Source organism: Pseudomonas sp. Ost2, from assembly GCF_018326065.1.
In the GTDB taxonomy this organism is placed as follows: Bacteria; Pseudomonadota; Gammaproteobacteria; order Pseudomonadales; family Pseudomonadaceae; genus Aquipseudomonas; species Aquipseudomonas gingeri.
In genome coordinates, this window is sequence record NZ_AP021904.1 from 5845346 (window position 1) to 6075017 (window position 229672).

Consider the following 229672-nt stretch of genomic DNA (forward strand, 5'->3'; position numbering starts at 1 on the left):
CCTGGCGAGCCTCAACCAGCGCATCGGCGAAGAGCAACCGGGCAAGCCGATCATCCTGCTCGGTCACAGCATGGGCAGCTACATTGCCCAGGCCTACCTGCTGCACCACAGCGCCAGCCTGCAGGGCGCGATCCTCAGCGGCTCGAACTTCCAGCCAGTGGCGCTGTACCGCGCCGCCTCCGCGATCGCCCGCGGCGAACGCTGGCGCCAGGGCGCCAAGAGCCGCAGCGCACTGATCGACTGGCTGTCGTTCGGTTCGTTCAACAAGGCCTTCAAGCCCACCCGCACGGCCTTCGACTGGCTGAGCCGCGACCCGGAGGAAGTCGACAAGTACGTCAGCGACCCGCTCTGCGGTTTCCGCTGCACCAACCAGTTGTGGATCGATCTGCTGGGCGGCCTGCAACAGATCAGCAAGGCGCGCAACCTGAAGCAGATCGACCCCGGCCTGCCGTTGCTGGTGATGGGTGGCGAGCGCGATCCGGTCAGCGAAGGCAAGCGCCTCAAGGATCTCGCCGATGCCTTGCGCGAAGCCGGTAGCCAAAACCTGCAATTGAGCGTCTACCCACAGGCGCGGCACGAACTTTTCAATGAAACCAATCGCGATGAAGTGACCGCCGACGTGCTGCACTGGCTGGAGCAGACCCTGGCGCACCGTCGACCAGCCCGCTCAGAATGATTATTTTCCTTTAAAATCAATTAGTTGATTTTAACAAACTTTCACAGGACAGGTATCAGATGACCCAGGTGACCAATACGCCGTACGAAGCCCTCGAAGTCGGCCAGACCGCCAGCTACAGCAAGACCGTGGAAGAACGCGATATCCAGTTGTTCGCCGCGATGTCCGGTGACCACAACCCGGTGCACCTGGATGCCGAATTCGCTGCCGCGAGCATGTTCAAAGAACGCATCGCCCACGGCATGTTCAGCGGCGCGCTGATCAGTGCCGCGGTGGCGTGCGAACTGCCCGGACCGGGCACCATCTACCTGGGCCAGCAGATGAGCTTCCAGAAGCCGGTGAAGATTGGCGACACCCTGACCGTGCGCCTGGAAATCCTCGAGAAACTGCCGAAGTTTCGTGTGCGTATCGCCACCCGCGTATTCAACCAGCGCGATGAACTGGTGGTCGACGGCGAAGCGGAAATCCTCGCCCCTCGCAAGCAGCAGACCGTGACCCTGACCAGCCCGCCACCGATCACCATTGGCTGATGATGACAAAAACTGTGGGAGCCGGCTTGCTGGCGATGAGAACCTTGAGGCTTGCAGCGCTCATGAGGCCCTCTTCGCTGGCAAGCCAGCTCCCACAGGGGATTGGAGGCAGCCGCGACAGTTGTGTCGAAACGCCGATCCCTGTGTGGGAGCGGGCTTGCCCGCGAAGAGGGCCTTGAGGCTCGCCTTCCCTGGCAAGCCAGCCCCACAGGGGCAATAGCGGCGACTTAGCTGGCGCGAGCGATATTACGCAGTGCCTTGACCTGGTCATGGTTGCGCAGCACGCCCTGGTACTGACGATCCACCAGGTCACGCAAGCTCAGCAGGGTGTCATGCTTGTCCAGTTTCTCCAGCGCTTCGCGATAAGCCTTCTTGGCATGGTCCTCGCCACGCTCGGCTTCGTTGAGCACCGCTTCTTCGCCCTTGCCGGTGAACAGCGCCTTCACGTCCACCCAACGACGGTGCAGATCACCGGAGACGCTGGTGGAGGTTTCCGGATCGCCGCCGAGCTTGCGCACTTCGGCCTGCAATTCCACGGCCGCCGACGCGCACTCGCTCGAGCGTTTCTGGAACAGCGCCTTGAGCTCGGGGTTCTTGATATCTTCGGCGCACGTCTTGAAGCCTTCCTGGCCATCCTTGCTGACTTCAATCAGGTGGTTGAGAACCGAAATGGTTTCTTTGTTCAAGTTGGTCATGACTCAATTCCTTCTGTTGGTGGAAGTTGGGTATACCGTTGCAGTCGCCATGCCAGCCTTCAGCTTATAATTTTTATGTTTAATTTCAGTAACTTATAAATAATCGAAAAATCTGTATCCCTGTTATTTGCATGATCTGTCAATTGGCCTGCATGCAGAATGCCTGTATTTTTCCAGTCGCTTGAACACCGGAGGCAAGTCCCCGAATGAACCCCGAAAAACTCGAACTGCTGGTCACCCGCGAAATGCCCTTCGGCAAGTACAAGGGGCGGATCATCGCCGACCTCCCCGGTCCGTACCTGAACTGGTTCGCCCGCGAAGGCTTTCCCCAGGGTGAACTCGGCGGCCTGCTGGCGTTGATGCAGGAGATCGACCACAACGGCCTCGCCGACCTGCTCGACCCGCTGCGTGCCAAGCACGGCAAACCCAAACCCCGCCACTGACCCGACGAGCCCCGCCATGCCAAGGAATGAAGACAACGCCCGCGACGAACACTTCTGGCAAACCGTGGCCCAGCGCTACGATGTCGAACCCGGCCCGCTCAATCTGGAAAACGGTTACTTCGGTCGCATGAGCCGCCGGGTGATCGAGGATTACCGACACAACATCGAGTTCATCAACCGCAGCAACTCGCTGCATGTCCGCCAGCACTTCGACAAGATCGGCAGCGTCGCGATTCGCGCCGAACTGGCCGAACTGATGGGCGTCAGCGACGAGGCGATTGCCCTCACCCGCTGCGCCACCGATGCCCTGCAATCGCTGATCCGCAATTACAATCGCCTGCAACCGGGCGACCAGGTGCTGTACAGCGACCTGGAATACGACACGGTCAAGGGCGCGCTGAACTGGCTCGAACGCCATCGCGGGGTCCAGGTGATTCGCATCGAGCATACCCACCCGGCGAGCTTCGAGTCGTTGCTGGCGACCTACCGCGAGGCGTTCGTGCGCCATCCGCGCCTTAAGCTGATGGCGCTGACCCATGTCACCCACCGTACCGGACTGGTGATGCCGGTCCAGGCGATTGCCGAGGCGGCCCGGGAACACGGGGTCGATGTAATTCTCGACGGCGCCCATGCCCTGGGGCAGATCGAATTCGACCTGCGGGCGATGGGCGTGGCCTTCGCCGGCTTCAACCTGCAGAAGTGGATCGGCGCGCCGTTGAGCCTGGGGGTGATCCATATCGATCCCGAGCGCCTGGCCGATATCGATCCGGACATGGGCGAAATGCATTACCCGGTCACGGATGTCCGCTCGCGCACGCCCCACAGCACACCGAACATTCCGGCGCTGATGACCCTGCCCATGGTGTTCGACGAGCATCGGCAGATCGGCGGCGCGGCGGCCAAGGGCGCACGCCTGAATTACCTGCGCGACCTGTGGGTCGGCGAAGCACGCAAGATGCCCGGTATCGAGGTGCTGACACCGGACGACCCGCGCCTGTACTGCGCGATCACCTCGATGCGTTTTACCCGGCAGGCGAACCAGCAGGCGATGGTCGATCGGCTACTGCAGGACTACAACCTGTTCACCGTGTCCCGCAGCGGCTCGGCCTGCGGGCCGTGCATCCGCATTACCCCGGGGTTCACCACCTCGGCCGAAGATATCGGCTTATTGACAAGGGCCCTCGCCGATTTGAGCGCATGAGCTGAAGGCCGTAATTGCCAGGCCTGTCGCTATCGCCAGCAGGCCAGCACGCAGGGTTTGTATTGACTGCGTATACAAGGTTGACCAGGCCATTGTGGGAGCGGGCTTGCCCGCGAAGACGGCCGCAAGGGCGCTGTAAGCCTCAAGGGCCTCTTCGCGGGCAAGCCCGCTCCCACAGGGTGGCTCGCCCCCAGGCAAGCAAGGGGCTTTCTGCTGGCAAAAAAAAAACGGTGCGCCGACCAAGCGCACCGTAAAGCCGTAGAACACACAACGAATTCAGTAGCGGTGAATCAATCCAGCAAGGCCAGGGCCTCGGCGGTGCACTCCTGGATGCGGGCCCAGTCGCCGTTCTTGACCCATTCCGGATCCAGCATCCAGCTACCGCCCACGCACATGACGTTTTTCAGCGCCATGTAGCTCTTGATATTGGCCGGGCCGACGCCGCCGGTCGGGCAGAACTTCACTTCGCCGAACGGACCGCCGAGCGCCTTGATCGCCGCCACGCCACCGCTGACTTCCGCCGGGAACAACTTGAAGCGGCGATAGCCCAGGCCATAACCCTCCATGATGCCCGAGGCATTGCTGATGCCCGGCAACAGGGGGATCGGACTGTCGACGCTGGCTTCCAGCAGGTCGCGGGTAATCCCCGGGGTGACGATGAACTGCGAGCCCGCCGCCTCCGCCGCCGCCAGCATCTGGCGATCGAGCACGGTACCGGCACCGGTCACCAGCTCCGGACGCTGCTCACGCAGGATCTGGATGGCCTTGAGGCCGAACTGCGAACGCAAGGTCACTTCCAGGGCGGTCAGGCCGCCGGCGGCCAGGGCATCGGCCAGCGGCAGGACATCCTGTTCGCGGGCGATGGTGATGACCGGGAGGATCCGCGCACGGCCGCACAGTTCATCGATCAGGGCGACCTTGTCTGCCATGGAGACGGTCGGGGCATTGTTTTTCATAGCAGCTGATCCTTGGCTCATGGGCACCAGTAAATCTCTAAAGTAGGTTTCAGAAACGCGCGAATCGGCATGACGGCGAGCTCGTCGCCCGCCAACGCGGCGTCCAGGGTGGTCAATTTCGACTGGCCGGAAATCGCCAGCACGGTAAAGGTCGCCGAGGACAACAGGGCCCGGCTCATGGTCAGGCGCTGGTGCGGCACGGTCGGGGCCAGCATCGGCCAGACCCGCCGGCTGCCATCCACCTGCAAGGCGGCCTCCAGGTTCGGGCTGTTGGGGAACAGCGACGCGGTGTGACCGTCATCCCCCATGCCCAGGACCAGTACGTCGATATCCGGCAACTCGGCGAGGAACTGATCGGCTTGCTGCGCGGCCTCTTCCAGATTGGCCGCGGCGTTGTACAGACCGATAAACCGCGCCTTGGCCACCGGGCCTTGCAACAGGTAGCGCTTGAGCAGGCCGGCATTGCTGTCGGCGTGCTCGACCGGCACCCAGCGCTCGTCGGCAAGGCTGATCACCACCTTGCTCCAGTCCAGGTCCTGCTTGGCCAGGCCCTGGAAAAACGCCACCGGACTGCGCCCGCCGGAAACCACCAGGGTCGCCACGCCACGGGCGGCAATGGCTGCGCGCAACTGTTGCGCCACATCCCTGGCCTGCCCCTCGGCCAACAGCGCCGGGGTACGGAATTCGTGCCCGGTCACGCCCTGCGGCAGTTTCAATTCAGATATCGCCATACCACGACCTCCCATCCCGCGTGATCAGTGCAATGGAGCTCATCGGCCCCCAGGACCCGGCCGCATACGGCTTGGGCGCATCACCGGACTTTTTCCAGCCGGCGATCAACTGGTCACACCACTTCCACGCGGCTTCGATTTCATCTTTGCGGACAAACAGGTTCTGGTTGCCGCGCATTACTTCCAGCAATAGACGCTCGTAAGCATCCGGGATCCGCGCACTGCGATAAGTGTCGGAGAAATTCAGTTGCAGCGGCCCGCTGCGCAGTTGCATGCCCTTGTCCAGGCCCTGCTCCTTGGTCATCACGCGCAAGGAAATACCTTCGTCCGGTTGCAAGCGGATGATCAGCTTGTTGCTGATCTGCAGGCGCTGCTCGGGGGCGAAGATGTAGTGCGACGGTTCCTTGAAGTGGATGACGATCTGCGACAGCTTCTGCGGCATGCGCTTGCCGGTACGCAGGTAGAACGGCACACCGGCCCAGCGCCAGTTGCGAATGTCGGCACGCAGGGCGACGAAGGTCTCGGTGTCGCTCTGGGTATTGGAATTCTCTTCTTCGAGGTAGCCCGGCACGGACTTGCCTTCGCTGTGCCCGGCAATGTACTGGCCACGCACCACCTGGGTGGTCAGGCCTTCCGGGCTGATCGGCGCCAGGGCCTTGAGCACCTTGACCTTCTCGTCACGGATGCTGTCGGCCGAAAGGTCGGCCGGCGGGTCCATGGCGATCAGGCAGAGCAACTGCAGCAGGTGATTCTGGATCATGTCCCGCAGCTGGCCGGCCTTGTCGAAATAGCCCCAGCGACCTTCGATCCCGACCTTCTCGGCCACGGTGATTTCCACGTGGGAGATGTAGTTCTGGTTCCACTGGGTTTCGAACAGGCTGTTGGCGAAACGCAGGGCGATCAGGTTCTGCACCGTCTCCTTGCCCAGGTAGTGGTCGATACGGTAGGTACGGTTTTCCGGAAAAAACTGCGCCACCGCGTCATTGACCTTGCGTGACGACTCCAGGTCCGAGCCGATCGGCTTTTCCAGCACCACCCGGGTGTTCTCGGCCAGGCCGACTTTCGCCAGGTTCTCGCAGATCGCGCCATACACCGAGGCCGGCGTGGCGAAATAGGCGATCAGCCGCTCGGCCGTGCCGGCGGTTTCCGCCAGGGCCACGTAGTCGTCGGCCTTGAGGAAATCCACGTGCAGGTAGCTCAGGCGGCCGAGGAAACGCTCGACGACCACTTCGTCGATTTCCCTGGCCTCGACGAACTCGCGCAACTCGGTGGCGATGGTCGCCAGGTGCTCGTCGACGCTGCCCGGCTCACGGGCCAGCGCGAGGATACGCGTGTCCTTGTGCAGCAGACCGGCGCTATCGAGGTGATACAAGGCAGGAAAAAGCTTGCGAAGCGCGAGGTCACCCAGGGCGCCGAACAAGGCAAAGGTGCACGGTTCAACCGTTATCGAAGGCATGATGTTTGTTCTTTTATCAAGTTAAACGATAAATACCTTTTTTCGAGGCATCACTCAAGGAAAAATGTAGTAATAACCATAACATTTTATCAAAATGACGATTGCGAGTGGTGGTCCACAGACGCCATCAGTAGGATAGGCCACCGCCGAAAGCCGCCAAAGCACGTTCTTATAGGCATCGCAGAACCAAGGAACACCCACATGGACCGCATCCGCAACCTGCTGGAACAGATCCAGAGCCGTCTCGAAGACCTGAACAAGGCCGAGCGCAAAGTCGCCGAAGTCATCCTGCTCAACCCGCAGCAGGCGACCCGCTACAGTATCGCCGCCCTCGCCCAGGCGGCTTCGGTCAGCGAACCGACGGTCAACCGTTTCTGTCGCTCGTTCGACGTCAGCGGCTATCCCGAACTCAAGCTGCAACTGGCCCAGAGCCTGGCCAGCGGTGCGGCCTATGTGAGCCGCGCGGTAGAGGCCGACGACAACGCCGAAGCCTATACCCAGAAGATTTTCGGCAGTGCCATCGCTTCGCTGGACAGTGTCTGCCAGGTCCTCGACCCGGCGCTGATCAACCGCGCCGTCGACCTGCTGACCCAGGCCAGGCAGATCCACTTCTTCGGCCTGGGCGCCTCGGCGCCGGTGGCCATGGACGCCCTGCACAAGTTCTTCCGGTTCAACATGGCGGTCACCGCCCACGTCGACGTGCTGATGCAGCGCATGATCGCCTCGGTCGCTCATACCGGCGAGCTGTTCGTGATCATTTCCTACACCGGACGCACGCGGGAACTGGTGGAGGTGGCACGCATCGCCCGCGCCAATGGCGCCTCGGTACTCGGCCTGACCGCCGCCGGCTCGCCACTGGCCAAGGCCAGCACCCTGAGCCTGAATATCCCGCTGCCCGAGGACACCGACATCTACATGCCGATGACCTCGCGAATCGTCCAGTTGACGGTGCTCGATGTGCTGGCCACCGGCATGACCCTGCGCCGTGGCGTGGACTTCCAGCCGCACCTGCGCAAGATCAAGGAAAGCCTCAACGCCAGTCGTTACCCGGTGGGTGACGAGTTCGACTGACGCCGCTTCAGGCAGCCCGCGCCTGCAAGCTCAGGTGCGCGCGCTCTCCCGGCGCCAGGCACAGGCTGTCGGTGCCGCCACTGGCGGCCTCGACACAGACAAAACCCATCACTTCGTTCCAGCTCACCCCCAGCAACGGCCGGTGCCCCGGATGCCAGACCACGGTGTCGGCACTGTCACCGGTATCGATGCACAACTCGCGCTGCCAGGCGTGATCCTTGAGGTGCAATTCACCCTCGTGCTGGAACACCCGCTGGCAACCGCCATCGACCCGCAGTTCGCCTTCCTGCTGGCAAACCTGGCGATTCAACTGGTCATAGCCCTGGGCGCCTTCCAGCCCAGACAGCGCTACCTCGCCAACGTCACCAATACGCCAATAGGCGTGCAGCGCATGGCTCAGCTGACAGGGTTCGCTGTCCTGGTGCTCGGTGCTCAGGCGCAGTTCCATGGTTTCACCGAGGCGAGCATGCAGGTCGACCTGCCAGTCGCACAACTGCAGGCGCCAATGCAGGCTGACTCCTTCGTCATCGGAACTGCTTTGCAGCAGCTTCCAGTCGATCAGCCGGGCCCAGCCATGGGAGGGCCAGGCATTTTCACTCGGGTGCCGGCCATACCAGGGCCAGCATACGGGGACGCCACCGCGAATCGCGCCGACCTGCGGCCACTTCGCCGCGCACCACAGCCAGGGTTTCTGTCCCCGTGGCTGGAAATGCAGCAACTGCGCACCCTGGCGACTGAACACCGCCTGGCACAGTGGATGGTCGATCACCAGCACTTCGCGCTGTTGAAAGCGCTCCCACTGGAAGACCGGCTGTTCGCGCCGCGATTTGAAAAAGCGTTGTAGCGGTTGCTCGTGCATGTGCCGCGAATCCTGAAAATCGTTTTGCCGTATCCATGTGACTGTGGGAGCGGAGCTTACCCACGAAGCTTTTGGCGACCTCGAGGGCCCTTTCGCCGGCAAGCCGGCTCCCACAGGTTATGCGGCGTCTGCCAAGCGTATTGCCCTGGCAAACCGTCCTCACCGCACCCACCAAAAAAAAGCGGACGGTCTGGTGGACCATCCGCAAGATGCGCACATAGAGAGAGAGCTTATCAGCCGGAGCCTTAGAAGACCGACTGAATTTTCAGGCCGGCGACCACGGCGTTATCCACCTTGTCCACGCCACCCGGATGGGTGATGTACTGCAGGTTGGGACGTACGGTCAGCCAGTTGGTGACGTGGATGCCGTAGTTCAGCTCATAGTTGTACTCGGTGTCGCGCAGTGGCGAGTACAGCGGGTTGTCGTAGTCGCTCACACCAATGGCGGCGTTGGCGAGTTCGGCGTTCTTCTTCACGTCATCGTTGACATGGATACGGGCGAAGCCGATGCCGATGTCATCCTTCGGACGGGCATCGAACGGGCCCTTGTACACGAACATCAGCGACTGGTAGTTGTCGACGACGTTGGTGTCCTTGTCGTGGAAGGTGGCGTTGGCCGCAACGTTCAGACCGCGGGAAGCGTCGCCGTTGTGGCTGGTGAGTTGCTGTTGGGCAACGAACCAGTAGCCGTGCTTGCTGTTGTGAACGCGGAAGCCTTTGCCGCTGGTGGCGGCATCCTGGCCGTCGCTGTCCTCACGGACATCATTGGCGTCGGCGGTGCTCTTGTAGTAGCCCACACGGTATTCGCCCGGCAGGTTGTTGACCTTCGGCGACCAGACCAGTTCGACCGGCAGCACGGTGCCCTTGGTGCCGCTGCCGCTGAGCTTGAAGCCGTTGCCGTGTTCCAGTTGCGATGGGTTCTGGTTGTACGCACCGATCTGCGCGTAGAACTCAGGCGTGATGTTGTACTTCACGCGCAGTGCCGCCTGGCTGACCGGCCAGTTGTACCAGATACCGGTCGCCCAGTTACCCACCTGGGAACCGCAGAACGCCAGGTTCTGGAAGTCGCATGGGAAGGTGTTGAAGTCTTCGCCTTCACCGAAGTAGCCGGCCTTGACGTCGAGTTTGCCGTCGAGGAACTGGTGCTGCACCCACAACTGGGTCAGGCGGACCATGTGGCCACGCCCGTAGACTTCCTGCGAGGAGCTCAGGGTGCCGGCACGCGGGTCGCCCACACGGTCGTTGGAGATGTTCTGGCCGTTACGATTGGTCAGCTGAATCTTGGCCTGGGTGTTATCCCAGCCCAGCAGCTTTTGCAGGTCGAACTTGACGCCCAGACCGAACTGGTCGCTGTAGCGTGCCGTCTTGTCGTTGTTGTAGCCGCCGCCGAGGTTGCCGCCGACTTCACCCACGTAGTCGGCCTGGATATCGATACCCTGCTCGATCAGCTTGGTCCGCTCACCACCCCAGTCACCGGTCATCCATTTCGAATCAGAGCTGAAAGCGTCGGCTGCATGCGCGCTCCCGGCCAGCATTAACGCCGCCACCGCTGACAACTGGCAGATAAGTTGGGCGTTGGTGTTCTTCTTTTTCATCCCTACATCCTCGTCTTATTTTTATTAACAGTTTTTATTGAACGTGGTTTACATCGATCGCGACGGGTGGCGAACCACCCGCTGCTAACTCAGCGGCCCTTGAATTGCGCCACGTTGTCGGTATGCGCCTGCGCTTCGGGCTTGCCCACTCGGCCCAGGCGTTCACCGGTCTTGGCGTCGAACAGCAACACCTTGGCCGGGTCGAATTGCAGTGTCAGGGTTTCACCCACCTGGGGCGCCACATCCGGCGCCAGGCGGCAGCAGACCTTGCTGTCGTTGAGGGTGACGAAGACCAGCGTGTCCGGGCCGGTCGGCTCGGTGACCTGCACCTCGGCACGGATGCTCGGCACACCCGCAGTCTCGCCGGACGCTAGCACGATCTGTTCGGGGCGAAGGCCCAGAATCACCTCACGGTCTTCGAGGCCGGTGTCGCTCATGTTCATCGGCAACTCGCAACGGGCCTGCCCGCTGTCCAGCAGGGCGACCAGGCGACCATCCTTGCGTTGCAGGCGCAGCGGAATGAAGTTCATCGGCGGCGAGCCGATGAAGCTGGCGACGAACAGGTTGGCCGGATCGTTGTAGATCTGTTTCGGCGTGCCGAACTGCTGGATGATGCCGTCCTTCATCACCGCCACTTTGTCGCCCAGGGTCATCGCCTCGATCTGGTCGTGGGTGACGTAGACGGTGGTGGTCTTCAGGCGCTGGTGCATCAGTTTCATTTCGGTGCGCATCTCGACCCGCAGCTTGGCGTCGAGGTTGGACAGCGGTTCGTCGAACAGGTAGATCTTCGGCCGCCGCGCCAGTGCCCGGCCCATGGCCACGCGCTGTTGCTGGCCGCCGGACAGCTGGCCCGGCTTGCGATTGAGCAGGTGTTCGATCTGCAGCAGCTTGGCGACCCGCGCGACTTCCTCGTCGATGGCCGACTGGCTCATCTTGCGAATCTTCAGGCCGAACTCGATGTTCTCGCGCACGCTCATGGTCGGGTACAGCGCGTAGGACTGGAACACCATGGCGATGTCACGGTCCTTCGGGCTCATGCCGCTGACGTCCTGGTCGCCGATCATGATGGCGCCGCCGGTGATGTTTTCCAGGCCCGCGATGCAGTTCATCAGGGTCGACTTGCCGCAGCCCGAAGGTCCCACGAGAATCAGGAACTCGCCGTCCTTGATCGACAGTTCGATGTTCTTCAGGGTGTCCGGCAGGCCGGTGCCGTAGGTCTTGTTTACATTGCGAAGTTCGAGCGTTGCCATGATTACCCCTTGACTGCGCCGGCCGTCAGCCCGCGCACGAAATACTTGCCTGCGACCACATAGACCAGCAGGGTCGGCAGCCCGGCGATCATCGCCGCTGCCATATCAACGTTGTATTCCTTGACCCCGGTACTGGTGTTGACCAGGTTGTTCAGCGCCACCGTGATGGGCTGCGAATCACCGCTGGAGAACACCACGCCGAACAGGAAGTCGTTCCAGATCTGGGTGAACTGCCAGATCAGGCAGACCATGATGATCGGGGTCGACATCGGCAGGATGATCCGCCGGAAGATGGTGAAGAAACCCGCGCCATCGAGGCGTGCCGCTTTCACCAGCGCATCGGGAATGCTCACGTAGTAGTTGCGGAAGAACAGCGTGGTGAACGCCAGGCCGTAGACCACATGGACGAACACCAGGCCGGTGGTGGTGCTGGCCAGGCCCATCTTGCCAAGGGTGAACGAGGCCGGCAGCAGTACGGTCTGGAACGGCAGGAAGCAACCGAACAGCAGCAGCCCGAAGAACAGCTGCGAACCACGAAAGCGCCACATCGACAGCACATAGCCGTTCAACGCACCGATGGCGGTGGAGATCAATACCGCCGGGACGGTGATCTTGATCGAGTTCCAGAAGTAACCGTTGACCGTGGCCCAGGCCTTGACCCAGCCGATGTCGGTGATCACCGTCGGCCAGCTCAGCAGGTTGCCGGTACTGATGTCTTCCGGCGACTTGAAGCTGGTCAGCAGCATCACTACCAGCGGCACCAGATAGAGCAGCACGGCGAGAATCAGCACCGCGTAGATCGCGATGCGACTCAGGCTGATGGAAGGTTTGGCGGCGAAACTAGTCATTACGCTTGGTCCTCAGCTCGGAGTACAGGTAAGGCACGATGATCGCGAGAATCGCACCGAGCATCAGGATCGCACTGGCCGAGCCCATGCCCATCTGGCCGCGACTGAAGGTGAAGGAGTACATGAACATGGCCGGCAGATCGGACGAGTAGCCAGGACCGCCAGCGGTCATCGCCGCCACCAGGTCGAAGCTCTTGATCGCGATGTGCGCCAGGATCATCACCGCGCTGAAGAACACCGGACGCAGGCTGGGCAGCACCACTTTCCAGTAGATCCGCGGCAGGCTCGCGCCATCGATCTGGGCGGCACGGATGATCGACTGGTCGACACCACGCAGGCCGGCGAGGAACATCGCCATGATAAAGCCCGAGGCTTGCCATACCGCGGCGATCACCAGGCAATACACCACGCGGTCGGGGTCGATCAGCCAGTCCAGGCGGAAGCCTTCCCAGCCCCAGTCACGCAGCAGTTTGTCCAGGCCCATGCCAGGGTTGAGCAGCCATTTCCAGGCGGTGCCGGTGACGATCATCGAGAGCGCCATCGGGTACAGGTAGATGGTGCGGATGAAGCCTTCGCGACGGATGCGCTGGTCGAGGAACACCGCCAGCAGCACGCCGATCACCAGGGTGACGCCGATGAACAACCCGCCGAAGACCGCCAGGTTCTTGCTCGCCACCCACCAGCGGTCGTTGTCGAACAACCGCGCGTATTGCGCCAGGCCTACCCATTTGTAGGTCGGCAGGAAAGTCGAGTTGGTGAACGACAGAACGAACGTCCACAGGATGTAGCCGTAGAAGCCCACCAGGACGATGAACATGCTGGGCGCCAGCACCAGTTTGGGTAGCCAGCGCTGCAATGCATCGAACGGCGAGGCTTTGCTGAACACAGCAACAGAACTCATGGGAAAATCCAGTACAGGGAAAAAGACTACGTGCAGATCCCTCGTGGGAGCCGGCTTGCTGGCGATGACGGTGTGTCAGTGGATAAATCCGCTGGATGACGTTCCGCTATCGCTGGCAAGCCAGCTCCTACAGGGGGTTTCCGGTTACTTGGCGGACTTGACCGCCGCGCCGAGCTTCTTGGCGGCATCGGCCGGATCGGCTTTCGGGTCGTTGATGTAGTTGGTCACTACGTCAAAGAACGCACCCTGTACCGCCAGCGTGGTCGCCATGTTGTGCGCCATGCTCGGCTGCAGGCCGCCGGTCTTGGCATCTGCCAGGAAGTCCTTGGCCGCGGTCTGGGCGCAGGAGTCGAAACCGTACTTGCCCATGTCGCTCAGCATGTCGTTGCGAACCGGGATCGAACCCTTGTTGATGCTGAAGACTTTCTGGAAGTTTTCACCCAGCACGACCTTGGCGATGTCCTGCTGACCGGCAGCGGTGCCCTTGTCTTTCTGCTTGAACACCGCCAGGGAGTCGATGTTGTAGGTGAAGGCCTTGTCGGTGCCCGGGAAGGCTACGCACTCGTAGTCCTTGCCAGCGACTTTCTTGGCCGCGGTCCACTCGCTCTTGGCCCAGTCGCCCATGATCTGCATGCCGGCCTTGCCATTGATGACCTTGGCCGCTTCGAGGTTCCAGTCCTGGCCCTTGCCGTCGACGTCCATGTAGGTCGCGACTTTCTTCAGCTCGGTCAGCGCCTTGACCATTTCAGGACCGGTCAGGGTGGCGTTGTCCAGGTCGACCAGGGCTTTCTTGTAGCCATCGACACCCATGACCGAGAGCACCACCGCTTCGAAAACGGTGCTGTCCTGCCAAGGCTGGCCGCCGTGGGCGAGCGGAATGAAGCCCGCGGCCTTGAGCTTGTCACCGGCAGCGTAGAATTCCTGGAGGGTGGTCGGTGGTTTTTCGATCCCGGCTTTCTTGAAGACTTCCGGGTTGATCCACAGCCAGTTGACGCGGTGGATGTTCACCGGCACGGCCACGTATTCACCGTCGTACTTCACGGTATCGGAGACTTTCTTGTCGAGCAGGCTGTCCCACTTCTCGTCCTTGGCAACGCCCTTCAGGACGTCGGTATCGAGCAGACCGGTGGACGCCCATTCCTGGATGTCCGGACCCTTGATCTGCGCGACGCCTGGCGGGTTGCCGGCAACCGCGCGGCTTTTCAGCACGGTCATGGCCGTGGCGCCGCCACCGCCGGCGACAGCGCCGTCCTTCCAGGTGAAACCATCTTTTTCAACCTGGGCCTTGAGCACATCGACAGCCGCTTTTTCACCACCGGACGTCCACCAGTGAACCACTTCCACAGTCCCTTTCGAGTCTGCGGCCTGTGCGCTGAGGGGAAACAACGAGGCGAGAGAAATCACTGCGGCGAGGCGAGAAATCGAATTCATCTGAGTACCTTTCTTGTTGTTATGCATGCAAGTCTGGTGCTTGCGCTGCATGGGATTCTAGTCAAGGCACGCCCCGTCGCAGGTAACGAAGGGACGTGCAAATGTCACGGCATGGTTACATGTGTCTATAACCGTTTTTTTGGCGCCGAGGCCCGTGCCAGAGCGCTCGCGAGACTCGGTGCCAGTGGCAGGCAGGGTAACAGCACCGCCTGGTAGGCATGATAGAGATCGGGTTTGCCACCCCAGATGCGTGCACCGGGCTGGTTATGCTCATCGAGTTCGTGATGCCAGCTGCCATGCAGCCGGTCGATAAAGTGCAGGTCATTGAAGTCCCAGAAGCGCCGGTACCAGGTTTCGTACTGCTCCTCGCCCGTGCGCCGCAGCAGTGCCGCCGCCGTCGCGCTCGCCTCGCAATGCACCCAGTGCAGGCGCTCGCGGACCACCGGGCGATTTTCCCAGTCCAGGGTGTAGACCACACCGGGCGCACCGTCCGCCGCCCAGCCATGGCGACAGGCGCTGGCGAACAGTTCACGGGCATCCGCCAGCAGCCACTGCGGCGTCTCCAGCCCGGCTGCACGGCGGGCGGCCTCAAGGTGCAGCACCAGCCGCGCCCATTCGAAACCGTGACCCGGGGTCGTGCCGTAGGGGCGGAAACCGTCGGCGGGGTTGTCCTCGTTGTAACCCGGCAAGGGTTGCCAGTGACGATCGAAATGCTCGATGACCATGAAGCCGTTGGCCGCCGCCTGCTGGTGGATCAGTCGCTCGACGATGCGCAGGGCGCGGTCGAGCCAGCGGCTGTCGCCAGTGACATCGGCCAGGGCGAGGAAAGCCTCGGTGCCGTGCATGTTGCTGTTGGCGCCGCGATAACTTTCCTCGTTGCTCCAGTCACGGGTGAAGGACTCGCGCAGGGTGCCCTCTTCCTCGCTCCAGAAATGCGTGTCGATCACCCGGATCGCCTCGGCCAGCAGGCCGGGAGCCTCCGGGCTGCCGGCGACCACCGCCGAACTGGCGGCGAGCGCCACGAAGGCATGCAGGTAGGCGGCCTTGCCACTGTTGCCATCGCGATGCTCGGCCACGGCATACCAACCGCCGAAGGTCGCATCGCGCAGCGGCCCCCAGAGCGCGGCGACACCGTGATCGACCAGCTCGCGGCAACCGGGAATCCCCTGGACATGGGCCATGGCGAAACTGTGGGTCATGCGCGCGGTGTTCATGGTCTCGGCCATGGACCCGGGCGGCAGGCAGCCACGCGCATCCAGATTGCCGAAACCTTCGGGTAGCCTGGAGGCCTTGGCGAACGACAGCAAGCGCTGTCCTTCTGCCATCAACCAGGCGTGGTGAGCAGGAGCATCCAGCCAACTGCCGGACGGAAATTCAACGCTGTCGCCAGTCATGGGCGTCGCCTTTTCTTGTTATTCAGTCTTGTTGTTCAGAGCCGGGTCGCAGGCCCGCCATGCTGCGGATTCTAACCAGCACCCCGCGGACAACAGGTAACGAAGGCCGGTGAAAATGTCACCAGCCGGTGACAATGCCTTGTCCCGACAATCCGCCGCATCAGGGCTTTTGCCATCCGGTAGGAAAAACGCCGATTAGGCCGCGTCCCTTTTCAGTGTAGGAGCGCTCCCTAAGCAGTTTTCCCACATTGAAGGCCGCCGTTGCCTGGGCGAACCTTCCAGACTTCATCCATGACATGACCCATGAAAGCCCACGCCCGCAAGGAGGCATGCCCCATGGTTAACGACAACCCGCACCTGGCCCGTCAGTGCTGCATTTTTCCGTTGCACCGGGGAGGGATGCAGTACGCCTGGAAAGTGGAAGTGCGACGCGACGGCCAGCCCCTGAGCAAGACCTTCACCTTCGCCGAGCATGGTGGCGAACAGGGCGCGCGCCTGGCGGCCGAGTCATGTCGCAATGCGCTGGTGCTGAAGATGCAGCCCATGCCCACCACCGAAAGCCGCCAACGCCTGTTGCCGCACAACACCAGCGGTCATCCGGGTGTCCTGCGGGTGGAGTCCAACAACACCGGTTACTGGCGCGCCAGTACGCGGATTCACGGCTACAGCCTGAGCAGGAGTTTCAGTGTCGAGCGTTATGGCGAGGAACAGGCCAAGCGCCTGGCCCTGGCTGAACGCCAACGGCAGCTGGCGCTGTGTGACGAGCCCTATGAAAAGGCCATGGAAACCCTGCAGCAACACTTCAGCCAGACCAATTCGCGCCTGCGCGAGCACCGTATCCAGGCCGCCATCGGCCAGGCCCAGCAGACGGCCGCCTCAGCCGACAGCCAGTTGCCGACCACCCCGGAAGCGTCGCTGACGATCAGTCCAGAACAGGCGCTGCTATCAATCAGTCGGCATTTCGCGGCAAGTACAAAGTAACCCGCAGGCCACCTTCACGCAGGTTCTGCAGGCTCACTTCGCCGCCATGGCTGTGGGCGATATTGCGCGCGATGCCCAGCCCCAGGCCGTAGCCCTGCTGCTGGCCGGACAGGCGGAAATGCGGCTCGAACACCTGCTCCAGGCGCTGCTCGGGCACCCCCGGACCTTCGTCATCGACGTGCAGGACAAAGACCTCGTCATCGTCCTCGATATGCAGGTGAGCCTTGTCACCGTACTTGAGGGCGTTGTCGATCAGGTTGCCCATGCAACGGCGCAGCGCCAGCGGCTTGCCGGGAAAGGCCGCCAGGGCACGACCATCCAGCGTGACCCGGCCGTTGCCGTTGGGCGGCAGGTAGGGTTCGATCAGGCAATCGAGGGCGTGGTTGAGGTCCACCGGCTCGATATTCTCGTGGATATCGGTGTCCTTCACACACTGCAACGCGCCCTTGACCAGCATCTCCAGCTCGTCGAGATCACGGCCGAACTTCACTTGCAGCTTCTCGTCCTCGAGCAGTTCGACCCGCAGTCGCAGGCGTGTGATGGGCGTGCGCAGGTCATGGGAAATGGCGCTGAACAACTGGCTGCGCTCGGTCAGATAGCGGCTGATGCGTTCACGCATGGTATTGAGGGCCCGGCCGACCTCCATCACTTCGCTGCCGCCGCCCTCCAGCACCGGCCGCACTTCCTCCGCCCCCAGCGACATATCCCGGGCCGAACGGGCCAGGCGCTTGAGCGGACGGCTCTGCCAGTGCACCAGCAGGCCGATGAACAACAGCAGGAAACCGCTGGTGAGCAGGATGAACCACAGCTGCTGGGACGGCAGCCCCTCCTCCTCCAGGCTGGTGTAGGGCTCGGGCAGCAACGAGGCGATATACAGCCACTCGCCCGGCGACATCTGGATCTGCGTCACCAGCACCGGCGGATTGACCGGCTCCAGGGTCAGCGCGTAGTGGGCCCAGGAACGCGGCAGCTCGTCGAGCTTCAGGCCACCGTTGAAGATCCGCAGGTCGTCGGGGCTGACGAAATTCACCGAGATATCGACATCGTTGCCCAACGACTGGCGCAGCACCTCGTGGACGGCATCGAGTACCGCGGTCTTGCGCGGGGTCGGTCCCAGCAGTTTCATGTCCAGCGGCTTGTCGTTCAGGGTCACGACGAAACGCGTCCCCCCCATGCTGCGCAGTTGGTCGAGCACCAGCGGCCGGTAGGCCAGGGGCAACGAGCGCAGGTAGCTGACACTGGCGGTCATCGAGTGCGCCAGGCTGCGGGCACTGGTCACCAGGCCTTCGAGCTGGGTAGCGCGCAGTTGCGAAAGCCAGATGGCACTGGACAGGGTCTGGGCCAGCAGCACCGCGAACAGCGTCAGCAGCAGCATCCGCCCCAGCAGCGAACGCGGGACCGGCAAGCGCCGGCGCAGGTCAGAGAGCATTGGCGGTGGTGACGTTGGCGGCCAACTGATAACCGCTGCCGCGCACCGTGCGAATCAGCCGGGGAGGTTTCTCGGTGTCCCGCAGGCGCTGGCGCAAGCGGCTGACGGCCATGTCGACGATCCGGTCCAGGGGCATCAGGTCACGGCCACGGGTGGCATTGCCGATGGTGTCGCGATCGAGGATCTCCTGGGGATGGTCGAGAAACAGCTTGAGCAAGGCGAAGTCGGCGCCGGAGAGAATCACTTCCTCGCCGTCGACATGGAACAGCCGGTGGCTGACCGTGTCCAGGCGCCACTCGTCGAAGGCCAGCACTTCGCTGCCGCTGCGTTCCTGGCCGAACTGGGCACGGCGCAACAGCGCCTTGATCCGGGCCTGGAGTTCGCGGGGGCTGAAGGGTTTGCCCAGGTAATCGTCGGCGCCCAGCTCCAGGCCGATGACCCGGTCGGCTTCGTCGGAACTGGCGGTGAGCATGATGATCGGCACCTGGGCCTGGCGCGGGTGCTGGCGGACCCAGCGGCAGAGGCTGAAGCCGTCTTCGTCGGGGAGCATCACATCAAGGATGACCAGGTCGCTGTGGGCATCGTTCAGCGCCTGGCGAAAACCGGCGCCATCACCGACCGTGCGCACCTGGAAACCGGCACGACTGAGGTAGGTGTCCAGCAGTTCACGGATTTCCTGGTCATCGTCGACCAGAAGAATGGACTTACTGACTGCGCTCACGGTGGGCGTCCTTGTTGTTGTGGGTAGGACCGAAACGCGGATTATGCCTTAATCGATTAAGCCGTGAAGCTGTGTTGCCTGTACTGATCGCTGATGATTCCTACGGACCACGCAGGAACCATCAACATTGCGGATCAGTTCGCAAACGCCTGCTGCAAGGCCACCCCCGCGCCGATCAGGCCGGAATACGGTGCCGTCACCAGCCATACCGGGATGCCCTTGAAGTAGTCGCTCATGCAGCCCTTGTCGGCGAAGCTGCGGGCAAAGCCGCTCTTGACGAAGAAGTCGGCAAAGCGCGGAATCACGCCACCGACGATATACACGCCACCCCGTCCGCCCGTGGTCAACACGTTGTTGCCCGCGACCCGGCCCAGCCAGCAGCTGAATTGCTCCAGCACTTCCAGGGCGATCGGATCGCCCGCCAACCCCGCGGCGGTGATCGCTTCCGGCGTCTCCAGCACCGGTGCATGCCCATCCACCGCGCAGATGGCCCGGTAGACCCGCGGCAGGCCACCGCCACTCAATGCGGTTTCGGCGCTGACATGGCCGATCTCATCGTGGATGTGCCGCCAGAGCTGGGTTTCCCGCGGGCTGCTCAACGGCAGGTCGACGTGTCCGCCCTCGCCCGGCAGCGCCATGAAGCGGTCGTCGCCCAGGTGCAGCAAGGTTCCAACCCCCAGGCCGGTTCCCGGACCGATCACCACGGCCGGGCGCAGCGGCTCCGCGGTGCCTTCGCAGACCACGCGGAAATCACCGGGCTCGAGGCGGGTCATGCCCAGGGCCATGGCCGAGAAATCGTTGACCAGCAACAGCTCATCGACCCGCAAGGTCGCGCAGAAGGCCTTGCGGCTCAGACGCCAGTGATTGTTGGTGAAACGGAACTCGTCACCGCTGACCGGGCCGGCCACCGACAGGCAGACCGCGCCGACCGCGCCCAATTCCAGTCCCAGCTCGCTCAGATAGACCTTGATGGCGTCTTCCGGACAGGCGTGATCGGCGGTGGCGAGCACCTTGACCGAATCCAGGCCGTTGTCTTTCCACAGGGCGAAGCGGGCGTTGGTGCCGCCGATATCGCCAACCAGGGCCAATTTCATTTCAGGGTCTCCAGGGCCGAAGTGAACGCACTGGCCCCCTGCTCCGCCGAGCTGAAGGCCATGCGCATGAAGCCGAACAGTTCGCGGCCACAGCCGGTATTATTACCCAGCAGACCGATCGCCGGCTCGCGCGCGGCGAATTCGGCGTCATCGACCAGCACCTTCAGCGTCCCGTGGACACCGTCGACACGGATCACGTCACCGTCCCGTACCCGCGCCAGCGCGCCGCCCACATGGGCTTCCGGACAGACATGGATAGCCGCCGGGATCTTGCCCGAGGCGCCGGACATGCGCCCGTCGGTCACCAGCGCGACCTTGAAGCCGCGATCCTGCAGCACGCCGAGGAACGGGGTCATCTTGTGCAGCTCCGGCATACCGTTGGAGCGCGGGCCCTGGAAGCGCATCACCGCCACGAAATCCTTCTCCAGCAGACCGGCCTTGAACGCATCGGCCAGGTCCTGCTGGTCCTGGAACACCACCGCCGGCGCTTCGACGACCTGGTGTTCCGGAGCCACGGCGGAGACCTTCATCACACCGCGGCCCAGGTTGCCTTCCATCACCCGCAGGCCACCCTCGGGGGAGAAGGCACGGGCCACCGGACGCAGGATGTTTTCATCGAGGCTTTCGATCGGGCCTTCCCGCCAGACCAGTTCGCCGTCCTGCAGGAACGGCTCGCGGGTATAACGGCTGAGGCCGTGACCGGCCACGGTGTTGACGTTTTCGTGGAGCAGGCCGGCTTCCAGCAGTTCGCGGATCAGGAACGACATGCCACCCGCCGCCTGGAAGTGGTTGATGTCGGCCTTGCCGTTCGGGTAGACGTGGGACAGGGTCGGCACCACCTCGGAGAGGTCGGCCATGTCCTGCCAGGTCAGCTGGATCCCGGCGGCCTGGGCGATGGCCGGCATGTGCAGGGTATGGTTGGTCGAACCGCCGGTGGCGTGCAGGGCCACGATGGAGTTGACCAGCGAGCGCTCGTCGACGATTTCGCCGATCGGCATGAAGCTGCCGCTCTGCTTGGTCAGGCGCGTGACCTGGAAGGCCGCCTCGCGGGTCAGCGCATCGCGCAGCGGGGTATTCGGGTTGACGAAGGACGCGCCCGGCAGGTGCAGGCCCATGACTTCCATCAGCAACTGGTTGGTGTTGGCGGTACCGTAGAACGTGCAGGTGCCCGGGCTGTGGTAGGACTTCATCTCCGACTCCAGCAGCTCTTCGCGACTGGCCTTGCCTTCGGCGTAACGCTGGCGGACGTCGGCCTTCTGCTTGTTGGAAATGCCCGAGACCATCGGCCCGCCCGGCACGAAGATCGTCGGCAGGTGACCGAAACGCAGCGCGCCCATCATCAGGCCAGGCACGATCTTGTCGCAGATACCGAGCATCAGCGCGGCATCGAACATGTTGTGGGACAGCGCCACGGCAGTGGACATGGCAATCACTTCGCGACTGGCGATCCCCAGCTCCATGCCCGGCTCGCCCTGGGTCACGCCATCGCACATGGCGGGCACACCGCCGGCGAACTGGCCGACCGAGCCGATCTCGCGCAGCGCCTGCTTGATCTGCTCCGGATAGGTTTCGTAAGGCTGGTGCGCGGAGAGCATGTCGTTATATGACGAAACAATTGCCACGTTGGCGGCATTCATCATGCGCAGGGTGTTTTTGTCTTCGGTGCCGCACCCGGCCACGCCGTGGGCGAAGTTCGCGCACTGCAGCTTGCCGCGTACCGGACCGTCGCTGGCGGCGCCGCGAATCAGTGCCAGGTATGCCTCGCGGGTGGCGCGACTGCGGGCGATAAGACGTTCGGTGACCTCAAGAACGCGGGGATGCATGTGTAGAACTCCAGGCTAACGGATGTGGCGACCTGTGGTTCCAAGCTGACCGAAAGCCGCGCAGGACAGGGCTTTTCAATCATCTGGACCTGTTGAATCAGGTCACTCGTTGTAGATAAAACAAAATATTGCCACTAAAAAGGCTTGTTTTCTATTTTTATGCGAATAATCTTGTAATTCCAACAACAAAACTACGACAGGCGCTTTCCTCATGACGCTACGAATCGCAATCAACGGTTTTGGCCGTATCGGCCGCAACGTCCTGCGCGCACTCTATACCCAAGGTTACCGCCAGGACCTGCAGGTCGTCGCCATCAACGATCTGGGCGATAGCTCCATCAATGCCCATCTGCTCAAGTACGACACCGTCCACGGTACCTTCGATGCCAGCGTAGAGCATGACAACGAAAGCCTGACCGTCAACGGCGACCGCATCTCGGTCAGCGCGATCCGCAATCCGGCCGAACTGCCCTGGGCCGCCGAAAAGATCGACGTGGTCTTCGAATGCACCGGTCTGTTCACCGACCGTGCCAAGGCCGCCGCGCACCTGAGCGCCGGCGCCCGCAAAGTGATTATTTCCGCACCGGCCAAAGGCGCCGATGCCACCGTGGTGTACGGGGTCAACCATGACATCCTGCGCCAGTCGCACCAGATCATCTCCAACGCGTCGTGCACCACCAACTGCCTGGCCCCGGTGGCCCAGGTGCTGCACCGCGAGCTGGGCATCGAAAGTGGCCTGATGACCACCATCCATGCCTACACCAACGACCAGAACCTGACCGACGTCTACCACACCGACCCGTACCGCGCGCGTTCGGCGACCCAGAACATGATCCCGAGCAAGACCGGTGCCGCCGAAGCCGTGGGCCTGGTACTGCCGGAACTGGCGGGCAAGCTGACCGGCATGGCCGTGCGTGTGCCGGTGATCAACGTATCGCTGGTCGACCTGACCGTGCAGCTCAAGCGCGAGGCCAGCGCCGACGAGGTCAACGCACTGCTCAAGGAAGCCAGCCAGCACTCGAAGATCCTCGGCTACAACACCCTGCCGCTGGTTTCCAGTGACTTCAACCACAATCCGCTGTCGTCGATCTTCGACGCCAACCACACCAAGGCCAGCGGCAAGCTGCTCAAGGTCCTGGCCTGGTACGACAACGAGTGGGGTTTCTCCAACCGCATGCTGGATAACTGCCTGGCTCTTTGCAACGCGGAATAAGCGCACAGGCAACGAAGCGACGGGCAGGGAGCAGGACCGATGATAGGTATCAGTTTTACCCGCAATACCATGGCGGCGCGCAAGCGTATCGCCCTGGTGGCCCATGATCACTGCAAGGTATTCCTGCTCGATTGGGCCGAGCGGCAGAAGGATCGCCTGGCCCGGCACGAACTGGTGGCGACCGGCACCACCGGCCTGCTGCTGAACAAGCGCCTCGGCCTGCCGGTGGAAAGCATGATCAGCGGCCCGCTGGGCGGCGACCAGCAGCTCGGCGCGCGCATCGCCGAGCAGCGTGTCGATTTGCTGGTGTTTTTCTGGGATCCCTTCGAACCACAGCCCCACGATCCGGATATCAAGGCCTTGCTGCGGGTCGCGGCGGTCTGGAACATTCCCGTGGCCTGTAACGAATGCACCGCCGACTACCTGCTCAGCAGCCCGCTGATGGAGCAGGCCCACGAGTATCGGGTACCGGACTACGACGCCTATCTGTCAGCGAGGCGCTAGCCTCGACGGGCCGTACCGACAGACCGGCCGGACAAAGGAAAAAGCCTCGTGAGTCACGAGGCCTTCCGGGAAGGGCAAGGGCGCTTCAACTTTGCGGCTTCAGTCCCTGGGAAAGACCGAACATGAACAACAGCAGATCATGATCGGGCTTGACGTCCCCACCCACCTTGGCCACCCGCGGCAACGGACAGTGCCCGGTGCCATTGGCCGTGGTGAGTATCCGGGTGCCTGGCTGCTCCCAGGCCACCAGGGCCAGCGACGCAATAGCCAGTGCACTGAGCAAAAACAAACCTCGAGCTATTTCTAACTTCATCGCCGTAAACCTTTGATGGTGCTGCCGAACGCCATACCGTAAAAGTAGCTCAGCTTGTTCCAGTCCGTGTCATTCCACGACGAATGGCGCCGCAGTTGTTTCATGTCATGGGCGGCCGCCCGACGACGACTCAGGCGCTGGCGGGCTTTCTCCAGGTCCAGCAGGGCCACCTCGACATTGGCCGACTCACCCTCGCCACTGACCCGGACAAACACGTGCTTGATATACAGGCAGCCGTGCTGCCAGCGACCGCGATGCATCCGCGCCAGGGTGCCGGCCAGTTCCTGCAGCACACGATCATGCACGGCCTCGCCGTGGCGCTCGCGACCACCTTCGGCATACCAGTTCTCGATCTCGATGAAACCGTCCAGAGCCGCCGTGACCAGCAGGGCCTGCCATGCCCCCTCGCTGCTGCGCCGGGCGCCGCAGAACACCAGCTCGGGCACCGCCACATCAAGCATGCGCAACCCCTTCAGCGCAGCCTGCTCGCGCAGGACCGTCGGTCGGCCGAAGGGGTGCAACAGGCTGCGGTAGGTATGCCCCACCTGGCGTTTCACATACAACAGTCGACCGCTCGTACCCATCAACCGCTGGACACCACTTTCCCCGCCTCGACGCTGGTTGGGCTCTTCAACCCACTCGCCCTTCTGTTGCCAGAAATATTCGAAGCGATCCTCGGTGACATCTTTCGCGTGCGATACGTACTCAACGGTCATCCTGTTACCTCTTGCGCAATATATAAACCCGCCACATGGCGTAGAGCGGGAAAAAATCCAGGTGTTCCTGGATGCGAAAACCCGCTTGCCTGAATTCTTCTTCTACCTTGGCCGCAGGCAACACATAGCGGTTCTGGTAACCGTCCTGTGCACCGTCGGCCTGTCGCTCACGCTCCAGTCGCTTGCGCCGCCAGGCCTTGAAATTCCCGTCGACCCAGAGTGAAACGATCACGCTGTCACGGGTTACCCGCTGGAATTCCTCCAGCAATGCCACACGATGCGCCGATTCGCCGATATGGTGTAACAGACGCATGCAGAAAATGCTGTCGACGGCGTTATCAGGCAAGTCGATATCAAATGCCGACGTCTGCAGCGGTCGTATCCGCTTGACCACCTCGGCCGGCTGCGCCTTGAGCGCGGTTTCCAGCATGGGCGCCGAGTTATCGGCACCGATGATCACCCGGTTGGGCTTCTCCGCCAGCAGCGGCCAGAACCGTCCGGCCCCACAGGGCAAGTCGAGCACCAGGCCCGGCTCGCCCGCCAGGGCCAACGCGGCACGCGCCAGTTGCTCATCACGCTTGTGGGACAACCGACGAGCCAAGCCATCCTTGTGCTTGAGCAGATACTGTTGAGCATGTTTGTCGTCGTACTTGTCGGAAAATTCAAGTTTTATCGGGGAATTCATCACCATCTCCTGTAGCTGACAGCGCTACATTAGGTCGGTGCGTGTTAGCGACAGGTCGTCCCCTCGTGAAAATTTTGTTCTGTCCCGAACAAACCATTACAAAGTTTTACAGGCTAGACGTGATAGCCGAGGGCCATATCTGTACACTTCGACGAAGTCTGTGCCCTGAAGAAACAGGGCACGGCAGGAAATCAGGCAGCGGGCCGCGCCAGGTCCACATGGAAGCGGCAACCACTGGGCTCCATGGTCGTCAGGCTGACAGACCAGCCCTGGTTCTCGCAGATCCGTTGCACCAGCGAAAGCCCCAGCCCCAGGCCCTCACCCCGTTTCTCATCACCCCGCACAAAAGGCTGGAACATCGCCGCGCGCTTTTCTTCCGGGATCCCGACACCGCTGTCCTCGACCACGAACCCCGACGGTTCGAGGGTCAGGCGGATAAAGCCGTGTTCGGTGTAGTGCAGGGCATTGCGCAACAGATTGCCCATCACCGCATGCAGGAAGGTCGCGTTGTAACGGGTATCCAGGGGACTGCCCGGCTCGAAGATCAGCTCCAGGCCTTTCTCTTCGATAGGCGCCCGCCACAGGCCGATCAGATCCTCGGCCACCAGCTTGAGCGAAACCTGCGGTGACATGCTGGCGTCTTCACGCTGGGCACGGGCCAGCATCAGGAAGGTCTGCACCAGCTCGCGCATTTCCTCGCAGGCCCGGGCAATACGTTCGACCTGATTACGCCCGCGCTGATCGATCGCCGGGTTTTCCAGCAGCAGCTCGCAGGAACTGGCCAGCACCATCAGGGGCGTGCGCAACTCGTGGCTGACATCACTGGTAAACAGCCGTTCGCGGGTCAGGGCCTGACGCAAGCGTCCCAGCGTCGCGTCGAACGCCACCGCCAACTCACCCACCTCATCCGCCGCATAGTCGGGCGCCAGGGGCGGTGCGAGCCCGAGCAACTGGTCACGGTGACGTACCTGGCGGGCCAGCCGCACCACCGGGGCCATCACCCGTCGGGCCAGGACCCAGCCGAGGAACACCGCCAGGGCGAGGGCCAGGACAAATCCCACCAGCACCACCGCGAACAGCACCCGCTCGCGCTCCTCGAAGTCGCTCTGGTCCTGCAGCAGCACGTAGCGCCGGCCGTCGACGACCTCGACCATGGCGTGATAGGACAGCTGTTCGCGAAAGACTTCATGAAATCCGGGATCGAGGTGGCGCAAATCCTTGGGCAACTCGAAATCGCCCTTGCCGCCACTGTAGTAGAACAACTGGTCGGGCTCGGGCCGGTGGCTCCAGTCCCCCACGCTGTCCATCAACAGCAGGCGCTGCAGATCCCCACCCAGGCCGGCAGAGATGAGTTTTTCCTCGACCAGGTGGACCGTGGCGACGATCCCCATGGCAAAGGCCCCCGCCACCAACGCGCTCATCAGGGCAAAGGCGATGATGATGCGCTGGGCAAGACTCTGCTTAAACTCCATCACGGCCCTCGGCCAGGCGGTAACCAACGCCGTGCACGGTGTGCAGCAACGGCTTGTCGAACGGTTTGTCGATCACCTGGCGCAACTGGTGCACATGGCTGCGCAGGCTGTCGCTGTCCGGGCAGTCGTCGCCCCAGAGGGCTTCCTCGAGAATCTCCCGGCGCAAGACGTGCGGGCTTTTCTGCATCAGCACCGCCAGCAGCTTCAGGCCGACCGGATTGAGCTTGAGCAGGCGACCCTGGCGGGTGACTTCCAGGGTATCCAGATCATAGCTCAGGTCACCCACCTGCAAGGCGCGCCGGCCGCCACCCTGGGCACGACGCAACACCGCCTCGATACGTGCAGCCAGTTCCGACAGGGCGAAGGGCTTGAGCAGGTAGTCATCGGCACCGGACTTGAAGCCCTGCAAACGATCATCGAGCTGGTCACGGGCCGTCAGCATGATCACCGGAGTGTCACGCCGGGCATCCTCGCGCAAGCGCTTGCACAGGGTGTAGCCGTCGATCCCGGGCAGCATGATATCGAGCACGATCAGGTCGTAGTGCTCGGTAGCGGCCAGGTGCAAACCCGACAGGCCGTCCTGCGCGCAATCGACGGTATAGCCTTTAAGCCCCAGGTAGTCGGCCAGGTTGGCGAGGATATCGCGGTTGTCTTCAACCAGTAGAATTCGCATGGGTACTCTCTCCGTACGCGGTAACGGCCGTCTTGGCCCGCGCAGCTTAAGGTGTAGTTCGGCTCACGGCTAGGGCGCGAAGATTTAATGGTTTTTTCACCCGGGGTTCACGGTGCGGGCACAGCCTCACCGCTAAAATCGGGCATCCCCCCTCTATTATCCCTGGCCCGGCGCCCTCCCCAGCGGCCTGTCGGCCGGTCATCGGGAGAAAATCGCGCCCATGAAAAAGCCCCGCACCAGGCGGGGCTTTTCTGTACGGGAGCCGGGTGGCTTACATCATGCCGCCCATGCCACCCATGCCGCCCATGTCTGGCATGCCGCCGCCAGCTGCGCCTTCTTTCTTCGGTGCTTCAGCCACTGCTGCTTCGGTGGTCAGGATCAGACCGCCGATAGAGGAAGCTGCCTGCAGCGCCGAGCGGGTCACCTTGGTTGGATCCAGGATGCCCATTTCGATCATGTCGCCGTACTCGCCGGTCGCAGCGTTGTAACCGAAGTTACCCTTGCCGTTCTTGACTTCGTTGACCACGACGCTTGGCTCGTCACCGCTGTTGGCGGAGATCTGGCGCAGCGGTGCTTCAACGGCACGACGCAGGACAGCGATACCGACGTCCTGATCGGCGTTGTCGCCTTTCAGTTCGCTGATGGCTTGCAGGGCACGGATCAGGGCCACGCCACCGCCAGGGACCACGCCTTCTTCGACGGCTGCGCGGGTTGCGTGCAGGGCGTCTTCAACGCGGGCTTTCTTCTCTTTCATTTCAACTTCGGAACCGGCACCGACCTTGATTACAGCAACGCCACCGGACAGCTTGGCCAGGCGCTCTTGCAGTTTTTCACGGTCGTAGTCGGAGGAAGTCTCGGCAACCTGGGCACGGATCTGGGCGATGCGGGCTTCGATATCGCCCTGTACGCCAGCACCGTCGACGATGATGGTGTTTTCCTTGGACAGGGTGACGCGCTTGGCGCTACCCAGGTGGTCCAGGGTAGTGCTTTCCAGGCTCAGGCCGATCTCTTCGGAGATGACGGTACCGCCGGTCAGGACAGCGATGTCCTGCAGCATGGCCTTGCGACGATCGCCGAAGCCCGGTGCCTTGACGGCAGCGACCTTGACGATACCGCGCATGTTGTTCACAACCAGGGTCGCCAGGGCTTCGCCTTCGACGTCTTCGGCCACGATCAGCAGTGGACGGCCGGCTTTGGCAACGGCTTCCAGCACTGGCAGCATTTCGCGGATGTTGGAGATCTTCTTGTCCACCAGCAGGATCAGCGGGCCGTCCAGTTCGGCGACCATGGTGTCCGGCTTGTTGACGAAGTACGGGGACAGGTAGCCACGGTCGAACTGCATGCCTTCAACGACCGACAGTTCGTTTTCCAGGCCCGAGCCTTCTTCAACGGTGATCACGCCTTCTTTACCGACTTTTTCCATGGCTTCGGCAATGATGTCGCCGATGGAGTTGTCGGAGTTGGCGGAGATGGTACCTACCTGGGCGATGGCCTTGGTGTCGGCGCAAGGCTTGGACAGGGCCTTCAGTTCCTTGACGATGGCGATGGTCGCCTTGTCGATGCCGCGCTTCAGGTCCATCGGGTTCATGCCGGCAGCGACAGCCTTCAGGCCTTCGTTGACGATCGACTGGGCCAGAACGGTAGCGGTGGTGGTACCGTCGCCAGCGTCATCGTTGGCACGGGAGGCAACGTCTTTGACCAGCTGCGCGCCCATGTTTTCGAAACGGTCTTCCAGCTCGATTTCCTTGGCAACGGAAACGCCGTCCTTGGTGATGGTCGGAGCGCCGAAGCTCTTCTCGATGATCACGTTACGGCCTTTCGGGCCCAGGGTCGCTTTTACCGCGTCAGCCAGGACGTTGACGCCTTTGAGCATTTTCTTGCGGGCGGAGTCGCCAAACAGAACTTCTTTAGCAGCCATGATCGTAATTCCTTGAATACTTTGTCGTAGCGGGAAAAATGAGCGGGAATCAGCCTTCGATAACAGCGAGAATCTCGTTCTCAGCCATTACCAGCAGGTCTTCGCCGTCTACTTTCACAGTGTTGCTGCCGGAGTAAGGGCCGAACACAACCTTGTCACCCACTTTCACGGCCAGCGCACGAACTTCACCGTTGTCCAGCACGCGGCCGGTACCTACAGCGAGAACTTCACCGTGGTTGGCTTTCTCGGCAGCCGAACCTGGCAGGACGATGCCGCCAGCGGTTTTCTTTTCTTCTTCGCTGCGACGGATGACGACGCGGTCATGCAGAGGACGAAGCTTCATTGTCGATCTCTCCTAATTATGGTTTTCAGCGACCGGTATCGATACCGGCCTGTTAGCAAATCCGGCGTGGCCGGTTGCGGCTCGACAAGCGAACCGCAGAAGACTGTCTGGCGATTTACGCCAAAAACCTTGCGGTGACCGTTACATAGGGGCGCCAAAGGTAATTACAAGGGCAAGGTGACGATTTTTTTTGCAGGTGACAGTTCCCGTAAAACACACACGGCACCCGAAGGTGCCGTGCGGGGTGATAGCGATCGATCAGGAGTCGCGGTGTTCGAACTCGCCTTCGATCACATTCGGCTGACGGCCATTGGCCGGCGCGGCGCCGTGCTGGCCACGTGCATGCAGGTCGTCGGCGAAGGCACGCTGGCGCATAGCCTGTTCCTCGGCGCGGCGACGCATCCTGCCGACCGCCAGTCGACGGGTGACCGGCAACAGCAACAACAGGCCGAGCACATCACTGATAAACCCCGGCAACAGCAGCAGGCCACCACCCAGGGCCAGCATCAGGCCCTCAAGCACGGTCTGGGCCGGCAACTCTCCACGGCTCAAGCTTTCACGCGCCCGGAACGCGGTAGCCAGACCGGCCACCCGCAGGACCAGCACACCAAGCGCCGAACCGACAATGATCAGGGCCAGCGCCGGGAAAAAGCCGATGGCCGTGCTGACCTGGAAAAACACATACAGCTCTAGCACCGGAAACAGCAGAAAGAGCAATAGAAAAGCGCGCATCAAATGGTTCCTCTACGGAAGAATGCCTTCCAGTAAACATCAGATGACGTCGGCACTTCGTGAATTCAAGCCTCGGCCGCCTGCTTTTTCGGCCATTGCTGCGCGTGGGCCAGGGAAACCAGGGCCTCGCGAACCTGCGCCGGCGTGTTGCAAGGTGTTTCAAAAGCCAGCCAATACAAGCCCTGGCCGATCCGCAGGTGCATCCCTTCCGTGTCGATACCCGCCAACTGGGCCGGTACGCTGCGTGGCAGCCCGGCCAGTTCGACATAATGGGCAATCGCCTTGGCATGATCGCTGTTCATGTGTTCGACCATGCTGACTTCCGCCTTGCCGGCGAACGGGTTGGCCAGGGTCACCTGGTCCAGCCAGTGGATCGCGCCGAAGCCGCCGATATAACGATGACGCACCGGCTTGAGTACCCAGAAATCGAAATCATGGGCCTTGTGGTAATTCGCCGAGTCCGGGAAGTAACGGTAGTAGCGCTCGGCGGCCGCTTCGATGGCCTCGGGCTCGACGAGCTTCTCGGCCTCGGCCAGATAGGTCAGGCGGCCGACCGCCTGGACATCCTCGGCCTCCCGCTCGCCCACCAGCAGGGAACATTTCGGGTCTTTCTGCAGATTGTGGGTGTGCTGGGCGATCCGGCTGATCAGGATCAGCGCACGGCCCTGGTCATCCAGGCAGTAAGGCACCACGGAGCCGAACGGAAAACCGGGCATGGCCTTGGAATGCGTCGACAACACGCCCCGGTACTCCTTGAGCAGCAACTCACGCGCATTCTTGGCAACTTCAACGCTCACCTTGTGACTCCTCATGCAAAATCCACTGGTTGCCTTATAGCATCCCCGGCCCTTACCAGGCCACGCCGAAGCCGACGGTGTAGCGGGTCTTGTTGAGGCTGGTGTCATCGTCGCCATTAATGATGTCGCGTTCGGCCTTGAGGTTCAGCGAAGCCCACTCGGTCACCTTGTAACGCAGGCCCATGTCGGCATCCAGGGAGTACTTGGAAGGGCCGCTCAACGGCCGGCCGACCTCGCCGGTGGTGAAGAACTCCACGGTCTTGCCGATCAGGTACCGGTTGTAGTCCCACTTCATGCCCAGTGAGTAGAAATTCTTCTTCTCGCCATCGTCATATTCGTAGTGGGTGTTGTTGACCAGCGCGCCGAGGGAGAACGCCCCCAGCTCATCATCCCAGAACTGGTAGCCCGGGCCGGTACCGACGGTGCGCTGGCGGGACAGGTCCTCGACCCGGTCGCGCTTGTAGGTCAGGCGCCCCTGCCAGAACCATTTTTCAGTGATGAAGCGGTCGAGGGCGTACTCGACCCCCCAGTTGTCCGTGGTCACCACATTGTCCTGGAACTCGCGGTTGTACTCGCCTTCGGCGTGATGCCGCCAGGCGCCATGGCGGGCCGTGGTCTTGAAGTCGATGTCGTAGTCGTCGGTGTCTTTTTCCGCGCGCTTGTAATCCAGGGCCACATCGACGTTGCCTTTCCAGACCAGGTCTTCGATCACCGGCTTGGGTTTGACGATCTGCTGGATGCTCGCCAGTTCCACGGTCTTCGGCGCCTCGCCATTGGCCAGGGTCACCTTGCCGGCCTCGGCGGCCTGCAACGACTTGGTCTTCTCGCCGGTGTAGGCATCCTGCTTGACCAGCAGTTCCTGATCGCTTTCCAGGGTCTTGACCTGGGCCCAGTCCACCGCAACGGCTCCGGCGTACTCGGTCTGCACAAGCAGCTTGCCGCCGTCGAACAGCTTGATCTTGCCACTCAGGCGATCACCGTTCTTCAACCAGACGGTATCGGCCAGCAAGGGCGTGGAAGCGCTGAAAACAGCAAGGCACAGCAGGGTTCTGGACAACATAGGCAACACAGGGCTCGGGTTTGCGGAAAAAAAAACGGCATTATCCCGCTGGACAATGCCTTAACAAGGACTGACCGGGCAAACAGGAGTCGAGTTCAATAATCACTCTTAATAAGCGGAAATCTCTTACTTTCAGAGGCAAAAATTTTCCATAGGAATGGACCCGTGAGCGAAGAAACAGCCAGTGAAAGCCCGGCCCAGATGCGGCGTACGGCCCTTTACCTGACCCTGGCCCAGGTGCCCGAAGGCAAGGTCGTCACCTATGGCCAACTGGCCGAACTCGCCGGACTCGGTCGGGCGGCCCGCTGGGTCGGACGGACCTTGAGCCAATTACCGGCCGATACCCGCCTGCCCTGGCACCGCGTATTGGGTGCCGGTGGTCGGATCAGCCTGCCGGTCGGCAGCCTGTCCGGCGACGAACAACGCGCCCGGCTGCGCACCGAAGGCCTCAGCGTCCTGAACAATCGTGTCGATATCAAGCGTCATGGCTGGCGCCCGATAGAGCACAGCGGTTAGAGTGCGCGCTTTGTTTCCGTCAACCCTGAGGCAGACTCCAGCCCATGCCCCGTAAAACCTGGCGCGCCGCGCTCGCCGCCTATGCCAGCCCCTCGACATTAGTGCTGTTGCTGCTCGGTTTCGCTGCCGGTCTGCCTTACATGTTGGTGTTCTCGACGCTTTCGGTCTGGCTGCGCGAGGCCGGTGTAGCCCGCGAAACCATCGGTTATGCCAGCCTGATCGGCCTGGCGTACGCCTTCAAATGGGTCTGGTCGCCCTTGCTCGACCAATGGCGCCTGCCGCTACTCGGCAAACTGGGTCGCCGCCGCTCCTGGCTGGTCCTGGCACAAACCCTGATTGTCCTCGGATTGATCGGCATGGGCTTCTGCGACCCGCAGAAACACCTGTCCTGGCTGATTGCAATCGCCGTCCTCGTCGCCTTCGCCTCCGCCACCCAGGACATCGCGGTCGACGCCTATCGCCTGGAAATCGCCAACGACAGCCAACAGGCCGCCCTCGCCGCCAGCTATATGTCCGGCTACCGGGTCGCCGCGCTGCTGGCGACCGCCGGCGCGCTGTTTTTCGCCGAAGGCTTCGGCTCCACCGGCTTCAGCTACAAGCACTCGGCCTGGACCGGCACCTATGTGCTGTTCGGCGTCCTGATGATCCCCGCCCTGCTCACCACTTTATTCATGCGCGAACCGCCGGTACCGTTGCGTACCCAGCTGTCCGCCGGACGCTACAGCTTCGTGCACCAGCTGGCGTCGGTATTCGTGCTGATCATCCTGCTGGTCTCGGTACCGGCAATGTTCACCCAGCTCTACAACACCGACTTCGCCAGCGTGCTGTTCCACGGCGTCAGCCTGCTCGACCTGCTCCTCGAAGACCGCGCCTTCCTGCGCGCGATCCTCTACACCACGCTGACCGTGCTCTGCCTTTCAAGCATGGGCCGCCGCGGACTGGCGCCGGTGCTCACCCCGGTCAACGACTTCATCATCCGCTACCGCTGGCAGGCCCTGCTGCTGCTCGGGCTGATCGCCACCTACCGGATGTCGGACACGGTGATGGGGGTGATGGCCAACGTCTTCTACATCGACCAGGGCTTCACCAAGGACCAGATCGCCGGGGTCAGCAAGATCTTCGGCCTGATCATGACCCTGCTGGGCGCCGGCATGGGCGGCCTGCTGATCGTGCGCTTCGGCATCCTGCCGATCCTGTTCATCGGCGGCGCCGCCTCGGCAGGCACCAACCTGTTGTTCATGCTGCTGGCCGACATGGGGCCGAACCTGAAGATGCTGATTGTCACCATTTCCCTGGACAACTTCAGCTCGGGCCTGGCGACCTCGGCCTTCGTCGCCTACCTGTCAAGCCTGACCAACCTGAAGTTCTCCGCCACCCAGTACGCCCTGCTCAGTTCCATCATGCTCCTGCTGCCACGGCTGATCGGCGGCTATTCGGGGGTGATGGTCGAGAAGTTCGGCTACCATAAGTTCTTTATCGCCACGGCGATAATGGGCGTACCGACCCTGGTGCTGATCGCCGTGCACTGGTATCAGGAAGTCCGTCGCGGTGGTGCTACGCCTTCGCCCACCGAAGACGTACAGGAAACCCCGTAAACACTGGGGGAGCCCGGCTCCCCCCGCGTCAGACCGGCCACACGCCTGTACGTCGCCGGATCCCGCCCGTACAATGCTCCGTCATTTCTAGCCATCAGCAACGACAACGGCCAACCATGCGCACCAGTCAATATTTGCTCGCCACACAGAAAGAAACGCCTTCCGATGCGGTCGTGATCAGCCACCAGCTGATGCTGCGCGCCGGGATGATCCGCAAACTCGCTTCTGGCCTGTACACCTGGCTGCCCATGGGCCTGCGCGTGATGCGCAAGGTCGAAGCCATCGTGCGTGAAGAAATGAACGCCGCCGGCGCCCTGGAAGTGCTGATGCCGGGCATCCAGCCGGCCGAGCTGTGGCAGGAATCCGGCCGCTGGGAACAGTACGGCCCCGAGCTGCTGCGCCTGAAGGACCGCCATGACCGCGACTTCTGCGCCGGCCCGACCCACGAGGAAGTGATCACCGATCTGTGCCGCAACGAATTGAGCAGCTACAAGCAGTTGCCGATCAACCTGTACCAGATCCAGACCAAATTCCGCGACGAGATCCGTCCACGTTTCGGCCTGATGCGCGGTCGTGAATTCATCATGAAGGACGCCTACTCCTTCCACGCCGACCAGGCATCGCTGCAGGTCACCTACGACCGCATGCACCAGGCCTACTGCAACGTCTTCACCCGCCTGGGCCTGCGCTTCCGTCCGGTCGAAGCGGACAACGGCTCCATCGGCGGTGCCGGCTCCCACGAATTCCACGTGCTGGCCGAGTCCGGCGAAGACGATATCGTCTTCAGCAACGGCTCCGACTACGCGGCGAACATCGAGAAGGCCGAAGCCGTGCCGCGGGAGACCTCGCGTCCCGCACCAAGCGAAGAACTGCGCCTGGTCGACACGCCCGATGCAAAAACCATCGCGCAGCTGGTCGAAGGCTACAACCTGCCGATCGAAAAGACCGTCAAGACCCTGATCGTCCACGCCGAAGAAGAAGGCAAGCTGATCGCCCTGATTATCCGTGGCGATCACGAGTTGAACGAAATCAAGGCCGCCAACCAGCCTGGCGTCGCCAATCCGCTGGTCATGGCTTCCGACGCCGAACTGCGTGACGCCATCGGCGCCGGCGCCGGCTCCCTCGGCCCGCTGAACCTGCCACTGCCGATCATCATCGACCGCTCGGTCGAGCTGATGAGCGACTTCGGCGTCGGTGCGAACATCGACGACAAGCACTACTTCGGCCTGAACTGGGAACGCGACCTGCCAGTACCGACCGTCGCCGACCTGCGCAACGTCGTCGCCGGCGACCCGAGCCCGGACGGCAAGGGCACCCTGGAAATCAAGCGCGGTATCGAGGTCGGGCATATCTTCCAGCTCGGCACCAAGTACAGCGAAGCGATGAAGTGCCAGGTCCTGGGCGAAAACGGCAAGCCGGTCACCCTGACCATGGGCTGCTACGGCATCGGCGTGTCCCGCGTGGTGGCCGCGGCCATCGAGCAGAACAACGATGACAACGGCATCATCTGGAGCGACAGCCTCGCGCCGTTCCAGATCGCCCTGGTACCGCTGCGCTACGAAACCGAACAGGTTCGCGAAGCCACCGACAAGCTCTACGCCGAACTGACGGCCGCCGGCTTCGAAGTGCTGCTGGACGATCGCGACAAGAAAACCAGCCCGGGCATCAAGTTCGCGGACATGGAACTGATCGGTATCCCGCACCGGATCGTGGTCAGCGACCGCGGCCTGGCCGAAGGCAACCTGGAATACAAGAGCCGTACCGAGGCCGAGGCGCAAGCGCTGCCGGTCGCCGATGTACTGGCGTTCCTTCAGGCCCGTATCCGTCGCTGAGCCCAGATAGAGACCTCATGTTCAATCGAAGTACCTTAGCCCTCGGGGGCGCCGCCTTGTGCGGCGCCCTGCTGCTCGGCGGCTGCGCCAACCCGATGTCACAGCGCAGCGAGCACGAGGAACGCGTCGAACGCAAATTGCTCGAGCACAGCCTGCAGATCGATGTCGGCGACCCCAGGATCCTCGAACTGCCGCAACGCCGTGTGCGGATCAACGAGCAGAAGACCTTCGAGGTCACCGAGTTCGACGTCACCCGTCGCTATGATCGCTACACGCCTTACCAGCCCTGGCGCAAAGTCTATGAAATACCGCTGGGCGCCGTGGCACTGGTGGGTGGCATCGGCGCCAATGTGGTGAACGTGTTCGCCCTCGGCTCCCTGCCCGCCAGCGTGACCCGTGACTGGATCAGCTATGGCATCGACGGGCTCAACCCGTTCATGAACGTGGAGTCACACGGGCGCGCGCAGCAGAACCTGGCCGGCATCGAGGAAGTCCAGCGCGACAAGCGCATGGAGTATTCGAGCTTGCCGTGGGCCGAACGACCGGTGGAGGTGGTGGCGGGTCGGCAGACCTACGAGCTGACTACCGATCGCCATGGTGTGCTGCGCCTGAACCTGCTGGACAGCCCGTTTGCCGAGCAGGACCTGAATCACATCGGCAGCCTGACGATTCGCGTCGAGGATGCCCAGGATGAAGTCCACTCGGACTCGAGCCTGTCCATCAGCAGCAAGCTGCGGGGCAAGTTGCTGGAGGCGCACGCACTGATCTATGACGACCTGGAGGGCGACGATGTCGGCCAATGGGTCCATCGGGTCAAGCGCCTGTCCGAACTGGGCCTGGAAGAAGAAGCGAGCGAACTGGAACAGAGCCTGATCGAACTGACGCGCAACGATCCCGAGTTGCAGCGCGAGTTTCTCAAGTCGCTGACCCGGAACGCCGGACGCCTGGTGGCGGATCCCGGAGCCAGCTGAACAGCGGCCTGGCTTGCCAGCGACGATGCCCGTAAGAGCGCCAAAGGCCTCGCGGGCAAACCGCGCCAGCGGAACGCCTGCTCCAACAAGATTGCGTGGCCGGGTTACCGGTTGAACAGCTCCAGCTGCTCATGGCCGCCGCGCAGATCCTGCAAGCGCACGCCGATGCCCAACAGGCGTACCGGTTTCTCCCCACGGGCAAACGCCTGGCTGAGCAACTGACGATAACTCTCCAGATCCCGCGCTGCCCCGGCCTGCTCCAGGGTGGTCTGGGTGAAATCATGAAACTTCACCTTGACGAACGGCTTGCCCGGTCGATAGCTGCTGTCCAGGCGCGCCATGCGTCCGGCGAGGGTTTCCATCAGTTCCGGAAGCTTTTGCAGGCAACTTTCCAGATCGGGCAAATCAACGTCGTAGGTGTTCTCGACACTGACCGACTGCCGCCGACTGTCGTTCTGCACCAGCCGCTCATCGATCCCCCGCGCCAGCCCCCACAAGCGTTCGCCGAAACTGCCGAACTCACGCACCAGGGCCAGCTTGCTCCATTCGCGCAGTTGCAGGCAGTCGCCGATGCCCAGGCGCCCCAGCTTGTCCGCCGTGACCTTGCCGACGCCATGCAGCTTGCTCACTGGCAGGCCGGCGACAAAATCCTCCACCTGGTCGGGAGTGATCACAAACAGCCCGTTGGGTTTCTTCCAGTCACTGGCAATCTTCGCCAGGAACTTGTTCGGCGCAACGCCCGCCGAGACGGTGATATGCAACTGCCTGGACACCCGGCGCCGGATATCCTGGGCGATCCGCGTGGCGCTGCCGGCAAAGTGCGGGCTGTCGGACACATCGAGGTACGCCTCATCCAGCGACAGCGGCTCGATCAGGTCGGTGTAGTCCCGAAAGATCGCCTGGATTTCCTTCGACGCTTCCTTATAGGCATCCATGCGCGGCTTGACGATCACCAGGTCCGGGCACAGGTTCAACGCGTGCCGTGACGACATCGCCGAACGCACCCCGAAGGCCCGCGCTTCGTAATTGCAGGTGGCGATCACCCCGCGCCGGTCCGCCGATCCGCCCACCGCCAGCGGCTTGCTCGCCAGGCTCGGGTCGTCACGCATCTCGATGGCGGCGTAGAAGCAATCACAGTCGACGTGGATGATTTTGCGTTGCGTCATGGAAGACAGTGTTCATTCAAAAAGGCAGAAACGGTACGGGTCATCAGTATCTCACTGACACCTGTATATAGCACCAGTAGTTTGAATCTTCCTCCAGGGCCGTGGGAAATAACCGATATGAATTTAGTTTTTTCAATCGAAACATCCACCGCGATAGAGCTGAAAGCCTTGCCGGGCATGGCCCGCAGACACCCCGAGCCCCCCGACAGAAGGGCTAAGCGATTGAACAATAAAGAGGTTTTCCGAAATTAGGGTTTGACAGGCCGGCGTTTCTCTGTAGAATGCCGACACACAGACGCGGGATGGAGCAGTCTGGTAGCTCGTCGGGCTCATAACCCGAAGGTCGTCGGTTCAAATCCGGCTCCCGCAACCAAACATCAGAAAAGGCTACTCGAAAGAGTGGCCTTTTTTGTGTCCGCTTGTTTCTCCCCTCCTCCGCGTCCCTCTATCAGAAAAAAACCTTGGTTGTCTGACACTTATCCACTCCAAAGGGACGCACCGGAGTGTTTTTGCATTATTTTGACCATCTGGATCATTAACGGTTGACACCCCGGCGTTCGACTGTAGAATGCCGCCACACAGACGCGGGATGGAGCAGTCTGGTAGCTCGTCGGGCTCATAACCCGAAGGTCGTCGGTTCAAATCCGGCTCCCGCAACCAAATATCAGAAAAGGCTGCTCGAAAGAGTGGCCTTTTTTGTATCCGCCGAAAAAGTCGTTCAACACAGGGCGCCGATGCAGAACGAACCCTCGACGGAAACCGGAGTCAATGCCTGCACAGGCTATGCTGAATTCGCAACAAACTTCCTCTACAACAGCCCCGGGGCGTGGGTCGCCGCAAGACGGTGAGACGCGTTAATATTTGTAATTATTTTGTCCATAGGGATTGGTAACTTGGCTGGATACCCCCATCCTGTCGCGCACAATCCTAGAGGTGATTGATGCGCGCCAACTCGTCTGAACCACAAGACACCGTCACAGCGACACAGCCGATTGCAGCCGCCCGTTTGCGCTGGCTGGATCTGTTGAGCAAGTACCGTCAATCCGTTGGACTGGCCGTCACCCTGTTGTTGTTCGCCATTGCCTTGATCGCCTGTCGTCATCTGTTGATCGAACTCGACCTGGATGCGCTGCACGATTCGATTCTCAGCGTGCCCAAACCGGCCCTGGGGGGGCCATCGCGGCAACCGCCATCGGCTTTATCATCCTGTTGGGCTATGAGTGGTCCGCCAGCCGTTATGCCGACGTCCATCTGCCGGCCAAGACCCTGGCCCTGGGTGGTTTTACCGCTTTCGCCATCGGCAATGCCATCGGCCTGTCGCTGCTGTCCGGCGGCTCGGTACGCTATCGCCTCTATGCCCGCAACGGCCTGGGGGCCGCGGAAGTCGCGCGCATGACACTGTTCGCCAGCCTGTCGCTGGGTTGCGCCCTGCCACCGCTCGCGGCCCTGGCCACCCTGAGCAACCTGCCGGCCGCCGCCGAAGCCTTGCACCTGCCCGCCTACCTGCTGGGCGCGATTGCCGTGGCGATCCTCGCCCTGTTCGCCTTGCTGGCCGTCGGCATCTATCGTCGTCGCCTGCCGGAACAACCCATCCCGAACAACCTGCTGGTCAAGGTCGGTCGCCGTACCCTGCGCCTGCCCAGCGCGCGCCTGACCCTGCTGCAACTGGTCATCACCGCCCTGGATGTGGCCGCCGCCGCCACCGTGCTGTACCTGCTGCTGCCGGAAGCACCGCCGTTCGGCGCCTTCCTGCTGGTGTACCTGCTGGCCCTGGCCGCCGGCGTGCTCAGCCACGTACCCGGTGGCGTCGGGGTGTTCGAGGCGATCCTGCTGGCCGCCTTCGCCAATGAACTGGGCGCGGCCCCGCTGGCCGCCGCCCTGCTGCTGTACCGCCTGATCTATGTGCTGCTGCCGCTGCTGCTGGCTTGCCTGACACTGCTGAGCACCGAGGCCCAGCGCCTGATCGCCTCGCGCCAGAGCATGCGCGTGGCGTCCGGCCTGGCCGCGCCGATCCTCGCGGTGCTGGTGTTCCTTTCCGGCGTGGCCCTGCTGTTCTCCGGCGCCACCCCGGAAATCGATACCCGTCTGGAAGGTATCGACTTCCTCGTGCCGGATCGCCTGATCGACGCCTCGCACTTCGGTGCCAGCCTCGTGGGCGTGTTGTGCCTGCTGTTGGCCCAGGGCCTGCGTCGACGCCTCTCGGCGGCCTGGATGCTGACCATGATCCTGCTGCTGGTCGGCGCCCTGCTCTCGCTGCTCAAGGGCTTCGACTGGGAAGAAGCCAGCATGCTCACGGCCACGGCCTGCCTGCTGGGGATTTTCCGGCGCTCCTTCTACCGCCCGAGCCGCCTGACCGAGTTGCCGTTCTCGCCGCTGTACCTGGTGGCCAGCCTGTGCGTGCTGGGGGCATCGGTGTGGTTGCTGCTGTTCGCCTACCAGGACGTGCCTTACAGCCATGAACTCTGGTGGCAGTTCGCACTGGACGGCGATGCCCCACGCGGACTGCGTTCGCTGCTGGGCGCCGCGGTGCTGCTGGTGGTGGTTTCCCTGACCTGGCTGCTGCGTACCGAGCGCCCGGTGATCCACCAGCCCAATGCAGAGGAACTGCAACGCGCCCACAAGATCCTGATGGCCTCCGACCAGCCCGATGGCGGCCTGGCCCTGACCGGCGACAAGGCCTTCCTGTTCCATCCGAGCGATACCGCGTTCCTCATGTATGCCCGTCGCGGGCGCAGCCTGGTGGCGCTGTATGATCCGATCGGCCCGGCACGCCAGCGCGCCGAGCTGATCTGGCAGTTCCGCGACCTCTGCGATACCCATCATGCGCGCCCGGTGTTCTATCAGGTCCGTGCCGAGAACCTGCCGTACTACATGGACATCGGCCTGACCGCCATCAAGCTCGGCGAAGAAGCCCGGGTCGACCTGCAGCGCTTTGACCTTGAATCCAAGGGCAAGGAAATGAAGGACCTGCGCTACACCTGGAACCGTGGCAGCCGCGATGGCCTGTCCCTGGAGATCTACGAGCCGGGGCAAGCGCCCCTGGACGAGCTCAAGGTGATTTCCGATGCCTGGCTGACCGGCAAGAACGTCCGCGAGAAAGGCTTCTCCCTGGGGCGCTTCAGCCCGGACTACATCAACCATTTCCGCGTGGCGATCATTCATTTCGAAGGTCGCCCGGTGGCGTTCGCCAACCTGCTCGAGACCCACAGCCATGAACTGGCCAGCCTCGACCTGATGCGCTCGCACCCCGACGCACCGAAGCTGACCATGGAGTTCCTGATGGTCGGCCTGATCCAGCATTATAAAAATCATGGATATGCACGCTTCAGCCTCGGCATGGTGCCGCTTTCCGGCCTGCAACCCCGGCGCGGCGCTCCCCTGACCCAGCGTCTGGGCTCGATGGTGTTTCAGCGCGGTGAGCAGCTCTACAACTTCCAGGGCCTGCGCCGCTTCAAAGACAAGTTCCAGCCTGACTGGGAACCTCGTTACATGGCCGTGCCAGCCGGACTCGATCCGCTGGTTGCCCTGGCCGATACTGCCGCCCTGATCGCGGGCGGCTTGACTGGATTGGTGAAACGCTGATGATTCGACGCTCCTGGCGGGTTTTACTGGTAATAGTGTTAGTCCTGGCCGCGCTTGCGGGCGCCGGCTACTGGTTCTGGAACCGCCCTGCGCCGGAACCCGCTCTCGAACATCTGAGCCAGGCCGATGGCTCGACCCTGACCCGCCTGATCCCCGGTACCAGGCCCAAGGCCCAGGTCATCGTCGCCACCCTCGCCGAAGACGCCTTGAGCGACAAACAGCTGTCGGCCCTGAGCCGTGGTGGCGCGGCGCAGATCGTCCAGGTGATCCTGCCCAAGGATGATTGCAAGCTGCAGCAGCAGGCCCTGGACAACGCCCGGCAACAATTGGCCGGCCCGGCGACCCTGGTCAGCGGTATCGGCCCCGGCGCGTCCCTGGCCTGGAACTGGCTGGCCACGCAGACCGACGACAAGGCCCAGGCCATCTCGGTCGGCTTTGCCCTCGAACAACCGGGCTGCACCACGCCGGTGCCCAAGTCGGCGGCCCACGGCCACTGGCTGGTAGCCTGGAACGATGGCCCGGACGATCCGAGCGCGGCCTTCGTGCGCGACCAGGCCAACGCCGAGACCAGCATCAGCGACTACGATATCCACCTGCCCCAGGTGCTGAACAACGAACTGCGCAAGATGCTCGTGGGCAACGAGAACGGCGGCCTGGCGATCCCCGTGGTCGAAGTCCCGGCCGGCCAGACCACCGACACCGTGACCCTGTTCCTCTCCGGCGACGGCGGCTGGCGCGACCTGGACCGCGATGCCGCCGGCGAAATGGCCAAGATGGGCTATCCGGTCGTCGGCATCGACACGCTGCGCTACTACTGGCAGCACAAGAGTCCGGAACAGACCGCCGTCGACCTGACCGAACTGATGCAGCACTACCGTCAGAAGTGGGGCATCAAGCGTTTTATCCTGATTGGCTACAGCTTCGGCGCCGATGTGCTGCCGGCGATCTACAACAAGCTGCCGGAAGCCGAGCAGCAGCGTGTCGACGCGATCATCCTGCTGGCCTTTGCCCGCAGTGGCAGCTTCGAGATCCATGTCGATGGCTGGCTGGGCAAAGCCGGCATGGAACTGGATACCGGCCCCGACATGGCCCAGTTGCCACCCGCCAAGGTCCTGTGCATCTATGGCAAGGAAGAAGTCGACGAGAGCGGCTGCACCACCAAGACCGCCGTCGGCGAGGCCCTGGAGCTGCCCGGCGGCCACCACTTCGACGAGAACTACCCGGCGCTGGCCAAGCGCCTGATCGATGCGATCAACAAGCGCCAGACCAAGACCGAATAAGTCGAGGAGACAGCAACAAAAAAGCCCCCGCTGCCACAAGGCAACGGGGGCTTTTTTTGGGTCGGTGGATTACATCTCGACCTGGGTACCCAACTCGATCACCCGGTTCACCGGCAGCTTGAAGAACCGCAGGTTGCCGTTGGCGTTCTTGAGCATGAAGGCGAACAGCGACTCCCGCCAGCGCGCCATGCCGACGATCTTCGACGCGATCACGGTCTCACGGCTGAGGAAGTAGGTGGTACGCATCGGGCTGAAATCCAGCTCGTCGAGGTGGCACAGCTTCAGCGCCTCGGGCACGTCTGGCTCGTCGGTGAAACCGAAGTGCAGGATCACCCGGAAGAAACCCTCGCCATAGGAATCGACCTCGAACCGCCGCTGGGTCGGCACCCGCGGAATGTCCTCGTAGACCACCGTCAGCAGCACCACCTGCTCATGCAGCACCTGGTTGTGCAGCAGGTTGTGCAACAGGGCGTGGGGCACCGCATCCGCACGGGCAGTGAGGAACACCGCCGTGCCTTGCACGCGGTGCGGCGGCTGCACGCGGATACTGCCGATAAAGATCGGCAGCGGCAGGCCACCTTCGTCCAGGCGATCCACCAGCAGTTCCTTGCCGCGTTTCCAGGTGGTCATGAGGATGAACAGGACAATCCCCGCCAATACCGGGAAAGCACCGCCCTGGACGATCTTCGGCACGTTGGCGGCGAAGAACAGCCCGTCCACCAGCAGGAAACCGACCAGGATCGGCACGGTGAGAATCGGCGACCACTTCCACAGCAGCAACATCACCGCCGACACCAGGATGCTGGTGATCAGCATGGTCCCGGTCACCGCCACGCCATAGGCCGAGGCCAGGGCATTGGACGACTCGAAGCCGAGCACCAGCAGGATCACCCCGACCATCAGGGTCCAGTTCACCGCCCCGATATAGATCTGCCCCTGTTCGGCACTGGAGGTGTGCTGGATATACATGCGCGGGATGTAGCCGAGCTGGATCGCCTGGCGGGTCAGGGAGAAGGCCCCGGAAATCACCGCCTGCGAAGCGATCACGGTCGCCAGGGTCGACAGCCCCACCAGCGGAACCAGCGCCCAGGACGGCGCCAGCAGATAGAACGGGTTGCGTGCCGCTTCCGGGTTCTCCAGCAACAGCGCCCCCTGGCCGAAGTAGTTCAGCACCAGCGCCGGCAGCACCAGCGCGAACCAGGCACGGGCGATCGGCTTGCGACCGAAGTGGCCCATGTCGGCATACAGCGCCTCGGCACCGGTCAATGCCAGCACCACCGCACCGAGAATCGCCACGCCCATGCCGGGGTGGACGATAAAGAACCGCACGCCCCACATCGGGTTCAGGGCGCTGAGCACTTCCGGATGCTGGAGAATGCCGTGCACACCCAGGATCCCGAGCACCAGGAACCAGGCGACCATCACCGGTCCGAACAACTTGCCGATGCTTGCCGTACCGTGCTTCTGGATCAGGAACAACCCGACCAGCACCACCAGCGACAGCGGCACCACCCAGCGTTCCAGGCCGTCAAAGGCCAGTTCCAGCCCCTCCACCGCCGACAATACCGAGATGGCCGGGGTGATCATGCTGTCGCCATAGAACAGCGCCGCACCGATCAACCCGAGGATCACCAGCACCGCCCGCAACCGCGGATACGGCGATGCCGCCCGCCGCGCCAGGGCGGTCAGGGCCATGATCCCGCCCTCGCCCTGGTTGTCCGCCCGCAGGATGAACAACACGTACTTGATCGAAACCACCCAGATCAACGACCAGAAAATCAGTGCGAGGATCCCGAAGACGCCATCGTGGTTGACCTGAACCCCATACCCACCGGAGAACACCTCTTTGAGGGTGTACAACGGACTGGTGCCGATATCGCCGTACACCACCCCCACCGCTGCAACCAGCATACTCAGCGGCTTTGCCGTCGAGTGCCCGACTTGCGCCTGACTCACTGCCTGACCCATCAATTACTCCCCTACTACAACTTGGACCGGGCTTCTTCTAAGAAGCGCTACTCTTTTTAGATGCAGCTTTTAAGTACAGCTTTTTGGTGCAGCGTTTTATCAGTACAGCTGCTTCAGCGCAGCATGCGCTGATTTTCTTACAGTTGCCGACGATTAATCTTTTGCCGGCAATTTGAAACAAAAAATGACACCTGGGCGCAACGCGGCGAAGCATAGCGCAGCACTCGTCGCATTTCCCTCCATAAAGCTGGTCAAGTGCGTCGCCCATCGCTAGAATTGCGCACTTTTTGATCAGAGGCGCATCAAGCGCCCGTCCGTCGTCAGCGGTTTCAAGCAAACCGCCAAACGCAGCGATCCCCATACCGAGGTTAGACATGTCCACCCCTACCGCGCCGGCCAACCCCAAGGTCGGATTTGTAAGTCTTGGATGCCCGAAGGCCCTGGTCGACTCCGAGCGCATCCTCACGCAACTGCGCATGGAAGGCTATGACGTCGTCTCCACTTACCAGGACGCCGACGTCGTGGTGGTCAACACCTGCGGTTTCATCGACAGCGCCAAGGCCGAATCCCTGGAAGTGATCGGTGAAGCGATCAAGGAAAACGGCAAGGTCATCGTCACCGGTTGCATGGGTGTGGAAGAAGGCAATATCCGCAACGTGCATCCGAGCGTGCTGTCCGTGACCGGACCGCAGCAGTACGAGCAGGTGGTCAACGCGGTGCACGAAGTGGTGCCACCCCGCCAGGACCACAACCCGCTGATCGACCTGGTGCCGCCACAAGGCATCAAGCTGACCCCGCGTCACTACGCCTACCTGAAAATTTCCGAAGGCTGCAACCACAGCTGCAGCTTCTGCATCATCCCGTCGATGCGCGGCAAGCTGGTCAGCCGTCCGGTCGGCGACGTGCTCGACGAAGCCCAGCGCCTGGTCAAGTCCGGCGTCAAGGAGCTGCTGGTGATCTCCCAGGACACCAGCGCCTACGGCGTGGACGTCAAGTACCGCACCGGCTTCTGGAACGGTGCCCCGGTCAAGACCCGCATGACCGAACTCTGCGCAGCCCTCGCCACCCTGGGCGTATGGGTCCGCCTGCACTACGTCTACCCGTACCCGCACGTCGACGAACTGATCCCGCTGATGGCCGACGGCAAGATCCTGCCGTACCTGGACATCCCGTTCCAGCACGCCAGTCCGAAAGTCCTCAAGGCGATGAAACGCCCGGCCTTCGAAGACAAAACCCTGGCGCGGATCAAGAACTGGCGGGAAATCTGCCCCGAGCTGATCATCCGCTCGACCTTTATCGTCGGCTTCCCGGGCGAAACCGAAGAAGACTTCCAGTACCTGCTCGACTGGCTGACCGAAGCCCAGCTCGACCGCGTCGGCTGCTTCCAGTACTCGCCGGTCGAAGGTGCACCGGCCAATGACCTGGACCTGGAAGTGGTACCGGACGACGTCAAGCAGGACCGTTGGGAGCGCTTCATGGCGCACCAGCAGGCCATCAGCTCGGCGCGCCTGCAACTGCGCATCGGCAAGGAAATCGAAGTGCTGATCGACGAAGTCGACGAGAACGGCGCCGTCGGCCGCTGCTTCTTCGATGCCCCGGAAATCGATGGCAACGTCTTCATCGACGGTGCCGGCGATCTCAAGCCGGGCGACAAGGTCTGGTGCCGGGTCACCGATGCCGACGAGTACGATCTCTGGGCAGAAACCCTGTAAGCCGTAAAAAAATCGAAAAGCCCTGCTCTTTCCACGAGATGCGGGGCTTTTTTACGGCTATTGTTTGCCTCAATAACAAGGCCTGCGCCACACAAGGAACGGCGACATGCACCAGCACCCGGTCATCCATACCCCCAAACCCGGCGACTATCCCGAGCTGACCGCTGTCTGGGAAGCCTCCGTGCGCGCCACCCATGATTTCCTGCCCGACAGCTACATCGAACTGCTGAAGAACCTGGTGCTGACCCGCTACCTCGATGCCGTCATGCTGATCTGCACTCGCGACGCCCGCCAGCGGATTACCGGTTTTGCCGGCGTGGCGGCGGGCAAGGTCGAGATGCTGTTCATCGCCCCGCAGAACCGCGGCCAGGGCCTGGGCAAGCAGTTGCTGTGGTATGCGATCGAGCACCTGAATGCCAGCGAGCTGGACGTCAACGAACAGAACCCGCAGGCCATCGGCTTCTATTTCAAACAGGGCTTCGAGGTGATCGGCCGCTCGGAACAGGACGGCATGGGACAGCCCTATCCGCTGCTGCACCTGCGTCTGAAACGCTGAACCTTGTGGGAGCGGGCTTGCCCGCGAAGCTCTTGGCGACCTCAAGGATGCCATCGCCAGCAAGCCAGCTCCTCTAGGGAGTTGCCCCTAACCGCGTGCTGCGACAAATGTTGCCGGGCTTAACCGGCGCCAGGCGGGTACAATGGCTGCCCTCCTTTGCTACGGCCGCTGTCATGTCTGAACCCATTCGCCTTTCCAAACGCCTTATCGAGCTGGTCGGTTGCTCCCGTCGGGAGGCCGAGCTGTTTATCGAAGGCGGCTGGGTCACGGTCGACGGCGAAGTCATCGACGAGCCGCAGTTCAAGGTCGACACCCAGAAGGTCGAGTTGGACCCCGAAGCCAAGGCCACCGCGCCGGAGCCGGTGACCCTGTTGCTGAACCAGCCCGCCGGCATGAGCGCGGACAACGCCCTGCAATTGCTCGACGCCGCCAACCTGTCCGAGGAACACCGCTACGGCAAGCGCCCGCTCAAGGGGCATTTCCTGCGCCTGACCGCGGCCGCCGACCTGCAGGCCAACGCCAGCGGCCTGCTGGTGTTCACCCAGGACTGGAAGATCCTGCGCAAGCTGACCGCCGACGCCGCCAAGATCGAGCAGGAGTATGTGGTCGAGGTCGCCGGCGACATGGTCGCCCACGGCCTCAACCGGCTGAACCACGGTCTGACCTACAAGGGCAAGGAACTGCCGGCGGTCAAGGCCAGCTGGCAGAACGAGAACCGCCTGCGCTTCGCCCTGAAAAATCCGCAGCCGGGCGTGATCGCCCTGTTCTGCCAGGCCGTTGGCCTCAAGGTCGTGTCCATCCGCCGCATCCGTATCGGCGGCGTCTCCATCGGCAAGGTGCCGGTGGGCCAGTGGCGTTACCTGTCGGCCAAGGAAAAGTTCTAAACCCAATATTCCAACGCCGCGCCAGATGCGCGGCGCTTATCACCCAGGACTGCCCACATGATTCATAACGATGTACTGCGCAGCGTGCGCTACATGCTCGATATCAGCGATGCCAAGGTCGTCGAGATCATCAAGCTGACCGGCTTCGAAGTCGCCAAGGCGGATGTCGTCACCTACCTGAAAAAGGACGAGGAAGAGGGTTTTGTGCACTGCCCCGACGAGGTCATGGCGCACTTCCTCGACGGCCTGGTGATCTTCAAGCGGGGCAAGGATGACAGCCGTCCGCCACTGCCGGTGGAACTGCCGGTGACCAACAACATCATCCTGAAGAAACTGCGGGTCGCCTTCGAACTGAAGGAAGACGATATGCACGCCATCCTCAAGGCTGCCGAGTTCCCGGTGTCCAAGCCGGAGCTGAGCGCCCTGTTCCGCAAGTTCGGCCACACCAACTACCGCCCCTGCGGCGACCAGTTGCTGCGCAACTTCCTCAAGGGCCTGACCCTGCGCGTACGCGGCTGATCCCGCGGCCTGCGGCGGCCACACGGCCCCGCAGGCATGACGACTCATTCCCCCACGCAATAGTGGCTCCACTTTTGGCACCTGACGACTAGGGTATGGCGACTCTATTCGCGTTCAGGACTCGCCATGCACCCTTACTTCTCCCTGCAAGGCCGCACCGCCCTGGTGACCGGCGGAACCCGTGGCATCGGCAAGATGATCGCCAGGGCCTATGTCGAGGCCGGCGCCACGGTCTACGTCTGTGCCCGCGATGCCGAGGCCTGCCAGCAGACCGCCGATGAACTCGGGGCGCTGGGACACTGCCACGCCCTGGCCGCCAATCTCGCGACCGAAGAGGGCGTGCTGGAGCTTGCCACGCGCCTGGGCGGGCTGATCGACCGGCTGGATATCCTGGTCAACAATGCCGGCACCACCTGGGGCGCGCCGCTGGAGAGCTATCCGGTGAAGGGTTGGGAAAAAGTGATGCAACTGAACGTGACGTCGGTATTCAACTGCATCCAGCAATTCCTGCCCTTGCTGCGCAAGGCCGGCTCGGCGCGGAACCCGGCACGCATCATCAATATCGGCTCGGTGGCGGGGATTTCCTCGTTCGGCGAACAGGCCTATGCCTACGGGCCGAGCAAGGCCGCCCTGCACCAGTTGTCGCGAATCCTGGCACGCGAGCTGGTGGGCCAGCACATCAATGTCAATGTGATCGCACCGGGACGCTTTCCGAGCAAGATGACCCAGCATATCGGCAACGACGAACAGGCGCTGGCCGAGGACACCGCGCTGATCCCGATGAAGCGCTGGGGCCGCGAGGAAGAAATGGCGGCACTGGCCATCAGCCTGGCGAGCACCGCCGGTGCCTACATGACCGGGAACATCATCCCGCTGGATGGTGGTTTCAGCCTGTAGATACCTTGGTCAGCAGCTCCATGCGGCGCCTGTGCCGTCCTCTTCGCGGGCAAGCCCGCTCCCACAGGGGCGGCGTCTCGGACACTTATGGGCAAGCCCGCTCCCGCAGGGGCAGGGCCTCGGACATTTGTGGGCATGCCCACTCCCACAGTGGCAGGGCCTTGGACACTTGTGGGAGCGGGCTTGCCCGCGAAGGGGCCATCAGATCAGGCCCTCAGCTCCCGATCAGATCCCGGCCCGCAGCACATCCTCGGGCAACGCCTCGCCGCGCTCGACACTGGCGGCGACACGCTCGATCAGCACGTCCAGGCGATAGCCCTGGGCCTTCAGCCAGGCTTCGTCGTAATAGGTGGTGGCATAACGTTCGCCACCATCACAGAGGATCGCCACGATCGAGCCGCTCTCCCCCGCCTCGACCATCTGCCGCGCCGCCATCAGCGCGCCGATCAGGTTGGTCCCGCTGGAGCCGCCGACCCGCCGTCCCAGGCGTCGTGCCAGGTAATGCATGGCTGCCAGGGACAAGGCATCCGGCACCTTGACCATGGCATCGATAACCTTGGGCAGGAACGACGCCTCGACCCGTGGCCGGCCGATCCCCTCGATACGTGAACCGCATTCCAGGCGCAGGCTGGCGTCGCCGGTCTGATAATACTCGAAGAACACCGAACGCTCGGCATCGGCGCACAACACGCGGGTGCAATGCTGGCGGTAGCGCACATAACGTCCCAGGGTAGCGGTGGTGCCGCCGGTGCCCGGACTGGAAATCAGCCAGCTCGGCTCCGGGTGCCGCTCGAAACGCAACTGCTGGAAAATCGACTCGGCGATATTGTTGTTCGCCCGCCAGTCGGTGGCCCGCTCGGCATAGGTGAACTGGTCCATGAAATGCCCGCCGCTTTCCCGGGCCAGGCGCTCGGACTCGGCATAGATCTGCGTCGGGTCCTGCACCAGATGGCTCTGGCCGCCGTAGAAGGCGATCTGCGCGATCTTCTCCTGGGAGGTGGTCGCCGGCATCACGGCAATGAACGGCAGCCCCAGCAAGCGTGCGAAATAGGCTTCGGAAATCGCCGTCGAACCGCTGGACGCCTCGATTACCGGCGCTCCCGGTTTCAACCAGCCATTACACAGGGCATAGAGAAACAGCGAGCGTGCCAGGCGATGCTTGAGGCTGCCCGTGGGGTGGCTGGACTCGTCCTTGAAGTACAACTCGATGCCCGGCAGGCCCGGTAGCGGCAAGGGAATCAGGTGGGTGTCGGCACTGCGCTGGAAGTCGGCCTCGATGATCCGGATCGCTTCCCGGGCCCACTGTCGATTGTCGCTCATGATCGGTTACTCGTTGGAACGGGCACGCTCGAAGGCGCTGACGAACTGTTGCGCCACTGGCTCTTGGCCAAACCGCTGAAGGAAAAAGGCGGACAGCTCCGCCAGGACTCAACAGCAACTATAGGAAGTTTCCTACAGCCCGCACAGATACAGTGAAGACGCATTTGGACATACAACTGCTAGGCTCCCTTCCATTGATACCTCTATTTTCCGCTTATAATAAAAAAGAATATAACTTTTGTTTTAACAACCAACAGTACGGGTTAGGGTGTCCCACCTTTTGACTTTATCAATGGAGAGCGACCTTGCCTCTGCGTAGCACTTTCACGCGTTTCTTTCAGTTGGAAGCTGCCAGCGGTCTGTTATTGATTGCCGCTGCAGCCCTGGCCCTGATCATCAACAACTCACCGCTGTCGTACCTGTACAACGGCCTGCTGGACGTTCCGGTGGTAGCCCAGGTCGGCGCCTTGAAAATCGCCAAGCCGCTGCTGCTGTGGATCAATGACGGCCTGATGGCGATGTTCTTCCTGCTGATCGGCCTGGAGGTCAAGCGCGAGGTCCTCGAAGGCCATCTGTCCAAGCCTTCGCAGATTGTCCTGCCGGGTGCCGCGGCGATCGGCGGCATGGTCGTGCCGGCGCTGATCTACTGGTTCCTGAACAAGGACAACCCGGCGGCCCTGGGTGGCTGGGCGATCCCCATGGCCACCGATATCGCCTTCGCCCTCGGCGTGCTGGCCCTGCTGGGCAAGCGCGTGCCCGTATCGCTGAAACTGTTCCTGATGACCCTGGCGATCATCGACGACCTCGGCGCGATCATCGTCATCGCGGTGTTCTACTCCAGCGAACTGTCGACCCTGTCGCTGATGCTGGCCGGCGCCTGCCTGGTGGCCCTGATCGCGATGAATCGCCTCGGCGTGGTCAAGCTCGGCCCCTACATGATCATTGGTCTGATCCTCTGGATCTGCGTACTCAAGAGTGGCGTGCACGCGACGCTGGCCGGCGTGACCCTGGCCTTCTGCATCCCCCTGCGCACGAAGAACTCCGAGACGTCGCCACTGCTCAGCCTGGAACATGCGCTGCATCCCTGGGTGGCCTTCGGCATCCTGCCGCTGTTTGCCTTTGCCAACGCCGGTGTGTCGCTGACGGGGGTCAATCTCGACAGCTTCACCCATCACGTACCGCTGGGCATTGCCGCCGGCCTGCTGATCGGCAAGACCGTCGGCGTGTTCGGCCTGACCTGGCTGGCGGTCAAGGCCGGCATGGCCGCACTGCCCAACGGTGCCAACTGGGGCCAGGTGCTCGGTGTGGCGATCCTCTGCGGTATCGGCTTCACCATGAGCCTGTTCGTCGGCTCCCTGGCCTTTGTTCCGGGCAGCAGCGAATACGTCGGCATGGACCGCATGGGCATCCTCACCGGCTCGATCCTTGCCGCGCTGATCGGTTATGCCGTGACAGCCATGGCCAGTCGCCAACCCCAGTGATCGCATAGAGACGGACACGGGGCTTCACTGGCGGCATTCCCACGCAGAGCGTGGGAACGATCGAGCAGTAATCCCCTGAAACAAAAAACCCCGGCCAGTTCCCTGGCCGGGGTTTTCCTTTACAGACTGATCGTCGGATCAGTGGGAAACGCGGCTGGTACCACCCACGGTGGAAATACGTACGCGCTCGCCAACCCGGAAGATTTCGTTCGGCGCCACTTCCTGCACATAGGCACGCAGGCTACCGTCATCTTCACGCACGGTGATTTCCACGCCCTGGGTCTTGGTCAGGCCTTTCTCGGCCATGTTACCCAGGACGCCACCGGCTACCGCACCGATTACCGCGGTGACGATACTGCCGCGGCCGCCGCCGATGGCGCTGCCGCCGACACCACCAACGATCGCACCGGCGCCGGCACCGATTGGCGAGTTGCTGCCTTCGATCTGTACCGGACGCAGGGATTCGATGGTACCCAGGCGGATGGTCTGCACACGACGGGCTTCATCGCGGGAGTAGCTGTCGCCGGTCAGGCTGTTGGTGCAGCCACCGAGCAGCATGGCCATTGTGGAGAAGGAAGCAATCAACAAAACAGACTTACGCATAAGGGCAACTCCAAAAGGACATGACTCAATTAAACTCCGCGGCTTGATCTCTGTCACGGCAGCCGGCGGATAAAATGGTTTTCATTCAGCACCGGTACAGCCGGCGCACAACAAGACTGAGGACAGGGTAGCGTTCTTTCAAGTCGCCCGCCCCGCCTGCCACAAGGACTGTCATGGATTACTTCATCATTGTCATCACTACCGCCGCCGGCTTGTATTTCCACGGCTGGCTGTACATGAGAATCAGACGCTGGATGGACCGCGACCTCGCATTGTCGCTAGCGGGAGACAGCGAAGCACGGCAAAAGTTCATGCTGCAGCGTCTCGACGCCGCCCGAAAGCAGAAGGTGAAGCGCCGGGATCTGCAGCGCTGGCTCGAGGCCGCCGCTGCAGAATATCCCGATCAGGGGGCCAGGCGCGAGCGGCTCCAGCCGTCATCGACCAGACGATAGTCGAGGCGGTCATGCAGGCGGCTGGCACGACCTTGCCAGAACTCGATGCGTTCCGGCAGCAGGCGATAACCTCCCCAGTGTTCCGGGCAATCCGGCTGGGTGTCGCTGAACCGTGCCTGGGTGGCCTTGAGCAACTCCTCCAGTTCGGTACGGTCGGCAATCACCCGGCTCTGCGGTGACGCCCAGGCGCCCAGGCGGCTGCCCAGCGGACGGACCTGGAAGTAGGCATCCGATTCCTGTGGCGAGACCTTGACCACCCGTCCCTCGATCCGCACCTGCCGCTCCAGGCTCGGCCAGAAGAAGGTCATGGCGGCGAACGGCCGCGCCGCCAGTTGCCGGCCCTTGTCGCTTTCGTAGTTGGTGAAGAAGGTAAAGCCCTCTGCATCCAGGCCCTTCAACAACAGGATACGGCAATGCGGACGCCCGTCGGCATCGACGGTCGCCAGGGTCATGGCATTGGCTTCCACCGGCGGCTGCTCGGTCTTCACCGCATCGGCAAACCACTGGTGGAACAGCGCGAACGGCTCGGCCGGGGCCTGGGCCTCGGTGAGACCGTCGCGGGTGTAGTCGCGGCGCATATCGGCCAGGGACTGGGTCATGGTGTTTTCCCTTCTAATCCCGAATCAATCAATCGCGAATCAGTTCTTGGCCGCGCTGTCAGCCGCCGGATCTTTCTTCGCCACTGCCTTGGCCGGTGCGGCTTTCTTGACCGGGGCTTTCTTCGCCGGGGCCTTGGCCGCTGCCTTCTTGGCCGGAGCCTTGGCCTTGGTGGTGGTGGCCGCTTTCTTCGCGACCGGTGCCGGAGCCACTGCCGGCTTGGTGTCCTGTGCCGCCACCAGGGTCGCCGGTGCCAGCGCCGAAGGCGGAATGCTGTACTTGCTCAGCAACGCCACCATGGTGTTCTGCGGGGTCAGGAGGATTTCCATCCGGCGGTTCAGGGCACGACCTTCACTGCTGTCATTGGCCGCGCGCGGCATCACCGAGCCCATGCCACGCAGGATCAGGCGATCGCGCTGCAGGCCGCTGAGGCGGAAAATCGCCGCGACCGACTGGGCGCGTTGCTGGCTCAGGGCCTGGGCTGAGTCGGCACCGGTGCTGTTGTCGCCGTGACCGAGAACCAATACCGCGGTTTTCGGATCGCCTTCAACGGCCTTGGCAATGCGCGAGAAAGGCCCGAGGGTCACGGGCAACAGCATTTCCGGACGCTTCGGATTGTAGGAACCGTCTATCGGGGCAATGATCACCAGGACGTTTTCGCGACGCTCCAGCTTCAGCGAAGAATCCTGGATCGCCGTGCGCAGGCGCGGTTCATAGTCGTCGAGCCAGGCCTGAGTGATTTTCGGATCGGGCATCGGCACGGCCTTGACCGGCGGCTGGGCGGTTTCCTTGGCCTTGTCCGAACTGCCGAACGGCCACCACCAGTGGGTCGCCGGGTCGGCCTGGGGAGCCGGGTTGGTCGCGGCGGCTACCGCGGTCGCCAGGGGCACGGGCTTGTCCTGGGGCTTGGCAGCGACGGCATCCTTTGCCGCGTCCTTCTTGTCGGAAGAGCCGAACGGCCACCAACTGCTGCCGCTGCTCGCTTCAGTTGCCGGGGCGGCAGCGGCTGCCGCTGCGACAGGTGCAGGCGCTGCGGCCTTGGCATCCTTGGCAACCGCAGGGGCGACCGCCTTGGCGTCCTTGGCAGCCGGAGCCGGGGCAACGGCCGGAGCCGTAGAGGCCTGGGCCGCGTCCTTCTCGGCGACCTTGTCGGACGAACCGAACGACCACCAATGGCCTCCATCTGCATTCTGTGGAGTTTGTGCGCAACCGGTAACGGTCAGGCAGATGGCCAGGGCGAGGGACTTATTCGAAGACATTGGAAATCCACAAAATGAGATAGAGAAACAAGGGCACTTAGGAATACAAGGGCACCAAGGCCACGTAAACAGACGCTTTGAAAGCAAAAAAGCCACAGGGTTCCGGCCTGCGGCCTGATGCCGGCATTCTACAGACAGCCGGCAAGAATCCGTACAAGCTTCTGAGCCCGTGGGTCCATGAGAACGTACGGTCCAAGGGTATTTGTCACGAAACCGAAGGCGACATCATGCTCTGGATCAGCAAAGCCGATCGAGCCTCCCGCGCCAGGATGCCCGAAGGCCCTGGAGCCCAGGCCGAACGTGGCATTGGCGACGTCCGGTTGATCGAGCATGCACCCCAGGCCGAAACGGGTCTGGGCCAGCAGGGTCTTGTCCATGCCCAGGCTGTGTTCACGGGTCAACTCGTCGAGCATTTCACCTTCCAGCAGGCTGCCATCCAGCAACCCGCTGTAGAAACCCGCCAGACTGCGTGCATTGCCATGGCCGTTGGCCGCCGGCTGTTGCATGCGCCGCCACTCCGGCTTGTTGGTACTGGTCATGATAGACGGCGGGTTGGTGAACGCACGGGTGGTCATCGCCGTGGGCTCGCGCATGGTCACCTGCAGCAGGCGCTGGGCCGCCGCGTCGCCGACATTGCCCTTGCCGCGGGCAATGTGCGCCACCCGATGGAACTCCGCGTCCGGCAGGCCGACATGAAAATCCAGCCCCAGCGGCCGGGCGATACGCGCGGCAATGGATTCACCCGGGCCACGACCGTCGGCACGGCGCAACAGCTCGCCGACCAGCCAACCGTAGGTGATCGCGGCGTAGCCATGACCGTCACCGGGCGTCCACCAGGGCGCTTCGGCGGCCAGGGCATCGACCATCACCTGCCAGTCATAGAGGGCTTCGGGGGCCAGCAGCTCGCGCAATGCCGGCAACCCGGCCTGATGGCAGAGCAAATGGCGCAACGTGATGGTTTCCTTGCCGGCCGCCGCGAACTCGGGCCAGTAGCGGGCCACCGGAGCGTCCAGTTGCAACTTACCCTCCGCCACCAGTTGCAGCGCGGCGACGGCGGTAAAGGTCTTGGTGCAGGAGAACAGGTTGGCGATGGTGTCGCTGTGCCAGGCCTCGGCACCGTCCTTGTCGGCGGTACCGGCCCAGAGATCGACCACGGTTTCCCCGCCGACCTGGATGCACAATGCCGCACCGCGCTCCTGGGGATCGTCGAAGAGCGCCGCGAACGCCTCGCGCACCGCCTCGAATTGAAGCTCGTAATGACCCTGAATCTGCACCCTTGAATTCCCCCGGGCTAACGCCTGACAAAGTGGGGTGCATTGTTCCAGCGATTGCCCGGTTTGGGAACAGACACAGGTCGGACGATTCGTACCATCGCCCTGTAGGAAAAGTGCCTACAGGGCTACCCGGGTATTGTGAATTCGATCAGTGGCCGTTGCCGGAATGCCCGCCGGCATGGCCCGCGCCCGCCCCGCCGGCACTGCCCGAACGGCCCTTGCCGCCACCACCGTCATGATCGATGCCCTTCGCCGCTTTTTGCTGGGCGTCGACCTTGGCCTTCTCGGCCGCCTTGGCCAGCAGTTCGAGGGCCTGCAGGTTGCTCTTGCGCACGCTCTCGACAAAGCCCTGGAACGGCACATCGGTGATACCGACCAGGCCGAAGTGACCGTTTTCACCGTCCAGCAGACGACCGGTAACGGGTTGGTCGAGGTACTGGAACCAATGCACCCCGACGACAGAAGGCTCACTGACCGCCTGCTTGAGGAAGTTTGCGTAGGCCGGGCCACGGTCTTCTTCCTTCGACAGCTCGGTCACGCCGCCCCAGAACGGGCCACGATCCCGCGAGCCGAAGTTGAACTCGGTGATCAGCACCGGCTTGTCCAGCGTGTCCAGTTGACTGAAGTCGTAACCGTCCTGAGGCTGAAGGGTGTAGAAGTTGAAGCTCAGCACATCGCAATATTGTGCACAGGAGGCCACCGCTTCAGGCGTACTGACGGCAAACCGGCCGCCCAGCAGCAAATGATTCGGCGCGTGCCATTTCAACGAATCGGAAATGGTCTTGAAGTAGGTGTCGGCGAAGACCTTCTGGAAATACTTGAGGTCCGCCTCGATTTCCGGGTGTTCCGGGTTCGGCAACGGCGCCTCGAACCCCGGGTCCTCCATCTGCTCCCAGGTCGGGATATCCACGCCCCAGGCTTTCGACAGGCCCTGCTGGTTGCGGTATTTGTCGCGCAGCTGCTTGAGGAACGCACGCTTGGCCGGAACGTCGGTGGTCATGCGCAAGGTGCCGTAGGCCAGCGCATAACGGGATTTCGGATCATCGCCGGGACCGGCCCAGGCCAGTTCGTTGTCGGCGAAGTAGCCCACCAGCCATGGGTCGTCGCGGTGATCCCGGGCGGCGATGGCGACCGCACGCTCGGTCGCCATGGCAAAGCGCGGATCGAACGGGTCGGGCATGCCGCCCCACCAGTCGCTGCCGGTGCTGATGCTGGCGTAATCGCCGACGATCGACAGCGGCAAGGTGTACGGCACGCGATCGTTCAGGCCCACCGCCGGATCGCTCCAGTTGCCGAGGGTGTTGAAACCCCAGGCCTGCAAGCGGTCGAGAGTGTGGGTTTGCCAGCGCTTGGCGTCAAAGCCCTCGGCACACGCCACCTTCGGCTCGCCTTCCTTGGGTTGTGCACAAGGCTGGCCATAGGTGCGCTGCAGGTTGGCCCCATAGAAGTCGAACCATTTCCCATGGTTGAAGCCGCGCCCGGCATTGGAAGCCAGGGCGACACTGTTATCGCCCTTGCCGTAGTAGCCGGCGAGCGGCTCACCGTCCTTGGGCAATTCGCCGAACATCCATTCGCGACCTTCGACATAGGTCTGCTGGTCGCCGGCGCTCACGGTGTTCACGCCGAGGGAATAGAACGGATGACCTTCCGGCGTCACCAGATACCAGCGGCCGTCATGTTTCTCGGTTCGGAAGAAGCCCGTGGCGTCGAAACTCGGACCCTTGGTCCAACCGCCGAACTTGTCCAGGCCACTGCGCTCGCGCTCGGCCAGCCAGCCCTTCAACTGTTGCGCCTCCTTGTTCGAGGCGGCCTTGAGCTGGTCGTCGGAACTGACCTTTTCCGGCCAGCGGGCGCGGCTGGACTGACCGTAGCCGTCCACCAGCGAACTGTAGGCGGCCTTGATCACATCGTCGCCGTTCTGCACGCCAAAACGCTCCAGGAGGATGTTCTGCGCGACTTTCGGCTTGTCCATCGACAAGGTCACCGACACCACTTGCCTGCGATCCAGCTCACCGCTGCTGCTCGCCAGCAGGATCCGCTGACCATCCACGGTCAGCGGCATCGGCGGGCCGGCGCGCATGCCCTGGCTCAGGGGCGAGAACGGCTGCAACGGTACCAGCAGGGTCTGCGCCGGGCCGGCCGGCAGGTCGACGCGACTGGTGAGGGTCTTGCCGTCGTTGCTCTGGATGGTCACGTAGAGGGTCAGGGCCCAGTCCATGGCACTCTGGATCCGCAGGCTCATCACCCCCGACTGCGACCAGTCCCAGGCACCGCTCTGCGGCGTCAGGCGCAGGCTCGGCTGGGCGCTCGGGCTGAAGGTGACACGCCGCAGCACTTCACCTTCGGCGGTCTGTTCGGCATTGGCTTGCGGCAGGTCGGTGCCGTTGGTCACCACCTGCACCACATCGGCCGGACGAACGAAATTGAACAGCGTCTGCTGACCGGCGGGCGCGGCCAGCAGCGGCGCGGCGAACAACAGAGCAAAAACGGCGGGCAGCGTACGGCGAATCATATGAATCATTTTCTCCCTAACGGCCGGTCAAGGGCCTGCGTGGCGCTGGTAAAGCGCCACCCATAGACAACGAAATAGGCGATTTGACCTACATCACACTAAGAAATTTCACGACGGAATGGCGGCAAGGCATTGAGGATAGCCTTGCCGTAGCGCTGGGTGACCAGACGCCGGTCGAGCAAGGTGATGATGCCCCGGTCCTGCTCCGTGCGCAGCAGCCGGCCACAGGCCTGGACCAGCTTGAGCGAGGCGTCCGGCACGGAGATTTCCATGAACGGGTTGCCGCCACGGGCTTCGATCCATTCGGCGAGGGCGGCTTCCACCGGATCGTCCGGCACCGAGAACGGGATCTTGGCGATCACCACGTGTTCGCAGTAGGCACCCGGCAAGTCGACGCCCTCGGCGAAGCTCGCCAGGCCGAACAGCACGCTGGAGTCCCCGCCATCGACCCGCGCCTTGTGCTTGTTGAGGGTTTCCTGCTTGGACAGGTTGCCCTGGATGAACACCTGCTTGCGCCAGTCGCGATCCAGGCCGTCGAACACGTCCTGCATCTGCTTGCGCGAGGAAAACAGCACCAGCGTGCCCTTGGAACCTTCGACCAGCTCCGGCAGGTCACGGATGATCGCCGCCGTGTGGGCCATGGCATCCCGAGGGTCGGCCTTGAGGTCCGGCACCCGCAACACGCCGGCATCGGCGTGGTGGAAAGGACTGGGCACCACCGCCGTCACGGCTTTCTTCGGCAAGCCGGCGCGCATGCGGAAACGGTCGAAGGTGCCGAGGGCGGTCAGGGTCGCCGAGGTCACCAGGGCACCGTAGGCCACATTCCACAGGTTGCGCCGGAGCATTTCCGCCGCCAGGATCGGGCTGGCATTGACCTCGATATCGAACAGCGCACCGCTTTCCGCCAGGCTCAGCCAGCGGGCCATGGGCGGGTTGTCTTCCGGATCCTCGACGGTGAACGCGGTCCACAGCTCCCAGTTGCCCTGGGCCCGGGACAACAGGCTGCCGAACAGCGGGTACCACTCCTCGGCCTGGTTGCTGGTGATCCCGATATTGACCTCACCGTCCATGCCTTCCTTCAGCAGTTCGGTCAGGCGGGTAAAGATGTCATTGAGGCGGGCAAAACCCTTCTTCAACTCGATGCCCATTTCCCGCAGGTGATCCGGGATCAGCCCGCCGACAAAGCGATGGCGCGGCCGCTCGCGGCCTTCCACATCCTCACCGGTCTTGAAGTCGGCCAGTTGCTCGCAGGCGGTGAACATGAACTGCTGGTGGGTCTTGATCTCCCGGGCCAGCTCCGGAACCTGCTCGATCAGCTTGCCCAGGTCACCCGGCAGCGGATGCTGGGCGAGCAGTTTGGTCAGGTTCTTGGCGGTCTGCTCCAGCCAGTCGGCCGTGGAGCGCAGGCGCGTGTAATGGGCGAAGTGGCCGATGGCCTTGTCCGGCAGGTGATGGCCTTCGTCGAACACATACAAGGTGTCGCGCGGGTCCGGCAACACCGCACCACCGCCCAGGGCAAGGTCGGCGAGGACCATGTCATGGTTGGTCACGATCACATCGACCTTGCCCATCCCCTCGCGGGCCTTGTAGAAGGCGCACTGGCCGAAGTTGGGGCAATGGCGGTTGGTGCACTGGCTGTGATCGGTGGTCAGGCGCGCCCAGTCGGCGTCTTCCAGCGCATTCGGCCAACTGTCGCGATCGCCATCCCATTTGTTGCCGGCCAGTTTCTCGATCATGCTGGTGAACAGCTTCTGGCTGGCCTCATCCACCTCGATCTTGAAGCCTTCTTCCTCGAACAACTGGGCCGTCGCGGTCTGCGCGTGGCCTTCCTGCAACAGCATGTCGAGCTTGGACAGGCACATGTAGCGCCCGCGCCCCTTGGCCAGGGCGAAGCTGAAATTCAGCCCGCTGTTGCGCATCAGGTCGGGCAGGTCCTTGTAGACGATCTGTTCCTGCAGGGCGACGGTGGCCGTGGCGATCACCAGGCGCTTGCCGGCGGCCTTGGCGGTGGGGATCGCCGCCAGGCTGTAGGCCACGGTCTTGCCGGTACCGGTGCCGGCTTCGACGGCAACCACGGCCGGCTCGCCATCGCGGCGGCCTTCATCATCGGTGTCGATATCGCCGAGCACCTTCGCCACTTCTGCGATCATCAGACGCTGACCGTAGCGGGGTTTCAGGTTCTTGGCTTCGAGGAAACGCGAGTAGGCGCCCTGGATCGTGGTTTTGAGTTCGGTGCTGATCATGAGTCTTCGGGCGCGAAAAACGCTGGATAAATTTTCAGTGGTTCGAATGGCCGCTATCATACCCCGCTAATTCATCCCGCGCCGAACGGAGTACCCGAATGACCGCTTTTGCACTCGTCTATACCCTGCATCTGCTGGCCGCCCTGATCTGGGTCGGCGGCATGTTCTTCGCCTGGATGATCCTGCGTCCGGCGGCAATGGCCGCGCTTGAAGGCCCCGCCCGCCTGAAATTGTGGGTCCAGGTGTTTCAGCGCTTCTTCGTCTGGGTCTGGGTGGCGGTGGTGATCCTGCCGATCAGCGGCGTGGGCCTGATCCAGCTGCGTTTCAGCGGGTTCGAGACCGCGCCGCGGTATGTGCAGGTGATGATGGGGCTGTATATCGTGATGCTGGCGCTGTTTCTTCGTATCCAGTCATTGCAACTGCCGGAACTGCGCAAGGCGGTGGAAGCCGAACAGTGGGCCGAAGGCGCCGCCGCGCTGGGGCGGATTCGCCGCCTGGTGGGAATCAATCTGCTGATCGGCCTGGCGCTGGTGGCGATCGTCGCGGCGCGCCCGACCTTCTGAGAAAAGCCAACGCCTGATGCTGATCGTTCCCACGCTCTGCCTGGGAACGATCGACTCCCCCCTGTGGGAGCGGGCTTGCCCGCGAATGGTCGTCGAAGCGGCTCAAAGACGCTGGATGGTCACACTACCCGGCTCGCCCTGGGGCCCCGGCTGACCCGCCAGGCCAGGACGCCCGGACTTGCCACCGTCGGTCTTGTAGATAAAGCAGCCCTTGGACTTGCCGCCTGCACCCGGACGTCCCGCCGCACCTGCCGCGCCGCCGGCACCGCCCTCGACCTGGACCTTGATCTGCTCGGCCGGGTAGTCCCGTGGCAGTTCGACCCGAACCTGCGCCCCAGGCGCACCCGGACGGCCATCGCCGCCATTGTCACCATCGGCACCGCGACCGGCCTGGCCCCAGGTGCAACCCGGCTCCTCGCCATTGGCGCCATCGAGCCCGACATAACCCGGAATGCCGGTACCTCCACGGGCATCCACCGACAACAACGGTCCGCTCAGGGCATCGATCCGCAGGTTCAGGTTGCGACCTGGCAGCGGCGCCTTCTGGTAGCTGCCCGGGGCTCCCCGCGCGGTAATCTGGCTGCCGCTGCCGAGATCGGCGCGCCCGGCCCTGAGTTCGAAACTCTGTTCGCTGGGCACGATGGCGATGCGCGCCTCGCGCCCCAGGTGCAGTTCGCCCACGCTCAACCGGGTGATACTTGCCGGCACCAGCAGCGTACCATGGTCGGCCACGTCCAGGCGCTCCAGCTGCAACACACTGGTATTGCCCGGCAGGCGTACCAGGGAGTTGGCTTCAACGGTCACGACCTGGGCATACGCCAGCGGGCTGCACAGCGCCGCCAATAGACACAAACTACGCATGGCTGACTTCCTCGCGAGCCGGCAACGGCAGGATCTGCAGGTGGAACATACCGAACAGCAGGATCTGCGCCCGGTCACGCCAGGGCTGTGGCCGATCTTGCAGGCTGCCGTTGAACAGCAGTATCTCGAGCAGATGGGTCAGCAACAGCAGGCTCCCGGCCAGATTCACCAATAAACGAAACGGGCTGACCAGCGGATTCACCAGGTTGACCAGCACCACCAGCCAAAACAGCAGCGTCAGGACCTTCCCCAACCCCCAAAGCACCTTCATACGCCCCCCTTGGTACATTATTCTTTGGGCGCACAGTAACGGCTTGCACGGGCAATTTGCCAGTGGGCCCGGAAAATTATTCTCCAGCGGTCGCCTTGCCCGCCAGTTCGACGAAATTCATCGCTCCAGAGCGGTTGTCGAGCCATCGACCGCGCCCCTGCAGCGCGCCTGCGCGACCCGCCTGGAGATTTCCGGAACCGCGCTCTAGGCCGGGCCGTTCGAGCAGGCTAGTCTTTGCAGTTCTGATTGAGGATTTTCGATGACCGAGAGCATTTCTTCGCGCACGCCGCAGCAAGCCCTGGCGGCTCTCCTGGACCGCTATGCACCGCAGAACCTGCTGCTGGTCGGCGCAGGCAGCTTTCCGGCGCTCGAGGCGTTCCAGGCGGCGCACCCGCAGACCCAGGTCGCCCTCGCCGAACCCGGCGCCCTGCCGGCCGACCTGGCGGCACGGCGCTTCGACCTCGCGCTGGTGGTCGATTGCCTCGAACACCTGCCCAAGCGCGCCGGCCGGGAACTGCTGGGCGGCATTCGCAACCTCAACGCCAGTCGCATCGCGGTGTTGGTGGACATGCCGGCCAGTGGCTGGCAGGACAGCGACTTCTTTGCCCTGGCCCTGCAAAGCAGCGAGCGTTTCCAGCGCGACCAGCAGGTACTGACGCTGTTCACCTACGATCTGCGGGAATACAAACAGGTGCCGGACTGGCTCAACGCCAAGTTCTGGGCCAACCCGGAAAACTTCGGCAAGTACTGGTGGTAATCCGATGAGTACATCCATTTGCCCCTGCGGCAGCGGCAACCTGCTGGACGCCTGCTGCGGCCACTACCATGCGGGCCATCCCGCGCCCTGCGCCGAGGCGCTGATGCGCTCGCGCTACAGCGCCTACGTGCTGGGCCTGGTCGATTACCTGGTGGCGACCACGCTGCCCAGCCAGCAGAACGGCCTGGATCGCCAGTCCATTGCCGACTGGAGCGCGCAAAGCACCTGGCTGGGCCTGCAGGTGGAAAGCTCGGAGGTCTTCGGCGGCCAACCCGAGCACGCCTTCGTGACCTTTACCGCGCGCTGGCATGACAACGGCGGCGAACACAGCCATCGCGAGCGCTCATCCTTCGTGCAGAACACGGGCCGCTGGTATTTCATCGACCCGACCGTCCCGCTCAAGGCCGGACGCAATGATGCCTGCCCCTGTGGCAGCGGGCAGAAATACAAGAAGTGCTGTTCGAGCTACCTGCTCAGCTGAGCTTCAGGTGCGACGTATCGGGCACCGCTGCCGCAGGCGGCGCGGGTAGCTGGCCCATGTCGCTGCCCACCGGCGCCACGCTGAACGCCGACAGGTCGAGGACCGGTGCAACGGGCGCCGGCTTGGGGTCCTGCACATCGCTGCCGACCTCGGCGATCGCATAATCCGGCGCATCGACCTCGCTGAAGGCGGCCATATAGGCATCCCGCGGCACTACCCGGGCCCGCCCGATCGGCCCGGGAGCAGCGGTCATCTCGATCTCTTCCATCGGCATCTCGAGCACAGAGACCACCGCACCGGCGCGCTCGATGGTCGCCCGGTACTTCTCGGCGGCGGCGGCATCGAGATTGTTCTTCAGGACCAGGCGGCGCCCGGAAAACAGCAGTTCGATACGCTGGGCATCGGCCTGGAACAGCCGCGCCAGGTTGCTCCTGACCTGCTCGACCGGGGCACCGGGGACCAGTTCGCCGCTGAAGACAATCTCGTAAAGACTCATGACCACACTCCTGTGCGCCGGGCTCGGTTCCGTTGCGCGAATGACCGGCAGTATCGCCCAGGTGGTTTTGCCATCACAACCTGGCAACGCTTGGCCCGCCGGCTTGCTAGACTGAGTTTTCGGCGGGAGGAATGTATGTACTCACGGACACGCTGTACCCTTGGCCAAGTGAAGCTTGACCCAGCGAGGCTTGGCCCGGTGCTGCTTGGCCTGGCAATGCTGCTGGCGCTGTCCGGCTGCGCGTCCTGGCTCGATGCCGGCCCCCGTGACCCCGAAGTGCACCTGGTGCGGGTGGAACTGGTCAAGGCCAAGCTGCTGCAGCAGAAATTCAAGCTGCATTTTCGCGTTGACAACCCCAACGACAACACCCTGACCGTGCGCGGGCTGCGCTATCGGATCTATCTGGACCAGTGGTTGCTCGCCGAAGGTGAGTCCGACGAGTGGCTGACGGTGGAGCCCAACAGCCGGGCGTTTTTCGTCGTGCCGATACGAACCAATCTCTGGCAGCACATGAAGCCCCTGGCCAAGCGCCTGGAAAAACCCGACCAGCCGATCCCCTATCGCCTGGAGGGCGAGCTGAAAACCGGATTATTCATCGGCTATGACGTGCACCTGGAGCGCAAAGGCGAGATAATTCCCGGCGATTTAATTTCGGAGTAGTTCCAGCATGACTCAGCAACCTCACGTCCATGGCCCTGATTGCGATCACGATCATGATCACGCGCACCACGATCACGACCATGGCCACGTTCACGGGCCGAACTGCGGGCACGCTCACCAGGAGCCGGTGCGCAACGCATTGAAGGACGTGGGCCGCAACGACCCTTGCCCTTGCGGCAACGGCAAGAAATTCAAGAAGTGCCACGGCGCCTGAAGCCGCCTGACGCTGCCCGCTACAGGCCAAGGCCGCGGCATTTGCCTGTAGCGCCCCGCTAGTCCTCGCGTCGCTCGAACGCCAGCACCACCTCGAGCCCGCCGCCCTCGCGATTGCGCAGGGTCATCCGGCCGCCATGGGCCGCCGCGATGGTATGGGCGATGCTCAGTCCCAGGCCATAGCCACCGGTCCCGGCATTGCGCGAGCCCTCGACCCGGTAGAACGGCTCCACCACTTGCTCCAGCAGCGCCTCGGGAACCCCCGGGCCACGGTCGCTGATGACGATACGCAGCAACTGCGGCTGGTCTTCCACCCGCACCACCACTTCGCGACCATAACGCACCGCATTCTCCAGCAGGTTCTGCACGCAGCGCTTGAGGCTGCGGGCATAGCCGGGCAACGGCCGCTGCGCCCAGCCCTCGACGCTGACCGGCTCGCCGATATCCTGCAGGTCCGCCTGCAAACTGCGCAGCAGTGCATTGATATCGATGTTCTGCCGCTCCTCGTTGACTTCCCCGCTGCTGACAAAATCCAGGGTGCTGGAGACCATATGCTCCATGTCTTCCAGGTCCGTGCGAAAACGCTCCTTGACCTGATTGTCCTCCAGCAGCTCGGTGCGCAGGCGCAGGCGGGTGATGGGCGAACGCAGGTCGTGGGAGATCGCCGCCAGGAAGCGCGTGCGCTCGGCGATATTGGCGATCAGCCGTTGCTGCATGACATTGAAGGCCTGGGCCGCCCGACGCACCTCGGTCGGCCCGTCCAGCGGCAGTGGCGGGCGCTGGATATCCCGCCCCAGCGCCTCGGCCGCCCTGGCCAGGGCATTCAGGGGGCGAATCGCCAGGCGCACCGCCAGCAACGCGATGATCACCAGCACTACGACTCGCAGCAGGTAGATACGCATCAGGTAATCGAACAGCACATTCACCGGCGAGGTGCTGGTCCAGCCCTGCTCCTCGCTGGCATCGACCATCAGCCAGCGCCCGTCGGGCAGGCGCAGGTCGATCAGGAAATGGCCGACCGCCGGGTTGCTGCCGAACAGGGTCGGCAACCCCGCCACCTGGCCCTGCTGGTCCAGCACGGATAACTGCAACAGGCGCGCGGTCTGGGTATAACCGGTTTTTTCCGAGAGGACCTTGTTCAACAGACGCTCGGTGCCCTGGTCGGCTTCCTCCAGTTCGTCGGGCAGGTCGCTGGCCTGATCACTCAAGGTCAGATGAAAGTTCGGCGAGTCGATCAGGCCGATCAGGGTGTCGACGCGCTGCGGATCGAGATGGGACAGCCGGACGATATTCGCCAGGCGCGTGGCGATCAGCCGGGTGGGAATCTCCAGCACCTGGCTGTGGCGCACGTCGTACCAGATGCTGCTGGTCACGACCTGGGCCGCCAGCATGCCGGTCACCAGGATCAGCACCAGCCGGCCAAAGAGCGAGCGTGGCCATAACCTCACGACTGCGGGTCCACATCGGTGGCGGTCAACATATAGCCTTCATTGCGCACCGTCTTGATCAGGCCCGGCTCCAGTTGCTGGCGCAGGCGGCTGATGCAGACATCGATGGAGCGGTCGAACGGCGTGCTGTCCTTGTCAAACACATGGTTGAGCAGGAAGTCGCGGCTGAGCGGACGGTTGGGGTGCTGCAGCAACAGGCGCAGGACGCGGAAATCCGAGTTGCCCAGGCTGATCACCAGGCCTTGCGGGGACAATACCTGGCGGGCCCGGGTATCGAGCTGCCAACCGGCGAAGCGGATGGTCGGGACATCGTCGATCCGCGCCCGCTCGGGGAAACTCTGGGCGCGGCGCAACACCACCTTGATACGCACCAGCAGCTCACGGGGATCGAACGGCTTGGGCAGGTAATCGTCGGCGCCCAGCTCCAGGCCGAGGATGCGGTCCACCAGGGTGCCGCGGGCGGTCAGCATGATCACCGGGGTATTGGAGGTCACCCGCAGCTCACGACACAGGCTCAGCCCGTCCTCGCCCGGCAGCATCAGGTCGAGGACGATCAGGTCGATGACATTCAGTTCGAGGCGGCGACGCATTTCCTTGCCGTCACAGGCGGTGGAGGTCTGGTAACCGGCGTTGCTCAGGTACTCGGACAGCAACTGACGGATTTCCGGATCGTCATCGACGATCAACAGGTGATCTGGCTTGGTCATGGAAGAAAGTCAGCATCCGAAAAAAAACTAGGAGATAGCCGAAAGCTCGCGGCGTGTCGGAGTGAAATGTAATGGAATGTGTTGAGGCGCGCTTGTATGCGATTCCAATACAAAGCACGCGCCGCCCGGCGAACCCGGCTCTTTAGACTACCGAATCTAAATAAGATTGATTTCAATTTAGCATAGGTTGTCGCGCATGCCATCGTTGTCCCAGTCCTCCCCTTCACGCCTGCAACCCCTGGCCCTGCCGCGTACGCTGGCCCCCGTTTTCGGCCTGATGGCCATGGGCGCGCTGAGTCCCCAGGCACTGGCCCAGGAGACCGAGGCCCAGGGTACGCTGACCCTGCCCGACCTGAAGGTCGAAGGTGACTACAGCTCGCCCTTCAAGGTCGACCGGGCGAGTTCGGCCAAGCTCAGCCAGCCGCTGCTCGATACCCCGCAAAGCGTCACCATCGTGCCGCAGCAGGTGCTCAAGGAACAGAACGCCCAGACCCTGCAGGAAGTGTTGCGTAACGTGCCGGGGATCACCTTCATGTCCGGCGAGGGCAACCTCGGCTGGGGCGACCTGTTCTCGATCCGCGGTTTTTCCTCGGAGCAGAGCCTGACCGTGGACGGCGTGCGCGATGCCGGCATGTCGACCCGCACCGACACCTTCAACCTGCAGCAGGCCGAGGTGTTCAAGGGCACCGGGGCCATCGAGTCCGGGGTCTCGGCGGTGGGCGGCAGCGTCAACCTGGTCAGCAAGGAGGCCCACCTGGGCGATGCGAACAAGGTTTCGGCCGGGGTCGGCAGCGACAACTACCGACGCCTGACCGCCGATATCAACCATGAGCTGAACGATACCAGCGCCTTGCGCATCAACCTGATGCGCCACTACAACGCCGTGGCCGACCGCGACGATGTCGACTACGACCGCTGGGGTATCGCCACCTCGCTGGGCCTGGGTCTGGGCACCCAGACCCGGGTATTCGTCGACCTGTTCTACCAGAAGGACAACAACACCCCGGACACCGGCCTGCCGATCCAGCGCGGGACCAACGGCGATACCATGCCGGGCGTGAAGCGCTCCAACTGGTACGGCGATTCGAGCCTGTACACCCAGCAGACCGAAACCACTTCGCTGACCGCCCGCCTCGAGCACGACTTCGACAACGATGCCAGGCTCAAGAACCAGATCCGCTGGGAACGCACCGACAACTTTGGCGTACTGTCGCCGGCACGTTTCTTCGCCGCCAACGCCAACGGCCAGAAAACCTGCACCGGCCCCCGTTGCGCGACCTTGGGCTACACCGGGGTCGGTCCGATCAGCCAGGTCCCGGGCTCGACCGTCAATGCCTATCCCGGCTATACCAACAACGGCAACACCGCCTACGGCATCCTGCGGGGTGACGACTTCGGCCAATCGAAGCGCTATACCATCCTCGACAACCAGACCGACTTCAGTTTCGGCTTCAACACCGGCAGCTTCTCCCATGCCGCGGTCAGCGGCATCGAGCTCTACCATGAGACCTACGGCGGCCTGAAGCGCAACGCCGAAGTCCCCACCGGCGACATGCTGTTCAACATGGCCGACCCGCAGCACGACTTCGCCAGCACCTGGGTGACCAAGGGCGAAGGCGATCCGCGCTCGATCATCGACAACGCCGGGGTCTATTTCGGCGATACCGTCACCCTGACCGAGCAATGGCAGGTCCTCGGCTCGCTGCGTTACGACAACTGGCGCGCCCAGACCACCCAGCGCGGCCAGGCCGATATCAAGAGCGACGACGGCGCCCTGAGCGGGCGCGCCGGCGTGGTCTACAAGCCACTGCCCAATGGCAGCATCTATGCCTCCTACAGCGAGGCCGCGGAGCCTTCGGCGGTCGGTGCCTCGACCAACAACCAGATCTACGGCGCCTCGACCACCAGCAACTACACGCCGGCCAAGTCGAAGACCTACGAGGTCGGCACCAAGTGGGATATCGCCCATGACCAGTTGAATGTCACGGCGGCGATCTTCCGTACCGAACTGGAAAACTCCTGGGAGTACCAGGACGGCGAAACCGCGCCGGTACGGGCCTTGCCGGCCAAGCGGGTCGACGGCGTGGAACTCGGCCTGCAGGGCAATATCACCCCGCGCTGGACCGCCTACAGCGGCTTCTCCGCCCTCAAGAGCGTGCAGACCAAGGGCGCCAACAAGGGCGCCGAGGCCAAGAACGTCCCGGACCTGACCGCCAACCTGTGGACCACCTATGCCGTGACCGACGCCCTCAGCCTGAGCTACGGCGCCAACTATGTCGGACGCCGGCGCTACAGCGACAACGAGTACGTCGGTGGCCTGAACAACAACAGCAGCTACGCCAACGGTCCATCGGGGGTCAACGCGATCTACGTCAAGGACAACGAGAAGGCCCCCGGCTACTGGCTGCACAACCTGGCGGCGCAGTACCAGTTCAACCCGCAGACCCGGGTCAACCTGAACCTCAACAACGTCTTCAACACCTTCTACTACAGCCAGATCGGCGCCTCCCTCGACGGCTTCCAGCTGTACGGGATTCCGGGGGCGGGGCGCACGCTCACGGCCAGTGTCGACTATGAGTTCTGAGCCGGCATGCTGATCGAGATTCCCGCCCTGTTCAGCCCCGCCGAGGCCCGCGAGATGGTCGCGGCGCTGCTGGCCGAGCCCTGGATCGACGGCAAGGCCACCGCCGGGCTCGGCTCCGCAAGGGTCAAGCACAACCGGCAGTTGCCGGAAGACTCGGCCCTGGGCATCCGCCTCGGTGAACGCATCCTCGGCCGGCTCTCGGACAACGCGCTGTTCATGTCCGCCGCCCTGCCGAAGAAGATCTACCCGCCGTTGTTCAATCGCTACAGCGACGGCGAGTCGTTCGGCCTGCATGTCGACAACGCCATCCGCGGCCTCAAGGGCGTGCGTGAGCGGGTCCGCACCGACCTCTCCGCGACCCTGTTCCTCGCCGACCCGGCCAGCTACGACGGCGGCGAGCTGGTGATCCGCGACACCTTCGGCGAACACCCGGTCAAGCTGCCCGCCGGACACCTGGTGCTCTACCCCGGCAGCAGCCTGCACAGGATCAACCCGGTCAGCCGTGGCGAACGGATCGCCGGGTTCTTCTGGATCGAGAGCCTGGTCCGCGAAGACAGCCAGCGCAGCCTGTTGCTGGACATGGATGTGGCGATCCAGCGCCTGAGCGCACGACACGCCGACGAAGAATCCCTGCTGCAACTGAGCGGCGCCTACCACAACCTGCTGCGGCGCTGGAGTGACGTCTGATGCGCCGCCTGCCTTTCCCGGAGATATCGTGATGATCAAACCCCGTGCACTGCTGCGCCTGAGTGCCCTGTTCACCGTGTTGCTGCTTGGCCCCGTCGCGGCGGCCTCGGCCCATGAAGTCACCGACGTGCTCGGCCGCAAGGTCGATGTACCGGAGCATGTCCAGCGCGTGGTGCTGGGTGAAGGCCGGCTGATTTCCGCCTTCGCCCTGCTCGACCGCGAGGCGCCGTTCCAGCGCATCGTCGGCTGGCAGAACGACCTGCGCCTGCTCGACCCGCACACCTACGCGGCGTACGCGGCCAAATTCCCGAAGGTCAAGGACATCCCGCTGATCGGCCAGGCCTCGGAGCAGAGCGTCAGCGCCGAAGAGATTCTCAGCCTGAAGCCGGACCTGGCGGTATTCAGCATCTCCGGCCACGGCCCGACCGAACACAGCCCGGTGGCCGATGTGCTGGCCAAGGCCGGCATCGCGGTTCTGTTCGTCGACTTCCGGATCAATCCGATCAAGGGCACCCACGACAGCCTCGACGCCCTGGGCCAGGCCCTCGGCCGCGAGCCACAGGCCAAGGCCTACCTGGATTTCTATGACCGGCACCTGAAGGCGATCACCGACAAGGTCGGCAACCTGCCGGACAGCCAGCGGCCGAAAGTCTTCCTCGAACTGCTGGCCGGGGCCTGGCAGGCACCGGGACACACCACCGGCAAGAGCGGCATGGGTGAAGTGATCCGGACCGTCGGCGGGGTCAATATCGCCGAAGGCGTGGTGCCGGGTGCGCTGGGGGATATCAGTGTCGAATATGCGCTCAAGGCCGATCCGGACCTGTATGTCGCCACCGGCAACCACAAGCCGGGGCTGATCCTCGGTGCCGAGGTCAGCCAGGCCGAAGCGCGCGAAGCCTTCGACGGCGTGCTCGCCCGTCCCGAGTTCAAGAACCTGCGGGCGATCCGCGCGGGCAATGCCCACGGCCTGTGGCATGACTTCTACAACTCTCCCTACAACCTGCTGGCCATCGAAGCCCTGGCCAAGTGGATCCATCCACAGCTGTTCGCCCAGTTGAATCCGCAGGACACCATGGACGCCATGAACCGGCAGTTCCTCGATACGCCGCTCAAGGGCGTGTACTGGATCGACGCCCCAACCCATCAGTGAGGAAAGGGCGCCAAGCCTTCCCTTTGCAGGAGCCGGCAAGCCGGCTCCCACGGGAGAGTGCGACAAGCCTGCATGACGATGAGTACATCCCTGAGTGCTTCTCCCCTGGACCTGGCAAGCGCCAGCCAGGGTTATCGCCGCCTGTTGCTGCGCCGCCTGTGGCTGTTGGTGCTGTTGGGCGGCGCCTTGCTTTGCGCGATCCTGGTCGACCTGGCCAGCGGCCCGTCCGGCATGGGCCTGCCGGCCCTGCTCGACGGCCTGCTGCATCCAGCCCACCTGAGTCTGACCGACCAGGTGATCATCTGGAACGTGCGCCTGCCCTACACCCTGATGGCCGTGCTGGTGGGCTGCGCGTTGTCCCTGGCCGGCGCGGAAATGCAGGCGATCCTCAACAACCCGCTGGCCAGCCCGTTCACCCTGGGCGTGTCTTCCGCCGCGGCCCTCGGCGCCTCGCTGGTGATCGTGTTTCCGATCTCCAGCGCCTGGCTGTCGAACAACGCGGCGATTTCGCTGTCGGCCTTTGTCTTCGCCGCCGCCTCGGTGTTTCTCCTGCAAGCCATGTCGCGACTGCGCGGCGCCGGGGTGGAAAGCCTGGTGCTGTTCGGTATCGCCCTGGTGTTCAGTTGCAACGCGGTGGTGGCGCTGCTGCAACTGGTCGCCACCGAGGACGTGCTGCAACAACTGGTGTTCTGGACCCTGGGCAGCGTGACCCGGGCCAACTGGGACAAGCTGGGCATCCTCGCGCTGGTGATAGTCGTGGTCATGCCCTTCTCCTTTGCCGCCGCGCCACGCATGACCCTGCTGCGCATGGGTGAGGATCGCGCGATGAGTTTCGGTGTCGATGTGAAGCGCCTGCGTTTCGCCTCGCTGCTGCGCATCAGCCTGCTGTCGGCGACGGCGGTGGCGTTTGTCGGCACCATCGGCTTTATCGGCCTGGTGGGTCCGCATATCGCGCGGATCCTGGTGGGCGAAGACCAACGTTTCCTGCTGCCCGCCAGCGCCCTGGTCGGCGCCTTGCTGCTGTCGCTGTCGTCGATTGCCAGCAAACTGATCATGCCCGGGGTGATAGTGCCGGTGGGGATTGTCACGGCACTGGTCGGCGTACCGATCTTCGTGCTGCTGGTGTTCAAGCGCGGGAGGCAGCTATGAGCGAGCAGGAACACGGCCTGCGGGTCGAGCATGCGCTGATCGGCTACGGGCGGCGCCAGGTGGTGCGCGACCTGAGCCTGCCGATGCTGCAACCCGGTACCCTGACGGCCCTGATCGGCCCCAACGGTGCCGGCAAGTCGACCCTGTTGCGCGGGATCGCCGGCCTGGAAAAGATGAGCGGCGCCGTGCGCCTGCAAGGTGAAGACCTGACCCGCCTGTCGGTCGCCGAACGGGCGCGTCGGGTGACCTACATGCCGCAGAACCTGCCGCCCGGCCTGAGCCTGAGCGTGCTGGAAAGCGTGATCGCAGCCCTGCGCGTCGGTCAGTTGTCCAGCGCCGAATGCCTGGACGAAGCGTTCAAGGCCCTGCAGCGCATCGGCATCACCCACCTGGCGGACCAGTGGTTGAGCACCTTGTCCGGCGGCCAGCGCCAACTGGTCAGCCTGGCGCAGTTGATCGCCCGGCGACCGAAGGTAATGTTGCTGGACGAACCCACCAGCGCCCTGGATCTCAACTACCAGTTGAAAGTCATGGCCTGCGTGCAGTCACTGGTGCGCGAACACCGGTTGATCGCCGTGGTGGTGCTGCACGATATCAACCTCGCCGCGCGTTATGCCGACAACCTCGCGGTGCTGCGCCAGGGACAACTGTTCGCCAGCGGCGCCCCCGGGGATATTCTCGATACCCGCCTGTTCGCCGAGGTATATGGCGTGCGGGCAAGGATCGAACGTTGCTCGCGGGACACCCTGCAAGTCCTGGTGGACGAAGCCGTCGGCTAGCCGTTCACAGCAACTCGCCGCTGGACACCACCGTCGCGTACTCGCCATGCAGGTTGCCCAGGGACATGGCGTGCACCTCCCGGGCGCTGCGCGGTTGGCCGAAGAAGTCGGCTTTGTCGAAGGTGTAGCAGGCATCTTCGACCACCCAGGTGGCAAACCCCAGGTTGCCGGCGGTGCGCGCCGTCGCCTCCACGGAGTTGTGGGTGGCGACGCCGACGATGACCAACTGGTCGATGCCCGCCTCTTGCAGACGGATCTGCAGGCCGGTGGCGCAAAAGGCATCCGGCACCTCCTTCTGCACCAGCCACTCCCCCGCCAACGGTCGAAACCGCTCCTGGAACTCCACCCCGGACTGTCCCGGCCAGAACACCGACTCCGGCGAGCGGGACAGATGCTGCACATGGATCACCGGGCGAGCGTTGGCGCGCCAGTGGTGCAGCAACCCGGCGATACGATCTTCGGCCTGCGGATTGTTCCGTGGTCCGAGTCGCGGCTGAAGAATGCCCTGCTGCTGATCGATGACGATCAATGCCGCGCGGTCCCCGATAGCCACCATCCCCTGTGCCCTCGTTATCTGTCCTGGAGACTCGCAGTTGAGCACCAAGAGCGTTCATCGGACAAGTCATCGGGCGTAAAACACTCCGGATTGCGCAAAACTCGAAAATAAGCGCAGCCCCCGTCTTGCGCGGCTTCCTCCTGCTCACTAACGTAGCGCCTTTACTGACGCTACCCCCGCAGGAGCCTTGCCATGGCCTCGCCAGCCTTTCCCCCTTTTCTTCACAAATGTGGCGTTGCCGCCGCCGTGGCAGGCCTGCTCGGCCTGGGCGGCTGCCAGGCCTGGAACACCCAGGACAGCCTGCCGCCGACCTCCGGCGTGCAACCGCTCAAGGGACTGGCGCAGAACGTGTCGGTGCGGCGCAATGCCGTCGGCATACCGTTGATCGAAAGCAACACCTTCCATGACGCGCTGTTCACCCTCGGCTACGTCCACGCCAGCGACCGTATCACCCAGATGGTCACCCTGCGCCTGCTGGCCCAGGGTCGCCTCGCGGAGATGAACGGTGCCGATGCCCTGGATACCGACCGGTTCATGCGCGCGGTCAACCTGAAGAAAAGTGCCGGCGAGCTGTACAACGCTGCGTCGCCGCGGCTCAAGCGCTTCTTCGAAGTCTATGCGCGGGGCGTCAACGCCTACCTGTTCCGCTACCGCGACAAGCTGCCGGCGGATCTGGCCCAGAGCGGCTATACGCCCGAATACTGGAAGCCGGAAGATTCCGCGCTGATTTTCTGCCTGCTGAATTTCCAGCTCTCGGCCAACCTGCCGGAAGAGATCTCGTCGCTGCTGATCGCGCAGAAGGTCGGTATCGACAAGCTCGCCTGGCTGACCCCGACCGCGCCGGACGAACCCCTGCCCCAGGCTGATGCGGACAAGCTCAAGGGCGTGGCCCTGAGCCAGATTGCCGGGCTGGGCGCCGTCGGCAAGGCTGCCGGACAAGTGGCGGCACTCAACGGCTTCGGCGCCGGCACTTCGACCAACTGGGCCATCGGCCCGCAACGCAGCCGCAGCGGCAAAAGCCTGCTGGCCGCCGACCTGCAACAACCGACCAGCGCCCCCGCGGCCTGGAACTACGTGCAGATCCGCGCGCCGAAATACCAGGCCGCCGGCGCCTCGATTGCTGGCCTGCCGGCGATCCTTTCCGGCTTCAACGGCAAGGTGGCCTGGAGCATGGCCGCGGTACTCGGCGACAACCAGGACCTGTTCCTGGAAAAACTCAAGCGCCAGGGCAATGCGCTCTACTACGAAGCCGACGGCAAATGGCTGCCGGCCATCGTGCGCAACGAAACCTTCTTTATCAAAGGCCAGCGTTCGATCCGCGAAACCGTTTTCGAAACCCGCCACGGACCCCTGCTCAACAGTGCCCTGGGCGATACACCGCTGGCCAACGGTTATGGCCTGGCATTGCAGACCCCGTCGCTCAAGGACGACAAGAGCCTCGATGCGTTCTTCGACCTGTCCCGGGCACAGACCACCGAGAAAGCATCGGACGCCAGCCGCGAGATCCGCGCCATCGCCCTGAACATGATCTTCGCCGACGCCAGCAATATCGGCTGGCAGGTCACCGGTCGCTACCCGAACCGGCGCGAAGGCGAAGGGCTGTTCCCGTCGCCGGGCTGGGACAGCCGCTTCGACTGGGACGGCTATGCCGACGCGATGCTTCACCCCTACGACCAGGACCCGCAGCAGGGCTGGCTGGGCACGGCGAACCAGCGCACGGCGGCCAAGGGCTACGGCATGCAACTGTCCAACTCCTGGTATTACCCGGAGCGTGGCGAACGCCTGGCGGAACTGGCCGGCTCCGGCAAGCAGGACACCCGCAGCGTCATCGCGATGCAGTACGACCAGAGCACCACCTTCGCCAACAAGCTGAAGAAGATGTTCGAGGCCCCGGGCATGGCCCAGCCGCTCAAGCAGGCCATCGATGCGCTGCCCGAAGTCGAGCGTGGCAAGGCTCGGGAAGCCTTCAGCCGCCTGATGGCGTTCGACGGCAAGCTCAGCCCGACTTCGGCCGATGCCGCGCTGTATGAGCTGTTCCTGCAGGAAAGCCTGAAACAGATCTTCCTCGACAAGCTCGGCCCGGAAAACGGACCGGTATGGCAGGCATTTATCGCCAATGGCCGGCTCTCCTACTCGGCCCAGGCCGATCACCTGCTGGGGCGCGAAGACAGCCCGTTCTGGGATGACAGCCGCACCCCACAGAAAGAAGACAAGCCAGCCATCCTGGCGCGCAGCCTGGCGGCGGCGATCACGGCCGGCGACAGCCAGCTGGGGGCCGACCACAAGGCCTGGCAATGGGGCAAGCTGCACCGTTATGAGTGGAAGAACGCCAGCGGCCAGGTAATCCGTGGTCCGATCCAGGCCGGTGGCGACCATACCACCCTGAACACTGCGGCCTACCTGTGGGGCGGTTCGAATTTCGATACCACCCTGGCGCCGGCGCTGCGGCTGATCGTCGACTTCGGCCAGATCGAGCCGATGATGGGCCAGCAAAGCCCCGGCCAGTCCGGCAACCCGGCTAGCCCGTACTATGCCAATGGCATCGATGGCTGGTTGAAGGCGCAATATGTCAGCTTCCCCATGCAGCCGCAGAACCTCGACAAGGCCTACGGCACTACACGCCTGACGCTGACGCCGGGCAAGTAATCCCGGCATGATCGTTCCCGCGCGCAGCAAAGGCATGCAAGCAGTAACGCTGCGCGTCACGACAGCGGACGCAGAGCGTGCGGAGAGGTGTTCCCACCCAGAGCGTGGGAACGATCTTCCATAGCGTTATCGCACCAATATGGCGCACTTGTTTTTTGCTGCCCGATTTCGGGCATGATTAGCTGGCTCGTAGCCATATTCCTGCCTTTTAAAACGCTCGTTCGGGACTCTGGTTCGGAAATTGCTACTTTTACCGAGTCATACGCGTTCCAGTAACAGTACTTAGTGCGCCACAAGCGCTCATCTTGGTTTTTAGGGATTGAATAATGAAAAAAGCATTGCTGACCCTTTCTGCACTGGCTCTCTGCATGGCCGCCGGCGTCGCCACGGCCAAGGAATACAAGGAACTGCGCTTTGGCGTGGACCCGTCCTACGCGCCGTTCGAATCCAAGGCCGCCGACGGCAGCCTGGTTGGCTTCGACATCGACCTGGGCAACGCCATCTGCGCCGAGCTGAAGGTCAAGTGCAAATGGGTCGAAAGTGACTTCGACGGCATGATCCCCGGCCTCAACGCCAACAAATTCGACGGCGTGATCTCGTCGATGACCGTGACCGAAGCCCGCCAGAAAGCCATCGACTTCTCCAGCGAGCTATTCTCCGGCCCGACGTCCCTGGTGTTCAAAAAAGGTGCAGGCTACTCCACGCCTGAGTCCCTCAAGGGCAAATCCGTGGGTTACGAGCAAGGCACCATCCAGGAAGCCTACGCCAAGGCCGTGCTGGACAAGGCTGGCGTGACCACCAAGGCCTACGCCAACCAGGACCAGGTCTATGCCGACCTGGTCTCCGGTCGCCTCGACGCCTCGGTCCAGGACATGCTCCAGGCCGAGCTGGGCTTCCTGAAGTCGCCGGCCGGTGCTGGCTACGAAGTCAGCAAGGCAATCGACGATCCGCTGCTGCCGGCAAAAACCGCCGTCGGTATCAAAAAAGGTAACAAAGACCTCAAGGCACTGCTGGATAAAGGTATCGAAGCGTTACACAAGGACGGCAAGTACGCCGAAATCCAGAAAAAACACTTTGGCGATCTGAACCTGTATAGCGGGAAATAATCCCCTGGGCGCCCCCTCGACGGGGGCGCTTTCTTGACAGCCAAAGGCATCTGTTCATGTTCGACAACCTCCTGCAAACCCTGGGGCTTTCCGCCTTCAGCCTGAGGGGCTTCGGCCCGATCCTGCTGGATGGCACCTGGATGACCATCAAATTATCGATACTGTCGCTGCTGGTGAGCGTCCTGCTCGGCCTGCTCGGCGCCAGTGCCAAACTCTCCAGCATCTCCCTGCTGCGGATTCCGGCCCAGCTCTACACCACGCTGATTCGCGGGGTGCCCGATCTGGTGCTGATGCTGCTGATTTTCTACAGCCTGCAAACCTGGCTCTCCACCCTGACGGACGCCATGGAGTGGGAATACATCGAAATCGACCCGTTCGCCGCCGGGGTCATCACCCTGGGCTTCATCTACGGTGCGTATTTCACCGAAACCTTTCGCGGGGCGATTCTCGCCGTGCCGCGCGGTCAGCTCGAAGCCGCCACCGCCTATGGCCTGACCCGTGCCCAGCGCTTCCGCTTCGTGACCTTCCCGCAGATGATGCGCTTCGCCCTGCCGGGCATCGGCAACAACTGGATGGTGATCCTCAAGGCCACCGCGCTGGTCTCGATCATCGGCCTCGCCGACCTGGTCAAGGCCGCCCAGGATGCCGGCAAGAGCACCTATCAACTGTTCTATTTCCTGGTACTCGCCGCCTTGATCTATCTGCTTATCACCAGTGCCTCGAACTATGTCCTGCGCTGGCTTGAACGGCGTTATGCCGCCGGTGCCCGGGAGGCCGTACGATGATCGAACTCCTCGAACAATACTGGCGTCCGTTCCTCTACAGCGACGGCCAGCACATCACCGGCCTGGCGATGACCCTGTGGCTGCTCAGCGCCTCGATCTTCATCGGCTTCCTCGTATCGATCCCGCTGTCCATCGCCCGCGTCTCGCCCAAGCGCCGTATCCGCTGGCCGGTGGAGTTCTATACCTACCTGTTCCGGGGCACGCCGCTGTATATCCAGCTGCTGATCTGCTACACCGGGATCTACAGCCTGGAAGCGGTGCGCAACCAGCCGCTGCTCAATTCGTTCTTCCGCGACGCGATGAACTGCACCATCCTCGCCTTCGCCCTGAACACCTGCGCCTACACCACGGAGATCTTCGCCGGGGCGATCCGCAGCATGAACCATGGTGAAGTCGAAGCGGCCAAGGCCTACGGTCTCAGCGGCTGGAAGCTCTATGCCTACGTGATCATGCCATCAGCCCTGCGTCGCTCGCTGCCGTACTACAGCAACGAAGTGATCCTGATGCTGCACTCCACCACCGTGGCCTTTACCGCGACCATCCCGGATATCCTGAAGATCGCCCGGGACGCCAACTCGGCGACCTACATGACCTTCCAGTCGTTCGGCATCGCCGCGGTGATCTACCTGGCGATCACCTTCACCCTGGTCGGCCTGTTCCGGCTGGCCGAGCGCCGCTGGCTGGCCTTCCTCGGCCCGGCTCACTAGGACTCCCGCGCATGCGTCATGTCACTCACGATCTGCTGGCCCCCGTACCGGGCACCGCCCGCCAGATCCATAGCTTTCACTTCGGTCCGGAACAGGCCGGGCGCAAGGTCTATGTCCAGTCGTCCCTGCATGCCGACGAACTGCCCGGCATGCTGGTGGCCTGGCATCTGAAGCAGCGCCTGGGCGAACTGGAACGGGACGGCCGCCTGCGCGGCGAAATCGTGCTGGTGCCGGTAGCCAACCCTGTCGGCCTGGAACAGGTGCTGATGGATGTGCCCCTGGGTCGCTACGAGCTGGAAAGCGGGCAGAACTTCAACCGCTGGTTCATCGACCTCAGCGACGAGATCGGCAATCAGCTGGAAACCCTGCTCAACGATGACCCGCAGCACAACCTGCGGCTGATTCGCCAACTGCTCAAGGCCGCATTGGCGGCCGAAGTGCCGGCCACCCAGCTGCAATCCCAGCGCCTGGCCCTGCAGCGCATCGCCTGCGATGCCGACATGGTGCTCGACCTGCATTGCGACTTCGAAGCCGTGGCCCACCTGTACACCACGCCCGAAGCCTGGCCGCAGGTGGAACCGCTGGCACGCTACATCGGTTCCGAAGCCAGCCTGCTGGCGACCGACTCGGGCGGCCAGTCGTTCGACGAATGCTTCACCCTGCTCTGGTGGGACTTGCAGCAACGCTTCGGCGATCGCTTCGCCATCCCCCAGGGCAGCTTCTCGGTGACCGTCGAGCTGCGCGGCCAGGGCGATGTCAATCACCCGCTGGCGGGCCTCGACTGCCAGGCGATAATCGACTACCTGACCCACTTCGGCATCATCGAGGGCGATGTCGCGCCCCTGCCGGAGTTGCCGTACCCGGCCACGCCGCTGGCCGGCGTGGAGCCGGTCGCCACCCCCGTGGGCGGACTGCTGGTGTTCAGCGCCCTGCCGGGGCAATACCTGGAGGCCGGGCAACTGATCGCCGAGGTCATCGACCCGATCAGCGACCGCGTCACCCCCATTCATTGCAGCACCGCGGGCCTGCTCTACGCCCGCTCGCTGCGCCGCATGGCGACCGCCGGTATGGTCGTCGCCCATGTTGCCGGCCGCGAGGCCTATCGCAGCGGCTATCTACTTTCTCCTTGAGGTGCCCATGTACAAACTGACCATTGAAGGCCTGCACAAGAGCTATGGCGAACACCAGGTGCTCAAGGGCGTTTCGCTGAAGGCCAAGACCGGTGACGTGATCAGCCTGATCGGTGCCAGCGGCTCGGGAAAGAGTACCTTCCTGCGCTGCATCAACTTCCTGGAAACGCCCAATGACGGCGCCATGAGCCTCGACGGCCAGGTGATCCGCATGGTCAACGACAAGCACGGCATGCGCGTGGCCGACGACGCCGAGCTGCAGCGCCTGCGCACCCGCCTGGCGATGGTGTTCCAGCACTTCAACCTGTGGAGCCACATGAGCGTGCTGGAAAACATCACCATGGCCCCGCGCCGGGTGCTGGGTGTCAGCAAGAAGGACGCCGAGGAGCGCGCCCGCCGCTATCTGGACAAGGTCGGCCTGCCGGCCCGGGTTGCCGACCAGTACCCGGCGTTTCTCTCCGGCGGCCAGCAGCAGCGCGTGGCGATTGCCCGCGCATTGGCCATGGAACCGGAAGTGATGCTGTTCGACGAGCCGACCTCGGCCCTCGATCCGGAGCTGGTGGGCGAAGTGCTGAAGGTGATCCAGGGCCTGGCCGAAGAAGGCCGGACCATGATCATGGTCACCCACGAAATGAGCTTTGCGCGCAAGGTCTCGAGCCAGGTGCTGTTCCTGCACCAGGGCCTGGTGGAAGAACAGGGCGCGCCGGACGATGTGCTGGGCAATCCGCAAAGCGAGCGGCTGCGCCAGTTCCTCAGCGGCAACCTGAAGTAACCCCTCGCCCCTGAAAAGGTCACTGTGGGAAGACCCCGCACTGTAGGAGCCGGCTTGCTGGCGATCCGCCGCAGGCGGCCATTCCACAAGAATGCCAGCGACCGTGCGAGCGCTATCGCCAGCAAGCCGGCTCCCACCAAAGCACAGCCCTGCACTGGAGGGGCTGTGCCGTCAGTTGTGGGCGGCCTGCCAGGGGTAGGCCAGCCACTTCTGCAGCCGCTTGGCAAAGCGCCCGCTTTCCATGTCCTGGTGCAGCCACTGGTCGACGTACTGCTTGAGCACGATGTCCCGGGGCAGCAGCATGGCCTTCTCGGAAAAGTCGAAAGGCTGGTCCGGATGCACCGCGCACAGTTCCGGATGCAGTTTCTGCTGCACCAGCGTCTCCACCGCATCGGTCATCATCAGGTCGGCCTTGCCGTCGACGATCTGCTGGAAGATGGTGACATTGTCCTCGTGCATCACGATCTGCGCCTGCTTGAGATTGGCCCGGGCGAACTTCTCATTGGTCCCGCCGGGGTTGACGATGGCCCGCACTTGCGGCCGGTCGATCTGCTCCAGGGTCTGGAACGCCTGCTGCCGTGAACAGAGGGTGATCGGCGTCTTGCCGTCACGCTGGTAAGGCTGCGAGAAGAACGCCTGCTTCTGACGCTCCATATTCACCGAGATGCCACTGATGCCAAGGTCGAAGCGATCGGCCTGCAAATCGCTCATCAGCGTCGGCCAGGTGGTCGGCACCAGTTCCAGGCGCACGCCCAGGGAACTCGCCAGGCCTTCGGCCAGTTCGATATCCAGGCCGATAAAACGCTCGCTCGTCTTGTAGCTGAAGGGTTTGTAATCCCCCGTGGTGCCGACCCGCAGCACGCCCTGCTGGAGAATCTGGTCCAGTCGGCTGAAGGCCAGTTGCTGGGGCACGGGAGGGATCGGCTGTGCGGCTTCGGCGGCGGTACCGGCCAGCAGCAGCGCGGCGAGCAGGACTCGGGAAAAACCCGAGGGAATGGAAAACGTCATAGGCGGCCCTTTTTATAGTCTGGTATCCATGGGTGCGCTGGAAGCACTGGAGCAGACTACCTGCAAGGGCTCGGGCAAGCGACCCTCGGACAGCCTGGCGCCATCCGCGGGTCGGGGCTTCACCCCATCAGGCGACCGGAACGGGTGGGGGCTCGTCGGGCAGGGTCGGCTCGCCCGGCTCGGTGGGTTGCTCGTTGGGGGTGTCGGGATCGGGCTGGCCCGGAATGCCCCCGGCCAGGCTGTGGGGATGAGCCAGCAACGACCAGGCCAGCAGGCCCACTTGATTGGGTTCCAGTTTCGCCAGCTGGGCGCTGATGCTTGGATCGATCTTCATGGGCAACTCCTGAACGTTGTGGCCCGGCCGGCCTTGCGCCAACCGAGGCGGTACACCCAATAGAGTGTGCCACCGTCCAGGAATTCCCTCGGGGGCAGCGCCCTTCGTCAGGTGCGCGGCAGGGTCACGCCGCGCTGGCCCTGATACTTGCCGCCGCGGTCCTTGTAGGAGACTTCACACTCTTCGTCGGATTCCAGGAACAACATCTGCGCCACGCCTTCGTTGGCATAGATCTTCGCCGGCAGCGTGGTGGTGTTGGAGAACTCGAGTGTCACGTGGCCTTCCCACTCGGGTTCCAGCGGGGTGACGTTGACGATGATGCCGCAGCGGGCATAGGTGCTCTTGCCCAGGCAGATGGTCAGCACATTGCGCGGAATCCGGAAGTATTCGACGGTACGGGCCAGGGCGAAGGAGTTCGGCGGGATGATGCAGACGTCGCTCTTGATGTCGACGAAGCTCTTCTCATCGAAGTTTTTCGGATCGACGGTCGCCGAGTTGATATTGGTGAACACCTTGAATTCATCGGCGCAACGCACGTCGTAGCCATAGCTCGACACCCCGAAGGAAATCAGTCGGTCAGCGCCTTCGCCACGCATCTGGCGCTCGACGAAGGGTTCGATCATGCCGTGCTCTTGCGCCATGCGGCGAATCCACTTGTCCGATTTGATGCTCATGGCGGGTGTCCTGAATAGCGAGGTGGAGAAATTCTGTCCGGCATCTTACCGGGGCGCGGCGCGGGGTTCAAAGTCCGCCGCCGATTTGCGCCAAAATAGCCTTGCCGCAGCGGCCCGCCGAGCAGCGTCAGGCCGCTGAACGGAGGCGCTTGCGGGCCCCGCCGGCCGCCGTCAGTCATGAAATAGGCGAAACCTTGGCAAAGACCATTGGCACGTTCCGGAAAAAGGGTTAAGGTGGCGCCACTGTGCTGCTTGTGTCACTGAGAATCTCTACACGATGTTGAATTTCGATCCAACCATCTCCAAGAATTTTTCCTGCTCTTTGCACTCAGTCTCGGCCAGGGCTTTTCCTGAGTCGCAGTTAACTTTGTCCAAGGAGACATCAAATGTCTAATCGCCAAACCGGTACCGTTAAGTGGTTCAACGATGAAAAAGGCTTCGGCTTCATCACTCCACAATCCGGTGACGATCTGTTCGTACACTTCAAAGCAATCCAATCCGACGGCTTCAAGAGCCTGAAAGAAGGCCAACAGGTTTCTTTCATCGCTACCCGCGGTCAGAAAGGCATGCAAGCTGAAGAAGTTCAAGTTATCTAACTTGTCCTGATCCAGTAAAAAGCCCCGCTCTCTCACGAGACGCGGGGCTTTTTTGTGGGCGGGTGTTTTTGTCGGCGCCTGCAAGGCATCAGCCCATATGCCACAAAACCGTGGGAGCCGGCTTGCTGGCGATGGCGGCTTATCAGACAACAGCGATGTCGACTGTCAGGTTGCAATCGCCAGCAAGCCGGCTCCTACGGGTACTGCATTCCACCTCGATCGAGGTGGACTGGTATCAGTCGTCGCTGATGGTGATGTTCGGCATCGCCTGGCTGCCCGCTTCCTGCAACACAATCCGCGCGCCCACGTGCCGTGCCAGTTCCTGGTAGACCATGGCGATCTGGCCATCGGGATCGGCGGCCACGGTCGGCTTGCCGCCATCGGCCTGCTCACGGATGACCATCGACAGCGGCAACGACGCCAGCAGTTCGACGCCATACTGCGAAGCCAGCTTCTCGCCACCGCCCTCGCCGAACAGGTGCTCGGCATGACCGCAGTTGGAACAGATATGCACCGCCATGTTTTCCACGACGCCCAGCACCGGAATATTCACCTTGCGGAACATCTCCACGCCCTTGCGCGCATCGAGCAGGGCCAGGTCCTGCGGCGTGGTGACGATCACCGAGCCGGCCACCGGGACTTTCTGCGCCAGGGTCAGCTGGATGTCGCCAGTGCCCGGCGGCATGTCGATCACCAGGTAATCCAGGTTGCCCCAGTCGGTCTGGGTCACCAGTTGCAGCAGTGCGCCGGAGACCATCGGCCCGCGCCAGACCATCGGTGTGTTGTCGTCGGTCAGGAACGCCATGGACATCACTTCCACACCGTGGGATTCGATGGGCACGAACCACTTCTGGTCCTTGATCTTCGGCCGGGTGCCTTCGGCAATGCCGAACATCACGCCCTGGCTCGGGCCATAGATGTCCGCATCGAGAATCCCCACCCGCGCGCCTTCACGGGCCAGCGCCAGCGCGAGGTTGGCTGCCGTGGTGGACTTGCCCACGCCGCCCTTGCCCGACGCCACCGCTACCACGTTCTTCACGTTGGCCAGGCCGGGAATCTGCGCCTGGGCCTTGTGCGCGGCGATCACGCACTCGATCTCGACCTTGGCCGAGGCCACGCCGTCGAGGCCTTCGATCGCCATTTGCAGCATCTGCGCCCAACCGCTCTTGAACAGGCCGGCGGCATACCCCAGCTCGAGCCGGACGCTGACACGGTCAGCCTGGATATCGATGGCCTTCACGCACCCGGCGCTGAGCGGATCCTGGTTCAGATAAGGGTCGGTGTACTGGCGAAGGACGGCCTCCACCGCTGCGCGATTGACTGCGCTCATGGGCAACTCCCGAAAAAGACTGAGTAAAACAGGCAGCTATCGTAACCGTTCTGAACAGCCGAAAGCAGGTTCCGACAGCAATTGTGGCGGTCGGGCCCGCCGCCGGGTCCTCGCCAGGGGTGAATTATGTGCGCCGGCGCTTTATAGTGTTCGGTCTCCGTTTCACTTCAAGTAGCCGAGCCCCATGTCCGAGCCACGCCAGATCCTCGTCACCAGCGCCCTGCCCTATGCCAATGGTTCCATTCACCTTGGCCACATGGTCGAGTATGTCCAGACGGACATGTGGGTGCGCTTCCAGAAGCACCGCGGCAACCAATGCATCTACGTCTGCGCTGACGACGCCCACGGCTCGGCCATCATGTTGCGCGCGGAAAAGGAAGGCATCACCCCGGAACAGCTGATCGCCAACGTCCAGGTCGAGCACAGCACCGACTTCGCCGACTTCCTGGTGGAGTTCGACAACTTCCACTCGACCCATGCCGAAGAAAACCGCGAACTGTCGACGCAGATCTACCTGCGCCTGCGCGAGGCCGGGCATATCGCCACGCGCTCGATCACCCAGTATTTCGACCCGGAAAAGCAGATGTTCCTGGCGGACCGCTTCATCAAGGGCACCTGCCCGAAATGTGGCACCGAAGACCAGTACGGCGACAACTGCGAGAAATGCGGCGCCACCTACGCTCCCACCGACCTGAAAGATCCGAAATCGGCGATTTCCGGTGCGACCCCGGTGCTCAAGGACTCCCAGCACTTCTTCTTCAAGCTGCCGGACTTCCAGGCCATGCTGCAGACCTGGACCCGCAGCGGCTCCCTGCAGGACGCCGTGGCGAACAAGATCGCCGAGTGGCTGGATGCCGGCCTGCAGCAGTGGGATATCTCCCGCGACGCACCGTATTTCGGTTTCGAGATCCCCGATGAGCCGGGCAAGTACTTCTATGTCTGGCTGGACGCGCCGATCGGCTACATGGCCAGCTTCAAGAACCTCTGCGCACGCCGCCCGGACCTGGACTTCGACGCGTTCTGGGGCAAGGACTCCACCGCCGAGCTGTACCATTTCATCGGCAAGGACATCGTCAACTTCCACGCCCTGTTCTGGCCGGCCATGCTCGAAGGCGCGGGCTACCGCAAGCCGACCGGGATCAACGTGCATGGCTACCTGACCGTCAACGGCCAGAAAATGTCCAAGTCCCGTGGCACCTTTATCAAGGCCCGCACCTACCTCGACCACCTGTCGCCGGAATACCTGCGCTACTACTACGCAGCCAAGCTGAGCAAGGGTGTCGACGACCTCGACCTGAACCTCGAAGACTTCGTGCAGAAGGTCAACTCGGACCTGGTCGGCAAGGTGGTGAATATCGCCAGCCGTTGCGCCGGGTTTATCCACAAGGGCAACGCCGGCGTGCTGGTCGCGGGTAACGCCGCCCCGGAACTGACCGACGCGTTCCTCGCCGCCACCCCGAGCATCGCCGAAGCCTACGAGGCCCGCGACTTTGCCCGGGCAATGCGTGAAATCATGGCCCTGGCCGACCGCGCCAACGCCTGGATCGCCGACAAGGCACCGTGGTCCCTGGCCAAGCAGGAAGGCAAGCAGGATGAGGTCCAGGCCGTCTGCGCCGTGGGCATCAACCTGTTCCGCCAGTTGATCATCTTCCTCAAGCCGGTGCTGCCGCTGCTGGCCGCTGATGCCGAGGCGTTCCTCAACGTCGCGCCGCTGACCTGGAATGACCACGCCACCCTGCTCGGCAACCATCAGTTGAACGAGTTCAAGCCGCTGATGACCCGCATCGACCCGGTAAAAGTGCAGGCCATGACCGACGCCTCGAAGGAAGACCTCGCCGCCAGCCAGACCGACACCGGCAGCGCCGCCCCGCAAGGCAACGGCGAACTGACGAAGGACCCGCTGTCGGCGGAGATCGACTTCGACACCTTCGCCGCCGTCGACCTGCGCGTCGCGCTGATCGTCAAGGCCGAAGCGGTCGAGGGCGCGGACAAATTGCTGCGCCTGACCCTGGATATCGGCGACGAGCAACGCAATGTGTTCTCCGGCATCAAGAGCGCCTACCCGAACCCGGCCGAGCTGGAAGGTCGCCTGACCATGATGATCGCCAACCTCAAGCCGCGGAAAATGCGTTTCGGCATCTCCGAAGGCATGGTGATGGCTGCCGGCCCCGGCGGCGAGGAAATCTACCTGCTGAGCCCGGACAACGGCGCCAAGCCCGGACAGCGGATCAAGTAAGCCCCTCCCTGCCCCGCGAGCCACGCACAATCGTGGCTCGCGACGCTTCATAACTAGTGCAGCCCGCCTCCTTGCCGGATAATCACTGCTATCCGTTCACCCGGCACGATCATGACCGACCTTCTTCTCATCCTTGTCAGCGCCGCCTTGATCAACAACGTCGTGTTGCAATGGCCGTTGGCCGTCGATCCGCTGTTGCAGGCGACACGCGCGCCAGGAACCGAACGACGCAAGCTGCACGCACTGGGTATCGCCACCACCTGGCTGATGCTGGTCGCCACCCTGCTGAACTACAGCCTCTATCACCTGCTGCTGTTGCCGCTGGACCTGGGCGCCCTGCAATTGCTGGTGTTCCTGCCGCTCAGCGTCGCGCTGATCGGCCCGAGCCTCAAGCTGTTGGCGCGCTGGCTACCGGGCCTGCCTTTCGACGGGCTCTGGCCGCTGCTGCTGGCAAACGCCGGCATCCTCGGCCTGGCCCTGACCAGCACGCAGAACGACCATGGCGCGGGCCACGCGGCCCTGCTCGGCCTGGGCACGGGGCTGGGTTTCTGGCTGGTCCTGGGACTATTCAACGACCTGCGCCAACGCACCTATCATGAAGAAGTGCCCCTGCCGTTTCGCGGGCTGCCGATCGAACTGATCAGCGCCGGCCTCATTGCATTGGCCTTTCTCGGCTTCAACGGACTGGTCAAACCATGAGTCTGATTCGACATATCGACGCGCTGCTGCCACAGACCCAATGCGGCAAATGCGGTCATCCGGGCTGCCACCCCTACGCCGAAGGGATCGCCCGGGGCGAGCCCATCAACAAGTGCCCGCCGGGCGGCAGTGAAACCATTGCCGCCCTCGCCGGCCTGCTGCGGGTGCCCGTGCTGGAACTGGACCCGGAGCGCGGCACCGCGCCCGCCCAGGTCGCCTTTATCCGCGAGGCCGAGTGCATCGGCTGCACCAAGTGCATCCAGGCGTGCCCGGTGGATGCCATCGTCGGCGCGGCCAAACTGATGCATACGGTGATCATCGATGAATGCACCGGTTGCGACCTGTGCGTCGCGCCGTGTCCGGTGGACTGCATTGAAATGCACCCGCTGCCGCTGGCCGAGGTCGTCCCGATTGTCGGCGGCCTGGCCTTCAATGCCGAACAACAGCAGGCCCGCAGCGAAAAGCGCAAGCGTGCCCGTCGTCGCTTCGACCAGCGCAATACGCGCCTGCACGCCGAAGAAGAACGCCGCCACGCCGAACGCCAGGCGCGCGTGCCGCGCCCGACGCAGACGGACAGCGGGACCAGCGATCCGGTCAAGGCCGCCCTGGAGCGGGTCAAGGCGCAAAAAGCGCTCGACTCCGACGCCGCGCTGAAAAAAGCCCGGATCGACCTGGCCATGAGCCGGGCGCAGTTGAACAAATCATTGAAGGCCTTCGGTCATCCGCCCATTGCCGAACAGGCCGCCCAACTGGTCATCCTCCAGCAGCAGTTCGAGGCCGCGGAACAGGCCCTGGCCCGCCTGGAAAGCAGTGCACCGCCTCCCGTCCCCGCCGCCCCCGGGGACGCCGAACTCAAGCGCGCGAAGATCCAGTTGGCCATGCGCCGCGCCGAACTGGGCAAGCTGCAGCGGGATCCGGAAACCTCGGGGCAGGCGCTGGAAGACGCCCAGCGTCGGCTCGAGGAAGCCCAGCGCCAGGTCGACGCCCATGCTACGCCGTGAAGCCGGCGCAGAGCCGGACGAGCGCCTCCAGCAAGCCATGCGCTGGGTGCTGCTCGCCACGCTGCCCGCTGCCCTGACCCTGTTCCTGTGGTACGGCTGGGGCGTGCTGATCAACCTGCTGCTGTGCGCGATCACCGCGCTGCTGGTGGAGGCCGGCGTGTTGCGCCTGCGGGTACGACCGATCCGACCGGCATTGATGGACGGCAGTGCCCTGGTCAGCGCCACGCTGCTGGCACTGGCATTGCCGCCCTACAGCCCCTGGTGGCTGCCGGTGTTTGCCAGCGCCGGCGCCCTGCTGGCGGGCAAACACCTGTATGGCGGAGTCGGCAGGAACCCCTTCAATCCGGCAATGCTGGGCTATGCCCTGGCGCTCGTGGCGTTTCCACAATCCATGACCCACTGGCCCGCCTCCCATGGAATGGACCTGCTGGGCGGCTTGCAGCAGGTACTGGGCTTTCATCTCGCCGGGCAGCCGGATGCCTGGGCCCAGGCGACCGCCCTGGATACGCTGCGGATCAACAAGAGCCTGACGATGGAGGAACTGTTCGCCACCCAGGGCGCGTTCGGCCACTGGGGCGGCAAAGGAGCCGAATGGGTCAACCTGGCCTTTCTGACCGGCGGCCTGTTTCTGCTGAAACAACGGGTGTTCAGCTGGCACGCCCCGGTCGGAATGCTCGGCAGCCTGTTCCTCATCAGCCTGGTCTGCTGGAATGGCTCCGGCTCGGACTCCAACGGTTCGCCAGTGTTTCACCTGCTGAGCGGCGCCACCATGATCGGCGCGTTCTTCATCGCCACCGAACCGGTTTCAGGCCCCAGGAGTGCCAGGGCCCGGCTGCTGTTCGGCGCCGGCATCGGGCTGCTCACCTACATCATCCGCACCTGGGGCGGCTACCCCGATGGCGTGGCCTTCGCGGTGCTGCTGATGAACCTGATGGTCCCGACGCTGGAGCGCTGGTCCTTGCCCCGCTCTAAGCGGGTGGCGCCATGAGCAGAACACGCTCGCTGTTTGTCCTGACACTGCTGGCGGCGCTGGTCGCCGGCCTGACCTGGGAACTGCACCAGCAGGCGACACCACGAATCCAGGCGCAGCAGCAGGCGATTCAGACCCGGGCCCTGGCGCAGGTGCTGCCGGCCGGCGAGTATCGGCAGGAACCACTGGCACTGAGCGCTGAGCCGTTGCCCCACAGCAGCCTGATACGCGGCTATCGGATGCTGCAGCAGGGGCAACCGGTGGCAGTGATACTCCAGAGCACCGCCCAGGGTTATGGCGGCCCTGTCGAACTGCTGGTCGGCATCGGCGCGAGCGGCAAACTGCTGGGGGTGAAAACCCTGTCGCACAAGGAGACACCGGGACTGGGCGGCAGGATCGCCGAAGAAGGCAATGCCTGGCTGAGTGGATTTCTCGGAAAGTCCCGGAGCGACACACCCGACGCGGCGTGGGACCTGAAACAGGACGGCGGGCAATTCGATTCGATGGCCGGGGCGACGATTACCTCCCGGGCAGCGCTCAACGCGATTCACGATGCCCTGCGTTATTTTGACGAACACCGGGATCAACTGCTGGGAGGCAGCGGCCATGAATAGCACCAGGTTGTTGCCGGGCTCACTGATGCTCCCGCCCCTGCTCGGAGCCAGCGACTTGCTGGTCAAGGCGATCTCGTTATGGCTGGCGAGCGTGGCCGTGGTCCTGATCTATACGGCAACGGGTCGCGCGCTGAAGCCCTGGATCCACCCGGAACTGGTGTGGCCGGCACATGTTCTGCTGGCGGCCGGTAGTGTCAGCCTGGTGTCCCTGGGACTGCAAGCCTGGTCCTGGGAGCTCTGTCAGGCCCTGGGTATCTACCTGGCGCTGCTCAGCGTGCAGTGCCTGGCGCTCGAGCACCTGGGCTTCTTCCAACCGGGCAGGCTGAACGACAGTATCCGCCTGTTCGCGGGCTTCGGCGTCCTGCTGGCCAGCCTGGGCCTGCTGCGCGAGCTACTGGCGAACGGTACGCTGCTGGATCATCTGCAATGGTGGACCGGAGCCGCCAGCCACGGCCCCATCACCTTGTTCGCCGCCGAGAACGGCCTGCACCTTGCAGGACTGGTCCCGGGAGCCTTCCTCCTGCTGGGCCTGCTGCTGGCCGGAAAAAAAGCCTGGACCCTGCGTTCAACCTCAAACCAAGTGCTTCAAAGGAAATGACTGCCCCATGAATGCCGCCAAACGCCTGGAGATTTTCCGCCGGCTCCACGAGGACAATCCAGAGCCCAAGACCGAACTGGCCTACTCGTCGCCGTTCGAGCTGCTGATCGCCGTGATTCTTTCCGCCCAGGCCACCGACGTCGGCGTGAACAAGGCCACGGCCCGGCTATACCCGGTAGCCAATACGCCCGAGGCGATCCATGCGCTGGGGGTTGAGGGCCTGTCCGAGTACATCAAGACCATCGGCCTCTACAACAGCAAGGCGAAAAACGTCATCGAGACCTGCCGTCTGCTGATCGAACGCCATGGCAGCCAGGTCCCGCAGACCCGGGAAGAACTCGAAGCCCTGCCCGGGGTCGGCCGCAAGACCGCCAACGTGGTCCTCAACACGGCCTTTCGGCAACTGACCATGGCGGTCGATACGCATATTTTCCGAGTGAGCAACCGGACGGGGCTGGCCCCGGGAAAAAATGTGGTGGAAGTGGAAAAGCAGTTGATGAAATTCGTGCCAAAACAATACCTGCTCGACTCCCATCACTGGCTGATCCTGCTCGGGCGCTACGTCTGCCAGGCCCGCAAGCCGCGCTGTGGCAGTTGCCGGATCGAAGACCTGTGCGAATACAAGCACAAGACATCCGACGATTGAGCCGCTATTGCTTTTATTGATAAGTCGATTGAAAAAATCTTTTTTACCCGACAGGTAATTATCGTTATAAGGAGCGCCAACGGCAGTCTTAGCCCGGAGTTGACTTTATGAGTACCGATAAAGAAGCACTGGATGTAGAGGACGACCTGATGCAGGTCGATTCGGACGAAACAGAACCTCCGGTGGAGGTAGCGAAGACCAATCTGAGCAAGCGTCGCACCATCGACAACCTGCTGGAAGAACGCCGCCTGCAAAAGCAGCTGGCTGATTACGATTTTGACCTGTAAGTGATGTAGATCCCCCCTCAAAAGCCTCCTTATCGGAGGCTTTTTGGCTATGACGACTCGCCTGCCGTACCGCCTTCATGACCCTGTGGTCGTCAACTCTCCCTGCACATTGCCCGAATGGTGCGCCTGTTCGTCTCAAACCAGGCCATTGCGCTGCGCGAGTTCGATCAGGTCAACCAGTGAGCGGGCGTTCAGCTTCAACAGCAAGCGGGTCTTGTAGGTGCTGACCGTCTTGTTGCTCAGGAACATCCCATCGGCAATTTCCTTGTTGCTCTTGCCCCGGGCCAGTTGCTGCAGGACCATCATTTCCCGACCCGAAAGCCGGTTGACCATGTCCGCCTCGCTGGCATTGCCCATGCTGGAGCGCACGGTATGCAACGCCTGGTTGGGAAAATAACTGTAGCCGGAAAGAACGGCCTTTATGGCACTCAGCATTTCGGTAAGGTCCTGCTGCTTGCACACATAACCGGCGGCACCCGCCTGCATGCAACGCATGGAGAAATGGCCGGGAGCCTGTGAAGTAAGTACCAGCACTTTGAAAGAAAGCCCCATGGAAGTTAGGCGGGCAATGACTTCCAGCCCGTCCAGCTTGGGAATTCCTATATCGAGTATAACAATATCCGGTGCATGCTCTCGCGCCAGTTGCAAGGCATCCACGCCGTTATCCGTCTCCGCAATGACTTCGTAGCCATGCCGTTCCATCAGCATGCGTACGGCAAGGCGAATGACGGGATGATCATCCACGATCAGCACTTTATTCATGGGCAAGTCCAATTTTCGCTGTTCGAATTTTCAGAGTCAGCACAATAGCCTAGTCACAACCTCCTGGGCATAGCGCCTACCCCGAGCAGTACCAGCCAAAGACCTTCCCTACAAACAACAAGGATTTGCCCTACAAAAAAAGCACTACAAGAAAAGTGCTGTTTTCAGGAGCGAGGTGACAATCGATTTATCCAACAGTCAGGAACGTTACCTCATAACCCTCTGGTCCGCTGCCCGGATGCAGCTTCAATGATGCTGGAGAAGATACGGATAAACAGGGTAGACAAACATCTGCATACAAGACGCTACCCGTCACGGATAAACATTAGAGACGCCAGGCGCCGGATGTCTAATGGTTTTCTGCAACAAGAAATAACCCTCCTCCTTCCACACACGCCGGAGATCATCAATGGTGCACGACCGCCGCCCGAGGTTCGAAAATCCCAGGCCCACGACAGATAAACACTGTCCCCATCGCGCCATTGTCGTCATCCGGGCCAGAAATTAAACACCCAAGGCTCGGCATGGTTTCCTTCAAGTACCGGCCTGACATCTCATGAGAAAATGCTTTTGAATAGGCATGATGCGCATTTGAATAGCGGATTGCTCACTCCGAAAAACTCCTGATATATTGAAAACAGCAGCTCTTTCGACTTCAAGTAAATACCACCAAAACATTTAAATCCATCACCTCCCAAACTAAAGGAAACGTACTACGCGGCACAGGGAATACTTACCGAACTTTTAAAATCAGCCTTTCCAGAAAAAAACCAAACAATTGAGCGGCATATTTTTCTTGCAAACCATATGCTCTACCGCTAGCTTTTTAAAAACAGGAAACACCATAACAACTGACTTTTTCAGACGAGAAAGTCACGACGGCCTATCCCCCTTTACGAGCAGGCTATACTTTATGAAGAACACCACTATAAACAAACAGAAGAACAACTATAAACCCCATGATCTCGAGCTCGCCATCACCGAGTTCATCAAGCGTGGCGGAACGATAGAGCCTGCCCCGGCAAAAGAAGCAAGCCGCGGCGATGCTGAAATACCAGCCCCAGTGGAAACAGAAGTCGATACAAAGGAAGAATATGCAAGAAAAGTTGAGCTACTGAAAAACCTCATAACAAAAGGTGCGGGAATATCCGCCTTGCAATACTCATTAAAAATGAATAAAGGAGAGATAAGAAGGATCGCCCAGGAACAGGGACTGAGAATCCCCCATCGCCGTCCATTGTCCACGCCGCGGAAATACCGAAGTACTCTTTCAGAACCTGCCGGCTCACTCGCCGATGATGTAGTCGCCGGGCACGCCATGCATTACGCGGCACTGGGATACACCGCCATGGAGATTGCCCAGACGCTGGAACTGACCGTCCGCCAGGTATGGGAGTTGGGCAGGAACTATCGATTCGAACTCAAGCATCATCGAGACGACCCAAGGGAATGAACAGCAGGTTTGATCCTTGATGAAGAAAGCCTCTCCCCAACCCGTCTCCCGCCTGACCCCTCTTCTGTCCGTGCGCACGCCCCTGTGCTCCCCTGGCGCCATCGGAGCAGCGCTTGCCGGGCAAAAAAAACCCCGACCTGCCGGCCGGGGCTTTTCATGCAAACAGGCGGATCAGAACAACTTGCGTCCTTTGTTTGCGGCAATGCGCATACGCAATGCGTTCAGCTTGATGAAGCCTGCCGCGTCAGCCTGGTTGTAGGCGCCGCCGTCTTCTTCGAACGTCGCGATATTGGCATCGAACAGCGACTCGTCGGACTTGCGCCCGGTAACGATCACATTGCCCTTGTACAGCTTCAGGCGAACCACACCGTTCACGTGGGCCTGGGAAGCATCGATCATCTGTTGCAGCATCAGACGCTCAGGGCTCCACCAGTAGCCGGTGTAGATCAGGCTGGCGTACTTGGGCATCAGCTCATCCTTGAGGTGAGCGACTTCGCGGTCCAGGGTGATCGATTCGATCGCCCGGTGCGCGCGCAGCATGATGGTGCCGCCAGGGGTTTCGTAGCAGCCGCGGGACTTCATGCCCACATAGCGGTTCTCGACGATATCCAGACGACCGATGCCGTGTTCGCCACCGATGCGGTTCAGGGTCGCCAGCACGGTGGCCGGAGTCATCTCGACGCCGTCCAGGGCGACGATGTCACCGTTGCGGTAGGTCAGTTCCAGGTACTGCGGCTTGTCGGGAGCGTTCTCCGGGGAGACGGTCCAGCGCCACATGTCTTCTTCGTGCTCGGTCCAGGTATCTTCCAGCACGCCGCCTTCATAGGAGATGTGCAGCAGGTTGGCGTCCATGGAGTACGGGGACTTCTTCTTGCCATGACGCTCGATCGGGATCGCGTGCTTTTCAGCGTAATCCATCAGCTTTTCACGGGACAGCAGGTCCCATTCACGCCATGGCGCGATGACCTTGACGCCTGGCTTGAGGGCATAGGCACCCAGCTCGAAACGCACCTGGTCGTTGCCCTTGCCGGTCGCGCCGTGGGAAATGGCGTCGGCGCCGGTTTCGTTGGCGATTTCGATCAGGCGCTTGGCGATCAGCGGACGGGCGATGGAGGTACCCAGCAGGTACTCGCCTTCGTAGACGGTATTGGCACGGAACATCGGGAAGACGAAGTCACGCACGAACTCTTCGCGCAGATCGTCGATATAGATCTCTTTCACGCCCATGGCCTGCGCCTTGGCACGAGCAGGCTCGACCTCTTCGCCCTGACCCAGGTCCGCGGTGAAGGTCACCACTTCACAGTTATAAGTATCCTGCAGCCACTTGAGGATCACCGAAGTGTCCAGGCCGCCGGAATACGCGAGAACGACCTTGTTTACGTCGGCCATGCCATCACTCCACGGGGTTGTACGGAAAGGCGCGATTCTACCGGCCAAAACCATGAATTTACAGAGGCGCGACAGCTAAGGACGACAAAGCGACAGATAATGTCGAACGGGCGACGATGACAGCCGATTCAGGAAGTGGCCGCCGCGTTTCCAGCCGCGGCTGTCGGCGCCGCCTTTTCAGGCGCGGGGACACGCTCGAGATGAATGTTGACCCGGCGGTTCTTCGCCCGGTTGGCGGGGTTGGTGTTGGGGGCCAGCGGGTAGCGCTCACCATGGAAACGCATGACGATCTGCGATTCCGGGATGCCATTGGCCTTGAAGAACTCCATCACCGACAGCGCCCGTCGACGCGACAGGTCGCGGTTGGTCAGACGATTGCCACTGTTGTCCGAGTGACCGTCGAGTTCGATGTGATTGACGCTCGGGTCGGCCTTGATGAAGTCCAGCATCACCTGCAACTGGGCCTTGGCCTGGGCATCCAGATCGATGCCACCACCGGGAAAGCCGATCTCGGCCTGCTTCACCTGCTCGAAGTTCTTCGGCAGCAGCTTGGCGGTGCAGGCCTGGAAGTCGCTGTAGGCCTGGGTGAACTTCACCGGCAGCAGCCGCACCTCGGAAACCCCACCGTCCCGCGAATAATGGCGAATGACCGGACTGCGGCCATCGAGCAGGCCATGGAACAGACCACCGGCCTGGCCCTGGGAACTGTTGAACAATACATCGCCGTTGCCGACTTTCACCGACCCCAGGTTGATATCGCCGCGTCCCGGCTGCCAGGGAGCGGCCGCGGCCAGCAGGGTCGCCGAACCGCCACCGAGCACGTGGTTATAGGCTTTCAGGCGAAAGATCGCCTGCTCGCCGGCCCGGCGCACGAATTCGCCCGACCCGAAGTCGGTGATCGGCTGAGCCAGCCGGCACTCGAACTTGTCACCTTCCACCTTCCACTCGATGCTCTCCAGACGGGTCTGGAAAGTCAGCGCCATGGCGGGCAGGCTGGCGAACATACTGAGCAGGGCTAAATAACGCTGGCGCACGGGAGGCTCCAATGGTTCCACGACTTTGAGACTGGCGTACCGGTTCTACGCCATACGTTCTGGATATCGGTCGCGTGCGGCAAAACTTGATAGCGAGTGCCTGATAGAGTCTTTTCCGGTAGCATTCCCATCAGTTCGACCCGCCTGGAATCCCCAATGTCCGACCGCCTGACCCTGCTGCGTCCCGACGACTGGCATATTCATCTTCGCGATGGTGCTGTGTTACCCCACACTGTAGCGGATGTTGCGCGCACCTTTGGTCGCGCCATCATCATGCCCAACCTGGTGCCTCCGGTACGCAACGCCGCCGAAGCCGATGCCTATCGCCAGCGCATTCTCGCGGCCCGGCCGGCCGGCAGCCGTTTCGAACCGCTGATGGTGCTCTACCTCACCGACCGCACCCAGCCCGAGGAAATCCGCGCTGCCAAGGCCTGCGGCTTTGTCCACGCGGCCAAGCTCTATCCGGCCGGTGCGACCACCAACTCGGACTCCGGCGTGACCAGCGTGGACAAGATCTTCCCGGTTCTGGAAGCCATGGCCGAAGTCGGCATGCCCCTGCTGATCCACGGTGAAGTGACCCGCGGCGACGTCGACGTGTTCGACCGCGAGAAGCTGTTCATCGACGAACACATGCGTCGCGTGGTCGAGCATTTCCCGACGCTGAAAGTCGTGTTCGAACACATCACCACCGCCGACGCGGTGCAGTTCGTCAACGAGGCCCCGGCCAACGTCGGTGCGACCATCACTGCGCACCACCTGCTGTACAACCGCAACCACATGCTGGTGGGCGGTATCCGGCCGCACTTCTACTGCCTGCCGATCCTCAAGCGCAACACCCACCAGCAGGCCCTGCTCGACGCCGCCACCAGCGGCAACGAGAAGTTCTTCCTCGGCACCGACTCGGCTCCCCATGCCCAGCACGCCAAGGAAGCCGCCTGCGGTTGCGCCGGTTGCTACACCGCTTACGCAGCCATCGAGCTGTATGCCGAGGCGTTCGAACAACGCAATGCCCTGGACAAGCTCGAAGGCTTCGCCAGCTTGCACGGCCCACGCTTCTACGGCCTGGCCCCGAACAGCGAGCGCATCACCCTGGTCCGCGAAGAGTGGACCGCCCCCGCCAGCCTGCCATTTGGCGAGCTGTCCGTAATCCCGCTGCGCGCCGGTGAAAAACTGCGCTGGCGCCTGCTGGAGGAAACGCTGTGAGTGAAGACCATTTCGATGACGAACTGGAAGGCAATGGCAACTCAGGTGGCTCGCGCCACCCGATGGCCGCACGCTTTCGCGGCTACCTGCCGGTCGTCGTCGATGTAGAAACCGGTGGTTTCAACGCCGCTACCGACGCGCTGCTGGAAATCGCCGCGACCACCATCGGCATGGACGAAAAAGGTTTCGTGTTCCCCGAGCACACCTACTTCTTCCGCGTCGAACCCTTCGAAGGCGCCAATATCGAGGCCGCCGCCCTGGAGTTCACCGGGATCAAGCTCGATCACCCGCTGCGCATGGCCGTCAGCGAAGAAACCGCGCTGACCGACATCTTCCGTGGTGTGCGCAAGGCGCTGAAGGCCAACGGCTGCAAACGCGCGATCCTGGTCGGACACAACAGCAGCTTCGACCTGGGCTTCCTCAACGCCGCGGTCGCGCGACTGGACATGAAGCGCAACCCGTTTCATCCGTTCTCCAGCTTCGACACCGCCAGCCTCGCGGGCCTGGCTTATGGCCAGACCGTGCTGGCGAAGGCCTGCCAGGCCGCCGATATCGACTTCGACGGTCGCGAAGCCCACTCGGCGCGCTACGACACCGAGAAGACCGCCGAACTATTCTGCGGCATCGTCAATCGCTGGAAGGAAATGGGCGGCTGGGAAGACTTCAACGACTGATCGCTCGCCAGAGCAGCTCCCGCCCATAAAAAACCGGCCCTCAAGGCCGGTTTTTTTGTCCGTGAAACGGCGGCTTACAGCTTGCCGGCGTTCTCGGTCAGGTAAGCAGCAACGCCTTCTGGCGAAGCGTTCATGCCCTTGTCGCCTTTCTTCCAGTTGGCCGGGCAGACTTCACCGTGCTCTTCGTGGAATTGCAGGGCGTCGACCAGGCGGATCAGCTCTTCCATGTTACGGCCCAGCGGCAGGTCGTTGATGATCTGCGAACGGACAACACCCTTGTCGTCGATCAGGAACGCGCCACGGAAAGCCACGCCGCCTTCGGACTCCACGTCGTAGGCCTTGGCGATTTCGTGCTTCATGTCGGCAGCCATGGTGTACTTGACCTTGCCGATGCCGCCATCGTTGATGGCCGTGTTGCGCCAGGCGTTGTGGGTGAAGTGCGAGTCGATGGAAACGGCAACCACTTCAACGTTACGCGCCTTGAAATCGTCCATGCGGTGGTCCAGGGCGATCAGCTCGGACGGGCAGACGAAAGTGAAGTCCAGCGGGTAGAAGAACACCAGGCCGTATTTGCCTTTGATGGCCGAGGACAGGGTGAAGCTGTCGACGATTTCGCCATTGCCCAATACGGCCGGGACGGTGAAGTCGGGGGCTTGTTTGCCTACGAGTACGCTCATTGGATATCTCCTGGTGTAGTAACGTTCAGAACAAGATCGTGCGCCCAGCCTGCCAGCCTTGAGCGACAAGCCTGTGACACGATCCCGTGTCCTTGGAACCGACCATCATACACCGCGTTTTTTGACGCTCCTAAACGGTTTTTGCAAAGTCGTCCCGACACCGATCGCCAGGCGCCGGTCCCCGTTCGTCAGCCAATCGCCGAACTGACAAAAAGCTTACATAAACCACTTTGACAATCATTCTCGTTAACATTAAGATCCATGGCAATTGAGCCCTAACCAGCGACGGTTCTCACCTTATGTATGTCTGCCTCTGCACTGGCGTCACCGACGGACAAATCCGCGATGCGATCTTCGAGGGTTGCTGCAGCTACCGCGAAGTACGCCAGGCGACCGGTGTTGCCAGCCAATGCGGCAAATGTGCGTGCCTGGCCAAGCAAGTGGTACGTGAAACCCTGACCGAGCTGCAAAGCAGCCAGGCTGCCCTGCCTTACGCGGTAGAATTTTCAGCGGCGTAAATACCGCGATTCAAAGAACCGGACTTGATGTCCGGTTTTTTTATGCCTGTAATTCAATCGCTTAGCGCCGAGACGCGGAACACAAACATTCTTATTCCGATTAATTTTCATATATTATTCAATAACTTAGGTTTGACACTCGAAGTTGCCGGGATCAAACTCTGCCTTATAGACAGCTATTACAGGGCAGGACCCCATCATGAAAGGCGACAAATCAGTCATCCAGCATCTCAACAAGATCCTTGCCAATGAACTGGTCGCGATCAATCAATACTTCCTGCATGCCCGCATGTATGAGGATTGGGGCCTGAACAAGCTGGGCAAGCACGAGTACCACGAGTCCATCGACGAGATGAAACACGCGGACAAGCTGATCAAGCGCATCCTGTTCCTCGAGGGCCTGCCGAACGTGCAGGACCTGGGCAAGCTGCATATCGGCGAGAACACCAAGGAAATGCTCGAGTGCGACCTGAAGATCGAAAGAACAGGCCACAAGGATCTGAAAGAAGCGATTGCCCACTGCGAAAAGACCGGTGACTTCGGCAGCCGCGAACTGCTGGAAGACATCCTCGAATCCGAAGAAGAACACATCGACTGGCTGGAAACCCAATTGGGCCTGATCGACAAGGTCGGTATTGAAAACTATCTGCAATCGCAGATGGGCGACGAATAACCCGCCTCCAGTAAAAAGCCCCGCCCTCTTATGGAGAGGCGGGGCTTTTTTATCCCCGGCAGCGCTGGACGCTGTCCGGGGTCCGGCGAAATCAGGCTTCGGTCTTGGCCGCGGCTTTTTCGGCAGCGTCCTTGATCAGGCTCTGCAGTTCACCGTTGGCGAACATTTCAGCCATGATGTCGCTACCGCCGACCAGCTCACCGCCGACCCACAGTTGCGGGAAGGTTGGCCAGTTGGCGTACTTGGGCAGGTTGGCGCGAATTTCCGGGTTCTGCAGGATGTCCACGTAGGCGAACTTCTCACCACAGCCCATGACAGCTTGAGCGGCTTTCGCGGAGAAGCCACATTGAGGGGCATTCGGCGAGCCTTTCATGTAAAGCAGAATGGTGTTGTTGGCAATCTGCTCTTTAATCGTTTCGATGATATCCATGGAACACCTCGGCTAAACTTTCCGACTCAGTTGTCGGCACGGTGACGCATTGTATCGGAAAGCCGAGCGTGGTGCTCGGTCTCCCCGACGGATATCGCGTCTGCCTGGCCGCCTGCGGCGGTTCGCGGGCAAGCCCGCTGCCATAATGTCCGCTGCCATACGCAAACCCCAGACTCAGGCCGCCGCCACCTGCACCGGAACGCCGTTCAGCGCAGCATTGCCCGACAATTCATCCAACTGGCGCTCATCGGTCAGGTCATTGGCGCTGGAGCCCGGCTGGCCGCTGGCGATGCTCATCTGCACGCCCGGCCGGGCATGCCCCCAACCATGGGGCAGGCTCACCACCCCCGGCATCATCTCCAGGCTGGCGAGTACCTCGACCTCGATCATCCCGACCCGCGAACTGACCCGGACCCGCTGCCCGTCATCGAGCCCGCGGCTGGCCAGGTCGTCGGGGTGCATCAGCAACTGGTGGCGCGGCTTGCCCTTCACCAGCCGATGGTAGTTGTGCATCCAGGAGTTGTTGCTGCGCACATGCCGCCGCCCAATCATCAGCAGTTCGCCCGCCTCGGGCACCTGCTGCGCGGCGAAGCGCGCCAGGTCGGCGAGGATCTCCGGCGGCGCGGCCTGGACACGCTGTTCCGGGGTTTTCAGGCGCTTGCCGAGATTCGGGCGCAAAGGCCCGAGGTCGACGCCATGGGGATGCCCGGCAAGGGCCTGTACCGACAGCTTGTGCTCGGAAGCATCGCCGTAACGCCCCAGGCGCAGCCCCATGTCGATCATCTGCGCCGGCGGCATCGTCGGCTTCAGTTCCTTGCCCGTCAGCGCGGCAAACGCCTTGGCCAGGCCGACAAAGATCTCCCAGTCATGCAGGGCGCCTTCCGGCTTGGCGAGGATCGCCCGGTTGAAACGCGTGACGTTGCGCACGGCGAACATGTTGAAGGTGGTGTCGTAGTGATCGTTCTCCAGCGCCGAGGTCGAGGGCAGGATCAGATCGGCGTAGCGGGTGGTCTCGTTGATATACAGGTCAATGCTGACCATGAATTCCAGGCCATCCAGCGCCTGTTCCAGTTGGCGGCCGTTGGGTGTCGACAGCACCGGGTTGCCGGCCACGGTGACCAGCGCCCGCACCTGCCCTTCGCCTTCGCTGAGCATTTCCTCGGCCAGCGCCGACACCGGCAGCTCGCCACCGTACTCCGGCAAGCCGGAAACCCGGCTCTGCCAACGGTTGAAATGCCCGCCCGCGGTCGAGGCCACCAGGTCCACCGCCGGGCTGGTGCACAACGCACCGCCGACCCGGTCGAGGTTGCCGGTCACCAGGTTGATCAGTTGCACCAACCAATGACAGAGCGTGCCGAAGGCCTGGGTGGAGACCCCCATGCGCCCGTAGCAGACGGCCTTGTCCGCCGCCGCGAAGTCCCGCGCCAGCTGCCGGATCTGCTCGGCGGGCACGGCGCACAACGGGCTCATGGCCTCGGCCGTGAACCCGGCCACGGCCTTGCGGACGTCATCCAGGCCGTCCACCGGCAGATGGCTGTCACGGGTAAGACCTTCCTGAAACAGGGTACTGAGCAGGCCAAAGAGCAGCGCCGCGTCGCCGCCCGGGCGTATGAACAGGTGCTGGTCGGCCATGGCCGCGGTTTCGCTGCGGCGCGGATCGACCACCACCAGCTTGCCGCCACGTGCCTGGATGGCCTTCAGGCGCTTTTCCACATCCGGTACGGTCATGATGCTGCCGTTGGAGGCCAGCGGGTTGCCGCCCAGGATCAGCATGAAGTCGGTGTTGTCGATATCCGGGATCGGCAGCAGCAGGCCGTGGCCGTACATCAGGTAGCTGCTCAGGTGCTGCGGCAACTGGTCGACCGAAGTCGCGGAGAAGCGGTTGCGGGTCTTCAGCAGACCGAGGAAGTAGTTGCTGTGGGTCATCAGCCCGTAGTTGTGCACGCTGGGATTGCCCTGGTAGATCGCCACGGCGTTCTGGCCATGCCGGGCCTGGATCGCCCCGAGGCGCTCGGCGACCAGGGCAAAGGCCGCCTCCCACTCGATCGGCTGCCATTCGCTGCCGACCCGCAGCATCGGCTGGCGCAGGCGATCCGGGTCATTCTGGATATCCTGCAGGGCCACGGCTTTCGGGCAGATATGACCACGACTGAAGGTATCCAGGGGATCACCCTTGATCGAGGTGATCTGCACCCGGTCTTCGCTGGTGGTGGTTTCGATGGTCAGGCCACAAATGGCTTCGCACAGATGGCAGGCACGGTGATGAAGAGTCTTGGTCATGGCCAGTCTCTGTTTTATTCGAGGCAACCTCGCTCAGGTTGCGGGAATAGAACTATGGCCCGTGACGGATAAGCCCGCCAGCGACGTTCGTCTTGTGAATCGAGGGGCATCAGGCGAGCCGATGACGGCCGCGAGAATCAGGCCAGGGGGAGCCTGGGGGCGGGTTGCAGCTGGATTTCCTGGACGGTTTCGACCTGCTCGTGGGCGACATGCACGCCGGTCAGTTCGCCGATCAGACGCCAGTGCTCGTCGAGGCCGGAACTGATCGTGGCCATGCGGTCGATCATGCGCCGCCCGGCCGCACGGGTGACTTCGTCCTTGCTACGTAACAATTCGAAAGACATTGACGTCACGGAAGCGGTCATATGCGTCAGCGCCTGGGCGGTCAGCCTGAGCAACTCCATGAGTTGCTGTTCCTTCGATTCCATTCCAAAGCCTCCGTGTGTCTGCAATGACACATTTATAACCTAGCAGCATAGTTTAGGAAATGTTTCCGCTTGTGCCCGAGAGCGTGATGCTGCACGCAAACACCCCGACCGGAGATTCAGAAAACGACCAGAAGCCGCCTGTAGCCGCCGCCTTCAATTGCCAAGCGACGCGGCGCCAGTGTACAAGTGCACCGGCTGTAATGATGACAACCGGCTTGGACAGACGCGGAAAAGCCGCTGGGAACAGCTCCATTCCCTCCCTTCGGCGCGCCAAAACAAAGCCTCCTATTGGTAACACGCGACATTTTCTTATACGATCGCGTCTTCCCCTATTTCGTCGCCCCGTGCGGCTTACGCCGCAGGTCTCGCCCGTTTTTCCGAAAAACCCGGCTTTGAGCATCTGCGGTCTGTTGCAAAAAGGTAGTTAATGATGAGCGCAAGGCACTTTCTCTCCCTGATGGATTGCACGCCCGAAGAGCTGGTCAGCGTGATTCGTCGAGGCATCGAGCTGAAGGACCTGCGTGATCGCGGCGTACTGTTCGAGCCACTCAAGGGTCGGATTCTCGGCATGATTTTCGAGAAGTCCTCGACGCGTACCCGCGTCTCGTTCGAGGCCGGCATGATCCAGCTCGGCGGCCAGGCGATCTTTCTTTCGCCACGCGACACCCAGCTGGGCCGTGGCGAGCCGATCGGCGACAGCGCCATCGTCCTGTCGAGCATGCTCGACGTGGTCATGCTGCGTACGTTCAAGCACAGCACCCTCACCGAATTCGCAGCCAATTCCCGCGTCCCGGTGATCAACGGCCTGTCCGATGACCTGCACCCCTGCCAGTTGCTGGCCGACATGCAGACCTTCCTCGAACACCGCGGCTCGATCCAGGGCAAGACCGTGACCTGGATCGGCGACGGCAACAACATGTGCAACAGCTATATCGAAGCGGCGATCCAGTTCGACTTCCAACTGCGCATCAGTTGCCCCGAGGGCTACGAACCCAGCCCCGCGCTGCTGGCCCTGGCCGGCGAGCGGGTACGCCTGGTCCGCGATCCGCGGGAGGCCGTGCGTGGCTCGCACCTGGTGAGCACCGATGTCTGGACCTCCATGGGCCAGGAAGAGGAAACCGCCAAGCGCCTCGCCCTCTTCGCGCCGCTGCAAGTCACCCGCGAACTGCTCGACCTGGCTGCTCCCGACGTGCTGTTCCTGCATTGCCTGCCGGCCCACCGTGGCGAGGAAATCAGCCTCGACCTGCTCGACGACCCGCGTTCGGTCGCCTGGGACCAGGCCGAGAACCGCCTGCATGCGCAAAAGGCCTTGCTGGAGTTCCTGGTCCGGCCGGCGTACCGCCCGGCATGAGTCATCCGCTGCTGTTGAATCTGCGCGACCTGGCCTGCGGTTATCAGGACCAGCGGGTAGTGCAGAACCTCAACCTGCACCTGAACGCCGGCGATATCGGCTGCCTGCTGGGCTCCTCCGGTTGCGGCAAGACCACCACCCTGCGCGCCATCGCCGGCTTCGAGCCGATCCATGAAGGCGAGATCCGGCTGGCGGGCGAAGTCATCTCCAGCGCCGGGTTCACCCTGGCCCCGGAGAAGCGCCGGATCGGCATGGTGTTTCAGGACTACGCGCTGTTCCCGCACCTGAGCGTCGCGCAAAACATCGCCTTCGGCATCCGCAAGCACCCGCAGAAAAACCGTGTCATCGATGAGTTGCTGGAGCTGGTCAACCTCAAGGGCCTGGGCAAGCGGTATCCTCATGAGCTCTCCGGCGGCCAGCAGCAACGCGTGGCCCTGGCCCGCGCCCTGGCTCCGGAGCCGCAGTTGCTGCTGCTCGACGAACCCTTCTCCAACCTCGATGGTGAACTGCGGCGCAAGCTCAGCCAGGAAGTACGCGACATCCTCAAGCTGCGCGGCACCAGCGCGATCCTGGTCACCCATGACCAGGAGGAAGCCTTCGCGGTCAGCGACCATGTCGGTGTGTTCAAGGAAGGTCGGCTGGAGCAGTGGGACACCCCGTACAACCTCTATCACGAGCCGGCGACTCCTTTTGTCGCCAGCTTTATCGGCCAGGGCTACTTCATCCGCGGGCAACTGAGCAGTCCGGAGTCGGTGCAGACCGAACTGGGCATGCTGCGCGGCAACCGGGCCTATGCCTGGCCCGTGGGCGGCCCGGTGGACGTGCTGCTGCGTCCGGACGATATCGTCCACGCCCCCCACAGCCCGCTGAAGGCGCGGGTCATCGGCAAGACGTTCCTCGGTGCTTCGACCCTCTATCGCCTGCGACTGCCGACCGGCAGCCAGCTGGAGTCGATCTTCCCCAGCCATGCCGATCACCTGCCGGGAGACGATGTCGGCATTCGCGTCGCGGCCGAACACCTGGTGCTGTTCCAGGCGTCGAACCACGCGACCTGAGCCGGAGCGGCGGCGTAGCTCCGGTGTTCTCAGGCCAGGCTCAGCCGCCCGCTCGCCACCAGCGTCGCCTTGCCACCGATCTTCACCCGATCGCCTTCCAGGCGGCAGGACAACTCGCCGCCCCGCTGCGAACACTGGTAAGCCGTCAAGGCGGTCTTGCCCAGGCGTTGCGCCCAGTAGGGAATCAGCGCGCAATGGGTCGAGCCGGTGACCGGGTCCTCGTTGATGCCAATGGCGGGGGCAAAATAGCGCGAGACAAAATCATGCTGCTGGCCCGGCGCGGTAACGATCACCCCGGGCCAGGGCAGCTTCGCCACTGCCGCCCAATCGGGCGCGCATTCACGTACCGCCTGTTCCGAGGCCAGCACCACGAACAACTCGTTGGCCCCGAGCACATCGACCACTGTCGTGCCCAGCGCCCGTTCGATCTCCAGGGTGACTCCGAGCCCGCCAGGCGCCCTGACCGGAAAATCCAGCCATAGAAGATCGCCCTCGCGACTGACGCTCAGCGGACCGGACTTGCAGACGAAGTCGATACTTTCCAGGCTTTCGCCATAGACCTCGAACAGGACAAAGGCACTGGCCAGGGTCGCGTGACCACAAAGGGGAACTTCGGTGGTGGGGGTAAACCAGCGAATGCGCCATCCCGATTCCTCGCGGACCACAAACGCGGTTTCCGCCAGATTGTGCTCGGCGGCAATCTTCTGCATCAGTTCGTCGGCCAGCCAAGCGTCGAGCCGATAGACCATAGCCGGGTTGCCGCCGAAGGGGCGCTCGCTGAAAGCGTCGACCTGGTGAAATTCAAGCTGCATGGCGTCATCTCCCTGTTTTTGCCAGCCAGCATGACGTCGACGTCGCCCGACGCCTAGTGACAGAAACGCCTGATTTCCACCATACAGCCCGCCGATCAGGCCCGGCCGATATCCGCGAACTTCGCCTGGGTGTGTTCGGCCAGCACCGCCGGCGCCAACTCCACCTCCAGGCCACGACGCCCGGCGCTGACAAAAATGCTCGCGAAGGACTGCGCGCTCTGGTCGATAAAAGTCCGCAGGCGCTTCTTCTGTCCCAGCGGGCTGATACCGCCCAACAGATAGCCGGTGGCCCGCTGGGCCGCGGCAGGATCGGCCATTTCGACTTTCTTGACCCCTGCCGCGTGGGCCAGGGCCTTCAGATCCAGACTTCCGACGACCGGTACCACCGCCACCAGCAATTCGGCTTTTTCGCTGCTGGCGAGCAAGGTCTTGAACACCTGGGCCGGCGCGAGGCCGAGCTTCTCCGCAGCCTCCAGGCCATAGGAAGCGGCTTTCGGATCATGTTCGTAACTGTGCACACGATGTTCGGCACGAACTTTTTTCAGCAAGTCCAAGGCAGGGGTCATGGTCATTCCCGACGGGTAGGAAGATAAGCCCGGATTTTAGGCCATCCCAGGGGAAAAGGCTCTATTACCGACGTGCAAGCGTCTATTTCAAGCTAAAGGACAGGTCGAAAGCATCATCCCCAGCGCCCGACTCCGACAGACAAAACCATTCCATTCATCCGATCAATAGTCAGAATGTGGACGATAGTTCACTTTCGACCTTTGACAGCAGTGTTTCTTGTCTATATTTTTTCGAATCTGAAGATAAAAGTCCTACACCAGCAGTACCCAGCGACACACCGCTTTCAGGGATGGGGATCCCCGCAAGTCGGCGAAAGACCACGCCAACCAACGGGATTGGCGTCAGACAACAACAAAAATCGAGGTATCCAATGACCACCGCTTTGAAACAACCGTCGCTGTCGGGACAATGCATTGCCGAGTTTCTCGGTACCGCATTATTGATTTTCTTCGGCACGGGTTGCGTTGCCGCGCTCAAGGTCGCGGGTGCCAGCTTTGGTCTGTGGGAAATCAGCATCATCTGGGGGATCGGAGTCAGCATGGCGATCTACCTGACCGCCGGCGTTTCCGGCGCTCACCTCAATCCGGCCGTCAGCATTGCGCTGTGCCTGTTCGCTGACTTCGAAAAACGCAAACTGCCGTTCTACATTCTCGCCCAGGTCGCCGGCGCCTTCTGTGCCGCCGCGTTGGTTTACACGCTTTACAGCAACCTCTTCTTCGATTTCGAACAGACACACCACATGATCCGTGGTTCGCAGGCCAGCCTGGAACTGGCTTCGGTGTTCTCCACCTACCCGCATCCGGCCCTGACCACCGCCCAGGCGTTCCTGGTCGAAGTGGTGATCACCGCCATCCTGATGGGTGTGATCATGTCCCTGACCGACGACAACAACGGTTTGCCCAACGGCCCCCTGGCGCCGCTGCTGATCGGCCTGCTGATTGCCGTGATCGGCAGTGCGATGGGCCCGCTGACCGGCTTCGCGATGAACCCGGCACGGGATTTCGGTCCGAAGCTGATGACCTTCTTCGCCGGCTGGGGTGAAATAGCCTTTACCGGCGGACGCGATATCCCGTATTTCCTGATTCCGATTTTTGCACCGATTGTCGGTGCCTGCCTTGGCGCTGTGCTGTATCGCGGGATGATTGCCCGCCATCTGCCCGGTGCCGCCGTTGTTGTAGAGGATGAACCGACGACCGCTGCCAAAAAGGTCCAGGCTTCCTGAAACACCGCAACATGCCCGACCCTGCGGGCGTTGTTTTCCCTGACAACGTCCGCCGACCCCATTTTTCCCTATTTCAGTCCAAGGCAATCGAAAATGACCGACATTCAGAATAAGAACTACATCATTGCCCTCGATCAGGGTACGACCAGCTCCCGGGCGATCATCTTCGACCGCGACGCCAACGTGGTCTGCACCGCCCAACGTGAATTCCAGCAGCACTATCCGCAAGCCGGCTGGGTCGAACATGATCCGATGGAGATCTTCGCCACCCAGAGCGCGGTGATGGTCGAGGCCCTGGCACAGGCCGGCCTGCACCATGACCAGGTCGCCGCCATCGGTATCACCAACCAGCGGGAAACCACCGTGGTCTGGGACAAGACCACCGGCCGCCCGATCTACAACGCGATCGTCTGGCAATGTCGTCGCAGCACCGAGATCTGCCAGCAGCTCAAGCGCGACGGCCATGAAGACTACATCCGCGAAACCACCGGCCTGGTCACCGACCCGTACTTCTCCGGGACCAAGCTGAAATGGATCCTCGACAACGTCGAAGGCAGCCGCGAACGCGCACGCAATGGCGAGCTGCTGTTCGGCACCGTCGACAGCTGGCTGATCTGGAAATTCACCGGCGGCAAGACCCACGTCACCGACTACACCAACGCCTCGCGCACCCTGCTCTTCAACATCCACTCCCTGGAATGGGATGCGAAGATGCTGGAGCTCCTGGACATTCCCCGGGAAATGCTCCCGGAAGTGAAATCGTCCTCGGAAATCTACGGCCGCACCAAGAGCGGCATCGCCATCGGCGGGATCGCCGGCGACCAGCAGGCCGCCCTGTTCGGCCAGATGTGCGTGGAGCCCGGCCAGGCCAAGAACACCTATGGCACCGGCTGCTTCCTGCTGATGAACACCGGCACCAAGGCGGTGAAATCCAACCACGGCATGCTCACCACCATCGCCTGCGGGCCCCGCGGTGAAGTGGCCTACGCCCTGGAAGGGGCGGTGTTCAACGGCGGTTCCACGGTGCAATGGCTGCGTGACGAGTTGAAGATCATCAACGACGCCCACGACACCGAGTACTTCGCCAACAAGGTCAAGGACAGCAACGGCGTCTACCTGGTCCCGGCCTTTACCGGCCTGGGCGCGCCGTACTGGGACCCCTATGCCCGTGGCGCACTGTTCGGCCTGACCCGTGGCGTGCGGGTCGACCACATCATCCGCGCGGCCCTGGAATCGATTGCCTACCAGACCCGCGACGTGCTGGACGCCATGCAGCAGGATTCGGGCGAGCGCCTCAAGGCGTTGCGCGTCGACGGTGGCGCGGTGGCGAACAACTTCCTCATGCAGTTCCAGGCCGACATCCTCGGCACCCAGGTCGAGCGCCCGCAAATGCGCGAGACCACCGCCCTCGGCGCCGCCTACCTGGCTGGCCTGGCGTGCGGCTTCTGGGGCAGCCTGGAAGAATTGCGCGGCAAGGCGGTGATCGAGCGTGAGTTCGAACCGCAACTGGCCGAAGTCGAGAAGGAAAAACTCTACGACGGCTGGAAAAAGGCCGTGAGCCGTACCCGCGACTGGGAACCCCACGAAGGCAGCAACTAATCCGGACACGCCCCCTGTAGGAGCCGGCTTGCCGGCTCCTACAGGGGACTTAACCGACAGACATTGCCCGATTTACGACGCAACCACCGCTCCTCCACGATTCATTGGCCCTGCAAGTGGCAGACAGGTCCTTCCTGCGGCATGATGGAAGAATTTGTACGGCAGCCCAAAAGGACGCCCCATGAATCTGCCTCCCCGCCAGCAGCAAATCCTCGAACTGGTCCGCGAACGCGGCTATGTCAGCATCGAGGAAATGGCCCAGTTATTTGTCGTCACCCCGCAAACCATCCGCCGCGATATCAACCAGCTGGCGGACTCCAACCTGCTGCGCCGCTACCACGGAGGGGCCGCCTACGACTCCAGCGTGGAGAACACCGCCTACGCCATGCGCGCCGACCAGATGCGCGATGAAAAGCAGCGTATCGCCGAGTCCATCGCCGCACAGATCCCCGATCACGCCTCGCTGTTCATCAATATCGGCACCACCACCGAATCCATTGCCCGCGCGCTGCTCAACCACAACCAGCTGAAGATCATCACCAACAACCTGCATGTGGCGTCGATCCTCAGTGCCAAGGACGACTTCGAAGTGCAACTGGCCGGCGGCAACGTCCGTCGCGACGGCGGCGTGGTGGGCCAGGCCAGCGTCGACTTCATCAACCAGTTCAAGGTCGACTTCGCCCTCGTCGGCATCAGCGGTATTGATGAAGACGGCAGCCTGCTGGACTTCGACTATCAGGAAGTGCGGGTTTCCCAGGCGATCATCGCCAATGCCCGCCAGGTCATTCTGGCGGCGGACTCCAGCAAGTTCGGCCGCAATGCCATGGTGCGCCTGGGGCCGATCACCCTGATCGACTGCCTGGTAACCGACCAGGCCCCGGTCCCGGCCCTGGCGCAACTGCTCAACCAGCACAAGATCCGCCTGGAAGTGGTCTGAGTTTCAATCGCTGATCGTTGACGATCGTTCCTACGCTCCGCGTCCGTCCTGCAGGTGACGCGGAGCGTCGCGGGCTGCATGCCCACGCGGAGCGCAGGAACGATCATGCCGCCATATCCCGCCCGGGCGCATCGTCGATCGCCCTACAATGTTCGATAATTTTCCTTTCAGCCTGTATTGATCAATTTTTTCAATCAGACTTCGGTGGTCGTGTGCGCGTTTATCCGCTACTATTTTCGAAAATGAACATTAATGTTCGAATTCAAATATAGAAAGACCAACGCGAGGCTCACCCATGACCCCCAGCACCTTGCCTGCACCACCCCTTGCCGAGATCTATGACATCGCCGTGATTGGCGGTGGTATCAATGGTGTCGGGATTGCCGCGGACGCAGCCGGTCGCGGTCTTTCGGTGTTCCTTTGCGAAAAGGACGACCTCGCCAGCCATACCTCGTCGGCCAGCAGCAAGCTGATCCACGGTGGCCTGCGCTATCTGGAGCACTACGAGTTCCGCCTGGTGCGCGAAGCGCTGGCCGAACGCGAAGTGCTGCTCGCCAAGGCGCCCCATATCGTCAAGCCGATGCGTTTTGTCCTGCCGCACCGCCCGCACCTGCGTCCGGCCTGGATGATCCGTGCCGGCCTGTTCCTGTATGACCACCTGGGCAAGCGCGAAAAACTCGCCGGCTCCCGCAGCCTGAAATTCGGTGCCGACAGCCCGCTCAAGGCCGAGATCAGCAAAGGCTTCGAATACTCCGACTGCTGGGTCGACGACGCCCGCCTGGTCGTTCTCAACGCCATGGCCGCCCGCGAGAAAGGCGCCCATATCCACACCCGCACCCGTTGCGTCAGTGCTCGTCGCAGCAAGGGCCAGTGGCACCTGGAAATGGAGCGCGCCGATGGCGCCCGCTTCTCGATCCAGGCCAAGGCCCTGGTCAACGCGGCCGGCCCATGGGTCGCCAAATTCATCAAGGATGACCTGAAACTGGATTCGCCCTACGGCATCCGCCTGATCCAGGGCAGTCACCTGATCGTGCCGCGCCTCTACGAAGGCGAACACGCGCACATCCTGCAGAACGAAGACCAGCGCATCGTGTTCACCATTCCGTACCTGGAACGATTCACCCTGATCGGCACCACCGACCGTGAATACCAGGGCGATCCGGCCAAGGTCACGATCACCGAGGCGGAAACCGACTACCTGCTCAAGGTGGTCAACGCGCACTTCAAGAAGCAGCTGGCCCGCGGCGATATCCTGCACAGCTACTCCGGCGTCCGGCCGCTGTGCAATGACGAATCCGACAACCCGTCGGCGGTCACCCGCGACTACACCCTGGCCCTCTCCGCGAATACCGGGGAAGCGCCGTTGCTGTCGGTATTCGGCGGCAAGCTGACCACCTACCGCAAGCTGGCCGAGTCGGCGATGGCCCAGTTGCTGCCATTCTTCACCCAGATGCGCCCGAGCTGGACCGCCACCGCGACGCTGCCCGGCGGTGAGCAGATGACCACGCCACAGGCCCTGGCCCAAGCGATCCGCAGCCGTTTCGACTGGGTGCCGAGCGAGATCGCCCGTCGCTGGGCCACCAGCTACGGCAACCGGACCTGGCGCCTGCTGGAAGGCGTGCAGGACCTGGCCGACCTGGGCGAGCACCTCGGTGGCGGCCTCTACAGCCGCGAAGTGGATTACCTGTGCAGCGAGGAATGGGCCACCACCGCCCAGGACATCCTCTGGCGCCGCAGCAAGCTCGGCCTGTTCACCAGTCCAGCGGAGCAGCAGCAACTGCAGGACTATCTCGACAAGCTCGAACAGCATCGCAGCAAGATCGAAGCGGCCTGATTCCAGGCCAATCGGGGGCCTTTGCAGGAGCCGGCTGGCCGGCGATGAGGCCCCCAAGCCTTGCAGCGTCGATCAGGACGCCATCGCCGGCCAGCCGGTTCCCACAGTTCCAGGCCAACCGCAGGATCCACACAAGCATCGAAACACCGCCTCTTCCCCATTCGGCTTTCCGAACGCCATCACGGGCCAGTATTCGGCTTACCGGACGACAGCCCCCGCCTCGTCGTCTCCACTCGAAATAAAATCCTTTTAAAATCAACATCTAAACCCCTATCGCCTGGCCTGGCATGACTCATGCTCTACACTTCTGAGCGAATGTTCTGTCCGCCCTTGAGCCGGTCGAACCGTTCGAGGTATCCGAGAGTCGATTGAACGGCTCCATAAAAAAAACAATCTCGAGGAAATTATCTGATGCGCATCGTTCCCCATATCCTGGGCGCAGCAATCGCTGCCGCTCTGATCAGCACTCCAGTTTTCGCCGCCGAACTGACCGGCACCCTGAAGAAGATCAAAGAGTCCGGTACCATCACCCTCGGGCATCGCGACAGCTCCATTCCGTTTTCCTACATCGCGGATGCTTCCGGCAAGCCAGTGGGTTACTCCCACGACATTCAGCTGGCCATCGTCGAGGCCCTGAAAAAAGACCTGAACAAGCCCGACCTGCAGGCCAAGTACAACCTGGTCACCTCGCAAACCCGTATTCCGCTGGTTCAGAACGGCACCGTCGACATCGAGTGCGGTTCCACCACCAACAATGCCGAACGCGCCCAGCAAGTTGACTTCACCATCAACATGTTCGAAATCGGCACCCGTCTGCTGGTCAAGAAAGACAAGGATGGCAACCCATCCTACAAAGACTTTGCCGATCTGAAAGGCAAGAACGTCGTGACCACCGCCGGCACCACGTCCGAGCGCATCATCAAGGCGATGAACGCCGACAAGCAGATGGGCATGAACGTCATCTCCGCCAAGGACCACGGCGAATCCTTCCAGATGCTGGAAAGCGGTCGCGCCGTGGCGTTCATGATGGACGACGCCCTGCTGGCCGGTGAAGAAGCCAAGGCCAAGAAGCCGGATGACTGGGTCATCACCGGTACTCCACAGTCCTTCGAAGCCTACGCCTGCATGGTTCGCAAAGACGACCCGGCCTTCAAGAAAGCGGTGGATGACGCCATCGTCGCGCTCTACAAGTCCGGCGAGATCAACAAGATCTACAGCAAGTGGTTCGAAAGCCCGATTCCACCGAAAGGCCTGAACCTGAACTTCCCGATGAGCGACAAGGTGAAGGAGCTGATTTCCAATCCGAGCGACAAGCCAGCGCCTGAAGTAAAAATCTGAGTCGCGACTAACCTTGTTTCCAGGGCCGCCGCGGCAGCCCTGGAAGCCTGTTGACCACCTGCTGTACTGGCTTCTTATTGATTGCATGGAACAACACTCGGACCGCGAGCGGTGCGCGTGTGCCTGACGAACGCTGTCGGGCGGGGCGGAGTCCCGGGGAAGCACGTGCTTGTACATCGATCGAATCCGAGGGGAGACCCTAATGAATTACAACTGGGACTGGGGCGTGTTCTTCAAGTCCACCGGCGTGGGCAGCGAGACCTATCTCGACTGGTACATCGCCGGCCTGGGCTGGACCATCGCCATCGCTGTCGTGGCCTGGCTTGTCGCCTTGCTGCTTGGCTCCATTCTTGGCGTCATGCGCACGGTGCCAAACCGCATCGTATCGGGCATCGCGACCTGCTACGTGGAGCTGTTCCGCAACGTGCCACTGCTGGTCCAGCTGTTCATCTGGTACTTCCTGGTACCCGACCTGCTGCCGCAGAACCTGCAGGACTGGTACAAGCAGGACCTGAACCCGACCACCTCAGCCTACCTCAGCGTCGTCATCTGCCTCGGCCTGTTCACCGCCGCGCGGGTCTGCGAACAGGTACGCACCGGAATCCAGGCACTGCCACGCGGCCAGGAAGCGGCCGCCCGCGCCATGGGCTTCAAGCTGCCGCAGATCTACTGGAACGTGCTGCTGCCCCAGGCCTATCGCATCATCATTCCGCCGCTTACCTCGGAATTCCTCAACGTCTTCAAGAACTCGTCCGTGGCCTCGCTGATCGGCCTGATGGAACTGCTCGCGCAGACCAAGCAGACCGCCGAATTCTCCGCCAACCTGTTCGAAGCCTTCACCCTGGCGACGCTGATCTACTTCACCCTGAACATGAGCCTGATGCTGCTCATGCGCGTGGTCGAGAAGAAAGTCTCGGTGCCCGGCCTGATCTCCGTGGGGGGTAAATAATGGAATTCGACTTCAGTGACATCGTCCCGGCCATTCCCGGCCTGTGGAACGGCATGCTGATGACCCTGCAACTGATGATCCTCGGCGTCGTCGGCGGGATCATCCTCGGCACCATCCTGGCGTTGATGCGCCTGTCCCACAGCAAGCTGCTGTCGCGGGTCGCCGGGGCCTACGTCAACTATTTCCGCTCGATCCCGCTGCTGCTGGTGATCACCTGGTTCTACCTGGCGGTCCCCTTCGTATTGCGCTGGATCACAGGCGAAGACACACCGATCGGTGCGTTCACCTCCTGCATCGTGGCCTTCATGATGTTCGAGGCGGCGTATTTCTGTGAAATCGTCCGGGCCGGCGTGCAGTCGATCCCCAAGGGCCAGATGGGCGCCGCCCAGGCGCTGGGCATGGGTTATGGCCAGACCATGCGCCTGATCATCCTGCCCCAGGCGTTCCGCAAGATGACCCCGTTGCTGCTGCAACAGAGCATCATCCTGTTCCAGGACACCTCGCTGGTCTACACCGTCGGCCTGGTGGACTTCCTCAACGCCTCGCGCTCGAGCGGTGACATCGTCGGCCGTTCCAACGAGTTCCTGATCTTCGCCGGTCTGGTCTACTTCACAATCAGCTTTGCCGCCTCGCTGCTGGTCAAGCGTCTGCAAAAAAGGTTTGCCGTATGATCTCTATCAAGAACATCAACAAGTGGTATGGCGACTTCCAGGTGCTGACCGATTGCAGCACCGAAGTCAAAAAGGGTGAAGTGGTCGTGGTCTGTGGCCCGTCGGGCTCCGGCAAGTCGACCCTGATCAAGTGCGTGAACGCCCTGGAACCCTTCCAGAAAGGCGATATCGTGGTCGACGGCACCTCCATCGCCGACCCGAAGACCAACCTGCCGCAGCTGCGTTCGCGGGTGGGCATGGTGTTCCAGCACTTCGAGCTGTTCCCCCACCTGACCATCACCGAGAACCTGACCATCGCGCAGATCAAGGTCCTCGGCCGCAGCAAGGAAGAAGCGACGAAGAAAGGCCTGCAACTGCTCGAGCGCGTCGGCCTGTCGGCCCATGCCCACAAGCACCCCGGCCAGCTTTCCGGGGGCCAGCAGCAGCGCGTGGCGATTGCCCGGGCCCTGGCGATGGATCCGATCGTCATGCTGTTCGACGAACCGACCTCTGCGCTCGACCCGGAAATGGTCAACGAAGTGCTCGACGTGATGGTCCAGCTGGCCCATGAAGGCATGACCATGATGTGCGTGACCCACGAAATGGGGTTCGCCCGCAAGGTCGCCAGCCGCGTGATCTTCATGGACCAGGGCAAGATCATCGAAGACTGCAACAAGGACGAGTTCTTCGGCGACATCAGCGCCCGCTCCGAGCGTGCGCAGCACTTCCTCGAGAAAATCCTGCAGCACTGAAACGGCCAGGCTCGCACGCCCGCAAGGGCGCGCGAGCAGGTATAGGTAGGAGCGGGTTTGCCCGCGAAGGCGTTATTCCAGGCGATATCCGGTTTCGCGACCCGTATCGCTTTCGCGGGCAAGCCCGCTCCTACAGGTTCCGCGTACACCCCGATCAGTGTTTCCACAAGAAAGACGATCTGGTTGACCCAAGGCATCTGTGATGAAATGCGACCCCAATTCCTATCGCGCGACGCCGCCATCACTCGCCGTGAAACCCCGCCTGATCCGCCACCTGTTCCTGCCGCCCCTGGTCATCCTGCTGATGATCGGCCTGGGTTATGCCGGCTATCGCATCAGCGAACACTACGGCATCCGCACCCTCAGCGAGAGCGGTGAACGGGCGCTGGAGCTGCATGCCCGGACCGTCGAGAGCGAGATCAGCAAGTACACCTACCTCCCCAGCCTGCTGGAGCTCGAATCCAGCGTCTCGGCCCTGCTCAAGGACCCCGACGCCGAACACCGCCAGACCGTCAACGAATACCTCGAAGGCCTCAACCGCCGCAGCCGCAGCAGGGCGATCTATGTCCTGGATACCACCGGCCGGGTCCTCGCCACCAGCAACTGGCGCGACGCCGACAGCTACCTGGGCGAAGACCTGTCGTTCCGCGCCTACTTCCAGGACGCCGTGCGCGGCCAGCCCGGACGCTTCTACGGCATCGGCAGCACCCTCGGCGAGCCGGGCTACTACCTGGCCCACGGGCTCGAGGAGCAAGGCAAGATCATCGGCGTGGCAGTGATCAAGGTCCGCCTCGAAGCCCTCGAAGAACGCTGGCAGCGAGCACGCCTGGAAGCCTTCGTCAGCGACGAGAACGGCATCATCATTCTCTCCAGCGATCCGACCCGGCGCCTCAAGTCGGTCCGGCCGCTGACCCCGGAGATCAAGGAGCGCCTGGCGCGCAGCCTGCAATACTACTGGTGGCCGCTGAACGAACTGCAGCCGCTGGCCCGCGAACGCCTGGCCGAAGGGGTGGAAACCCTGACCTTCCCCGCCAACAGCGAGCTGGTCAAGGACGGCGATAATGTCAGCTACCTGGCGCAGACCCGTGGCCTCGCCGACACGCCCTGGCATTTCACCCTGCTCACACCGTTGCAGGACCTGCGCCGGGAAGCCGCCAACCAGGGCATCCTGGTGGCGGTGGCCTTCGCCCTGGTGGCATTCCTGCTGATCGCCTGGAACGAGCGACGCAAGGTGATCGCAACCCGGCTGGCCGCTCGCGAAGCCTTGCAGGAAGCCAACAACCAGCTGGAACGACGGATCACCGAACGCACCGTCGACCTGCGCGCCAGCAATGACCGCCTCAAGGACCAGATCCGCGAACGGCGCCAGGCCGAGGAAACCCTGCGCCGCGCCCAGGACGAACTGGTCCAGGCCGGCAAGCTGGCCGCCATCGGGCAGATGTCCACCAGTATCGCCCATGAACTGAACCAGCCGCTGGCGGCCTTGCGCACCCTGTCCGGCAATACCGTGCGTTTTCTCGAACGCGGCGAGCTGGAGACTGCCAGCACCAACCTGCGGACCATCAACGAACTGATCGATCGCATGGGCCGCATCACCGCCAGCCTGCGCTCCTTCGCCCGGCGCGGCGACGACAAGGGCGAGGCGAGCCTGGGCAAGGCCATCGAGGCGGCCCTGCAGGTCCTCAACAGCCGGATCGAGGCGCTGCACCTGGAAAGCCATCGCGACTATGACGATGTCCAGCTGGCGATCGACCAGACGCGCCTGGAACAGATCCTCGTCAACCTGATCGGCAACGCCCTCGATGCCATGCAGGCGCAGCCATTGCCGGAACTGTGGCTGGAAGGCGACTTCGTCGAGGGCAAGTATCGCCTGCTGGTACGCGACAACGGCCATGGCATCGAACTCGAAGCACGCAAGCACCTGTTCGAACCCTTCTTCACCACCAAGCCCGGAGAACAGGGCCTGGGGCTGGGCCTGACCCTTTCCGCGAGCCTTGCCGCGGCAGCCGGCGGCCACCTGGGCGTGGAACACCCGGCCACCGGCGGCACCGCTTTCGTCCTCCATTTACCGCGGGTCAACCCTGCCAAGGCCGAGCCGATATGAACAACGACCTGACCGTCCTGATCGTCGAAGACGATCCCCATGTGCTGCTCGGCTGCCAGCAGGCGCTGTCCCTGGAGGATATTCCCAGCGAAGGCGTCGGCAGTGCCGAAGAAGCCCTGGCGCGGATCGGTGACAACTTTCCCGGCATCGTCATCAGCGATATCCGCCTGCCGGGTATCGACGGCCTGGAACTGCTGACCCGCCTCAAGGCCCGCGACCGCAGCCTGCCGGTGGTGCTGATCACCGGCCATGGCGATATCTCCATGGCGGTCGGCGCGATGCGCAGCGGTGCCTACGATTTCATGGAAAAACCCTTTTCTCCCGAGCGCCTGGTCGAAGTCGCCCGCCGCGCCCTGGAACAACGCGGCCTGGCGCGGGAAGTCTGGTCGTTGCGGCGGCTACTGGCCGAGCGCGACTCCCTCGAGGGGCGGATCATCGGCCGCTCGCCGGCCATGCAGAACCTGCGGGAATTGATCGCCAACGTCGCCGATACCTCGGCCAACGTGCTGATCGAAGGTGAAACCGGAACCGGCAAGGAACTGGTCGCCCGCTGCCTGCACGACTTCAGCCGCCGCCAGTCGCAACAGTTCGTCGCCCTCAACTGCGGCGGCCTGCCGGAAAACCTTTTCGAAAGCGAGATCTTCGGCCACGAGGCCAATGCCTTCACCGGTGCCGGCAAACGCCGGATCGGCAAGATCGAACACGCCCATGGTGGCACGCTGTTTCTCGATGAAGTGGAAAGCATGCCGATTGCGCTGCAGATCAAACTGCTGCGCGTCCTGCAGGAACGCACCCTGGAACGCCTGGGCTCGAACCAGAGCGTGGCGGTGGACTGCCGGGTGATCGCCGCCACCAAGTCCGACCTGGATGAACTGGGCAAGGCTGGCGAATTCCGCAGCGACCTGTATTACCGCCTGAACGTGGTGACCCTGGAACTGCCACCCCTGCGCGAGCGGCGCGAGGATATCCTGCAACTGTTCGAACACTTCCTGCAGCAGTCCTCGTTGCGCTTTGACCGCGCCGCGCCGGAGCTGGACAACCAGACCCTGTCGAACCTGATGAGCCACGACTGGCCGGGCAACGTGCGCGAACTGCGCAATGTCGCCGAGCGCTTCGCCCTCGGCCTGCCGGCCTTCAAGAAATCCGGCACGCAAAGCACCGGCGGCCTGGGCTTCGCCGAAGCCGTCGAGGCTTTCGAGCGCAACCTGCTCAACGACGCCCTGCAGCGCAGCGGCGGCAACCTGACCCAGGCCAGCCAGGAACTGGGCATGGCCAAGACCACCCTGTTCGACAAGGTCAAGAAATACGGCCTAAGCCACTGAATAGGGATTGGCTCTTCAAGGCTGCGCCGGGTGTGCTGGCGAGCATCGGCCTGCGCTTGCAGGGCTGAACTCACTCACGAACACATCGCACACCTGTAGGCGCTGGCTTGCCAGCGATGGCGATCGGTCAGCCAACATGACCTTCGACCGGCCAACCGCTATCGCCAGCAAGCCGGCTCCCACGGATGTACCTGCGCATTCAAGATCCCGTGGCATGGCTGGCCCGTCCTTTGCATTTACCCGGCAAAGCCCGCACTGCCTGCCTTTCAGCCTGGCCAGGTACTTTGATGTGGGGGCGCTGCCACGGATAAATCGACGTTGTGAACATTTTAGATCTCGACCACAGCCTGACGGCCCAGGCGCCGATCCGGCACCTGCTCGACAGCGGTCGCGCGAAACGCCTGGACCTGCTGGACCTGGGCCCCAAACTGCGACTCTGGACCACCGAACGCCATTACCGCCGCTTTGCCGAACGCCTGCGCCAGCTCCCGGCGCCCGCCACCGGCAGGCCGTACATCTATTTCGTCGGCTCCGGCGACTACCATCACCTGACCCCGGCCTTCCTCGGCAACCTGCCGGAGCCGGTCAGCCTGATCCACTTCGACAACCATCCCGACTGGGTGCACCTGGCTCCACGCCGGCATTGCGGCTCTTGGGTCAACCGCGCGCTGAAGCTGCCGAACATCAAGCGTATCGTCACCCTCGGCCCATGCAGCGAAGACCTCGATACCCCGCAACTGCGCGGCGGCAATCTCGGTGCCCTGCGCCGCGGCGACCTGCAGCTGTTTCCCTGGCAGCATGCGCCGTCCAAGGTCTGGGGGCGGATCGGCGACGGTGCCGGCCACCAGCAGCAGGAAAACCACCTGCACTGGCGCAACCTGGCCGACGAACACTGGCCGGACTTCCTCGACCGGCTGATCCGGGACCTGCCCACCGAGGCCATCTGGATCACCATCGACAAGGACGTACTGGCCAGCGAAGATGCCGCCACCAACTGGGACCAGGGCGGCATGCGCCTGACCCACCTGCTCGATGCCATCCGGGCCCTGGCCGCGCACAAGCGCATCCTCGGCATCGATATCTGCGGCGAATTCGCCAAACCGGCCTTCAGCAATGCCTTCAAGCGCTGGGAAGCCAAATCCGATCAACCGCCGGCCGAACGCTGGAGCGCCGCTGACCTGCAGCGCAACGCAACCACCAACCAGGCGTTGATCACGCTGTTCGAGGAGCTGTTTCCGTGACCCTGACCGTTGTTCTGCTGGTGGCCTTTTCCATTGTCCTCGACGTGGTCGGCCAACTCTGTTTCAAGATCGGCCTGGACCGCTTGCCGGAACTCGAAGGCGGCTTTCGCCTGAATGCCTTCTGGGGCCAGGTGTTCAATGCGCCCCTCCTGTGGTGCGGCATCGGCGCCTATGCCGTCGAATTCCTGGTCTGGCTCGAGGCGCTGTCGCGGGCCCCGCTGAGCCTGCTGTTCCCTTCCGCCGCGCTGGCCTATTGCGGGGTGGTCCTGGCGGGCAAGCTGGTGCTCGGGGAAACCGTCAGCCGGCGCCGCTGGATGGGCACGCTGGTGATCACCCTGGGCGTCATGCTGGTTGCCATCGCCGGTAGCTGAGACTCAATTCATGTTTGAAGGAACGGATTTATGAGCACTTCCAAGCACGTGGACTGGCTCCACGGACGCTTCGGCACGATCGTGCTGTGGGCCCTGCTGATCACATTCGAAAGTGCCGGACAGATCGCCACCAAAGTCGGCGGCGATCAGTTGGGACAGATGAATTTCAACCTGCAATGGCTGGCTGCGGTCGTGGTCAACCCGGGTGTCTGGGTGGCGATCGGTTGCTACATCGGCGCCTTTTTCGTGTGGATGCTGATCCTGCGACGCAGCAGCCTGTCCCTGGCGTTTCCCCTCAGTTCGCTGGTGTTCGTCGCGGTATTGCTCGGTTCCTGGCTGGGGCTGGGCGAGCAGATCAGCGTGCTGCACTGGGTCGGCGTGCTGGTGATTATCGGCGGGATCGCCCTGCTGGCCGAAGGCGAGAAGAACTGAGCATCACCACCCGGCCGGCTCCCACAACGTCCCAGGCTGGACAATAGTCCGTGGCGAGCCCCCCGTCCTGTGGGGGCGGGCTTGCCCGCGAAAGCGGCGGCGCGACTGGCATCGTCATCGCTGGCAAGCCGGGCTCCCACCGTCAGCGGTGCTTCACCAGAAAGCCCAGGCCATGGGATACCGGAATCACCTTCACTCCCGCCTCCCGCTGCTGCTCCCTGATCTGCGCATGGAACGCCTTGACCTTGGTCCAGTGCATCTTCGGCCGATAATGATGCTCGGCGTGATAGCCGTTGTTCATCCAGATCAGGTTGTAGAGCCGGCTGTAGGAACTCACGCCCCAGGCGATCGGCAGGTCCGGGTTGCCACCCAGGTGCTCGTAGTAGCCGTTGAGCGATGACAGCGACTGTCCCAGGTACCAGAACGGCAGCAACACCAGCACCGCGCGCCAGTCACAGGCCGCCAGGCCCAGGTAGAACGCCACCGTCGCATAGATCTCGACCTTGACCCAACGGGCATCCGCCGGGTGCTTGCGCTTCATTTCCTCGTAATAGGCCTTGGGATCGTCACGGAAGAAACTCAGGAAGGTATAGGCCCAGACATTGTCCGGCTGGCCGTCCTTGCCGTGCAGGTAGATCGACAGCGGGTCGATGGTGGTCCCGTCCTCCCGTGGCAGGTCGGAGTTGCCGCGATGGTGACGGTTGTGGATATCGCGGTACATCGTCTGCGAAAAGCCGATGGTCAGCGACAGCAGCAGGTCGAACCCGCGATTCATCCAGTGCGGGGTGAAGTAGGGGTTGTGGATCTGGTTGTGGGAGATGCTGTTGATGCTCCACGACAGACTGACCGCATAGAGCAGCGCCGCCGGGATGATGATCCACCAGGACTGGTCGTGGAATCCCAGCACCAGCCACAACACGAAGGAGAAATGCGCCAGCGCCATGACAATGGGTACCAGGTCCCAGAGCGAATAAGCCAACAGGCGGTAAGCAGGACGAGCCATCTGAAAAACTTCCCGGAAAATGATTTCCGGGGGGGCATTGCAAACACCAGACCAGCTTTCACTACTTTACAAAAACCGGCCGGGCGACGATCGGGCGAGCCGGCCTACAACGCGGCATGATCGTCGCGCAGGCGGGTTCAGAACTTGTAGCTGATGGCGGTCTGCACCTGGCCCTGGTTGTTGTCGCCACGCTCTCTGACAATGCTGCTGTCGGCGGCGTTGCCCACCAGGTGAATCCAGCTCGCGCTGGTCATCAGCGACCAGGCCCCACCCAGCGGGATCGCGAAGTTCTGGGTCAGGGTGTAGTTCTGCAGGCCGCCGCCCGGCTTGTACTGCTCGATCCCCGAAGCCTGGGCTTCCTCGGCGCTCACGCCGAAAAAGGTCCGGGTCTGGCGGGCATCGGCAAAGTGTGCGCTCAGGTTGCTGCTGCCGATGATGCCCATGCCCAGCGGGTAACCCAGCTCGCCGCCAATCTTGCCGAGCAGGCCGCCCTGGCCGTTGCCACCGCCGACCGCGCTGCCCAGCTGGACGAACACCCGCCAGAAGTCAGCCGGCGCGTACTGCACATAACCGCCGATCTGGCCCATGTCCGGCACATTGCGCAGGCCACGCAGGTCGCCATCGGCGTTGCGGCCCGGCAGGTAGTTGATAAACGGCCCGGCGGTGAAACCACTGTCCTTGAAGGCATCCCAGGTCAGGCCGTCGTCGCCGCTGAGGCTGACGTCCCCCCAATCCAGGTCCAGGTAAGGCAAGGGCACCGTGTCATAGCTGCTGCCCGTGGGGTCATGGGGCTGGTAGCCGATACCGGCACCGATCTGCCCGGTAAGGCCTTCCTCGGCCAGCACGCCGGTGCTCAGGCCACTCAGGGACAAGAGACCGGCGAGCAGCAATGTGGGGGTAAACCTGGCCATTAATCGTTTCCTTGTTCTGAACATGCGCGCATCAATCACCAGCGCACCCAGTGTAGGCAAGCACTGATGTTCTTTGTAGCAAGCTACAAAATTTGTAGCTCTTTGTAGCCTTTCCCATACAAACACCGGCAGGAGCCCGCGAACAAAGGCGTTCCAGCCGGTTGGCACGCTCCGTGCTCTGGCACCTGGCATGCGCAAAGTGCGCTCTTATTCAACAGGTAACTGCAGATGATGCACTGGCATATCGTGTGTGACTTCGACGGGACCATCTCCCGCACCGACGCGATCGACAACATCCTGGAACAATTCGCCGACCCGAGCTGGGAGACGATCGAACAGGAATGGCTGGACGGTCACATCGGTTCGCGTGAGTGCCTGAGCCGCCAACTGGCCCTGGTCAAGGCAACGCCCGCCGAGTTGCTGGCCTACTTCGACACCATCGACATCGACCCCGACTTCCCCGACTTCGTCGACCACGTGATGAGCCTGGGCGCGACCATCGAAGTGGTCAGCGACGGTATCGAGCAAGGCATCGCGCGGATTCTGTCACGCAACTACGTGACCTTGCTACCGATCCTCGCCAACCGCCTGCGCCAGGTCGACCAGAACAGCTGGCGCATCGATTTCCCCTATTCCAGCGATGCCTGCCGCGCCGCTTCCGGCAACTGCAAATGCAAGTCCACGCCCAAGGGCAAACGCGTACTGGTGATCGGTGACGGTCAGTCGGACATGTGCGTGGCCTCGACCGCCGACTTCGTGTTCGCCAAGGACCGCCTGGCCGAACACTGCGAACGCAACGGCATCCCGCATGTGCGTTTCGAATCGTTCGCCGAACTCCCGGCGCTGCTGGCCCTGCTGCCGAGCAGCGAAGCCGCCAACGCCAACACTTTCGCGCTCGACAGCGCTGAAAACTCTTCACAAACTCAGGAACTCTTCCACCATGTCTGAGATTCGTATCGCTACCGCCGAAGACCAGGTGCTTCTGGAAAAAGAAGCCAAATATTGCTCCTACGGCGATACCGTCCACTACATCGAGCCACCGCGCATTTTCAGCCGCTGCGAAGGCTCCTACGTCTGGGACACCGAAGACCAGGCCTACCTCGACCTGCAGATGTGGTACTCGGCGGTCAACTTCGGCTACGCCAACCCACGCCTGAACAACGCCCTCAAGCAACAGATCGACACCCTGCCGCAGATCGCCAGCCAGTACCTGCACAAAGGCAAGATCGAGCTGTCGGAAAGGATCGCGGTCGACGCCAAGAACAAGTTCGGCCTCGACGGTCGCGTGCACTTCAACGTCGGCGGTTCGCAGTCCATCGAAGACTCGCTGAAAGTCGTGCGTAACGCCACCAACGGCAAGAGCCTGATGTTCGCCTTCGAAGGCGGCTACCACGGCCGTACCCTGGGTGCGTCCTCGATCACTTCGAGCTACCGCTACCGTCGCCGCTACGGCCACTTCGGCGAGCGCGCCCAGTTCATCCCGTTCCCGTACCACTTCCGCGGCCCGAAAGGCATGACCAAGGAAGAGTACGGCAGCCACTGCGTGCAGCAGTTCGCCCGTCTGTTCGAGACTGAATACAACGGCGTGTGGGACCCGAAAGTCGGCTCCAGCGAATACGCGGCGTTCTACGTCGAGCCGATCCAGGGCACCGGCGGCTACGTGATCCCGCCGATGAACTTCTACAGCGAGCTGAAGAAGGTCCTCGACCAGCACGGCATCCTGATGGTCGTCGACGAAATCCAGATGGGCTTCTGGCGTACCGGCAAGCTGTGGTCGATCGAACACTTCGACGTCAAGCCGGACGTGATCGTCTTCGGCAAGGCGCTGACCAACGGCCTGAACCCGCTGGGCGGCATCTGGGCCCGTGAAGAGCTGATCAACCCGAAGGTCTTCCCGCCAGGTTCGACCCACTCCACCTTCGCCTCGAACCCACTGGGTACGGCGGTAGGCCTGGAAATGTTCAAGATGACCAGCGAAGTCGACTACGGCGCGATGGTCATGGCCAAGGGCAAGTACTTCCTCGAAGGCCTGCAAGAGCTGCAGAAACGCTTCCCGATCATCGGCGACGTCGATGGCCTGGGCCTGGCCCTGCGCTGCGAAATCTGCACCACCGACGGCTTCACCCCGGACAAGGCCACCCTGGACTACATGGTCGAGGAAGGCATGAAGGGCGACATGGTGGTTGACGGTCAGAAACTCGGCCTGATCCTCGACGTCGGCGGCTACTACAAGAACGTCATCACCCTGGCCCCGTCGCTGGAAATCAGCTACGCGGAAATCGACCTGGGCCTGAAACTGCTCGAGCAGTTGCTGAACCGGGCCATGAAGCGGTGAACATGGCAGCCATCGATCTGGGCGAAGGCGACGCGGGCTTCGTCCTCGGCGACGGTCCGGTCGGGGTCTTGCTGATCCATGGCCTGACCGGCACCCCGGCGGAACTGCGCCGGGTCGCCCAGGGCCTGGTCAAGCGTGGTGGTTGCACGGTCTACGTGCCCACCCTGCCCGGCCATTGCGGCGGCAACGCCGACCTGCAGGCCACCGGTTGGCAGGACTGGTACGAAGGTGTGCGCAAGACATTCGTCGGCGTGCAGCAGCGTCACGCCCAGGTGTTCGTCGGCGGCTTGTCCATGGGCGCGGTCATGTCCATGTACGTCGCCTCCGAGTTCCCCGGGCAAGTAGCCGGGTTGTTGATGTATTCGACCACCCTGCGCTACGACGGCTGGAGCATCCACAAGCTGGCGTTCCTGACGCCCTTGCTGATGAAGATTCCGTTCGGCGTGCACATCTGTCGTTTCGAGGAAAAGCCGCCCTATGGCATCAAGAACGAACGCCTGCGGGCGATTGTCGAACGCCAGATGAAAGCCGGCCAGAGCAGCGATGCCGGGCTGTTGACCATGGAGGGCATCACGGTGCGCGAGCTGCACCGGATGAACGCCGTGGTCATGCGGCGCATGCCGTCGATCAAGACCCCGGCGCTGGTGATCCACTCCGTCGAGGACGATATCACCAGCCCGTGGAACGCCAACTACGTCGAACGTCACCTGGGTGGCCCCGTCACCAAGGTCATGCTCGACAATTGCTACCACATGATCACTGTCGACCTGCAGTACCGCGAAGTGATCGAGTTGAGTGCCGACTTCATCGAACGTCTGAGTGACGTCCCGAGCGTGCGCGAAGACTACCGGCAACTGGCCTAAGGAAAGACCCGTGATTACCGCCCAAGCCTTCTCTAGCATCGAGGCGATTGAACGCGCAGCCTGGAACGACTGTTTCCCGGGTGCGCTGGAGAATTGGGAGTACTACCTGGCGGTGGAGAAAGCCCGCATCGACGACTTCGAATGGCGCTACCTGGCGCTCTTCGAAGACGATCGGCTGCTGGCGGTCGCCCCCGCCTTCATTACCCGCTACAAGCTCGACACCACGGTGCAAGGCACCAGTAAACGCATTACCGGCTGGATCAACAGGATCCTGCCGGGCGTGCTCGAATTCCCGCTCTACGCCATCGGCTCGCCGGTGGCGGAGCGATGCAGTGCCGGCATTGCCAGCCACGTCCCGGTGCAACGGCGCCAGGAACTGCTGGAGCGCCTGCTGATCCTGGCCCGCGACGATGCCGCCACCCTCCGGATCCGCCTGACCGCGGTCAAGGACGCGCCCAGCGCCGACGATGACTGGAGCGCCAGCTGCAAGGCTGCCGGGTTCCAGAAGGTGCTCAGCCTGCCGAGCGCCCTGTTGCCGATCCCCTTCGGTTCGGTCGACGCGTACCTGGGCACCCTGGGCAAGTCCACCCGCAAGGACCTGCGGCGCAAGCTGCGGGCACCGGGGCCGCGGATCGAATGGCGGCGCAATATCGATGACGTCCTGCCGCAGATCATGCGACTGTACGAGGCGACCCTGGAACGCAGCGAAACCCAGTTCGAACGCCTGCCGGCGGATTACTTCACCAGCGTGCTGGAACACCTGGACGAACGTGCCGCCTGTGTCCTTTACTGGATCGACGAGCAACTGGTGGCGTTCAACCTGATCCTGCTGGATGGGGAGCGGCTGATCGACAAGTTCTTCGGCCATGACCCGAACCAGAGCCGCGAGCACAACCTGTATTTCCGCAGTTGGCTGGCCAATGTCGAATACTGTATCCGCGAGGGGATTCCCCTGTACGAATGCGGTCAGGCCGGTTATGCCAGCAAGATTCGCCTGGGCTGTACCTTCCAGGGCAACAACCTGTTCTTTCACCATCGCAACTGGCTGATCAACAATGTCCTACGACTGGTCAAACTGTTTATCCGCCCGGACCGATTCGACCCTGCCATGGCTGCTGCGATAAGCGAAACCTGATGACTTCCACTCCAGAACGCCGCCGTAAACGTCGCCCCTTCTCGATCTCGCGCTGGAGTGTGCAACGCAAACTGCTGCTGGCGTTCTGGCTGGTCAGCGTGGTGCCGACCATGATCGCCGCCGAACTGGCGGCGACCACCCTGTCGCAGATCTTCGACAGCAACGTGCGCATCTGGCTGCAGGAGTCGACCAAGATCGTCAAGGACGAGATCAGCGAGATCCAGCGCGACAACGCCCGGGTCGCCCAGCTGTTCCTGCTCTACACCCGGCCGCCGACCTCGCGCCAGGCCGCCAAGCACGACAAGCTCACCGCCGACATCGCCGACGCCATGGGCATCGACCTGGTGGCGCTGATCCGCACCCAGGACCACAAGGTGGTGTTCACCACCGAGCCCGACGATATCGTCAGCCAGATCAGCCTGGCGCCCAACGCGGTCCTGCAGACCATCAAGGTCGCCGGGGTGCCGACCGGCGTGGTTGTCTCGACCTTCCAGACCTCGCAGGAAGGCGTCGACTACCAGTTGCTGATCGCCACCTACCTGGACAGCAGCTTCCTCAACAGCGTGGCCGACGTGCACTCCCTCGACCTGCGCCTGTACCTTGCGAACTCCAAGGGCTTTTCCGAGATCTTCTCGACCCAGCGCTTCGAGGATCACCCGCTGCAGATCCCGGCGAAAATCGAAAAGACCCTGCGTGACACCCGCCTGCCCAGCGAACTGTTCACCAGCCGCTACAGCGGCCTGTACTGGCCGATCTTCAACGATACCGGCGACCTGCAGGGGGTGATCTTCAGTGGCCTGCTGCGCCACAGCAGCCTGGTCGGGCTGGTCAACCAGAGCAACCTGTTCATCCTGATCTTCCTGATGGGCTCGGCCTTGTCCCTGAGCGTCGGCTGGCTGGTCTCGCAACGCCTGACCCAGCCCCTGCGCGGCCTGTCCGAAGGCGTGCGGGCGGTGATCTCCGGCAACTACAGCAAGCGTATCCCGGTGACCGGCAGCGACGAGCTGGCCGAACTGAGCCACACCTTCAACCACATGACCGAGCGCCTGGGCGAGCTGCATCACCTCGAGGCCCAGTTGCGCCGCCGCGATCGCCTGCACGCGCTGGGCGAGGTCGCCATGGGCCTGGCCCACGAGATCCGCAACCCGCTGGGCATCATCAAGACCGCCACCCAGTTGCTGCACCGCCGGGCCAACCTGCCGGATACCGACAAGCGCCACCTGGAATACGTGATCAGCGAAGTGTCGCGGATCAACGACCTGATTACCGAGTTCCTCGACTTCGCCAAGCCGAGCGCGCCGATTCGCTCGATCCAGCCGGCGCGGGAGCTGGCCGAGGAGATCCTCGGCTTCTGCGCACCGGAACTGGCCACCCACAACATCGATGCGCGGATCGACGACCAGGCACCCGGCGCGACCCTGTACGCCGATGCCCGGCAACTGAAACAGGCCTGCCTGAACCTGATCCTCAATGCCATCGACGCCATGCCCAAGGGCGGCCGCCTGACCCTGGGCATTGCCAAGGACCAGGAAAACACCATCATCAGCGTCTCCGACACCGGCCAGGGTATCGAACCGGACATGATCGAACGGATCTTCACGCCGTTTGTCACTACCAAGGCCTCGGGCACCGGCCTGGGCCTGGCGAAAGTCTTCTCGATCATGGAAAACCATGACGGACGGATCGAATGCATCAGCGAGAAAGATGCAGGCGCCAGCTTCAAGCTGTACATTCCGGCCCATGGCGAAGACCTGGATGTCGAGGATGACGAGGAACACGACGATGACGCATAAGGTCCTGGTGGTCGATGACGAACCCAAGCTCTGCGACCTGCTCAGCTCGGCCCTGAGCCAGAACGAGATCCAGGTATTCACCGCCGGCAACGGCATCCAGGCCCTGGTGGTACTGGATCAGGAAGACATCGACCTGGTCATCAGCGACTGGCGCATGCCCGGCATGGACGGCCCGCAGTTGCTGGCCGAGATCAAGCTGCGCTTCCCGCAGTTGCCGGTCATCGTGATGACCGCCTACAGCACCGTGAAAAATGCCGTGCAGTCGATGCGCAACGGTGCTTTCGACTATATCGCCAAGCCCTTCGATATCGACGAACTGGATATCACCGTCAGCAAGGCCCTGCAGTTTCGCGACATCCTGCGGGATAACGCGCGGATGCGCGCCGAACTCGACGAACACCAGCAGATCGACAGCCTGGTGGGCGACAGCCCGGCCTTTCGCCGGGTCCTGCAGGCAGTGGACTCGGTCCGTGACAGCAACGCCACCATCCTGCTGACCGGTGAGAGCGGGACCGGCAAGGAAATGGTCGCCCGGGCGATCCACAAGCACGGCAACCGCGCCGACAAGCCGTTTGTCGCGGTGAACTGCGCGGCCATTCCCGAAGGCCTGCTGGAAAGCGAGATGTTCGGCCACCGCAAGGGCGCCTTCACCGGCGCCGTCTCCGACCGTGTCGGGCGCTTCATGCAGGCGGACAAGGGCACGCTGTTTCTCGATGAAGTCGGCGATATGCCGCTGGCCCTGCAGGCGAAGATCCTGCGGGCCCTGCAGGAGCGGGTGATCGAACCGGTGGGGGACCCGCGCGAACGCAAGGTCGACGTGCGGGTGATTGCCGCGACCAACAAGAACCTGCTCGAAGCGGTGGCGAACAAGGAGTTTCGCGAAGACTTGTACTACCGCCTGAACGTTTTCCCGATTCCCCTGCCCTCCCTGCGCGAGCGGGTCGAGGACATCGCCCCGCTGGCCCGGCATTTCGCCCACTCGCTGGGGGCCAGCGCCGGCAAGCGCATCAGCGGTTTCAGCCCGCAGGCCATGCAAGCCATGGCCAACTACAGCTGGCCGGGCAATATCCGCGAGCTGCAGAACTGCGTGGAGCGGGCGACCATTGTCGCCGCCAGCCCGGTGATCGAGGAAAGCGACCTGCCGGCCTACCTGTTTGCCCCACCGTCAGCGGAACCGGGCAACACGGCGGCGGCCTTGAACGTCGGCGCCGCGGTGCCGAAGGACCTGGATGCGGCGTTGGCGGAAGTGGAGAAGGCCTACATCCTCGCCGCGCTGCATGAAACCAATGGGGTCCAGGCCGCGGCGGCGCAGATGATCGGGATTTCCGAGCGCAGCTTCTGGTATCGCCTGAAGAAGCTGGCGATCCAGGTGGACAAGATCATTCGCTGAACATCCTGGGCAGCGACGGTAGCAGACACCTGTGGGAGGAATTCTGTGAGAGGGGGCTCGCAGAAAGGAGCTCTGTGAGAGGGGCGGGAGTGGAATTGGCTTGTGTGGGAGCAGGCTTTTGTGGGAGCGGGCTTGCCCGCGAAGAGGCCCTAAAGGGCGCCAAAAGCTTCGGGGGCAAGCCCCCTCCTACAGAGCCCACCCCCCCATCAAGGTCAGGCCTTCGCGGACTCGGCAATGATCTGCCGGATCGCACCGACAAAGGTCTCCACCGGCTGCCCGCCACTCACCGCATACTGATCGTTGAAGACGATGGTCGGCACGGAGCTCACCCCGCGCGACACCCACAATTGCTCCTGTTCACGGACCTCGGCGGCGTACTCGTCGGAGGCGAGAATCGCTTCGGCACGCTGGCGATCCAGGCCGACGCTCTCGGCGATCAGGCTCAACTGGGCGTGATCGGACGGGTTGCCCTGGTCGGTGAAGTACGCCTTGAACAAGGCTTCCTTGAGGTTGTACTGGCGCCCTTCCAGGCCGGCCCAATGCAATAGCCGATGGGCATCGAAGGTGTTGTAGATACGGCTGTCGCCGCTGGTCCTGAAACTGAAGCCCACCTCGGCCCCGCGCTCACGGATCATCTCGCGGTTTTTCTGCGACTGCTCCGGCGTCGAGCCGTATTTCTGGGTGATGTGCTCGGTGATGTTCTGCCCTTCGGCGCCCATCTTCGGGTTCAGCTCGAACGGCTGGAAGTGAATCTCGGCCTGGACCTCGGCGCCCAGGCGATCCAGCGCCGCGGTCAGGCCGCGCAGGCCGATCACGCACCAGGGGCAGGACACATCACTGACAAAATCGATTTTCAACGGGGTACTCATGATCAACCTCACAGGCGTTGATTCGCCGTAAAGCCTGCACGATACACCCGCCTCAGAGTTGCGCCCAGTGGCTGACATCCTGCTGGTGCGCCCGCAGGTACGGCAGCACCGCCGCCAGCAATGGCGCCTTGAATGCCTCCTGGAAACGATGGGCCAGCCCCGGGATCAGCACCAACTGGCTGCCCTGGATATGGGCCGCCAGGTGCACGCCGTGCATCACCGGCAACAACGGATCGGCCGTACCATGCACCACCAGGGTCGGCACCCGCAGCTGATTCAGCAGCGGCACCCGGCTCGGTTCGGCGAGAATCGCCATGATCTGGCGCTTCACCCCTTCCGGATTGAACGCCCGGTCATAGGAGGTCGCCGCCTGCTGCAACAGCTTGTGCCGGTCATCGCGGACCTCGGGACTGCCCAGCGCCGCCAGCAGATCGGCCTGCTGCTCGATCGCCACCTCGCGATTCGGCGCACTGCGCCGCGACAGCAACTGCACCAGGGCCGCATTCGGCGCCGGCAGGCCTTCGGCACCGGAACTGGTCATCACCAGCGTCAGGCTCTCGACCCGTTGCGGCGCCATCGCCGCCACATGCTGGGCGATCATTCCGCCCATGCTCGCGCCGAGCACGTGGAACTGTTCGATCTGCAAGGCATCCATCAAGCCCAGCGCATCACCGGCCATATCGGTCAGGCTGTACGGCGCCGCCACCGGCAGACCGAGCTTGTAACGCAGGACCTCGAACGTCAGGTTGGCGCTCGCCGGCGCCTGTCGCCAGCTCGACAGGCCGACATCGCGGTTGTCATAGCGGATCACCCGGAAACCCTGCTGGCACAGGGCGACCACCACTTCGTCCGGCCAGTGGATCAACTGCCCGCCCAGGCCCATGATCAGCAACAAGGCCGGATCCGAGGCACGACCAATGCTCTGGTAGGCCAGGCTGACCTGATCCAGGTCGACATGCTCGGTTGGAACATTGACATCGCATCGAGAAGCCGCAAAGGACGGCAGGCCGAACAACAGTGCGGCCAGGAAAATAACTACACGCATGAAAAAACACCAAAACGCAGAACCCCAGTGGAGCGCGAGTCTGATGAAATTTGTTCAAGCGCGCTGCCACAGTTCAATGACAGTTTGATGAAGATTGCCCAGTGGCGCTTTTTTTGTCTAGCGACCCGCGCCTTGTGTCGCCCACCCCAGTGGAAGTCGGCTTGAGCGATAAGGCACCACCGTCCCCGGCAGGCCGATCGCTACCCGTCGACAGCCGCCCCAGCATGAGACAAACTCACCCCCTGCGCGCTCATTACAAACTTTGCTCATGGAGCCCCTGGTGCTGGAAATCCGTCACTTGAAAACCCTGCACGCCCTGCGTGAAGCCGACAGCCTGGTGGAGGCCGCCGAACGCCTGCACCTGACGCAGTCGGCCCTGTCCCACCAGTTCAAGGAACTGGAGGAACGCCTGGGCATGCCATTGTTCGTGCGCAAGACCAAGCCGGTACGCTTCACCAGCGCCGGCCTGCGCCTGCTGCAACTGGCGGATGCCACCCTGCCGCTGCTGCGTGGGGCGGAACGGGATATCGCGCGACTGGCCGGTGGCACCGCGGGGCGGCTGCACATGGCGATCGAATGCCACAGTTGTTTCCAGTGGCTGATGCCGACCATCGACCAGTTCCGCGATGCCTGGCCGGAAGTCGAACTGGACCTGGCCTCCGGGTTTTCCTTCGCCCCGCTGCCGGCCCTGGCACGCGGCGACCTGGATCTGGTGGTGACCTCCGATCCGCTGGAACTGGCGGGCATCACCTATGTCCCGCTGTTCACCTACGAGGCGATGCTCGCGGTCGCCAACCAGCACGCCCTGGCGAACAAGGCGTATATCGTGCCCGAGGACCTGCTCAAGGAAACCCTGATCACCTACCCGGTGGAGCGCGATCGGCTGGATATCTTCACACGCTTCCTGGAACCGGCCGATATCGAGCCGGCGCAGGTGCGCACCTCGGAACTGACAGTGATGATGATGCAGCTGGTGGCCAGCGGCCGCGGTGTCTGCGGCATGCCCCACTGGGCACTGCATGAGTACAGCTCACGGGGTTATGTGAAGGCCAAGCGCCTGGGTGAGAAAGGCCTGTTCGCCACGCTGTACGCGGCCATCCGCGCGGACATGCTCGATGCCCCCTATATGCGCGACTTCCTGCTGACGGCCAAGGACACCTCGTTCTCGACCCTGGACGGCGTCAGCGCGGTGCGCTGACGCGCCACACCCTGTTCAAGCGGTACGGCGTTGCTCGAGCATCAGGCGCACGGCCAGCCCGGCCAGGACGAAGCCCATGAAGTAACGTTGCACCGCCAGCCACAGCGGGTTGTGCATGAACCAGGTGGCGAGGCCGCCGGCAAACAGTGCGATCAGCAGATTGACGGTGAAACTCACGCTGATCTGGGTGACACCGAGCATCAGGCTCTGGGCAAATACCGAACCGTGCTCCGGGGTAATGAACTGCGGAAACACCGAGAGGTAGAACACCGCGATCTTCGGGTTCAGGGCACTGGTGAGAAAGCCCATGGCGATCAGCCGCGCCGACGAGTCCGGTGGCAACTGGCGGGGCTCGAACGGCGAGCGGGCACCCGGCTTGAGGGCCTGCCAGGCCAGCCACAGCAGGTACAGCGCACCGGCCCACTTGAGCACTTCATAGGCCACCGGCACGGCCATGAACACCGCCGTCAGCCCCGCCGCCGCGGCAAACAGGTGAACGAAGAAACCGCCCACCACCCCGAGCAGCGACACCACCCCGGCCTTGGGTCCCTGGCAGATCGAGCGGGAGATCAGGTAGATCATGTTCGGTCCCGGAGTCAGGACCATCAACAGACTGGCGGCAGCGAACAGCAGCAACTCTTGGGCGGGAATCATGGACAGTCCTTGGTCGACAAAACAAGTCAGGTTCCACTGGGATCAGGCAGGAGCCTGCAGCGAGGCACGATAGAACGGCAGGATCAGGTCCCGTGTCAATGGCGCCAGGCACAGATTGCCGTCGGTGGCCGGATCGATCCACACCACCTCCTCGATCTCGGCCGCAGGCTCGACCGCTTCGCCGATATCGAGCAGGAACAGCTCGGCGCTCACATCGAAACCAGGTTCGTTGGCGGCCGGCGCGCAGAACTGCCCGAGGTAGCGGGCGGCAGCCGGATCGACGCGCAGCCCCAGCTCTTCCTCAAGCTCGCGGACCAGGGCCGCGGCCGGCTGTTCATGGGCTTCGATCTTGCCCCCGGGCTGCATGAAAGCCTGGGTGCCACGCTTGCGTACCAGCAGGGTCCGGCCGTCGGGGCCGATCAGCAGGGCGGCGGCGATACGGATGGTCCGGGAAGCGGAAAAGGCGGTCATGGTCTCGGCACGGTCCTGAAAAAAGCCGGCAGGATCACATCCGGGGCGGCCGGCAGGCAAGCCCTGAACCTGTCGGTCAAGGCGAATACTCCCCCGGCGCCTACAGGTTATCGGATCGGATTCAGGTCTCCTGCTCCAGTAGCGCCACCTCTTCGGGCACCTTGACGAAGACGCTGTACTTGGCTTTCTCCATCGCCTCGAAGCTGATCAACTTCTCCACCAGCAGGCCACTCAGTACCTTGCCGGCATTGAGCAGCAGCATGCCGTTGTCGGCATTCAGGTTGCGCGCCAGGATCATGCCCGCCACCAGCTCGCGGGTGCCCAGTACCTTGACGCTCGGATCGCCAGCGGTGACATCGCTCAGGTGGTCGGCACAGACCTTGACGAACGCCTCGACCAGTTCCGGGTCGTACAGGCGCCCCGCATACTTGCGGATGAACACCAGGGCCTCGTCGCTGTTCAGATGCCGTTCGAGAATCAGCCCACGCTGCAACTCGACAAAATCGACGGCCAGTTTCAGCACCCGCGCGCCGAGGGGAATCGCCTCGCCCTTGAGGTGATCGGGGAAACCACTGCCATCCCAGCGCTCCTGATGATGAAGAATCAAGCGGGCCGCGTCCTGCATCGGCTCCAGGGTCATCAGCAATGATTCGCTCTGCTTCGGATAACCACGATAACGCTCACGATCGGTATGGTGCAGCAGGTCCGCCGGCGCGCCCATCATGCCGTCGGTCCAGCTCATCTTGCCGATGTTGTGCAACGCCGCCGCCATGGCCAGGTTGCGGGTATCGGCCTCGTCCAGCTCATGGGCCTTGCACCAGGCCTTCACCAGATCGATGATCGCCCGGTTGGTCTGCTTGTCCTGGGGCAGGCGCCACTCGACCATCCGCGAAAACACCTCGGCGGTCACCGCATAGCTGCGCTTGAGTTCCTCATAGGCCAGGTCGAGCATGTCGGCGGTCTGCTGGACTTCGCTGGTGCGTGCCAGCACGCGTTTTTCCAGGGTCGCGTTGAGCGTCTGCAACTGCTGGTTCTGTTCCCGGGCCAGCGCCTGCAGGCGCTGGCGCTCGCTTTCTGAATGCTGGAACGCCAGGGCCTGGCGCACCGTCAGCATCAGTTCCTCGTCGTTCCAGGGTTTGCTGATATAGCGATAGATCTGCCCCTCGTTGATCGCCTTGATGATCATGTCCATATCGGCATAACCGGTCAGCAGGATCCGCAGCGTGGAGGGATACAGCTCATGGATGCTCGCCAGCAGGGTGGCGCCATCCATGTTGGGCATGCGCGCATCGCTGATGACCAGGTCGATGGGCTGCCCGGCCATGATTTCCAGGGCACTGGCTCCACTATTGGCGAGGAACAGCTCGTAGGGCTGGCTGCGCAACAGGCGTCGCAGGCTATTGAGAATCGATTCTTCGTCATCGACCAGCAGAACACGGGGTCTGGTCACGGAACCGGCGGTGGATTCATCCATGGAGCACCTCATGTCAGCATAGGACTTTCGCGTGCGGGATCTCTAAATGGCCGACGATCCCTGTCTTCGCCCTTAGGGTAGATTTTTATGGCCGCCTCGACCACCGATCAACGCAACTATTTCGACAGGTGTGTGCAAGCCGATCTATGCTCCAGGCAGTCGAGCGCGCAGTCGCTGTGTGCCCACCGGGAAAGGATTTCTGCATGCATTCGGTACATTTCGACAATCATATGATCCGAGCCCTGCGATGAACAGCACGGCGGACCGCAGCAACCGGCGCATCCTGGTCATCGACGATACGGCGTCGATCCACGAAGATTTCCGCAAGATCCTCTGCCCGCACGTCGTCGAAGACGATCTGCAATCGGCCGAGGAAGCCTTGTTCGGTACTCCCGTCACCCGTGCGCAATACGCGTTCGAGCTGGACTCGGCGTTCCAGGGCCAGGACGGCCTGGCCCGGGTCGAGCAGGCGCTGGCCGAGGAACGTCCCTATGCCATGGCCTTTATCGACATGCGCATGCCGCCCGGCTGGGACGGCCTGGAAACCATCGAGCGACTCTGGCAGGTCGATCCCAAGCTGCAGATCGCCCTGTGCACCGCCTACTCCGATTACTCGCTGGAGGACATGAACGAGCGTGTCGACATGGGCGATCGCCTGTTGATCCTGAAAAAACCGTTCGATGCGATCGAGATCCGCCAGCTCGCCAGCGCCCTGACCGCCAAATGGCAGATGACCGAGGACGCGGCCCTGAAAATGGACCAGCTCGAACAGGCCGTCGAGGAGCGTACCCGCGAACTGTCCGATGCCAATATCATCGTCCAAAACAGCCCGACCATCCTCTACCGCCTGCGGGGCGAGCCATCGTTTCCACTGATGTACATCTCCCACAACATCACCAAGTTCGGGCATGTGGCCAAGGACCTGGTGGGCTCGGAGGATTGGCGTCAGGTGCTGATTCATGCCGAGGACCAGACCAAGGTCGACACGGCCATGGCCCGGGTACTGGACAAGGACGCCCAGGGCGCCTCCATCGAATACCGCCTGCGCACGGGCGATGGTCACTGGCGCTGGGTCGAGAACCGTTATGTGCCGGTGCGCGATGGCGAAGGCCGTCTGCTCGAGGTAGAAGGCATCATCATCGATATCACCGAGCGCAAGGTGGCCGAGGAAAAGATCGCCCTGCTCGCCCGCACCGACGGGCTCACCGGGCTGGCCAACCGCTCGACCATGATCGAACGCCTGCACCAGAGCTTCGCCGCCGCCCAGCGCGGGGCCTCGCCATTCGCGGTGTTCTATCTCGACCTGGACCATTTCAAGCGCATCAACGACACCCTCGGCCATCCTGTCGGCGACTTGCTGCTCCAGGAAGTGTCCCGCCGCATCAAGGCCTGTACCCGCGACAGCGATGTGGTGGCACGCCTGGGCGGCGATGAGTTCGCGGTGCTGCAGACCGAGATGAGCGACCCGGCCCATTCCGGTGCCTTGGCAGCGAGAATCCGCAATGCCCTGGTCGAGCCCTACCAACTCGACGGCAACGACGTGCGGATTTCCGTCAGCATCGGCATCAGCACCTACGCCCCGGACAGCGAAAGCGCCGATACCCTGCTGGTCCAGGCCGACATGGCGCTGTACCGTTCCAAGGAACAGGGTCGCAACCAGTACCACTTCCATTCCGAGGAGATCAATCAGGAAGTCACCGAGCGGGTCGCCATTGCCAATGACCTGAAACATGCCATCGAACACGATGAACTGGAACTGCACTACCTGCCCGAAGTCGACCTGGCCAGCGGCAAGATCCTCGGCATGGAGGCACTGGTGCGCTGGAACCACCCCGAACGCGGTCTGCTCGGTGCCGATGTGTTTATTCCGGCGGCGGAAAAGACCGGCACCATCGTCGCCCTCGGGCACTGGGTGCTGGACCGGGCCTGCCGGCAGATGCGCCAATGGCGCGACGAAGGCATGGCTCCGCCGGTGATCGCGATCAACCTGTCGCTGGTCCAACTCAAGAGTGGTGGTGAACTGGTTCGCGACGTGGTCGAAACCACCACCCGCTGGGGTATTTCGCCCGCGGACCTGGAGTTCGATGTCACCGAGGCGACCCTGGCCCAGACCAAATGGACACAGAACGACGTGCTGCCGCAATTGCGCGAACTCGGGGTGAAGATCGCCATCGACGATTTCGGCACCGACTACTCGTCGTTCGACTACCTGAGGACCTACCGGGTCAATCACCTGAAACTGGCGCAGTCGTTCATCCGTCACGCGACCCAGGATCCGGAGAGCGCCAATACCCTGCGCGCCATCATCAACTTCGCCCGGGAAGTGGGCATCGGCATCATCGCCGAAGGGGTGGAAACCCTCGAGCAGCGCAGCTCGCTGATTTCCACCGGTTCGCCGATGAACGCCCAGGGCTATTACTTCAGCAAGGCCGTCGACAGCCAGCACGCCTCGCAGTTGTTGCAGGCGGGCAATATCAACCCTGAAACGCCGCACGATCGCGAGGTACCGTGATGAACGTCCTGGCCGGCGCCGCCAATCGGCGCATTCTGATCATCGACGACACCACCTCGATTCATGATGACTTTCGCAAGATCCTCGGTCCGGAGCAGGACGACGAACTGAGCCTGGATTCCACCGAAACCCTGCTGTTCGGTGTTTCCAGACCCGAGCGCCAGACGTTCGAACTGGACTCGGCCTACCAGGGGCAGGAAGCCCTGGAACTGGTCAAGCTCGCCCAGGCCGCCAGCCGCCCCTACGCCATGGCTTTTATCGATATGCGCATGCCGCCGGGCTGGGACGGCCTGGAAACCATCGAGCGGCTGTGGAAAGTTGCCCCGGACCTGCAGATCGCCCTGTGCACCGCCTATTCGGATTACTCCTGGGAATCCATGGCCGACCGCCTGGAGTTCGGCGACCAGTTGCTGATCCTGAAAAAGCCCTTCGACAGCCTGGAAATCCGCCAGATGGCCAGTGCCCTGACCTGGAAATGGCAACTCGCCCAGGACATGGCCATGCGCATGTCCGACCTGGAGCGCACGATCGAGGAGCGGGTCCAGGAATTGTTGCAGGTCTCGCGCCTGCTGCAATTCGATGTGTTGACCGAACTGCCCAACAGCACCCTGCTCGGCGACCGGCTGGGCCAGGCCATCGCCCTGGCCCGGCGCCACGACGAACAGGTGGCGGTGATGTTCCTCGGCCTCGATCGCTTCAAGCGCATCAACAACGCACTCGGTCATCCGGCCGGCGATGAAATGCTCAAGCATGTGGCGCGCTGCCTGATCGGCGCGTTGCGCCAGTCGGATTCGGTGTTTCGCTACGGCTCCGACGAGTTTGTCCTGCTGCTGCCCGATATCGCCCACCCCCACCAGACCAAGGGTATCGCCGAAAAGGCCCTGGCCGCCGTGAATACGCCCCTGGAAGTGGCCGGGCATGATCTGCGGGTCACCGCAAGCCTGGGTATCAGTCTCTTCCCTGGCGATGGCGTGGATGCGCTGAGCCTGATCAAGAAGGCCGAAACCGCCATGCGCAGCGCCAAGGAGCACGGGCCCAGCGGTTTCGCCTTTTTCATCGAGGACATGAACCTGCGGGCCCGCGAACAGCAGTCCATCGAGTCCGGTATCCGCCAGGCCCTGGAACGCGATGAGTTCGTGCTGCACTACCAACCCAAGCTGGAACTGAGCCACGGTAGGGTGGTCGGCGCCGAAGCATTGATCCGCTGGCGACACCCGGAGCGCGGCTGGGTCTATCCCGCGGACTTTATTCCGGTGGCCGAGGACAGTGGCCTGATCGTGCCCCTGAGCCGCTGGGTATTGCGCCAGGCCTGTGCCCAGGCCCAAAGCTGGCAACGGGAAGGACTCGACCCGATCATCATCTCCGTCAACATCTCGGCCATTGACTTCCGACAGCGAGGTTTTCTCGAAGGTATCCAAGAGGTGTTGGAGGAAACCGGCCTGGACCCGAAACGGCTGGAACTGGAAATCACCGAAGGCGTGCTGATGCAGAATGTCGAGGCAACGATCGAACTGCTGCATGCCATCAAGGCCCTGGGCATCCGCCTGGCCATCGATGATTTCGGCACCGGCTACTCCAGCCTCAGCTACCTGCAGCGTTTCCCCATCGACGTGTTGAAGATCGACCAGTCGTTCGTGCTCAATCTCAAGGGCGAAGGCAACGATGCGGCACTGGTCGACGCGATCATCAGCCTGGGCAGGAGCCTGAACCTGAACATTATCGCCGAGGGCGTGGAAACCCTTGAACAACTGAACTTCCTCAAGGCCCATCATTGCGAGGAAGGCCAGGGCTATTACTTCAGCAAGGCCGTCGCGGCCGATGAGTTTGCCCGCCTGTTGAAGGACCGGCGATTCGAAACGCCGCGACACGACTGATTGACACCACAGCCCTTACCGCCAAGGAAGCACGCGATGTCATCACCTGGAACGCTTGTGTTGTTGCTCTGGACAGCGCTGTGCCTGCCCGTCCTGGCTGCGCCCCTCGATGAACCGCTCAAGCCCCTGCCGGATATTCCGCAACAGGACCCGCGCCGGGTGGAACTGGGTCGCCAGTTGTTCAATGAGAAGCGCCTGTCGATCAATGGCAGCGTGTCCTGCGCCACCTGCCATCAACTGGAAAAAGGCGGTGCCGACGACAAGCCGTTTTCCATCGGTTTTCATGGCGCGACGGTCGGCGTGAATACCCCGACCGTACTCAATGCCGCGCTGAACTTCCGGCAATTCTGGAACGGACGCGCCGAGAGCCTGGAAGCCCAGGTCGAGGAAGTGGTGCGCAGCCCGATCGAGATGGGCAACAGCTGGCCGAACATCATCGACGTCCTGGTCAAGAACCCGGCGTACCAGGCGGCCTTTCGCGGCGCCTATCCCGATGGCGTGAGCGCCGTCAACGTGCAGAACGCCCTGAGCAGCTACGAACGGACCCTGCTGACGCCCAACTCGCGGTTCGACCAGTACCTGCTGGGCAACACCGAAATCCTCAGCCTCGACGAGAAATACGGCTACCAGCGCTTCAAGGACTACGGCTGCATCGCCTGCCACCAGGGGGTGAATATCGGCGGCAACATGTTCCAGAAATTCGGCGTGATGGGCGACTATTTCCAGGCCCGCGGCAATCCGACCGAGGCCGACCTGGGACGCTACCTGACCACCGGGGCCGAGGAAGACCGCTATGTGTTCAAGGTCCCGAGCCTGCGCAACGTCGCCCTTACCGCACCGTACTTTCATGATGGCTCGGCGAAGACCCTCGATGAGGCGGTCAGCGTGATGTTCACCTATCAACTGGGGCGCATTCCCTCCGCCGAGGACAAGCGCCTGATCATCCTGTTTCTCAAGACACTGACCGGAGAACTGGGAGGCAAGCCGCTATGATACTGACCCGTCGCTTGTTGAACCGCGTGCTCTTGCCGCTGCTCACCCTCGTACTGGCGTCGGTGCTGGTGTTTCTGTACCTCATGTCACGCCCCGACACATCCCAGGACTACGCCGGAGCCCGCGACCTGATTGCCCAGGTCAAGCAACTGGACGCGCGCTGGGACACGGAAATCCTCAAGGCCAGGATTGCCGTCGCGCGTAATTACGATCCGCTGATCAAGCCCCAGGTCGACATGAAGACCCTGCTGCATACGTTCGAAGCGACAGCGCTGAACCAGCCGAAAGATGATCCGGGCGCCTGGAAGGAACGTCGGGCGACCCTGAGCCAGGCACTCTCGGAGAAAACCCGGCTGGTCGAACAGTTCAAGTCCCACAACGCCGTGCTGCGCAACTCGCTGGCCTTCCTGCCGACCGCCGAAGACGACATCCAGCGTCAGCTCAGCGGGCTCCAGGACTACGACAAACTGATGCTCCAGGCCACTTCCAATGACATCTACGACCTGTTGCTCAGCACCCTGGAGTTTGCCCAGAGCACCACGGAAGATCGCGCCAACAGCATTCTCCTGGGGATCAACCAGGTCACGGTCGACCAGCAGCGCCTGCCGGCGGACTTCAAGGTGCCGATGGAGATCCTGCTCAACCATGTGCAACTGATCCTGCGCGAGCAACCCCTGGTCAACACCCTGCTCGACGAGATCGCCGCCGTCCCGGTGTCCGAAAGCCTGGATGCGATCACCGACCAGTTGAACCAGGACCAGCAGAGCGCCGACCGCGTCGACCAGCAGTATCATCTGTACCTGCTGATCTTCTCCGCCCTGATGGTCGTCCTGCTGCTGTACCTGGCCAGCCGCCTGGTTCGCAGCTATGCGCAGATCAACCAGATCAACCGGGACCTGCAGACCGCCAACGAGCACCTGGAGCAACGGGTCGAGGAACGTACCCGCGAACTGCGCGAGGCGCAGAGCGAACTGATGGACACCGCCCGCCACGCCGGCATGGCCGAGATCGCCACCAACGTGCTGCACAACGTCGGCAACGTGCTCAACAGCGTGAACATCTCCGCCGACCTGGTGGCCCGCAAGCTGCGCACCAGCAAGGCGCTGGGCCTGGGCCGGGCGGTCGCGCTGATGAACGAGCATCGTGATGATCTCGGCGAGTTCCTGACCCGTGACGAAAAGGGCAAGTTGCTGCCGGGCTACCTCAACCAGCTGGTCGAGGCCATTGCCGCGGAACAGCAAGGCATGGCCGACGAGCTGGTCCAGCTGAGCAAAAGCGTCGACCACATCAAGGACATCGTCTCCACCCAGCAATCCTATGCCGGGGTCTCCAGCCTCGAAGAACCGCTGCACATCGGCGAGCTGCTCGAAGATGCCCTGCGCATGAACTCCGGCGCCCTGACCCGGCACAATGTCACCGTGGTCCGCGACTACGAGGATGTGCCCCAGGTGATGGCCGACAAGCACCGCATGCTGCTGATCCTGATCAACCTGATCAGCAATGCCAAGCAGGCGATGTCCAGCCTGTCCGACCGGGCTCGCAAGCTGACCCTGCAGGTCCGGGTGGTCGAGGGCTCGACCCTGCATATCAGCGTCAAGGACGACGGCGAAGGCATCCTGCCGGAGAACATGACGCGCATCTTCGCCCACGGTTTCACCACCCGCAAGGACGGCCACGGCTTCGGCCTGCACAGCTGCGCCCTGGCCGCGATAGAGATGAACGGACACCTCACCGCCCATAGCGACGGCCCTGGAAAAGGCGCTGTCTTCACCCTCGAATTGCCATTGAAAACCGCCGTGGGGGTCTCATGACAACGCACTCGAACCGTCGCATCCTGCTGGTGGACGACACACCGTCGATCCACGATGACTTTCGCAAGATACTGATGCCGGCCGCGGACGAAAGCCCGGACCTCGACCTGATGGAAGCGGCGCTGTTCGGCCACGAGGTCAAGGCCGACAGTCGCCAGCCGTTTGAACTCGACTCCGCCTATGGTGGCCAGGAAGGCCTGGCCAAGATCGAGTACGCCCTGGCCCATGAACGGCCTTATGCGCTGGCATTCGTCGATATGCGCATGCCCCAGGGTTGGGACGGTGCCGAAACCATCGAGCACCTGTGGAAAGTCGACCCGAACCTGCAGGTGGTGGTCTGTACCGCCTATACCGACTATTCCTGGGAAGAGTTGCTGGAGCGCCTGCACGGCCATGACCGGCTGTTGATCCTGAAAAAGCCCTTCGACAATATCGAGGTCCAGCAGTTGGCCAATACCCTGACCAACAAATGGGAAATGACCCAGCGCGCCAACCTGCAGATGCACACCCTCGAAGACCTGGTGGAACAGCGCACCCTGGCCCTCAGGCAGGCGAGCCAGGCCCTGCAGCACGAGATCGACGAGCGCAAGCAGCTCGAAAGCCAGCTGGTGCAGTCGGAGAAACTCGCCTCCCTCGGCCAGCTGGCCGCCGGGGTCGCCCATGAAATCAACAACCCCATCGGTTTCATCGGCTCCAACCTCGGCACCCTCGATGGCTATTTCAACCAACTGCAAGAAATGCTCGACGCCTACCGCGGCGCCGAGGAAGGCATCGCTTCGAGCGAATTGCTCGCGCGCCTGCAGGCCTTGCGCGAAAGAATCGAACTGGATTTTCTCAAGGAAGATATCCCGTTGCTGATCAAGGAGTCCAAGGAGGGCATCGGGCGGGTCGGGCAGATCGTCAAGGACCTGAAGAACTTCTCCCGGGTCGACTCGACCCAGGAGTGGCAGTGGAGCAATCTCCAGCAGGGGATCGAATCCACCCTGAACATCGTTGCCAACGAGCTCAAGTACAAGGCCGATGTGATCAAGGACTACGCCGGACTGCCGGAAATCGAATGCCTGCCCTCGCAGATCAACCAGGTCATCATGAACCTGGTGGTCAATGCCGCCCAGGCGATAGGCCCGGAACGCGGCACCATCAGCCTGCTCGGCGGGGTCGCGGGGGACCGCGTCTGGCTGGAGGTGGCCGATACCGGTTCCGGCATGGCGCCGGAAACCGTGCAGAAGATCTTCGATCCGTTCTTCACCACCAAGCCGGTCGGCCAGGGCACCGGGCTGGGATTGTCACTGTCCTATGGCATCGTGCAGAAACACGCCGGGCAGATTTCGGTACGCAGCGAGTTGGGAACAGGCACGACCTTCAGGGTCGAGCTGCCGATCCGCCAGAGCAAGACCGGCACATGATCGTTCCCACCCTTTGATCGTTCCCACGCGCAGCAAAGGTTTGATCGTTCCCACGCTCTGCGTGGGAATGCAGCCCGTGACGCTCCGCGTCACAAAAGCGGGCGCAAAGCGTGGAAACGATCAAGCAAGGGCCAGGCCCTGGCTCAGTTGGCTTCCTGGAAATCCATCTCCGGTGGCTGCTTGCGAAAGCCGCCGGTCAGGAACGCCAGGTAGATCAGGCCGATTGCCAGCCAGCTGACGCCCAGGTAGATCGCCAGGTGATCGAGGCTGACCATCAGCCACAGGTCCGCCAGCAGGCCGATCAGCGGGCAGATCAGGAACAGCAGCAACTCGCGCGGACCGCGTTTCTCACCACCGATCCAGTAGTGGAAGATCACCGACAGGTTGACCAGGCTGAAGGCCAGGAACGCACCGAAGTTGATGAACGAGGTCGAGGTGGTCACGTCCAGCTTCAGCGCCAGCAAGGCCACCACGGCGCACAGCAGGATGCTGTTGATCGGCGTGCCGAAACGTTCGCTCAGGCTGCCGAAGAACGCCTTCGGCAACACGCCGTCGCGGCCCATGGCGTACAGCAGGCGCGAACCGCTGGCCTGGGCCGACAGACCCGAGGCGAACTGGCCGACGATCAGGCCGATCAGGAAGATGGTCACGAACAGGTCACCGCCGATATTGCGGGCGATCTCGTAGGCCGCCGAGTCGACGTTGTCGAACACGAACGCCGGATGGGCCAACTGCACGAAATACGACACGCCGACGAAGATCAGACCACCGATCAGGGTGATCAGCATGATCGCCCGTGGAATGGTGCGGCGCGGGTCGCGGGTTTCCTCGGTCAGGGTGCTGACCGCGTCGAAGCCCAGGAAGGAATAGCAGGCAATCGCCGCGCCGCTCATCACCAGCGGCATCTGCATGTCGCCATTGAAGAAGGGCGCCAGGGTCCACAGCGGCTTGCTGGCGTCACCACCGATATAGTGGATGGCCAGGGCGACAAAGGCCATCAGCACCAGGAACTGCACCAGCATCAGCAACGCGTTGATGCCGTTGGCCAGGCGCAGGCCGACGATATTGATCAGGCTGGTGATGACGATGAAGGCCAGCACCCAGACCGCCTGCGGTACCGCGGGAAATGCCGAATTGAGGTAGGCCGCGCCGATCAGCCAGATCGCCATCGGCAGGAACAGATAGTCGAGCAGTACCGCCCAGCCGGCGATAAAACCGAGTTTCGGGCTGATGGCCTTGCGCACATAGCTGTAGGCCGAGCCGGCCACCGGGAAGGCCGCGGCCATGCGACCGTAGCTCATGGCGGTGAAGAACATCGCCACCAGCGCCGCGAGATAGGCGGCCGGCACCATGCCTGCCGTGGATTGAGCGAGAATGCCGAAAGTACCGAGGACAATGATCGGCGTCATATAGGCGATGCCGAACAGCACCACCGACCCCAGCGAAAGGGTGCGTTGCAAACGAGCCATGAGGCGACTACTCCGAATGTTATTGGATTTATGGCAGAGCCGAGTTCGGCAAAGGTGCAGCGGTACTACGAAATTCTTATGAGTGCAGCATTCAGATCCTGTGGTGTCGGGGCCGGCGCCTTCGTGGGCAAGCCCACTCCCACAGGCCTTGCATCGCGCCCTGCAGACAAGCCCATCCCTCCAGGCCTTGCATCGCGCCCTGCAGACAGGCCCATCCCTCCAGGCCTCACTGCCACTGTGGGAGCGGGCTTGCCCGCGAAGAGGCCCTGAAGCACAACAGCGCTGCCCGGGCCTCCCTCGATCAGATCTGCGGAATCAGCAACTCCCGCACGCCATTGGCGTGTTCGATGACCTCGCCCGGCAAGCGCAGGCGCTGGTCGTCCAGATAACGGTAGTCACGCCGGGCCGCGGCCAGTTGGCCCAGGTCCAGCTGCACGCTGAACCGCCCTTCCTCGCGACCGGCTTCCATGAGCAGGGTCCCGAACGGATCCACCAGGGCACTGCCGCCGGCGAACAACAGGCCGCCATCGCCCTCTTCCACCCGGTTGACCATCAGCGCGAAAGCCTGGTTTTCCTGGGCCCGGGCCATGATCGCGGTGCGGTGGGTCGGCCCGTAGGGGTCCATGTTGCCGTTGGTGACGATCAACAGTTCGGCGCCCAGCTGCGCCAGGGCGCGGGCGGTTTCCGGGAATTCGATGTCGTAGCAGATCAGCAGGCCGACGCGCACGCCGCTCCACTCGCAGGTCACATAGCGATCGCCGGGATTGAACACACCGCGATCCGAGGCCCACAGGTGGGTCTTGCGATAGCGTAGGGCGATGCCCTGCGGGGTGATCATCAGGGTGGTGTTGTAGAACTGGCCGTTGTCGTTCTCGGCCATGCCAATGACCACCGCCACGTTGCGCTCGCGGGCGGCCTGCTCCACTGCCTGCACGGTCGGGCCGTCCAGCGGCTCGGCGATCGCGGCCACGGTCTCGGCGGACGGGAAGCCCATCAGGTGGGTTTCCGGAAACACGATCAACTGGGTATCGGCGGCGCAGGCAGCGATGGCGGCGAGTGCCCGTTCGAGGTTGTAAGCTGTATCGTTGTCCCGGCCAGCAAGCTGGGCAAGTTCGACTTTCATGGGTATTCCTTGTTTTCTGTCGCAGGCAGAGCTCAATGACGGCGCCGAGCTGGCACAATAAGTGCCCGGCCATTGCGTGTGGCCTCAGTATGCGCACCCACGCCGGGCCATGGGAATTACGCGGCCGGGGTAACTCGATAGGGGTAGACGAATGACACTTGTCCTCGATGACATCGCCTGGCACCGCTCGGTGGGGCAAATGATCGAAGCCCTCGACCGGCCGAACTTCTGGACGCAACTGGTGCGCCTGCTCAACCAGTACGTGACGTTCGACAGCTGGGTGGTCCTGCTGTTCAGCAGCCAGCGGCGCCCGGAAGTGTTCGCCGAATGCCCGGGAGAAGACGGCAGTCCCGACCAGTTGTTCCAGGATTACCTCAAGGGCCTGTACCTGCTGGACCCGTTCTACATCGCCAGCCGCGAGTACTCGCGCACCGGCCTGTATCGCCTGGCCGAAGTGGCGCCGGAGCACTTCGAACTGACCGAGTACTACCAGCGCTACTTTCGTCTGAATGTGGTGGCCGACGAAATCCAGTTCAATTGCCAGCTCGACGACGACCGTACCCTGTGCCTGTCGCTGGGCTCCACCAGTCGTTTCAGCGCGGAGCAGATCGCCCTCCTCTCACTGATACAACCCTGGGTACTGGGCTTGTTGCGCCAGCGCCTGCCCCATGAGGTCCACGAAGAGACCGCCGTACCGGCCACACCGCAACAGGGCGACTGGCGCATCCAGCTGGAAGCCTCGGTACAACAACTCAAGGGCGCGCAACTGACCGCCCGCGAGCTGGATGTCGGGCGCCTGATGCTCAGCGGCTGTTCGAGCAAGGAAATCGCCCGCAAGCTGGAAATCTCCATCGAAACCGTGAAAGTCCACAAGAAACACATGTACAGCAAGCTGGGGATCAAATCCCAATCCGAGTTGTTCTCGATTTTCCTCCAGGCGCAGAATGCCTGACCGACCTGATGAGTCCGAACCCAAGGAAACCGTATGAGCCTGTCCCTTCTGAGCCGCTACGCCTTCTTTGCCGGCTGTGTGATCTTCACCCTCGCCAGCCTGCCGTTCCTGGAACATGACTGGCTCTGGCCGTTCACCCTGGTCACCGGCCTGCTCAGCCTGCTGGGCCTGTTCGACCTGCTGCAGAGTCCCCACGCGGTGCGCCGCAACTATCCGATCCTGGGCAATATCCGCTACCTGGTCGAAGGCATCCGCCCGGAAATCCGCCAGTACCTGCTGGAATCCGACAGCGACGCCCTGCCCTTCTCCCGTGCCCAGCGCTCGCTGGTGTACTCGCGGGCCAAGAATGAAAGCGCCGACAAGCCCTTCGGCACCCTGATCGACGTGTACCAGTCGGGCTTCGAATTCATCGGCCATTCGATGCGCCCCGCGCCGTTGAGCGATCCCAGCGCCTTTCGGGTGATCGTCGGCGGGCCGCAGTGCAAGCAACCGTACTCGGCCTCTGTGTTCAACATTTCGGCGATGAGCTTCGGCTCCCTCAGTGCCAACGCCATCCGGGCCCTGAACCAGGGCGCCAAGCTCGGCAACTTCGCCCATGACACCGGCGAAGGCAGCATCAGCCCCTACCACCGGGAAAACGGCGGCGACCTGACCTGGGAACTGGGCAGCGGCTATTTCGGCTGTCGCACCGCCGACGGCCGTTTCGACCCGGAACGCTTTGCCACCCAGGCGCAGGACCCGCAGGTACGGATGATCGAAATCAAGATGAGCCAGGGCGCCAAGCCCGGCCACGGCGGCATCCTGCCCAAGCACAAGGTCACCAGGGAGATCGCCGAGACCCGCGGGATCATGATGGGCGAAGACTGCATCTCGCCGTCACGTCACAGCGCCTTCTCGACCCCGCTCGAACTGATGCAGTTCATCGCCCAGTTGCGTGAGCTGTCCGGCGGCAAGCCGGTGGGCTTCAAGTTCTGCCTGGGCCACCCATGGGAGTTCATGGGCATCGCCAAGGCGATGCTGGAGACCGGCATCTACCCCGACTTCATCGTGGTCGACGGCAAGGAAGGCGGCACCGGCGCGGCACCGGTGGAGTTCACCGACCATATCGGCGTACCGATGCGCGAAGGCCTGCTGTTCGTGCACAACACCCTGGTCGGCCTGAACCTGCGGGACAAGATCAAGCTCGGCGCCAGCGGCAAGATCGTCAGCGCCTTCGATATCGCCAGCGTCCTCGCCATCGGCGCCGACTGGGCCAACTCGGCGCGCGGCTTCATGTTCGCCATCGGCTGCATCCAGTCGCAGAGCTGCCACACCAACAAATGCCCGACCGGCGTCGCCACCCAGGACACCTTGCGCCAACGCGCCCTGGTGGTGCCGGACAAGGCCCAGCGGGTATTCAATTTCCATCGCAACACCCTGAAGGCCCTGGCGGAAATGCTCGCCGCGGCGGGCTTGGATCACCCGTCCCAGCTGGAAGCCAAGCACCTGGTCCGGCGGATGTCGGCAACCGAGATCAAGCTGTTCTCGCAACTGCACGTGTTCCTCAAGCCGGGCGAACTGCTCACCGGTGAAGTCAACGGCGAGTTCTATTCGCGCATGTGGCAGATGGCCCGGGCCGACAGCTTCGAACCCCACGAAGTCGTCGCGGCCTGAGACCGTGACGACTGGCCGGTGCAAGGTCCGGGCACCGGTCAGGCCGATCAGGCAGACCGCTCGATGACCGACCTGTCGGCTGCGGGCGGGCTGTTAAACTTTTTATAAACAATGCAGCACGGACCTCGGTTTGCCGGTGGCATCGGTTCTATGATCAGGCGGCGCCTGCCCTTTACCCGGCCATGGCGCTGCCAGTCCCGCCCTCTCACAAGCTGGAGATCACGATGCGAAATCGCTTGCTGGTTGCTGTCTGTCTGTTGATGTCGTTCACCCTGGCCCAGGCCGCCGAACGCTGGGAAACCCTGCCGCCGACCCCGACTCCTGTCGTCGGTGCAAAAACCGGTTATGCCGCCGTCAACGGCATCAAGCTCTACTACACACGGACCGGCCACGGCTCCCCGGTGGTGCTGTTGCACGGTGGCCTCGGCAACTCCGATTACTGGGGCAACCAGGTCAAGGCCCTGGCGGCGAAACACACGGTGATCAGCATTGACAGCCGGGGTCATGGGCGCAGCTCGCGCGATGCCCAACCCTACGGCTACGACCTGATGGCCGATGATGTGGTCGCGGTCCTCGATACCCTGAAAATCCCCAAGGCCGACATCGTCGGCTGGAGTGACGGTGCGATCCTCGGCCTGGACCTGGCCATGCGTCATCCAACGCGTGTCGGCAAGATCTTCGCCTTCGCCGCCAACAGCACGACCGCGGGCGTGAAAGACAATGTCGAGAAGAACCCGACCTTCGCCGCCTACATCGAGCGGGCCGGCAAGGAATACGCCAGGCTGTCGCCGACACCCGGGGAATATGATGCCTTCGTCGAACAGATCGGCCATATGTGGGCCAGCCAGCCGAACTGGACGGACGCCGACCTGGCGAAGATCAAGACCCCGGTACTGATCGTCGACGGTGACCACGACGAGGCGATCAAGCGCGAGAATACCGAGTACATGGCGGCGACCATTCCCGGCGCGGGCCTGCTGATCCTGCCCAATGCCAGCCACTTTGCGTTCCTTCAGGATCCGGCATTGTTCAATGCCGCCCTCCTGCACTTCCTCGACGACAAGTAGATCACCGCAGCCGCCCGCGAACCGCCCCCCCGGGCCGATTCGTGGGCCGGCCCCACGCCTGTCAACGCACGCAAAGACTCGCCTCGCGCGCGTAGGCAGAAAAATGTGACATTTGGTAATAGCCCACTTTTGCAATTAACGGAAAATCACGCCACCCTGCGCGCCGCCGACCTGTGGTGTGCAATTTCTGACAGCCGCACCGGTCATATTCAACATTCGCCCACAGAGCCCGCTGCCATGCTGAACGGACGCGACCCGCGCATCGACTTTTTTCGGGGACTGGCGCTGATCTTCATTTTCTGGGATCACGTGCCCCACAATCCACTCGGCCAGATCACCCTGCGCAACATCGGTTTCAGCGATGCGGCGGAGGTCTTCGTGTTCCTCGCCGGCTACGCGGCGATTCTTGCCTACGGCAAAATCCTGCAACGCGACGGTTACTGGTTCGCCACCTTGAAAATCCTGCGCCGCACCTGGGTGTTGTATGTGGTGCATATCTTCCTGCTGGCGATGCTGATGGGCATCGTGTTCTTCGCCAACAGCCACGTGGAAACCCGTGACCTGGTCCAGGAAATGGGCCTGACCCACTTCGTCACCCACCCGCAACAGGCCCTGGTGGATGAACTGCTGCTGCGTTTCAAACCGAACCTGATGGACCCGCTTCCTCTGTATATCGTGCTGCTGGGTGGCCTGCCGCTGGTGTTGCCCCTGCTGCTGCGCAAGACCTGGCTGGTGGTGCTGGTGTCGCTGACGCTGTACCTGCTCGCGCCAAGGCTGGGCTGGAATCTGGCGGCGATTGCCGACGGCGTGTGGTACTTCAATCCGGTCACCTGGCAGTTGCTGTTCGTGCTCGGCGGCGCGGCGGCGATTCACGCGCAGCAACCCAAGCCCGTGCAGCCGCTGGGGCTGTCGCGCCAGCCACTGTTCATGGTGGCGGCCCTCTATGTGCTGGTGTGCGCCGTGCTCACCATTGCCTGGCGATGGCCACAGGTCCACGATGCCCTGGTTCCGGCGACGCTGAGCGAGCTGATCTACCCCATCAGCAAGACCGATCTGTCGCCGGTACGCCTGCTGCACTTCCTGGCGCTGGCCTATGTCACCGCGAAGTTGCTGCCCAGGGGCAACTGGACAGACAACTGGCTGGCCCGCCAGACCTGCCGCATGGGGCGTTACTCGCTGGAAGTCTTCTGCCTGGGCGTGTTGCTGGCACCGCTGGCGGACATGATCAATGCCATGGCCGACGATGCCTTCGCCATGCAGATATTCACCGCCCTGGTCGGTGCCGGGCTGATGGCATTGCTGGGGGCGTGGCTGGATTTCAACAAGCGCCTTGGCCAGCGCCTGGAACAACCGGCTCGGACAGCGACAGCGTAGAACGACGACACCCGTAAAAAAGCCCGCAGCCGATCACTCGCCTGCGGGCTTTTTCATCGCGATCCGGCGTTTACGAGGCCGAGTGGGTGGCACCGGCCGATACGCTGTTCGGTTGCAGCTTGAACACATGGAACAGCAGCGTCAGCAGCACCAGGAACGCCGGGCCGATATACAGCGCGACGCGCGTGTCCGGGAAGTACGCCATCAGGCCGACCACCAGCACCAGGAACGCCAGCGCCAGGTAGGAACTGACCGGGTACAACCACATGCGGTACTGCAGGCCGGCACGCTGCGCCGCCGTCAGGCCACGGCGGAACTTCAGTTGTGCCAGCAGGATCATCACCCAGGTCCAGATCGCGCCGAAAGTGGCGATGGACGTCACCCAGACAAAGACTTTCTCCGGCACCAGGTAGTTGAGCAGCACGCCCAGCAGCAAGGCACCGATGGACAGCAACAATGCGCGGCGTGGCACGCCGTTGCTCGAGGTCTTGGCGAAGCTCGCCGGCGCCTGGCCGTTCTGCGCCAGGCTGTAGAGCATGCGCCCGGTGCTGAAGATGCCACCGTTGCAGGAGGACAACGCGGCGGTAATCACCACGAAGTTGATGATGCCCGCAGCGGTCTTGATCCCCAGGCGTTCGAAGGTCATCACGAATGGGCTGCCCTGGGTGCCGATGGCGTTCCAGGGGTAGATCGACAGGATCACGAACAGCGCGCCGACGTAGAACAGCAGGATGCGCCAGAACACCGAGCCGATTGCATTCGGAATGGTCTTCTGCGGGTTGCGGGCCTCGCCGGCGGTCAGGCCGATCATCTCCACGCCCAGGTAGGCGAACATCACCATCTGCAGGGACATCAGCACACCACTGATGCCGTTGGGCATGAAGCCGCCATTGCTCCACAGGTTGGAAATGCCCAGGGCCACGCCATCGTTGCCGAAGCCGAAGGCAATCACGCCCACGCCGCCGATGACCATGGCGATGATGGTGACGATCTTGATCAAGGCGAACCAGAACTCGAATTCGCCAAAGGCCTTCACCGCGATCAGGTTGATCGTGCCCATGCTGACCAGTGCCGCCAGAGCCCAGATCCAGCGTGGCACATCGGGGAACCAGACGCCCATGTATACCGCGACCGCGGTGATTTCCGCGACGCAGGTCACCAGCCACAGGAACCAGTAGTTCCAGCCGGTGAGAAAGCCCGCCAGCGGGCCGAGATAGTCCTGGGCATAGCGGCTGAAGGAGCCGGCGACCGGATTGTGCACGGCCATTTCGCCGAGGGCGCGCATGATCACCAGGATCGCCAGGCCACCGATGATGTAGGACAGCATGATCGCCGGACCGGCCATTTCGATGGCCTTGGCGGAGCCGAGGAACAGGCCGACGCCGATACAGGCGCCGAGCGCCATCAGGCGGATATGCCGCTCACCGAGTTCGCGTTTGAGCGGGCCGCCTTGAGCGGTCTCGCCAGGGGGCAGGGGGGTGCCAACGGGCATGGGGGACAACCTCGTCTTGTTATTGGATATGAACCACCGGGCAAAGGAGCGACGGACGGGTAGGCCCGGACTCCCGGATGCCGGCTGCGCTTCGTGAGCGCAGCCGTCCCGCAGGGCAGACCTGCAGGATCAGCGGGCCGGCGAGTATTGCACAACAATGGTGCAGCGTCATGCCTCCCGCCCGGACCGTTCCTACTCTGCGCGGGGCTCTATCCCAGGCTTGTCAGCCCTTGGCCCGGCCATACGCCTGACGTCGTGTTCCCGACGTATCTGCGCCGAAAAACCGTTACCGGTCGGAAATACCTGACCGCCCTCACAAAATTTTCCTGGCCTTCTGGCAGCGTCTAAGCTTCAGGCAAGTGCGATCAATCTGCGTGAATGGATGAATCGACTATGGGTGCTCAATGGAACTCCGATTCGACCAAGACTGTGGTGCCAACCAACAGTTCGGATGAGGCGCCTTTACCGAAAAAACCCCGCAGACGCAGGCCCTGGTGGCGCCTGTTCTGGCTGGTGGTGTTGATCGCCCTGATTCTGCTCGGCGTCGCCGCGTCCCGCGAGATGCGCACGTCGAAACTCCAGGCCCGGGAATTCAGCCGTTTTGCCGGCGACCTGGGTTACTCACTCGCCTCGGGTCCCAGCGATTCATTGCTGTATCCCGGCGAAGGCCCCTTCGACAAACGCCTGGGCTACAGCGACCTGGGGACTTTTCTCACCCGGCTGGCCAAACGCGGCTACCTGATCGAGGCGCAGGCGCGCTTCTCCCCCGCCCTGCTCGACTACAGCAAGGCCGGCTTCTTCGTACCCTATGCAGAGAAGATCCAGGCCGGCCTGTCGATCACCGACTGCCGGGGCGCCGACCTCTACCAGTACAACTATCCACAACAGCTCTATGCCAGCTTCGCGGCCATTCCGCCGCTGGTGGTCAACAGCCTGCTGTTCATCGAAAACCGCGATCTGCTCGACCCCGCGCAACCCATGGCCAACCCTGCCGTGGACTGGCCGCGTTTCGGCAAGGCGGTGCTGTCGCAGATCGCCAAGGTCCTGCATGTCGGCGGCCAGACCGCCGGCGGCAGTACCCTGGCGACCCAGTTGGAGAAGTACCGGCACTCGCCGGATGGCCTGACCCTGTCCGGCAGCGAGAAGATCCGCCAGATGATTTCCGCCAGCGTGCGCGCCTACCAGGACGGACCGCAGACCCTGCAGGTGCGGCAGAACGTGGTGCGTGACTACCTCAACAGCGTGCCCCTGTCGGCGGTGCCCGGTCACGGTGAAGTGCATGGCATGGCCGAAGGCCTGCGGGTCTGGTATGGCGCGGATTTCGCCCAGGTCAACGCGCAGTTGAGCAGCACCGCCAGCGATCCGCAGAGCCTGGCCAAACGCGGGCTGGCGCTGCGCGAGGTGCTGTCGCTGATGATCGCCCAGCGGCGGCCATCGCACTACCTGGCACGGGGCCGCGATGAACTGGCCGACCTGACCGACAGCCACCTGCGCCTGCTGGCCCAGAATGGCGTGATCGACGCGCCGCTGGCTGCCGCCGCGCTGGCGAGCAAGGTCAGCTATCGCGACTGGCTGCAGGAGCCGACGATCCAGCCGGTGGAGTCGAACAAGGGTATCAGCGTCGCCCGCAGCCGCCTGGCGGCGATGCTCAACCGCCCCCTGTACGACCTCGACCGTCTCGACCTGTCGGCCACCAGTACCTTGCAATCGGACCTGCAAGGCCAGGTCAGCGACTACCTGCGCCGCCTGGCGAACCCGGAGTTCGCCAATTCCATCGGCCTGCTGGGCGAGCGCCTGCTGACCGCCAGCAGCACCCAGCAGGTGCGCTACAGCTTCACCCTGTTCGAACTGACCCCGGACAGCTATCGGGTGCGGGTACAGACCGACAGCACCGACCAGCCGTTCGATATCAACGAGGGCAGCAAGCTGGAACTGGGCTCCACCGCCAAGTTGCGGGTCCTGACCACCTACCTGCAGATCATCGCCGAGCTGCATGATCGCTACGGCGACCAGACCCCGGCGGCGCTGAAGAAAGTCGAGATCAACGACCAGGACCGGATCACCCGCTGGGCCGTGGACTACCTGGCGCAGAACAGCGACCGCGACCTGCCGAAAATGCTCGAGGCGGCGCTCAACCGGCAGTATTCGGCAAGCCCCGGCGAAAGCTTCTTCACCGGCGGCGGCCTGCATCACTTCCACAACTTCCGCAACGAAGACAATGGCCGCAACCCGACCTTGCTCGAGGCCCTGCGCGAATCGATCAACCTGCCCTTTATCCGGCTGATGCGCGACCTGGTGCGCTACAGCACCTACCAGGGCCCGAACAACAGCGCCGAATTGCTCAAGGACGATGACAATCCGCGTCGCCAGGAATACCTGGCGCGCTTCGCCGACCGCGAGGGCACGGCCTTCATGCTGCGCTTCTGGAAGAAGTACCAGAACAAGGATTCCCAGGAACGCCTGGAGACCTTCCTCGACAGCATGCATCCGACACCGATCCGCCTGGCGGCCGTGCACCGCTACCTGTTGCCGGAGGCCCCGCAGGCGGCCTTCAACACCTTTGTCCGGGCCCACCTGAAAACCGAGAAGGTCACCGACGAACGCCTCGCCAAGCTCTACAAGAGTTATGGTCCCGGGACCTACGACCTCCCGGACCAGGGCTATATCGCCAAGGTCCACCCGCTCGACCTGTGGTTGCTGGGCTACCTGCTGAAGAATCCCCAGGCCAAGTTCAGCCAGGTGGTGGCCGCCAGCGAATTCGAACGCCAGGAAGTCTATGGCTGGCTGTTCAAGAGCAAGCACAAGAGCGCCCGCGACAGCCGGATCCGGGTGATGGTGGAGATCGAGGCCTTCCTCGATATCCATCAGCGCTGGCAACAGGTCGGCTATCCCTTCGATCACCTGGTACCGTCGCTGGCGACCGCCATCGGCAGCTCCGGCGACCGGCCGGCGGCATTGGCCGAACTGATGGGGATCATTCTCAACGACGGCGTGCGCATGCCGATACTGCGCATCGACAGCCTGCACTTCGCCGCCAACACGCCGTACGAAACGCAACTGGTCAATGATCCGGGCAAGGGCAAGCGGGTGCTGCCCTCGGAGGTGGCCACGGCCCTGCGCCTGGCGCTTTCACAGGTGGTGGATGCGGGGACCGCCCGGCGTGTGTCCGGCAGTTTCAAACAGCCGGACGGCACTCCACTGGCCATGGGCGGCAAGACCGGCACCGGGGATAACCGGATCGAGGCCATCGGCGCCGGCGGCCGGGTGTTGAGTTCGAAATCGATCAACCGTACGGCGACTTTCGTGTTCTACATCGGCGCCCATCACTTCGGCACCCTGACCGCCTTTGTCCCGGGGCGCTCGGCCGAAACCTTCAAGTTCACCTCGGCCCTGCCGGTCCAGGTGCTCAAGGGCATGGCCCCGATCCTGACGCCCTACCTGCAGGCGGGCAGCAACACCTTGTGTACCACCACCAGCGTCGCACAGGCCCACCCCTTGTAGGAGCCGGCTGGCTGGCGATGCAAACAACGCGGTTTTTCCGCCAGACCGCGTCGATACCATCGCCAGCAAGCCGGCTCCTACAATCAGGGTGACATCAACTCTCGGAATGAAAGCGCTTGGCCAGGGTGTAGCTCTTTTTCCAATAGGAGTTGCTCAAGGAGTCGATGCGCACGGTCTTGCCACTGCGTGGCGAGTGGATGAACTTGCCGCCGCCCACATAGAGCCCGACATGGCTCACGCTGCCCTGGCCATTACGATTGAAAAACACCGCATCGCCGGGCTGCAGGCTGCCGCGCTGGATGGTCCTGGCGCTGGAGCGGCGCATCCCCACCGTGGTTCGTGGCAGCTTGATATCGGCCTCATTCTGGAACAGATAGACCAGCAGGCCACTGCAATCGAAGCCCTTGACCGACATGCCGCCCCAACGATAAGGCGTGCCGATCAACTGGTGCGCGCGGTCGATGACATTATCGATGGACGACTCCGCGGCCCCACCGGTGGCCGGGACCTGAGTGGTCCTGGCCGAAGAATTTTTCGCTGACTTGAGGGTGGCATGGGCTGATCCGAAGCTTCCCAGCACCATCAATAACAATACAACCAACACTGACCTGGACATGATAAACGTCGCCTTTGTGGACATCAGGCGGCATGGTACGGAGCGGCCCAGGGCTTGCTCAGAGTGCTTTTCTCAGCTTCGCGTAGGAAACATCCTAGGAAACCACGCGAAAATCTCCTCTCCCCTGTAGCACGGCCAAACCGCCCTCCTGCTCGATCGGCACTCCCGGGTTCTTCTCGCGGTCGGGATGACGTTCGTCGTTTTTCTTGCACGATATCTAAGATATATCTTAAGGTATATCTAACGAAGACAGGAGAAAGAGAAAATGAGAGAGCATCACCATCACCCCCACCGCGAATTCGGCGACGGCCATGACGGTTTCGAGCGTCGTCCCGGCCGCGAGCGCGGCGGTCGCGGCCCGCGGGTCTTCGCCCCGGGCGACCTGAAACTGCTGTTGCTGGCGCTGATCGCCGAACAGCCCTGCCATGGCTACGACCTGATCCGCCAGATCGAAGGCATGTTCGACGGCGCCTACAGCCCGAGCCCCGGCGTGATCTATCCGACCCTGACCTTCCTGGAAGAAAGCGAGCTGATCACCGGCGACGCGGAAGGTGGGAAAAAGCGCTACAGCGTGACCGACAGCGGACGCCAGTCCCTGGCCGACCAGGCCATTGCCCTGGATGGCGTGCGCATGCGCATCGATGTCAGCAAGCGTTCCCTGCGTGGACATGACCGTCCGCCGGAAATCCACGAGGCCGTGCACAACCTGCGGCACGCCCTGCAACTGCATCACGGTCGCTGGAGCGCGGAGGAAATCCTGCGCGTGCGCGACCTGCTCAACGACACCGCCAAAGCCATCGTCGACGGACCTGTAGCCACGCCATCCTGCTCGGAGAAACCGGAATGAATGCAGTCAATCAACAAGGGATTCACCGTGTCATGCACGAGATCAAGCGCCGCCGCCTGGAAGTGCTGCGCGTGGTCGACCTGACGCCACGCATGCGTCGCATCACCCTCGGCGGCCCGGAGCTGGCCGGTTTTGTCAGCCTGGGCACGGACGATCACGTGAAACTGATGTTCCCGCAGAACGCCGCCGAACAGGCGGCCCTGGATGCCTGGGTTCCTGGCGCCAAGGACAACGGTTCGCTGCCGGCGATGCGCGACTACACGCCACGGCGCTTTGACCTGGCCATCGGCGAACTGGACATCGATTTCGTCCTGCACGGTGACGGCCCAGCTTCAACCTGGGCTACCCAGGCGGCGCCGGGGCAGTTCCTGGACATGGGCGGGCCGCGCGGTTCGATGGTGGTGCCGGATATCTTCGACAGCTACCTGCTGATCGGCGACGAGACCGCCCTGCCGGCCATCGCCCGGCGTCTGGAAGGCCTGGCGGCCAACCGGCGGGCGCTGGTGGTGGTCGAGGTGGAGAACGCGGCGGAACAGCAGCCACTGCACAGCCCGGCGCAGGTAGAAGTGATCTGGGTACGGCGCGATGCACCGGAGCAGGATCTGCTGCAGACGGTCGAACACTTGAGCATCCCGTCCGGCAGCCTGTACGCCTGGGTGGCCACCGAGGCGGCGCTGTCGCGCAAGGTGCGCAAGGTGTTGCTGGGCACCCATGGCTTGAGCGAGGAATTCCTCAAGGCGGTCGGCTACTGGAAGCTGGACGACAGCGCCGAAGACTGATCCGGCACCGGAGAGGCTGATGCAAGCCTCAAGGGCCTCTTCGCGGGCAAGCCCTGCACCTGCGGGTGGGTGTCGTACACAAGGTCAGTGGACACCACGAAACTGTAGGTGCCGGGCTTGCCCGCGAATGCGTCGGTCCAGATGCAACAGCCCTACCTGCTGCCCACCCGGCGATCCACGCCGATCAGCAGCAGCGACACCAGCACAAACCCCAGCAGGATCTGCCCGGCATTGATGAACACCTGTGGATAACCCAGGGTGTCGACATCGACAAAGGGATAGGGGTACGTCCCGATCAGGTGGCCGCGCAACAGCACATAGGCGAAATACACCAGCGGGTAGACCATCCACGGCAGCACCTGCCACCAGCGCAAGGTGCCCTTCGGCACGCAGCGCCACCAATAGACCACGAACAGCAGCGGCATCAGGTCGTGCAGCAACTCGTCGGCCAGCCACTGAAAGCCCTGGGGGTGCCACAGGGGGCGCAGCAACAGGTTGTACGCCAGCGCCACCACCACGATATTCGCCACAATCGCCGTACGCACCGAAGGCCGGAGAAAGAACCGCCGGGCGCCCGACTCCCGCGGCGTCACTTCCCAGGTCAGCACCACCGCCACCAGAGTGTTGGTCAGCACGGTAAAGAAACTGAAGAATGTCAGCAGCCCGCCCAGCAGGCTCGCCTCGACCTGCCAGCGGGCAATCAGGATCAGGTACAACTGGATGCTCAGGCCGCTCCAGCCCAACAGCGCCGCGATCTGCAGCGCGAGACGCGGACAAGCGCCGGCGGCGTTATGGTCAGGCATGCCCTTGAACTCCACGGCAAGGTCTCAGCGCTTGGTGCGCATCAACTTCACGTACAGCTTCTCGACCTTTTCCCGTGCCCACGGGGTCTTGCGCAGGAAGGTCAGGCTCGACTTGATGCTCGGATCACTCTTGAAGCAACGGATATCGATGCGTTCGGCCAGGCCTTCCCACTCGTAATGAGCCACCAGGGCGTTGAGGATCTGCTCCAGGGTCACGCCATGCAGCGGATTGTTGGGTGTCTCGGTCATGCCGAACCTTCAGTGAGGAAATGGAACAAGCCGCGCACCTTAGCCGAGGCCTTCGCCAGGGGGAAGAGCCGCGACGGACGATACGGGTCCGGCACCGTGCAATAACGCAGAAACCGCTCTGGATTGAGTCTAGCGCCAGAACGGGGCGCTGGCGTCGGGAGTGTTTCCAAATCGATAAAATATGTTACGTTATAACAACACAATACCATTCATCGGCAGAACCCCGCCGTTTCAAGCCTGTTCTTTCGACTCAAAGGTGCACCTTGCACCTCGCTTGCCAAGGAAACATCAATGCCTCTCTCCTCTCCCCTGCGTACTCGTCTGACTCCGCTGGCCGCCGCCTTGCTGATGGCCGGCCCGGTGCATGCCCTGGAGCTGCAACCCCAGGTCATCACCGCCAACCCGCTGGGCAGCGCCCAGACCGCCTCGCCGAGCACCGTGCTCGAAGGCGACGACCTGACCCTGCAGCAACAAGGCAGTCTCGGCGAAACCCTGAACAAACAACCGGGCGTGTCGTCGTCCTATTTCGGACCGGGCGCCAGCCGACCGATCATTCGTGGCCAGGACGGCGACCGCATCCGCCTGCTGCGCAACGGCGTCGGCGCGCTGGACGCCTCGGCCCTGTCCTATGACCACGCGGTGCCGCTGGACCCGGTCAATGTCGAACGGATCGAAATCGTCCGCGGCCCGGCCGCCCTGCTCTACGGTGGCAGCGCCATCGGCGGGGTGGTCAACACCTTCGACAACCGTATTCCGACCAGCCCCATCGATGGCATCCACGGTGCCGGTGAACTGCGTTATGGCGGCGCCGACACCACTCGCAGCAGTGCCGGCAAGCTGGAAGCCGGCGATGGCACCTTCGCCTTGCACCTGGACGCCAACGCCCGCGAGTTCAACGACCTGCGGATTCCCGGTTATGCCCGCAGCCGCAATGCCCCGGCCAGTGAAGACGGCGATGGCCGCAAGGGTCGCCTGGGCAACAGCGACGGACGCCAGGACGGTGGCGCGGTAGGCGGTTCCTACACCTGGGACGATGGTTATGCCGGCCTGTCCTACAGCAACTACGACAGCAACTACGGTTCCCCCGCCGAGCAGGATGTACGCATCCGCATGCAGCAGGATCACTACGCCTTCGCCTCGGAAATCCGCAACCTGCAAGGGCCCTTCAGTTCGGTGAAACTCGATGCCGGCTACACCGACTACGAACACCGGGAAATCGAAGGCGGCGAAGTCGGCACGATCTTCAAGAACAAGGGTTATGAAGCCAGGGTCGAAGCCCGCCACCTGCCGGTCGGGCCGTTCAACGGGGTGATCGGCGCCCAGGTCACGCGCAACGAATTCTCCGCCCTGGGCGAGGAAGCCTTTGTCCCGCAGACCGATACCAACAGCGGCGCGCTGTTCCTGCTCGAAGAACTCAAGGCCAGCGACCGCCTGACCTTCAGCCTCGGTGGGCGCCTGGAACACACCACGGTCGATCCGGACAGCAAGGGCAACGAGCGTTTCGCCAATGCCGACCGCAGCAACAGCTTCACCGCCGGCAGCCTCTCCTCCGGCGCGGTCTACACCCTGACGCCCGTGTGGTCCCTGGCCGCGACCCTGGGCTACACCGAGCGCGCGCCGACCTTCTACGAGCTGTATGCCAACGGCGCCCACGTGGCCACCGGCACCTATGAAGTCGGCGATCCCAACCTGTCGAAGGAAAAGGCCGTGTCCAGCGACCTGGCCCTGCGCTTCGACAACGGCACCCACAAAGGCAGCTTCGGCGTGTTCTACAGCCGCTTCTCCAACTACATCGGCCTGCTGGGCAGCGGTCGTACCCTCAACGATGAAGGCCAGGAGGATGCCGGTGGCATTCCCGAATACCGCTACTCGGGCGTGCGAGCGCGTTTCGCCGGCTTCGAGGCACAGGACCACTGGAAACTCGGCGAAAGCGCCTACGGCAAGTTTGCCCTGGAACTGTCCGGGGACTACACCCGCGCCACCAACCTCGATACCGGCGAAGCCCTGCCGCGTATCGCGCCACTGCGCCTGAACAGTGGCCTGCTGTGGGAACTGGAGCGCTGGCAGGCGCGCATCGATGTCGAGCACGCGGCGGGACAGGGCCGGGTACCGGCCAACGAATCAGGCACTTCGGGCTACACCACCTTCGGTGCCAGCGCCGGTTATCACTTCGATATCGGCAGCAGCCAGTGGCTGGCGTTCGTCAAGGGCGACAACCTGACCAACCAGACCGTACGCTACGCCAGCTCGATCCTGCGCGACATCGCGCCGGCACCGGGACGCAGCGTCGAATTCGGCTTGCGCACCACGTTCTAGGAATCACACCGCTCCCCAGGCCCGCGCGAGATGACTGTGCGGCCTGAGGGAGCTGACTGGGGGATCTGACTGTGGGATCTGACTGTGGGATCTGACTGTGGGATCTGACTGTGGGATCTGACTGTGGGATCTGACTGTGGGATCTGACTGTGGGAGCGGGCTTGCCCGCGAAGAGGCCAGTGAGAGCACCAGAAGCTTCGCGGGCAAGCCCGCTCCCACAACCGCACTATTACCGATTCCACAATGATCCATCTCAGGGAACGCCCTGTTTCCCCCCTCACCTTGGCTTTATCCTTAGCCAGCTAACGACTGAAACGTTTCACCTTGCGTGACTTGCGCAAGAAACGTCCCGGTTCCTGGTTTTATCCCCGACTTCCCGAGCTGCGCCCAGGCCACGCCGCGTGCCGCCGTGCGCGCCCGCACAGCTGGCCGCGTCCTCGAAGACCGTCACCCGATTGAACCAAGCCCGCGCCAGATCGTCATCTACAGTGATATAGCGCGGGACACCTTATAACGTCACGGAGAAACCACACTATGAGCACCGACCCCGCTTCGAGTCGAAGCCGTCTGCTGCCCAGCCTGCTCGGCATCGTGCTGCTGCTGATGGGCCTGGCCCTGCTGGCCGGAGGGATCAAGCTGAGCCTGCTCGGCGGCTCGCTGTACTACCTGCTGGCCGGCATCGGCCTGGTGCTGACCGGCGGCCTGCTGCTGGCCGCCCGCCGGGCCGCGCTGGGCCTCTACGCGCTGGTGCTGTTCGCCAGTACGCTGTGGGCCTTGTGGGAAGTCGGTCTGGACTGGTGGCAACTGGTGCCGCGCCTGGCACTGCTGTTCGCCCTCGGTATCGTCATGCTGCTGCCGTGGTTCCGTCGTCCGTTGCTGCACAGTGGCGCGGCGCCGATGGGCACCGGCGCACTCGGCGTGGCCGTGGTCCTGGCGGGTGCCGCCGCAGTGGCCAGCCAGTTCACCCACCCCGGTGAAATCAAGGGCCAGCTGGATCGCGACGGCGTCCCCGGCATGAGCAACACCGCCCCGGCCATGGCCGACGGCGACTGGAACTCCTATGGCCGCAGTGCCCATGGCGATCGCTACTCGCCTCTCGCGCAGATCACTCCAGAGAATGCCCACAAGCTGGTGCCGGCCTGGACCTATCGGACCGGTGACATCCCAGGGCCGAACGATCCGGGTGAAACCACCGCGGAAAACACTCCGCTGAAAGTCAACGGCATGCTCTACGTGTGCACGCCACACAGCCAGGTGATCGCCCTTGACCCGGACACCGGCAAGGAAATCTGGCGTTTCGATCCGAAGCTCTCGACGCAGAAGGCGGCGAACTTCAAGGGTTGGGCGCACATGACCTGCCGTGGCGTGTCGTATCACGATGACGGTGCCTATATCGCCGATGCCAGCTCATCCGCACCGGCCGCGTCCGCCACTGCGTCAGTGGATGGCAACAGCGCGCCGACCGGCCAACTGACCGCCATTGGCCAGGAAAACCAGTGCCCGCGGCGCATCTTCCTGCCAACCGCCGACACCCGCCTGATCGCCCTGAACGCCGACACCGGCAAGATGTGCGAAGACTTCGGCGACAAGGGCCAGGTCGACCTCGGCGCCAATATCGGCACCTTCGCCCCGGGCGGCTACTACTCGACCTCGCCACCGGCCGTGACCCGCAACCTGGTGGTGATCGGCGGCCACGTCACCGACAACGTCTCCACCGACGAACCCAGCGGCGTGATCCGTGCCTTCGACGTGCACACCGGCAAGCTGGTGTGGAACTGGGACAGCGGCAACCCGGACGACACCACTCCGATCGCCCCGGGCAAGACCTACACCCGCAACTCGCCCAACATGTGGTCGATGTTCGCCGTCGATGAAAAACTCGGCATGCTCTACCTGCCGATGGGCAACCAGACGCCCGACCAGTTCGGTGGCGCCCGCACCCCGGATTCGGAGAAATTCAGCGCCGGCCTGACCGCCCTGGATATCGACACCGGCCATGTGCGCTGGAGCTTCCAGTTCACCCACCACGACCTGTGGGACATGGACGTGGGCGGCCAGCCGACCCTGATGGACCTGAAGACCACCGACGGCGTGAAACCCGCCGTACTGGCCTCGACCAAGCAGGGCAGCATCTACGTGCTGGACCGCAGCAACGGCAAGCCGATCGTGCCGATCAACGAAGTGCCGGTGCCCCAAGGAGCCGTCGCCGGCGACCACACCTCGCCGACGCAACCGAAGTCCGACCTCAACTTCATGCCGCCGCCCCTCAAGGAACGCGACATGTGGGGCGTGACCCCGTTCGACCAGATGCTCTGCCGGATCGACTTCAAGTCGCTGCGTTATGACGGGCCGTTCACCCCGCCATCGCTGCAGGGCTCGATCGTCTATCCCGGCAACTTCGGCGTGTTCGACTGGGGCGGTATCTCGGCGGATCCGGTGCGCCAGATCGCCTTCGTCAACCCGAGCTACATGGCCTTCCGCTCCAAGCTGATCCCGGCGGCGGACATCGCCGCCCAGGGCCCGCGCAAGAGTGAAACCGAAGGCGTGCAGCCGAACAAGGGCGCGCCTTATGGCGTCATCCTCGAAGCCCTGCTGTCGCCGATGGGCCTGCCGTGCCAGGCACCGGCCTGGGGCTATGTCGCGGCGGTCGACCTGACCACCCACAAGACGATCTGGATGCACAAGAACGGCACCGTGCGCGACAGCTCACCGGTACCGATTCCCCTGAGCATGGGCGTACCGAGCCTGGGCGGGACCTTCACCACCGCCGGTGGCGTGGCCTTCCTCAGCGGCACCCTGGACCAGTACCTGCGCGCCTATGACGTGAAAAACGGCAAGCAGCTCTGGGAAGGCCGCCTGCCTGCGGGCGCCCAGACCACACCGATGACCTACACCGGCAAGGACGGCAAGCAGTACGTGCTGGTCATGGCCGGCGGGCATGGTTCGCTGGGGACCAGACAGGGCGATTACGTGCTGGCGTACAAACTGTCCGAATAACTTCGAACAGATATATAAAAATGCGGCCATGGAAATGGCCGCTTTTTTATAAGAACAAAATCCTATCAGCCGAAGTTCTGCTCCAGAGAACCTGGTTCGATAATAAAACTTGTGAATAGGCCCCAAGGACAGTCACTGATATACAAGCAACATTTGAATTCCAGCCATTCTGTTATCCTTAAGATAGTCATACAGCCTTCCACCGACTTTATACGCTGAACCATCCGCAAACCTGACAACATCACCGGGACTTGGAACCATCCAAGTAGCAACAGTGGTGTCATCAACGGGTTCCTTGCCTTCCTCTTTTGGGAATATCCAAATTATCTTCATTTTACAGTCCCTCATGAATTTGGTTGTGATTATCCTTTAATTAACAACCCTCTCTTCCCTGAAATAAACGACTACACAGCAGCACTTTTCCCTAATGCCATGCCCCTTATTCAAGGTTAAAGAAAAGCCACTGTCTACCTGTCAGAAATGACAGTAACGACGAATGGTTCAGGCTGTTCAACGCCTGCCCCGTCAGCGGTCCACAGCAATCAGCACCAGTGACACCACCACGAATCCCACCAATATCATCAAGGCGTTGATAAACACCTGTGGATAACCCAGTTTGTCCACTTCGATAAAGGGATAGGGGTAGGAACCGACAAAGTGCCCACGCACCAGGGCATAGATGAAATAGACCAACGGATAGAGCAGCCACGGCCAGAGATCCCGCCAGTGCAATGTGCCCTTGGGCACGCAGAGCCACCAATAGATCACAAACAGTACCGGCATCACGTCGTGCAGTAATTCATCGGCCCACCACTGCAAGCCCTCTGGGCTCCAGGTCTCGCGCAACAGCAGGTTGTACGCCAGCCCGACCACCACGATGGCGGCAGCCACGCCAGTCTGGACAGTGGGTTTGAGAAAGAAGCGGCGCGGCGCCGAATCCCCCGATGTCGCCGCGCAGGTCAGCACGATCGCCACGAGGATATTGGTCAGGACCGTAAAGTAGCTGAAGAAGATATCCACCCCGCCCAGCAGGCTTTTATCGCCCTGCCAGCGCGAAGCCAGGATCAGATACAGCTGAAGCAGCAACGCGAACCACCCCAGCAGTGCCGCAATCTTCACAGCGATCCCACGTCCGTCCTGCGTTACAACCATTTCATCGCCCATGACCCTGGCTCCTTGGCTACGCGGCACCTGCGACGGCAAAGCGCGCAACCGATTGGGCGCTCATGAACAGGCGGTGTGTAGAACAGGACCCTAGAAGAACGCGAGGCAAGACTCTACTGTCAGAAATGACAGTCCTGACCAACGGCAGCCGCGCTCGTACACAGCTCCCACAAGGATCGCGGCGTGCACAAGATGTGCGCCTGACGCGGTGGTCATTGTGGAAGTGGGCCTGCCCACGAAGAGGCCCTGGAGCCCTGCACCGCCTGCCCTGACGCCTTCGCTGGCAAGCCAGCTCCCACAAGGATCGCGGCGTGCACAAGATATGCGCCTGACGCGGTACTCATTGTGGGAGTGGGCTTGCCCACGAAGGGGCCCTTGAACCCCGCACCGCCCGCCCGGACGCCTTCGCTGGCAAGCCAGCTTCCACATGGACTGCACAAGCGACCACATTGACCGCGTCAGAACCTAGTGGTCGATCACTTCACCGCGCATCGGTGCCAGCCGCGCAATCAGGCGGTTCTGCACCGGTACCGCGATCCCCTGGTCATCCATCGCCGCGATCAAGTCTTCCACCAACGCATTGAAATCGCTGCGACTGACATTCTGGCCCTTGTGGCTCTCGGCCATGGTATCCCCGGTGTACACACAAGGCCCGCCCGCCTCGACGCAGAACTGTTCCACCAGCTTGTCGCGCAGACGCTGGATATCGATCTTGCGGAAGCGCTCGGCGATTCTTCGATCCCGGGCAATGTGGATCAGCGTGCCTTCGACGATGCGGGTAATCCCGGCGCGCTCGCCGAGGTCGCGATAGAGGCTGTCATCCTTGGGCGGCTGCTGGGCACAACCGGCCAGCAGGACAATCATCGCCAGCAGTTTCAAGGCACGCATCAGAAACTCCCCTGCACGGACAGGTAAGGGCCGTTCTGGTTGTCCAGGGTGGCGATTTCACCCAGCCGGGCATAGGCCAGCACCAATGACACATGCTTGCTGGGAAAGTAGCCGACAAACAGGTCGGCCCAGTCGCTTTCCCCCGCGAACGACAGGTTGTCCGGTTTCTGCCGGTATTCCACGCCCATGGCCCAGCGCGGATTGAACAGCACCGCCACCGAACCTTCCTTGAGCACGCTACGGGTGTCGCGACGGTCGCCGCCAAAGCCCATCAACCCCAGTTCGTTGGCCCGGCTGTAGCGCACACCGCCGTTGACCAGCACGTTGTAGCCAAAGGCCGCGCCCATGAACAGGCGGCTGGCGGTCAGGTAGCCTTCGACATCCTGGTCACGCTTGGCGCCCACCAGTTCGGGAATGTCGAAGTTGGTCTGGTGCTTGTACTCCAGGCCCAGGGATACCTGCGGCAACTGGTCGTAGATCAGATCACCGAACAGGCGCACCTTGAGGCCGATGATGTCCTGTCCCAGATGATCCTCGGGCAGGTCGAGCTTGTGCACCAGCGACCCCAGGTCGAAACGCTGGCGGGCGAAGGACACTTCCACGCGGTTGTCATAGGACGCCGCGACCCCGGCCACATCCAGCCGATAGTCCGGGACATTGACCGTGGTGGCGAACGCCGTGGCGCTCCATTCGTTCTGCTCGCCGTAGCCGGTCAGGACCGCCCACGGTGTGATGCCACCACCCGCCGCGCCTTCCAGGCTGCTGGCGCCGCCGGTGGCGATCAGACGGCCGTTATCGGCCAGGGCGGCGCCCGCACCGAGACAGGCAAGACTCAACAGGCACAATGCAGGAAAACGACGTTTCATATCACTCAATGAACCATGACGGACGGTGAACTCAAAGGTAGGGCAACCCAGGCCTCGAAGGCCGTCGCGGTCAGCGGACGGCTGATCAGGTAACCCTGGGCGGTGTCGCACTGCCAACGCTCCAGCAGGCGCAGGCTGTGGGCGTACTCGACGCCTTCGGCGACCACCTTCAGCCCGAGGTTGTGGCTCATCTCGATGGTCGAGCGGACGATCACCGCGTCCTCGCTGGTTTCATCCAGGTTGCGCACGAAGGACTGGTCGATCTTCAGTTCCTGTACCGGCAGGCGTTTCAAGTGCGCCAGTGACGAGTAACCGGTGCCGAAGTCATCCACCGACAGGCTGATGCCGCACTCGCGCAAGCGGTGCAGGACCTTGAGCGCCTGCTCCGGCTCGCGCATCACCGCGCTTTCGGTGATCTCGAAGATCAGTTGTTCGGCCGGCAGGCGGTAGATCTTGAGCAACGCCGATACACGGTCGGCCAGGTCGCCGCTGAGCAGGTCGTCCGCGGAAATGTTCAACGACAGCTGCAAGCGCAAGCCACGCAGGTTCCACTCGGCGAGTTGGCGCATGCCCTCTTCGATCACCCAGCGGGTCAGCACCTGGATGCTGCCGGTGCGTTCGGCCAGCACGATGAACTCCGCCGGCGAGACCATGCCGAACTGCGGATGCTGCCAGCGCAACAAGGCTTCGGCCTGGCGCACGCGGCCCTGGCGAATATCCAGCTTGGGCTGGTAATGCAGCAGCAGTTCGCCGTTGGCCGCGGCATGGCGCAGGTCGCGGATCAGGGTGATCTGGCGGCGGTGGGCCAGGTCGCGCCCGTGTTGGTAGATCTGCAGGCGTCCGGGCATCTGCTCGGCGTCTTTCATGGCGATGGCGGCGCGCCCGAGCAGTTCTTCCGGAGCCTGGCCGTCGGCAGGAAATGCGGCGATGCCCATCCGGCAATCCAGGGCCATATCGTGACCGGCTACCCGCTGGGGCTTGAGCAGCAGTTGCTGGATCTGGTCGGCGGTGGCCACCGCGCCGTCGCTGCCGACATTCTGCAGCAGCAACAGGAACTCACCGGCGATCAGGTGGGCAACGGTATCGCCGGGGCGCAAGGCCGCTTGCAGGCGCTGGCTGACGTTCTGCAGCATCAGGTCGACGGCACCGGGTCCGCCGCTATCGTCGACCGAGCGCAGGTTGTCGATCTCCAGGTAGACCAGGGCCACGGGACGACCGGCAGCTATCGCACTGCCCAGGCGTTCCATCGCCAGCGCCCGGTTGGGCAGGCCGGTCAGGCGGTCATGCAGGGCGTTGTGCGCCAACTCCTGCTCGCGCTCGGCAATCTCGCTCTGCATGGAATTGAAGGCCGTCGCCAGCAGACCCAGTTCGTCACTGCGTTGCAACGCCAGCGGCGTCTGGTAGTCGCCCTGGCCGATCCGCTCGGCCGCTTGCGCCAGCGAGCGCACCGGCTGCGACACACTGCGGGCGAGCAACAGCGCCCCGGCCAGCGAGGCCAGCAGCGAGATCAACGCGATCAGGAGGATTTTCTGATCCAGCGGGGCGAAGGCCTGCATGGCCGCATCCAGCGGACTTTGCAGCAGCGCGATGACCTGGCTGTCGCTGCTCGCGGTACTGCTGGCGAGCATCAGCGACTGGCTCAGGAAGCTCTGGTTGAGATGCTCGGTCATCTGCAACTGGCGCCCCTGGGAGGCCTCGAGCATCAACCGGACAATGCTCGACGCCAGGGAGCCCGGCTGGGTGCTGACCAGTTCCCCGGGCTGCTGGTGATCGACGGTGAGGAACGACACTTCGAGGTTGGTCAGCGAGCGCAGTTCCGAGGCGAAGGCGTTGTCCATGGAGAAGCCCATCACCACCCGGGCGATCGGCAACGGCGCCAGCACGGGGGCTTCCACCAGCAGGTGCGGCTTGCCCTGCAACGGCACGATCAAGGTCGCCTGCTTGTTGCGGCGCGCCTCGCGCAGGGCCTGCTCATAACGGAACGGCGTGCCGTCGGGCTGGTCCGCCAGGGTACTGGCGAGGACCTTGCCGTCCATGCTCAGCAGGATCATGTCGCTGGCGTTGATGCGCTTGCCGTGGTTGATCAGCACCGAGCGGATGGTCGCCGAATCGCCGCTGGACACCGCGTCGCGAAAGCCGAAGTCGGCCGCCAGCAGTTGCACGCCGTCGCCCAGGCGCCGGCTCTGCACATCCAGCAGGCGTTCGAAGACCCGCGCGCCCACGTCCAGTTGCTCGCGTGCCTGGCTGCGCACCGCGTCGTTGGTGGCCACCTTGACGCTGAAGTACAGCGCGCCGACGACCACCAGCAACAGCAGGATCAGGACACAGGCGACCCGTGCCTGGAAACTACTGCGCAGTTTCACTGAGAGCTTTATTGAAGGCATCGCCAAAGGCACTCGGAGCTGGCGCCGACGGAGCATCTGGCGACAGTGGTTGGATCGTCAGGCTCAAGCGCTGCTTCAGGCCCGTGGCCGGCACTTCGATTTCGCCTCCCGGTTGCGGCTGCATATCCGTCACCTGAGGGTGCCAGAGCGTCACGCGGTAATGGCCGGCCGGCAGCTTGTCGAAGGCGATCCGGCCCTTCTCATCGCTGACCGCGAACCAGGGCTCATCGGTGACATAGACATAACCAAGCATCCAGTCATGGATGTTGCAACCCAGCACGACGATCCCCGGTTTGTCGAACAGCACCGGGTCCGACGGCGTGCCTTCATAGAGGCGCAGCTCGAAGCGCTTGGGCTGCGAGAACGAATAGACCTGGTGGCGGATGTTGTCGCTGTTGGGAAACCTGATCTGGGTGCCGGTGTGCACCGCCAGGACATGGGGCGCGAACTGCTTGTCGCGCTGGTCCATGTCGGCCTTGAGGGGATAGGTGGCGGCGGTGGCGTTGCCCTGCAAGGTCACCACGGCGCCCACCAGGGGCTTGCCCTGCTGATCGACCATCTCGGCCTGGAAGCCGGCGGCCTGGCTCAGGCCGCTCGACAGCAAACCGGCAACACATAGAAACAATCCAAGCAACGAGGTCGGGCGGGCCATGCAGCAACTACTCATGAGTTCGTAGGGTTAAGGATGGCCTGCCTTGGCAAAGGGTTCTGCGGTGCAGATTACCGGGCGCCGCGCAGAAGATCACGTAACAAATGCGGCCTTTAGCCACTATTTGAACCGACCCGACGAACGACCGTTACCCGGGAAAAAGTTCTACATTAAAAACAGACATGTACAAGTCTCTCCCTCGACTATCGGCCGGATTGAACAAAGCTATAGCCCCAGGCCATTGAAACCACCGTGGGCTCGCCCCATCTAACTTGCATACTCAACTGTGCAGGTGCCCCATGAGCAACCAGCAAGAATTCCCCGATCATCCGACCCAACAGGCCGACGCCGAGCGCCCCGAAGGCAGCTCCGACACCCATGCGAGCGTCGGTACCGGCCTGGCCCTGCCGGGACAGAACCTGCCGGACAAGGTCTATATCATCCCGATCCACAACCGTCCGTTCTTCCCGGCGCAGGTCCTGCCGGTCATCGTCAACGAAGAACCCTGGGCCGAAACCCTGGAACTGGTGAGCAAGTCCGAGCATCACTCCCTGGCCCTGTTCTTCGTCGATACGCCGACCGAAGACACCCGCCATTTCGACACCAAGAGCCTGCCGGAGTACGGCACCCTGGTGAAGGTTCACCATGCCAGCCGCGATGGCGGCAAATTGCAGTTCGTCGCCCAGGGCCTGACCCGCGTGCGTATCCGCACCTGGCTCAAGCACCACCGCCCGCCGTACCTGGTGGAAGTCGAATACCCGCACCAGCCGAGCGAGCCGACCGACGAGGTCAAGGCCTACGGCATGGCGCTGATCAATGCGATCAAGGAACTGCTGCCGCTCAATCCGCTGTACAGCGAAGAACTGAAGAACTACCTCAACCGCTTCAGCCCCAACGACCCGTCGCCGCTGACCGACTTCGCCGCCGCCCTGACTTCCGCTACCGGTAACGAGTTGCAGGAAGTGCTCGATTGCGTGCCGATGCTCAAGCGCATGGAAAAAGTCCTGCCGATGCTGCGCAAGGAAGTCGAGGTCGCGCGCCTGCAGAAGGAAATCTCCGCCGAGGTGAACCGCAAGATCGGCGAGCACCAGCGTGAGTTCTTCCTCAAGGAACAGCTCAAGGTCATCCAGCAGGAGCTGGGCCTGACCAAGGACGACCGCAGCGCCGATATCGAACAGTTCGAGCAGCGCTTGCAGGGCAAGGTCCTGCCGTCCCAGGCGCAGAAGCGCATCACCGAGGAAATGGCCAAGCTATCGATCCTCGAGACCGGCTCGCCGGAATACGCCGTCACCCGCAACTACCTGGAATGGGCGACGTCCGTGCCCTGGGGCGTGTACGGCGAAGACAAGCTCGACCTCAAGCATGCGCGCAAGATCCTCGATCAGCACCATGCCGGCCTGGATGACATCAAGTCGCGGATTCTCGAATTCCTCGCGGTCGGCGCCTACAAGGGCGAGATCAGCGGTTCCATCGTGTTGCTGGTGGGGCCGCCGGGCGTGGGCAAGACCAGCGTCGGCAAATCCATCGCCGAATCCCTCGGCCGACCGTTCTACCGTTTCAGCGTCGGCGGCATGCGCGACGAGGCCGAGATCAAGGGCCATCGCCGCACCTATATCGGTGCCCAGCCGGGCAAGCTGGTGCAGGCGCTGAAGGACGTCGAAGTGATGAACCCGGTGATCATGCTCGACGAGATCGACAAGATGGGCCAGAGCTTCCAGGGCGACCCGGCCTCGGCGCTGCTGGAAACCCTCGATCCGGAACAGAACGTCGACTTCCTCGACCATTACCTGGACCTGCGCCTGGACCTGTCGAAAGTGCTGTTCGTCTGCACCGCCAACACCCTGGACTCGATTCCCGGCCCGTTGCTGGACCGCATGGAAGTGATTCGCCTGTCGGGCTATATCACCGAGGAAAAACTGGCGATCGCCAAGCGCCACCTGTGGCCCAAGCAGCTGGAGAAGGCCGGCGTGGCGAAAAGCAGCCTGTCCATCAGCGACAGCGCCCTGCGCGCAGTGATCGACGGTTATGCCCGCGAAGCCGGCGTGCGCCAGCTGGAAAAACAGCTGGGCAAGCTGGTGCGCAAGTCGGTGGTCAAGCTGCTGGATGCGCCGGACAGCACGATCAAGATCGGCAACAAGGACCTCGAAGCGTCCCTCGGCATGCCGGTGTTCCGCAACGAGCAGGTGCTGAGCGGCACCGGTGTGATCACCGGCCTGGCCTGGACCAGCATGGGCGGCGCGACCCTGCCGATCGAAGCGACGCGGATCCATACCCTCAATCGCGGCTTCAAGCTGACCGGGCAGTTGGGCGAGGTGATGAAGGAGTCGGCGGAGATCGCCTACAGCTACGTCAGTTCCAACCTCAAGCAGTTCGGGGGTGATCCGCGGTTCTTCGACGAGGCCTTTGTCCACCTGCACGTGCCGGAAGGCGCCACGCCGAAGGATGGCCCGAGTGCCGGGGTGACCATGGCCAGCGCCCTGCTCTCCCTGGCCCGCAACCAGCCGCCGAAGAAAGGCGTGGCCATGACCGGCGAACTGACCCTGACCGGGCACGTACTGCCGATTGGCGGCGTGCGCGAGAAAGTGATCGCGGCGCGTCGGCAGAAGATTCACGAACTGATCCTGCCGGAACCGAACCGGGGCAACTTCGAGGAATTGCCGGACTACCTGAAGGAAGGCATCACCGTGCATTTCGCCAAGCGTTTCGCCGATGTGGCGAAGGTATTGTTCTGAGGGCGGCAAAGCGGACGCAGAGCGTCCAGTGAGACATTCCCACGCAGAGCGTGGGAACGATCAGGTATCGGTGCGAAACTTGGAGCCGATGATCGCTCCCATGCTCCGCGTGGGTGCGCAGCCCGTGACGCTCCGCGTCACAAACCGGGAGCGGACGCAGAGCGTCTAGTGAGGCATTCCCACGCAGAGCGTGGGAACGCTCAGGTATCGGTGCGAAACTTGGAGCCGATGATCGCTCCCACGCTCCGCGTGGGTGCGCAGCCCGTGACGCTCCGCGTCACAAACCGGGAGCGGACGCAGAGCGTCCAGTGAGGCATTCCCACGCAGAGCGTGGGAACGATCAGATGCCCGAGGCAATGGCAGCGGGCGAATCTTGGGTTATGCTCCGTCATCGCTGTAATGATTGGAGACACTATGACCCCGATTCGCCTGATGCTTGCGTCAAGCCTTGTGCTACTGACCGCCTGCGCGCAGCAACCCCGCCAGAACGTCACGGTGGAAAACCAGCGTGAATGCCCGATGCAGCTCAAGACCGGGCAGAACATGATCCTCAGCCTGCCGAGCAATCCCACCACCGGTTATCGCTGGGCCATCCAGGACTCCGCCGGTGGCGTGCTGAAAAGCCTGGGACCGGAGGTCTATCGCAATCCGCAGAACAGTGATGTGATCGGCGCCGCCGGGCAATCGACCTGGCGCTTCCAGGCCTTCGCCGCCGGCACCGGGCGTCTGCGCCTGACCTATCAGCAGCCCTGGGAACCGGAAGTCCCGCCCGTGCAAAGCTTCGACTGCCCGATCGTGGTGAACTGACATGCCCTGGCTGATTCTCGCCCTGATGGGCGCGGGAACCTTTCTCTACGGCCTGAGCACCCACGCAACCCTGCTGTGCCTGTTGGTCAAACCCCTTCCGGTACTGGCACTGCTGGGCTGGCTGCATGATGCCCAGCCAACCGATTACCGGCGCTGGATCAGCCTGGGACTGATTTTTTCCCTGGTGGGGGATGTGCTGCTGGCGTGGCCCGGCGATCTCTTCATTTTCGGCCTCGGCGCTTTCCTGTGCGCTCACCTGAGCTACCTGAAAGCCTATTTCAGCGATTGCCGCCGCCCGGCGCTTGTCGCCCTGGTGCTGGCCCTGATAGCCGGTGCAAGCTTGTTGAGCATCCTGATCGCCCATGGCCTGGGCCCATTGCTGGTGCCGGTGGTGATCTATGCCCTGGTGATCAGTGCCATGCTGTGGCGGGCCCTGGCCCGCTTGGGCAGCGAGGTGCCCAGACGCTCGGCGCTGCTGGCGGCGGCGGGCGCAGTATCGTTTGTGTTTTCCGATACGCTGATCGGGATCAACCGGTTCGTGGTGGCATTCGAAGCCGCGCCCTACTTGCTGATCATCACCTACTGGCTGGGCCAGTGGGGAATCACGGCCTCGGCTTTCTCAGTCGCGTCCCGACGTGCGACAGTACATTTGCCATGAACGCCGAAAGTAGCCGCGCCTTAAAGTAGCCGCGTCTTATAGTCGATACCGCGAGCCCTATATCGAGAAAACGTCTAGGAACCTGTCATTTCTGACAGTAGATCGCCCTTGTCCACGGCTCATATGCTTGAGCTCATCCTGCAGACGATTGGGTATGCAGGCGACTGAGGGACTGGATCATGAATACCTACAAGGCAACCACTGGCACCTTCACCGCGACGGTTAACGGTGTTGCAAACTTCAACGCAGACCTGCTCTATCTGACACTGCACCACACCATCGAGATAAGCGGCATACAGGAAAGCGAGAACAGCCCCGTACGAACCATTCTGATCGGCTTGCTGCCTGACGTCCAAAACGGCACCTATACCTTTAATGTCGACCCTGAACTCACGCGACTGGGCGCCATCGCCTCGGCATCGGGCTGGTATGTCACCGATAGCGGCACGGTGACCGTCAATTTTGATCGTGATGCCGATCACTACAGGGGCCAGGTCGAGATTCTGGCATACGAACTGGTGAGCGGCGACGAACTCCGGGTCAAGGGTGATTTCGACCTTCACGGTATCACCCTGGTACGCAGGCATCGGCACTAGTCAGGCAGGGCATCGACCACTTGTGGTTTGACGTGGAAGTGGTCGATTCAAGGTGACGACGTCCACGGCAGCGCTTTATCCGACAAACCGCGCATCCCGGCGCCAACTTGGCTAAAATGCCGACCCTTTTTCCCGATCGTCGCCGGAACCGCCGTGAGCAAAGAACCCGACCGCCTTTTCGCCCAGCCCCTGGCCCAGGTGCCGGACTTCGCCTTCAACGAAGACGTGGTGCGGGTGTTCCCGGACATGATCAAGCGTTCGGTGCCCGGCTACCCGACCATTGTCGAAAACCTCGGCGTGCTCGCCGCGCAGTTCGCTCAGCCGGGCAGCGTGCTCTATGACCTGGGCAGTTCCCTCGGCGCGGTGACCCAGGCCCTGCGCCGGCACGTGCGCACCGACGGCTGCCGGGTGATCGCCGTGGACAACTCCAGCGCCATGGTCGAACGCTGCCGCGAGTACCTCAACGGCCAGGATTCGATGTTCCAGGAGCTGCTGCCGGTGGACGTGGTCGAAGGCGATATCCTCGCCCTGGACTTCAAGCCCGCCTCGGTGGTGGCGCTGAATTTCACCCTGCAATTCATCGCCCCCGAGCAACGCCTCGCCCTGCTCGGCCGGATCCGCCAGGCCCTGCTGCCCGGCGGTGCGCTGATCCTGTCGGAAAAACTGCGCTTCAATGATGCCCGGGAGCATGCGCTGCTCACCGACCTGCATATCGCCTTCAAGCGCGCCAACGGCTACAGCGAACTGGAAATCGCCCAGAAACGCAGTGCCATCGAAAACGTCATGAAGCCCGACAGCCTCGAAGCACACCGCGAACGCCTGCTGGCGGCGGGTTTCTCGAAAGTCGTGCCGTGGTTCCAGTGTCTTAACTTTGCCTCGTTGATTGCCCTGCCATGATTGATCTGTCACCCCTCGCCCGCCGCCTGGCGCATACCCCGCTGGCCGACTGGGCCAACGGCTTGCAGGCCCGACTCGATACCCGGATGGAGAAAGGCCATGGCGACCTGGAGCGCTGGCAGAGTGCGCTCGACGCCTTGCCGAAGATCCAGCCGAGCCACGTCGACCTGCTCAACGGGCTGACCCTCGACAGCGACTGCGACGACGCCACGCGCGTGCAGATGCGCACCGCCCTGATGGGCCTGAGTCCATGGCGCAAGGGCCCGTTCGACCTGTTCGGCGTGCATGTCGACACCGAATGGCGTTCGGACTGGAAATGGTCGCGGGTCGCCCCGCACCTGGACCTCAAGGGCAAGCGCATCCTCGATGTCGGCTGCGGCAACGGCTACTACATGTGGCGCATGCTCGGCGCCGGTGCCGACACGGTGATCGGGGTCGACCCGAACTGGCTGTTCTTCTGTCAGTTCCAGGCGGTCCAGCGCTACCTGTCGCAGCCCGCGGCGTGGCACCTGCCATTCCCCTTCGAGGACTTGCCGGCCAACCTGGAAGGTTTCGACACGGTGTTTTCCATGGGCGTCTTCTACCATCGGCGCTCGCCCATCGAACACCTGCTGGCGCTCAAGGACTGCCTGGTCAAGGGCGGCGAACTGGTGCTGGAAACCCTGGTGGTGGAAGGCGACGCGAACCAGGTACTGGTGCCGGAGGATCGTTATGCACAGATGCGCAATGTCTGGTTCCTGCCCTCGGTGCCGGCGCTGGAGCGCTGGTTGCGGCGTGCCGGATTCAGCGATGTGCGTTGCGTGGATGTGAGCGTGACCACGGTGCAGGAGCAGCGCGGTACCGAGTGGATGAAGTACCAGTCACTGAGCGACTTCCTCGACCCCGAAGATCACGGCAAGACCATCGAAGGGCTGCCAGCGCCGATGCGCGCGGTGATCGTCGCCCGCAAATAGACGAAACTGCACAGCGTCTGGCAAGCCCGGCTCCAGCAAGGGACCTTGCATGGTCAGGGTTTGCCGCGGCGGGCCTTGAAGAACTCGCTGAGGATCGCCCCGCACTCCTGCGCCAATACCCCGCCTTCGAACAGCACCCGGTGATTGAGAAAATCCTGGGTGAAGAACTGCCCCTGGCTCTGCACGATTCCCGCCTTGGGCTCCAGCGCGCCATAGACCACCCGGGCGATGCGCGAATGCACGATCAGCCCGGCGCACATGCTGCACGGCTCCAGGGTCACGTAGAGGGTGCTGCCCGGCAGACGGTAGTTGCTCGCCGCCTGGGCCGCCGCCCGGATGGCGACCATCTCGGCATGGGCGCTGGGATCGCTGCCACTGATCGGGCAGTTGAAGCCGCGCCCGATGATCTCGCCGTCCTGGACCAGCACCGCGCCCACCGGCACCTCGCCCAGCGCAGCGCCCTCGGCCGCCAGCAGCAGGGCCTCGCGCATGAAATCCTGGTCACGGCTGCGATCGATGATCGCGGCAGGGCGAATCTGGCGCATCACGCCACCTCGATGGCGGCCATCAGGCCGGTTTCCATGTGGTCGATCACATGGCAATGGAACATCCACACCCCCGGATTATCCGCCACCAGGGCCACCCGCGCGCGCTCGTTCTTGCCCAGCAGGTAGGTATCGGTGAAGTACGGGGTGATCGTCTTGCGATTAGAGGCAATGACCTTGAAGCTCATGCCGTGCAAGTGGATCGGATGCTGATACTGGGTCATGTTCTTCAATTCGAAAATGTAGCTCTTGCCCTTCTCCAGCTTGGCGATGGGCCGGTCGGCGCAGGTCTTGTCCGTGATGTCCCAGGCCTTGCCGTTGATCTGCCAGAGGCTTGGCGGGCGGCCATTATCGACATTCACCGAGACCGAGCCAACCCATTCGAAATTGAAGTTGAGCTTCTCGGCATTCGCCAGGTCCGGTTCGGCGATCGGGTTGGCCGGCAGCGCCGCCGGCCACTCGGTCGGGGCGTCGGCGTTGGCCACCGAACGGAAGGTGCCGAGCCGCACCGGGCCATTGCGCAGGGACAGTTCCTCGCCCGCCGCCGGGGCCTTGATCGCCAGGCAGATGCGCATGCCCGGCCCAAGCCAGTATTCCTTGCCCAGGGGGCGTGGGGCCACGGGGTTGCCGTCCAGGGCATAGATCTGCGCTTCGGCGCCCGGGATATTGATGCGGTAGGTCAGGGTGTTATCGAGGTTGAGCAGGCGCACGCGGGTGATCTGCCCGGCCGGCAGGTCGACCACGGCCTGCGGCGTGCCATTGATGGTCGCCAGTCGTCCGGCCGTGCCGCCCCGCGCCGCTTCCCGGGGGATGCTGAAGGGCACGAACGCGCCTTCTTCATCGACATGCCAGCTTTTCAGGCTGAGGGTGCGCTCGTAGCGAAAACCGGTGGGCTCGCGCTCCTCGACGATCAACGGACCGACCAGCCCGCGACCCAGTTCCTCGCTGCTGTTGACGTGGGGGTGGTACCAGTAGCTGCCGGCATCCGGCACGCGGAACTTGTAGTCGAAATACTCGCCCGGCAATACCGGCAGTTGCGACACGTAGGGCACCCCGTCCATTTCCAGCGGCAGGCGGATGCCGTGCCAGTGAATGGTGGTGGCGACCGGCAGGTGGTTGATGAACCGCACCCGCAGCCACTCGCCCTGACGGACCCGCAGCTCGGTGCCCGGGGCCGAGGGACCGAAGGCCCAGGCCGGGGTCTGGTGCCCGGCCACCAGCTCGACATCCAGCGGCGCGGCGATCAATTCGTAGTCATGACCGGCCTCGGCGTCGGCCCTCTTCCCCAGCCAGTACCGCGATGCACCGCCGGCGCCCACGCCTACCACTGCCAGACCGACCAGGCCACCGAGTATTTGCCGACGGGAAAAAGACATGAACCCAACCACCTCACCGAATCAACCGCGGGCCCGGAGCCCACAAAAGGCGAATACGATACACCCGCAGTTGAGAAACAGTAAGGGCGGGGTGGCGATGGGCCGCAGCCGTGTTGGGTCAGTGAGGCCCTGTTTGCTGGCAAGCCAGCTCCCACAGGTATCCCGTCATCAACAAACCTGGAGTACCACGCGAACCTTGTGGGAGCCGGCTTGCCGGCGAAGACGTCAGTCCAGCCCCACTAGTAAATGCACCACGCCACCGGGCAATGTCATCACTCCAGGCACGCCGGCCGCCCGCAGGGCCTGTTGATCGAGGCGGGTCGCATCCTGCAACTCGACCCGCAACCGTGTCAGCGCCACCCGCTGCCGGGACTTGAGATTGGCTGCTCCACCCAGGGCCGCCAGGATCGGCGCGGCCAGTTCCTCCTGCGGAGCCGCCGCACTGGCGAGCGTCGACCGGTCTTCCACCAGATCCGGGGTCAGGGCCTTCCAGAACGCCCGCTTCAATGTATCGAACATGTTCAGTTCTCCAGGACCGGCGCGGCCGCCGTTGCTTGTTGATGAAGGCGCAGCAGCTCGCGGACCTGTTCCGCGCTTTCCTGGCCGAGAATCCGTTGTGCCAGGACCTGGCACTCATCCAGGTTGACCTCGCGTATCGCCGCCTTGATCGACGGGATCAACGGCACGCTGACCGACAACTCATCCACACCCAGCCCCAGCAGGGCCGGCACCGCCAGCGCCTCGGAGGCCAGCGCGCCGCAAACCCCGACCCACTTGCCATGGGCATGGGCGGCCTTGACGGTGGTGGCGATCAGGCGCAGCACCGCCGGATGCAGGCTGTCGGCCTGGCTCGCCAGCTGCGGATGATCACGGTCCATCGCCAGGGTGTACTGCGTCAGGTCGTTGGTGCCGACGGAGAAGAAATCCACTTCCGGGGCAAACAGGTCGGCCATCAGGGCCGCCGAAGGCACCTCGATCATGATCCCCAGTTTCGGCAGTTCGCCCAGCCCCAATGCACGCGCTTCCTCGACCAGGAACTGCCGGGCCTGACGCAATTCGGACAACTGGGTGATCATCGGCAGCATGATGTGCAGCCGGGTCTGCCCGGCGCAGGCGAGGATCGCCCGCAATTGCTGGCGCAGCAGTTCAGGACGCTGCAGACACAGGCGAATGCCGCGCATGCCGAGGAACGGGTTGGCCTCGCTGTCCATCGGCACATAGGCCAGCGGTTTGTCACCGCCGACATCGAGGGTGCGCACCACCAGGTTGCGTTCCGGCCCCAGCGCCCGGGCGATCGCCGAATAGGTCGCGCCCTGTTCCTCGATACTCGGCGCACTGCTGCGATCGAGATAGAGAAACTCCGAGCGCAGCAAACCGACGCCTTCACCGCCCAGGGTCAGCGACTGCTCCACTTCTTCCAGGGAAGCGACGTTGGCCGTCACCTCGACATGATGGCCATCGCGGGTACGCGCGGCCTGGTGCGATTGCTCGGTTTCGCGCTGGCGACGCTGGCGCTGTTGCTGGCGCTTGACCAGCAACTGCTGGACGTCCGCCTCCTCGGGCTTGAGGTGCAGTTGCCCAAGGTCGGCATCCAGCAGCACCTGGGTACCGCTGGCAATGTTCAGCACCTGCGCCGGCAACCCGCACAACGCCGGCAGGCCAAAGGCCCGGGCGAGGATCGCGACATGGCTGGTGGCCCCACCGCCGACCGTGGCGAAACCCAGCACCTTGCGGGTATCGAGCCCGGCGGTCTGCGAGGGCGTCAGCTGGTCGGCGATCAGGATCGCATCGTCCGGCAACTCCGCCGCCTGTTCCTGGACACCCAGGATCAAGCGAAGCACACGCTGGCCGACATCCATCAGGTCCAGGGCCCGCTCGGCGAGCAGTTCGCTGCCGAGGCGCTTGAACAGGGCCGCGGTCTCTTCGGTGGCCGCACGCCAGGCGAAGGCCGCGCTCTTGCCCTGGACCACCAGCAACTGGGCCTGTTCCAGCAGGCTCGGGTCTTCCAGCAGCTCCTGGTGGGCCCGGAAAATCTGCGCCTGGGCGCTGCCGACCGCATTGTCCTGCAAGGTCTGCAGGGCCAGGGTCGCCTCCGTCAAGGCGCGTTCGAGGGTGGCCCGCTCGTGAGCCTCGCCGGCACCGGCTTCCTGGATATTCAGGACCTGCTCGGAGACCTGCACCACCTTGCCGAAGGCCGAGCCCGGTGAAGCGCAGACGCCCCGCAACAGGGTCGCGGACGACGCCTCGGGAGCCTCGAAGGTTTCCCCGGCGGTTTCGGCCGCGGTGGTTTCGCCACAGCCTTCGGTGATCAGCGCAGTCAGCGCATCGAGGGCAGCCTGGGCATCCTCGCCGACGGCACTGACCTGCAGTACATCGCCCTGGACAGTCTGCAAGGCCATGATCGCCACCAGCGACTTGGCATTGGCGCTGTCCTGGCGTTTGTGCAGATGGATGCTGGCGGCAAAACCTTTCGCCGCCTGGGCCAGCACCGCCGCCGGCCGGGCATGCAGGCCATTGGCATTGGGCAGGCTCAGGGGCCGGGAGAACAACGCCTCGCCCTCTTCTTCCACGGCCCCGACGCTGCTCGTCTGCGCCGGGCTCAAGCTCAGCAGCGGCTGGCCACTTTCGACCAGGCCGTCGTCGGGCACCAGCAGGGTAAAGGGCTCACCGCTGACCACCAGCACCAGGGTCAGCAGGCTGCGGGCATGCAGCACCAGATAGTCCGCATCGAACTCGATCAGTACCTGCCCGGCCTGCACCTGCTCGCCTTCGCGAACCCGCGCGGTGAAGCCCTTGCCCGCCAGGTTCACGGTATCCAGGCCGATATGCATCAGCACCTGCACGCCACGCTCATCGGTGATGCTGATGGCATGCCCGCTGTCCTGGACATTGCTGATCACCCCGGCCAGCGGTGCACAGAGCACGCTGGAGGTCGGATCGATGCACAGGCCATCACCGATCAGGCGACTGGAAAACACCGGATCGGGGACCCGGTCCAGCGGCATCAGCAGCCCTGACAGCGGCGCCAGCAGTTCCAGGGAAGGGGTTGCGGTCATGACATCACCTTTTATCGTTGTTCTTTGAAACGCCGGCAGAGCAACTGCCCCGCCAGCATGGACTTATTTCCACCAGTACTCGACCTGCACGCCGAAGTTGGCGCCATTGAGCGCGTTGCCGAAAGCGCCGGTATCCGACAGCGCGGAGCCCGCCGCCAACTCGTTGGCCGCCCGCTGCGCCGCCTTGTTCCAGCTGGCGTAGGTGTAGTAGAGACGGACCTCGGGACGCGCCCAGAAATCCGGGCCCTTGGGTGACCAGGTCGGCGCGAAGGTAAACTTGCTGAGCTTACGGGTACCGCCCGGTGCCTCGACCTGATCGTGGCCCAGTTCGGTGACCAGCTTGAATTGTTCGGTGATGGCGTAGGAAGGACGCACGCCGAGGGACATCCAGGTCTGATCCTGGCCATCGGGACGAATATCCTTCTGATAGACCGCCTCGACCTGCCCGCCAAAACGCGGCGTCACCTGCCAGTCGAAGAACTCCACGGCACGGTAGCTCTTGTTGCTGGTATCCAGGTGCGGATCGCCGGTGTAGCCCAGGCCGGTGCCCGGCCCCTCGCCGTATTGCAGGGCGAACTTGTTCTTGCCGCCGAGGAAGTTCTTCTGCACATGCTGCGCGGTGATCGCCCAGCCCTGGTGGGTATCGCGACGCTGGGGCGCATCGATGTAGCTGAAGCCGAATTCCAGCTCGCCATCGGTATTGGTCTTGAAGCCGGCGACGTTGAAGTCATGGCGATTGATATAGTCCTTCTGGTACAGGTTGTCCTTGCGCGAAAAGGCATAGCTGTACTTCAGGTCGCCGATCAGCACATCCTCGATACCACCGCCGGTGGCGCTCTGGTTCCAGTAGTAGAAGTCGGAGATGTGGATATCGTTTCGCTTGTAGTAACGACGCCCCGCCCACAGGGAACCACCATTGAGCGAGGGCATGTTCGACCATTGCGCATACATCTGCGGCATGCGCGCCGAACCGTGGTCATCGCCCTGGAAACGCAGGTCGCGATCGTACTTGTTATAGAGCGATGCCATGGCATCGACACTGAATACCGAGCCATCGTCGAGGGTCAGCAGATCCTGACGCAGCTCCAGCTCCGCGTATTGCTCACACTCGTTGCCGAGGCGGTATTTGGCCTGCGCCCCCGGTAACTGGAAACAGCTTTGCGAACTGCTGTTGACCGAGCTCCCCAACCCGCTGCGCAAGTACCCGGCGAACTCCAGGGCCTGGGCCGAGAACGGCAGGCCCAGGCAGACGCAGGACACCACAAGGTTTCGATTTATTATTGTTTTCATGAACCACCCCATTATTTTTATTGTGATCAATGCTCGATTGTCGGGCGCAGCCTCCCCGCGCACGATGTGATGCGAACTGCGTTGTACGAACGATATTTCCTATTTTTCTGACAGATGCAGCGCAAAAGACTCATAGGGCCGCAGGAACAATTCGCGACCGCGCGCGGGACAATCCTGATAGTTGCTGATCACCAGGCGCTGCTCCTGCCCCTGGCTGAAGACCCCTTCCGGCAGTTGAACCTCACAGCTGTCGGCATAGAAGTTGTTGACGATCAGCAGGCGCTCGCCCTGCCCTTCGCGCACATAGGCCCAGACCCGCGGGTGCTCGGGCAGCAACTGGCGATAGACCCCTTCGACCATCAGCGCTTCGGTACGGCGCAAGGCCACCAGGCTGCGGTAGTGGTGCAGGACCGAATCCGGGTCGTCGAGTTGTTGTTCGACGTTGATCTGCGCCGCATTCGCAGGCACGCCGATCCATGGCTGCACCGAACTGAAACCGGCGTTCGGGCCGGCGCTCCACTGCATCGGCGTACGGCCGTTGTCGCGGGACTTCTGCATGATCGCCGCCATGCTCTGCGCTTCGGACTCGCCGGCTTCACGCTTGATGCGGTAGATATTCAGGGTCTCGACATCGCGGTACTGATCGATGTGGTCGAACCCGGGATCGGTCATGCCCAGTTCTTCACCCTGGTAGATGTAGGGCGTGCCCTGGAGAAAGTGCAGCGCGGTGGCGAGCATCTTCGCCGAGACCGTGCGGTACTCGCCGTCATCGCCAAAGCGCGAGACCACCCGCGGCTGATCGTGGTTACACCAGAACAGGGCATTCCAGCCGCCTCCGGCCTGCATGCCGACCTGCCAGTCGGACAGGATGCGCTTGAGCTGGAGGAAATCGAAGTCGGCGTGCACCCACTTTTCCATGTTCGGGTAATCGACCTTCAGGTGATGGAAGTTGAAGGTCATCGACAACTCGTCCGACTCCGGACGCGAATAACGGATGCAATGCTCCAGGCTGGTGGAGGACATTTCGCCGACATTGATCAGGTCATGGCCGGCAAACACTTCCCGGTGCATTTCCTGCAGGTATTCATGGACGTTCGGGCCATCGGTGTAGAAACGCCGACCGTCCGTGGCGTCCTCGGGAAAGTCCGCCGGCTTGGAGATCAGGTTGATCACGTCGAGGCGGAAACCGCCGACGCCCTTGTCGCGCCAGAAGCGCATCATCTTGAAGACTTCCTGGCGCACCTTGGGGTTGTCCCAGTTGAGGTCGGCCTGGGTGTGGTCGAACAGATGCAGGAAATACTGGCCGGTTTGCGCCTCGTACTCCCAGGCATTGCCGCCGAACTTGGACTGCCAGTTGTTCGGCTGGTCGCGCCAGATGTAGAAATCGCGGTACGGGTTGTCCAGGCTGCTGCGGGCCTGCTGGAACCAGGCGTGCTCGATGGATGTGTGGTTGACCACGATATCGAGCATCAGCTTGATGCCGCGCTTGCCGGCCTCGGCGATCAGCAACTCGCAATCGGCCATGGTCCCGTAGCTCGGGTCGATGGCGTAGTAGTCGCTGATGTCGTAGCCGTTGTCACGCTGTGGCGAACGCAGGAACGGGGTGATCCACAGGCAGTCGACGCCCAGCCACTTCAGGTAGTCGAGCTTGTCGACCACCCCCAGCAGATCGCCGGTGGCCTGGCCTGCATGGCTATGAAAGCTCTTCGGGTAGATCTGGTAGATCACCGAACGTTGCCAGTCTTGCATGGGGAATTCCCTTATCTTCAGAGCGTGTAATCAGTAGGGTTCGGAGCGGGCCGGCACGATCAGGCGACGCGATAGCCAGGGCGGACGATCTTCATGCTCAACCCGCAGGTGAGGACGAAGGGCACGACAATCGCGACCACCATGCCGACGACGAACATCGGGATGAACTGTGGAATGATCGAGATGAAACCCGGCAGGCCGCCGACGCCGATGGCCGAGGCCAGCACCTTGTTCAGCGAAAGGAACACGCTGGCGAGCGCCGAACCGATCAGCGCGGCGTAGAACGGGAACTTGTAGCGCAGGTTGACGCCGAACATCGCCGGTTCCGTGATGCCGAAGTAGGCGGAGATCGCCGAGGTCGAGGCCATGCTGCGGTCGCGGGCATTGCGGCTCATGTAGAACACCGCGAGGGCAGCGCTGCCCTGGGCCAGGTTGGACATGACGATCATCGGCCAGATGAAGGTGCCGCCGTGGCCCGAGATCAGTTGCAGGTCAACCGCGAGGAACATGTGGTGCATGCCGGTGATCACCAGCGGCGCATAGAGCAGGCCGAAGATCGCGCCGCCGAGTGCCGGGGCCACATCGAACAGCCAGACCACGCCTTCGGTGATCAGGATACCCAGGTGACGGGTGACCGGGCCGATGATCGCCAGGGCCAGGACACCGGTGACGACGATGGTGGTGATCGGTACCACGAGCAGTTGAATGGCATTCGGCACCCGCGCCCGCAGCCATTTCTCGATCACGCTCATGACATAGGCGGCCATCAGGATCGGCAGGATCTGCCCCTGGTAACCGACTTTCTCGATGCGGAACCAACCGAAGATATCGAAGTACGGCAGGCTCTGGCCGTCCAGGCCGGCGACCGCCTTGCCATAGTTCCAGGCGTTGAGCAGGTCCGGGTGGACCAGCATCAGGCCGAGGACGATACCGAGGATCTCGCTGCCGCCAAAGCGCTTGGCCGCCGACCAGCCGACCAGGGCCGGCAGGAACACGAAGGAGGTGTTGGCCATGAGGTTGATCAGGCTCCACAGGCCGTCCAGCGACGGGTAGGCCTCGAGCAGCGTCTTGCCATCGATGAACATGCCCTTGGCGCCCATGAGGTTGTTCACCCCCATCAGCAGGCCGGCAATGATCAGCGCCGGCAGGATCGGCATGAACACATCGGAGAACACCCGCACCAGGCGTTGCATGGCGTTGGTCTTGTCCGCGCCCTTCTGCTTGACGTCGGCAATGGTCGATACCGCCAGGCCCGTGAGCTCGCGCAAGGCGGCGTAGACCTTTTCCACTTCGCCCGGACCGATGACGACCTGGAACAGGCCACCGGTAAAGAACGAACCCTTGACCAGGTCGATGCCGGACAAGGTGGCCTTGTCGACTTTACTCGGGTCCTTGAGCGCCAGCCGCAGGCGGGTGACACAGTGAGCGGCCTGCTCGAGGTTTTCAGCACCACCGAGGCTCTGCAGCAGCTCGCGGGCGATATTCGGATAGTCGTGGCTCATGCTTTTTCTTCCGCTGTTTCTTGTTATTGGAAATGGTTGGCAGCACACAGAAACAAAAAATACTCGTCTGTACGAGTTAAAGCAACAACTCGTCTGTACGAGTTGAGCGTTTCTTGGTAAATGATCCGACAAATGGACAAACCCTCGACCTGCCCTTAAGGTTCCATGCCTTGGGACACCACGCCCGCTACGCTATTAGTCGGCGACTTCCGATCCAGAGCGAACACCATGAGCAAATACAACCAGATCTACAGCGATCTGCTTGCCAGCATCACCACCGAGCAGTTGGAGAAAGGCGCCCGGCTGCCTTCGGAAACCGAACTGATGGACAGCTACCAGGCCAGTCGCGGCACGGTGCGCAAGGCCATCGAGCAATTGCAGGAACGCGGGTTTGCCCAGAAGATCCATGGCAAGGGCACCTTCGTGCTGTCACGCAGCCCGATCGAATTCCAGCTCGGCGGCATCGTCAGCTTCCAGGAAGCCCATTCGAGCATGGGCAGCAATATCGGCACCGAAGTGGTGGAGTTCAGCGAAATCCCGCTGGCCGGCGCCCTGCAGGAGCGCCTGCAGGCCGAGCCCGGCAGCCTGGTGATCCGCATCAAGCGGGTGCGACGCATTGATGGCAAGCGGATCATCCTCGACATCAACCATTTCGTCGCCGACCTGATTCCCGGCCTGACCCGGGACATTGCCGAGCACTCGATCTACGCCTATATCGAGCAGACCCTGCAACTGAGCATCAGTTTCGCCCAGCGCACCATCGAAGCGGCGCGCTGCAGCAAGGACGACCAGCAGCACCTGGACCTGGACGGCGCCAGCCACGTGATCGTGGTGAAGAACCAGACCTTCCTCCAGGACGGCCGGCAATTCGAATACACCGAGTCGCGGCATACCCTGGACAAGTTCTACTTCTCCGACGTCGCCCGACGCTGATACGAACCGGGCAGCCAGGTCCTGACGGTGTGGTGGCCCTGTTGGGCCCTTCAGGGCAGCGGACAGAGAACTCACACCTTGGAAAGATCGCTCGTCCACTGCGCCAGGAAGTCCGTGATCTTTTCCTCGACGCGACTCGCGATGGTTGGCAATCGCAGCAACGGTATACCGCTCTTGCTCAAAATGCTGTTTTTCAACTCGTCCCGTGCAGCCTGGAGTACCGTGTCGTGGTAACCGCCATCGACCTCGATGACACCTAACGGTGTTTTTCCCACTTTGAAATAGAGCACAAAGTCGCAGCTGGCACGATTCGCCATGAAAAGCCGCTCTGCGGGCGTCAGTGCCTGGTTATCCAATGAAACCAGCTGATTCAGGCGAATCTGGGAGTGGAATGTCATTGCCCGACAGGACTCCCGAGATAAAGCTTCACGCAGTAGTTGCGCCACGATCTGCTCGGATTTGTATCGTGAATCGTTTGGCCGCAGCCGGGAGTTGAGCTTCTCAAGCGATTGATCGTATTCCTTGTAGAGCAGATCAAAAGCCGAAATGAGAAGGGATCGGTGAATCTGTTGCTCCCCGGCGTAATACTCCATGTAGCGCACCAGGGCAGCGATATGACCGTTACCTCCGAATACATCGTCACCGGTCACCAGGGTGAAACGGTTCCTGGCTCTCGATACCGCCACATTGACCAGATGAGGATCATCCACGAAAGCAAGGCTTCTCTGGCTGAACTGTTTCTTGTCCAGCACGGTGGAGAAGACGATTTCATCGCACTCACGCCCCTGAAACTTGTGCACGGTGTTTTTTACGAAATCCGCCGGCAGATGCGTCTCTGAAAGAGAAACCTGTGCCCTGTAAGGTGCAATGAATCCCCTGCTGCTTTCAGCGTCCCACTCACTTTCGCCATCCCACTTCAGCATCTCGAGCACTGACTCCATCTCTCTGAAATTGGCATTTCTTCGCGTGTGATTGCCCTTACCGGTGACGAGCAACTGCAATGGTTTCTCACCCGAGTCGCGGGTCATTGGAATCAGTTGGTTGTCGTAGAACTGCTGGTTGCAGAACTGGATGATCCTGGGATGGCAGCGATAATGTTCCTTGAGCAGTGTCATTGGAACCGTGTCGCTGAAAACACTGACGCACGAATCAAGCAGGCTGTATTTTTCGCAATCATAGGCATCGACGGGCGCGGCGATGCCCAGTTTCGCCGGGATGTGCGGCAGTTGCTTGCGGTCCCCAACGACGATGAGATTTCTGGCGCAACCCAACGCCAGTATTCCCGGCACGATATCCTGCTGTGAGGCCTCGTCGATGATGACATAGTCGAGAAGCGCCCCACGACCGATCGAGTTGATGATGGAATGCGTACTGCTACCCAGGATCGGGTAGCGTTTCAGGAATTTATCGAATTTTTTCCGATAGTTTTCCATGTCAAATGCTTCGTGGGCAGTGGCATGCTGCTGGAGATGTTGTTTCAGATGTGCCATCGAAGCGCAGGTCAACTCGTCCAGCAACGCCTTGAACTTACCGCGCTCCAATACTTCCCGGCAGCTCGCCAATTCAGACTTTTTATCCTGTAGTGCCTTCTCGTAGAAATGCAGTTGCAAGGAATAGATCAGGGACTGGCGCTTGTCCCAATTGTCAAAAGGCTTCATGCGCAGGATTCTGAAGTTGAGCAGCAGCTCGACCCTATCCCTGAGCCTGATACGACTCTCGGCAAGGTGGGCCATGTAAACCATCAGCTCCACGCTCTGTTGCGCGGACAGCCTGTACTTTCCCAAGGGAACAGGGGCTGTCGTCATGTTCTCGCGTTGCCATTGCAACAGATACTGCTGCTCTATGGCCAACTCATCGACCTCACCCTGCAGCCGCGCCAGTTCGTTCTGAGCACGAAGAAACTGCTTCAAACCCTGCAAAGTGGCTTGAATATGCGGCATATCAGGGGCGGGGGCGCTGACTGCGGATGGTATAGCAGGGATATCACTGAAAAAAATCTTTCGATTCTCGGTACTCCCCAACTTGGCAACCAGGTACCCCAGTCCGACCTTGCCTAGTTTTTCATAAACGTTTTCCACCGCCGCATTGTTATTCGACAGAATCGCGACCGTTTTTCCGCGTAATAAAATATTGGCGATGATGTTCAATATCGTTTGGGTTTTCCCGGTGCCTGGAGGTCCTTCGACCAGACTGACTTGCGAACTGAAAGCTCGCTCCACCGCATCGAGTTGGCTCTCATTGACTCCGAAGGGGTAGATAAAATTGCCCTCAGATTGCTGCGGGCTGCTTTGTCCCGTGCAATAGGCATGCAGCACGGTGTCGCCATGAGGGAGCACCTGATTCAGCTGGCGTAACACGTTTTCGGCGATGGGTCTGTCCTGGGGCTTCGCCTGCCCCATGCGAATGTTGGCCACAGACACGAAATAGCGAAAAATAGCGTCGTCCTTGAGCGCAGTCTCCGGGACGAACGCAACATCATGTAGCTTGTTGACGTAGCTCTTCTGACTCCCCGGGTATTTAACGACGGCATACTTTTCTCCGTAGATATGCACGCTATCCACAGGGTTGAACTCCGTCTGCTTTTTCTGCATGAGGAGTTTTCCCTGTATGGCCCTGGTAGGGAGAACACGACAATTGCTCAAGGGAAGACTGCGTTTCTCACCCGTGTGGAGATCGCAAGTCAGTATCAACTCTCCACCTTGATCACCCGGCCGTATCTTCCAGTCGCGGAACTTCCCAGTTTGATCTTCACCATCCATGTAGATAGAAATCATATAGCCTTATGCAGAATTGCTCCGAGGAAAGGGATATCACCATGGCGTCAGGATACACCCTGATAATTCCATTTTGATATCACTCAGATATCACGAGCAGCAATACCTTGCAAAGACTCACAGCACCAACGCCAACCACTCCGGGTTCACGGCAGCCAGCTTGCTGGTCGCTTTCGTGAGATTGATAACCTGGGCCGCCTGCGCGGTTTCGATGATCAGTGGATCAAGGTCATAACCGCGGCCGTCGAGCCAACCCAGTACTTCCGCCAGGTGCCAGACAGAGGCACTGCCTTCGTGGACGGCCAGCGGAAAGGACGCCGAATGATTGAGCATGAGTTTGCGCATGTTCTGCCGCGAAACGCCGACGATATCGGCGATATCTGAAAGGCCGACCATATCCGGCAGTACCTCGATGAGCCGAGCGTCAGGAATGGCGCGTTTGACGTCCTGCAAGGCGCTGAGCAGTGCCTGCCTGGCGCTCTCGGCATCCCTGCAGAATTTCAGCGCCAGCTTTCCAGGGATTCCCGAGCCAACGAGCGAGTCATCGCAACCGTTCTCCAGCAGAAGTTCGATCAAGACGTCAGGATCATTGTTTTGCTCCGAGAGCTGGTATCTCAGAGTGAATTCATATTCCTCCATACTTCTACTCCTTAAATATTTCGATCGGAGGCTCATCATCGATACGGTTCAGATCACAGTTATCAATAACCAACCGCAGCTCACGAACATGTCTGTAAACGTTACGCGGAGTGCTATACACGCTCGTCATGCAGAACTCGCCACATCGACACAACCCGCTGTTGAGCGGGCAGTACATTCTGCCCCAAGCATGCGAACCACCCACCTTGATTCGCCAGCCACACTCCTCGGCATGACGCAGTACATTTTCGATCTCCTTGATCGGGTGTCTTGCCCTGGCCATCCATTGCCCCCAGTCTCTCGCCACAGAAAAAAGTTGTCAATTGACAACCAAGCCCGTTTATCGAAAAAAAATGACTCGAGCGACGCTTCAACCCGGCGCTCATTTCTTGAGTGTAGGGAGACAGAAAACCCAGTTGGATCAATGTGTTTGCGGGATATTGCGCGGGTAGAAACGCCGAATTTCCTTACCGCCTGAAACGAAAAAGGCGGTCATACCGAGGTATGACCGCCCTTGCTTTCAACGCTTGAGGCCTATATCACGCGGGGATCATTCCCACTCGATGGTTGCCGGCGGCTTGCTCGACACGTCGTAGGTGACGCGGGAGATGCCTTCGATCTCGTTGATGATCCGGCCGCTGACGGTTTCCAGCAGTTCGTACGGCAGGTGTGCCCAACGGGCGGTCATGAAGTCGATGGTTTCCACCGCGCGCAGGGCCACGACCCAGGCGTAACGACGACCGTCACCGACCACACCCACCGATTTCACCGGCTGGAACACCACGAAAGCCTGGCTGACCTTGTGGTACCAGTCGGCCTTGCGCAGTTCTTCGATGAAGATATGGTCGGCGCGACGCAGCAGGTCAGCGTATTCCTTCTTCACTTCACCCAGGATCCGCACGCCCAGGCCCGGGCCCGGGAATGGGTGGCGATAGACCATGTCGTACGGCAGGCCGAGTTCCAGGCCGAGGCGACGGACCTCGTCCTTGAACAGCTCGCGCAGCGGCTCGACCAGCTTGAGGTTCATCTCTTCCGGCAGGCCACCGACGTTGTGGTGGGACTTGATCACGTGGGCCTTGCCGCTTTTTGCGCCAGCCGACTCGATCACGTCCGGGTAGATGGTGCCCTGGGCCAGGTACTTGATGTTGTCCAGCTTGCAGGATTCGGCATCGAACACGTCGATAAAGGTCCGGCCGATGATCTTGCGCTTCTTCTCCGGGTCGGACTCGCCGGCCAGGTTGTTCAGGAACTGTTCTTCGGCGTTGGCGCGGATCACCTTGACGCCCATGTTCTCGGCGAACATGGCCATCACTTGCTCGCCTTCGTGCAGGCGCAGCAGGCCGTTGTCGACGAAGACGCAGGTCAGCTGGTCGCCGATGGCCTTGTGCAGCAGGGCCGCAACCACCGAGGAGTCGACACCGCCAGACAGGCCCAGCAGGACGTTGTCGGTCCCCACCTGGGCACGCACCTGGGCGATGGCGTCTTCGGCGATCTTCGACGGGGTCCACAGCGCTTCACAGCCACAGATATCGAGGATGAAGCGCGACAGGATACGACCGCCCTGCTTGGTGTGGGTCACTTCCGGGTGGAACTGCACGCCGTAGTAACGCAGGTCGTCGTTGAACATGCCGGCAATCGGGCAGCTCGGGGTGCTGGCCAGGATGTGAAAGTCTTCCGGCATGCGGGTGACCTTGTCACCGTGGCTCATCCAGACGTCGAGACCGAACAGGCCGTCGGCGTCGACGTGGTCTTCGATGCCGTCCAGCAGGCGGCTCTTGCCGACCACATCGACACGGGCATAACCGAATTCACGCAGCTCGGAACCTTCGACCTTGCCGCCCATCTGCTCGGCCATGGTCTGCATGCCGTAGCAGATACCGAAGACCGGCACGCCCAGGTCGAACACCGCCTGCGGGCAACGCGGGCTGTTGGCTTCGTGCACGGACTCGGGACCGCCGGCGAGGATGACGCCTTTGGGAGCGAATTCGCGAATCGCTTCGTCGTCCATGTCGAACGGATGCAGTTCGCAGTACACGCCGATTTCACGCACGCGGCGGGCGATCAGTTGGGTGTATTGGGAACCGAAGTCGAGGATCAGGATGCGGTGGGCGTGAATGTCGAGGGCCATGGGTCATTCTCGTCTGTGAAATCAGAAACAACACGGGGCTGTCATCAACAGCCCCGGTTCAAATTCATCAATCGCCTCCAGGTCAGCACCAGGAGGCGATCACTATCAACCTACGCGATAGTTTGGAGCTTCCTTGGTGATCTGCACGTCGTGGACGTGAGATTCGGCCATGCCGGCACCGGTGATGCGCACAAATTCAGGCTTGGTGCGCATTTCCTCGATGTTGGCGCTGCCGGTGTAGCCCATCGAGGAACGCAGGCCGCCCATCAGTTGATGGACGATGGCGGTCAGGGTGCCCTTGTACGGGACGCGACCTTCGATACCTTCCGGCACCAGCTTCTCGGCACCCGCGGAGGAGTCCTGGAAGTAACGGTCGGAGGAACCCTGGGACTGCGACATCGCACCCAGCGAACCCATGCCGCGATAGGCCTTGTAGGAACGCCCCTGGAACAGCTCGATCTCGCCCGGAGCCTCTTCGGTACCGGCGAACATCGAACCCATCATCACGCAGGAGGCACCGGCAACGATGGCCTTGGACAGGTCACCGGAGAAACGGATGCCGCCGTCGGCGATCAACGGGACGCCGGTGCCTTCAAGGGCGGCGGCGACGTTGGCGATGGCGCTGATCTGCGGGACGCCGACACCAGCGACGATACGGGTGGTGCAGATCGAGCCAGGGCCGATACCGACCTTGACCGCATCCGCGCCTGCCTCGGCCAGGGCCTTGGCGGCAGCGCCGGTGGCGATGTTGCCGCCGATCACCTGTACTTCCGGGAAGTTCTGCTTGACCCAGCGAACGCGGTCGATCACACCCTTGGAGTGACCGTGGGCGGTGTCGACCACCACCACGTCGACACCGGCATTGACCAGCGCAGCAACGCGATCAGCTGTGTCCTTGCCGGTACCGACCGCGGCACCGACACGCAGGCGACCCTGGTCGTCCTTGCTCGCCAGTGGCCAGGCCTTGGATTTCTCGATGTCCTTGACGGTCATCATGCCCTTGAGGGCGAACTTGTCGTCGACGATCAGCACTTTTTCCAGGCGGTGCTTGTGCAGCAGCTCGCGGACTTCGTGCTTGTTGGCGCCTTCGCGGACAGTGACCAGGCGCTCTTTGGGCGTCATCACTTCGCGAACCGGGACATCCATGCGGGTTTCGAAACGCACGTCGCGCGAGGTGACGATGCCGACCAGGTCGCCGTCGTGCAGTACCGGCACACCGGAGATGTTGTGCATGCGGGTCAGTTCGAGCAGGTCACGTACCGAGGCATCGGCCTCGATGGTGATCGGGTCCTTGACGACACCGGCTTCGAACTTCTTGACCTTGCGCACTTCGGCAGCCTGCTGCTCGATGGTCATGTTCTTGTGGATGATGCCGATACCGCCTTCCTGGGCCATGGCAATGGCCAGACGGGCTTCGGTCACGGTGTCCATGGCGGCGGAAACCAGCGGAATATTCAGCTCGATGCCACGGGTGAGACGGGTCTTGAGACTGACTTCGTTGGGAAGCACCTCGGAATAACCGGGCACTAGGAGAATGTCGTCGAAGGTCAGAGCTTCTTGGCTGATACGCAGCATCGCGGGGGCTCCCGAGCGGGAAAATGGAAGCGCGCCATTATACTCATACAAGGCCCTGGGCTCAATGTAAACCTTGGCCTATTTACAGCTCGACTTTCACCCAGGCCACCGGCTGGTCCAGCCAGTCGGCGAACTCATCGAGAAAAGCCTGCTTGAAGCCGGCTTCCGCCCAGTTGTTGAAGATGAAACCCAGGTTGGAAAAGCCGCACTCCTGCAGGAACAGGAAACCGTTGATATCGTCTTCGTGCCCGCACAACGGACAGATGAAGTTTTCGGTGCGCCCCGGCATCCAGTCTTCCAGGCTGTCGAACAGGGCCTCGCCGACTTCCTTGCGACACTCGGCACATCCCGCCTCCTCGAGAAAGCCCTTGGCCGGGGTATAGATGCAGCGCTTGGTGATGATCTCCAGGCCGTTGATCGGCTCGCCGAACGGCAACGCCTGGGGATGCAGGACCACCTCGGCGGCACCGGGCGCGATGGCATGGCCCATGCGATTGCCGGTGCGACCGCAGGTGGTGAGTTCTTCCTCGATGATGTTCTTGCGCACCAGCCAGCGCACGATGGCCCGGGCCCTTGGCTCATGGACCGGCAAGGTGGAGATTTTCGGGACAATGATGCTTTGGGAGTTCATGGGGACGGCCTGGAGCGTTTGCGACCCGGCAGCTTAATCCCTGCCACCATCAGGTCAAGTACTGAAATAACGGGTGATCAGGGCGATGCCGCTGGCCAGTACCAGCCAGGTCACCAGGCGCACGAAGGCTTCCCGTGACAGCCGTCGGGTCAGACGTCGGCCGATCCACAACCCCAGCGCCATCGCCGGCAACAAGCACACCGCCAACAGCAACAAGGGTAGCTCGGCATAGACCCCGGCGATCACGAATAGCGACAGACGCACCACCGTGCTGCAACTGATCAGCGCACTTTGCGTGGCCCGCGCCGCATCCTTGGGCAAACGACTGTTGAGATAGATGGCATAGAGAAAACCGCCACTGCCGAACAGCGCCCCGAACATCCCGCCCACGGTGCCCATGGGCACCGCCCAGGCCGCCGCCAACTGCCCGGGGCGGACCTTGATCAGCAGGCTATGGATCGCATAGGCGCTGATGAACAGGCCCATCAACAGTAGCAATACATCGGAATGCAGATTCAGCAGAAAGACCACGCCAAGCGTGCAGCCCACGGCCATGCACGGCAGCAAACGCAGTAACTCGGACCTGGCGACATCCTTGCGTGACGGCAGCAGGTTGCCGAACGCCGCGACAAAATCCAGCAGCACCAGCAACGGCACGATCTTCGACAACGGCATGAACAGGATCAGGATCGGTCCCGCCACCAGCGCCGTACCAAACCCGGCCACGCCAAAGACGATATAGGCCAGGGCAATGCCCAGTTCCACCACCAGCCAGTCGGTGGCACTGAATGGCCATTGGTTCAACAGCGCGACAAGACTCATGAAGAACACTTCCACAATGGGTTCGATTGACTTTAGCCAGTGGCGAGCCTTGCGACTAATATATTCAAAGCCCGCTACTCATCTCGAAAAGGCATGACTTGTGATTTCCACCCGCCAACTGCGCTACTTCGTCGAGATCGCCGAATCCGGCAGCTTCAGTGCGGCCGCCGAACGCTTGTTTATCGCGCAGTCCGCCTTGAGCCGACAGATCAAGGAACTGGAAAACCATTTGCAGACGCCGTTGTTCGAACGCACGGCGCGCCTGCCGCGACTGACCGCTGCGGGCGAAGCCTTCTATCCGCGGGCGAGAAACCTGCTGGGCGAACTGAGCAAGGCCAGCGAGCTGGCTACCCAGGTCGGCAAGGGCCAGCTCGGCACCCTGCGCCTCAGTCATTCGAGTACTGTCCCGATGAGCGGCAGACTGTTGCGGGCAATCAGTCATTTCCTCGAACAGAGTCCGGGGGCATCGATGGATATCGTCAAGCTGTCCTCCGAGGCCCAGTTGGAAGAACTGGCCGAGGGGAGGCTGGATATCGGCCTGCTGCGCCTGCCGGTACTGCGCCAGCGCGAGGGGGTGCAGATCGTGCCGTTGTTCAGCGAGCGGTTGCTCCTGGCGGTGCCGCCGAATCATCCGCTGGCAGACTCGACCGAGGGCATCGACCTGGCGTTGCTGAAGGACGAGGCGTTTATTTCCATTCCTCACCCCCAGCGCGGCGGCTTGAGCTACCTGTCGGCGGAGTTGTGCATGCGCCAGGGCTTCTTTCCCCGAGCTGCCCGGGTGGTATCGCGCAAGACCACCCAGTTGCAGTTGATCCAGGCGGGATTCGGCATCGCCCTGCTGCCCGAGTCGATGCGCGACATTGCGCCGGGCAATATCCATTTCCTGCCCCTCAAGGACCCGGATTGCCAGAGCACCCTGGCCCTCGCCTGTCGGCAGGAGCCGACGCCGCTGGTGGCGCAATTTGTCGAGCGCTTCAGCGAAGACCTGCAACACCCTTGAAAACACCGATAAACCTGTAGGAGCTGGCTTGCCGGCGATGAGGCCCGCAAGCCCTGCTGCGAGCACTCGAACGCCATCGCCAGCAAGCCGGCTCCCACACGGGGAGTGCTCATAGCCATGGAGATTGCCAACCGAATGCCTTTATCATGCGGCCCATGATTAAAGATCCCTTTTCACGCCTGGGCCTCGACCGCGAAGTCCTCACTGTCAGCCAGCTCAACGGCCGCGCGCGGGTGTTGCTGGAAGACGTGTTCAGCAATATCTGGGTCGAAGGCGAAATCTCCAACCTCGCCCGCCCGGCCTCCGGCCACATCTATTTCACCCTCAAGGACAGCGGCGCCCAGGTGCGTTGCGCGCTGTTCCGGCAGAACGCCGCACGCGTGCGCCAGGCGTTGAAGGATGGCCTGGCAGTCAAGGTGCGAGGCAAGGTCTCGCTGTTCGAGGGCCGGGGCGACTACCAGTTGATCCTCGATACCGTTGAACCGGCCGGCGATGGCGCGCTACGCCTGGCGTTCGACGCGCTCAAGGAAAAGCTCGACGCCGAAGGCCTGTTCAGTGCCGAACGCAAGGTTGCCCTGCCCGCTCACCCGCAGCGGATCGGCATCATCAGCTCACCGACCGGCGCGGTGATCCGCGACATCATCAGCGTCTTCCGCCGCCGCGCGCCGCAAGTCGAACTGACCCTGATTCCCACGGCGGTCCAGGGCCGCGAAGCCACGGCGCAGATCGTGCGCGCCTTGAGAATCGCCGATACCAAGGGCTTCGATGCGCTGATCCTGGCCCGTGGCGGCGGCTCGCTGGAAGACCTCTGGTGCTTCAACGAAGAGGCCGTGGCCCGCGCCGTGGATGCCTGCGTAACGCCGATTGTCAGCGCCGTCGGTCATGAAACCGATGTGTCCATCAGCGACTTCGTGGCCGACGTCCGGGCCCCGACGCCTTCGGCGGCCGCGGAACTGCTGGCCCCCGATTCCAGCGACCTGCAACGCCGGGTCGAGAGCCTGCACCGCCGGCTGGTGATGCGTATCCGCGACCGGCTGATGCGCGACCGCCTGCGCCTCGATGGCCTCGCCCGACGCCTGCGCCACCCCGGCGAGCGCCTGCGCCAGCAGGCCCAGCGCCTGGATGACCTGGACATGCGCATGCGCCGGGCGTTCGAACGCCAGCTCAATACCCGCCGGGAAAAACTGCTGCGCCTGGAAACCCGTCTCGCCGGGCAGCATCCGGGACGTCAGCTGGCCCTGCTGCGTCAGCGCCTGGAGAGCCTGTCCGAACGCCTGCCCCGGGCCATGCGCGAAGGTCTCAAGGCCCGGCGCCTGCAACTGCAAAGCCAGGTGCAGACACTTCATGTAGTAAGTCCGTTGGCAACCCTGGGGCGTGGCTACAGTATCCTGCTGGACGAGCGTGGGCAGGCGATCCGCAGTGCCGGGCAGACTCGCCCCGGCCAGCGCCTGAAGGCGAAACTGGCGGAAGGCGAACTGCAGGTGCGAGTCGAAGACAACCACCTGACGCCTGTCACCCTTTCTCTACTGGACTGAATCTCAAGGGACCCGAGCATGCCCCGTTTTCTTGCCGCCCTGCTGGTGCTGGGCCTGGCCTTCAACGCCCACGCGGACAGCTATATCACCCGCCTGCTGAACAAACCCGTGCCCGGTGGCGTGGCCGTGGTCGATCTCGGACCCGCGGCCCAGGCGCCCAAGGCCAGCTACCAGGGCAAACCGGTGCTGGTGGTCAAGGAGCAGAACAACTGGCTGGCGATCGTCGGTATCCCGCTGACCGTCAAACCCGGCAGCCAGCAGATCAGTTCGGGCGATCGCAACCTCGACTTCAGGGTCGGCCCCAAGAAGTATCAGGAACAGCACATCACCCTGAAAAACAAACGCCAGGTCAATCCGAATCCCGAAGACGTCAAACGCATCGATGCCGAAGTGGTCGCACAACTGGCGGCCTATCGCACCTTCAGTCCCGTGTTCCCGAGCAACCTGCTGCTGGACAAACCCGTGAACGGCCCGCTGTCGAGCAAGTTCGGCGTGCGGCGTTTCTTCAATGGCGAAGAACGCAACCCACACGCGGGACTGGATTTCGCCGTGCCCACCGGCACGCCGATCAAGGCACCGGCCGCCGGCAAGGTGATCCTGACCGGCAACTACTTCTTCAATGGCAACACCGTGTTCGTCGATCATGGCCAGGGTTTTATCAGCATGTTCTGTCATCTTTCCAGGATCGATGTCAAAGCAGGCCAGTCACTGGCACGCGGCGCGGTGGTCGGCCTGGTCGGTGCGACCGGGCGGGCGACAGGGCCGCATCTGCACTGGAATATCAGCCTCAATGAAACACGGGTCGATCCGGCGATCTTTATCGGCGCGTTCCAGCCCTGATCCCAAGGACACCACGCCCCCTTGTAGGAGCTGGCTTGCCAGCGATGAGGCCCGCAAGCCCTGCTGCGACTATTCGGACGCCATCGCCAGCAAGCCGGCTCCCACAGATCGGGGCCTCACCGCAGAATATCAGCGTCTCCAGGACTTTGTAGGAGCTGGCTTGCCGGCTCCCACAAGGAGCGCACTCACCGCGCAGACCGGCATCGCGACCAGCAGCACCGCCAAGAAAGATTGCGCAGCGCCAAAATAGTGCGCAATTGTTCTAGACTTTCCGCCACTCACGCAAAATAAAATCTCGTATAAGCCAATTTTACGGGTATTCCTCTCAATTTTTCCCACAGGCTTGCCATCTTTCACCCCAGTGGTTAGGGTTGAAAGCATGAAAACTTCCCACACCCTCATTCAGCGCCGTCAACACCGCAGCCTCTGCCTCGTCAGTGCACGACTGCCGGGCTGAATCGCGGTGCCTCATCCCCAGGTTTTTCCCTGACAACGTTTTACCGGCTGGCCGCCTCTTTTCGGCCCTGACCACAAGGAATTTCTCCATGAGCATGCTCAAAGACCCGTCTTCGAAGTACCGCGCATTTCCGACCATCGATCTGCCCGATCGCACCTGGCCATCGAAAACCATCACCAGCGTGCCGATCTGGTGCAGCTCCGACCTGCGCGATGGCAACCAGTCGCTGATCGAACCGATGGACGCAGTGAAAAAGCTGCGCTTCTGGAAAACCCTGGTCAGTGTCGGCGTCAAGGAAATCGAAGCGTCCTTCCCGGCCGCTTCGCAAACCGACTTCGACTTCGTCCGGACGCTGATCGAAGAAGGCCATATCCCCGACGACACCACCATCCAGGTGCTGACCCAGGCCCGTGAAGACCTCATCGCCCGCACCTTCGAATCCCTGCGCGGCGCGAAGAAAGCCATCGTGCACCTCTACAACGCCACCAGCCCGTCGTTCCGCCGCATCGTCTTCAATCAGGACAAGCAGGGTGTGAAGGACATCGCGGTGAACGCGGCCAAGCTGTTCGTCAAATATGCCGCCCAGCAGCCGGAAACCCAGTGGCAGTTCGAGTACTCGCCGGAAACTTTCAGCGCCACCGAGCTGGAGTTCGCCAAGGAAGTCTGTGACGCGGTGATCGAAGTCTGGAACCCGACGCCCGAGCACAAGGTGATCCTCAACCTGCCCGCTACCGTCGAATGCGCCACACCGAACATCTATGCCGACCAGATCGAGTGGTTCGGTCGTCATATCAACCGCCGTGACAGCGTGATCATCAGCCTGCACACCCACAACGACCGTGGCACCGGCGTGGCCGCCACCGAGCTGGGCCTGATGGCCGGCGCCGACCGTGTCGAAGGCTGCCTGTTCGGCAACGGCGAGCGTACCGGTAACGTCGACCTGGTGACCGTGGCCCTGAACATGTACACCCAGGGTCTCGACCCCGAGCTGGACTTCTCCGATATCGATGGCGTGCGCAAGGTGGTCGAGGAGTGCAACCAGATCCAGGTGCACCCGCGTCATCCGTATGTCGGCGACCTGGTTCACACCGCTTTCTCCGGCTCCCACCAGGACGCGATCCGCAAGGGCTTCGCCCAGCAGAAATCCGACGGCCTGTGGGAAGTGCCCTACCTGCCAATCGACCCGGCCGACATCGGTCGCAGCTACGAGGCGGTGATCCGCGTCAACAGTCAGTCGGGCAAGGGCGGTATCGCCTATCTGCTGGAACAGGAATACGGCATCAGCCTGCCACGTCGCATGCAGATCGAGTTCAGCCAGGTGGTCCAGCGCGAAACCGACCGTCTCGGCCTGGAGATGACTGCACAGCAAATCCATGCCCTGCTCCACAGCGAGTACCTGCAGGCCAATACCCCGTACGCGCTGGTCAGCCATCGCCTGCAGGAAGAGAACGGTCACAGCGCAGTTGAAGTGGAAGTCTCCGGCAAGGGCCAGGGCGAAACCAACCTGCACTGGCGCGGCAAGGGCAACGGCGCCTTGGAAGCCCTGGTGGCCGGCCTGCCGGTTCCGGTGGAAATCATGGACTACAACGAGCACGCCATCGGGGCCGGGACCAATGCCAAGGCAGCGGCCTATATCGAGCTGCGAGTGAACGGCGAACGTGCGGTGCACGGCGTGGGTATCGATGAAAACATCACCACCGCCAGCTTCAAGGCCCTGTTCAGCGCGCTGAACCGCTCGCTGAGCCAGGTGGATGCCACCAAGGCGGCATAAGCGTCGACTGCAATGAAAAGGCCCCGGTGGTGAAAACCCCGGGGCTTTTTTGTGCGTTCGAGTATGCCATCGCCAGCAAGCCGGCTCCCACAGGTCGGGGCCTCGACGCAGAATATCAGCGTCTCCAGGACTTTGTAGGAGCTGGCTTGCCGGCGATGAGGCCCGCAAGCCTTGCTGCGACTATTCGGACGCCATCGCCGGCAAGCCGGCTCCCACAGGAGAGCATGCCAAACCGCAGATCAGCGTGCGCCACAAATGCCTTGTGGGAGCCGGCTTGCTGGCGATGAACGATAACGCGGCGTTACTGATTCAACACAAAGGTATCAGCATCCAGGTTGGCCGGAAAACGCTCGCGATAGGCAGCCAGCTCCGCTGCGCTCAGGGTCACCTGGAAGACCCCGTCGGCCTCCCCGGTCCCCAGCAACGACTCACCCTGGAAGTCCAGCACCTGGCTGTCGCCGGTGTAGGCGAAACCCTTGCCATCGGTGCCGATGCGATTCACGGCCGCCACGTAGCACAGGTTCTCGATCGCCCGGGCCGGCAGCAGGCGGTTCCAGTGCAAACGCCGCGCCCCCGGCCAGTTCGCGGTATAGAGCAGCAGGTCGGTGTCCTGGGCGTCGCGGCTCCAGACCGGGAAACGCAGGTCATAGCAGATCAGCGGGCGTACCCGCCACCCCTTGAGCTCGAACTGCACCTGGCGCTCGCCCGGAGTGTAATGATTGTGCTCGCCCGCCATGCGGAACAGATGGCGCTTGTCATAGTGCAGCACCTCGCCATCCGGCCGCGCCCACAGCAGACGATTGCGGTGGCTGCCATCGGCGGCGCGGATAATCACGCTGCCGGTGATCACCGCACCGAGCTTTTGCGCCTGCTCGCGCAGCCAGTGGCTGGTCGGACCGTTTTCGGCTTCGGCCAGGGTCTGCGATTCCATGGAAAAGCCGGTGGTGAACATCTCCGGCAGGATCACCAGGTCAGCCCCCGCCGCCTGCTCCAGCAGCAGTTCGAAATGTTCGAGGTTGGCCTGTCGGTCGTGCCAGGCCAGGGTGGTCTGCACCAGCGCCACGTTCAGATCAGGCAATCGACTCAAATCACGCATAACTTCTCCGCGGCTTCACGCAACGTCTCCTCGCGCTTGGCAAAACACAGACGGACCAGGCGCTGGCCTTCCGGCGGGTTCTGGTAGAACACCGAGACCGGAATCGCCGCCACGCCATGCTCGCGGGTCATCCACACCGCCATGTCGACATCGTTCAGGTCCGGGCGAATCCGTGAGTAATCGACCAGCTGGAAGTAGGTCCCCGCCACCCGCTTGAAGCTGAACCGCGACTGACTGAGCAGATCGCAGAACAGGTCGCGCTTGCCCTGATAGAACGCCGGCAATTGCTCGACATGCTCGGGATGCGCCTCCATGTAGTCGGCCAGGGCATATTGCAGCGGGGTCACGCCACAGAAGCTGACGTACTGGTGCACCTTGCGCAGTTCGGCGGTCAGCGCCGGCGGCGCGATCACGTAGCCGGTCTTCCAGCCGGTGACGTGATAGGTCTTGCCGAACGAACTGACGACAAAGGCGCGCTGATACAACGCCTCATGGGCCAGCACGCTGGCGTGGGGCACGCCGTCATAGACCAGGTGCTCGTAGACCTCGTCGCTGACCACGTAGATATCCCGGTCGGCGATCAGCGCCGCCAGCTGATCCAGTTCGCCATGGCTGATCAGCGCCCCGCTCGGGTTGTGCGGGGTGTTGAGGATGATCATCCGGGTCCGCGGGCTGAGGGCATCGCGGAGTTTCTGCCAGTCGATGGCGAAGTCGTCGAGGCCCAGTTGCACGTGGATGCAACGACCCCCGGCCAACTCCACCGAAGGTTCATAGCTGTCATAGCTGGGGTCGAAGACGATGACTTCATCGCCCGGATGAATCACCGCCTGGATCGCACAGAAAATGCCCTGGGTCGCGCCGGGGGTGATGGTCACTTCCGCGTCGGCGTTCACATGGACGCCATAGCTGTTGAATACCTTCGCCGCCACCTGCTGACGCAGGGCCGGCAGGCCGGTCATCGGCGCGTACTGGTTGTGGCCACTGGCGATATGCCGGCCAACCGCATCGCGCAGGGCTTGCGGTCCATCAAAGTCAGGGAAGCCCTGGGACAGGTTCAGCGCGCCGGTTTCCACCGCGAGCTGGGACATCCGGGTAAAGATAGTGGTGCCGACATTCGGCAGCTTGCTGGTGATCATGGGGCCGTTTTCCCTGCTGAACACCCGGCTCTACGACGGCACGGGAGGCTTCGAGGATAACGTATCCGCCAGGCATGAAAAAGGGCGCCATGGGCGCCCTTTCGCAAGTCCGCAATCAGCGCTTGTCGCGGCGCTTCTTGTCGGCTTTCTTGTGGTGCGACATCAAACGACGCTTCTTGTTGACCTGGCGGTCGGTCAGCGTGTTCTTGTTGCCTTCGTACGGGTTCTCGCCACCTTTGAACTCGATGCGGATCGGCGTACCGACCAGCTTCAGGACACGGCGGTAAGTGTTTTCCAGGTAACGCACATAGGACTTCGGTACTTTCTCGACCTGGTTGCCGTGGATCACGATCAGCGGCGGGTTGGCACCACCCAGGTGAGCGTAGCGCAGCTTGATCCGGCGGTTGTTGACCATCGGCGGGGCGTGCTCGACCACGGCATCTTCGAGGATCTGGGTCAGGCGGCTGGTCGGCCAGCGGGTGACCGCCGACTTGAACGAGTTCTGCACCGACTGGTACAGGTTGCCCACGCCCGTGCCGTGCAGGGCCGAGATGAAGTGGATGTCGGCGAAGTCGACGAAAAACAGCCGGCGCTCCAGCTCGATCTTCACGAAGTCGCGTTCGCCCGGGGTCATGCCGTCCCACTTGTTCAGGGCGATGACCAGCGCGCGACCGGATTCCAGGGCGAAGCCGAGCAGGTTGAGGTCATGGTCGACCACACCTTCGCGGGCGTCCATGACGAAGATCACGACGTTGGCGTCCTTGATCGCCTGCAGGGTTTTCACCACGGAGAACTTTTCGACTTCCTCGTGGATCTTGCCGCGCTTGCGCACACCGGCGGTGTCGATCAGCGTGTACTTTTCCTCGTTGCGTTCGAACGGGATGTAGATGCTGTCGCGGGTGGTGCCGGGCTGGTCGTAGACGATGACCCGGTCTTCACCGAGCATGCGGTTGACCAGGGTCGACTTGCCCACGTTCGGCCGACCGATAATGGCGATCTTGATGCCATCCTTCTCGCTCGGACCGGGAATGCGCTTGGCTTCTTCACCTTCGGCGACTTCCTCGGCTTCGCCGTCTTCCGGCTCTTCCTCGTCGTCTTTGGGGAAGTCGCGCAGGGCGATTTCCAACATCTGGGTGATGCCGCGACCATGGGCGCCGGCGATCGGGATCGCGTCGCCCAGGCCCATCGGGCTGAACTCGGCGCGAGCCATGTCCGGGTCGATGTTGTCGACCTTGTTGGCAACCACGTAGGAACGCTTGTTACGCTTGCGCAGGTGCTCGCCGATCATCTGGTCGGCGGCGGTGAAGCCGGCCTTGGCATCCACCAGGAACAGCACGACATCGGCTTCTTCAATGGCCAGCAGCGACTGCTCGGCCATCTTTTCGTCCATGCCATGCTCGTCGCCGGAGATACCGCCGGTGTCGATCAGGATATAGGAGCGCCCTTGCCACTTTGCCTCACCGTACTGGCGATCACGGGTCAGACCGGACAAGTCGCCGACGATGGCGTCGCGAGTCCTGGTCAGGCGGTTGAACAAGGTGGACTTGCCGACGTTCGGTCGGCCCACCAGGGCGATTACGGGAACCATGCGGCTCTCCACTTCGTTATTTCAGAAAATACAAAAGCCGCTGCGAGGCAGCGGCTGGTGCTCGGGGCAGCACCGCGAGGTGCCGCGAACCTTGCAGAGCAAGGCCGCTTGGGGGTACCCCCAAGCATAGTCAAACCTGTTTTTTGCACCTGAAGCGACTAAGCTCGATCATGCTGCGTTGAAGATAAGTTCGCAATGCTCATTGACGAACACGTCAACCCCGCTTGCTTACTGCTCTTCGTCTTGCCTGATCTTCGCTCTGCGACTTCAGGTGCTAAACACTACTTGATGGTCAGGGCTTCCAGTTTGCCGCTGTTGCCATACACGTAAATCATGTCGCCCACCACCAGCGGACGGGCACGCAGGCCGTCGCTGTCGATACGCTCGCGACCGACGAAACGACCGTCCACCTGGCTCAGCAGGTGCAGGTAGCCTTCGAAGTCGCCGACCGCCACGTAGCTGGAAAACACTTCAGGAGCCGACAGCTGGCGGCGAGCCAGGGAGTCGTTGCTCCAGATAGCGGTGGTCGAACGCTCGTCGACACCCTCCACGGTACCGGACGCCAGGGCAACGTAGACGCTGCCAAAGCCCTGGGCGACACCCGCGTAGCTGGAAGCATCACGCTGCCAGAGTACACGACCGCTTTCCAGGTCCAGTGCGGCCATGCGGCCCTGGTAGCTGGCGACATACAGAGTGCCGCCGGACAACAGCAGGCCACCGTCGATATCGACCACGCGCTCCAGTTCCGAACGACCTTGTGGAATCGCCACGCGGGTTTCCCAGGCAGGCACGCCGTTCTGGGTATCCAGGGCGACCACCTTGCCGGTCGACAGGCCCGCCACCGCGAGGTGGTTGGTCACGATCGGCGCGCCGGTACCGCGCAGGGTCAGGACCGCCGGAGTACTGTCGTACAACCAGCGCTGGTTGCCGGTGGCGGCATCGAGGCCGATCACGCGGTCATCCTGGGTCTGTACCACCACCACGTCACCATTGGTGGCCGCTGGCGCGAGGACTTCGCTGGTCACGCGGGCGCGCCATTTTTCTTCGCCGCTGCTGGAATCCAGGGCAATGATCTCGCCCTTGAGGGTCCCCATCAGCACCAGGCCGTAGCCGACGCCGATCGCACCGGAAACCGGCAGCTCCAGGTCCTTCTTCCACTTCACGTCGCCGTTCATGCGGTCCATCGAGACCACCACGCCGGTCGCATCGGCCGCGTAGATGGTATCGCCGTCGACCGCCGGCACCAGCATGTTGTAGATCTTGCCCTGGCCATCACCGATGGAGCGGCTCCACTGCTTCTGCAGAACCACTTCTTCCTTGAAGGAAGTCAGTTCGGCCGGTGGCAGTTCTTTCTTGCTGTTGCTGCTGCAACCCGCGGCCAGAATGGCCAGAGCCAGCAATGCTGCATGTTTCCAACGGATCACGTCACGCATCCCCTTTGGCCAAGTCGTCGAGCTTGATTTGTAAGCCACCGACCGCCGCTTCATCAGACAGCGCCGCCTTGGCCTTTTGGTACGCAGCATGGGCTTCATCGGTACGACCCAGTTGAACCAGCAGGTCCCCCTTGAGCTCTTCGCGACTGGCCAGGAACGCCTTGTCAGCATCGCCGTCGAGCAGTTTCAGTGCGTCGTCGACCTTGTTCTGTGCCGCCATGACCTGGGCCAGGCGCTGACGCGCGACTTCGCCCAGGGTGGCATTGACCGGTTTGTCGACCACGGCCTTGAGCTCGGTGGCGGCATCGTCCAGCTTGCCGGTGTCGACCGCGACCTTCGCGACGAACAGGCTGCCGTACTGCGCGTAGGCGCTGCCACCGAACTGGGTGTTGAGCTTGCCGGCCAGGTCCGCGACGCGCGCGGGATCAGGCTTGCCGTCAGGCGTCAGCGTGGACTCCAGCAACTCCTGATAGAGCACCGAGGCGCCTTGCGACTGGTTGCTCTGATATTTGTGCCATGCCTGCCAGCCGAACACCACCACCAGCGCCAACAGGCCGCCAGTGACCAGGGGTTTGCCGTTGCGCTGCCACCAGTCCTTCAACTCCGCCAGCTGATCATCTTCGGAACTCGACACCCCAATACTCCTTATTCTCTAAATCGGCTGTTTTTACAGCTTCAACCCTGCACGACGCAGGTGGACAAGTGCTCGGAAAGAGCATCCCAGGCAATGCTTTGTTGCTCGCCCTGGCCACGCAGGGGTTTGAAACCTACCACTTGCTGAGCCAATTCGTCGTCTCCGAGAATCAAGGCGTACAGCGCACCGCTCTTGTCAGCTTTCTTGAACTGGCTCTTGAAACTACCGGCGCCGGCGTTGACCTGCAAACGCAGGTTCGGCAGCTGGTCACGGACTTTCTCGCTCAGGGCCAGGGCCGCCAGCTCGGCAGCCTCGCCGAACGCGCACAGGTAGACATCGACCTGGCGGGAAATCTCTTCCGGCACCTGCTCCAGGGTTTCCAGCAGCAGGATCAGGCGCTCGATACCCATGGCAAAACCCACACCCGGGGTCGGCTTGCCGCCCATCTGTTCCACCAGGCCATCATAACGACCACCGGCACACACGGTGCCCTGGGCGCCCAACTGGTCGGTGACCCATTCGAAAACGGTCTTGCTGTAGTAATCCAGGCCGCGCACCAGCTTCGGATTGATCACATACGGAATACCGGCGGCATCCAGGCGGGCCTTGAGGCCTTCGAAATGCAAGCGGGATTCTTCGTCGAGGTAGTCGGCGAGCTTCGGCGCATCCACCAGGACCGCCTGGGTATCGGCGTTCTTGGTATCGAGCACGCGCAACGGGTTGGTCTTCAAGCGGCGCTGGCTGTCTTCATCCAACTGGTCGAGGCGGGCCGAAAGGAACTCCACCAGGGCTTCGCGATAACGGCCACGGGACTCGCTGGTGCCCAGGCTGTTGAGTTCGAGCTTGACCGCGTTGCGGATGCCCAGCAGGCCCCACAGGCGCCAGGTCAGCACGATCAGTTCGGCGTCGATGTCCGGACCGTCGATATTGAAGACTTCGCAACCGATCTGGTGGAACTGGCGGTAACGGCCCTTCTGCGGGCGCTCGTGACGGAACATCGGGCCGATGTACCAGAGTTTCTGCGGCTGGCCACCACCGGTGATGCCGTGCTCCAGCACGGCCCGCACACAGGCCGCGGTGCCTTCCGGACGCAGGGTCAGGGAGTCGCCGTTGCGGTCCTCGAAGGTGTACATCTCTTTTTCGACGATGTCGGTCACTTCACCGATGGAGCGCTTGAACAGCTCGGTGAACTCGACGATCGGCATACGGATCTGCTTGTAACCGTAGTTATCCAGCAAACGCGCGACAGTGCCCTCGAAATAACGCCACAGCGGCGTCTGCTCGGGCAGGATGTCGTTCATGCCACGAATGGCTTGCAAAGACTTGCTCACAGATTTTCCTTAAATTCTTCGTTTCAGCCGCGGGCGATCAGCGCCGCGTCGGCCTCGACCTTTTCGGCCGCCTTCTGCCGGATCAGCCTTTCCAGCTCATCCACCAGGTTGTCATTCGTCAGTTTCTGCGCCGGCTTGCCATCGATGTAGATCAGGTTCGGTGTACCGCCGGTCAGGCCGATATGGGCTTCTTTGGCTTCACCGGGACCGTTCACCACACAGCCGATCACCGCGACATCCAGCGGCACCAGCAGGTCTTCCAGGCGCCCTTCCAGCTCGTTCATGGTCTTCACCACATCGAAGTTCTGCCGCGAGCAGCTCGGGCAGGCGATGAAGTTGATCCCACGGGACCGCAGGTGCAGGGACTTGAGGATGTCGTAGCCGACTTTCACTTCCTCGACCGGGTCGGCCGCCAACGAGATGCGGATAGTATCGCCAATCCCTTCGGCCAGCAGCATACCGAGGCCGACCGCCGATTTCACCGTGCCCGAACGCAAACCACCGGCTTCGGTGATGCCCAGGTGCAACGGCTGGACGATTTCCTTGGCCAGCAGGCGGTAGGCTTCTACCGCCATGAACACATCGGAGGCCTTCACGCTGACCTTGAAGTCCTGGAAGTTCAGGCGCTCCAGGTGCTCGACGTGACGCAGGGCCGACTCCACCAGCGCTGCCGGGGTCGGTTCGCCGTACTTCTTCTGCAGGTCCTTTTCCAGGGAACCGGCGTTGACGCCGATACGGATCGGGATCCCGCGGTCACGGGCGGCATCGACCACCGCGCGCACGCGGTCTTCGCGACCGATGTTGCCCGGGTTGATTCGCAGGCAATCCACGCCCAGCTCGGCCACGCGCAAGGCGATCCGGTAGTCGAAATGGATGTCGGCGACCAATGGCACCTTGACCAGTTGCTTGATCCGGCCGAAGGCCTCGGCAGCGTCCATGTCCGGCACGGAAACCCGGACGATATCGACGCCCGCGGCTTCCAGGCGGTTGATCTGGGCCACGGTCGCGGCCACATCATTGGTGTCGCTGTTGGTCATGCTCTGCACCGCGATAGGCGCATCGCCGCCCACCGGCACCGAGCCGACCCAGATTTTACGCGATTCGCGACGCTTGATTGGAGATTCGCCGTGCATGACTTATTGACCTAGCTTCAGGCGAGCGGTCTCGCCACTGGTGAACGGTGCGACATCGACCGCCTGACCGTTGTACGTGATCTGTGCACCCTTGGCGTAGCCCAGGCGCACCGCGAACGGCGGCTTGCCGCTGACTTCGAGGATATCGCCCTTGCGCTTGAGGCCGCTGAACAGGACCTTGCCGCCACCGTCGGTGACCTGGGTCCAGCAATCGGCGACAAAGGTCACATGCACCTGCCCGGCACCAGCGACCGGTGCGGCAGCGGCAGTGGCCGGCGCGCCATTGACCGGAGCGCTCGGCGACACGGGCGAAACCGGAGTTGGCGCCGGTTGTGGCGGCACCACCAGCGACTGTGCGGCATGCGGGACCGGCACCACGGCTGGCGTGGCCGGGGCTGCTGGAGCGGACGGAGCCGGGGCTTCAGCCTGGGTTTCGGTCGAAGGCTCGCCGGGAGTCGCTTCAGGATTGGACTGGTTTTCCGCGACGGCCTGGTCTTCCGGCTCGTCGATCGGATGAATCTGGGTGGTGCCGTCGGCGCTTTCGACTTCGACGTGCTCCATGCTGATGGCTGCCTGGTCCTTGGAGCGCAGGCTGGCCTGGTCCTGCCACCAGACAAAACCGCCACCGATCACCGCAATCAGCAGCAACAGGCTGACAATCCGCAAAATGGTATGGGAAACCCGCACTGGCTCTTCGATCCGCCCCAGCGCATGCACGTTGCTGCCCTGGGAGTCGGTCCCGGTGCACTGGTCGAACTGCTGCACCAGCACGGTCTGGTCCATGCCCAGCAGCTTGGCGTAGGCCCGGATATAACCACGGGCGAAGGTATGCCCCGGCAGCTTGTCGAAGGCGCCGGCCTCCAGGTTACTCAACGACGTCGTGGTCAGATTGAGCTTCAGGGCCACCTCGGCCAACGTCCAACCATTGCTTTCGCGGGCCTGACGCAGGGTCTCACCGGGGTTTACGCGAGTCGCTGCTACAACTTCTGGATGCGCCGCTTTCATCATTGCTCCGACAGGTATTGCTGATATTCCGGCGTACCGGGATAGAGTCGTTTTAGTTGCAGGCCGTAACTGGCGACCTTGTCGCGATCTTCGTAAATCTTCGCCAGTCGAATACCGAGCAACAGACTACGTGCATTCTGCTCGCTCAGCAGGCTAAAGCGATCGTAATAATCGCGTGCGGGCACATAATGCCTGTCTTCGTAAGACAACTCAGCCATTTCCAGCAAGGCGCGTGGCTGTTGTCGGTTCAGGCGCAGGGATTTTTCCAGGTTCTGCCGTGCGTCGTCGCGATTGCCGAGGGCCAGGGCGGTCAGGCCAAGGTTCTCGTAGACCCGCGAACGCTCGGGATACAGGCTGTCGGCCGCCGCCTGCTCGAAACGCTGGTAAGCGTCCTTGTACTGCTTGCGCTCGTACAGGAAGCCACCGTAGTTGTTGAGGATCCGCGCATCGCCCGGACGGGACGACAATGCCTTGCGGAAATGCTGGTCCGCCAGGTCCCACTCCATCTCGGCCTGGAACACCAGCGCCAGGGCCGCATTGGCGTCGGGATCGGAGCTGTTCAGCTCCAGGGCTTTCTTGAGCGGAACCTTGGCCTGCTCGGTCTGGCCCTGCTGCAGGTAACCGATGCCCAGTTGCACATAGGCCGTACGTGCCTCGTCACGCCCCTTGCTGGTACTCATCGGGTCGATATTGCCCGAGGAAACGCAGCCGGCCAGGAGGCCGGCAAAGAGTACAAGGAGCGCAGTGCGCACGGTCATGGAGATCCTCTCTCGGGTTCAGTTCGAAGCGCTTTTCGACATATCGGCATCGGCGCTCAGTTCACGCACCGCGATATAACGTTCGCTACGGCGGGTGCGATCCAGCACCTGCCCGACCAACTGCCCGCAGGCAGCATCAATGTCTTCACCGCGGGTGGTACGTACCGTGACGTTGTAGCCGGCCTGGTGCAACAGATCCTGGAAACGCCGGATCGCATTGTTGCTCGGGCGCTCGTAGCCCGAATGCGGGAACGGGTTGAACGGGATCAGGTTGATCTTGCACGGCGTATCCTTGAGCAGCTCGATCATCTCGACCGCGTGCTCGACCTGGTCGTTGACATCCTTGAGCAAGGTGTACTCGACGGTCAGGACACGCTTCTCGCCGAGGGTCGCCATATAGCGACGGCACGATTCGAGCAGCATCTTAAGCGGATACTTCTTGTTGATCGGCACCAATTGGTTACGCAATGCGTCATTCGGTGCGTGCAGCGACAACGCCAGGGAGACGTCGATATGCTCGGCCAGCACATCGATCATCGGCACCACGCCGGAGGTCGACAGGGTCACGCGGCGCTTGGAGATGCCGTAGCCCAGGTCGTCCATCATCAGGCGCATGGCGGCGATGACGTTGTCGAAGTTGAGCAGCGGCTCGCCCATGCCCATCATCACCACGTTGGTGATGGCACGGTCGATGGTGGCCGGGACGCTGCCAAAGGATTTGTTGGCAATCCACACCTGGCCGATGACTTCGGCAGCAGTGAGGTTGCTGTTGAAGCCTTGCTTGCCGGTGGAGCAGAAACTGCAATCCAGGGCACAGCCTGCCTGGGACGAAACGCACAAGGTGCCGCGTTTGCCCTGGGGAATGTAGACGGTCTCGACGCAGCTGCCGGACGCCACGCGCACCACCCACTTGCGGGTGCCGTCGGTGGAAATGTCCTCGCTGACGATTTCAGGACCGCGAACCTCGGCTACGGTCTTGAGCTTTTCGCGCAAGGCCTTGCTGACGTTCGTCATGGCGTCGAAATCATCGACGCCAAAGTGGTGAATCCACTTCATGACCTGACCGGCACGGAAACGCTTCTCCCCGATTGAGTCGAAGAATTTTTCCATTTCCGGTTGAGTCAGACCCAACAGGTTTGTTTTGCCGATTGATACAGTCATGGATTCACCCTCACTCCCAAGCTTTTGCTTAGCGAGTGGTTACTTCGGTAGCTGCGAAGAAGTACGAGATTTCGCGAGCGGCAGCGGCTTCGGAGTCCGAACCGTGTACAGCGTTGGCGTCGATGGAATCGGCGAAGTCAGCACGGATGGTGCCGGCAGCCGCTTCCTTAGGGTTGGTGGCGCCCATCAGCTCACGGTTCAGAGCGATAGCGTTTTCGCCTTCCAGAACCTGGACAACGACAGGACCGGAGATCATGAAGGCAACCAGGTCGCCGAAGAAACCACGAGCGCTGTGCTCAGCGTAGAAGCCTTCGGCTTCGGCCTTGGACAGTTGCTTCAGTTTCGAAGCGACAACGCGCAGGCCGGCTTTTTCGAAACGGGTGGTGATCTCGCCGATAACGTTTTTTGCAACAGCGTCAGGCTTGATGATGGAGAAAGTGCGTTGAACAGCCATGGTGTAACTCCAGAAACGATAATTTGCGAAAAATTAAACCCGCGAATTATACGCGGGTTCTTGGGTATTGCCTAACTCAGGTATTGCCTGCAGCCAGGGATCAGTCGCGTTCTTCGATCCAGTGGGCCTGAATGGCCTCCAGGATCTTCTCGCCACAGTGTTCCGGTTTGTCGTCGAACTCCGGCAGTTCCATGACCCACTTGCGCAGATCGACGAAATTCACCGACATCGGATCGACATCCGGCTTGCTTTCAGCCAGCTGGATCGCGATTTCCAGCACATCAGTCCACTTCAGACTCATGATAGTTCCTCGAATCAGTGTGGCGCTTCCGCGGCATGGTTGAGCGAATACTTTGGAATCTCGACGGTCAGGTCTTCGGTGCCGACAATCGCCTGGCAACCCAGCCGTGACTGCGCTTCCAGGCCCCAGGCCCGATCCAGGAAATCTTCTTCCAGCTCATCGGCCTCTTCCAGCGAATCGAAGCCTTCGCGAATGATGCAATGGCAGGTGGTGCAGGCGCAGACGCCGCCACAGGCGCTTTCCATCTCGATATGGTGCTCATGCGCCAGGTCGAGGATCGAAGTGCCGGGCTCAGCCTCTACTACCATCCCTTCCGGGCAGAACTTCTCGTGGGGCAGAAAAATGACCTGCGGCATCGTTATTCCTCAATCTCATTCAGGTTGCGTCCCGCCAGGGCGGCTTTCACCGTCGAATCCAGGCGGCGGGCGGCAAAGGCATCGGTCACTTGCGACAGACGCTTGGTCTGTTGCTCGATGGCATAACCATCGGTGCCTTTCATCAATTCACTCAATTCCTGCATCTGCAATTCGATGACCATGCGCTCCTCGGCATCGAGCAGGCGTTCGCCGTCGGCCTCGAGGGCACCCTGCACCGCTTCGATCAGGCGTTGCGCATCGACCTGCTGCTCGCGCAACACGCGGGCAGCCTTGTCATCACCGGCATACTGGAACGAGTCCTTGAGCATGCGGGCGATTTCACCGTCGGTCAGGCCATAGGACGGCTTGACCTGGATACTCGACTCGACGCCCGAACCCAGCTCGCGGGCCGTGACATTGAGCAGGCCGTCGGCATCGACCTGGAAGGTCACGCGGATCTTCGCCGCGCCGGCAACCATCGCCGGAATGCCCCGCAGTTCGAAGCGCGCCAGGGAGCGGCAGTCGCTGATCAGTTCACGCTCGCCTTGCAGCACGTGAATCGCCATGGCCGACTGGCCGTCCTTGTAGGTGGTGAAATCCTGGGCGCGGGCGACGGGAATGGTGGTGTTGCGCGGAATCACCTTCTCCATCAGCCCACCCATGGTTTCGAGACCAAGGGACAGCGGAATCACATCGAGCAGCAGCAGTTCGCCACCGTCGCGCTTGTTGCCGGCCAGGGTATCGGCCTGGATGGCGGCACCGATGGCCACCACCTGATCCGGATCGATTTCGGTCAACGGCTGGCGACCGAACATCTCGGCGACGGCCTCGCGCACACGGGGCACACGGGTCGAACCGCCGACCATGACCACCGCGTGCACGTCTTCAAGCTCGACATTCGAGTCCCGCACCGCACGCCGGCAGGCCTTGAGGCTGCGGGCGATCATCGGCTCGATCAGGGCGTCAAACGCTTCCCGGGTCAGCTGGGCACGCCAGCCGCCATGGACCACCTCGACCGAGTCAGCGTCGGTCAACGCTTCCTTGGCCGCGCAGGCCGCCTGCAACAGGCTGCGCTGGGCGCCCGGATCGAGGTCGGCGGACAAGCCGGCCTGCTCGATGATCCAGCCGGCAATCGCGTGATCGAAGTCATCGCCGCCCAGGGCGCTGTCGCCGCCGGTGGCCAGGACCTCGAAGACCCCGCCGGTCAGGCGCAGGATAGAGATGTCGAAAGTACCGCCGCCCAGGTCGTAGATCGCGACCAGGCCTTCGGCGTGCTGGTCCAGGCCATAGGCCACGGCCGCGGCGGTCGGTTCGTTGAGCAGGCGCAGGACGTTCAGGCCGGCCAGCCGGGCCGCGTCCTTGGTCGCCTGGCGCTGGGCATCGTCGAAATAGGCCGGCACGGTGATCACCGCCCCGACCAGTTCACCCCCCAGGGCTGCCTCGGCGCGCTGACGCAGCACCTTGAGGATATCGGCGGAGACTTCGACCGGGCTTTTCGGACCCTGCACGGTATCGATGAACGGCATGTGCGACTCACCGCCGACAAAGCGGTAAGGCAGTTGCTCGCCCAGTTGCTTGACGTCCGCCAGGCCACGGCCCATCAGACGCTTCACCGACAGCACGGTATTGAGCGGATCACTGGCGGCCGCCAGCTTGGCCGACTGGCCGACCTCGATACGGTCGGCGTGGTAGCGCACCGCGGACGGCAGGATCACCTGCCCGTCAGCATCGGCCAGGGGCTCGGAAAGACCACTGCGCAATGCAGCGACCAGCGAATTGGTAGTACCCAAGTCAATCCCGACCGCCAGGCGACGCTGGTGCGGTTGGGGACTTTGGCCGGGTTCGGCGATCTGCAGTAGGGCCATCGTTATCTGGACTTATCTGAATATCAGGCGTGCGACCGGAGCGGCACTGGGTTAATCGTCGAGGCGCTCTTCTAACTGGCGCACTTCGTAGGTGAGCTTGTCGAGGAACTGCATGCGCCGCATCAGGCGCTCGGCCTGTTCGCGTTGCGCGGCATCGTTCCAGCAGGCTGCGAAGCTGTCGTTCAGTTCATCCTGGGCCGTTTTCAGGCGGCGCTTGAACGCGGCGATGCCCGGCAGGTCGGCATCGTCCTGCAGGTCTTCGAGCTCTTCGCGCCATTGCATCTGCTGCATCAGGAAGTCCGGATCATGCACCGTGACTTCCAATGGCAGCTCGCAACCGCCCATGGCGAGCAGATAGCGCGCACGCTTGGGAGGGCTCTTGAGCGTCTGGTAGGCCTCGTTGAGGCTCGCGGATTGCTCCAGGGCCAGCCGTTGCTCTCGCTCGGAAGCGTCGGCAAAGCGGTCCGGATGAACGGCGCGCGCCAACTCTCGGTAGCGCGCAGCCAACTGTTCGAGGTCCAGCGTGAAGCTCGGCTGCAACTCGAATAAAGCGAAATGACAAGGAGTACCCACGAATAGCCTCAGATGTTGAAGCTTTCGCCGCAGCCACACTCACCGCGTACGTTGGGGTTGTTGAACTTGAAGCCTTCGTTCAACCCTTCCTTGACGAAATCCAGCTCGGTACCGTCCAGGTAGGTGAGGCTTTTCGGGTCGATGATCACTTTCTCGCCGTGACTCTCGAACACCTGATCTTCCGCCACCACCTCGTCGACGAACTCCAGCACGTAGGCAAGGCCGGAACAGCCTGTGGTGCGAACACCCAGACGAATCCCTTCACCTTTGCCGCGCCCGTCAAGGGAGCGTCGCACGTGTCGAGCAGCCGCTTCTGTCATGCTGATAGCCATCGTGACTCCTTACTAATCGCTTGAACGCCGGATCGTTTAGATCAGGCCTTTCTTCTGCTTGTAATCGCGAACGGCGGCCTTGATGGCGTCTTCGGCGAGTACCGAGCAGTGGATCTTCACTGGCGGCAGGGCCAGTTCTTCGGCCAGCTGAGTGTTCTTGATGGTCTCTGCTTCATCCAGAGTCTTGCCTTTCATCCACTCGGTCGCCAGGGAGCTGGAGGCGATGGCCGAACCGCAGCCGTAGGTCTTGAACTTGGCGTCTTCGATGATGCCCTGTTCGTTGACCTTGATCTGCAGGCGCATCACGTCGCCGCACGCCGGAGCCCCGACCATGCCGGTACCGACATCCGGGTCCTCGGCATTCATCTTGCCGACGTTACGCGGGTTTTCGTAGTGGTCGATGACCTTTTCGCTGTAAGCCATGGTACTTAATCCTCACTCATCAGGGCCGCTCTTGAGACCCTGCAGTTCCGCTTGCGTCAGTCGCCGCGTCGCTACAGGACCTGTATCCGGCGGCTTCTATAGTTAGTGTGCCGCCCACTCGATCTTCGAGATATCGACGCCATCTTTGAACATGTCCCACAGCGGCGACAGGGCGCGCAGCTTGGTCACGGCCTCGCAGACTTTCTGCGCGGCATAATCGATTTCTTCTTCGGTGGTGAAGCGACCGAAGGTGAAGCGGATCGAGCTATGTGCCAGTTCGTCGTTGCGGCCCAGGGCGCGCAGTACGTACGAAGGCTCCAGCGAAGCCGAGGTGCAGGCGGAACCGGAGGAAACCGCCAGGTCCTTGAGCGCCATGATCAGCGACTCGCCTTCGACGTAGTTGAAGCTCAGGTTCAGGTTGTGCGGTACGCGGGCGGTCATGCTGCCGTTGATGTACAGCTCTTCCAGGTGCTCGACCTGCTTGTAGAAGCGGTCGCTCAGGGCCTTGATGCGCACGTTCTCGGCAGCCATGTCTTCCTTGGCCACGCGGAAGGCTTCACCCATGCCGACGATCTGGTGGGTCGCCAGGGTACCGGAACGCATGCCGCGCTCGTGACCGCCGCCGTGCATGGTCGCCTCGAGGCGCACCCGCGGCTTGCGGCTGACGTACAGCGCGCCGATGCCTTTGGGACCGTAGGTCTTGTGGGCCGAGAAGGACATCAGGTCGACTTTCAGCTTCTGCAGGTCGATATCGACCTTGCCGGTCGACTGGGCTGCGTCAACATGGAACAGCACGCCGCGCGAGCGGGTCAGCTCACCGATGGCGGCGATGTCGTTGACGGTGCCGATCTCGTTGTTCACGTGCATGATCGAAACCAGGATGGTGTCGTCACGCAGGGCGGCTTCGACCATGGCCGGGGTGATCAGGCCGTCTTCGCCAGGCTCGATGTAGGTGACTTCGAAACCTTCACGCTCCAGTTGGCGCGTGGTGTCGAGGACCGCCTTGTGCTCGATCTTGCTGGTGATCAGGTGCTTGCCCTTGGTGTGGTAGAAATGCGCGACACCCTTGATCGCCAGGTTGTCGGACTCGGTGGCACCGGAGGTCCAGACGATTTCACGCGGGTCGGCATTGACCAGGTCGGCGACCTGGCGACGGGCGTTCTCGACCGACTCCTCGGCCTTCCAGCCGAAGACATGGGAACGCGAGGCCGGGTTACCGAAGTTTCCGTCGACCAGCAGGCATTCACTCATTTTCTGCGCGACACGCGGATCAACCGGGGTGGTCGCTGAGTAATCAAGGTAAATCGGCAATTTCATGGACTATCTCCTAAATCAGGCTGGCTGGCGCACCGCGGGCTCTTTGGCTGTCATTCGACGGCGGACGCTTCGATCTTATCCAGGCGTGGCGCCTTGCCATTACAGCGGCGCTGATCCTGACGCTGGGCGACTTCTTGTACCTCACGGCGAGTCACAAGGTCCGCCAAGCTGATACCACTGAGAAATTCGTGGATCTGCAGGCTGAGGTCGCACCACAGGTGGTGGGTCAGGCAGGTGTCGCCGGAATGGCAATCACCGAGCCCCTGGCACTTGGTGGCGTCGACCGATTCATTCACCGCGTCGATCACCTGGGCGACCTGGATCCCCTGCATGTCGCGCGACAGCTGATAGCCGCCGCCCGGACCACGGACACTCGACACCAGGTTGCTGCGACGCAATTTGGCGAAAAGCTGTTCGAGGTAGGACAGGGAGATGCCTTGGCGCTCGGAGATATCGGCCAGGGACACCGGCCCGTGTTGCGCGTGCAACGCCAGATCGAGCATGGCGGTCACCGCGTATCGGCCTTTTGTAGTCAGTCGCATGGACAATTACCACGGAGTTACGGAATGAGGACGAGTATGCTATTCCCGAGTATTTAAGTCAACTATAAGACCTAGTACTTTAGTCGGGATTACCCGTAAAAGAGCGCGCGCATTGTAGCAAAGTCACAAGCGTAATGGCATCGCGCTAGACCGATGGTTTTTGTCGTCCTTGAAATGCTTCGCGGGCAAGCCCGCTCCCACAGGATTCGATACAGCCCTGACCTTGTGGGAGCGGGCTTGCCTGCGAAGAGGCCGGCAAACCCGACGCAGATCAGCCCGCCTTGACCTCACCCTCGTCCTTCACTTCGACAAAGCCTTCACAGTGCAACTCTGGCAGATCCTTGGCGCAGTAGTTGCTGCCCAGGTCCTTCAGCGCACCGCACATGCCTTCCAGGCGCCCATCGACCGCCTGCAGGTGATCGAGCATCTGGCCGATGGCCCGCGCCACCGGATCCGGCATGTCTTCGCTGACGCCATAGGCATCGAAGCCCAGCTTCTCGGCCATCGCCTTGCGCTTGGCCTCCTGCTGGTCGTCGGACTTCATGATGATCCGCCCCGGAATCCCCACCACCGTCGCCCCTGGCGGAACCGCCTTGGTCACCACCGCATTGGAGCCGACCTTGGCCCCGGCACCGACCGTGAACGGCCCCAGCACCTTGGCGCCGGCGCCGACCACCACGCCGTCTTCCAGGGTCGGATGGCGCTTGCCCTTGTTCCAGCTGGTACCACCCAGGGTCACCCCCTGGTAGAGGGTCACATCGTTGCCGATCTCGGCGGTTTCACCGATCACGATGCCCATGCCGTGATCGATGAAGAAACGCCGCCCGACCTTGGCGCCTGGATGGATCTCGATACCGGTCAACCAGCGGCCGAAGTTCGACACCACCCGCGCCAGCCACTTCCAGCCCATGCCCCACAGCGAATGACTCAGGCGATGCAGCCAGATGGCGTGCATGCCGGGATAGCAGGTCAGGACTTCAAAGGCATTGCGCGCCGCCGGGTCACGATGGAATACGCTCTGGATATCTTCACGCAAACGCTCGAACATCATTAATCCTTCCGCTTAAGAAGCTCGCCACGGGCCGCTTTCTGGGTTTCCGTGAGGATGCCACGCAATATATTCATTTCCGCCCGGCTGACCGAGCTGCGTCCGTAAAGGCGGCGCAGGCGCGCCATGAGGTGCCGCGGCTTTTCCGGATCGAGGAACTCGATGGCCACCAGCGTCTGTTCCAGGTGCTCATAGAATCGCTCCAGCTCATCCATGGTCGCCAATTCACCACTGCGGGTGGACGCCACCTCATCCTTCTCGACCTTGTGCGGCTGGCCTTCAGCCGCCAGCCAGGCCATGCGCACCTCATAACTCAACACCTGCACCGCCGCCCCGAGGTTCAGCGAACTGAATCCGGGGTCAGATGGGATGTGCACGTGATAATGACATCGCTGCAGCTCGTCATTGGTCAGGCCGGAATCTTCGCGACCGAACACCAGGGCGATCTGCGCATCCTGCGCCGCCTCCTCGACCACTTTCACGCCGGACTCGCGCGGGTCCAGCAACGGCCAGGGAATCCGCCGATCCCGCGCACTGGTGCCGAACACCAGGTTGCAGCCGACCAGCGCCTCTTCCAAAGTGGCGACGACCTGGGCGTTTTCAAGGATGTCGGTGGCGCCGGAGGCACGCGCATCGGCCTCATGGGACGGAAAGATGCGCGGCTCGACCAGTATCAGGCGCGACAATCCCATGTTTTTCATGGCTCGCGCAGCCCCGCCGATATTGCCCGGATGACTGGTATTGACCAGGACGATACGAATATTTTGCAGCACGGGCAGGCGCTCTCGGACAGGGCAAAGGGGAGCAAATCTTACAGAAGCACTCGGGTTTACGCCACGAAACTGAATGTCGTCCTTCACCGATAACACTTTTCTGTTAGAATGTTCGGCTTTCTTTAACACTCTAGGTGAAACGTCCATGCAGCCCATGCTGAATATCGCGCTGCGCGCCGCCCGCAGCGCCAGTGAATTGATTTTCCGCTCCATCGAGCGCCTGGATACCATCAAGGTCGACGAAAAAGACGCCAAGGACTACGTGTCCGAGGTTGATCGTGCTGCCGAGCAGAAAATCATCGACGCTCTGCGCAAAGCGTATCCGACCCACGCCATCCGCGGTGAAGAAACCGGTTTCCACGCCGGTAGCGGCGAAGGCGAAGAATACCTGTGGATCATCGACCCACTTGATGGCACCACCAACTTCCTGCGCGGCATCCCGCACTTCGCGGTCAGCATCGCCTGCAAATACCGCGGCCGCCTTGAGCACGCCGTGGTTCTGGACCCGGTTCGCCAGGAAGAATTCACCGCCAGCCGTGGCCGTGGCGCCCAGCTGAACGGTCGCCGCCTGCGCGTCAGCGGTCGCACCAGCCTCGACGGCGCCCTGCTGGGCACCGGCTTCCCGTTCCGCGACGACCAGATGGACAACATCGACAACTACCTGGGCATGTTCCGCGCCCTGGTCGGCCAGACCGCCGGCATCCGCCGCGCCGGTGCCGCGAGCCTCGACCTGGCCTATGTGGCCGCCGGTCGTTTCGATGCCTTCTGGGAGTCGGGCCTGTCCGAGTGGGACATGGCAGCGGGCGCACTGCTGATCCAGGAAGCGGGCGGCCTGGTGAGCGACTTCACCGGCGGTCACGACTTCCTTGAGAAGGGCCATATCGTCGCCGGCAACACCAAGTGCTTCAAGGCCGTGTTGACCGCAATCCAGCCGCACCTGCCGGCTTCGCTGAAGCGCTAAGCGCCCGGCCATGAAAAAAGCACCCCGAGGGGTGCTTTTTTTGTGCCTGCGATCCGGGGTCAACCCCCGGAGCGATTACTGGGCAGGCTGGTTCTGGCTGAGAATCAGGCGACCTTCCTTGTCGACCGGAATCTGGTTGCCCGGATCACGATCCATGCGCACCTTGCCTTCCTTGCCGTCGAGTTGGTAACGCACGTCATAACCCACGACCTTGTCGCTGATGTCATTGACCGTGTTGCAGCGGGTCTGGGTCGTGGTGTAGGTGTCACGCTCCTGCATGCCCTCCTGCACCTTGTTACCGGCATAACCGCCACCGACCGCACCCACTACCGTTGCCAGGGTCTTGCCCTTGCCACCGCCCACCAGACTGCCCAGCAGTCCACCGCCCACCGCACCCAGCGCCGTACCGGCCAGGCGATGCTCGTCCTGCACCGGCTTCTGCCGGGTCACGGCAACGTCCTTGCACACTTCGCGCGGTGTCTTGACCTGCGTCTTCACAGGTTCTACCGCCAATACTTGAGCATACTCAGGGCCGCTCTTCACCATGCTGTAGGTCGCAACAGCACCTCCGGCGGTGACACCGACAGCACCCAATACCGCACCCACCAGCAACGACTTGTTCACGTGAACCTCCTGACCATCACCGCGGGAAATATCCGCATCTCTCCTAGCCTTGGAGCATGAAAAAAGGCGCGAGTTCAATACTCGCGCCTTCTCAGGTGACAGCCGGAGGAAAAACGAACGTCAAGGACGGTCGTCGATTTCCTTCTGGGTGTTGGCCGGAGGAATCAGGTCCTCGCTGTTCAGGTTCAGCCAGATCAACACCACGTTGGCGATGTAGATCGACGAGTAGGTACCCGCCAGCACACCGACGAACAGTGCGATGGAGAAACCGAACAGGTTGTCGCCACCGAAGAACAGCAGGGCCGCGATCGCCAGCAGGGTGGAGATCGACGTCGCCATGGTCCGCAGCAGGGTCTGGGTGGTCGAGATGTTGATGTTCTCGATCAGGCTGGCCTTGCGCAGTACCCGGAAGTTCTCGCGAACCCGGTCGAATACCACGATGGTGTCGTTGAGCGAGTAACCGATGATCGCCAGTACCGCCGCCAGCACCGTCAGGTCGAAGGTGATCTGGAAGAACGACAGGATACCCACGGTCACGACCACGTCGTGGATCAGCGACACGATGGCGCCGACCGCGAACTTCCACTGGAAGCGGAAAGCCAGGTAGATCAGGACGCCGCCCAGCGCCATCAGCATGCCGAGGCCGCCCTGGTCGCGCAGCTCTTCACCCACCTGCGGGCCGACGAACTCGACGCGCTTGACCTGCGCCGGGTTGTCGCCGCCGGTCTTCTGCAGCGCATCCGCCACCTGGTGACCCAGTTGCGGGTCTTCACCCGGCATCCGTACCAGCAGGTCGGTGGTCGCGCCGAAGCTCTGCACGATCGCTTCGTGATAACCGGCCGTGACCAGTTGCTCACGGACCTTGGTGACATCGGCCGGACGCTCGTAGGTCAGCTCGATCAGCGTACCGCCGGTGAAATCCAGACCGTAGTTCAGGCCCTTATGGAACCAGCTGAACAACGCCAGAACGGTAAGGAGCACGGTGACGCCGAACGCAATGTTGCGAACGCCCATGAAGTTGATAGTACGTAACATGGCAGCCCCTTAAATCCACAACTTCTTGAAGTCACGACCGCCGAAGATCAGGTTGACCATCGCGCGGGTCACCATGATGGCCGTGAACATCGAGGTAAAGATCCCGAGGGACATGGTCACCGCAAAGCCCTTGACCGGACCGGTACCCATGGCGAACAGGATGCCGCCCACCAGCAAGGTGGTCAGGTTGGCGTCGACAATCGCCGTATAGGCACGACTGAAGCCCTCGTTGATCGCCCGCTGAACCGTCATGCCCGCCGCGATCTCTTCACGTATCCGCGAGAAGATCAGTACGTTGGCGTCGACCGCCATACCCATGGTCAGGACGATACCGGCGATACCCGGCAGGGTCAGTGTCGCTCCCAGCAAGGACATCAGGGCCAGCAGCGCGACCATGTTGAAGGCCAGCGCCACGGTGGCGATGATGCCGAAGAAGCGGTAGATGGCGATGATGAACAGCGAGACGAACAACATGCCCCACAACGACGCATCGATACCCTTGGTGATGTTGTCGGCACCCAGGCTCGGGCCAATGGTACGTTCTTCAGCGAAGTACATCGGCGCGGCCAGACCACCGGCACGCAGCAACAGGGCCAGTTCCGAGGATTCGCCCTGGCCGTTCAGGCCGGTGATGCGGAACTGCGCGCCCAGCGGCGACTGGATGGTCGCCAGGCTGATGATCTTCTTCTCTTCCTTGAAGGTCTGTACCGGCACGTCTTTCTCGACACCGTTGACCACTTGCTTGCTGTAGGTGGTGATCGGACGCTGTTCGATGAAGATCACCGCCATCTGGCGACCGACGTTGCTGCGCGTGGCGCGACTCATCAGTTCGCCACCATGACCATCCAGGCGGATGTTCACTTCCGGGGTACCGTGCTCGCCGAAACCGGCCTTGGCATCGGTCACCTGGTCACCGGTGATGATCAGCCCACGCTCGATCAGCGCCGGAGGACGGTTGCCTTCACGGAACTCGAACTCTTCGGAAGTCGCCTTCGACGCACCCGGCTCGGCGGCCAGGCGGAATTCAAGGTTGGCGGTCTTGCCGAGGATACGCTTGGCTTCAGCCGTGTCCTGCACGCCCGGCAGCTCGACCACGATGCGGTTGGCACCCTGGCGCTGAACCAGTGGCTCGGCCACACCCAGCTCGTTGACGCGGTTACGTACCGTGGTCAGGTTCTGCTTGATGGAGTATTCACGGATTTCCGCCAGCTTGGCCGGGGTCATCGCCAGACGCAGTACCGCCTGGCCATTCAGATCAGCCGGAACAATGTCGAAATCGTTGAAGCTCTTGCGAATCAGGGCACGGGCCTGCTCGCGGGAATCATTGTCGGAGAAGCCCAGTTGAATGGCGCCATTGAGCTGCGGCAGGCTGCGATAACGCACACGCTCCTTGCGCAACAGGCTCTTGACGTCGCCTTCGTAGACTTTCAGGCGGGCATCGAGGGCCTTGTCCATGTCCACTTCCAGCAGGAAGTGCACACCACCGGACAAGTCCAGACCCAGCTTCATCGGGTGCGCGCCGAGGCTGCGCAGCCATTGCGGGGTGGTCTGTGCCAGGTTGAGGGCCACCACGTAGTCGTCGCCGAGGGCTTTACGCACCACGTCCTTGGCCGGCAGTTGGTCTTCCTGCTTGGTCAGGCGCAGCAGGCCGTCCTTGCCGTTGGCGGCCAGGGTGGCACCCTTGACGGCGATGCCGGCTTCGGTGAGCGCCTTGCTCACCCGGTCCAGATCGGCCTGGTTGACCTGCAACGCCGTGCTGGCGCCGCTGACCTGGATGGCCGGATCGTCAGGGTAGAGATTGGGAGCGGAATAAATAAAACCGACCGCCAGCACCGCCAGGATCAGTACGTATTTCCACAGAGGGTATTTGTTCAGCATCACGCCGCCCGCTTATGACGCGGGGCGCCTTGCGCGCCCCGTCGATTGTTGAATGTTGAAACTTAGATCGCTTTCAGCGTGCCTTTAGGCAGAGTGGCCGCGATGGCACCCTTCTGGAACTTCATTTCGACGGTGTCGGAAACTTCCAGCACGACGAAATCGTCGGTCACTTTCAGGATCTTGCCGGCGATACCACCGGTGGTCACCACTTCGTCACCCTTGGCCAGGTTGCCCAGCAGGTTTTTCTGCTCCTTGGCGCGCTTGGCCTGTGGACGCCAGATCATCAGGTAGAAGATGACCAGGAAGCCGACCAGGAAAATCCATTCGAAACCACCGCCCATCGGACCTGCAGCGGCAGGTGCAGCGGTGTCCGCCAGGGCGGAAGAGATGAAAAAGCTCATGTGACACTCCAGTTGCAAATATGTAGTTCTAAGG

210 protein-coding genes, 2 tRNA genes and 1 pseudogene (1 of these 213 only partly in view) are annotated in these 229672 nt (G+C 62.5%); 101 read left to right on the forward strand and 112 right to left on the reverse strand.

Going from position 1 to position 229672, the window contains the following annotated elements; translation table 11 throughout:
- Both KI243_RS25790 and KI243_RS25795 read left to right on the forward strand, forming a co-directional pair.
- Positions 1-676 carry the 3' portion of an alpha/beta hydrolase gene (locus KI243_RS25790; protein WP_212810056.1) on the forward strand. It extends 269 nt beyond the left edge of the window, so the window shows 676 of its 945 coding nt (coding positions 270-945); its start codon lies beyond the left edge, outside the window; it ends in the stop codon at positions 674-676.
- A gap of 59 nt (positions 677-735) precedes the next feature.
- Positions 736-1206, forward strand: a complete 471-nt coding sequence (locus tag KI243_RS25795) for a MaoC family dehydratase (protein WP_017126221.1) — start codon at positions 736-738, stop codon at positions 1204-1206.
- A 227-nt stretch (positions 1207-1433) separates the two neighbouring features.
- On the opposite strand, the gene KI243_RS25800 is transcribed toward KI243_RS25795, so the two are convergent.
- Positions 1434-1901, reverse strand: coding sequence for a PA2169 family four-helix-bundle protein (locus KI243_RS25800; protein WP_212810057.1), 468 nt, complete (start codon positions 1899-1901; stop codon positions 1434-1436).
- A 206-nt stretch (positions 1902-2107) separates the two neighbouring features.
- On the opposite strand from KI243_RS25800, the gene KI243_RS25805 reads away from it, so the two are divergent.
- A complete protein-coding gene (locus tag KI243_RS25805) occupies positions 2108-2344 on the forward strand; it encodes a DUF3820 family protein (protein ID WP_017126223.1) in 237 nt (78 codons plus the stop codon).
- A 16-nt stretch (positions 2345-2360) separates the two neighbouring features.
- Positions 2361-3545, forward strand: coding sequence for an aminotransferase class V-fold PLP-dependent enzyme (locus KI243_RS25810; protein ID WP_177107207.1), 1185 nt, complete (start codon positions 2361-2363; stop codon positions 3543-3545).
- Positions 3546-3835: 290 nt separating this feature from the next.
- Here the strand turns inward: KI243_RS25810 and KI243_RS25815 are convergent, their stop codons facing one another.
- The 3 genes from KI243_RS25815 to zwf are packed head-to-tail and all read right to left on the reverse strand — an operon-like array spanning position 3836 to position 6688.
- Entirely contained in the window at positions 3836-4501 is a 666-nt protein-coding gene (locus KI243_RS25815) for a bifunctional 4-hydroxy-2-oxoglutarate aldolase/2-dehydro-3-deoxy-phosphogluconate aldolase (protein ID WP_017126225.1), read from the reverse strand.
- A 17-nt stretch (positions 4502-4518) separates the two neighbouring features.
- Positions 4519-5232, reverse strand: coding sequence for a 6-phosphogluconolactonase (pgl, locus tag KI243_RS25820; protein ID WP_042935306.1), 714 nt, complete (start codon positions 5230-5232; stop codon positions 4519-4521).
- Positions 5219-6688: a glucose-6-phosphate dehydrogenase gene (zwf, locus tag KI243_RS25825; protein WP_177084450.1), complete on the reverse strand. Its 1470-nt coding sequence runs from the start codon at positions 6686-6688 to the stop codon at positions 5219-5221. The genes pgl and zwf overlap by 14 nt, the downstream gene beginning before the upstream one ends.
- Positions 6689-6898: 210 nt before the next feature.
- On the opposite strand from zwf, the gene KI243_RS25830 reads away from it, so the two are divergent.
- Positions 6899-7759 carry a MurR/RpiR family transcriptional regulator gene (locus KI243_RS25830; protein ID WP_177059095.1) on the forward strand — a complete coding sequence of 287 codons (861 nt, stop codon included), beginning with the start codon at positions 6899-6901 and terminating at the stop codon, positions 7757-7759.
- A 7-nt stretch (positions 7760-7766) separates the two neighbouring features.
- Here KI243_RS25830 and KI243_RS25835 read toward each other — a convergent pair whose 3' ends face one another.
- The 7 genes from KI243_RS25835 to KI243_RS25865 form a co-directional block, all read right to left on the reverse strand.
- A complete protein-coding gene (locus tag KI243_RS25835) occupies positions 7767-8618 on the reverse strand; it encodes a D-hexose-6-phosphate mutarotase (protein ID WP_103032783.1) in 852 nt (283 codons plus the stop codon).
- A 245-nt stretch (positions 8619-8863) separates the two neighbouring features.
- Positions 8864-10213, reverse strand: a complete 1350-nt coding sequence (locus tag KI243_RS25840) for a carbohydrate porin (RefSeq protein ID WP_177107208.1) — start codon at positions 10211-10213, stop codon at positions 8864-8866.
- A gap of 89 nt (positions 10214-10302) precedes the next feature.
- On the reverse strand, positions 10303-11463 hold the full coding sequence (locus tag KI243_RS25845) for an ABC transporter ATP-binding protein (protein WP_178991205.1): 1161 nt from the start codon (positions 11461-11463) through the stop codon (positions 10303-10305).
- Between the two features lie 2 nt (positions 11464-11465).
- Positions 11466-12311, reverse strand: a complete 846-nt coding sequence (locus KI243_RS25850) for a carbohydrate ABC transporter permease (protein WP_103032781.1) — start codon at positions 12309-12311, stop codon at positions 11466-11468.
- Entirely contained in the window at positions 12304-13212 is a 909-nt protein-coding gene (locus KI243_RS25855; RefSeq protein WP_042935312.1) for a sugar ABC transporter permease, read from the reverse strand. Before KI243_RS25855 ends, KI243_RS25850 begins: the two co-directional genes overlap by 8 nt.
- Before the next feature lie 144 nt (positions 13213-13356).
- Positions 13357-14643 (reverse strand): ABC transporter substrate-binding protein, encoded by a 1287-nt coding sequence (locus KI243_RS25860; RefSeq protein WP_177107211.1) that lies wholly within the window; start codon positions 14641-14643, stop codon positions 13357-13359.
- 125 nt (positions 14644-14768) lie between these two features.
- Positions 14769-16037 carry an AGE family epimerase/isomerase gene (locus KI243_RS25865; protein ID WP_177107212.1) on the reverse strand — a complete coding sequence of 423 codons (1269 nt, stop codon included), beginning with the start codon at positions 16035-16037 and terminating at the stop codon, positions 14769-14771.
- A 336-nt stretch (positions 16038-16373) separates the two neighbouring features.
- Between KI243_RS25865 and KI243_RS25870 the strand changes: the two genes are divergently transcribed.
- A complete protein-coding gene (locus tag KI243_RS25870) occupies positions 16374-17018 on the forward strand; it encodes an AP2/ERF family transcription factor (protein ID WP_212810058.1) in 645 nt (214 codons plus the stop codon).
- On the opposite strand, the gene KI243_RS25875 is transcribed toward KI243_RS25870, so the two are convergent.
- The 4 genes from KI243_RS25875 to edd all read right to left on the reverse strand — a co-directional run bounded on the left by KI243_RS25875 (position 16987) and on the right by edd (position 22085).
- Complete coding sequence (locus KI243_RS25875) at positions 16987-18447, reverse strand: HAMP domain-containing sensor histidine kinase (protein WP_042935313.1); 1461 nt, start codon at positions 18445-18447, stop codon at positions 16987-16989. The two genes, KI243_RS25870 and KI243_RS25875, sit on opposite strands and share 32 nt — an antisense overlap.
- Positions 18437-19168, reverse strand: coding sequence for a response regulator transcription factor (locus KI243_RS25880; RefSeq protein ID WP_017126236.1), 732 nt, complete (start codon positions 19166-19168; stop codon positions 18437-18439). Before KI243_RS25880 ends, KI243_RS25875 begins: the two co-directional genes overlap by 11 nt.
- 134 nt (positions 19169-19302) lie before the next feature.
- Positions 19303-20262 carry a glucokinase gene (locus tag KI243_RS25885; RefSeq protein ID WP_017126237.1) on the reverse strand — a complete coding sequence of 320 codons (960 nt, stop codon included), beginning with the start codon at positions 20260-20262 and terminating at the stop codon, positions 19303-19305.
- A complete protein-coding gene (gene edd / locus KI243_RS25890) occupies positions 20259-22085 on the reverse strand; it encodes a phosphogluconate dehydratase (RefSeq protein ID WP_017126238.1) in 1827 nt (608 codons plus the stop codon). Before edd ends, KI243_RS25885 begins: the two co-directional genes overlap by 4 nt.
- Positions 22086-22296: 211 nt before the next feature.
- On the opposite strand from edd, the gene gap reads away from it, so the two are divergent.
- Together gap and KI243_RS25900 are read left to right on the forward strand one after the other, a co-directional pair.
- Positions 22297-23298: a type I glyceraldehyde-3-phosphate dehydrogenase gene (gene gap / locus KI243_RS25895; RefSeq protein WP_017126239.1), complete on the forward strand. Its 1002-nt coding sequence runs from the start codon at positions 22297-22299 to the stop codon at positions 23296-23298.
- 39 nt (positions 23299-23337) lie between these two features.
- On the forward strand, positions 23338-23802 hold the full coding sequence (locus tag KI243_RS25900) for a methylglyoxal synthase (protein ID WP_177072870.1): 465 nt from the start codon (positions 23338-23340) through the stop codon (positions 23800-23802).
- Between the two features lie 85 nt (positions 23803-23887).
- Here the strand turns inward: KI243_RS25900 and KI243_RS25905 are convergent, their stop codons facing one another.
- The 10 genes from KI243_RS25905 to KI243_RS25950 all read right to left on the reverse strand — a co-directional run bounded on the left by KI243_RS25905 (position 23888) and on the right by KI243_RS25950 (position 32511).
- Positions 23888-24115 (reverse strand): hypothetical protein, encoded by a 228-nt coding sequence (locus KI243_RS25905; RefSeq protein ID WP_042935314.1) that lies wholly within the window; start codon positions 24113-24115, stop codon positions 23888-23890.
- Complete coding sequence (locus KI243_RS25910) at positions 24112-24831, reverse strand: lipopolysaccharide kinase InaA family protein (protein WP_177107215.1); 720 nt, start codon at positions 24829-24831, stop codon at positions 24112-24114. Before KI243_RS25910 ends, KI243_RS25905 begins: the two co-directional genes overlap by 4 nt.
- Before the next feature lie 4 nt (positions 24832-24835).
- Positions 24836-25516 (reverse strand): class I SAM-dependent methyltransferase, encoded by a 681-nt coding sequence (locus tag KI243_RS25915; protein ID WP_017126243.1) that lies wholly within the window; start codon positions 25514-25516, stop codon positions 24836-24838.
- Positions 25517-25707: 191 nt separating this feature from the next.
- Entirely contained in the window at positions 25708-26988 is a 1281-nt protein-coding gene (locus KI243_RS25920) for a HAMP domain-containing sensor histidine kinase (protein ID WP_017126244.1), read from the reverse strand.
- Entirely contained in the window at positions 26978-27661 is a 684-nt protein-coding gene (gene colR / locus KI243_RS25925; protein ID WP_017126245.1) for a two-component system response regulator ColR, read from the reverse strand. The genes KI243_RS25920 and colR overlap by 11 nt, the downstream gene beginning before the upstream one ends.
- 271 nt (positions 27662-27932) lie before the next feature.
- On the reverse strand, positions 27933-29579 hold the full coding sequence (gene groL, locus KI243_RS25930; RefSeq protein WP_017126246.1) for a chaperonin GroEL: 1647 nt from the start codon (positions 29577-29579) through the stop codon (positions 27933-27935).
- 49 nt (positions 29580-29628) lie between these two features.
- Positions 29629-29922, reverse strand: a complete 294-nt coding sequence (locus KI243_RS25935) for a co-chaperone GroES (protein ID WP_017126247.1) — start codon at positions 29920-29922, stop codon at positions 29629-29631.
- A gap of 258 nt (positions 29923-30180) precedes the next feature.
- Positions 30181-30654, reverse strand: coding sequence for an FxsA family protein (locus tag KI243_RS25940; protein WP_017126248.1), 474 nt, complete (start codon positions 30652-30654; stop codon positions 30181-30183).
- Between the two features lie 65 nt (positions 30655-30719).
- Positions 30720-31451 (reverse strand): HugZ family protein, encoded by a 732-nt coding sequence (locus tag KI243_RS25945; RefSeq protein ID WP_017126249.1) that lies wholly within the window; start codon positions 31449-31451, stop codon positions 30720-30722.
- Positions 31452-31503: 52 nt separating this feature from the next.
- Positions 31504-32511, reverse strand: a complete 1008-nt coding sequence (locus tag KI243_RS25950) for a DUF481 domain-containing protein (RefSeq protein ID WP_042935315.1) — start codon at positions 32509-32511, stop codon at positions 31504-31506.
- A 165-nt stretch (positions 32512-32676) separates the two neighbouring features.
- On the opposite strand from KI243_RS25950, the gene KI243_RS25955 reads away from it, so the two are divergent.
- The 4 genes from KI243_RS25955 to KI243_RS25970 all read left to right on the forward strand — a co-directional run bounded on the left by KI243_RS25955 (position 32677) and on the right by KI243_RS25970 (position 37425).
- Positions 32677-33027, forward strand: a complete 351-nt coding sequence (locus KI243_RS25955) for an MGMT family protein (RefSeq protein WP_212810059.1) — start codon at positions 32677-32679, stop codon at positions 33025-33027.
- Positions 33028-33071: 44 nt separating this feature from the next.
- Complete coding sequence (locus tag KI243_RS25960) at positions 33072-34622, forward strand: AmpG family muropeptide MFS transporter (protein ID WP_017126252.1); 1551 nt, start codon at positions 33072-33074, stop codon at positions 34620-34622.
- A gap of 116 nt (positions 34623-34738) precedes the next feature.
- Positions 34739-36454: a proline--tRNA ligase gene (locus KI243_RS25965; RefSeq protein WP_017126253.1), complete on the forward strand. Its 1716-nt coding sequence runs from the start codon at positions 34739-34741 to the stop codon at positions 36452-36454.
- Between the two features lie 17 nt (positions 36455-36471).
- Entirely contained in the window at positions 36472-37425 is a 954-nt protein-coding gene (locus KI243_RS25970; protein WP_177084436.1) for a hypothetical protein, read from the forward strand.
- Between the two features lie 104 nt (positions 37426-37529).
- Here the strand turns inward: KI243_RS25970 and dinB are convergent, their stop codons facing one another.
- Complete coding sequence (gene dinB / locus KI243_RS25975; RefSeq protein ID WP_177117793.1) at positions 37530-38591, reverse strand: DNA polymerase IV; 1062 nt, start codon at positions 38589-38591, stop codon at positions 37530-37532.
- Between the two features lie 296 nt (positions 38592-38887).
- On the opposite strand from dinB, the gene KI243_RS25980 reads away from it, so the two are divergent.
- The 4 genes and pseudogenes from KI243_RS25980 to KI243_RS25995 all read left to right on the forward strand — a co-directional run bounded on the left by KI243_RS25980 (position 38888) and on the right by KI243_RS25995 (position 43453).
- Positions 38888-38964, forward strand: a tRNA-Met gene (locus KI243_RS25980).
- A gap of 210 nt (positions 38965-39174) precedes the next feature.
- Positions 39175-39251, forward strand: a tRNA-Met gene (locus KI243_RS25985).
- 280 nt (positions 39252-39531) lie between these two features.
- Positions 39532-42173: pseudogene (gene mprF, locus KI243_RS25990) on the forward strand (bifunctional lysylphosphatidylglycerol flippase/synthetase MprF).
- Positions 42173-43453 (forward strand): AcvB/VirJ family lysyl-phosphatidylglycerol hydrolase, encoded by a 1281-nt coding sequence (locus KI243_RS25995; protein ID WP_042935316.1) that lies wholly within the window; start codon positions 42173-42175, stop codon positions 43451-43453. The pseudogene mprF and the gene KI243_RS25995 overlap by 1 nt, the downstream one beginning before the upstream one ends.
- A 69-nt stretch (positions 43454-43522) precedes the next feature.
- Here the strand turns inward: KI243_RS25995 and KI243_RS26000 are convergent, their stop codons facing one another.
- Together KI243_RS26000 and KI243_RS33010 are read right to left on the reverse strand one after the other, a co-directional pair.
- Positions 43523-45421 carry a potassium transporter Kup gene (locus tag KI243_RS26000; RefSeq protein WP_212810060.1) on the reverse strand — a complete coding sequence of 633 codons (1899 nt, stop codon included), beginning with the start codon at positions 45419-45421 and terminating at the stop codon, positions 43523-43525.
- A gap of 37 nt (positions 45422-45458) precedes the next feature.
- Positions 45459-45797, reverse strand: coding sequence for a hypothetical protein (locus KI243_RS33010; protein WP_244861778.1), 339 nt, complete (start codon positions 45795-45797; stop codon positions 45459-45461).
- Between KI243_RS33010 and rimO the strand changes: the two genes are divergently transcribed.
- The 5 genes from rimO (at position 45796) to KI243_RS26030 (ending at position 49989) form a co-directional block, all read left to right on the forward strand.
- The gene (gene rimO, locus KI243_RS26010; protein ID WP_017126259.1) at positions 45796-47133 is read left to right on the forward strand and encodes a 30S ribosomal protein S12 methylthiotransferase RimO; all 1338 of its coding nucleotides are present in this window, start codon (positions 45796-45798) and stop codon (positions 47131-47133) included. The two genes, KI243_RS33010 and rimO, sit on opposite strands and share 2 nt — an antisense overlap.
- A 106-nt stretch (positions 47134-47239) precedes the next feature.
- Positions 47240-47689, forward strand: a complete 450-nt coding sequence (locus tag KI243_RS26015; protein ID WP_017126260.1) for a GNAT family N-acetyltransferase — start codon at positions 47240-47242, stop codon at positions 47687-47689.
- A 173-nt stretch (positions 47690-47862) separates the two neighbouring features.
- Complete coding sequence (locus KI243_RS26020; RefSeq protein WP_177084423.1) at positions 47863-48573, forward strand: rRNA pseudouridine synthase; 711 nt, start codon at positions 47863-47865, stop codon at positions 48571-48573.
- A 57-nt stretch (positions 48574-48630) separates the two neighbouring features.
- Entirely contained in the window at positions 48631-49092 is a 462-nt protein-coding gene (locus KI243_RS26025) for a DUF1456 family protein (RefSeq protein ID WP_017126262.1), read from the forward strand.
- 126 nt (positions 49093-49218) lie between these two features.
- Positions 49219-49989, forward strand: a complete 771-nt coding sequence (locus KI243_RS26030) for an SDR family oxidoreductase (RefSeq protein WP_017126263.1) — start codon at positions 49219-49221, stop codon at positions 49987-49989.
- Between the two features lie 225 nt (positions 49990-50214).
- Here the strand turns inward: KI243_RS26030 and KI243_RS26035 are convergent, their stop codons facing one another.
- Positions 50215-51312, reverse strand: coding sequence for a PLP-dependent cysteine synthase family protein (locus KI243_RS26035; protein WP_177116434.1), 1098 nt, complete (start codon positions 51310-51312; stop codon positions 50215-50217).
- 302 nt (positions 51313-51614) lie between these two features.
- On the opposite strand from KI243_RS26035, the gene nhaA reads away from it, so the two are divergent.
- Positions 51615-52790, forward strand: a complete 1176-nt coding sequence (gene nhaA / locus KI243_RS26040) for a Na+/H+ antiporter NhaA (protein ID WP_017126265.1) — start codon at positions 51615-51617, stop codon at positions 52788-52790.
- Between the two features lie 138 nt (positions 52791-52928).
- Here nhaA and KI243_RS26045 read toward each other — a convergent pair whose 3' ends face one another.
- Positions 52929-53393, reverse strand: coding sequence for a glycine zipper 2TM domain-containing protein (locus KI243_RS26045; protein WP_042935318.1), 465 nt, complete (start codon positions 53391-53393; stop codon positions 52929-52931).
- A 173-nt stretch (positions 53394-53566) separates the two neighbouring features.
- Here KI243_RS26045 and KI243_RS26050 point away from each other — a divergent pair, with 173 nt between their 5' ends.
- A complete protein-coding gene (locus tag KI243_RS26050; RefSeq protein WP_017126267.1) occupies positions 53567-53845 on the forward strand; it encodes a hypothetical protein in 279 nt (92 codons plus the stop codon).
- Here KI243_RS26050 and pdxH read toward each other — a convergent pair.
- The 5 genes from pdxH to dinG form a co-directional block, all read right to left on the reverse strand.
- Positions 53797-54444, reverse strand: coding sequence for a pyridoxamine 5'-phosphate oxidase (gene pdxH / locus KI243_RS26055; RefSeq protein ID WP_017126268.1), 648 nt, complete (start codon positions 54442-54444; stop codon positions 53797-53799). The two genes, KI243_RS26050 and pdxH, sit on opposite strands and share 49 nt — an antisense overlap.
- A 39-nt stretch (positions 54445-54483) precedes the next feature.
- A complete protein-coding gene (locus tag KI243_RS26060) occupies positions 54484-55701 on the reverse strand; it encodes an OmpA family protein (RefSeq protein WP_212810061.1) in 1218 nt (405 codons plus the stop codon).
- Positions 55702-55829: 128 nt separating this feature from the next.
- The gene (locus tag KI243_RS26065; RefSeq protein WP_212810062.1) at positions 55830-56975 is read right to left on the reverse strand and encodes a serine hydrolase domain-containing protein; all 1146 of its coding nucleotides are present in this window, start codon (positions 56973-56975) and stop codon (positions 55830-55832) included.
- Positions 56976-57123: 148 nt separating this feature from the next.
- Positions 57124-59487, reverse strand: coding sequence for a beta-galactosidase (locus KI243_RS26070; protein ID WP_177084414.1), 2364 nt, complete (start codon positions 59485-59487; stop codon positions 57124-57126).
- 98 nt (positions 59488-59585) lie between these two features.
- Positions 59586-61730, reverse strand: coding sequence for an ATP-dependent DNA helicase DinG (gene dinG, locus KI243_RS26075; protein ID WP_017126272.1), 2145 nt, complete (start codon positions 61728-61730; stop codon positions 59586-59588).
- Positions 61731-61828: 98 nt separating this feature from the next.
- Here dinG and KI243_RS26080 point away from each other — a divergent pair, with 98 nt between their 5' ends.
- Positions 61829-62293, forward strand: a complete 465-nt coding sequence (locus tag KI243_RS26080) for a DUF2269 family protein (protein WP_017126273.1) — start codon at positions 61829-61831, stop codon at positions 62291-62293.
- A 102-nt stretch (positions 62294-62395) separates the two neighbouring features.
- Here the strand turns inward: KI243_RS26080 and KI243_RS26085 are convergent, their stop codons facing one another.
- Together KI243_RS26085 and KI243_RS26090 are read right to left on the reverse strand one after the other, a co-directional pair.
- Positions 62396-63154 carry a hypothetical protein gene (locus tag KI243_RS26085; protein WP_042935319.1) on the reverse strand — a complete coding sequence of 253 codons (759 nt, stop codon included), beginning with the start codon at positions 63152-63154 and terminating at the stop codon, positions 62396-62398.
- On the reverse strand, positions 63147-63425 hold the full coding sequence (locus KI243_RS26090; RefSeq protein ID WP_017126275.1) for a DUF1145 domain-containing protein: 279 nt from the start codon (positions 63423-63425) through the stop codon (positions 63147-63149). Before KI243_RS26090 ends, KI243_RS26085 begins: the two co-directional genes overlap by 8 nt.
- A gap of 259 nt (positions 63426-63684) precedes the next feature.
- On the opposite strand from KI243_RS26090, the gene KI243_RS26095 reads away from it, so the two are divergent.
- Both KI243_RS26095 and KI243_RS26100 read left to right on the forward strand, forming a co-directional pair.
- Entirely contained in the window at positions 63685-64182 is a 498-nt protein-coding gene (locus KI243_RS26095) for a DUF6231 family protein (RefSeq protein WP_017126276.1), read from the forward strand.
- A 4-nt stretch (positions 64183-64186) separates the two neighbouring features.
- The gene (locus KI243_RS26100) at positions 64187-64663 is read left to right on the forward strand and encodes a YchJ family protein (RefSeq protein ID WP_017126277.1); all 477 of its coding nucleotides are present in this window, start codon (positions 64187-64189) and stop codon (positions 64661-64663) included.
- On the opposite strand, the gene KI243_RS26105 is transcribed toward KI243_RS26100, so the two are convergent.
- Positions 64656-65159 (reverse strand): hypothetical protein, encoded by a 504-nt coding sequence (locus KI243_RS26105; protein ID WP_178989943.1) that lies wholly within the window; start codon positions 65157-65159, stop codon positions 64656-64658. The genes KI243_RS26100 and KI243_RS26105 overlap by 8 nt on opposite strands.
- Positions 65160-65375: 216 nt before the next feature.
- On the opposite strand from KI243_RS26105, the gene KI243_RS26110 reads away from it, so the two are divergent.
- Entirely contained in the window at positions 65376-65819 is a 444-nt protein-coding gene (locus KI243_RS26110; protein WP_017126279.1) for an LEA type 2 family protein, read from the forward strand.
- Between the two features lie 7 nt (positions 65820-65826).
- The gene (locus KI243_RS26115; RefSeq protein ID WP_083875319.1) at positions 65827-66033 is read left to right on the forward strand and encodes an SEC-C metal-binding domain-containing protein; all 207 of its coding nucleotides are present in this window, start codon (positions 65827-65829) and stop codon (positions 66031-66033) included.
- Between the two features lie 58 nt (positions 66034-66091).
- Here KI243_RS26115 and KI243_RS26120 read toward each other — a convergent pair whose 3' ends face one another.
- Together KI243_RS26120 and KI243_RS26125 are read right to left on the reverse strand one after the other, a co-directional pair.
- Complete coding sequence (locus tag KI243_RS26120) at positions 66092-67480, reverse strand: ATP-binding protein (protein WP_177084410.1); 1389 nt, start codon at positions 67478-67480, stop codon at positions 66092-66094.
- Entirely contained in the window at positions 67477-68187 is a 711-nt protein-coding gene (locus KI243_RS26125) for a response regulator transcription factor (RefSeq protein ID WP_017126282.1), read from the reverse strand. Before KI243_RS26125 ends, KI243_RS26120 begins: the two co-directional genes overlap by 4 nt.
- A 196-nt stretch (positions 68188-68383) precedes the next feature.
- On the opposite strand from KI243_RS26125, the gene KI243_RS26130 reads away from it, so the two are divergent.
- The 5 genes from KI243_RS26130 to KI243_RS26150 all read left to right on the forward strand — a co-directional run bounded on the left by KI243_RS26130 (position 68384) and on the right by KI243_RS26150 (position 74536).
- On the forward strand, positions 68384-70771 hold the full coding sequence (locus KI243_RS26130) for a TonB-dependent receptor (RefSeq protein ID WP_017126283.1): 2388 nt from the start codon (positions 68384-68386) through the stop codon (positions 70769-70771).
- Between the two features lie 6 nt (positions 70772-70777).
- Complete coding sequence (locus KI243_RS26135; protein ID WP_017126284.1) at positions 70778-71458, forward strand: Fe2+-dependent dioxygenase; 681 nt, start codon at positions 70778-70780, stop codon at positions 71456-71458.
- A 31-nt stretch (positions 71459-71489) separates the two neighbouring features.
- A complete protein-coding gene (locus tag KI243_RS26140) occupies positions 71490-72608 on the forward strand; it encodes an ABC transporter substrate-binding protein (protein WP_212810063.1) in 1119 nt (372 codons plus the stop codon).
- 90 nt (positions 72609-72698) lie between these two features.
- Positions 72699-73757 (forward strand): iron ABC transporter permease, encoded by a 1059-nt coding sequence (locus KI243_RS26145; RefSeq protein ID WP_177084588.1) that lies wholly within the window; start codon positions 72699-72701, stop codon positions 73755-73757.
- Positions 73754-74536, forward strand: coding sequence for an ABC transporter ATP-binding protein (locus KI243_RS26150; protein ID WP_212810064.1), 783 nt, complete (start codon positions 73754-73756; stop codon positions 74534-74536). The genes KI243_RS26145 and KI243_RS26150 overlap by 4 nt, the downstream gene beginning before the upstream one ends.
- Before the next feature lie 4 nt (positions 74537-74540).
- Here KI243_RS26150 and KI243_RS26155 read toward each other — a convergent pair whose 3' ends face one another.
- Positions 74541-75092 (reverse strand): cysteine hydrolase family protein, encoded by a 552-nt coding sequence (locus tag KI243_RS26155; protein ID WP_177084402.1) that lies wholly within the window; start codon positions 75090-75092, stop codon positions 74541-74543.
- A 192-nt stretch (positions 75093-75284) separates the two neighbouring features.
- Between KI243_RS26155 and KI243_RS26160 the strand changes: the two genes are divergently transcribed.
- The 6 genes from KI243_RS26160 (at position 75285) to KI243_RS26185 (ending at position 82238) form a co-directional block, all read left to right on the forward strand.
- Complete coding sequence (locus tag KI243_RS26160) at positions 75285-77738, forward strand: penicillin acylase family protein (RefSeq protein WP_017126289.1); 2454 nt, start codon at positions 75285-75287, stop codon at positions 77736-77738.
- A 326-nt stretch (positions 77739-78064) separates the two neighbouring features.
- On the forward strand, positions 78065-78844 hold the full coding sequence (locus KI243_RS26165; protein ID WP_042935322.1) for a transporter substrate-binding domain-containing protein: 780 nt from the start codon (positions 78065-78067) through the stop codon (positions 78842-78844).
- 56 nt (positions 78845-78900) lie between these two features.
- Entirely contained in the window at positions 78901-79629 is a 729-nt protein-coding gene (locus KI243_RS26170; protein WP_017126291.1) for an ABC transporter permease, read from the forward strand.
- Positions 79626-80336, forward strand: a complete 711-nt coding sequence (locus tag KI243_RS26175; RefSeq protein WP_017126292.1) for an ABC transporter permease — start codon at positions 79626-79628, stop codon at positions 80334-80336. The genes KI243_RS26170 and KI243_RS26175 overlap by 4 nt, the downstream gene beginning before the upstream one ends.
- Positions 80337-80347: 11 nt before the next feature.
- The gene (locus KI243_RS26180; protein WP_177084400.1) at positions 80348-81466 is read left to right on the forward strand and encodes a succinylglutamate desuccinylase/aspartoacylase family protein; all 1119 of its coding nucleotides are present in this window, start codon (positions 80348-80350) and stop codon (positions 81464-81466) included.
- Between the two features lie 7 nt (positions 81467-81473).
- Positions 81474-82238 (forward strand): ATP-binding cassette domain-containing protein, encoded by a 765-nt coding sequence (locus KI243_RS26185; RefSeq protein ID WP_017126294.1) that lies wholly within the window; start codon positions 81474-81476, stop codon positions 82236-82238.
- A 171-nt stretch (positions 82239-82409) separates the two neighbouring features.
- Here KI243_RS26185 and KI243_RS26190 read toward each other — a convergent pair whose 3' ends face one another.
- From KI243_RS26190 to dcd, 3 genes are all read right to left on the reverse strand, one after another.
- The gene (locus KI243_RS26190; protein ID WP_017126295.1) at positions 82410-83246 is read right to left on the reverse strand and encodes a transporter substrate-binding domain-containing protein; all 837 of its coding nucleotides are present in this window, start codon (positions 83244-83246) and stop codon (positions 82410-82412) included.
- Positions 83247-83373: 127 nt separating this feature from the next.
- A complete protein-coding gene (locus KI243_RS26195; RefSeq protein WP_017126296.1) occupies positions 83374-83580 on the reverse strand; it encodes a hypothetical protein in 207 nt (68 codons plus the stop codon).
- A 107-nt stretch (positions 83581-83687) separates the two neighbouring features.
- Complete coding sequence (gene dcd, locus KI243_RS26200; RefSeq protein ID WP_017126297.1) at positions 83688-84254, reverse strand: dCTP deaminase; 567 nt, start codon at positions 84252-84254, stop codon at positions 83688-83690.
- Between the two features lie 386 nt (positions 84255-84640).
- On the opposite strand from dcd, the gene KI243_RS26205 reads away from it, so the two are divergent.
- Positions 84641-84850 carry a cold-shock protein gene (locus tag KI243_RS26205; RefSeq protein WP_002554837.1) on the forward strand — a complete coding sequence of 70 codons (210 nt, stop codon included), beginning with the start codon at positions 84641-84643 and terminating at the stop codon, positions 84848-84850.
- 235 nt (positions 84851-85085) lie between these two features.
- On the opposite strand, the gene apbC is transcribed toward KI243_RS26205, so the two are convergent.
- Positions 85086-86180, reverse strand: coding sequence for an iron-sulfur cluster carrier protein ApbC (gene apbC, locus KI243_RS26210; RefSeq protein WP_177084396.1), 1095 nt, complete (start codon positions 86178-86180; stop codon positions 85086-85088).
- A 184-nt stretch (positions 86181-86364) separates the two neighbouring features.
- Between apbC and metG the strand changes: the two genes are divergently transcribed.
- The 8 genes from metG (at position 86365) to KI243_RS26250 (ending at position 93231) form a co-directional block, all read left to right on the forward strand.
- Entirely contained in the window at positions 86365-88416 is a 2052-nt protein-coding gene (gene metG / locus KI243_RS26215; RefSeq protein ID WP_177084394.1) for a methionine--tRNA ligase, read from the forward strand.
- Positions 88417-88527: 111 nt separating this feature from the next.
- A complete protein-coding gene (locus KI243_RS26220; RefSeq protein WP_177084384.1) occupies positions 88528-89115 on the forward strand; it encodes an Rnf-Nqr domain containing protein in 588 nt (195 codons plus the stop codon).
- Entirely contained in the window at positions 89112-90116 is a 1005-nt protein-coding gene (gene rsxB / locus KI243_RS26225) for an electron transport complex subunit RsxB (RefSeq protein ID WP_177119167.1), read from the forward strand. The genes KI243_RS26220 and rsxB overlap by 4 nt, the downstream gene beginning before the upstream one ends.
- Positions 90103-91104: an RnfABCDGE type electron transport complex subunit D gene (locus KI243_RS26230; RefSeq protein ID WP_103033030.1), complete on the forward strand. Its 1002-nt coding sequence runs from the start codon at positions 90103-90105 to the stop codon at positions 91102-91104. Before rsxB ends, KI243_RS26230 begins: the two co-directional genes overlap by 14 nt.
- Positions 91101-91700 (forward strand): RnfABCDGE type electron transport complex subunit G, encoded by a 600-nt coding sequence (locus KI243_RS26235; protein WP_017126304.1) that lies wholly within the window; start codon positions 91101-91103, stop codon positions 91698-91700. The genes KI243_RS26230 and KI243_RS26235 overlap by 4 nt, the downstream gene beginning before the upstream one ends.
- A complete protein-coding gene (locus KI243_RS26240; protein ID WP_042935325.1) occupies positions 91693-92298 on the forward strand; it encodes an Rnf-Nqr domain containing protein in 606 nt (201 codons plus the stop codon). Before KI243_RS26235 ends, KI243_RS26240 begins: the two co-directional genes overlap by 8 nt.
- Positions 92299-92305: 7 nt before the next feature.
- A complete protein-coding gene (gene nth / locus KI243_RS26245; protein ID WP_017126306.1) occupies positions 92306-92944 on the forward strand; it encodes an endonuclease III in 639 nt (212 codons plus the stop codon).
- A gap of 107 nt (positions 92945-93051) precedes the next feature.
- The gene (locus KI243_RS26250) at positions 93052-93231 is read left to right on the forward strand and encodes a hypothetical protein (RefSeq protein ID WP_017126307.1); all 180 of its coding nucleotides are present in this window, start codon (positions 93052-93054) and stop codon (positions 93229-93231) included.
- A gap of 135 nt (positions 93232-93366) precedes the next feature.
- Here the strand turns inward: KI243_RS26250 and KI243_RS26255 are convergent, their stop codons facing one another.
- The gene (locus KI243_RS26255) at positions 93367-93993 is read right to left on the reverse strand and encodes a response regulator transcription factor (protein WP_017129960.1); all 627 of its coding nucleotides are present in this window, start codon (positions 93991-93993) and stop codon (positions 93367-93369) included.
- 913 nt (positions 93994-94906) lie between these two features.
- Here KI243_RS26255 and KI243_RS26260 point away from each other — a divergent pair.
- Entirely contained in the window at positions 94907-95446 is a 540-nt protein-coding gene (locus tag KI243_RS26260; protein ID WP_042935326.1) for a hypothetical protein, read from the forward strand.
- Between the two features lie 171 nt (positions 95447-95617).
- Here KI243_RS26260 and KI243_RS26265 read toward each other — a convergent pair whose 3' ends face one another.
- Both KI243_RS26265 and KI243_RS26270 read right to left on the reverse strand, forming a co-directional pair.
- Positions 95618-96835, reverse strand: a complete 1218-nt coding sequence (locus KI243_RS26265; protein WP_007938916.1) for an argininosuccinate synthase — start codon at positions 96833-96835, stop codon at positions 95618-95620.
- A 128-nt stretch (positions 96836-96963) separates the two neighbouring features.
- A complete protein-coding gene (locus KI243_RS26270) occupies positions 96964-97869 on the reverse strand; it encodes an OmpA family protein (protein WP_017126312.1) in 906 nt (301 codons plus the stop codon).
- 156 nt (positions 97870-98025) lie between these two features.
- Between KI243_RS26270 and pyrC the strand changes: the two genes are divergently transcribed.
- Both pyrC and rnt read left to right on the forward strand, forming a co-directional pair.
- Entirely contained in the window at positions 98026-99072 is a 1047-nt protein-coding gene (pyrC, locus tag KI243_RS26275) for a dihydroorotase (RefSeq protein WP_017126313.1), read from the forward strand.
- The gene (gene rnt, locus KI243_RS26280; RefSeq protein ID WP_017126314.1) at positions 99069-99746 is read left to right on the forward strand and encodes a ribonuclease T; all 678 of its coding nucleotides are present in this window, start codon (positions 99069-99071) and stop codon (positions 99744-99746) included. The genes pyrC and rnt overlap by 4 nt, the downstream gene beginning before the upstream one ends.
- A 74-nt stretch (positions 99747-99820) precedes the next feature.
- Here the strand turns inward: rnt and KI243_RS26285 are convergent, their stop codons facing one another.
- A complete protein-coding gene (locus KI243_RS26285) occupies positions 99821-100423 on the reverse strand; it encodes a peroxiredoxin (RefSeq protein WP_017126315.1) in 603 nt (200 codons plus the stop codon).
- Positions 100424-100722: 299 nt separating this feature from the next.
- Here KI243_RS26285 and KI243_RS26290 point away from each other — a divergent pair, with 299 nt between their 5' ends.
- On the forward strand, positions 100723-100941 hold the full coding sequence (locus KI243_RS26290) for a bacterioferritin-associated ferredoxin (protein ID WP_017126316.1): 219 nt from the start codon (positions 100723-100725) through the stop codon (positions 100939-100941).
- 199 nt (positions 100942-101140) lie between these two features.
- On the forward strand, positions 101141-101614 hold the full coding sequence (bfr, locus tag KI243_RS26295; protein WP_017126317.1) for a bacterioferritin: 474 nt from the start codon (positions 101141-101143) through the stop codon (positions 101612-101614).
- A gap of 91 nt (positions 101615-101705) precedes the next feature.
- Here bfr and grxD read toward each other — a convergent pair whose 3' ends face one another.
- The 3 genes from grxD to KI243_RS26310 all read right to left on the reverse strand — a co-directional run bounded on the left by grxD (position 101706) and on the right by KI243_RS26310 (position 104752).
- On the reverse strand, positions 101706-102044 hold the full coding sequence (gene grxD / locus KI243_RS26300; RefSeq protein ID WP_017126318.1) for a Grx4 family monothiol glutaredoxin: 339 nt from the start codon (positions 102042-102044) through the stop codon (positions 101706-101708).
- A 174-nt stretch (positions 102045-102218) separates the two neighbouring features.
- Positions 102219-104324 (reverse strand): molybdopterin oxidoreductase family protein, encoded by a 2106-nt coding sequence (locus KI243_RS26305; protein WP_212810065.1) that lies wholly within the window; start codon positions 104322-104324, stop codon positions 102219-102221.
- A 137-nt stretch (positions 104325-104461) separates the two neighbouring features.
- Positions 104462-104752 carry a hypothetical protein gene (locus KI243_RS26310; protein ID WP_212810066.1) on the reverse strand — a complete coding sequence of 97 codons (291 nt, stop codon included), beginning with the start codon at positions 104750-104752 and terminating at the stop codon, positions 104462-104464.
- A 430-nt stretch (positions 104753-105182) separates the two neighbouring features.
- On the opposite strand from KI243_RS26310, the gene argF reads away from it, so the two are divergent.
- Both argF and KI243_RS26320 read left to right on the forward strand, forming a co-directional pair.
- Positions 105183-106103: an ornithine carbamoyltransferase gene (gene argF / locus KI243_RS26315; protein ID WP_042935328.1), complete on the forward strand. Its 921-nt coding sequence runs from the start codon at positions 105183-105185 to the stop codon at positions 106101-106103.
- A complete protein-coding gene (locus tag KI243_RS26320) occupies positions 106100-107158 on the forward strand; it encodes an ABC transporter ATP-binding protein (protein ID WP_017126322.1) in 1059 nt (352 codons plus the stop codon). The genes argF and KI243_RS26320 overlap by 4 nt, the downstream gene beginning before the upstream one ends.
- Positions 107159-107187: 29 nt before the next feature.
- Here KI243_RS26320 and KI243_RS26325 read toward each other — a convergent pair whose 3' ends face one another.
- Together KI243_RS26325 and ybaK are read right to left on the reverse strand one after the other, a co-directional pair.
- Positions 107188-107970: a PhzF family phenazine biosynthesis protein gene (locus KI243_RS26325; protein ID WP_017126323.1), complete on the reverse strand. Its 783-nt coding sequence runs from the start codon at positions 107968-107970 to the stop codon at positions 107188-107190.
- A gap of 95 nt (positions 107971-108065) precedes the next feature.
- Complete coding sequence (ybaK, locus tag KI243_RS26330) at positions 108066-108536, reverse strand: Cys-tRNA(Pro) deacylase (RefSeq protein WP_103033029.1); 471 nt, start codon at positions 108534-108536, stop codon at positions 108066-108068.
- A gap of 371 nt (positions 108537-108907) precedes the next feature.
- Here ybaK and KI243_RS26335 point away from each other — a divergent pair, with 371 nt between their 5' ends.
- The 13 genes from KI243_RS26335 to KI243_RS26395 all read left to right on the forward strand — a co-directional run bounded on the left by KI243_RS26335 (position 108908) and on the right by KI243_RS26395 (position 123288).
- Positions 108908-109759 carry an MIP/aquaporin family protein gene (locus tag KI243_RS26335; RefSeq protein ID WP_017126325.1) on the forward strand — a complete coding sequence of 284 codons (852 nt, stop codon included), beginning with the start codon at positions 108908-108910 and terminating at the stop codon, positions 109757-109759.
- 93 nt (positions 109760-109852) lie between these two features.
- A complete protein-coding gene (gene glpK, locus KI243_RS26340) occupies positions 109853-111358 on the forward strand; it encodes a glycerol kinase GlpK (RefSeq protein ID WP_017126326.1) in 1506 nt (501 codons plus the stop codon).
- 181 nt (positions 111359-111539) lie between these two features.
- Positions 111540-112295 carry a DeoR/GlpR family transcriptional regulator gene (locus KI243_RS26345; RefSeq protein ID WP_017126327.1) on the forward strand — a complete coding sequence of 252 codons (756 nt, stop codon included), beginning with the start codon at positions 111540-111542 and terminating at the stop codon, positions 112293-112295.
- A 295-nt stretch (positions 112296-112590) separates the two neighbouring features.
- Positions 112591-114129: a glycerol-3-phosphate dehydrogenase gene (gene glpD, locus KI243_RS26350; protein WP_017126328.1), complete on the forward strand. Its 1539-nt coding sequence runs from the start codon at positions 112591-112593 to the stop codon at positions 114127-114129.
- A 411-nt stretch (positions 114130-114540) separates the two neighbouring features.
- Positions 114541-115467 (forward strand): glutamate/aspartate ABC transporter substrate-binding protein, encoded by a 927-nt coding sequence (locus KI243_RS26355; RefSeq protein ID WP_017126329.1) that lies wholly within the window; start codon positions 114541-114543, stop codon positions 115465-115467.
- Positions 115468-115669: 202 nt separating this feature from the next.
- On the forward strand, positions 115670-116416 hold the full coding sequence (locus KI243_RS26360) for an amino acid ABC transporter permease (protein WP_017126330.1): 747 nt from the start codon (positions 115670-115672) through the stop codon (positions 116414-116416).
- Entirely contained in the window at positions 116416-117087 is a 672-nt protein-coding gene (locus tag KI243_RS26365) for an ABC transporter permease subunit (protein WP_017126331.1), read from the forward strand. Before KI243_RS26360 ends, KI243_RS26365 begins: the two co-directional genes overlap by 1 nt.
- Positions 117084-117818 carry an amino acid ABC transporter ATP-binding protein gene (locus KI243_RS26370; protein WP_212810067.1) on the forward strand — a complete coding sequence of 245 codons (735 nt, stop codon included), beginning with the start codon at positions 117084-117086 and terminating at the stop codon, positions 117816-117818. The genes KI243_RS26365 and KI243_RS26370 overlap by 4 nt, the downstream gene beginning before the upstream one ends.
- Before the next feature lie 202 nt (positions 117819-118020).
- A complete protein-coding gene (locus tag KI243_RS26375) occupies positions 118021-119922 on the forward strand; it encodes an ATP-binding protein (RefSeq protein WP_017126333.1) in 1902 nt (633 codons plus the stop codon).
- Entirely contained in the window at positions 119919-121244 is a 1326-nt protein-coding gene (locus tag KI243_RS26380) for a sigma-54 dependent transcriptional regulator (protein ID WP_017126334.1), read from the forward strand. Before KI243_RS26375 ends, KI243_RS26380 begins: the two co-directional genes overlap by 4 nt.
- A 320-nt stretch (positions 121245-121564) precedes the next feature.
- Positions 121565-122485, forward strand: a complete 921-nt coding sequence (locus tag KI243_RS26385) for an arginase (protein ID WP_017126335.1) — start codon at positions 121565-121567, stop codon at positions 122483-122485.
- Positions 122482-122856, forward strand: a complete 375-nt coding sequence (locus KI243_RS26390) for a transporter (protein ID WP_017126336.1) — start codon at positions 122482-122484, stop codon at positions 122854-122856. The genes KI243_RS26385 and KI243_RS26390 overlap by 4 nt, the downstream gene beginning before the upstream one ends.
- A gap of 30 nt (positions 122857-122886) precedes the next feature.
- Entirely contained in the window at positions 122887-123288 is a 402-nt protein-coding gene (locus KI243_RS26395) for a transporter (RefSeq protein ID WP_017126337.1), read from the forward strand.
- Between the two features lie 142 nt (positions 123289-123430).
- Here KI243_RS26395 and KI243_RS26400 read toward each other — a convergent pair whose 3' ends face one another.
- Positions 123431-124291, reverse strand: coding sequence for a fatty acid desaturase (locus tag KI243_RS26400; protein ID WP_017126338.1), 861 nt, complete (start codon positions 124289-124291; stop codon positions 123431-123433).
- Between the two features lie 137 nt (positions 124292-124428).
- A complete protein-coding gene (locus KI243_RS26405; RefSeq protein ID WP_017126339.1) occupies positions 124429-125202 on the reverse strand; it encodes a MipA/OmpV family protein in 774 nt (257 codons plus the stop codon).
- A 228-nt stretch (positions 125203-125430) separates the two neighbouring features.
- Between KI243_RS26405 and KI243_RS26410 the strand changes: the two genes are divergently transcribed.
- From KI243_RS26410 to KI243_RS26435, 6 genes are read left to right on the forward strand one after another with little or no spacing between them, the layout of a single operon-like run.
- Positions 125431-126150: an MtnX-like HAD-IB family phosphatase gene (locus tag KI243_RS26410; protein ID WP_017126340.1), complete on the forward strand. Its 720-nt coding sequence runs from the start codon at positions 125431-125433 to the stop codon at positions 126148-126150.
- The gene (locus KI243_RS26415) at positions 126143-127537 is read left to right on the forward strand and encodes an aminotransferase class III-fold pyridoxal phosphate-dependent enzyme (protein WP_017126341.1); all 1395 of its coding nucleotides are present in this window, start codon (positions 126143-126145) and stop codon (positions 127535-127537) included. The genes KI243_RS26410 and KI243_RS26415 overlap by 8 nt, the downstream gene beginning before the upstream one ends.
- Positions 127534-128400, forward strand: a complete 867-nt coding sequence (locus KI243_RS26420; RefSeq protein WP_085983777.1) for an alpha/beta fold hydrolase — start codon at positions 127534-127536, stop codon at positions 128398-128400. The genes KI243_RS26415 and KI243_RS26420 overlap by 4 nt, the downstream gene beginning before the upstream one ends.
- A gap of 10 nt (positions 128401-128410) precedes the next feature.
- Entirely contained in the window at positions 128411-129535 is a 1125-nt protein-coding gene (locus tag KI243_RS26425; RefSeq protein WP_017126343.1) for a GNAT family N-acetyltransferase, read from the forward strand.
- Positions 129535-131328 (forward strand): HAMP domain-containing sensor histidine kinase, encoded by a 1794-nt coding sequence (locus tag KI243_RS26430; protein ID WP_042935329.1) that lies wholly within the window; start codon positions 129535-129537, stop codon positions 131326-131328. The genes KI243_RS26425 and KI243_RS26430 overlap by 1 nt, the downstream gene beginning before the upstream one ends.
- A complete protein-coding gene (locus KI243_RS26435) occupies positions 131318-132718 on the forward strand; it encodes a sigma-54 dependent transcriptional regulator (RefSeq protein WP_177084363.1) in 1401 nt (466 codons plus the stop codon). Before KI243_RS26430 ends, KI243_RS26435 begins: the two co-directional genes overlap by 11 nt.
- A gap of 212 nt (positions 132719-132930) precedes the next feature.
- Here the strand turns inward: KI243_RS26435 and KI243_RS26440 are convergent, their stop codons facing one another.
- Together KI243_RS26440 and KI243_RS26445 are read right to left on the reverse strand one after the other, a co-directional pair.
- A complete protein-coding gene (locus KI243_RS26440) occupies positions 132931-133587 on the reverse strand; it encodes a DsbA family oxidoreductase (RefSeq protein WP_042935330.1) in 657 nt (218 codons plus the stop codon).
- A 52-nt stretch (positions 133588-133639) separates the two neighbouring features.
- Positions 133640-134632 carry an alpha/beta hydrolase gene (locus KI243_RS26445; protein WP_103033028.1) on the reverse strand — a complete coding sequence of 331 codons (993 nt, stop codon included), beginning with the start codon at positions 134630-134632 and terminating at the stop codon, positions 133640-133642.
- A 280-nt stretch (positions 134633-134912) separates the two neighbouring features.
- Between KI243_RS26445 and metR the strand changes: the two genes are divergently transcribed.
- A complete protein-coding gene (gene metR / locus KI243_RS26450) occupies positions 134913-135830 on the forward strand; it encodes a transcriptional regulator MetR (RefSeq protein WP_042935381.1) in 918 nt (305 codons plus the stop codon).
- 15 nt (positions 135831-135845) lie between these two features.
- On the opposite strand, the gene KI243_RS26455 is transcribed toward metR, so the two are convergent.
- The 3 genes from KI243_RS26455 to KI243_RS26465 all read right to left on the reverse strand — a co-directional run bounded on the left by KI243_RS26455 (position 135846) and on the right by KI243_RS26465 (position 138429).
- On the reverse strand, positions 135846-136484 hold the full coding sequence (locus KI243_RS26455; RefSeq protein WP_017126349.1) for a LysE family translocator: 639 nt from the start codon (positions 136482-136484) through the stop codon (positions 135846-135848).
- Between the two features lie 42 nt (positions 136485-136526).
- Positions 136527-136955 (reverse strand): NUDIX domain-containing protein, encoded by a 429-nt coding sequence (locus KI243_RS26460; RefSeq protein ID WP_177128494.1) that lies wholly within the window; start codon positions 136953-136955, stop codon positions 136527-136529.
- A 121-nt stretch (positions 136956-137076) separates the two neighbouring features.
- Complete coding sequence (locus tag KI243_RS26465) at positions 137077-138429, reverse strand: HD domain-containing phosphohydrolase (protein WP_177128493.1); 1353 nt, start codon at positions 138427-138429, stop codon at positions 137077-137079.
- A 247-nt stretch (positions 138430-138676) separates the two neighbouring features.
- Between KI243_RS26465 and KI243_RS26470 the strand changes: the two genes are divergently transcribed.
- The 5 genes from KI243_RS26470 to KI243_RS26490 are packed head-to-tail and all read left to right on the forward strand — an operon-like array spanning position 138677 to position 147025.
- Positions 138677-140941 (forward strand): EAL domain-containing protein, encoded by a 2265-nt coding sequence (locus KI243_RS26470; protein WP_177119175.1) that lies wholly within the window; start codon positions 138677-138679, stop codon positions 140939-140941.
- Positions 140941-142815 (forward strand): EAL domain-containing protein, encoded by a 1875-nt coding sequence (locus tag KI243_RS26475; RefSeq protein WP_177084353.1) that lies wholly within the window; start codon positions 140941-140943, stop codon positions 142813-142815. Before KI243_RS26470 ends, KI243_RS26475 begins: the two co-directional genes overlap by 1 nt.
- Positions 142816-142851: 36 nt before the next feature.
- Positions 142852-143808, forward strand: a complete 957-nt coding sequence (locus KI243_RS26480; protein WP_212810068.1) for a cytochrome c peroxidase — start codon at positions 142852-142854, stop codon at positions 143806-143808.
- Positions 143805-145619, forward strand: a complete 1815-nt coding sequence (locus KI243_RS26485) for a DAHL domain-containing protein (protein WP_177084349.1) — start codon at positions 143805-143807, stop codon at positions 145617-145619. The genes KI243_RS26480 and KI243_RS26485 overlap by 4 nt, the downstream gene beginning before the upstream one ends.
- Positions 145616-147025 (forward strand): ATP-binding protein, encoded by a 1410-nt coding sequence (locus tag KI243_RS26490; protein ID WP_212810069.1) that lies wholly within the window; start codon positions 145616-145618, stop codon positions 147023-147025. The genes KI243_RS26485 and KI243_RS26490 overlap by 4 nt, the downstream gene beginning before the upstream one ends.
- A gap of 143 nt (positions 147026-147168) precedes the next feature.
- Here the strand turns inward: KI243_RS26490 and KI243_RS26495 are convergent, their stop codons facing one another.
- Complete coding sequence (locus KI243_RS26495) at positions 147169-148494, reverse strand: APC family permease (RefSeq protein ID WP_177084347.1); 1326 nt, start codon at positions 148492-148494, stop codon at positions 147169-147171.
- 301 nt (positions 148495-148795) lie between these two features.
- Positions 148796-149617 carry a carbon-nitrogen hydrolase family protein gene (locus tag KI243_RS26500; protein WP_178989754.1) on the reverse strand — a complete coding sequence of 274 codons (822 nt, stop codon included), beginning with the start codon at positions 149615-149617 and terminating at the stop codon, positions 148796-148798.
- Between the two features lie 151 nt (positions 149618-149768).
- Here KI243_RS26500 and KI243_RS26505 point away from each other — a divergent pair, with 151 nt between their 5' ends.
- The 4 genes from KI243_RS26505 (at position 149769) to KI243_RS26520 (ending at position 154663) form a co-directional block, all read left to right on the forward strand.
- Positions 149769-150569: a LuxR C-terminal-related transcriptional regulator gene (locus tag KI243_RS26505; protein WP_017126359.1), complete on the forward strand. Its 801-nt coding sequence runs from the start codon at positions 149769-149771 to the stop codon at positions 150567-150569.
- Positions 150570-150602: 33 nt separating this feature from the next.
- Entirely contained in the window at positions 150603-152222 is a 1620-nt protein-coding gene (locus KI243_RS26510; RefSeq protein ID WP_178989752.1) for an FMN-binding glutamate synthase family protein, read from the forward strand.
- 224 nt (positions 152223-152446) lie between these two features.
- Positions 152447-153289: an alpha/beta hydrolase gene (locus KI243_RS26515; protein ID WP_017126362.1), complete on the forward strand. Its 843-nt coding sequence runs from the start codon at positions 152447-152449 to the stop codon at positions 153287-153289.
- A 237-nt stretch (positions 153290-153526) separates the two neighbouring features.
- Complete coding sequence (locus KI243_RS26520) at positions 153527-154663, forward strand: OpgC domain-containing protein (protein WP_212810070.1); 1137 nt, start codon at positions 153527-153529, stop codon at positions 154661-154663.
- 70 nt (positions 154664-154733) lie between these two features.
- Here KI243_RS26520 and KI243_RS26525 read toward each other — a convergent pair whose 3' ends face one another.
- The gene (locus KI243_RS26525; RefSeq protein WP_177084341.1) at positions 154734-156155 is read right to left on the reverse strand and encodes an amino acid permease; all 1422 of its coding nucleotides are present in this window, start codon (positions 156153-156155) and stop codon (positions 154734-154736) included.
- Positions 156156-156548: 393 nt separating this feature from the next.
- Here KI243_RS26525 and KI243_RS26530 point away from each other — a divergent pair, with 393 nt between their 5' ends.
- Entirely contained in the window at positions 156549-159656 is a 3108-nt protein-coding gene (locus KI243_RS26530; protein WP_178989750.1) for a transglycosylase domain-containing protein, read from the forward strand.
- A 94-nt stretch (positions 159657-159750) separates the two neighbouring features.
- Here the strand turns inward: KI243_RS26530 and KI243_RS26535 are convergent, their stop codons facing one another.
- On the reverse strand, positions 159751-160272 hold the full coding sequence (locus tag KI243_RS26535; protein ID WP_042935332.1) for a C40 family peptidase: 522 nt from the start codon (positions 160270-160272) through the stop codon (positions 159751-159753).
- Between the two features lie 265 nt (positions 160273-160537).
- On the opposite strand from KI243_RS26535, the gene KI243_RS26540 reads away from it, so the two are divergent.
- Both KI243_RS26540 and KI243_RS26545 read left to right on the forward strand, forming a co-directional pair.
- Positions 160538-161119 carry a PadR family transcriptional regulator gene (locus tag KI243_RS26540; RefSeq protein WP_177084337.1) on the forward strand — a complete coding sequence of 194 codons (582 nt, stop codon included), beginning with the start codon at positions 160538-160540 and terminating at the stop codon, positions 161117-161119.
- Entirely contained in the window at positions 161116-161898 is a 783-nt protein-coding gene (locus KI243_RS26545; protein ID WP_212810071.1) for a siderophore-interacting protein, read from the forward strand. Before KI243_RS26540 ends, KI243_RS26545 begins: the two co-directional genes overlap by 4 nt.
- Positions 161899-162050: 152 nt before the next feature.
- Here KI243_RS26545 and KI243_RS26550 read toward each other — a convergent pair whose 3' ends face one another.
- Both KI243_RS26550 and KI243_RS26555 read right to left on the reverse strand, forming a co-directional pair.
- On the reverse strand, positions 162051-162701 hold the full coding sequence (locus KI243_RS26550; RefSeq protein ID WP_212810072.1) for a Pr6Pr family membrane protein: 651 nt from the start codon (positions 162699-162701) through the stop codon (positions 162051-162053).
- 24 nt (positions 162702-162725) lie between these two features.
- Positions 162726-162950, reverse strand: a complete 225-nt coding sequence (locus KI243_RS26555; protein ID WP_017126370.1) for a VF530 family protein — start codon at positions 162948-162950, stop codon at positions 162726-162728.
- A gap of 291 nt (positions 162951-163241) precedes the next feature.
- Here KI243_RS26555 and KI243_RS26560 point away from each other — a divergent pair, with 291 nt between their 5' ends.
- The gene (locus tag KI243_RS26560; protein ID WP_212810073.1) at positions 163242-165266 is read left to right on the forward strand and encodes a TonB-dependent receptor; all 2025 of its coding nucleotides are present in this window, start codon (positions 163242-163244) and stop codon (positions 165264-165266) included.
- 534 nt (positions 165267-165800) lie between these two features.
- Positions 165801-168263, forward strand: coding sequence for a glucose/quinate/shikimate family membrane-bound PQQ-dependent dehydrogenase (locus KI243_RS26565; protein WP_177146431.1), 2463 nt, complete (start codon positions 165801-165803; stop codon positions 168261-168263).
- A gap of 132 nt (positions 168264-168395) precedes the next feature.
- Here KI243_RS26565 and KI243_RS26570 read toward each other — a convergent pair whose 3' ends face one another.
- The 6 genes from KI243_RS26570 to KI243_RS26595 all read right to left on the reverse strand — a co-directional run bounded on the left by KI243_RS26570 (position 168396) and on the right by KI243_RS26595 (position 174217).
- A complete protein-coding gene (locus KI243_RS26570; RefSeq protein ID WP_177109014.1) occupies positions 168396-168596 on the reverse strand; it encodes a hypothetical protein in 201 nt (66 codons plus the stop codon).
- A 192-nt stretch (positions 168597-168788) separates the two neighbouring features.
- Positions 168789-169427, reverse strand: a complete 639-nt coding sequence (locus KI243_RS26575; RefSeq protein ID WP_212810074.1) for a Pr6Pr family membrane protein — start codon at positions 169425-169427, stop codon at positions 168789-168791.
- A 465-nt stretch (positions 169428-169892) separates the two neighbouring features.
- Positions 169893-170315 carry a group 1 truncated hemoglobin gene (locus tag KI243_RS26580; RefSeq protein ID WP_212810075.1) on the reverse strand — a complete coding sequence of 141 codons (423 nt, stop codon included), beginning with the start codon at positions 170313-170315 and terminating at the stop codon, positions 169893-169895.
- Positions 170315-171181 carry a DUF3034 family protein gene (locus tag KI243_RS26585; protein ID WP_017123901.1) on the reverse strand — a complete coding sequence of 289 codons (867 nt, stop codon included), beginning with the start codon at positions 171179-171181 and terminating at the stop codon, positions 170315-170317. The genes KI243_RS26580 and KI243_RS26585 overlap by 1 nt, the downstream gene beginning before the upstream one ends.
- 5 nt (positions 171182-171186) lie before the next feature.
- Complete coding sequence (locus KI243_RS26590) at positions 171187-173544, reverse strand: EAL domain-containing protein (protein ID WP_103032808.1); 2358 nt, start codon at positions 173542-173544, stop codon at positions 171187-171189.
- Positions 173528-174217: a methylamine utilization protein gene (locus KI243_RS26595; RefSeq protein WP_017123902.1), complete on the reverse strand. Its 690-nt coding sequence runs from the start codon at positions 174215-174217 to the stop codon at positions 173528-173530. Before KI243_RS26595 ends, KI243_RS26590 begins: the two co-directional genes overlap by 17 nt.
- A gap of 296 nt (positions 174218-174513) precedes the next feature.
- Here KI243_RS26595 and lon point away from each other — a divergent pair, with 296 nt between their 5' ends.
- The 6 genes from lon (at position 174514) to cmoB (ending at position 180857) form a co-directional block, all read left to right on the forward strand.
- Entirely contained in the window at positions 174514-176946 is a 2433-nt protein-coding gene (gene lon, locus KI243_RS26600; RefSeq protein ID WP_017123903.1) for an endopeptidase La, read from the forward strand.
- A 414-nt stretch (positions 176947-177360) separates the two neighbouring features.
- On the forward strand, positions 177361-177753 hold the full coding sequence (locus KI243_RS26605; protein ID WP_017123735.1) for a protease inhibitor I42 family protein: 393 nt from the start codon (positions 177361-177363) through the stop codon (positions 177751-177753).
- A gap of 1 nt (position 177754) precedes the next feature.
- Positions 177755-178411, forward strand: coding sequence for a lysoplasmalogenase (locus KI243_RS26610; RefSeq protein ID WP_017123734.1), 657 nt, complete (start codon positions 177755-177757; stop codon positions 178409-178411).
- 179 nt (positions 178412-178590) lie between these two features.
- Positions 178591-179007, forward strand: coding sequence for a hypothetical protein (locus KI243_RS26615; protein ID WP_177084313.1), 417 nt, complete (start codon positions 178591-178593; stop codon positions 179005-179007).
- Positions 179008-179160: 153 nt separating this feature from the next.
- Positions 179161-179904, forward strand: coding sequence for a carboxy-S-adenosyl-L-methionine synthase CmoA (gene cmoA / locus KI243_RS26620; protein ID WP_212810076.1), 744 nt, complete (start codon positions 179161-179163; stop codon positions 179902-179904).
- Positions 179901-180857 (forward strand): tRNA 5-methoxyuridine(34)/uridine 5-oxyacetic acid(34) synthase CmoB, encoded by a 957-nt coding sequence (cmoB, locus tag KI243_RS26625; RefSeq protein WP_017123731.1) that lies wholly within the window; start codon positions 179901-179903, stop codon positions 180855-180857. Before cmoA ends, cmoB begins: the two co-directional genes overlap by 4 nt.
- Positions 180858-180910: 53 nt before the next feature.
- Here cmoB and tadA read toward each other — a convergent pair whose 3' ends face one another.
- The 7 genes from tadA to treP form a co-directional block, all read right to left on the reverse strand.
- A complete protein-coding gene (gene tadA, locus KI243_RS26630) occupies positions 180911-181402 on the reverse strand; it encodes a tRNA adenosine(34) deaminase TadA (RefSeq protein ID WP_017123730.1) in 492 nt (163 codons plus the stop codon).
- On the reverse strand, positions 181402-182778 hold the full coding sequence (locus tag KI243_RS26635) for a multicopper oxidase family protein (protein ID WP_042934358.1): 1377 nt from the start codon (positions 182776-182778) through the stop codon (positions 181402-181404). The genes tadA and KI243_RS26635 overlap by 1 nt, the downstream gene beginning before the upstream one ends.
- Before the next feature lie 225 nt (positions 182779-183003).
- A complete protein-coding gene (locus KI243_RS26640) occupies positions 183004-183297 on the reverse strand; it encodes a PTS transporter subunit EIIB (protein ID WP_212810077.1) in 294 nt (97 codons plus the stop codon).
- Positions 183298-183299: 2 nt separating this feature from the next.
- Positions 183300-185834 (reverse strand): phosphoenolpyruvate--protein phosphotransferase, encoded by a 2535-nt coding sequence (gene ptsP / locus KI243_RS26645; RefSeq protein WP_212810078.1) that lies wholly within the window; start codon positions 185832-185834, stop codon positions 183300-183302.
- A gap of 63 nt (positions 185835-185897) precedes the next feature.
- Positions 185898-187124, reverse strand: coding sequence for a carbohydrate porin (locus tag KI243_RS26650; protein ID WP_177108710.1), 1227 nt, complete (start codon positions 187122-187124; stop codon positions 185898-185900).
- A 99-nt stretch (positions 187125-187223) separates the two neighbouring features.
- Positions 187224-188873 carry an alpha,alpha-phosphotrehalase gene (gene treC, locus KI243_RS26655; RefSeq protein WP_017123725.1) on the reverse strand — a complete coding sequence of 550 codons (1650 nt, stop codon included), beginning with the start codon at positions 188871-188873 and terminating at the stop codon, positions 187224-187226.
- Between the two features lie 59 nt (positions 188874-188932).
- The gene (gene treP, locus KI243_RS26660; RefSeq protein WP_177084303.1) at positions 188933-190375 is read right to left on the reverse strand and encodes a PTS system trehalose-specific EIIBC component; all 1443 of its coding nucleotides are present in this window, start codon (positions 190373-190375) and stop codon (positions 188933-188935) included.
- 228 nt (positions 190376-190603) lie between these two features.
- On the opposite strand from treP, the gene treR reads away from it, so the two are divergent.
- Positions 190604-191308, forward strand: a complete 705-nt coding sequence (gene treR / locus KI243_RS26665) for a trehalose operon repressor (protein WP_178991488.1) — start codon at positions 190604-190606, stop codon at positions 191306-191308.
- A gap of 71 nt (positions 191309-191379) precedes the next feature.
- On the opposite strand, the gene KI243_RS26670 is transcribed toward treR, so the two are convergent.
- The 7 genes from KI243_RS26670 to KI243_RS26695 all read right to left on the reverse strand — a co-directional run bounded on the left by KI243_RS26670 (position 191380) and on the right by KI243_RS26695 (position 199877).
- A complete protein-coding gene (locus tag KI243_RS26670) occupies positions 191380-194082 on the reverse strand; it encodes an AAA domain-containing protein (RefSeq protein ID WP_212810079.1) in 2703 nt (900 codons plus the stop codon).
- A gap of 117 nt (positions 194083-194199) precedes the next feature.
- Complete coding sequence (locus tag KI243_RS26675) at positions 194200-194721, reverse strand: DNA-binding protein (RefSeq protein ID WP_177084295.1); 522 nt, start codon at positions 194719-194721, stop codon at positions 194200-194202.
- Between the two features lie 4 nt (positions 194722-194725).
- Positions 194726-195004 (reverse strand): hypothetical protein, encoded by a 279-nt coding sequence (locus tag KI243_RS33015; protein WP_244861779.1) that lies wholly within the window; start codon positions 195002-195004, stop codon positions 194726-194728.
- Positions 195005-195271: 267 nt separating this feature from the next.
- Positions 195272-196849, reverse strand: a complete 1578-nt coding sequence (gene guaA / locus KI243_RS26680; RefSeq protein ID WP_017123721.1) for a glutamine-hydrolyzing GMP synthase — start codon at positions 196847-196849, stop codon at positions 195272-195274.
- A gap of 105 nt (positions 196850-196954) precedes the next feature.
- A complete protein-coding gene (gene guaB, locus KI243_RS26685) occupies positions 196955-198424 on the reverse strand; it encodes an IMP dehydrogenase (RefSeq protein WP_017123720.1) in 1470 nt (489 codons plus the stop codon).
- A gap of 82 nt (positions 198425-198506) precedes the next feature.
- Entirely contained in the window at positions 198507-199055 is a 549-nt protein-coding gene (locus tag KI243_RS26690) for a hypothetical protein (RefSeq protein ID WP_017123719.1), read from the reverse strand.
- Positions 199056-199109: 54 nt separating this feature from the next.
- Positions 199110-199877 (reverse strand): sulfite exporter TauE/SafE family protein, encoded by a 768-nt coding sequence (locus tag KI243_RS26695; RefSeq protein WP_177084293.1) that lies wholly within the window; start codon positions 199875-199877, stop codon positions 199110-199112.
- A 100-nt stretch (positions 199878-199977) separates the two neighbouring features.
- Between KI243_RS26695 and KI243_RS26700 the strand changes: the two genes are divergently transcribed.
- The 4 genes from KI243_RS26700 to leuA all read left to right on the forward strand — a co-directional run bounded on the left by KI243_RS26700 (position 199978) and on the right by leuA (position 205480).
- Positions 199978-200877 carry a LysR family transcriptional regulator gene (locus KI243_RS26700; RefSeq protein ID WP_017123717.1) on the forward strand — a complete coding sequence of 300 codons (900 nt, stop codon included), beginning with the start codon at positions 199978-199980 and terminating at the stop codon, positions 200875-200877.
- 155 nt (positions 200878-201032) lie between these two features.
- Positions 201033-202412: an exodeoxyribonuclease VII large subunit gene (gene xseA, locus KI243_RS26705; protein ID WP_177116428.1), complete on the forward strand. Its 1380-nt coding sequence runs from the start codon at positions 201033-201035 to the stop codon at positions 202410-202412.
- Between the two features lie 18 nt (positions 202413-202430).
- A complete protein-coding gene (locus KI243_RS26710) occupies positions 202431-203252 on the forward strand; it encodes a peptidoglycan DD-metalloendopeptidase family protein (protein ID WP_017123714.1) in 822 nt (273 codons plus the stop codon).
- 545 nt (positions 203253-203797) lie between these two features.
- Positions 203798-205480: a 2-isopropylmalate synthase gene (leuA, locus tag KI243_RS26715; protein ID WP_017123713.1), complete on the forward strand. Its 1683-nt coding sequence runs from the start codon at positions 203798-203800 to the stop codon at positions 205478-205480.
- A 301-nt stretch (positions 205481-205781) separates the two neighbouring features.
- On the opposite strand, the gene KI243_RS26720 is transcribed toward leuA, so the two are convergent.
- The 21 genes from KI243_RS26720 to trmJ all read right to left on the reverse strand — a co-directional run bounded on the left by KI243_RS26720 (position 205782) and on the right by trmJ (position 224739).
- Complete coding sequence (locus KI243_RS26720) at positions 205782-206576, reverse strand: amidohydrolase (RefSeq protein WP_042934419.1); 795 nt, start codon at positions 206574-206576, stop codon at positions 205782-205784.
- Positions 206564-207712: a pyridoxal phosphate-dependent aminotransferase gene (locus KI243_RS26725; protein WP_017123711.1), complete on the reverse strand. Its 1149-nt coding sequence runs from the start codon at positions 207710-207712 to the stop codon at positions 206564-206566. The genes KI243_RS26720 and KI243_RS26725 overlap by 13 nt, the downstream gene beginning before the upstream one ends.
- A gap of 115 nt (positions 207713-207827) precedes the next feature.
- Positions 207828-209300 carry a ribosome biogenesis GTPase Der gene (gene der / locus KI243_RS26730; RefSeq protein WP_017123710.1) on the reverse strand — a complete coding sequence of 491 codons (1473 nt, stop codon included), beginning with the start codon at positions 209298-209300 and terminating at the stop codon, positions 207828-207830.
- Between the two features lie 281 nt (positions 209301-209581).
- Entirely contained in the window at positions 209582-210733 is a 1152-nt protein-coding gene (gene bamB / locus KI243_RS26735) for an outer membrane protein assembly factor BamB (protein ID WP_212810080.1), read from the reverse strand.
- Positions 210726-211367 carry a tetratricopeptide repeat protein gene (locus KI243_RS26740; protein WP_017123708.1) on the reverse strand — a complete coding sequence of 214 codons (642 nt, stop codon included), beginning with the start codon at positions 211365-211367 and terminating at the stop codon, positions 210726-210728. Before KI243_RS26740 ends, bamB begins: the two co-directional genes overlap by 8 nt.
- A 41-nt stretch (positions 211368-211408) precedes the next feature.
- Entirely contained in the window at positions 211409-212698 is a 1290-nt protein-coding gene (gene hisS, locus KI243_RS26745; RefSeq protein WP_017123707.1) for a histidine--tRNA ligase, read from the reverse strand.
- A 23-nt stretch (positions 212699-212721) separates the two neighbouring features.
- On the reverse strand, positions 212722-213831 hold the full coding sequence (gene ispG / locus KI243_RS26750) for a flavodoxin-dependent (E)-4-hydroxy-3-methylbut-2-enyl-diphosphate synthase (protein ID WP_103032810.1): 1110 nt from the start codon (positions 213829-213831) through the stop codon (positions 212722-212724).
- 3 nt (positions 213832-213834) lie between these two features.
- On the reverse strand, positions 213835-214836 hold the full coding sequence (locus tag KI243_RS26755) for a RodZ family helix-turn-helix domain-containing protein (RefSeq protein ID WP_017123706.1): 1002 nt from the start codon (positions 214834-214836) through the stop codon (positions 213835-213837).
- Positions 214836-215594 carry a type IV pilus biogenesis/stability protein PilW gene (gene pilW, locus KI243_RS26760; protein WP_017123705.1) on the reverse strand — a complete coding sequence of 253 codons (759 nt, stop codon included), beginning with the start codon at positions 215592-215594 and terminating at the stop codon, positions 214836-214838. Before pilW ends, KI243_RS26755 begins: the two co-directional genes overlap by 1 nt.
- An 18-nt stretch (positions 215595-215612) precedes the next feature.
- The gene (gene rlmN, locus KI243_RS26765; RefSeq protein ID WP_177084276.1) at positions 215613-216755 is read right to left on the reverse strand and encodes a 23S rRNA (adenine(2503)-C(2))-methyltransferase RlmN; all 1143 of its coding nucleotides are present in this window, start codon (positions 216753-216755) and stop codon (positions 215613-215615) included.
- A 28-nt stretch (positions 216756-216783) separates the two neighbouring features.
- Positions 216784-217209, reverse strand: a complete 426-nt coding sequence (gene ndk / locus KI243_RS26770; RefSeq protein WP_007916882.1) for a nucleoside-diphosphate kinase — start codon at positions 217207-217209, stop codon at positions 216784-216786.
- Positions 217210-217309: 100 nt separating this feature from the next.
- Positions 217310-217510, reverse strand: a complete 201-nt coding sequence (gene iscX / locus KI243_RS26775; protein ID WP_017123703.1) for a Fe-S cluster assembly protein IscX — start codon at positions 217508-217510, stop codon at positions 217310-217312.
- Between the two features lie 14 nt (positions 217511-217524).
- Entirely contained in the window at positions 217525-217866 is a 342-nt protein-coding gene (fdx, locus tag KI243_RS26780; RefSeq protein WP_017123702.1) for an ISC system 2Fe-2S type ferredoxin, read from the reverse strand.
- A 2-nt stretch (positions 217867-217868) separates the two neighbouring features.
- The gene (gene hscA, locus KI243_RS26785) at positions 217869-219731 is read right to left on the reverse strand and encodes a Fe-S protein assembly chaperone HscA (protein WP_212810081.1); all 1863 of its coding nucleotides are present in this window, start codon (positions 219729-219731) and stop codon (positions 217869-217871) included.
- Between the two features lie 51 nt (positions 219732-219782).
- Positions 219783-220304, reverse strand: a complete 522-nt coding sequence (gene hscB / locus KI243_RS26790) for a co-chaperone HscB (RefSeq protein WP_212810082.1) — start codon at positions 220302-220304, stop codon at positions 219783-219785.
- Between the two features lie 8 nt (positions 220305-220312).
- Positions 220313-220636, reverse strand: coding sequence for an iron-sulfur cluster assembly protein IscA (gene iscA / locus KI243_RS26795; protein WP_010565230.1), 324 nt, complete (start codon positions 220634-220636; stop codon positions 220313-220315).
- A gap of 36 nt (positions 220637-220672) precedes the next feature.
- Entirely contained in the window at positions 220673-221059 is a 387-nt protein-coding gene (iscU, locus tag KI243_RS26800; protein ID WP_007929523.1) for a Fe-S cluster assembly scaffold IscU, read from the reverse strand.
- Between the two features lie 102 nt (positions 221060-221161).
- Complete coding sequence (locus tag KI243_RS26805; RefSeq protein WP_017123699.1) at positions 221162-222376, reverse strand: IscS subfamily cysteine desulfurase; 1215 nt, start codon at positions 222374-222376, stop codon at positions 221162-221164.
- 50 nt (positions 222377-222426) lie between these two features.
- Positions 222427-222918, reverse strand: a complete 492-nt coding sequence (gene iscR, locus KI243_RS26810) for a Fe-S cluster assembly transcriptional regulator IscR (protein WP_026013140.1) — start codon at positions 222916-222918, stop codon at positions 222427-222429.
- A gap of 271 nt (positions 222919-223189) precedes the next feature.
- A complete protein-coding gene (gene cysE / locus KI243_RS26815) occupies positions 223190-223966 on the reverse strand; it encodes a serine O-acetyltransferase (protein ID WP_042934339.1) in 777 nt (258 codons plus the stop codon).
- Positions 223967-223968: 2 nt separating this feature from the next.
- Entirely contained in the window at positions 223969-224739 is a 771-nt protein-coding gene (gene trmJ / locus KI243_RS26820) for a tRNA (cytosine(32)/uridine(32)-2'-O)-methyltransferase TrmJ (RefSeq protein WP_177107924.1), read from the reverse strand.
- Positions 224740-224884: 145 nt separating this feature from the next.
- On the opposite strand from trmJ, the gene suhB reads away from it, so the two are divergent.
- Positions 224885-225700: an inositol-phosphate phosphatase gene (gene suhB / locus KI243_RS26825; protein ID WP_017123694.1), complete on the forward strand. Its 816-nt coding sequence runs from the start codon at positions 224885-224887 to the stop codon at positions 225698-225700.
- Between the two features lie 75 nt (positions 225701-225775).
- Here the strand turns inward: suhB and KI243_RS26830 are convergent, their stop codons facing one another.
- The 4 genes from KI243_RS26830 to yajC form a co-directional block, all read right to left on the reverse strand.
- Positions 225776-226324: a glycine zipper 2TM domain-containing protein gene (locus KI243_RS26830; protein WP_017123693.1), complete on the reverse strand. Its 549-nt coding sequence runs from the start codon at positions 226322-226324 to the stop codon at positions 225776-225778.
- Between the two features lie 120 nt (positions 226325-226444).
- Entirely contained in the window at positions 226445-227359 is a 915-nt protein-coding gene (secF, locus tag KI243_RS26835; protein ID WP_017123692.1) for a protein translocase subunit SecF, read from the reverse strand.
- Between the two features lie 9 nt (positions 227360-227368).
- Positions 227369-229237 carry a protein translocase subunit SecD gene (secD, locus tag KI243_RS26840; protein ID WP_177084252.1) on the reverse strand — a complete coding sequence of 623 codons (1869 nt, stop codon included), beginning with the start codon at positions 229235-229237 and terminating at the stop codon, positions 227369-227371.
- Between the two features lie 62 nt (positions 229238-229299).
- Entirely contained in the window at positions 229300-229638 is a 339-nt protein-coding gene (gene yajC / locus KI243_RS26845; protein WP_017123690.1) for a preprotein translocase subunit YajC, read from the reverse strand.
- Positions 229639-229672: the final 34 nt, after the last annotated feature.

What these genes read in the sequence shown, in the direction of transcription:
- KI243_RS25795 (WP_017126221.1), top strand. Translation starts at nt 736, where the DNA reads ATGACCCAGGTGACCAATACGCCGTACGAAGCCCTCGAAGTCGGCCAG.
- KI243_RS25800 (WP_212810057.1), bottom strand. Translation starts at nt 1,901, where the DNA reads ATGACCAACTTGAACAAAGAAACCATTTCGGTTCTCAACCACCTGATT.
- KI243_RS25805 (WP_017126223.1), top strand. Translation starts at nt 2,108, where the DNA reads ATGAACCCCGAAAAACTCGAACTGCTGGTCACCCGCGAAATGCCCTTC.
- KI243_RS25810 (WP_177107207.1), top strand. Translation starts at nt 2,361, where the DNA reads ATGCCAAGGAATGAAGACAACGCCCGCGACGAACACTTCTGGCAAACC.
- KI243_RS25815 (WP_017126225.1), bottom strand. Translation starts at nt 4,501, where the DNA reads ATGAAAAACAATGCCCCGACCGTCTCCATGGCAGACAAGGTCGCCCTG.
- pgl (WP_042935306.1), bottom strand. Translation starts at nt 5,232, where the DNA reads ATGGCGATATCTGAATTGAAACTGCCGCAGGGCGTGACCGGGCACGAA.
- zwf (WP_177084450.1), bottom strand. Translation starts at nt 6,688, where the DNA reads ATGCCTTCGATAACGGTTGAACCGTGCACCTTTGCCTTGTTCGGCGCC.
- KI243_RS25835 (WP_103032783.1), bottom strand. Translation starts at nt 8,618, where the DNA reads ATGCACGAGCAACCGCTACAACGCTTTTTCAAATCGCGGCGCGAACAG.
- KI243_RS25840 (WP_177107208.1), bottom strand. Translation starts at nt 10,213, where the DNA reads ATGAAAAAGAAGAACACCAACGCCCAACTTATCTGCCAGTTGTCAGCG.
- KI243_RS25845 (WP_178991205.1), bottom strand. Translation starts at nt 11,463, where the DNA reads ATGGCAACGCTCGAACTTCGCAATGTAAACAAGACCTACGGCACCGGC.
- KI243_RS25850 (WP_103032781.1), bottom strand. Translation starts at nt 12,311, where the DNA reads ATGACTAGTTTCGCCGCCAAACCTTCCATCAGCCTGAGTCGCATCGCG.
- KI243_RS25855 (WP_042935312.1), bottom strand. Translation starts at nt 13,212, where the DNA reads ATGAGTTCTGTTGCTGTGTTCAGCAAAGCCTCGCCGTTCGATGCATTG.
- KI243_RS25860 (WP_177107211.1), bottom strand. Translation starts at nt 14,643, where the DNA reads ATGAATTCGATTTCTCGCCTCGCCGCAGTGATTTCTCTCGCCTCGTTG.
- KI243_RS25865 (WP_177107212.1), bottom strand. Translation starts at nt 16,037, where the DNA reads ATGACTGGCGACAGCGTTGAATTTCCGTCCGGCAGTTGGCTGGATGCT.
- KI243_RS25870 (WP_212810058.1), top strand. Translation starts at nt 16,374, where the DNA reads ATGGTTAACGACAACCCGCACCTGGCCCGTCAGTGCTGCATTTTTCCG.
- KI243_RS25875 (WP_042935313.1), bottom strand. Translation starts at nt 18,447, where the DNA reads ATGCTCTCTGACCTGCGCCGGCGCTTGCCGGTCCCGCGTTCGCTGCTG.
- KI243_RS25885 (WP_017126237.1), bottom strand. Translation starts at nt 20,262, where the DNA reads ATGAAATTGGCCCTGGTTGGCGATATCGGCGGCACCAACGCCCGCTTC.
- edd (WP_017126238.1), bottom strand. Translation starts at nt 22,085, where the DNA reads ATGCATCCCCGCGTTCTTGAGGTCACCGAACGTCTTATCGCCCGCAGT.
- gap (WP_017126239.1), top strand. Translation starts at nt 22,297, where the DNA reads ATGACGCTACGAATCGCAATCAACGGTTTTGGCCGTATCGGCCGCAAC.
- KI243_RS25900 (WP_177072870.1), top strand. Translation starts at nt 23,338, where the DNA reads ATGATAGGTATCAGTTTTACCCGCAATACCATGGCGGCGCGCAAGCGT.
- KI243_RS25905 (WP_042935314.1), bottom strand. Translation starts at nt 24,115, where the DNA reads ATGAAGTTAGAAATAGCTCGAGGTTTGTTTTTGCTCAGTGCACTGGCT.
- KI243_RS25910 (WP_177107215.1), bottom strand. Translation starts at nt 24,831, where the DNA reads ATGACCGTTGAGTACGTATCGCACGCGAAAGATGTCACCGAGGATCGC.
- KI243_RS25915 (WP_017126243.1), bottom strand. Translation starts at nt 25,516, where the DNA reads ATGAATTCCCCGATAAAACTTGAATTTTCCGACAAGTACGACGACAAA.
- KI243_RS25920 (WP_017126244.1), bottom strand. Translation starts at nt 26,988, where the DNA reads ATGGAGTTTAAGCAGAGTCTTGCCCAGCGCATCATCATCGCCTTTGCC.
- colR (WP_017126245.1), bottom strand. Translation starts at nt 27,661, where the DNA reads ATGCGAATTCTACTGGTTGAAGACAACCGCGATATCCTCGCCAACCTG.
- groL (WP_017126246.1), bottom strand. Translation starts at nt 29,579, where the DNA reads ATGGCTGCTAAAGAAGTTCTGTTTGGCGACTCCGCCCGCAAGAAAATG.
- KI243_RS25935 (WP_017126247.1), bottom strand. Translation starts at nt 29,922, where the DNA reads ATGAAGCTTCGTCCTCTGCATGACCGCGTCGTCATCCGTCGCAGCGAA.
- KI243_RS25940 (WP_017126248.1), bottom strand. Translation starts at nt 30,654, where the DNA reads ATGCGCGCTTTTCTATTGCTCTTTCTGCTGTTTCCGGTGCTAGAGCTG.
- KI243_RS25950 (WP_042935315.1), bottom strand. Translation starts at nt 32,511, where the DNA reads ATGTTGTCCAGAACCCTGCTGTGCCTTGCTGTTTTCAGCGCTTCCACG.
- KI243_RS25960 (WP_017126252.1), top strand. Translation starts at nt 33,072, where the DNA reads ATGCCCCGTAAAACCTGGCGCGCCGCGCTCGCCGCCTATGCCAGCCCC.
- KI243_RS25965 (WP_017126253.1), top strand. Translation starts at nt 34,739, where the DNA reads ATGCGCACCAGTCAATATTTGCTCGCCACACAGAAAGAAACGCCTTCC.
- KI243_RS25970 (WP_177084436.1), top strand. Translation starts at nt 36,472, where the DNA reads ATGTTCAATCGAAGTACCTTAGCCCTCGGGGGCGCCGCCTTGTGCGGC.
- dinB (WP_177117793.1), bottom strand. Translation starts at nt 38,591, where the DNA reads ATGACGCAACGCAAAATCATCCACGTCGACTGTGATTGCTTCTACGCC.
- KI243_RS25995 (WP_042935316.1), top strand. Translation starts at nt 42,173, where the DNA reads ATGATTCGACGCTCCTGGCGGGTTTTACTGGTAATAGTGTTAGTCCTG.
- KI243_RS26000 (WP_212810060.1), bottom strand. Translation starts at nt 45,421, where the DNA reads ATGGGTCAGGCAGTGAGTCAGGCGCAAGTCGGGCACTCGACGGCAAAG.
- rimO (WP_017126259.1), top strand. Translation starts at nt 45,796, where the DNA reads ATGTCCACCCCTACCGCGCCGGCCAACCCCAAGGTCGGATTTGTAAGT.
- KI243_RS33010 (WP_244861778.1), bottom strand. Translation starts at nt 45,797, where the DNA reads ATGTCTAACCTCGGTATGGGGATCGCTGCGTTTGGCGGTTTGCTTGAA.
- KI243_RS26015 (WP_017126260.1), top strand. Translation starts at nt 47,240, where the DNA reads ATGCACCAGCACCCGGTCATCCATACCCCCAAACCCGGCGACTATCCC.
- KI243_RS26020 (WP_177084423.1), top strand. Translation starts at nt 47,863, where the DNA reads ATGTCTGAACCCATTCGCCTTTCCAAACGCCTTATCGAGCTGGTCGGT.
- KI243_RS26025 (WP_017126262.1), top strand. Translation starts at nt 48,631, where the DNA reads ATGATTCATAACGATGTACTGCGCAGCGTGCGCTACATGCTCGATATC.
- KI243_RS26030 (WP_017126263.1), top strand. Translation starts at nt 49,219, where the DNA reads ATGCACCCTTACTTCTCCCTGCAAGGCCGCACCGCCCTGGTGACCGGC.
- KI243_RS26045 (WP_042935318.1), bottom strand. Translation starts at nt 53,393, where the DNA reads ATGCGTAAGTCTGTTTTGTTGATTGCTTCCTTCTCCACAATGGCCATG.
- KI243_RS26050 (WP_017126267.1), top strand. Translation starts at nt 53,567, where the DNA reads ATGGATTACTTCATCATTGTCATCACTACCGCCGCCGGCTTGTATTTC.
- pdxH (WP_017126268.1), bottom strand. Translation starts at nt 54,444, where the DNA reads ATGACCCAGTCCCTGGCCGATATGCGCCGCGACTACACCCGCGACGGT.
- KI243_RS26060 (WP_212810061.1), bottom strand. Translation starts at nt 55,701, where the DNA reads ATGTCTTCGAATAAGTCCCTCGCCCTGGCCATCTGCCTGACCGTTACC.
- KI243_RS26070 (WP_177084414.1), bottom strand. Translation starts at nt 59,487, where the DNA reads ATGATTCGCCGTACGCTGCCCGCCGTTTTTGCTCTGTTGTTCGCCGCG.
- dinG (WP_017126272.1), bottom strand. Translation starts at nt 61,730, where the DNA reads ATGATCAGCACCGAACTCAAAACCACGATCCAGGGCGCCTACTCGCGT.
- KI243_RS26080 (WP_017126273.1), top strand. Translation starts at nt 61,829, where the DNA reads ATGACCGCTTTTGCACTCGTCTATACCCTGCATCTGCTGGCCGCCCTG.
- KI243_RS26085 (WP_042935319.1), bottom strand. Translation starts at nt 63,154, where the DNA reads ATGCGTAGTTTGTGTCTATTGGCGGCGCTGTGCAGCCCGCTGGCGTAT.
- KI243_RS26090 (WP_017126275.1), bottom strand. Translation starts at nt 63,425, where the DNA reads ATGAAGGTGCTTTGGGGGTTGGGGAAGGTCCTGACGCTGCTGTTTTGG.
- KI243_RS26095 (WP_017126276.1), top strand. Translation starts at nt 63,685, where the DNA reads ATGACCGAGAGCATTTCTTCGCGCACGCCGCAGCAAGCCCTGGCGGCT.
- KI243_RS26100 (WP_017126277.1), top strand. Translation starts at nt 64,187, where the DNA reads ATGAGTACATCCATTTGCCCCTGCGGCAGCGGCAACCTGCTGGACGCC.
- KI243_RS26105 (WP_178989943.1), bottom strand. Translation starts at nt 65,159, where the DNA reads ATGAGTCTTTACGAGATTGTCTTCAGCGGCGAACTGGTCCCCGGTGCC.
- KI243_RS26110 (WP_017126279.1), top strand. Translation starts at nt 65,376, where the DNA reads ATGCTGCTGGCGCTGTCCGGCTGCGCGTCCTGGCTCGATGCCGGCCCC.
- KI243_RS26115 (WP_083875319.1), top strand. Translation starts at nt 65,827, where the DNA reads ATGACTCAGCAACCTCACGTCCATGGCCCTGATTGCGATCACGATCAT.
- KI243_RS26125 (WP_017126282.1), bottom strand. Translation starts at nt 68,187, where the DNA reads ATGACCAAGCCAGATCACCTGTTGATCGTCGATGACGATCCGGAAATC.
- KI243_RS26130 (WP_017126283.1), top strand. Translation starts at nt 68,384, where the DNA reads ATGCCATCGTTGTCCCAGTCCTCCCCTTCACGCCTGCAACCCCTGGCC.
- KI243_RS26135 (WP_017126284.1), top strand. Translation starts at nt 70,778, where the DNA reads ATGCTGATCGAGATTCCCGCCCTGTTCAGCCCCGCCGAGGCCCGCGAG.
- KI243_RS26140 (WP_212810063.1), top strand. Translation starts at nt 71,490, where the DNA reads ATGATCAAACCCCGTGCACTGCTGCGCCTGAGTGCCCTGTTCACCGTG.
- KI243_RS26150 (WP_212810064.1), top strand. Translation starts at nt 73,754, where the DNA reads ATGAGCGAGCAGGAACACGGCCTGCGGGTCGAGCATGCGCTGATCGGC.
- KI243_RS26155 (WP_177084402.1), bottom strand. Translation starts at nt 75,092, where the DNA reads ATGGTGGCTATCGGGGACCGCGCGGCATTGATCGTCATCGATCAGCAG.
- KI243_RS26160 (WP_017126289.1), top strand. Translation starts at nt 75,285, where the DNA reads ATGGCCTCGCCAGCCTTTCCCCCTTTTCTTCACAAATGTGGCGTTGCC.
- KI243_RS26165 (WP_042935322.1), top strand. Translation starts at nt 78,065, where the DNA reads ATGAAAAAAGCATTGCTGACCCTTTCTGCACTGGCTCTCTGCATGGCC.
- KI243_RS26170 (WP_017126291.1), top strand. Translation starts at nt 78,901, where the DNA reads ATGTTCGACAACCTCCTGCAAACCCTGGGGCTTTCCGCCTTCAGCCTG.
- KI243_RS26175 (WP_017126292.1), top strand. Translation starts at nt 79,626, where the DNA reads ATGATCGAACTCCTCGAACAATACTGGCGTCCGTTCCTCTACAGCGAC.
- KI243_RS26180 (WP_177084400.1), top strand. Translation starts at nt 80,348, where the DNA reads ATGCGTCATGTCACTCACGATCTGCTGGCCCCCGTACCGGGCACCGCC.
- KI243_RS26185 (WP_017126294.1), top strand. Translation starts at nt 81,474, where the DNA reads ATGTACAAACTGACCATTGAAGGCCTGCACAAGAGCTATGGCGAACAC.
- KI243_RS26190 (WP_017126295.1), bottom strand. Translation starts at nt 83,246, where the DNA reads ATGACGTTTTCCATTCCCTCGGGTTTTTCCCGAGTCCTGCTCGCCGCG.
- KI243_RS26195 (WP_017126296.1), bottom strand. Translation starts at nt 83,580, where the DNA reads ATGAAGATCGATCCAAGCATCAGCGCCCAGCTGGCGAAACTGGAACCC.
- dcd (WP_017126297.1), bottom strand. Translation starts at nt 84,254, where the DNA reads ATGAGCATCAAATCGGACAAGTGGATTCGCCGCATGGCGCAAGAGCAC.
- KI243_RS26205 (WP_002554837.1), top strand. Translation starts at nt 84,641, where the DNA reads ATGTCTAATCGCCAAACCGGTACCGTTAAGTGGTTCAACGATGAAAAA.
- apbC (WP_177084396.1), bottom strand. Translation starts at nt 86,180, where the DNA reads ATGAGCGCAGTCAATCGCGCAGCGGTGGAGGCCGTCCTTCGCCAGTAC.
- metG (WP_177084394.1), top strand. Translation starts at nt 86,365, where the DNA reads ATGTCCGAGCCACGCCAGATCCTCGTCACCAGCGCCCTGCCCTATGCC.
- KI243_RS26220 (WP_177084384.1), top strand. Translation starts at nt 88,528, where the DNA reads ATGACCGACCTTCTTCTCATCCTTGTCAGCGCCGCCTTGATCAACAAC.
- rsxB (WP_177119167.1), top strand. Translation starts at nt 89,112, where the DNA reads ATGAGTCTGATTCGACATATCGACGCGCTGCTGCCACAGACCCAATGC.
- KI243_RS26230 (WP_103033030.1), top strand. Translation starts at nt 90,103, where the DNA reads ATGCTACGCCGTGAAGCCGGCGCAGAGCCGGACGAGCGCCTCCAGCAA.
- KI243_RS26235 (WP_017126304.1), top strand. Translation starts at nt 91,101, where the DNA reads ATGAGCAGAACACGCTCGCTGTTTGTCCTGACACTGCTGGCGGCGCTG.
- KI243_RS26240 (WP_042935325.1), top strand. Translation starts at nt 91,693, where the DNA reads ATGAATAGCACCAGGTTGTTGCCGGGCTCACTGATGCTCCCGCCCCTG.
- nth (WP_017126306.1), top strand. Translation starts at nt 92,306, where the DNA reads ATGAATGCCGCCAAACGCCTGGAGATTTTCCGCCGGCTCCACGAGGAC.
- KI243_RS26250 (WP_017126307.1), top strand. Translation starts at nt 93,052, where the DNA reads ATGAGTACCGATAAAGAAGCACTGGATGTAGAGGACGACCTGATGCAG.
- KI243_RS26255 (WP_017129960.1), bottom strand. Translation starts at nt 93,993, where the DNA reads ATGAATAAAGTGCTGATCGTGGATGATCATCCCGTCATTCGCCTTGCC.
- KI243_RS26260 (WP_042935326.1), top strand. Translation starts at nt 94,907, where the DNA reads ATGAAGAACACCACTATAAACAAACAGAAGAACAACTATAAACCCCAT.
- KI243_RS26265 (WP_007938916.1), bottom strand. Translation starts at nt 96,835, where the DNA reads ATGGCCGACGTAAACAAGGTCGTTCTCGCGTATTCCGGCGGCCTGGAC.
- pyrC (WP_017126313.1), top strand. Translation starts at nt 98,026, where the DNA reads ATGTCCGACCGCCTGACCCTGCTGCGTCCCGACGACTGGCATATTCAT.
- KI243_RS26285 (WP_017126315.1), bottom strand. Translation starts at nt 100,423, where the DNA reads ATGAGCGTACTCGTAGGCAAACAAGCCCCCGACTTCACCGTCCCGGCC.
- KI243_RS26290 (WP_017126316.1), top strand. Translation starts at nt 100,723, where the DNA reads ATGTATGTCTGCCTCTGCACTGGCGTCACCGACGGACAAATCCGCGAT.
- bfr (WP_017126317.1), top strand. Translation starts at nt 101,141, where the DNA reads ATGAAAGGCGACAAATCAGTCATCCAGCATCTCAACAAGATCCTTGCC.
- grxD (WP_017126318.1), bottom strand. Translation starts at nt 102,044, where the DNA reads ATGGATATCATCGAAACGATTAAAGAGCAGATTGCCAACAACACCATT.
- KI243_RS26305 (WP_212810065.1), bottom strand. Translation starts at nt 104,324, where the DNA reads ATGACCAAGACTCTTCATCACCGTGCCTGCCATCTGTGCGAAGCCATT.
- KI243_RS26310 (WP_212810066.1), bottom strand. Translation starts at nt 104,752, where the DNA reads ATGGAATCGAAGGAACAGCAACTCATGGAGTTGCTCAGGCTGACCGCC.
- argF (WP_042935328.1), top strand. Translation starts at nt 105,183, where the DNA reads ATGAGCGCAAGGCACTTTCTCTCCCTGATGGATTGCACGCCCGAAGAG.
- KI243_RS26320 (WP_017126322.1), top strand. Translation starts at nt 106,100, where the DNA reads ATGAGTCATCCGCTGCTGTTGAATCTGCGCGACCTGGCCTGCGGTTAT.
- KI243_RS26325 (WP_017126323.1), bottom strand. Translation starts at nt 107,970, where the DNA reads ATGCAGCTTGAATTTCACCAGGTCGACGCTTTCAGCGAGCGCCCCTTC.
- ybaK (WP_103033029.1), bottom strand. Translation starts at nt 108,536, where the DNA reads ATGACCCCTGCCTTGGACTTGCTGAAAAAAGTTCGTGCCGAACATCGT.
- KI243_RS26335 (WP_017126325.1), top strand. Translation starts at nt 108,908, where the DNA reads ATGACCACCGCTTTGAAACAACCGTCGCTGTCGGGACAATGCATTGCC.
- glpK (WP_017126326.1), top strand. Translation starts at nt 109,853, where the DNA reads ATGACCGACATTCAGAATAAGAACTACATCATTGCCCTCGATCAGGGT.
- KI243_RS26345 (WP_017126327.1), top strand. Translation starts at nt 111,540, where the DNA reads ATGAATCTGCCTCCCCGCCAGCAGCAAATCCTCGAACTGGTCCGCGAA.
- glpD (WP_017126328.1), top strand. Translation starts at nt 112,591, where the DNA reads ATGACCCCCAGCACCTTGCCTGCACCACCCCTTGCCGAGATCTATGAC.
- KI243_RS26355 (WP_017126329.1), top strand. Translation starts at nt 114,541, where the DNA reads ATGCGCATCGTTCCCCATATCCTGGGCGCAGCAATCGCTGCCGCTCTG.
- KI243_RS26360 (WP_017126330.1), top strand. Translation starts at nt 115,670, where the DNA reads ATGAATTACAACTGGGACTGGGGCGTGTTCTTCAAGTCCACCGGCGTG.
- KI243_RS26365 (WP_017126331.1), top strand. Translation starts at nt 116,416, where the DNA reads ATGGAATTCGACTTCAGTGACATCGTCCCGGCCATTCCCGGCCTGTGG.
- KI243_RS26370 (WP_212810067.1), top strand. Translation starts at nt 117,084, where the DNA reads ATGATCTCTATCAAGAACATCAACAAGTGGTATGGCGACTTCCAGGTG.
- KI243_RS26375 (WP_017126333.1), top strand. Translation starts at nt 118,021, where the DNA reads ATGAAATGCGACCCCAATTCCTATCGCGCGACGCCGCCATCACTCGCC.
- KI243_RS26380 (WP_017126334.1), top strand. Translation starts at nt 119,919, where the DNA reads ATGAACAACGACCTGACCGTCCTGATCGTCGAAGACGATCCCCATGTG.
- KI243_RS26395 (WP_017126337.1), top strand. Translation starts at nt 122,887, where the DNA reads ATGAGCACTTCCAAGCACGTGGACTGGCTCCACGGACGCTTCGGCACG.
- KI243_RS26400 (WP_017126338.1), bottom strand. Translation starts at nt 124,291, where the DNA reads ATGGCTCGTCCTGCTTACCGCCTGTTGGCTTATTCGCTCTGGGACCTG.
- KI243_RS26405 (WP_017126339.1), bottom strand. Translation starts at nt 125,202, where the DNA reads ATGGCCAGGTTTACCCCCACATTGCTGCTCGCCGGTCTCTTGTCCCTG.
- KI243_RS26410 (WP_017126340.1), top strand. Translation starts at nt 125,431, where the DNA reads ATGATGCACTGGCATATCGTGTGTGACTTCGACGGGACCATCTCCCGC.
- KI243_RS26415 (WP_017126341.1), top strand. Translation starts at nt 126,143, where the DNA reads ATGTCTGAGATTCGTATCGCTACCGCCGAAGACCAGGTGCTTCTGGAA.
- KI243_RS26430 (WP_042935329.1), top strand. Translation starts at nt 129,535, where the DNA reads ATGACTTCCACTCCAGAACGCCGCCGTAAACGTCGCCCCTTCTCGATC.
- KI243_RS26435 (WP_177084363.1), top strand. Translation starts at nt 131,318, where the DNA reads ATGACGCATAAGGTCCTGGTGGTCGATGACGAACCCAAGCTCTGCGAC.
- KI243_RS26440 (WP_042935330.1), bottom strand. Translation starts at nt 133,587, where the DNA reads ATGAGTACCCCGTTGAAAATCGATTTTGTCAGTGATGTGTCCTGCCCC.
- KI243_RS26445 (WP_103033028.1), bottom strand. Translation starts at nt 134,632, where the DNA reads ATGCGTGTAGTTATTTTCCTGGCCGCACTGTTGTTCGGCCTGCCGTCC.
- KI243_RS26455 (WP_017126349.1), bottom strand. Translation starts at nt 136,484, where the DNA reads ATGATTCCCGCCCAAGAGTTGCTGCTGTTCGCTGCCGCCAGTCTGTTG.
- KI243_RS26460 (WP_177128494.1), bottom strand. Translation starts at nt 136,955, where the DNA reads ATGACCGCCTTTTCCGCTTCCCGGACCATCCGTATCGCCGCCGCCCTG.
- KI243_RS26465 (WP_177128493.1), bottom strand. Translation starts at nt 138,429, where the DNA reads ATGGATGAATCCACCGCCGGTTCCGTGACCAGACCCCGTGTTCTGCTG.
- KI243_RS26470 (WP_177119175.1), top strand. Translation starts at nt 138,677, where the DNA reads ATGAACAGCACGGCGGACCGCAGCAACCGGCGCATCCTGGTCATCGAC.
- KI243_RS26475 (WP_177084353.1), top strand. Translation starts at nt 140,941, where the DNA reads ATGAACGTCCTGGCCGGCGCCGCCAATCGGCGCATTCTGATCATCGAC.
- KI243_RS26480 (WP_212810068.1), top strand. Translation starts at nt 142,852, where the DNA reads ATGTCATCACCTGGAACGCTTGTGTTGTTGCTCTGGACAGCGCTGTGC.
- KI243_RS26485 (WP_177084349.1), top strand. Translation starts at nt 143,805, where the DNA reads ATGATACTGACCCGTCGCTTGTTGAACCGCGTGCTCTTGCCGCTGCTC.
- KI243_RS26490 (WP_212810069.1), top strand. Translation starts at nt 145,616, where the DNA reads ATGACAACGCACTCGAACCGTCGCATCCTGCTGGTGGACGACACACCG.
- KI243_RS26495 (WP_177084347.1), bottom strand. Translation starts at nt 148,494, where the DNA reads ATGGCTCGTTTGCAACGCACCCTTTCGCTGGGGTCGGTGGTGCTGTTC.
- KI243_RS26500 (WP_178989754.1), bottom strand. Translation starts at nt 149,617, where the DNA reads ATGAAAGTCGAACTTGCCCAGCTTGCTGGCCGGGACAACGATACAGCT.
- KI243_RS26505 (WP_017126359.1), top strand. Translation starts at nt 149,769, where the DNA reads ATGACACTTGTCCTCGATGACATCGCCTGGCACCGCTCGGTGGGGCAA.
- KI243_RS26510 (WP_178989752.1), top strand. Translation starts at nt 150,603, where the DNA reads ATGAGCCTGTCCCTTCTGAGCCGCTACGCCTTCTTTGCCGGCTGTGTG.
- KI243_RS26515 (WP_017126362.1), top strand. Translation starts at nt 152,447, where the DNA reads ATGCGAAATCGCTTGCTGGTTGCTGTCTGTCTGTTGATGTCGTTCACC.
- KI243_RS26520 (WP_212810070.1), top strand. Translation starts at nt 153,527, where the DNA reads ATGCTGAACGGACGCGACCCGCGCATCGACTTTTTTCGGGGACTGGCG.
- KI243_RS26525 (WP_177084341.1), bottom strand. Translation starts at nt 156,155, where the DNA reads ATGCCCGTTGGCACCCCCCTGCCCCCTGGCGAGACCGCTCAAGGCGGC.
- KI243_RS26530 (WP_178989750.1), top strand. Translation starts at nt 156,549, where the DNA reads ATGGGTGCTCAATGGAACTCCGATTCGACCAAGACTGTGGTGCCAACC.
- KI243_RS26535 (WP_042935332.1), bottom strand. Translation starts at nt 160,272, where the DNA reads ATGTCCAGGTCAGTGTTGGTTGTATTGTTATTGATGGTGCTGGGAAGC.
- KI243_RS26540 (WP_177084337.1), top strand. Translation starts at nt 160,538, where the DNA reads ATGAGAGAGCATCACCATCACCCCCACCGCGAATTCGGCGACGGCCAT.
- KI243_RS26545 (WP_212810071.1), top strand. Translation starts at nt 161,116, where the DNA reads ATGAATGCAGTCAATCAACAAGGGATTCACCGTGTCATGCACGAGATC.
- KI243_RS26550 (WP_212810072.1), bottom strand. Translation starts at nt 162,701, where the DNA reads ATGCCTGACCATAACGCCGCCGGCGCTTGTCCGCGTCTCGCGCTGCAG.
- KI243_RS26555 (WP_017126370.1), bottom strand. Translation starts at nt 162,950, where the DNA reads ATGACCGAGACACCCAACAATCCGCTGCATGGCGTGACCCTGGAGCAG.
- KI243_RS26560 (WP_212810073.1), top strand. Translation starts at nt 163,242, where the DNA reads ATGCCTCTCTCCTCTCCCCTGCGTACTCGTCTGACTCCGCTGGCCGCC.
- KI243_RS26565 (WP_177146431.1), top strand. Translation starts at nt 165,801, where the DNA reads ATGAGCACCGACCCCGCTTCGAGTCGAAGCCGTCTGCTGCCCAGCCTG.
- KI243_RS26570 (WP_177109014.1), bottom strand. Translation starts at nt 168,596, where the DNA reads ATGAAGATAATTTGGATATTCCCAAAAGAGGAAGGCAAGGAACCCGTT.
- KI243_RS26575 (WP_212810074.1), bottom strand. Translation starts at nt 169,427, where the DNA reads ATGGGCGATGAAATGGTTGTAACGCAGGACGGACGTGGGATCGCTGTG.
- KI243_RS26580 (WP_212810075.1), bottom strand. Translation starts at nt 170,315, where the DNA reads ATGCGTGCCTTGAAACTGCTGGCGATGATTGTCCTGCTGGCCGGTTGT.
- KI243_RS26585 (WP_017123901.1), bottom strand. Translation starts at nt 171,181, where the DNA reads ATGAAACGTCGTTTTCCTGCATTGTGCCTGTTGAGTCTTGCCTGTCTC.
- KI243_RS26595 (WP_017123902.1), bottom strand. Translation starts at nt 174,217, where the DNA reads ATGGCCCGCCCGACCTCGTTGCTTGGATTGTTTCTATGTGTTGCCGGT.
- lon (WP_017123903.1), top strand. Translation starts at nt 174,514, where the DNA reads ATGAGCAACCAGCAAGAATTCCCCGATCATCCGACCCAACAGGCCGAC.
- KI243_RS26605 (WP_017123735.1), top strand. Translation starts at nt 177,361, where the DNA reads ATGACCCCGATTCGCCTGATGCTTGCGTCAAGCCTTGTGCTACTGACC.
- KI243_RS26610 (WP_017123734.1), top strand. Translation starts at nt 177,755, where the DNA reads ATGCCCTGGCTGATTCTCGCCCTGATGGGCGCGGGAACCTTTCTCTAC.
- KI243_RS26615 (WP_177084313.1), top strand. Translation starts at nt 178,591, where the DNA reads ATGAATACCTACAAGGCAACCACTGGCACCTTCACCGCGACGGTTAAC.
- cmoB (WP_017123731.1), top strand. Translation starts at nt 179,901, where the DNA reads ATGATTGATCTGTCACCCCTCGCCCGCCGCCTGGCGCATACCCCGCTG.
- tadA (WP_017123730.1), bottom strand. Translation starts at nt 181,402, where the DNA reads ATGCGCCAGATTCGCCCTGCCGCGATCATCGATCGCAGCCGTGACCAG.
- KI243_RS26635 (WP_042934358.1), bottom strand. Translation starts at nt 182,778, where the DNA reads ATGTCTTTTTCCCGTCGGCAAATACTCGGTGGCCTGGTCGGTCTGGCA.
- KI243_RS26640 (WP_212810077.1), bottom strand. Translation starts at nt 183,297, where the DNA reads ATGTTCGATACATTGAAGCGGGCGTTCTGGAAGGCCCTGACCCCGGAT.
- ptsP (WP_212810078.1), bottom strand. Translation starts at nt 185,834, where the DNA reads ATGACCGCAACCCCTTCCCTGGAACTGCTGGCGCCGCTGTCAGGGCTG.
- KI243_RS26650 (WP_177108710.1), bottom strand. Translation starts at nt 187,124, where the DNA reads ATGAAAACAATAATAAATCGAAACCTTGTGGTGTCCTGCGTCTGCCTG.
- treC (WP_017123725.1), bottom strand. Translation starts at nt 188,873, where the DNA reads ATGCAAGACTGGCAACGTTCGGTGATCTACCAGATCTACCCGAAGAGC.
- treP (WP_177084303.1), bottom strand. Translation starts at nt 190,375, where the DNA reads ATGAGCCACGACTATCCGAATATCGCCCGCGAGCTGCTGCAGAGCCTC.
- treR (WP_178991488.1), top strand. Translation starts at nt 190,604, where the DNA reads ATGAGCAAATACAACCAGATCTACAGCGATCTGCTTGCCAGCATCACC.
- KI243_RS26670 (WP_212810079.1), bottom strand. Translation starts at nt 194,082, where the DNA reads ATGATTTCTATCTACATGGATGGTGAAGATCAAACTGGGAAGTTCCGC.
- KI243_RS26675 (WP_177084295.1), bottom strand. Translation starts at nt 194,721, where the DNA reads ATGGAGGAATATGAATTCACTCTGAGATACCAGCTCTCGGAGCAAAAC.
- KI243_RS33015 (WP_244861779.1), bottom strand. Translation starts at nt 195,004, where the DNA reads ATGGCCAGGGCAAGACACCCGATCAAGGAGATCGAAAATGTACTGCGT.
- guaA (WP_017123721.1), bottom strand. Translation starts at nt 196,849, where the DNA reads ATGGCCCTCGACATTCACGCCCACCGCATCCTGATCCTCGACTTCGGT.
- guaB (WP_017123720.1), bottom strand. Translation starts at nt 198,424, where the DNA reads ATGCTGCGTATCAGCCAAGAAGCTCTGACCTTCGACGACATTCTCCTA.
- KI243_RS26690 (WP_017123719.1), bottom strand. Translation starts at nt 199,055, where the DNA reads ATGAACTCCCAAAGCATCATTGTCCCGAAAATCTCCACCTTGCCGGTC.
- KI243_RS26695 (WP_177084293.1), bottom strand. Translation starts at nt 199,877, where the DNA reads ATGAGTCTTGTCGCGCTGTTGAACCAATGGCCATTCAGTGCCACCGAC.
- xseA (WP_177116428.1), top strand. Translation starts at nt 201,033, where the DNA reads ATGATTAAAGATCCCTTTTCACGCCTGGGCCTCGACCGCGAAGTCCTC.
- KI243_RS26710 (WP_017123714.1), top strand. Translation starts at nt 202,431, where the DNA reads ATGCCCCGTTTTCTTGCCGCCCTGCTGGTGCTGGGCCTGGCCTTCAAC.
- leuA (WP_017123713.1), top strand. Translation starts at nt 203,798, where the DNA reads ATGAGCATGCTCAAAGACCCGTCTTCGAAGTACCGCGCATTTCCGACC.
- KI243_RS26720 (WP_042934419.1), bottom strand. Translation starts at nt 206,576, where the DNA reads ATGCGTGATTTGAGTCGATTGCCTGATCTGAACGTGGCGCTGGTGCAG.
- KI243_RS26725 (WP_017123711.1), bottom strand. Translation starts at nt 207,712, where the DNA reads ATGATCACCAGCAAGCTGCCGAATGTCGGCACCACTATCTTTACCCGG.
- der (WP_017123710.1), bottom strand. Translation starts at nt 209,300, where the DNA reads ATGGTTCCCGTAATCGCCCTGGTGGGCCGACCGAACGTCGGCAAGTCC.
- bamB (WP_212810080.1), bottom strand. Translation starts at nt 210,733, where the DNA reads ATGCGTGACGTGATCCGTTGGAAACATGCAGCATTGCTGGCTCTGGCC.
- ispG (WP_103032810.1), bottom strand. Translation starts at nt 213,831, where the DNA reads ATGCACGGCGAATCTCCAATCAAGCGTCGCGAATCGCGTAAAATCTGG.
- KI243_RS26755 (WP_017123706.1), bottom strand. Translation starts at nt 214,836, where the DNA reads ATGAAAGCGGCGCATCCAGAAGTTGTAGCAGCGACTCGCGTAAACCCC.
- pilW (WP_017123705.1), bottom strand. Translation starts at nt 215,594, where the DNA reads ATGACCGTGCGCACTGCGCTCCTTGTACTCTTTGCCGGCCTCCTGGCC.
- rlmN (WP_177084276.1), bottom strand. Translation starts at nt 216,755, where the DNA reads ATGACTGTATCAATCGGCAAAACAAACCTGTTGGGTCTGACTCAACCG.
- ndk (WP_007916882.1), bottom strand. Translation starts at nt 217,209, where the DNA reads ATGGCTGTTCAACGCACTTTCTCCATCATCAAGCCTGACGCTGTTGCA.
- iscX (WP_017123703.1), bottom strand. Translation starts at nt 217,510, where the DNA reads ATGAGTCTGAAGTGGACTGATGTGCTGGAAATCGCGATCCAGCTGGCT.
- fdx (WP_017123702.1), bottom strand. Translation starts at nt 217,866, where the DNA reads ATGCCGCAGGTCATTTTTCTGCCCCACGAGAAGTTCTGCCCGGAAGGG.
- hscA (WP_212810081.1), bottom strand. Translation starts at nt 219,731, where the DNA reads ATGGCCCTACTGCAGATCGCCGAACCCGGCCAAAGTCCCCAACCGCAC.
- iscA (WP_010565230.1), bottom strand. Translation starts at nt 220,636, where the DNA reads ATGGCTATCAGCATGACAGAAGCGGCTGCTCGACACGTGCGACGCTCC.
- iscU (WP_007929523.1), bottom strand. Translation starts at nt 221,059, where the DNA reads ATGGCTTACAGCGAAAAGGTCATCGACCACTACGAAAACCCGCGTAAC.
- KI243_RS26805 (WP_017123699.1), bottom strand. Translation starts at nt 222,376, where the DNA reads ATGAAATTGCCGATTTACCTTGATTACTCAGCGACCACCCCGGTTGAT.
- iscR (WP_026013140.1), bottom strand. Translation starts at nt 222,918, where the DNA reads ATGCGACTGACTACAAAAGGCCGATACGCGGTGACCGCCATGCTCGAT.
- cysE (WP_042934339.1), bottom strand. Translation starts at nt 223,966, where the DNA reads ATGTTCGAGCGTTTGCGTGAAGATATCCAGAGCGTATTCCATCGTGAC.
- suhB (WP_017123694.1), top strand. Translation starts at nt 224,885, where the DNA reads ATGCAGCCCATGCTGAATATCGCGCTGCGCGCCGCCCGCAGCGCCAGT.
- secF (WP_017123692.1), bottom strand. Translation starts at nt 227,359, where the DNA reads ATGTTACGTACTATCAACTTCATGGGCGTTCGCAACATTGCGTTCGGC.
- secD (WP_177084252.1), bottom strand. Translation starts at nt 229,237, where the DNA reads ATGCTGAACAAATACCCTCTGTGGAAATACGTACTGATCCTGGCGGTG.
- yajC (WP_017123690.1), bottom strand. Translation starts at nt 229,638, where the DNA reads ATGAGCTTTTTCATCTCTTCCGCCCTGGCGGACACCGCTGCACCTGCC.